Below are 227282 nucleotides of genomic sequence, written 5' to 3'. Positions count from 1 at the left end.
AGCCGTCATCTCTGGATCAAGACTAATGACCTCTTCATGGTCGCCAAAGCAACGGAAATTCTTGAGACGTAATTCTCTTATGTACATTGATTGAATCCAAGAAACGCAACTCAAACGGGAGTACACCAGCTGGCTTTTGTTTGGTAGACTAAACTGATATTTTGCACGTCTGCACTGATAGAAATCTCTGTTCCGCTGCAGCATTTTTAGTGGAGTGCAATATTCGCAACGGGCCGCCTTAGCTTTTTCTAAGATTGCGAGCCTAGCTGCGCCCGGCTGGTTCCGACACAAATCGGTTTAGTTGGCGGCAGTTTCCGGCGGGGCGGGGTGGCTTGTCAGGATGGGTCACATATCCCGCGCCGCGCGCCTGTTAGGGTAGGTAGCGAACTGGCGTAAGGTTTCCCGGCAGTAAACGATTTTTAGGTAACATATGATCCCTTACGAGACTGGCTGTATGACAGCGGTGAATTCACAAATGAAGTGCAATTTCTTTAACAAGGTATTGAATTGCATGGAGTTAATTTATGGGACGCTGCTACCCTCACCTGAACCTCGACGAACGGCGTAATCTGGCCAAATGGCTTGAAGCGAAGATATCAATCAAAGAGATCGCTGATCGGTTGTGCAGAGATGCATCGACAATCTACCGCGAGATCAAGCGCAACTCGTGCCGTTTCGACGATCAACCTGAGTTGAACGGCTATCATGCGTTGGCCGCGCAGGATCGGAGCGAAGATCGCCGTGCGGTGCATCGCAAGCTGATCTTATATCCCGAGATCATGGCTGCCGTGCGGTGTGGTTTTGACGCCGGATGGTCCCCTGAACAAATTGCAGGACGTATGCGCCTGGAACGCCATCCGATGCGTGTGAGCCACGAGACGATCTATCGATATGCCTATTCAAAAGCCGGCCGTGCTGAGAAGTTCTACCGCCACTTACCCATGCATCGCCATCGCCGCAGGCCACGTGGAACTCGGAGGCATCATGGGCGTCATATCCTTGATGAATTGGCCATCGCGCACCGCCCTGAAGCGATAGCCGAACGTGACCAGTTCGGTCACTGGGAGTGCGACCTGGTGATGTTCCGCAAGGAGTTTGGCAAAGCCAATGTGACGTCTCTGGTCGAGCGTGTCAGCCGGTTTGCTCTCGTTTTGAAGAACCCGGATCGCCAGTCAAAACCGGTGATGGAGAGCCTGATCGCCAACCTGTCTCCCCTGCCAGCTGAAGCGCGTCGCAGCATCACCTTTGATCGCGGCACTGAGTTCAGCGCATGGCAGCATCTAAAGGATGGTCTGGGCGTCGAACCATGGTTCTGCGATCCTCAGTCGCCGTGGCAAAAAGGAACGGTCGAGAACACCAACAATCGCCTGCGCCGCTACCTGTCCCGCAAGGCTGATCCCACGGCGTTCACAGATCGATATTTGAGGTCAATCTGTGACCGCCTCAACGCGACCCCACGCAAGTGTCTGGGGTATCAAACACCGGCTGAGGTATTCCGGGCAAAACTGATGGAAGGAGGGCCATGATCCAGATAAAATGACCCCACAGAAATTGCGCTTCAGCGTGAGTTCACAAGCCTGACAGCCTGACTGGCAGATCGGCGGATGTGCGGACGGAGCTGCCTTTGATACGTCTCAGAAAACTTCTACAGTGCGTGTACTAGGGGTCCAAAAGGGATGCTAAGAAAATGCCTCGTGAAGGTTGGATTTCAGAACTAGATGAGTACGGCTACAATTTCCTCATTGATGAGCTGGTCTTCCACCTTGAAGCCGGAAGGAAAGTAAAAGCGATAGAGAAGCTCGATAAATCGAATACTGACGTTGGCTTTGAATTCGTATTCTTGGACGACACCGACAGTTTCCTTAAGGTTCCGCCCGAACTTATCAGTGATCATTGGAATGAAGCGCAACAGATCGTACAAGCATTTCCAATGCTCCTACAGGTGCAATTCATAGAGACCTAACGACCGACAATTTGGGCTCGATCCGGTCATTCGAAGGCGGGTCGGACCCGCTTCGCACCGGCAGTTACGGCTGTCGCTCGATCTCAAAAAGGGTCCCACTTCTTTTTCTGACGCCTTTACGCCTGGAATCTCCAAGCCTTTGATTTCAAAAGTCGTAGCAGGGATCTGGGAGGGCAAAGTAGAACTGGGCGGTTTGGGTCCCGGTTCCGGATGCGGAAAAGGCCCTTCAATGGCGTGTTTAGCACCTATCCAATAGACGCTTAAACCCTGTTTTAATGGGGTTTGGTGCGGTTCGCCACTTCTGCGCTCATGCTCCGGTCAACGCTCTAGTTTTCGCCCTAATGGCGCTGTTTTGCCGATTTACTGTAAACTGTGCGCTCGCGCGTCCCGGGGGGCCTCTTGGCGCTCGAACCCCGTTATTTCATTGGGTGATCCGCCTTCTTCCGGCCTCGTCCTAAGTCGTCCGGCATCACTGTAAACTAAGGTGTAACCCTACAGCGTGTGTAGCGTGACAGCGAAGTTTGCAGTGAATTACAGTGAAGTTTACAGCAACGGGTTTTTTGGGAGCGCTGTCAGGCAGGAGTGACCCCCGCCGCATTTTGCAGAGAGGGTCACGTATTTCAAAGCGCTGGCTTACTTTGGAACCAAAACGGCGTTGACAACATGGATCACGCCATTCGACTGATTGACATCAGCGACGGTCACCCGTGAAGCGTTCCCGCTTTCGTCGTAGATGTAGACGTTGTCGCCGCGCACCTGTGCAGACAATGCGTCACCAGACACCGCGTTAAAGTGGTAAAAACCGTCAGCGCTTGACCGGGCGGCGGCGATAATTTCGGCAGCCGACCAATCACCTGCGACGACATGTGCGGTCAGGACTTTTTGTAGCATCGCCTTGTTCTCAGGCAACAGCAGCGTTTCGACAGTACCAGCGGGCAAGGCGGCGAACGCATCGTTGACAGGGGCGAACACAGTGAAAGGTCCTTCGCCTTGCAACGTGTCAACCAGATCTGCTGCCTGAACTGCCGCAACAAGTGTCGTGTGGATAGGAGAGTTCACCGCGTTTTCGATGATGTTGCGTTCAACAAGCATCTCCGCGCCACCAACCTTTGGATTTCCCGTATGATCATCTGCAAAGGCGGGGGTTGATACGATCGCAAAGGTGAGCGCGAAGAGTGTAGATTTAATGGGTGTCATAGCTGTTCTCCTTGTAAATGTGCCACGCTTTTGTGCGGCGATACAAAGAGCCACGAAACCAACCGCGAAACAGTTTCAATTACTCGCAAATACTGACGATTTTCCAATCGTTGAGCGCATCGTCACCGGCACAAGGTGTTCCTGTTTAGCTGTCGGCGAAGTTCAAGAGCAGATGCTCATATCAAACGCGGCAAACCTCGGCTCTCCGCCCTTCGTTACGCATGCTGCGCTCCTTGGCCTCGGCAAGGAGGAGGGCCGAGACCTGCGCCCAGAGGGGATCGCGGCGCAGGGCGGCGGTGAGGCCGGGGTGCGAGGTGTGACAGTGCATCGGCATTGGCTTGTCATAGAGGTTCACGCCGCGCCGCCAGAGGGCGCAGATCTCGTTGACGGCCCTCAACCGGAGGCTGGCGCGCCGCTCCATACGGGCAGGGGGAAGACCCTGTCGTAGGCCCAGTTAAACCCGAATGCGTAGATCATGTAGAACAGCGCAAAGGACAGATCCATCACGAAGGCCTGCCAGAGCGAGATACCAAGATACCATGCGAAGAACGGCATCAAGACGATCAAGAGGCCGGTTTCAAAGAGAACGGTGTGCAGAATGCGCAGCGAGGCCGATTTCTTGGTTGTGCCGGACAAGCGTTGCAGGGCCACATCGAACACATAGTTGTAGATCATGTTCCACAGCGTTGCGAGGGTGGCGCTCACAATGCCGACCACACCGATGTCGTGTATCGGGACATGAAACGCGACCGCGCCAAGTGGGACGACGAGAAGCAAAGCGATGATTTCAAAACTCAAGGCGTGGCGGAGACGATCAAGCGGGGAGCGCATGGCGACCTCAAACTAGGTGCCGGGTCGTCCCGGGCTGTTGTCCAGATGTGGAGGTCGTCCTCGCTGGATAATATCGCACCTCTGCAAGGGTGTTTCAAGGAGGCCAAAGTCCTTTTTGGCGATTGGGGACGAGAGCCCCCTGTGCATGACCTGAGCGTCCAATGGTCCAAGCCGGATACGGAACGGGCAATCACTGGCTCAGGAACGAGGCCATGTGTCCGGCCGCATCAAACCTCTGTCAACCATGCGCAGAACGAAAGTTCGAACCCATAAATCAAAGCGCCCCGCACCTCGGTTTCGGGGCGCTTTGATTTTCCCATCGAGACGGTTTCAGAGCAACAGCACCTGTGTGCCCACTGCCACCTTGGCGAACAGCTCTTCGATATGGGGGTTATAGAGACCGATACAGCCGGAAGACGATTGCCGACCGATCTTGCGGGTGTCGTGGGTGCCATGGACCAGATAGGCGGGCCAACTGAGATAGAGAGCATGGGTGCCAAGCGGATTACCCGGACCCGGGGGCATGTAGGCGGGCAGGGAGGGATCACGCTCGCGCATGGACTGGGTTGGGGTCCAGTCGGGGCCGACCCGTTTGCGCACCACCTCGGTATAGCCCCGCCGCGTGAGTTCTTCGGTCAGCGGAACCGACGACGGGTAGAGCGCATAGGTCTCGCCATCGGGGCCCCAGTAATGCAGCGCACGGCTGTCGATATCGGCCAGAATGGCGCCTTTACCCAGAGTATCGAAGTGATCGCGCCAATCTCGGGTGACAAAGGCGGACGCGTTGCGACGGTTCGTCACTTCGCTCAGGGGGTCAGCGCGCAGGATGCCGGGGGTTGCAAGTGCTGCAAGGCCAGCGGCAATCGCGTGGCGGCGGGTAAGTCGACTGGGGGTCACTGGGCTCGATCCTCTTTATTGTGACTATTGGCAGGAACATAGGGACAGCAGCGGGTAAAGCGAAGGGGTTGACGGGCAGAAACCCGCATCACCTCACGGAATTGTCATCAGGTGTTCTCAGGTGCTTGTGCTCTCACGTTATGCGGCACGTTTGCACCTCATGGTTGCGCGACTGGCACTGCCGTGCTTTTCTTTCACCCAAGAGCAAGTCATTTCAGCAGCCTATTTCAACGGAGGGCATAACTATGCCAGAAGAACACCGGGTCGCCGTGGCGGTCATTCACGGTATGGGCAGTCAGGGCGACAAACCACAAGCCGACAACGCGGTCAGCTTTTCCCGCGATCTTTATCAGGCGTTACGCCGCCGGATGGGGGAGGCACGATTTGACAGTCTTGTCGGGTGGCGCGAGATCTTCTGGTCGGACATCCTGCAAGAGAGACAGCAGGGTTACATGGACCGTGCGCTCAAGGGCGAGGCCAATTGGATGGGGTCGCGGGATTTCGTGATGCACAGGTTGGCCGATGCAGCCTCTTATCGTTGGGAAACTGGCGATCATGCCTATGTCTACCCAGAGGTGCATGCCCGCGTCACCCGTGCCATGGCCCATTTGGAGGGGGTGACTGGCGCGCGAACGCCGCTCATCGTGCTGGCGCATTCATTGGGCGGCCAGATCATTTCAAACCACATCTGGGATTTGCAAAAGGGCCATAGCGCCGCGCCAACCAAGTTTCAGCGCTTTGAGACGATGGCCGGATTTCTCACGTTTGGGTGCAATATTCCGGTCTTTACGTTCAGTTGTAGACCCGGAGAGGTCAAGGCCATCGACCGGCCCGGTACTGCCATTCCGGCGGGAAAGTGGTTCAAGCCGTGGTGGATCAACCTCAACAGCCGCAATGACATTCTGGGCATGCCTCTGGCTGGTTCGGGGGCAGGCTATGATGTTCTGGCGGCAGATGGTCAGTTGCGCGATCGTTGGATCAGCGCGGGCAATATTCTGACCGCGTGGAATCCGCTGTCGCATAATGCCTATTGGACGGATGGCGATGTACATGGATCTGCGGTGGCGATGATTGAACAGGCAATGCGGATTGGGCCTGTGGGGTGACGCAAAAGGCCCCGGCATCTCTGCCGGGGCCTTTGATCTTGGGCGATTGGACGCAGGATCAGTCCATTGCCTTGAAGTTGAATTCGCCACCTTCCTTGATGCCGGATGGCCAGCGGGACGTGACGGTTTTGGTTCTTGTGTAGAACTTGAACGAATCCGGGCCGTGCTGGTTGAGATCGCCAAACCCGGATTTTTTCCAACCACCGAAGGTGTGATAGGCGAGCGGCACCGGAATGGGGACGTTGATGCCGACCATGCCCACGTTCACACGCGCTGCGAAGTCGCGGGCGGCGTCACCGTCGCGGGTAAAGATCGCGGTGCCGTTGCCATATTCATGGTCCATCGCCAGTTTGAGGGCTTCTTCGTAAGAGCCCGCGCGGACAGTCGAGAGCACGGGACCAAAGATTTCCTGCGTGTAGATGTCCATATCCGGCGTCACATGGTCAAAGAGGTGGGGACCGACAAAGAAGCCATCCTCATAACCCTGCAGTTTGAAATCGCGGCCATCGACGACGAGTGTCGCCCCCTGCGCGATACCAGAGTCGATCAGTCCGAGAATGCGCTTCTTCGCCTCACCGGTGACAACGGGTCCGTAATCCACATCATTGCCAGCGGTGTACGGCCCGACCTTGAGCTTTTCGATGCGCGGCACGAGTTTCTCGATCAGGCGGTCTGCGGTTTCGTCGCCCACAGGTACGGCGACGGAGATTGCCATGCAGCGTTCGCCTGCCGCGCCGTAGCCCGCACCGATCAAGGCGTCTGCGGCTTGATCCATATCGGCATCGGGCATGATGATCATATGGTTCTTGGCACCGCCAAAGCACTGCACCCGCTTGCCGTTGGAGCAGCCACGGCCATAGATATACTGTGCAATCGGGGTCGAGCCGACAAAGCCGATGGATTGGATCACCTCATGGTCGAGGATCGCGTCCACGGCCACTTTGTCGCCGTTGACGACCTGCAAGATACCCTTGGGCAGCCCAGCCTCTTCCATCAGTTCGGCCAGCATGAGCGGCACCGAGGGGTCACGCTCGGATGGCTTGAGGATGAAGGCGTTGCCGCAGGCCAGAGCGGGCGCGAACATCCACATCGGGATCATCGCCGGAAAGTTGAACGGGGTGATCCCTGCGGTCACGCCGAGCGGTTGGCGCATGGAATAGATGTCGATGCCGGGACCGGCGCTGTCGGTGAATTCACCCTTGAGCAGTTGCGGCGCGCCGACGCAATATTCGACCACTTCCAGACCACGCTGGATATCGCCCTTGGCATCTGGAAAGGTCTTGCCATGCTCGCGGCTCAGCGCCTCGGCCAGCTTGTCCATGTCGCGGTTGAGCAGGCGGACAAACTCCATCATCACGCGTGCACGGCGTTGCGGGTTGGTGGCCGCCCAAGCAGGCTGTGCGGCCATCGCGGCGCGCACGGCTTGATCCATTTCTTCTACACTGGCGAGCGGGCATTTCGCCTGCACCTCGCCGGTGGCGGGGTTGAACACATCTGAAAAGCGCCCGGAGGTGCCTTTGACATGTTGACCGTTGATATAGTGGGTAAGCTCTTGCATTTGGAATCCTCCTATCCGTTGGCGGCAGGGTAGTCTTGCAAAACTCCTGCGAAAAGAGGCAATATTCCAAAAGTGATTTGCATTTCTGCAAAGGGGGCCGGTGATGCAGCCGCATTGGGACGACATCCGCATCTTTCTCGCTGTTGCACGCTCCGAGAGCCTGTCGGGGGCGGGTCGTATTCTGCGGATCGACCCGGCAACGGTGGGCCGCCGTATCGCGCGGTTGGAGGAAGAGGTGGGCGCGCCGCTCTTTGCCAAATCGCCCACGGGCTATGCGCTGAGCGAGGCAGGGCAGCGCCTCATGGGGCATGCGATGCGCGCCGAAACTGCGATGCAGGATGCCGCCGAGGAAATGGCCGGGCAGGCGGGGGGCATGAGCGGGCAAATCCGGATCGGCGCGCCGGATGGCTGTGCCAATTTCCTGTTGCCGCAGGTCTGCGCCGCAATTGGGGCGCAGAATCCCGATCTGGAGATCCAGATCGTGGCATTGCCGCGGGTTTTCAACCTGACCCGGCGCGAAGCGGATATGGTGATCGCGGTCAGCCCGCCCACGGCGGGGCGCCTGACCGTGCAGAAGGTCACCGACTACCAACTGCATCTCGCGGCATCGGTCCGCTATCTACGCAGGCATCCGCCGATCGCGCAGATCACCGACCTGGGGGCGCACAGGATGGTTGGCTATATCCCCGACATGATCTTTGACAAGGAACTCGATTACCTCAGCGAAGCGGGGGTGGAGCGTGTCAGCCTCGCGTCGAATTCCGTCTCGGTACAACTCAATTGGGTGCGGCAGGGGGGCGGAATAGGGGTGCTGCACGATTTTTCCCTGCCTTGGGCGCGGGGGCTGCAAAAGGTTTTGCCAGAGGTGTTTTCCCTCACCCGCAGTTTCTATCTGGTGCGGCATGCTGATGATCGGCGACTTGAGCGTCAGAACCGATTTGCCACGGCCCTGGTCGAGGGGTTGCGGCAGGAGGTGCAGAGCCTGGAGGCGCGCACTTGACAGAAATTTTATTATCAAGCACGCTGGTTTAGACAGCATTTTATTGCGGAGGGTCATGTCATGCTCGTGCAGCAAATCCTGAAATCCAAGGGCGACAGCGCGGTGATTACCATCACCCCCACCACCAAGGTATCCGAGGCGGCCCAGATCCTCGCCGAGCGTCGGATTGGCGGTCTGGTGGTATCGCGTGACGGTGAGACCGTTGATGGCATCATCTCGGAGCGTGATATCGTGCGCAGCCTTGCGGTGCGGGGCGTTGTCTGCATGACCGAAACGGTCTCGGAAATGATGACCCGCAACCCCGTTTGCTGCTCCCGTCAGGATACGTCGGATGCTGTCTTGGCGCGGATGACGGACGGCCGGTTTCGGCATATGCCGGTGGTCGAGGCGGGCAAGCTGGTGGGGATCGTAACGATCGGCGACGTGGTCAAGGCACGGCTCGAAGAACTGTCTATGGAGAAGACTGCCCTTGAAGGCATGATCATGGGCTACTAAGCGCTTGCATTCCCTTGCATATTATTGTTGCGTGAGCCGCGATTGCAGCAATGGAGGGCCGCATGCGCATAGGTCTCTATCCCGGCACGTTCGACCCTATTACCTTGGGCCATATCGACATCATTCGCCGGGCCGCCGTTCTGGTGGATCGGCTGGTTTTGGGCGTGGCGATCAATCGTGACAAAGGGCCGCTTTTCTCTTTGGAAGAGCGGGTTGAAATGATCGAGACCGAATGCGCCAAGCTGAGCGCGCAGACCGGCACCGAGATCGTGGCGCATCCCTTCGAGAACCTGTTGATCAATTGCGCGCATGACGTGGGCGCGCAGGTGATCGTGCGCGGCCTGCGGGCGGTCGCGGATTTCGAGTATGAATTCCAGATGGTCGGCATGAACCGGGCGCTGGATAATTCGGTCGAGACCGTGTTTCTCATGGCCGATGCCAATCATCAGGCGATTGCCAGCAAACTGGTCAAGGAAATCGCCCGGCTGGGCGGGGATGTGACCAAGTTCGTCACCCCCCCGGTGCGCGCGGCCCTGCTGGCCAAGTTTTCCTGACGCCAGATTTCGCCTGAGGTCTGTCAGGTATGTTCCATCACCCGCGTGTGGCGCGATGCAGGGCCGCGCCCTGTCTCCACGTGACGGCCCATTTCGGCGGCCACATCGAGCATGCGGTTGGAAAAGCCCCATTCGTTGTCATACCAGCTGAGCACGCGGCAGAGCCGCCCCTCCATGACCCGCGTCTGATCGGTGGCAAAGATCGAGCTGTGCGGATCGTGGTTGAAGTCTGAGGACACCAGCGGACGGGTGGTGACATCGAGCACGCCCGAGAGCGCCCCAGCGGCCGCTAGGGTCACGGCGGCGTTGATCTCGTCCACACTGGTGTCGCGCGCGGCCTCAAAGGTGAGGTCGACGACGCTGACATTGGGGGTAGGCACGCGGATGGCGGTGCCGTCGAGTCGCCCGGCCAGATCGGGCAGCACCAGACCCACGGCGCGGGCGGCGCCGGTGGTGGTGGGGATGATGTTGAGCCCCGCCGCGCGGGCGCGGTAGAGATCCTTGTGCATGGTGTCGAGCGTTGGCTGATCGCCGGTGTAGCTATGGATGGTCGTCATAAAGCCGCGCGTGATGCCGATGCTCTCATGCAGAACCTTGGCCAAGGGCGCGAGGCAATTGGTGGTGCAGGAGGCGTTCGAGACGATCACATCGGCGGCGGTCAGGTCCGTGTGATTGACGCCGTAGACCACCGTGCGGTCGGCACCCGTCGAGGGGGCAGAGACCAGCACGCGCCGCGCGCCGTTCCTGAGGTGGCGGGCAGCGGCGTCGCGGTCGGTGAAGATGCCGGTGCATTCGAGCACGATATCGACATCCGCCCACGGCAGCGCTTCGGGGTCGCGCAGGGCGGTCACGCGCATCGGCCCGCGACCGGCGTCGATGCTGTCGGCGGTTGTGGTGATCTGGCCCCGGAAGCGGCCATGCACGCTATCGAATTCCAGCAGGTGGGCGTTGGTCTCGACCGGGGCGAGGTCGTTGATCGCCACGATTTCGATGTCGTGACGGTCCGAGTCGAGCAAAGCGCGCAGCACGTTGCGACCGATCCGGCCAAATCCGTTGATGGCGAGTTTCAAGGGCATGGCATCCTCCGAGAGATATGTTAGCGCTAACAATTGAAAGCGAACATAAACGAATTTCGAAACGAGTCAATGCCGGGGGACTCACAGAGCGGTTATCGCCAGAAGGCGAGGTATTCGATCAGATCAATCAGCTTGCGCCCGAGAAACAGGGTGGATTGAGCGTCGTTCAGCATGACATCGGCCCCGAGCGCCACAAGGATGATGCCCCCAAGGCCAATCGCGAGTGTGTTGGTCATGCCGCGCGCTTTCGCTTAGTCCGTCCGCTCGGGTATGCCGCAGAGGCACCGGCCACGCAAGCCGGATCAGCCAAAGAAAAACCCCCTGCGCTCGGGGCATCAGGGGTTTTGCAGGGCGCGTGAGGGGTTATTGCAACCGTCCCATCGCAACCGCGACATCGGCCATGCGGCAGGAAAAGCCCCATTCATTGTCATACCACGCCAGCACACGCACCAGCCGGTTGCCGATCACCTTGGTCTGATCGGGGGCAAAGATCGAGCTTTCCTCGGTGTGATTGAAGTCGATGCTAACCTTGGGTTCGGGATCATAGGCCAGGATGCCCTTCATCGCACCAGCGGCGGCCTCGGCGACCACTGCGTTGACATCGGCCTTGGTCACGTCGCGTTTGGCCACAAAAGTCAGATCCACCGCCGAGACATTGGGCGTGGGCACGCGGATGGCAGAGCCATCGAGTTTGCCTGCGAGTTCCGGCAGCACCTCGCCAAGCGCCTTGGCCGCCCCGGTCGAGGTCGGGATCATCGACATGGCGGCGGCGCGGGCGCGGTAGAGGTCATTGTGGCGGCGGTCCAGCGTCGGCTGGTCGCCGGTATAGGCATGGATCGTGGTCATGATGCCGCTCTCGATGCCGATGGTGTCGTTCAGCACCTTGGCCAGCGGAGCCAGACAATTGGTGGTGCAGGACCCGTTCGAGATCATCCGCTCAGAGGCCAAGAGCGCCTCATGGTTCACGCCATAGACCACGGTGCGATCCACGTTCTTGGCCGGGGCCGAGATCAGCACCTTGCGCGCGCCGCGCTCTAGGTGGGTGCGCGATTTCGCGCCGTCGTTGAAATTGCCAGTGCATTCGAGCACCACATCGACCCCGTCCCAATCCAATTCGGTCATATCATAGGTCGAGAACATCTGGATCGGCCCGCGTCCCAGATCCATCGTGCGCCCCTCGACCGTGATCGGATGCGAAAAGCGGCCATGCACGCTGTCATAGCGCATGAGATGCGCTGCGGTCTCGATCGGGCCGGTGGCATTCACCTTAACCACCTGAATATCATTGCGCAGACTCTCGGAAATATGGGCGAGGGTGGCGCGACCGATACGGCCGAAACCGTTGATGCCTACGGTGATGGTCATGGGCGACTCCTGATAGCTGACTTGGCGTCCATATAGACGCGGCAGAGGATGCCGGAAAGCGGTAAAAGTCGTTTTCCAGTTGGAATACAGGATGTTAGCGTTAACCTAGGGAGATTGGGCGCGGGTTCGCCGGTGATTGCGCTAACGCAAAATGGCGGATTAGTGTGGGAGGATCGCGATTGTCTGCCCCATGACAAAAGGGCGCCCGGAGGCGCCCTTTTAGGTCTCTTGTGTCACATACGATTACAGGAACTGGAAATCATCCACTGTCAGTTGCGCCGCCGTGATCCCCTCAACGAGGATCGTGTTGCCGTTGACGGTCATTTGCGCGCCCGCTGCGGTGTCGATGATATTCATCGCCGCCACGAACCCAGCCAAACCATTGCCGCCGCTGTTGATATTGGCCGCGCCGGTATCGGGGTCGATGGTGCGGATCACGACGCGGTCGATGCTGTCCTCGAAATCGGTGATCACATCGGCTTCGCCGTCAAAGAAAGACGAGAACACGAATTGATCGGCATCCGCGCCGCCGGTGATCACATCATTGCCAGCCCCTGCGTTGATCGTGTCATTGCCCGCGCCGCCGTTGAGGGTGTCATCGCGCCCGCCCCCGGCGAGGAAGTCGTTGCCGTCGCCGCCAAGGATGCTGTCATTGCCTTCGCCACCGCCAACCCGGTCATCGCCAGCACCGGCGTCAATCGTATCGCGCCCAGTGCCGCCGCCGATGTCTTCAGCCCCATCGCCCGCGTCGATGCTGTCATTGCCAAAGCTGCCGGACATGTTGTCGTTGCCCTCGCCGCCTTCGAGCGTGTCGTCACCCGCACCGCCCGCAACCACGTCATTGCCCGCGCCGCCGGACACGGAGTCGGCACCAAATCCGCCGCCAATTGTGTCATCGCCCTCGTTGCCATCGAGCGTGTCATTCCCAACTCCGCCGCCGATATTGTCATTGCCGGTTCCGCCAAAGGCCAGATCATTCCCATCCGAGGCGGCGATTGAATCATTGCCGCCACCGCCCTCAAAACTGTCGTTGCCAAGCCCACCGCCCAGAAAATCATTCCCTTCGGAGCCGATCAATGTGTCGTTGTCAGCTGTTCCGGTGAACACCGCGTCAACCTCTTCGGCCACCAGAAACACGCCCGGACGCCCGACGATTTCCTCGATCAGATCGCTGACCAGAACGGTTTGATCCAGAAATTCGACCTGCTCGATGTTGACCAGATCATCCACGCCGTCATTGGGCGAGGCGATGCGCAAGCCGGTCTCGGTCAGAGTGAACTGAAACTCGTTCCGCGAGCCAACGTTATATGTGGCCGTATCGAAACCTTCGCCGCCGTCCAGCAGGTCATCGCCCTCGCCGCCGTTCAGCACGTCATTGCCGCCGCGGCCCTCGATGGTATCCTGCCCGTCGTCGCCGGTGAGAAAGTCGGGGCCATTCGTGCCGATGATCAATTCATCAGCAGAAAGCTCTGACACCGATGCATTCGCAAAGTCGTTGAGCGAGATGGGCTGATTTGGAGCAAAGGCTCCCTGGGTCACGGGGTTGCCTCCGACGATGGAGGACACAAATTGCCGGAAAGACGCAAGATCAGTGGGGTGCGGCACATTTGAGGTGCCAAGCTGGAAGAAGTAATTGTCATTCGTCGCAAAATTGAAGAACGACAACATCACGACCGGGCCAGATGTGGTCGTCGCCAAACCCAAGGTTGGGACATCGATCACAGTATTATTTGAGGTCAGGTCAAGGCCGTCAAGCCGCGCAATCTGAAAGCTCCCCAGATTGTTGATGAAGACATTTGGAACGTCTCCGGCTGTTGCGGGTTCCGCGAAGCTATACGAGAATTGATCGCCCGGCACGGATATTTCCAGCGACACTGTTCTGAAATTGCCAGCGATGACGGAGAGTGTGCCGTTCGGCAGCAAGAAAAAGTCATCAATACGCGCCGCAAAGCCGTTAATCGTAAAGAGATTCATCAACTCACCCACACGTTGCTACACCTGTCTTCGCTATCTCGAAGCGGTGCGATGATCAAGTCTGGAAATGATTATTCGCCTTTGGTTACAGGGTCTTGTGACATAAGGGCGCCCCATGGGGCGCCCTTATGCGTCTTGCCAATCGTTGAGTGCCGTTCAGAGGAACGTGAAATCATCCAGCGTGAGTTGCGCGGCCGTGATGCCCTCGACAAGGATCGTGTTGCCGTTCACGCTCATCTGTGCGCCGCCCTCTACATCGACGATATTCATCGCCGCGACGAAACCCGCCAGACCATTGCCACCGTTGGTGATATTGGTCTCGCCCGTGTCCGGGTCAACGCGACGGATCAGGAAGCTGTCGATCCCGTCCTCGAAATCGGTGATCACATCGGCCTCGCCGTCGAAGAAGGACGAGAACACGAATTGATCGGCCTCGGTGCCGCCGGTGATCACATCATTACCAGCGCCTGCGTTGATCGTGTCATTGTCCGCGCCGCCGTCGATCACGTCATCACGCCCGCCGCCCGCAAGGAAATCATTGCCGTCGCCGCCAAGGATGCTGTCATCGCCTTCGCCACCGCCAACGCTGTCATTGCCAGCGCCTGCGTCTATCGTGTCCTGTCCCGTGCCGCCGCCGATAGCATCGTCGCCATCACCACCCGAGATGAGGTCATTTCCGAAACTTCCGGACATCGAGTCGTTACCATCTCCGCCGTCCAGCGTGTCATTGTCCGCGCCGCCTGCAACCACGTCATTGCCAGCCCCGCCGCTGATGCTATCCGCGCCAAAGCCGCCCCCGATGATGTCATCGCCGTCACCGCCATCAATCGTGTCAGTGCCCAGACCGCCGCCGATATTGTCAGCGCCCAGACCGCCATTGATCACGTCATTGCCATCCGATCCAGAGATCGAGTCATTACCGTTGCCGCCTTCGATTGAATCATTGTCAATACCGCCTGCCAACACGTCATTTCCATCGATACCGAACAGGGTGTCGTCGCCTGCACCGCCGCTTAAGGTGTCGTCCAGCGGTGTGCCAAAGATAAGATCATTTCCGTCAGTGCCGGGTTCCAGAACCACTTGCGCTGCATTTGAAACGACGCTCTCGTCTGTTCCGAGAAGGTCGGTGTAGGACACGCGCGCAGTCAGTGACGTGCCGATATCCTCGGGCACCACAACATAGCTGACATCAACCGCTCCGACGATCGGTATCCCGTTGCGCAGCCATTGATAAGAGAATTCCCCGATCCCATCCGCGTCTGACAACCCCGAAGGGTCCACTGTCAGGGTATTCCCGGCGAAGGCCTCTCCTTCTATGGTAACCGTCCCCTGAGGTGGAACGTTCTCGGCTACATCCCGGATGAAAATCTCGAACGATTTTGACGTGGACGAATCCTCAAAGGCGATGCCATTGAACGATACGTTCAGAAAGAGGCTTTCTTGCCCCTCGTCGAGATCATCGAGAACAGCAGACATTGAAAATGACTCGATAGTCACGTCCTCTGGAGGATTGATGCTGAAGAATATTGCTTCGCTGTTGCCGGTCCCCACGAAATCGCTTGTATCAGCAGTGCCCCCGACTGTTGAAAACGAGTATGTATAACTCGCGGATACAAAAGTGGCATCATTGAAAACGATTTGAAAGTCCAGGGTCTGACCTTCAAAAACTGTAAATCCATCTGGAGATTCAAGCGAAGCAAATGCCATTTTTCTCACCCGCGTTAAGATTCGATTGTTCACACCACTCGTGTGGGTGGGCTCATCCGCCTACACTACCCTCGTTCCTGATGGTATTGAACCCTTGTGTTTGACAGCGCTGTTGCGATGGAAAAATATGCCTCCGGCTCTCTGACGCTCCCAGCCCTCTTGCCCCATCCGCGCCCCTGTCCTAGAACGCCTCTGATATATCAACCGGAGGCCGTGCCATGCTTGATCTCACCTATAAAGCCCCGAAACCACGCGTGATCGCGGGGGCCAAGCATGATTGGGAGTTGGTGATCGGGATGGAGGTGCATGCGCAGGTCGCGTCGCGCTCCAAGCTGTTTTCCGGCGCGTCCACGCAATTCGGGGCGGAACCCAATTCCAACGTCGCTTTTGTGGATGCGGCGATGCCGGGGATGTTGCCGGTGATTAACGAATTCTGCGTCGAGCAGGCGGTGCGGACGGGGCTGGGTCTCAAGGCCAAGATCAACCTCTGGTCGGCCTTTGACCGCAAGAACTATTTCTACCCCGACCTGCCGCAGGGCTATCAGATCAGCCAGCTCTATCATCCGCTGGTCGGCGAGGGCGAGATCCTTGTCGATATGGGCCCTGGCGTGGCGCGGCTGGTGCGGGTCGAGCGCATCCATATGGAACAGGACGCGGGCAAGTCGATCCATGACATGGACCCGGCGATGTCCTTTGTGGACCTGAACCGCACCGGTGTGTGCCTGATGGAAATCGTCAGCCGCCCCGATATTCGCGGGCCGGAAGAGGCCGCCGCCTATGTGACCAAGCTGCGCCAGATCCTGCGCTACCTTGGCACCTGCGACGGCAATATGCAGAACGGCAATCTGCGGGCCGATGTGAACGTGTCGATCTGCCGTCCGGGACAGTATGAGAAATACATGGAGACGCAGGATTTCAGCCACTTGGGCACGCGCTGCGAGATCAAGAACATGAACTCCATGCGCTTTATCCAGATGGCGATTGACTACGAGGCGCGCCGCCAGATCGCGATTGTCGAGGCGGGCGGCACGGTGGTGCAGGAAACCCGGCTCTATGATCCGGACAAGAACGAGACCCGCTCCATGCGTTCCAAGGAAGAGGCGCATGATTATCGCTATTTCCCCGATCCTGACCTTCTGCCACTGGAAATCGAGCAGGCTTGGGTCGATGAGATTGCCGCCAACCTGCCGGAACTGCCCGACGCGAAGAAGGCGCGGTTCGTGTTGGAATTTGGGCTATCGGAATATGACGCCTCTGTGCTGACGGCCGATCTCGCCAATGCCGCCTATTTCGAGGCGGTCGCGGCGGGCGCGGGCGATGGCAAGCTGGCGGCGAATTGGGTGATCAACGAGCTCTTTGGTCGGCTCAAGAAAGAGGATCATTCGATCGAGGATAGCCCGGTAAGCCCGGCGCAATTGGCCGGTATCGTCCGGCTGATCAAGTCTGACGCCATTTCCGGCAAGATCGCCAAGGACCTCTTCGAGATTGTCTATACCGAAGGCGGCGACCCTGAAGAGATCGTCGAGGCGCGCGGCATGAAGCAGGTGACGGATACCGGCGCGATTGAGCAGGCTGTGGCCGAGATCATTGCCGCCAACCCCGCACAGGTGGAAAAGGCGCAGGCCAACCCCAAACTCGCGGGCTGGTTCGTGGGGCAGGTGATGAAAGCCACCGGCGGCAAGGCGAATCCCAAGGCGGTCAATGACATCGTGATGGCGAAGCTGGGGCTGTAACGTGCCCGGCCCTGGATGATCCGGGGTGTCAAACGCAGTCTGGATTTGAAAACCCTACGGATTTCCTTAATCTCGCCCAACCGAGGGGCGAGAATCAGGGAGAGTGCGATGGGCTGGATGAAGGAGGAGACCGGGCTTGAGAAATGCGCCGCGAATTTCGTGGCGCTGACGCCTCTGTCGCATCTGAGGCGCGCGGCGCATCTCTTTCCCACCCGCGAGGCGCTGATTTATCGCGACACGCGGCGGACCTATGCAGAGTATCACGCGCGTGTGTCGCGGCTTGCCTCGGCGCTGGTCAAGCTGGGGATCGAGCCCGGCGATGTGGTGGCCACCCTTCTGCCTAATATCCCCGCCCATTGCGAGGCGCATTTCGGGGTGCCCGCCTGTGGCGCGGTGCTGAATGCGATCAACACCCGGCTCGAGGCCGATACCATCGCCTATATTCTTGATCATGGCGGCGCGCGCGTCGTGCTCTGCGATCCGCAATTTCTGCCCACGCTGGCGCAGGCCATCGACCTGATGGAGGGACCGCCTCCCGGCGTTGTCGAGGTGGCCGATGATGCGGCGGGGGTGCATGCCCACGGGCATTACATGGAATATGAGGAACTGCTGGCCTCTGGCGATCCCGATTTCCCCTGGATCATGCCCGAGGATGAATGGGAGAGCCTCGCGCTCAATTACACCTCGGGCACCACGGGGCGGCCCAAGGGCGTGGTCTATCACCATCGCGGCGCGTATCTGATGACCATGGGCACGGTGGTGAGTTGGGATTTGCCGCGCTATCCGACCTATCTGACGATCGTGCCACTCTTCCACTGCAACAACTGGAACCACGTCTGGCTGATGCCCATGCTGGGGGCGACCCTTGTCTGCTGCCGTGATATCACTGCCAAGGCGATTTACGATGCGATTGCAGACGAGGGGGTCACGCATTTCGGCGGTGCGCCCATCGTGCTCAACATGATCGTCAACGCCAAGGACAGCGAGCGGCGCAGGTTCGACCATATCGTCGACGTCTTCACCGCCGGTGCGCCGCCGCCTGCCGCGACCCTGGCCGCAATCGAGCCGTTGGGATTCAAGGTGACGCAGGTTTATGGTCTGACCGAGACCTATGGCCATGTTACCGAATGTCTCTGGCAAGAGGCTTGGGATGACCTGCCCGATGACGAGCGATATTCGATCAAGGCGCGCACAGGGGTTCTTATGCCGATGATGGAGGACATCACCGCGATGGACCCGGAAACGATGACTCAGATCCCAATGGATGGCGAGAGCCTCGGCGAAATCATGATCCGGGGCAATTCGGTGATGAAAGGCTATCTCAAGAACCCGGCCGCCACCGAAGAGGCGTTTCACGGCGGCTATTTCCATTCGGGGGATATCGCGTTCCAGCATCCTGACGGCTATCTCAAGATTGCGGACCGAGCCAAGGACATCATCATCTCGGGCGGCGAGAATATTTCTTCGGTCGAGGTCGAAGGTGTGTTGATGCGCCATCCCGCCGTCATGCTCTGTGCCGTGGTGGCCAAGCCGGATGAGAAATGGGGCGAGGTGCCGTGTGCCTTTGTCGAGTTGAAGGATGGGGTCACGGTCAGTGAGGCCGAATTGATTGCCTTTGCCCGCGAACGGTTGGCGAGTTTCAAGACGCCAAAAGCGGTTGTATTTCAAGAGCTTCCCAAGACAGCGACCGGAAAGATTCAGAAATTCGAACTGCGGCAGAGCGCCCGCGCGCTCTGATCCGCCGCGTCACTCGTCACGCGCGCGCCATTCCCTCACGCGCAGGACGGCATTGGCCCCGATCTCTCGCAGCGGTTGGGGGGGCAGGCGTTTGGGCTCTGCCTCTGCGGTGAAATGGCGGGTAATCTCGGTTGAGAGGCCTGCCGCGAGTTCTGCTGCGCCCATTCCTGTCAGGGTGCCGCGCGCGGTGCCGAGGCCGTTTTGCACGCAACCGGAGAAAAGCCCCGGTTCAATCTCGCGCATAACGGCAACTCCATTGAGGCTGAGGCAGAGATGTCCGGCCCATGCGTGCTCCATTCGCATGCCTGCAAGCTTCGGAAATCGTTGATCAAATTTACGCTGCATGGTGCAAGAAGCGCGGGCAAGATCGGCCTTGGTGGCGCGCATGTCGGGGCGCAGGGCGGCGCAGGTGCGGGTGACGATGCGGTTGCCGCCCTGGGCGGTGTCGATGCGGCGCAGGGTGGTGCCCATGGGGTCAGAGGGGGTGACGCCCCAACGGGTGTGGCCGCCCAGCCGTGCCAGCGTGTCGCGGTCCAGATCAGGGGTCATGGTGGCGAAGAGAAAGAGCTGCATCAACCGTCCGCGCGCGATGCCAAAGCTCTCTAGATGGCCATTGACGGTCAGGATCACCTTGCCTGTGGAGATCTGGCCATACGGTGTTTTGACCTGCCAAGCGTCGCCTTGGCGGGTGAATTCAGTCACCGGGCTTTGCTCAAAAACCGTTACACCTGAACGGCTTAGACCAGATGCGAGCCCTCGGATATAGCCTGCGGGCTGGAGCATCACCGTGCCGGGGGTATAGAGGCCCGAGCGGTAATGCGCGCTACCGGTCAGCTCTTGCATGGCTTTGGCGTCGAGCATTTCGGAGGTCTCGCCAAGACTGGCGAGATGGCGCGCGTAGCTCTGGTTATGCGCATGGGCGGTTTCGCTCGCGGCACCGTTCACCTTGCCCGCCGGATCAAAGAAGGCGGGGGCGATGTCATAGTCCTCGACGGCGGTTCTCGCAAAGGTGCACGCCGTACGATTGAGCGCGATGAGCGTACGGTCATCGCCCGTGCCTGCGTAGTCTTCCGAGGTCAACTCGTGCGGCAGGTCGATCATGAAGCCAGAGTTGCGCCCCGCCGCGCCTTCGGCAATGCGGCCTGCGTCCAGAATCACGACCCGCGCGCCGGGCATAATCTGTGTTAGCCGGCGTGCCGCCGACAACCCGGCAAAGCCCGCGCCGATGATGACGACATTGGCGGTCTTGTTTCCCTCCAGCCGGGGATACGCGTCCTGCGGCGGCAGGATCGCGTTCCAGGCGGCGGGGCCCAGATGGGCGGGCAGGGTGCGGGCGGTGTAGCGTGTCAATCCACCGCCTCATCCGCGTCATCGGCCAGATCAAGCCAGATGGTTTTCAACTGGGTGTATTGGTCGTGGGCGTGGATGCTGTTGTCGCGCCCGCCAAAACCCGACTGCTTGTAACCGCCAAAGGGTGTGGTGATATCGCCCTCGCCAAAGCTGTTGACGGTCACAGTGCCCGCGCGCAGCATCCGCGCGCCCCGGATTGCCCGTTTGGCATTGGCGGTAAAGAGCGCGGCGCAGAGACCGTAGTCGGTGTCATTGGCAACAGAGATCGCCTCGTCAAAGCTGCCGACCTCGATCACGGTCAGGACCGGGCCAAAGATCTCCTCGCGCGCGAGCGGGTGATCGTTCCCAGGCACGGAAACGATCGTCGGCTCGACAAACCCATTCTCGGCCTTGCCGCCCAAGAGGATCGTGTCTGCCTGATCGAGATAGCCGCAAACCTTGGCATAATGCCCTTTGCTGACCAGAGCGCCAATGCGCGTTTCAGGATCGAGCGGGTCGCCCACCACCCATGCGCGGGCATGGGCGGTGATGCGGGCCAAGAGATCGTCCTTGATGGCGCGGTGCACGATCAGCCGCGAGCTGGCCGAGCAGTTTTCGCCCATGTTCCAGAACGCGCCGTTGACGATATGTGCCGCGACCCGGTCGAGGTTCTCGGCATCGTCCATGACGATGGCCGGATTCTTGCCACCCATTTCCAGCACCACCTCTTTGGCGTTGCTGTCGGCGGAGTAGCGCAAGAAGCGTTTGCCGGTTTCGGTCGAGCCGGTAAAGCTGACCATGTCCACATCCATGTGACGGCCCAAGGGTTCGCCCACCTCTGGCCCAGTGCCGGGCAGGACATTGAGCACACCGCGCGGCACACCGGCCTCATGGGCCAGTTCGGCGATACGCAGCGCGGTGAGCGAGGTTTCCTCGGCGGGTTTGAGAACCACGGAACAGCCAGCGGCCAAGGCCGGGCCGATCTTCCATGCCAGCATCAGCAGGGGGAAATTCCACGGCAGCACGAGGCCCACGACGCCAATCGGCTCGCGCAGGACCATGGCGATGTGGTTGTCAGAGGCGGGCGAGACCTGATCATAAATCTTGTCGATCAACTCGGCGTGCCATTTGAGGCAGTTGACGGTTTCGGGCAGGTCCACGGTTTCGCAGTCATAGATGGTCTTGCCGGAATCGAGGCTCTCCATCACCGCCAATTCACGGGCGTTGCGGGTGATCAGCTTGGCCAGCCGGATCAGAACCGCCTTGCGCTCGGACGGGTGCAGGCGTGACCAGCGGCCGTCGTCAAAGGCGGCGCGCGCCTTGGTGACGGCAAGCTCTACGTCTTCGGCCCCGCAGGCGGCAATCTCTGCCAAGGTCGCGCCGGTGGCGGGATTTACACTGGCAAATGTCTTGCCCGAAATGGCCGGGCGAGACCTGCCGTCGATAAAGGCGCCGGTGGGAAAGTCGAGCGTGGCGGCGATGGCCGCATAGTCGTCGCGTGTCAGCAAAGCCATGATCAGCCCTCCGCCGTGATGGTTGCAATGGTGGTTTTGAGAACGCGCACGACCTGTTCCAAGGCGCGTTTGTCGTCCTTGTTCAGCCCTTTGAGCGGTGCGCGCATGATGCCTGCGTCGATGCCGGTCATGGTCACGCCATGCTTGATGGTCTGGATGAATTTACCGCCCTGTTCCAGCACATGCATCAGTGGCAGCATGGCCGACATGATGCGTCGTCCCTTGGCAAAATTCCCCTCGACCACGCAGGCGTTGTAGAGCGCGATATGCTCGTGTGGCAGAAAGTTGGAGCCACCGCAGACCCAGAAGGGCGCGCCCCATGCAAAGAATTCCAGCGCCTGATCGTCCATGCCGCAGCCAAGCTGGATGTGCGGATAGTCGCGCGCCAATAGGTGTACGCGGTTGATATCGCCCGAGCTTTCCTTGATGCCGCAGAAATTGCGGCTGCGCCCGACGCGGTCTAGAAATTCCTCGCCCATCATCGTGCCGGTGCGACCGGGATAATTATAGAGCATCACCGGCAGGTTCGCGGCGCGGTCGATAGCGAGCGCATTCAGCGCATTCTCGCGATCCGTGGGCACCGCATAGGGCGGGCTGGCCAAGAGGATCACATCGGCACCGATGTCGCGTGCGGCTTGCGCCAGAGCGATGGAATCATCGGTCAGCATCGCGCCGGTGCCTATGACAAGCGGCACGCGCCCCTTGATGCAGGCATGGGCGAAACGCGCGAGATCGACGCGTTCCTGAACGGTCTGGGCGTAATTCTCGCCGGTGGAGCCGCCCGAGATGATGCCATGCACCCCCGCCGCGATCAGATGTTCGATCACGTCTGAGAGGGCGTCATGGTTGACCGATCCATCGGCGTTATAGGGTGTGATGACGGGGGTATAGATCCCGTCGAACCTGAATATCGGGGTCATGGCGGTCCTCATGCGGGGGTGGAGCGGGCAAGATTGCCCATAGGCACATCGAGTGCCGCAGGCATCACGAAGCGTTCGATCTGGTTGCGCGACAGGTTCCAGTGATCTTCGGCCAATTGCGCGGCGGTGGCCTCGTCACGCGCTGCGATGGCGTCGATGATGGCATCATGCTGCGCGCTGGCCTCAGAAAGGTTTTCCACCATCTCGGAGGTCTGGGGCTGGTAGAAGGTCATGCCGATGCGGGCATGGTCGATCAGCAGGCGCTGGAACGAGGGCAGGAGAAAGACATTGCCCGCCATCTCGCCGGTGATCTCGTGAAAGCGGGTGTTGGCGAGGGTCCGCTCGGCGGGGGTGCCGCTGCGCAGGGCCGCGCGAAATGCGTCCTGTGCGGCGCGCAGGGCGGCGACCTGAAGCTCTGAGGCGTTGCGTGCGGCAAGCCGGAGGATGGCGCCATAGATCATCGGGGCCGCCAGAAAGAAATCGCGCAGGGTGGTGTGCGAGAGGTCCGAGACGCGCGGGCCGCGATTGTCACGCAGGTCGATATAGCCAAGCCCGGCCAATTCGCGAAACACCTCACGCACGGGCGTACGGGAGAGGCCAAAATTGGTGCAGAGCGCCACTTCATCAAGATCCTCGCCGGGGCGCAAGACGGTGGTGAGCACCGATTCCTTGAGATGCGCGGCGAGGGCGGATTTGCGATCCTTCGCGGCCATTGGGGGCTCCTTTTGGGGACTGTGGGTTGGATTTACTAAATACAAACTGTATACGCAAGAAATTTATATTGTGTAATTGAAAAATTCATCCCATAGAGAACCAGTCACAGCCGATGGGCCCGCCATGTCTGACACGCAGCATTTCGCCTTTGTTCTGGTCGAGGAATTCTCGCATCTGGCGTTTTCCTGCGCGGTCGAGCCGTTGCGCATCGCCAACCTGATCAGTGGCAAGGCGCTCTATCGCTGGTCCTTTCTGTCTGAGGGTGGTGCGCAGGCGACCTGTTCCAACGGGTCTGTGACGCTTGTGCATCAGGGATTCGAAAGCGTGCCGCCCTGCGACCTGCTGTTCGTGCTGTCGGGGATCAACATGCGGGCGCATGGCACGCGTCGGTTGCAGACCCTGCTGCGGCGCGCCCATCGGCATGGAACGCCGATTGGGGCGCTCTGTTCAGGGGCGTGGATTCTAGCGGAGGCAGGGTTTCTGAATGGCATGAAAACCGCGATCCACTGGGATTATCACGATGCCTTTATGGAGCGGTTTCCCGAGGTCAATCTGGTGCGCAACGTCTTTGTCGCGGATGAGCGGCACATGACCGCCTCGGGCGGGACGGCGACGGCGGATCTGATGCTGCACCTCATCGAGCGCGATCACGGCTATGATCTGTCCGTCGCGGTGGCCGATCAGATGGTCTATGCCTCGGTCCGCGAGGCAAGCGTGGCGCAGCGCATTTCATTGCAATCGCGCAATGGCATCCGCAATGCCCATCTGAGCAAGGCGATTGCCCGGATGCGTGAGACGGTCGAAGACCCGCTCAGCCCGGCGGAAATCGCGTCGGAGCTTTGCATTTCCACCCGGCAGTTGGAGCGACTGTTTGGTAAGTGTCTGAACACCTCCCCCAAGAAATTCTTTATGGATCTGCGTCTGGATCGGGCGCGTCATCTGTTGATTCAGTCTGAGGCCTCGGTGGTGGAAATCGCCATTGCCTGCGGATTCGAGAGCCCTGGCCATTTTTCGCGGGTTTACAAATCCGCCTATGGTGTCACTCCTATGCAGCAACGCGGGCGTTTGAGTTGACGGGATGTGCCCGGCCCGGGGAACAGGACGGCGCAGGCCATGAAGATCGAAAACCGCACCTTTGACGAGTTGCAGATCGGCGAGAGCCAGAGCCTTCGGCGGCTCTGCACGCAGGATGATCTGCTGGTGTTTGCCAATGTCTCGGGCAATCACAACCCGATGCATCTCTATGATCTCGACGGCGATGGCGATGGTCAGCCAGAGGCCTTCGTGCCGGGGATGTTTCTGGGATCGCTGGTGTCTGCTGTGCTGGGAAATCTCTTGCCGGGGGCGGGGACGCTCTACCGCGCGCAGAGTCTTGTGTTCCATAATCATGCCCATGCGGGGGATGAATTGGAGAGTCGGGTCACGGTGACGGACAAATCCGAGAAAGATTTTACCGTCACCCTGGCGACCGAGGTGCGCCGTCTGCGGGATGACGCGCTGATCGTGTCTGGCGTGGCGGTGGTCGAGGCACCGCGCCGCAAACTGAACTATTCGAGCCACGATTTGCCGGGATTGATTGTGCAGCGGCATCGGCATTTCGAGAAACTGCTCAAGCAAGCGGAGCCTTTGGCAGCGCTGGTCACAGCGGTCGTCAGTCCCGAAGAGCCGAATTCCCTAGGCGGCGCGCTCTTGGCGCGGGCGCATACATTGATCGAGCCGATCCTGATTGGTGATCCGGGACGAATTGCAACGGCGGCGGTGACACTGGGCGCTGATCTGACGGGACTCGAGATCATCGCGGAAGCCGACCCCGAAGCCGCCGCGCGGCGTGCCGTGGCGCTGGTGCATGCGGGGCGGGCCGGGGCGCTGATGAAGGGGCATCTGCACACCGATCAACTGTTGCGCGCCGTTCTGGACAAGGCGCTTGGCCTGCGCGCCGGGCGGCGGTTGACCCATATCTTTGTGATGGATGTGCCGGGGCTGGCGCATCTCTTGATGGTCACGGATGCGGCCATTAACATTGCCCCCGACCTCCGCACCAAGGTCGATATCGTGCAGAACGCGATTGATCTCGCCCTCAGCCTCGGGATCGAATTGCCCAAGGTCGGCGTGCTCTCGGCGGTCGAGACGGTCAATCCCGATATGCCGTCGTCGATGGATGCCGCGCTCTTGTCCAAGATGGCGGAGCGCGGGCAGATCACTGGCGGGTTGGTCGATGGTCCGCTGGCGATGGACAATGCGGTCGATATTGCGGCGGCGCGCATCAAGGGGATTTCCTCGGCTGTGGCGGGGCGCGCGGATATTCTGGTCGTGCCCAATCTCGATGCGGGCAATATGCTGGCCAAGCAATTGACCTATCTTGCCCATGCCGAGGCGGCGGGGCTGGTGCTGGGCGCGCGGGTGCCGATCATTCTCAATTCGCGGGCGGATGATGATATGGCGCGGCTGGCCTCCTGCGCCGTGGCGGCGCTTTATCAGGCGAGAGGCATGCGGCAGGGCTAAGGCCCTCAGCCCACCTGTGCAGGCAACCAGACGGTGAATTCCGCGCCGCCCTCGGGGCGGTTGCGGGCTGTGATGAGGCCGCCCGCCTGTCGGATCAGGGTCTGGCTGACCGAGAGGCCAAGCCCCGTGCCCTCGCCCTGTTTGGTGGTGAAAAACGGGTCGAACACCAGCGCCAGCTTGTCCTCGGGGATGCCGGGCCCGCTGTCGGCCACGATCAGCGCGGCGCCCGGATGCCCCTCGCGAGACTCGGCGTGTGTTGTCACGGCCAGCCGTCCCCCCGTCTTCATGGCTTGAGCCGCATTGGTCACGAGGTTGATGATCACCTGCTGCAATTCGCCCGGATTGATCCGCACCAGCGGCGTGTCGGGCTGCGCGTCGATCACCACCGTGACGCCCGCCTTGGCAACAACGTGATCGACCAGCACAAGGCAATCGCGCAGGACCGAGGCAATCTCGACATCTTCCTCGAAGGTGCCGAATTCGCCGGGGCGCGCGAATTGCAAGAGCTTGCCGACGATCGCGCTGATCCGCCCGACTTGCCGGTCGATGAGGTCAAGTTCGGTGATGACGGGCAAGGACCCGGCGCCAAGTGTCTGGCGGATCACATCGAGATTGCCCTGAATGACCGCTGCGGGGTTGTTGATTTCATGCGCGACGCCTGCCGTGATTTCGCCGATGGAGGCGAGCTTTTCGGACATCACCAATTGCTGATAGGTGATCTCGAGCTTGGCATTGGCCTCGCGCAACTCGGCTGTGCGCGCCTCGACGCGGGCATTGAGCGCGTCGTTCCATGCGCGCAGGGCGCGGTCGCGTTCCTGCACCTGATCGAGCAGGCTGTCGAGATGGGCGGCCACGGTGCCAATTTCATCACGCGCGGCGACGGGACCGATACGGGCGTCGAGATGCCCGGCCTCGACCCGTTCCATGGTCCGCGTCATCCGTTCGAGCGGGGCAAAGATGGTGCGCGCGAGACGCAGAAAGAGGGGGGCGCTGACGGCGAGAACGATCAGAAAGGCCGCGAGAACCAGCAGGTAGGCATTGCGCTTGGCCGCATCAAAGGGTGCCTGAAGAAAGCCGACGTAAAGCATGCCGACCCGGTCCCCAAAGCTGTCGATGAGGGGCTGGTAGGCCGAGATATACCAGTCATTGACCACAAAGGCGCTATCGAGCCAAGTCTGCCCTTCGTCCAGAACCGTGCCCCGGACCGCGGCTGACACCCGCGTTCCAAGCGCGCGCTCATCCGCAAAGAGCCGCACATTGGTTGAGATGCGCACATCCTCGAGAAAGAGTGTCGCGGTGCCCTGCCGGTCGCCTGTTCGTCCCGTGTCGCGGTAGACCAGAGCATTGATGGTGTCGATGAAATCAAGGTTACGATTCAGCAGAATCCCGCCCACCAGAATGCCCTCTCGCCCGCGCGTGCTGACCGGTGTGGCGGTGTGAACGACCATGCCACGATCCTCAACCCTGCGGTTGGTGGGGACGGCAGCGCGGGTCGAGACCAATGGCACCACGGCGCGGGTGGCGAGGCTTTGGCCGGTGTCGGGCAGGTTTTCCAGATCGCGGGATGAAAAAATGTCAATCTCTGTGGCCGGGCGACCCTTGGCGGCCGTGTCGATCACCGGCCAGTCGACCCCGCGTCGCCGCGCCTCGGGCAGGGGCAGGTAATAGAGGAAATCAAGCCCGAGACTGCGTCGGTTCGTGTCGAGAAACGCCGACATGTCTGCCGGATCACCTTGTGCCACCGCGTCAAAGTTGAGCGAGCGCGCGAGAGCGGTCACTTCGGTGCCCGTGGTGGTGAGGATGCGTTGCAGATACTGATTGGCGATGCGCAGATCGCTGGTGACATTGGTGATCAGCAGGCTGTCGTAATTGGCGGACCAGCGATTGATCGCCACCAGCAAGAGGAGCGGCATCAGAACCACCAGCGGCAGAAGTGCCAAGATCAGCAATCGCAGCCGGACGGATGTCATATGCAAATCGGGCCCCTGTTCAGGAGCCCGACTTTAGGTCAATCATGCAGGTCGCGCAATCGCGCTTGGCCGCTGACGGATCAGTTCCAGCCGACCTGATTGAAGATCGCCTGAGCCGCGGCCGCATTGGCGCCAAAGGAGGCGGTGGGCGTGGTGCTGTCCGGCTTGAATTCGCCCAGCTCTTTCACATGCTCACCGATATCGACACCGGCGAGGACCGGGAATTCGTTGTTGGCATTGGCGAATTGCGCCTGCGCGGTCTCGCTGGCGAGGAACTCAAGCAGAGCGATCGCCTCGTCCGGGTTCGGCGCATGGGCGGTGATGCCGGCCGCCACGAGGTTCATATGCGCGCCGCGGTCGTCCTGGTTCGGCCAGACCCAGCCAATGCCGTCGATGCCGCTGGTCAGCCCGTCCACATCACCGGCGAGGCCGCGGGCAAAGTAATAGGTGTTCGACACGGCGATGTCGCATTCCCCCGAGACGATGCCGCGCAGTTGGTCAGTGTCGCCCCCTTCGGGCGCGCGCGCCATGTTGGCGACGATGCCCTCGGCCCAATCCTTGGCCACTTCCTCGCCATGTACTTCGATGATCGAGGCCAGCAGCGACTGGTTGTAGACATTCGACGAGGAGCGGATGCAGATCTGACCCTTGTATTTCGGATCGGCCAGCTCTTCATAGGTCTGGGGCGGGGCGTCGACCCGGTCCTTGGCATAAAAAATGATGCGCGAGCGCTGCGAGAGGCCGGTCCAGAGATTGTCCGGGTGGCGCAGGTTGGCCGCGACATTGGTCTCGATCAGGTCGGAGTCGAAAGGCTGCAACAGACCCTCGTCCACAGCACGCGAGATATTGCCCACGTCCACGGTCATGAACACATCCGCCGGGCTATTCGCGCCCTCGGCTTTCATGCGCTCGATCAGTTCGGCTTCCTTGCCCTCGATCCGGTTGATCTTGATGCCGGTTTCTTCGGTGAAGGCGTCGTAGAGCGCATTGTCCGAATCGTAATGCCGGCTGGAATAGAGATTGACCTCTTGCGCCAGTGCGGGGGCGGTCAGGGCGAAGAGCGCAGTCACGCTCAGGGCGGCTTTGATCGGGTGCATCGAGAGTCCTTTCAAGGTATCCGAGTGATTTGATGGGGTATCTCTCGTATCTCTGACTAAAAGAGTCAATGGTAATTTCTGACAGTTTTAGTCGGATGCCGGTCCGCGCTGCCGCAAGCCGCTGCCGATCAGCGTGGTCGTGGCAAAGATCAGCGCCGCAACACAGACGATGGTCGGCCCGGTCGGCGTGTCGAAGTGAAAAGACAGCCGCAATCCGCCCAGTGCCGAGGTGCTCGCGATGAGCGTGGCGATGACCGCCATACGCTCGGGCGTGATGGCGAGGGGGCGGGCGGCAGCGGCGGGGACGATCAGCATTGCGGCGATGAGCAGCACGCCCACCACCTTGATCGCCACCGCCACCACCACTGCCAGCGCCAGGGTCAGCACAAGCTGTTCGCGGCGCGGGTCGATGCCTGCCGACCAGGCCAGATCAGGACTGAGCGTGGTGGTCAAAAGTGCTTGCCAGCGCCAGGCGAGGAGGCTGAGAACAAGCGCCGCACCGCCCCAGATCACCAGCAGATCCCCCCGGCTGACGGCCAGAATATCGCCAAAGAGATAGGCCATGAGATCAATTCGCACGCCTGAGAGGAACGACACCGCGACGAGGCCAAAGGCCAGTGCCGAATGCGCCAGAACGCCCAGCATCGTGTCCATGGCAAAGCCGCGGCCCGAGAGGGTTGAAACGGTGGTGGCCATGATCAGCGACATCGCCAGTGCGCCGACAAAGACCGACACGGAAAACGCCAGCGCCATCGCCACCCCGAGGATGGCCGCATGGGCCGTGGCATCGCCGAAATAGGCCATGCGCCGCCAGACGACAAAGCTGCCCAAGGGGGCGGCGGCCAGCGCCACGCCAAGACCTGCGAGGGCGGCGCGGACCATGAAATCATCAAGCATCATTCGGCGGCCTCGTGGCTATGAGGGTGATCGTGGGAGTGATCATGGTCATGATCATGGGCGTGGTTGTGTTCATGCCGGTAGAGCGCCAGTGCGCCTTGGGTTCCAGTGCCAAAAATCGCCCTATATTCATCAGCCTGCGCGACAACCTCGGGGTGGCCTTCGCAGCAGATGTGACCATTGAGACAGATCACCCGGTCAGACGCGCTCATCACCACATGGAGTTCGTGGCTGACCATCAGCACGCCGCACCCAAACTCGCGGCGCACCTCTTCGATGCGGCGGTAAAAGGCGGCGGAGCCGGGTTGATCGAGACCTTGTGTGGCCTCGTCGAGAATGAGCAGGTCGGGTTTTTCCAAGAGCGCGCGGGCGAGCAGAACGCGCTGGAATTGGCCCCCCGACAGGTCTGCCATCTGCCGATCCCGCAGGTCAGGCAGGCCCGCCTGATCCAATGCGGCGCGCGTTTGGTCTGCAGTATGCCGCCTTGGCAGGCCGAGAAAGCGCGTGACGGTCAGCGGCAGCGTCGGGTCGATATGCAGCTTTTGGGGCACATAGCCGATGCGCAGGCCGGGGCGGCGGATGATCTCGCCGCGTGCCGGTTTCTGTGCCCCGATGAGGGCGCGCAGGAGGGTGGATTTACCCGATCCGTTGGGGCCAACGATGGTCACGATCTCGCCCCGGTCGAGGACGAGATTGACGTCGGACAGCACGGTTGTGCGGTTGAAAGAGACGGTCAGCCCTCTGGTTTCGATCAGGCGCAATTCGCGGCCCCTTTGCAGCATTTCGGGCAGAGGCCCATCGCCTCGACCACGGCCTGTTCGATGACGAAACCCGTGTCGGCGGCGGCGCGTCCCAACATGCCCTTGGAGGGTTCGGCATGGGCCTCGGCCACCGCGTCGCATTGGCGGCAGATCAGGAAGGCCGGGGTGTGGTTCTGTCCGGGGTGGGTGCAGGCGATAAAGGCATTGAGCCGCTCGATCTTATGCGCAAAGCCATGTGTCACGAGAAAATCGAGGGCGCGGTAGACCACGGGAGGCTGAGAGCCCAACCCTTCGTCGCGCAGGATGTCGAGAATCTCATAGGCCCCCATCGCGCGGTGCTCGCTGAGCAGGATCTCCAGCACGCGGCGGCGGACGGGGGTGAATTGCAACTTGTGCTCTGCACAATGCGTCTCGACCGCCGCGATGGCGTCGCGCACGCAGCCCTTGTGGTCATGCGCTTCGAATCCGATCGTGTCCATCTGGTCCTCCAACGGGTTCACCTTGGGATCATTTTGGGGTTGATATGTTATAGGGTTACATTTATCAAGCGATGTTGAATGTTATGATATCACATATGAGGGCTAACATGCCGATGCGTTTTCTACTCTCCGTGAGTCTTGGGGTGTCACTGGCCGGGGTGTCACTGGCCGGGGTGGCCATGGCGGACGTACCAAAGGTGGCCACCGATATTACGCCTGTTCAGTCGCTGGTGGCGCGGGTGATGCAGGGGGTGGGTGCGCCGGAGGTGATCGTGCGCCCCGGTGCCTCGCCGCATGGCTATGCGATGCGCCCGTCAGAGGCGGCGGCGCTGGAGCAGGCTGATCTGGTGTTCTGGATGGGCGAGGGGCTGACGCCTTGGCTTGAGGGGGCCATCGAGTCGCTGGCCAGTGAGGCACATGTGGTGGAGTTACTGGGCGCAGCGGGCAGCCAGGTCTTGCCGTTCCGCGAGGGGGTAGAGTTTGCGGCGCATGAGCACGGCGAGGAACACGGCGAAGACCACGCAGAAGACCATGGCGAAGACCACGCAGAAGACCATGCAGAAGAAGAGGCGGGGCATGCGGACGCGCATGATCACGACCACGACCATGACCATGAGGGGGCAGACCCGCATGCCTGGCTTGCTCCGGAAAACGCGCGGGCCTGGATGCGGCTGATTGCCGAGGAACTGGCCGAGCATGACCCGGATAATGCCGCAGCCTATGCCGCGAATGCAGAGGCAGGGCAGGCTGAACTCGAGGCGTTGAGCCAAGAGATCGCGGCAGAGTTGGCCCCGGTCCAGGACAAGCCCTTTTTGGTGTTTCACGATGCCTATCAGTATTTCGAGAACGCGTTTGACGTGACCGCAGCAGGGGCGATTGCGTTGGGCGATGCGGCCGCACCGGGACCGGCACGGGTTGCGGCGCTGCGCGACATGGCCGAGGCGCGTGGCATTCAGTGTGTTTTCTCGGAGCCACAATTCGATCCCAAGCTGGTCGAGACCGTGTTTGGCGATGCCGCCACCCACGGCGTGCTTGACCCGATGGGAAGTCAGTTAGAGCCGGGTCCGGGCCTCTATCCGCAGATGCTTCGGGATATGGCCGGGGCGATGGCGACCTGCCTTGGCGGGGCAAGCTAGAGACGCCCTGCATCTGACGAATTCGTCAAAACGCAGCGTTAAACTTGCGCGCCTGTGAATTCCCGCACATTCTCTCCCGAAAGGAATAACCCTGCGCCGGGAACGCGGGGGCAATCAGGGAGGACGGACCGATGGCGTTCAAGACGCGGCAGGATGCGCTTGATATTCAGAATGAGATGCCTTGGGCGGCGCGCGAGCGCCCTCAGACCATCTATCAGATGTTGAACGAGGTTGCGGGCAAGTTTCCGAACCGGCCTGCGATCAGCTATCAGTTGTTTTCCGGGGCCACCGACAAGGCGCAGACCCTGACATGGCAGCAGTTTCACGATCAGTGCTGTCAGGCCGCCAATCTCTTTCGCAGCCTCAAGCTGGGCGAAGGCGATGTGGTGGCTCTGGTGCTGCCCAATTGTCTGGAAACGGCGGCGGCGACCATTGGCGGCATGATCGCGGGCATCGTCAACCCGATCAACCCGCTGTTGGAGCCAGAGCAGATCAGCGCCATTCTCCGCGAGACCGGTGCCAAAGTGGTGGTCACGCTCAAGGCATTCCCCAAGACCGATATCGCGCAAAAGACCGCTGAAGCGGTGCGCCATGCGCCGAATGTCCATACGGTGCTGGAGATTGATCTCAACCGCTATCTCAGCCCGCCCAAAAGCTGGATTGTGCCGCTCGTGCGGCCCAAGAACCCGGTGCAGCATCATGCCGATTGCATGGATTTCAACAAGGCCAGCGCACGGCAGCCCAAGACCCTGAGTTTTGCCGATAGCGCGGGCGACCGCGTGGCGGCCTATTTCCACACCGGCGGCACCACCGGCATGCCCAAGGTGGCGCAGCACAAGTATTCCGGCATGATCTACAATGGCTGGATCGGGCACACGCTGCTCTTTACCGAGCAGGACAATGTGATGTGCCCGCTGCCTTTGTTCCATGTGTTTGCCTGTCATGTGATCTTGATGGCGATGATCAAATCTGGGGCGCATGTGGTGTTTCCGACACCTGCGGGCTATCGCGGTGAGGGGGTGTTCAACAATTTCTGGAAGCTCTGCGAGCGCTGGAAGATCAGTTTCATCATAACGGTTCCGACCGCTGTTTCCGCGCTCATGCAGCGCAAGGTGGATGCGGATGTCTCAAGCGTCAGGAACGCCTTTTCCGGATCGGCACCGATGCCGATGGAATTGTTCAACCGGTTCGAGTCGGCCACGGGCATTGCGGTGATCGAGGGCTATGGTCTGACCGAGGCGACATGCCTTGTCTCCGCCAACCCGCCCGAGGGCGAAAAGAAGGTTGGATCGGTGGGCGTGCCCTTTCCCTATACCGATGTGCGGATCATCAAGGGCACGGCGGATGGGCCGATGGATTGCGCGGTGGATGAGGTGGGCGAGATTTGCATCTCGAACCCCGGTGTCGTTTCCGGTGGCACCTATACCGAGGCGGTCAAGAACAAGGATCTCTACTATCATGGTGATTATCTGCGCACCGGCGATCTGGGGCGGATTGATCCGGATGGCTATCTGTGGATCACGGGCCGCGCCAAGGATCTGATCATCCGCGGCGGTCATAACATCGACCCCGCCGAGATCGAAGAGGCGCTGATGGTGCATAAGGCGGTGGCGATGGCCGGGGCGATCGGGCAGCCGGATGCGCATGCAGGTGAAATCCCCTGCGCCTATGTGGAGCTGGTGGCCGGGGCCACGGTGACGGGCGAGGAGTTGCTCGAGCATTGCAAGCTGCATGTACACGAGCGCGCGGCGGTGCCGAAACATGTCGAGGTCTTGCCGGAATTGCCAAAGACGGCGGTGGGCAAGGTATTCAAGCCGGATCTGCGCAAACTGGCGATCACGCGGATTTATAACGCGGCATTGGCCGATGCCGGGATTGCCGCGCGGGTGACATCGGTGGTGGATGACAAGAAACGCGGGCTGGTGGCGAAGGTTTCTGGCTCCGCCAGTGCCGAGAGCGCGGCCGTGGGGCATGTGCTGGGACAGTTCGTGCGGCCTTGGGATTGGGCGGAGTAGGGGGGCGCTTGAGCCACCCGCGCGGAATCAAGCCCGAAGGGCGCCGCGCGATCGCTGGGCCGTCCGTCGCACCGAAGGTGCGCCGCTATATATCGGCACACCTTTGGCGTGACGGCCTAGCGATGCTGAGAGGAAGCGTTAGGCTGTCAGGTTAGACGGACTTGGCTGGCATAAAGTGGCAGCCAAGTCCGTTGCTTCGCTAGTCCCCGGCCCAGCGACCGCGCGGCTCGGTCAACGGAAGCCGCATACGACCACAGCAACGACAAAAAAAGCCCGGATGATCCTGTCATCCGGGCTTTGCAGTTCTGCGCTCAATGGGCTGTTATGACACGTCCTTGTAGCTGACCTCGCGGGCATCGCTGCCGGTTTTTTCGCGGCGCACGAGCAGGCGGTTGAGGGCGTGGACATAGGCCTTGGCCGAGGCCACGACCGTGTCAGTGTCCGCCGATTGGCCCATCACGATGCGCCCCGCCTCTTCCATCCGTACGGACACGGTGGCCTGCGCGTCTGTGCCTTCGGTCACGGCATGGACCTGATAAAGCTGCAACCGCGCCTCATGCGGAAAGAGCGCCTTGACCGCGTTGAACGTGGCATCCACGGGACCGTCACCAGTGGCCTCGGTCGAAACCTCGCGCCCGTCGATTTCCATCGTGAGGGTCGCCTGTTGCGGACCATCAGTGCCGCAGATCACGCGCAAATGCTTGATTTGCAAGCGATTGTTCTCGGAATCCACCCCTGCGTTGACCAAGGCCACAAGATCGTCGTCGTAGATTTCCTTTTTGCGATCGGCGAGTTCCTTGAAGCGGACGAAGACATCGTTGAGTTGATTGTCGGCCAATTCATAGCCCAAATCCTTGAGCTTGGAACGCAGGGCTGCACGCCCCGAATGCTTGCCCATGACGATATTGGTCTCTGTGAGACCGACATCTTCGGGGCGCATGATCTCGAATGTCTCGGCGTTTTTGAGCATGCCGTCCTGATGGATGCCGGATTCATGGGCAAAGGCGTTCTTGCCGACGATGGCCTTGTTGAACTGCACCGGAAAGCCCGACACGGCGGCAACCCGGCGCGAGATATTCATCAGCTTGCGGGTATCGACGCCGGTCTCATAAGGCATGATGTCGCCGCGCACCTTGAGGGCCATCACCACCTCTTCCAGCGCCGTGTTGCCAGCGCGCTCGCCAAGGCCATTGATGGTGCATTCGATCTGGCGCGCGCCGCCTGCGACGGCGGCAAGAGCGTTGGCCGTGGCCATGCCGAGGTCGTTGTGGCAATGGGTGGCAAAGACCACGTCATCCGCGCCCGGCACGGTTTCGATCAAGCGGCGGATGAGCGAGGCGGATTCCTCGGGCGCGGTATAGCCCACGGTGTCGGGGATATTGATCGTGGTGGCGCCCGCCTTGATCGCAATCTCGACCGTGCGGCAGAGATAATCCCATTCGGTGCGGGTGGCATCCATCGGCGACCATTGCACATTGTCGCAGAGATTGCGGGCATGTGTCACGGTCTCGTGGATACGCTCGGCCATCTGATCGCGGTCGAGATTGGGAATGGCGCGGTGCAGCGGCGAGGTGCCGATAAAGGTGTGGATGCGCGGTTTTGCGGCGTGTTTCACCGCCTCCCAGCAGCGGTCGATATCCTTGAAATTAGCGCGCGCGAGGCCGCAGATCACGGCGTTCCTCGAGTTCTTCGCAATCTCGCTGACGGCGTTGAAATCGCCCTCGGAGGCGATGGGAAACCCCGCCTCGATGATATCGACGCCCATATCATCGAGCAGCCCGGCAATTTCGAGCTTTTCGGCATGGGTCATGGTCGCGCCGGGGCTTTGCTCGCCGTCGCGCAAGGTGGTGTCAAAGATTACGACACGGTCTTTGGTCACCTGTGGTGAAACACGGTCTTTAGAAGTGTTGGTCATGTTGGTCTCTTTCAAAAAATCCTAAGCCTGCGGCGCGAAACGGCACATCCTCTGAGCGGTCGCGCCAAGACGGCACGCTCAGAGGCGGCTTAGGCCTAGCAGGACAGCACGAGCGGCACGCCGGAGGGCGTGGGGCAAGTGCGTGTTATGATCCTGCATCAACATGGGCGAAACTATAGGCATGCCGTGCGGCGATGAAAACCCCGAAATTGCACGGGTGATCGGGGTTGAAGCGGCGCGGGCTTCGGCTAGGTCTGGCGCATGGATAAGGCATTGATCATAGGGGCCTCTGGCGGGATCGGGCGCGCGGTGAGCGCCGCCTTGCAGGCGCGTGGTGTGATGGTCACGGGATTGTCGCGGAGCGGCGATGGGATTGATCTGACCGACGAGGGGTCGATTGCGGCGGCGCTTGGGCGGCTTGAGGGGCCGTATGAGTTGATACTGGTCGCAACGGGCGCGTTGGAAATTGCCGGGGCGGAGCCGGAAAAGGCGCTGCGGCAGGTGAGCGCGCAGGCGATGATGGATCAATTCGCGCTCAATTGCGTCGGGCCGTCCTTGGTGCTCAAGCACAGTGTCCGGCTCTTGCCGCGCGAGGGGCGGGCGGTCTTTGCCGCGCTTTCGGCGCGGGTGGGGTCGATTGGCGACAATAATTTTGGCGGCTGGTATAGTTACCGCAGCGCCAAGGCGGCGCTCAATCAGATGATTCACACTGGCGCGATTGAACTGGGGCGCAGTCACCGGGGGGCGATCTGCGTGGCGCTGCATCCGGGCACCGTCGAGACCGCGTTTACCCGCAAATATCTGGGGCGGCACCCGGCGGTGCCCGCGGCAGAGGCGGCGGAAAACCTGCTGCGCGTCATCGACGGGTTGCGGCCCGAGGCGAGCGGTGGGTTCTTTGATTGGCAGGGGAAACCCGTGCCATGGTAACACGGCTGATTTTGGTGCTGGGGGATCAACTGAGCCTTGATCTGTCGGCGCTGCGCGCGGCGGATAAGGTGCGCGACGTGGTGGTCATGGCCGAGGTGATGGACGAGGGCCGCTATGTGCCGCACCATCCCAAGAAAATCGCGCTGATCCTGTCGGCGATGCGGCATTTCGCCGATGAGTTACAGGCCGATGGCTGGCAGGTGGCCTATACGCGGCTGGATGATCCCGAGGCCATGCCGTCGATTGTCGGGGAGTTGATCCGGCGGGCAGAGGAGTACGGTGCAGGCGAGGTGATCGCCACACAGCCGGGGGAATGGCGGTTGATTGCGGCCCTATCGGATGCCCCTTTGACGCTGCGGCAACTGCCCGATGATCGGTTCATCTGTTCATTGGAGGAGTTCGACCGCTGGGCGGAGGGGCGCAAGGAATTGCGGATGGAGTATTTTTACCGCGAGATGCGGCGCAAGACCGGGCTGATGATGGAGGGCGACCAACCGGCGGGGGGCAAGTGGAATTTTGACCATGACAACCGTAAGCGGGCGCAGGCCGATTTGCTACGCGAGGGGCCGCTCCGGTTTGAGCCGGATAAGATCACGGCAGAGGTGCTAAATCTGGTCGAATCGCGCTTTGCCGGGAATTTTGGCGCGTTGCATCCGTTCTGGTTTGGAGTGACGCGGGCCGACGCGGCGCAGGCGTTTGACCATTTCGCGCTGCATCTGCTGCCGGGGTTTGGTGACACGCAGGATGCCATGCTGGAAGGGGATGCGTTTCTGCATCATTCGGTGATTTCGATCTACATGAACATCGGCCTGCTCAGCCCGACCGATATCTGCGCCCGTGTTGTAGAGGAATGGCAAGCAGGCCGGGTGCCGATCAATGCCGGCGAAGGCTATATCCGGCAAGTGATCGGCTGGCGCGAATATATGCGCGGCCTCTATTTCCGCGAGGGGCCGGACTATGTGACGCGCAATGCGCTCGGGCACAGGCGCGACTTGCCCGCGATGTTCTGGGGGGGCGAGACGCGCATGACCTGTGTTGCCCATGCGGTTGGGACGACGGCAAAAGAGGCCTATGCGCATCACATTCAACGGCTGATGGTGACGGGCAATTTCGCGCTTCTAGCCGGGATTGACCCCGCGCAGGTGCATGAGTGGTATCTGGCGGTCTATGCCGATGCCTTTGAATGGGTCGAGGCCCCGAATGTGATCGGCATGAGCCAGTTTGCCGATGCCGGCATCATTGCCAGCAAACCCTATGTGAGCTCTGGCAATTATATCGACAAGATGTCGGATTACTGCCGGTCCTGCGCCTATTCGGTCAAGGAGAAGACCGGCGAGAACGCCTGTCCCTTCAACCTGCTCTATTGGGATTTCCTGATCCGGCACAGGGGGCGATTCGGGCGTAATCCGCGCATGGGGCCGGTTTACCGCACATGGGACAAGATGGAGGAGACACGGCGCGCGGCCGTTCTGGACGAGGCCGCGCGGGTGCTGGGCGATCTGGACGCAGGCCGACCCGTCTGATCACTCGGTCTGGGTGGTGTTTTCGGACAGGGCCCCGTCGTCCCATGTGCCGCTGGCCTCTTGACCGCTGGCATAGCGCATGGTGCCTTCGCCCTGCCGTTTGCCGGCGCGGAACATGCCCTCGTAGACATCGCCATTGGTGTAGGTGGCCACGCCGCGCCCCGAAATTTCACCGGTCTGCCATTCGCCCTCGTAGACAAAGCCATCGGGCATGGTGATCTTGCCCTGCCCGTGGCGCTGACCGTCGACGAATTCTCCGACATAGATCGTGCCATCGGGATAGCTCGCGGTGCCGGTGCCGTGGCGTTGACCGTCCTGCCAGTCGCCCTCATAGCGATAGCCATCGGGGTAGGTCATGACCCCGGAGCCATGGTTGCGGGCATTCTCGAACTCGCCCTCATAGACGAGACCGTTGGGGTAGGTTGCACGCCCCGTGCCCTCGATCACGCCGCCGACCCATGATCCTTCATAGGTGGAGCCGTCAGGGTATGTGATGCGCCCTTCGCCATTGGCGAGATCGTCGCGGAACTGCCCCTCATAGACCGAGCCATCGGGATAGGTCACGCGCCCCTGACCCGAGATTTTGCCCGCGACCCATTCGCCCTCATAGAGATAGCCATCGGTGCCGGTAAACGTGCCCTGACCGTGGCGGCGGTCATCCTTGAAGGCACCCTCATAGAGATCGCCATTCTCATAGGTGACGCGGCCCATGCCTTCGCGCCGCCCCGCGACAAGATCGCCCTCATAGATATCGCCATTGGGCTGGGTGAGCTTGCCCTTGCCGTCAATCTCTCCGGCGCGCCATGTGCCCTCGTAGATCAGCCCGTCGGGCATGGTCAGCGTGCCAATCCCCTCGCGCGCGCCGCGCGCAACCGCGCCTTCGTAAACGGCGCCATCGGGATAGGTGATCTTGGCCATGCCTTCCTTGACGCCATTGACCCAATCGCCGTCATAGATATAGCCGCCCGGGCTCTGCATCCGGCCACGTCCGTGGTGCATCGCATTGAGAAAACCGCCCTCATAGCGCACGCCATTGGCGTAGATTGCCACGCCTTGGCCGGTGATCTTGCCATCCTCCCACGCGCCCTCATAGGTGCCGCCGTCGGTGAACACGATCTTGCCGATGCCATTGGGTTTGCCGCGTGCAAATTCGCCCTCATAGACCGAGCCATTGGGAAAGCGGGCGACACCCGTGCCGCGAATTTCACCCTCGGCCCAGTCGCCGGTATATTCATAGCCATTGGGCAGGGTGTAGGTGCCGGTGCCATGTTGCAGCCCGTCCTTGAACGTGCCCTCATAGATGCCACCATCGTCATATTGCTTGGTCTGGACCTCGGCGTCCTGAGCGGCGGCCATGCTGGCGGCGCTGAGGGCGATGCTCAGAAGGATGGCTCTTGTGCGCGAAAAGTTCATATCTGCCCCGATGCCCGATCCCGCCCGATGATACGGCGGCTGCGCCAAATCTAGAGGACGGGGCAGGGGCTGACAACGGGTTTTGGCCAAATCGTCTTTCCCTCCGGCGGCGATCTGCTACATCAGGCCCGAGGATAAGCAGAGGGCACGGACATGGGTGACAGGTTTCGCCTGACATTGGCGCAGTTGAACCCGACGGTGGGGGATCTGGCAGGCAATGCGCGCATGGCGCGTGCGGCATGGCAAGAGGGACGCGCGGCGGGGGCCGATCTGGTGGCGCTGCCGGAAATGTTCATCACCGGCTACAACACGCAGGATCTTGTGCGAAAGCCCGCACTTCATCAGGCTGCGATTGCAACGATCGAGGCGCTGGCGCGCGACTGCGCCGAGGGTCCGGCGCTGGCGATTGGCGGCCCGGCACTCGACGGTGTTGGGCTGTTTAACGCCTATTACGTCTTGCAGGGGGGGGCGGTGCGCGCCCGCGTGCTCAAGCATCACCTGCCCAATGAGACCGTGTTTGACGAGGTGCGGCTCTATGAGAGCGGGCCGGTGGCGGGGCCCTATACGGTGGCAGGTGTGCGGATCGGCAGCCCGATTTGTGAAGATGCCTGGCACGAGGATGTGGCCGAGACATTGGCCGAGACCGGGGCCGAAATCCTGCTCGTGCCCAATGGATCGCCGCATTACCGCAACAAGATGGACCTGCGCCAGAACATGATGGTGGCGCGGGTGATCGAGACCGGCTTGCCGCTCATCTACCTCAACATGGTGGGCGGGCAAGACGATCAGATGTTCGATGGCGGCTCTTTCGTGCTCAACCCCGGTGGGGCGCTGGCGGTGCAACTGCCGATGTTCCAAGAGGCGGTGGTGCATGTCGATCTGGAGCGGGGACCGGAGGGCTGGCGCGCGGCTCCGGGCGTTCTGGCGCATCTGCCGGATGATCTGGAGCAGGATTATACCGCGATGGTTCTCAGCTTGCGCGACTATCTGCGCAAATCCGGGCTTTCAAAGGTCTTGCTGGGCCTTTCGGGCGGGGTCGACAGCGCCATTGTGGCGACGATTGCCGTCGATGCGGTGGGGGCGAAGAACGTCCGCTGCGTGATGTTGCCGTCGGAATTTACCTCGCCCGAGTCGCTGGAGGATGCCAAGGCTGTCGCGGAAAATTTGGGCTGCCGCTATGATTTCGTGCCGATTGATGCCGGGCGTGCGGCGATCACGGCGACGCTGGCCCCCCTCTTTGACGGCATAGAACCGGATCTCACCGAGGAGAATATCCAGTCGCGCCTGCGCGGGCTCTTGCTGATGGCGCTCAGCAACAAGTTTGGCGAGATGCTGCTGACCACGGGCAACAAATCCGAGGTGGCGGTGGGCTATGCCACCATTTATGGCGATATGGCGGGGGGGTATAACCCGATCAAGGATCTCTACAAGACGCGGCTGTTCGAGATTTGCCGCTGGCGGAATGCCCAGCATCGCGACTGGATGATGGGCGGCGCGGGCGTGGTGATCCCCGCGCGGGTGATCGACAAACCGCCCAGTGCGGAATTGCGCGCCGATCAAAAGGACAGCGATTCGTTGCCCGACTATCCGGTGTTGGACGGCATTCTGGACATTCTGGTCGATCAGGACGGCTCGATTTCGGATTGTGTGGCGGCGGGCTACACGCTCGGCGATGCCAAGCGGGTCGAACACCTTCTCTACATCAGCGAGTACAAGCGGTTTCAGGCCGCCCCCGGCACGCGGCTGAGCCATCGGGCCTTTTGGCTCGATCGCCGCTATCCGATCGTCAATCGCTGGCGGGACGGATCGGGAGAGGGCTGAGCGCGACTCGGGTTATTCGGCGGCGGGGCGATGTGCGGCGGGGCGCGGCATGAGATCGCCGCTCTCACGCAGGCGGGCGATATAGGCGATAAGATCGGCCTTGCGCAGCGGTTTGCCAAGAAAGCCGTCCATGCCCGCCAGATGCGCCTCTTGCCGGTGTTGCTCGAGCACATTGGCGGTCACGGCCACCACATGCGCGGGCGGCAGATCCTGCGCCGCCTCTTGCGTGCGGATCAGGCCGGTAGCCTGATAGCCGTCCATACCGGGCATCGAGACATCCATCAGAACCAGATCGGCAGGGGCCGCGCCATAGAGCGCCACCGCTTCGGCACCGCTGGCGGCAAGGCGGAGCTGCGCGCCGGAGCGGGCAAAATAGCGCTCGAGCAAGAGGCGGTTGGTGGCATTGTCATTGACGCCAAGGATATGCAGCCCCTCGGCCCAGTCCTCGGCGCGGCGCGCGGGCGCAGGCTCGGACGGACGTGCTGTGAGATGGCCGTTGAGGGCGGCGCGCGCCGCCTCGATCAAAAGCGCGTGGCGCAGCGGTTTGCGCAGCACGGAGCGGATGGCATCCGAGGGGGCAACGGCGCGGTCGGACAGCAGGATCTGTGGCGTTGCCCCCTCGGTCAGATCACCGTCAGCCACCCGGTCATCGCGCAGGATGAGCGCCGGCTTGGCCGCAGCGGGCATATCGGCGACGCTCCCCCCTGCGATCACGCGGGCCCCGAGATGGGTGAGCGGGGCGGCGATCCCGGCACGGCGGTCGGCGCAGGGATCAAGCAGCCAGATCACCGGCGCATCCAGACCGGGCTGCGCCAGAGGCGTGGCGCGCAGGCCCCGCCCGCCGCTTTCTTGCGGGATCAGCGGCAGGGTGATGTCAAACCGCGTGCCCTCACCCTCGCGGGAATGGAGCGTCAGCGTGCCCCCCATCAGCGTCACCAACTGGCGGCTGACCGCAAGGCCAAGGCCGGTGCCACCAAAGCTGCGGGTGGCGGTGTTGTCCACCTGCTCAAAAGCGGTAAAGACCTTGTCCTGTTGATCCGATGGAATGCCCACGCCGCTGTCATGGACGCGGATCACGATCTGGCCGGGGCCGCCGGCGCTGGCGCGCAGGGCGACATGGCCCTCAAGCGTGAATTTCACCGCATTGCCCGCGATGTTCACAAGGATCTGGCGCAATCGCCCGGCATCGCCGAGCATGATTTCGGGCAGGTCGGGCGCGACATCGGAATAGAGCATCAGCCCCTTGCGCGCGGCCAGCGGGGCGAGAAGTTGCGTCACATCCTCGACAATCTCGCGCAGGCGGTAGGGCTCGGAGGCGAGCGTGAGCTTGCCCGCCTCGATCTTGGAGAAATCGAGAATGTCGTTGATGATGGTCAAAAGAGCATCGCCCGAGCGGACCATTGTGCTGACATAGCTGTCCTGTTCCGGGGTCAGATCGGTTTCCGAGAGCATGTCGGCCATGCCGATGATGCCGTTCATCGGCGTGCGGATCTCATGGCTCATCTTGGCGAGGAAATCGGATTTCGCGTCATTGGCGATCACCGCCACCTCGCGCGCCTCTTCCAACCGGGTGATGAGGCGGCGCAGCGGGCGGCCCACGATGACGCGAAACGAGAGCCAATTGGCAAGCGCGGCAATGAGGATGCCGCCCGCCAGCAGCAAGAGCAGGAAATCGCGCTGATAGCGTTTGACGGTCGCAATCTCGCGCTCGTCAAAGCGGGTGACAAGCTCGGTGATGGGCCAGGAAAACACCTCATAGGGCAGCGAGACCGCGGTATCGGCCCCCTGACAACCCAGCCCCTCGGGCACCACGGCCAGCACGGCGCGATTGGCCGGGTCGACCAATTCGACACAGCGGATTGCGGGATCGCCCAGCAGCGTCTGCATGAGGTCGGTGACATAGGGGCTTGCCCAATCCACCGCGCCATCGCCCTGATCGCTGAAGCGCTCCAGCGCGCCCCCCAGCCGTGATGTGGCATTGCCGATGCGCATGGCCATCGCCTCTTCGCTGCGCAAGAGGTTCTTTTCGCTGAGCCACAAGAGGCCAGAGGCGGCAAAGAGCAAGAAGGTCGGCACCATGACCGCCGTCAGCTTGAGATATAGTCCCAGCGTCGGCGTGCGCAGCGCCGCCCCATCCGTCATGGCCATCGGGGTCACTCCAGCCGGGTGGCGCGGCCCGCGTCCATCAGCGCCTTGAGCGGGGTGCGATTGTCGATCTCGGTCCGGATCACGCCATACCTTCCGCCGCTCTGCGTGATGTAGTAATCCACCGGCACCTCTTTGCCATCGGGGCCGAGGAGGGTGGCGCACATCACATAGACCGCCTCCATCTTGAGGATGATCTCGTGGTTCTCGGTCGGGTAGAATTTGGTCAATTGCCCGGTGGTCAGGTCGAGATGCGGCAGCGCGCCATCCATCATCGACCGGCTCAGGCTGCGTTGCAGCGCCGCCTGAAGCTGGGTGCGCACCTCTGTCAGCGATTGCGCCTGAGCGCCGGTCCCGGAAAACAGACTGAGCGCCAGCAAGGCGAAGAGGGCTAATCGTGTCATGCGGCATCTCCGTCATCGGGCAGCTTTGCGTCCATCCAAGCGCATTGACGTTACCAAAGGGTTGATCCGCGCCGGGCACTCCGATCACAACCGCGTGAGCAGGGGACACGCGCCACGCGCTTGTGACTTGTCTCTGTCAGGGTTAGGCACAGATTAGAGCCAGTCGGTTTCAGGAGGGCGCGATGCGGGTTATTGCAATTTTGCTGACGTTGGCGGCACTTACGGGGCCCGCGCTGGCCTGCGGGCCGGACACCGACTGCATGCTTGGCGACCGGCATTACCGCATTGCCATGCCCGAAGGGCAGACGGGTGGCCCGGTGGGGGCGGTGGTCTATGCCCATGGCTATCGCGGGTCGGCGGCGGCGGTGATGCAGAATCAGAACCTGCGCCGGATGGTGTCGGACATGGGGCTCGCGCTGATCGCGCTCAAATCCGCCGATGACGATTGGGTGATTCCCTATGCGCCACGCCATATGGACAGTGACGGATCGGTGGAATTCCGCTATGTCGAGGCGGTGATCGAGGATGCCGCGCGGCGGTTTCCGATTGATACCAAGCGGTTGATGGCAGCGGGATTTTCCGCAGGCGGCATGATGGTCTGGAACCTCGCCTGCACCATGCCAGAGCGGTTCGCGGGCTTTGCCGCGATTTCCGGCACCTTCTGGATGAAACCGCCCGAGACCTGCGCCACGCCTGCGGCGAGCCTGGTGCATATTCACGGCACGACTGATCCGACGGTGCCCTTGGCCGGGCGGCCCATTCTGGAGACGCGCCAGGGCGATGTGGCCGAATCGTTGGACATGTATCAGGCGCTGGGTGGATTCCGCCCGAATGGCGAAACGGAATTCGAGGATCTCGAGTGTCAGAACCGCCGCAATCCCACGGGCGACGTGCTCGATTTCTGCTTGCATCCGGGCGGGCATTCGTTTCGCAGCAGCTATCTGCGCTTTGCGTGGGATCGGTTGCAGGCGGCGGGGCAACTCTGAGGCGGGGCTTGTCTGAGGGGCTTATTCGCGGAATACTCGGCTGAATGGGTATTCAGTCGGGGGCGACGCATGTCAGAAGATATTCTCTATGATCAGAGCCATATCGGCTTTCTCGAGGAGCTCTGGGGCGAGGGATTTCTGTCCCCCGGTGGCCCGGAAGAAGTGGCGCGGGTGCTCGATGGTGTCGATCTGACAGGCGCCAAGGTGCTCGACATCGGCTGTGGCTCGGGGGCGATTGCGGTGCTCATGGTGCGCGACCACGGCGCGGTGCATGTCACGGGCATCGACGTCGAAGACCCGGTCTGTGCCGCCGCGCGTGCCCGGGCCGATGCCGCAGGGCTGAGCGAACGGATCACCATAGACAAGGTCACGCCGGGGCCGTTTCCCTATCCGGATCAGAGCTTTGACGTGGTGTTTTCCAAGGATTCGATCATCCATATCCCCGACAAAGAGGCGCTGGCGGCCGAGGTGTTTCGCGTGTTGAAGCCGGGTGGCATCTTTGCCGCCTCGGACTGGTTGCGCGCACATGACGACGCGCCGTCGCCCGAGATGGCGCATTACATCGCCCTTGAGGCGCTCGATTTCGCCATGGCGTCGCCAGCGCGCTACCGCGCGGCGCTGGCGGCGGCGGGGTTTGGCGATGTCACTCTGGTCGACCGCAGCCCGTGGTATGCCGAGGTGGCAGCGGCGGAATTGCAGGCGCTGTCCGGCCCGCGCCGCGCGACATGGGAGGCGCGGCATGGGCCGGACTTTATCGCGCATCAGATCGAGACATGGGCCGCGATGGTGCCGGTCATTCAATCAGGCGAGCATTGTCCCCATCACATCCGAGGCCGCAAGCCGGGATGATCGCGCCAATAGAGCCAGCGGCGCTGGTGCTCGACACGCCGCGCCTGTCCTTGCGGCCTTGGGCGGATGAGGACGAGGATCTATGCGTTGCGCTGCTGTGTGATCCGCAAGTGATGCGATTTGTCGGTGAGACGCTGACCGAGGCACAGGCGCGCGCCCACATGCCCAACGCGCGGCGGCGCGGCGCGGGGGGGAGGCTGGGAATATGGTGCGTGCAGGACCGTGCCACCGGCGAAAAAATCGGCGATGGCGTGCTGACGCCGATCCCCATCGAGACCGAGGAGCCGGACTGGGCGCAATTGGTGCCCGACACCTATCCCGAGGCGGCGATTGAGGTGGGATATCTGCTCAAGCCCGGCGCATGGGGACAGGGTTTTGCCACCGAAATCTGCGCCCGCCTGCTGCGTTTTGCGTTTGAGCAGACGGCATTGGCGCAGGTCGTGGCCTGCACCGATCCGGACAATTCCGCCTCGCAACATGTGCTGCGCAAATGCGGACTGCGCGATTGCGGTCCGGCGCGCGCCTATGCCAGTGACGTGGCGTGGTTCGAGATGACCCGCGCCGAATGGCAGGCTCAGGCGTCGAACCAATAGCCATCGGGATCGCCGGGATAGACGCCCAGATTGCGCCCGTGGCCCTGATAGCCCAACAGGCGGCGCACGGCGTCGGGATAGGCATCGGCCTTGGATTTGGGCACCGAGAGATACATGTTTTCCTCCTGCCGGAGCCAGCCCAGCGAATAGGTGGTGATCAACCCCTTGCGCGGCGCGTTCGAGCGGTTGGCCCCGCCCGCATGCACCGTGGCCCCAAGGTAAAACAGAACCGAGCCGCGCGGCATCACGGCCTGCGTGATCTGATCCTCGGTGATGCTCTTGATCGGGCGCAGATCCTGCGACCCCGGCACGACGCGTGTCGCGCCATTCTCAGCGGTGAAATCATCCAGCGCCCACATGGCCGAGAGCTGAAACTCCACGCCCGGAATGCGGATCGGATAGAAATCATCGTCGCGGTGCAGCACCTGCGGCTTTTCTCCCGGCAGGATCTCGATCGCGGTGGACGAGCCGATGCGGTAATTGACGCAGTGGCGTTTGAGCACGCGGTCGGCCACCTGCATGACCAGAGGATGTGCCAGAACATCCGCCGCCGCCTCGGAAATCTTGAGGATGCTGCCCAGACGTCGGGTCTTGTAACCGTTGAAATCATTGGCGAACTTATGCCCCTGCGCGTCGAACGGGCCGCGCAGATCGGCGGTGATGCGATCCAGCAGCGCGGACCCCGCCACCGCATTGACCACCACGCCGCCATCCCTGAGCAGGGTGTCGGCGACGAGGTCCGCGTCGGCATCTGCCGTCAGGCGCGCGACCTCAACCATTGTATTCGGCGCTGAGTTGGGTCAGCCCCGCCTCCATGATATCGAACATTTCATCTATCTCCTCTGGGGTGATGATCAAGGGCGGTGAAAACACCGCCATATTGCCGTAGGGGCGCAGCAAGAGGCCGCGCGCCTCGCAGGCGGCATCGAGCTTGGCGCCGAATTGCAGGTGTTTGGCATAGCTTTCGTCGCTGAGGTCGGGGCGACATTCGAGACAGCCCAAGAGACCCATGCCGCGCGCGTCGCCGACAATGTCGAACCTCTCGCCGATGCTGCGCAACCGCGCCTGAAACTGCGGTGTGATGCGGCGGACATGGGCCAGAATATCCTCGCGCTCGATGATCTCGATGTTCTTGAGCGCCGCGGCGCAGGCCACGGGATGTCCGCAATAGGTATAGCCGTTGTAGAACACATCATCGCCCTCGACCCCGGCCAAACGCTCCATCAGCGCATCGGACAGGATGCAGGCCCCCAGCGGCACATAGCCCGAGGTGAGACCCTTGGCGCAGGTGATGATATCGGGGGTGAACCCGAACACATCTTCAGAGGCGAACCAATGGCCAAGCCTGCCAAAGCCGGTCACAACCTCGTCCGAGATATAGAGGATGTCGTGCTGGCGACAGATCTCGTGGGTGCGTTGGTGATAGCCGGGGGGCGGCACGACAACGCCACCGGAACACAGGATCGGTTCGGCGATAAAGGCACCGATGCGGCCAGGGCCAACCTCTGCGATCATCTGCTCGAACTCGGCGATTTTGAGATCGCCCCAATCCGCCACGCTCATGCCCGCGGGGCGGCGGTAGGGGTTCACATCGGGCAGGAACCGCACCAGATCATCGGCCTTGTCGAACCTTGTCTTGAAGCGTTCCTTGCCCGTCATGGTTGCCGCCAGATAGGTCGAGCCGTGATAGGCCTTTTCCCGCGACAGCACGATTTTCTTGTCCGGGCGGCCAAGTCGATTGTTGAGGAACTGCATGACGCGGATGGCGGTATCGACGGCGGTCGAGCCGCCGGTGGTGAAATGCACCGTGTTGAGATCGCCGGGGGTCAGCTCCGCCAGTTTGCGCGCCAGGAGGGCGGCGGGTTCGGTGGTAAACGACCAGGGCGAGGCATAGGGCATCGCCATCGCCTGCGCTGCGATCGCCTCGGCCATCTCGGCCCGGCCATAGCCGATCTGCACGCACCACATGCCCCCCGGCCCGTCGATATGGCGCTTGCCCGTGCTGTCCCAGATATGGATGCCCTGCGCGGTGTTGACCCGCAAGAGATCAGACTTGCGCCAGTCGCGGATGCCGGTCCAGGGGTGCAGGTTGTGCCGGCGATCCCAGAGGGTCAGGTCATCGGGGGCGGGGGTGTTTGCGTGTGTGTTCATGGTCATCTCCGTCTGAAATCAGGTCCGGTCAGATCAGGTCTGGTCAGATCAGGTCTGGCGGGGTGGCGCGGGCGCGGGGCGGGCGGAAGAAGGCAGATTTGACCGGCGTCAGCCGCGCCATGCGCCGATCCCACCGGCCCTCTTCCAGCGTGTAAATCTCGGCCCAGAGGGTGCTCGGGTGCCGCGCCGCATAGGGAATCTGCACATGCGCGAGGGCGATGTTGCGCTTGGCGGTGGGCGACCACACGCCTGAGGTGACATGCCCCACCTCACGGCGCTTGGCCTGATAGACCAGCGCGCCTTGCGCCGGTTTGAACCCCTCGACATCGAGCCTCATCAAGAGGCTGCGGGGTTTGGTGGCCAAGAGCGCGCGGCGGCCGTTGAAATGCCCCTTGGTGAGATCGACCATGGGGCCAAGGCCCAATTCTAGCGGCGTGTGCCCCCGGTGCAGGCGTTCCGTGGCATGGGCGGGCTGAAAATCGACGCCCGCGACCATGTATCCCGCCTCGATCCGGGCGATATTCACCGCCTCATACCCGATGGCGCGCAGCCCGAGATTGTCGCCCGCCTGCCAGAGGCGGTCCCAGAGGGGCAGGGCATCGCCCCACGCGGTCCAAAGCTCGTATCCGAGATCGCCGGTGAACCCGGTGCGCGAGATCATCAGCCCCGGTTCCACCTCCTCCAGATCGAAGGGGCGCAGATGCGCCACATCGAGCCCCGCCGCGCACAGCACCGCATAGGCGGTCGGCCCTTGCAGGGCCAGCCCGGCAATCTCTCGGCTCTCGTCAAGAATATCCGCGTTAAAGCCCCATGCCGCCTCCAACAGCCATGTCAGCATCGGCTCCTGACAGCACAGCCGCCAATCCTCCGGCCCAAGGTGAAAGAGCGTGCCATCGTCGATCACCATACCCTCTTCGTCGCACCAGAGCGCATAGCCGACCCGGCCTGTCGCAATTTTGGCCACGTCGCGGGTGACGAGACGGTTGAGCACGCGCGCCGCGTCCGGCCCGGTGATGCGGTATTTGTGCATCGGCGAGATATCAAAGAGCGAGGCTTGATTGCGCAGGGCGAAATATTCGAACTCGACCGTGTCGAGCATGGACGGGGCCGCATATCCGGCCCAGCCATACCAGCCCTGCGCCCGGTTGAGCGCGGCAAGGCGCGGATGCACCGGCCCGTCGATCAGGCCCAGCTTGGGATCGGTGGCGATGCTCATGGCGTGCCTCTCAGGGCTGCGTGCGCCGCGTTGCGCCCCGCCAGCCCCATCAGATCGCCGCCGGGATGGGCGGAGGCGCCACAGAGGAAGAGCCCCGATGGACCCATCCCATAGCGCCCGATGCCGATGGCAGGGCGCAGGGTGAGAAGCTGATCAAGGCTCATTTCCGCATGGTGCCAATGTCCACCCGGCGCGCCGGTCTCGGCCTCAATCCGGTCGGGGGGGATGACTTCGGCCCCGGTCACAAGGTCGGGCAGGCCGGGGGCGTAGCGGCTGAGCGTGTTGAGCGTGGTCTGGAGCAGCGTATCACGCGCCGCCGCATGCCAGCCCCCCGCCAGATCGACCGGCGCATATTGCACGATGAGCGAGAGGGCGTGGCCCTGCGCACCCCGTTGTGCGGGGTCCGTTTGACCGGGCAAGAGCGCCTCGATCACCGGATGGGGCGATACTTCGCGGTATTTCGACGGGTTGAACGCCTCTTCGACATAGCTGGCGGAGGGCGCGATCACCATGCGGGCCGAGAGCAGATCATCGGGCAGGCCGGGGATCGCGGGCAGAGAGGAAAGCGTCAGGTTGATCTTGGCCACCGTGCCGCGCGCGCGGACATGGCGCAGGCGGCGGGATGCTTCGATGTCGAAATGCGCCAACCCGGCCATCTCTGCGGTGATCCGCGCCCCGCCGCTGCTCAGGACACGGGCAGCATTCAGTGTCTCGCCCTCGTCGGTGATCACGCCGGTCACGCGGTCCTGATCGGTCAGGATACGCGCCACTCCGCAGCCTGTCTCGATGACCGCCCCTGCCTGTCGTGCGGCCCCGGCGAAGGCGTCGATCACCGCTGCCATGCCGCCCATTGGCAGACTTGCCCCACCGCCATGCCCCATGCGGTAGAGCAGGCCAAAGACCGTGCCGGGCGCGCGCGGTCCCGCCGCCGCGCCGCGCACGGCATCAGCCGCCAAAAGGCCCGCAAGGGGGCTATCGGGGATGTCATCAAGAATGAGGTCATAGGCATTCGACAGCAGGATTTGCAGGAACCGCCGCATTTCGGGTTTGCCCATGCGCCGCAGGCCAAGACCGACCCGGCCCAGACGCAAGACCTCTTTCAGCCGTGCGGATGAGAGGAGCGGCGCATCGCCCCCCGGCGGAGCTGCCTCGGCCAACTGTCGCAACAGCGCGGCATAGGAGGTCAGGCGTTGGTGGAGCGCCGCAAAACCCGCCGCATCTGGATGGGTGCCGCCATCGGCAAAGCGGGCCTTTGCGCCTTGTGTGACCACATGACGCCCATCCTCGGAGAGCGCGACAGTGGGCAAGGCCACGGTTTTGAACGGCCAATCGCGTGCACCCAGCCCCAGATCGCGCCGCACCACAGGGCTGAGATTATAGAGCAGATGCGCCATGCGCGGCGCGCCGCTGGCATCGGGGGCGGCCAGACCGCCCAGATGCGGTGCGCGTTCCAGCAGGCAGACCGATTGCCCCGCCCGCGCCAGCACCCCCGCCGCCGCCAGACCATTCAGCCCACCACCGATCACGATGGCATCAAATGTGCGCGTGGCGCTCATGCCGCATAGCCCTTGCGCGGGGCGCGGGGCCATTCGCGGCGCAGGATCGTGCGGGCGGCATTGGCCCCCGGTGCCGCCATCACCCCGCCGCCCGGATGGGCGGATGAGCCGCAGAGATAGAGGCCCGCGATGGGCGAGCCATAGCCGGAATAGCCCGGCACGGGGCGGTTGAAGAAGAGCTGATCAAAGGTCAACTCGCCCTGAAAGATATTGCCCTCGGTCAACCCCACCTCCGTCTCCAACTCCAAGGGCGAGCGAACCTCCATATGCTGAATGCGGTCGCGGATATCCGGGCAGGCGATGGTGATCTGGTCCAAGACGGTCTCGGCCAGCGCGTGCCGCGCGGCGTCTGTCCAGTTCTGGCCGCTGCGCTGGCCCTCGGCCGCCAGGTCGTAGGGCGCATATTGCACAAAGACCGTCATCATATGGCTGCCGGGCGGGGCCATGGTCGGGTCGATCTGGCTGGGGATCAGCATGTCGATATAGGGGCGCGCCGACCAGCGTCCGGCCTTCCAGTCGTCATAGGCGCGCTCCAACTCCCAGAGGCTTTGGGACACATGCAGATCGCCGCGCAGAAAGCTGGCATGTTGGGGGGCAGCCGGAAAGGCGGGCAGGCGGTCGAGCGCGATGTTGAGCTTGGCCGAGGAGCCGCGGATCTTGAACCGCTCCACCGCGCGGGTGAAGTCCTCGGGCAGGGCGGCGCGCTCGACATGGGTCAGAAACGTGCGTTTCACATCCATGTTCGAGGCCACGACCGGCGCGTGAAACTCGCGCCCATCCTCCAGCGCCACGCCGGTCACGCGGCCCTCCTTGACGAGGATTTGCGCGACATCTGCGCCAACATGAATGGTGCCGCCCGCCGCCTCAAAGGCCGCGCCAAGTGCTGCGGAAATCGCCCCCATGCCGCCCCGGGCAAAGCCCCAGGCCCCGATGCCGCCGTCGATATCGCCCATGTAATGATGCAAGAGCACATAGGCGGTGCCCGGTGAATAGACACCCAAGCCCGTCCCGATGATACCCGACCCGGCCAGATGCGCCTTGATCAGATCGCTCTCGAAATGTTCGTTCAGAAGGTCGCCGATCGACATGGTCCAGAAACGCAGGGTTTCAGCCAGTTCGCGCCGCCCCAGCCCATGCGCCTGTTTCACCATATAGGCCATCTCGCCCAGATCGCGGGGGTGGAGCGAAGCGGGATCCGGTGCGTCGCGCAACAGAAACGGGCGGATGAACCGGCATTGCCGCAGGATCATCTGCGCATAGCGCGGATAGGCATCGGCATCGCGGGGCGAATGGCGCGCCATTTCCCGGTGCAGGGCGTGGTGATCCGAGTAATAGGCGAAATAATCGCCGTCCGGCGTGAAACTGGCCCCGCCCTCATAGGGGATCACCTGTAGGCCGTATTTCGGCAGGTCGAGATCGCGCACAATCTCGCGCCGCAAGAGCGAGCAGACATAAGAGCAGTTGGAATAGGTCCAGCCCTCGTGCAGCGAGCGGCTGACCGCCGCGCCGCCGATCCAGTCGTTCTTTTCCACCACCAGCACCTGACGGCCGGCGCGTGCCAGATACGCGGCGGCGGTCAGCCCGTTATGGCCCGCGCCGATGATGATGGCGTCAAATGAGGATTGGGGTCGCATGGCTTTGCTCCTGTCGTCATCCTAGCCAAACCCGAATTCGCCGTAAAGTTTTTTTGAGCGCTCAAATAAATTTTTTTGGGCTGACGTGCCGCACGGCCTGTGGCATGGATGGGGAAAGCATCGGACAAAGGGTCAGACGTGGGCGAGGTGACGACCAAAAAACCGCGAAAAGAGCGCAAGGAGAATGCCGAACGCCGCCGCAGGCAGCTCTTGGATGCGGCGCGACGGTCGATCCTGACGCATGGTCTGGCGCGCACCACACTCGCCACCGTCGCGGATGAGGCGGGGCTGTCACAGGGCGTGGCGGTTTTCTATTTCAAGTCCAAGGGCGGCTTGCTCACCGAAACGCTGCGCGATCTTTATGAAGGCTACGAGAGCCAGTGGATGCGGGCGTTGGAGGGCGCGGGCGATGCCCCGCTCGACCGCCTGATGGCCCTGCTCGCGGCGGATTTCAGTGCCGAGGCTTGCGGGGCCGATGTGTTGCCGGTCTGGTTCGCCTTTTGGGGCGAATTGCGCTTTACCGGCCACTATGCCGAGGTGGCGGCAGAGTTCGATGCCACGCGGCACGCGGTCCTGTCCGAAATCTGGGCGCAGCTTTTGCCCGAGGCTCGATCCACCGAGGCGGATCAACTGGCGGAATGGATGGAATCGCTGACCGATGGCTATTGGCAGCGCCTGCATCTGGCCCCAGACAGCTATGACCGGCAACGCGCCCTTGCCGCGAGCAAAGTGTGCCTGTCGCGGTTGGTGCCGGACCTGCTGCGCGAGCCGCCCGCGTGACGCCGCGTGATCACCCCTCGGGGCGGTTAGTGGGATCAAGCGCCGCGTAGAATTTGCGCAGGTATGTGGGCACATGCCAGATGCAGGGCGTGCCCGCCGGGATATAGAACACATCGCCAGCGGTGAAATGATGCCGCGTGCCATCCGCTTCGGTCAGAGAGACCTCGCCCTCCAGAATCTGCGCCATTTCGTGATAGGGAAAGGGCTCCAGCTCGGTGTTCAGCACCTGCGTATCCCAGAGACCGACTTCGAAATTGCCATGGGCATTGCTGAAGAGGTTGCGGTCACGTTGCGGCGTGCTGGTGTCCTCCATCAAGTCCGCATCGGTCAGGCTCATGTCGGGCGAGAGCACGATCACGCCCCCCTCCGCCGTCAGGCCCTGCGGGGATGTGGCGCGTGGGTCTTTGTAGGTCATGTAGAATTTCTTGAGATACCCGTCCTGTAGCCAACTGACCGGGATGCCGTTGCGGATTGCCACACACTGCCCCGCCTTGGCCGCCACACCCGCGCCTGTGTCATCCAGCAGGCGGAACGCGCCCTCGAGCACAACGATGAACTCATCGCCCGGATAGGGGCCGAACGCCTCTTGCATGCTTGTCGTATCCCAGACCCCCACGCTGAGGCCGAGCGTCTCATCGGCAAAGCAGACATGTAGGTTCTGCGCTTCAGGCGGGGTTTGAAAGTCAGCCGCGTCAACCGCTAGCGGCGTCAGGCCATGCGGCCCCGTCGGGCTTAGGCGGATGATCCCGGTCGTCTCGCTCATGGCGGTCTCCTTGAAAGTAATATGTCCGGCCTGCCGTGATCTGCTTAATCTTCGGTCATTCGGATCATCCGTCTCGCGTCGCAGGCGGGCCGCGCGCAAAACTCTTGACTCGATTCAGGAAACCCTGAAATGATTGAATAACCATTCAATGACATGCCCGAGCGACGGCAAATGTCAACTGCCCAAAGTGATCGCCGGACGCATGCAACACTAATGATTGCGTGACGGGACCCACCGCCAAGGTGGGCCCGCGCCAACAGGGGAGACTGGGACCACATGGACATTCTGGACCAATTGGGCGCTGTGCGCGAAGGCAAGCTCAGCCGTCGGAAATTCACCAAGGGCTTGCTTGCGGCGGGGGTGGCGATGACCACGGTGCCGCTACCGGCGCGTCGCGCCTTGGCCGCCGAGGGCGATCAGGCCACCTATTTCACCTGGGGTGGCTATGACATCCCCGAACTCTTTGGCCCCTATCAGGAAAAGAACGGCGCACTGCCCAATTTCGCCATTTTCGGCGGTTCGGAAGAGGCGCTGACCAAGATGCGCGGCGGCTTTGTCGTGGATGTGTCGCACCCCTGCAACCAGTCGATGCCACGCTGGGTGCAGACCGGGCTGTTCCAGCCGATTGACACCGCACGTGTCGCCAACTGGGGCGATGTGATCCCCGAACTGGTCGATTTGCCGGGCAATGACCCCGAGGCGGGCAAGGTCTGGATGGCGCCCTTTGATTGGGGGCAGACCTCTGTCACCTATCGCACCGATCTTGTGGAGATTGAGGGCGAGGAAAGCTGGGACATCCTGTGGGACGAGCGCTATTCCGGGCGGCTGGGGTCGCTGGCCTCGGGCGGCGACGCGTGGTGGTGCGGGGCGATCAAGGCGGGCGTTGATTTTGCCAGCATCGACACGCCCGAAGCGTTCGACAAGATCGCCGCCGTGATGCGCGAGCAGCGCCCGCTGATCCGGCTCTATACCGATGACACGACCACGCTGGAACAGGCGCTCTCGGCGGGGGAAATGGTGGCTTCTATGACTTGGAACAGCTCCGCCGTGCTGTTGCAGGCCGAGGGTATCCCGGTCAAATTTGCCAAGCCCAAGGAGGGCGCGCTGACATGGGTCTGCGGCGTGATGATCCACAAGGACGCGCCCAATCTCGACCGCGCCTATGACGTGATCGACTCGCTGCTCAGCGTTGAGACTGGCCATTTCATGATCAACGACTGGGGCTATGGCCATTCCAACAGCAAGGCGTTCGATCAGTTCGACGAAGAAACCCTGGCGGGGCTGGGCCTGAGCAAGAACCCGGTCGAGATCCTGAATGCGGGGCATTTCCAGCAGCCGCAGACGCAGGAATGGGAAACCCGGATGAACGAGCTCTTCGAGCAGATCAAGGCCGGGTTCTGATCCCGCCTGCACCGCCCGCCCGCCCCGGCGGGCGAGCCTCTTGATCCGCCCATCGAGGAGACCGCGCAGGAATGGCCGAAACCTCATTACCGAAACGCCGGTCAGCAGGCGCGCCGCCCCGCGCCCCTGCCTCGCCCCTCCTGCGCCTCTTGCGCCGCAGCGAGAGCGCGCGCGGGTATCTGATGATGTCGCCCACGCTCTTGATCATGACCTTTGGTATCGTGGTGCCGTTTTTCATCCTGCTGGTGATCAGCCTCTGGACCCGTCAGGGTTTTGGGTTTGACACGACCCTCACGCTCGCCAACTACGGCCGAAGCTGGACCGAGCCGATTTATGGCGCGCTGATGCTGCGGTCCTTCTGGATTTCCGGCGTGGCGACGGTGGCCACGGTGCTGCTGTGTTATCCGATGGCCTATTACGTCGCCTTTCACGTCCACAGAAACAAGATGATGTGGATCATCCTGATGACCCTGCCATTCTGGACCAGCTATCTCTTGCGGGTTTTCGCGTGGAAGGTGATCCTTGGGTATGAGGGCGTGATCAACTCCGGGCTGATGTCGGCGGGATTGATCGACGCGCCGCTCGGTTTCCTGCTTTATAGCCCCACGGCGGTGATCATCACGCTGGCGCATGCCTGGGCCGCCTTTGCCATCCTGCCTCTCTATGTGTCGCTGGAAAAGATCGACAAATCGCTGCTCGAGGCTGCGACGGATCTGGGTGACGGACCGATGGCGCGATTTTTCCGCGTCACGCTGCCGCTCTCGATGCCGGGGGTGATCGCGGCCTCGTTCCTGATCTTCATCCCCACCACCGGCGATTACATCACCCCCGCGCTCTTGGGCGGGCCGGATGGGGCGATGATCGGCAATCTCATCCAGCTGCAATTCGGCGCGGTCAACAATTGGCCGATGGGGGCCACGCTGTCGATTGTGCTGATGCTCTGGATTGCGGCACTGGCGCTGGTGTTTCTGCTCGTCACGCGCAAGGTGCAGGGGCGCATCACATGAGCAGCTATATCAAACGCCCCAACCGGGCGCTGCAACTCTACGCGGTGATCTTTTTGATCGTGCTCTATGTGCCGGTGCTCTTTATCCCGCTCTTCAGCTTCAACGATTCCATCTACGTCCGCTTTCCGCTGCAGGGCTTTACCGTAAAATGGTATGGCGAACTCTGGACGCGCGAGCCGGTGTGGAATGCGCTCTGGAACAGCGTCAAGGTGGGGCTGGTGGTCTCGGTCATCTCGACCGTTCTGGGGGTGATGGCGGCGCGCTCGATCACCCGCACCCGGATCAGGGGCAAGGGGGCGCTCGTCACCTTCATCATGATGCCGCTGGTCATTCCCGGCATCATCTTTGGCGTGGCGCTTCTGGTGCTGCTCAGCCGGATGGGCGTGCCGCTCTCGCTGTATACGGTGGGTCTGGGACATCTCATCATCTGCCTGCCCTTTGCCGTGGCCACGCTGTTGCCGCGCTTTGAAGGGTTCGATCCCTCGATCGAAGAGGCCTCGGCCGATCTGGGGGAAAACGGCTGGTGGACCTTCTGGCGGGTGACCTTTCCGATGGTCATGCCGGGGATCGTGGCCAGCCTCTTGTTGACCTTCACCATCTCGTTTGACGAATTCATCATGGCGTTCTTTCTGACCGGCACCGATCCGACCCTGCCGATGTATATCTGGGGGCAATTGCGCTTTCCCAAGGAATTCCCCTCGGTGCTGGCCATGGCCGCGCTGATCCTGTTCGTCTCGTTCGCACTGGTTTTTGTCGCGCAATGGGTCGGGCGCAAGGGGCTGGAGGATCAAGAATGAAGGGCACCTCAGAGATGGCATCCGCCGACCGGTTCATATCCATCCGCAAAGTCAGCAAATCCTTTGGTGCCTTTCAGGCCATCGACGATGTCTCCATGGATATCCGGCAGGGCGAGTTTTTTTCCCTCCTCGGGGCCTCGGGCTGTGGCAAGACCACGCTTTTGCGAATGCTGGCGGGGTTCGAATCCACCTCGAAGGGCGAGATTTTCATCGACGACCAACCGATGTCGGATGTGCCGCCGCATCACCGCCCGGTCAATATGGTGTTCCAGAGCTATGCGATCTTTCCGCATCTCAACGTGCGCGACAATATCGCCTATGGCCTGCGCAAACAGAAATTGTCCGCCGCCCGTCGTGCGGAAATGGTCGAGGACATGCTCGATCTGATCAAGCTGCCGGGCTATGGCAATCGCAAGGCCAACGAGCTCTCGGGCGGTCAACGCCAACGCATCGCCTTGGCGCGCGCGCTCATTCTGCGGCCCAAGGTGCTCTTGCTCGACGAACCCTTGGGCGCGCTCGACAAGCAGTTGCGCGAGCAGATGCAGCTTGAATTGCGCGCCTTGCAGCGGCAGGTCGGCATCACCTTTGTCTTTGTCACCCACGATCAGGAAGAGGCGTTGACCCTCTCGGACCGGATCGCGGTCATGGCGGGGGGCAAGGTGTTGCAGGTGGATACGCCCGCAGGCCTCTACGAGACGCCCAAGACGCGCGACGTCGCCAGCTTCATCGGCAATATGAACTTCTTTCGTGGCACGGTGCGGCGCAATGGCTCTGCCATGGCGGCCATAGAGGCCGAGGGGCTGGGCACCATCCCGATGTCGACGGCTGAGCTCACCAAGCCCGATGGCGCGCCGGTGCAGATTGGCCTCAGACCCGAGAAATTCAGCCTCTCACCGACCCGACCGGACACCGGCCTCGCAATTGAAGGAGCGTTGCGCACCGCGTCCTATATGGGCGAGCGCAGCCAGTATTACCTGAGCATCCCCGGCAAGGACGAGCCGGTCGCGGTGTCTTCGCCGAACACGCATCGCCTGATCGGTGCGCAGGACGCACCCGAGGGCCAAACGCTCTGGCTCTCGTGGTCGCCCGAGGCCATCGTCATTCTCGAGACCGATTGATCAAAGGAGAGGGGCAGGCCGCAGGACGGACGTGACCCCGACACGCTCATGCAAAGGACCGCCCCCCCGCTCTCGCCTGACACAGGCAAGCCCCGCCGCACCGAACCCAAACAGGTCCGGCGCAGACAATTGATCGAGGCGACCATCGATTCCATTGCGAAATACGGGATCGCGGGCACCACCATGTCGACTGTCACGGACATTGCCGGTCTCTCCATCGGGCTGGTCAATTTTCATTTCCAAAGCAAGCAGAACCTGCTCGAGGAAACCTTGAAATTTCTGGCGCGCGAACACCATGACCATTGGCGCCGCGCCTATGAGGATGCGGGGCTGAGCGCGCGCGACAAACTTCTGGCGATTGTCGACTCGCATTTCCATTCCAAGATCTGCACGCGTCGGAAACTGGCTGTCTGGTATGCGTTCTTTGGCGAGGCGGGGCGGCGCACGGTCTATCGCGCGTTGGTGGATGCCATCGACGACGAACGCTTTGCCCTGTCGCTAGGGCTATGCCAGCAGATCACAGACGAGGGCGGATATCCTGGCCATCCGGTCACGACCATCGCCCGCACCCTTGAAGGGCTCTATGACGGGCTCTGGCTCAATATCCTGATGTATCCCGAGACCTTTGACCGGGATGCGGCGCGGGCCAACGTGCATGCCTATCTGGCCCTCGCCTTTCCCCGCCATTTCGAGCTGCCGCAGCAAGAGACAGCGGGACGGCTGGTTCAAATGGAGCGCCGCAGATGAGCAGAAACCCAAGCCACGACATCCTGTTCGAGCCGGTCCGCATCGGTCCTGTGACCGCGCCCAACCGCTTCTATCAAGTGCCGCATTGCACCGGCATGGGCTGGATGCGCCCGCGCACTCTTGCGGCCATGCGCGGGGTCAAGGCCGAGGGCGGCTGGGGCGTGGTCTGCACCGAATACAATTCCATCCACCCGACGTCGGATGACATGCCTCACCCGTCCGCCTCGCTCTGGGACGACAGCGACGTGCGCGCCCACGCCCTGATGACCGAGGCGGTGCATGCACATGGCGCGCTGGCAGGGGCGGAGCTCTGGTATGGCGGGGCGCGCACGCCCAACATGATGACCCGCCTGCCGCCGATGGATCTGGCCTCCGTGCCCAATCTGGCCGGACACCCCTATCAGACCCGCGCCATGGACAAGGACGACATCCGGCAATTCCGCCATTGGCACAAACGCGCCGCGCTGCGCGCCCGCGACGCAGGCTTTGACATCGTTTATGTCTATGCCACCCATGGCTATCTGATCTCGAATTTCCTCAACCCGCGCATGAATACGCGGGGCGATGAATATGGCGGCAGCCTTGAAAACCGGGTGCGTCTGGTGCGCGAGTTGATCGCCGAGACCAAAGACGCGGTCGGCGACCGCTGCGCCGTGGCGGTGCGGTTTTCGGCGGATGAAGAGGTGGATCGCGACGGGCACCCGGTCTGGCGAGAGCGGCGCGACATGTTCGCGATGCTGGCCGAACTGCCGGACCTCTGGGATATCAACATCGCCGATTATTCGCTGGAAATGGGTGTCTCGCGCTTCGTCAAGGAGGGCGCGCTGGAGCCCTATATGACATGGGTGAAATCGGTCACGACCAAGCCGGTTGTCACCGTGGGCCGCTTTACCTCGCCCGATACGATGGCCAGTCAGATCAAGCGCGGCATCGTGGATTTCATCGGCGCGGCGCGACCTTCGATTGCCGATCCGTTCTTGCCGCGCAAGATTGCGGAGGGCCGGCTGTCAGCGATCCGCGAATGTATCGGCTGCAATATCTGCTATTCCGGCGACAGTCTTGGCGTGCCCATTCGCTGCACGCAAAACCCGACGATGGGCGAGGAATGGCGGCGCGGCTGGCATCCCGAACGCATCGCGCCAAGCGGAAGCGCCGCGCATGTGCTGATCGTCGGCGCTGGTCCGGCGGGGCTGGAGGCGGCGCGCGCCTTGGGCGCACGCGGCTACCGTGTGACGCTGGCCGAGGCCACGCGCGATCTGGGCGGGCGCGTTCTGCGCGAGGCCAGCTTGCCAAGTCTGCGCGAATATATTCGCGTGCGCGACTACCGCGAGCAAGCCTTGCGCGACATGCCCAATGTCGAGATTTTCCGCGAAAGCCGCCTGACCGCGCAGGACGTGCTCGACGTCGGCGCGGATCACGTCGCCATCGCCACCGGCGCGCATTGGCGCAAGGACGTGTTCGACGGCGAGGTGTTTCAGTCCGTGGCCGAGGGCGCGGCAGAGGCGCATATCCTCACGCCCGACGATATCATGGCCGGTCGCCTGCCGGATGGGCCGACCGTGGTCTATGATGGCGACGGCTATTACATGGGCGGCGTCGTGGCCGAGCGTCTGCGCGCGGCGGGGCTCGACGTGACCCTCGCCACGCCCGACGACAGCCTGTCGCGCTGGGCGGGCAATACCGCCGAACGCTGGCGAGTACGGAGCCATCTGCAAGGCCTTGGCGTCCGGTTTGAGCCTGCGCGCGAGATTGCGGGGTTTGACGGTCGCGCGATCGTCCTGCCCTGCGCCTATGGCGGGGCGGCGTTGACCTTGCCTGCCACCCATCTCGTGATGGTCAGCGCGCGGCGTCCCGAGGATGGGCTCTACCAAGATCTGCGCGCCTTGGCCGACCCGCTCCCCTTTACCCTCACACGGATCGGCGATTGCGAGGCCCCGGCGATCATCGCAGCGGCGGTCCATGCCGGGCACCGCTATGCGCAGGAGCTGGACGCCCCGGTTGATCCCGATCTGCCGATGAAACACGACCGGATCGACGTGGGCGCGCCCGGCGGTGCCGCCTGGACGACAGGAGAACAGCCGATATGACCCGACCGGACCAAACCTATCTTGCCAAGCTCTTGCTCTATTACGAGGAGGAAATCGAGGGCGAGGCCTATTTCGACGCACTCGCCCGCCGCTTTCCCGACCCCGCGCAGCACAAGCGCCTGATGCTCTTGGCCGAGGTCGAACGCCACGCGGCCCGAGGCGTCGCACCGCTCATCGCGCACTATGATCTTACCCCCCGGTCGGTCGAGAGCCTGACCATGAGCGGCCACGAACAGGCGCGCCGCGCGCCGGGCACATGGGCGGGGCTTCTGGACGAGATGAACCGCACATACCCCGCCTATCTCGCGGCGTTTGAGGCGCTTGAGGCGATGGGGCCAGAGGCGGATCAAACCCGCCTGCGGTTCTTGACCGAGCATGAGGTCGCCGCACTCGACTATCTCGCGCTGGAAAACGCAGGCGCGGCGCAGTCCTACGCGCCGCTCGTTCGCTATCTCGCCTCGGCCCCCGTGCCCGCATGAGGGTCGGCGTCCTGTTCGCAGTTTTGCTCTGCGGCGCCTCCGGTCTCAGTGCTCAGGAGGCCGCCGTCGCGCCGCTGACGGAGTGTGACACCTGTCAGGCCCGCCACCGGGGGCTTCAGTCGCTTCAGGCGGCGCGGGCTGGTGCGGCGCGGGCGGGTGCGGCGCGTCCATCGGCAGACCGGGCCATCACACCACCGGCCACGCGCCCGCCACTGACAGTGCCGCGCGTCGGCTCTGATTTGACCGCGCCCGACTCCGGCATGGGCCGCGCCTCAGGCCCGCGCCGATGATCGGCCACTCCGCAAGACAGGGCGCAGAGCGGGGCCATGATCGGTGGCTAGGGTCTCAACTGGCGAGCTTGAAATATTTCGCGCCCCGCGTCATCAACTCCGCATGTTGTCCTGCCTCGACCAGCCTGCCATCCTCGATCACCGCGATATGATCGGCATGTTCGATCGTGCTCAGCCGGTGGGCGATCACCAGCGTCGTGCGCCCCTCTGACAGACGCGCCAAGGCCGCCTGCACCTCGCGTTCCGTCCCCCGGTCAAGCGCCGATGTCGCCTCGTCCAAGAGCAGGATCGGCGGATTGCGCAGGAACACCCGTGCAATCGCCACCCGCTGCCGCTGCCCGCCCGAGAGCATGACACCCCGCTCACCGACCAGCGTCTCTAGGCCGTCGGGCAGGCTCTCGACCAGCGGCCCAAGCTGCGCCTCGGCCACAGCCGTGCGAATATCCGCTTCGGTCGCGTCCAGACGGCCATAGGCGATATTCTCGCGCAGCGTGCCACCGAACAGGAACACATCCTGCGACACCAGCCCGATCTGCGCCCGCAGCGACGCCAGCGTCATGTCGCGGAGCGGCACGCCGTCGATCCTGATCTCGCCGCCTGTCGGCTCGTAGAACCGTGGCACAAGAGCCATCAGCGTGGATTTACCCGCCCCTGAGGGACCGACCAAGGCCACGGTCTGACCGGGCAACACCCGCAACGACACGCCGCACAAGGCCGGGCGGTGGCCATCATAGCTGAATTCTACAGTGTCAAAAACGATCTCGCCCTTCAGCTTCGGCGCGGCGACGGCCCCCGGTGTATCGACGATATCCGGCGCGTCCCCGATCAGGTCCAGATAGCGCCGAAACCCGGCAATGCCGCGCGGATAGACCTCAAGCACCGCCGCGATCTTTTCCAGCGGGCGAAAAAACACCCCCACCAAGAGCAGGAAACCGACAAAGGCCCCGGTCGTCAGCGTGCCCTCGAACACATAGGCCGCACCAGCCACCATCACCACCACCTGCACCAGCCGCAGCCCCATATATTGCAGCGCGGTGAGGGCGGCCATGATCCGGTAGGCCTCGAGCTTGGTCTTGCGGTAGCGCCCGTTGTCCCCGGCAAAGAGCGTGGCCTCATGGGGCTCGTTGGTAAAGGCCTGCACCACCCGAATCCCGCCAATCGCCTCTTCCAGCCGGACGTTGAATGCTCCGACCCGGCCATAAATCTCTTGCCAGGCTCGCGTCATCCGCCCGCCATAGACCGCCACCAGCCAGACCATCGCCGGCACAATCGCTAGGGTGATGACCGCCAGCGGCGGATGCAGCCAGAGCATCAGGGCAAAGGCCCCGGCAAAGGTCATGATCGCGATAAAGAGATCCTCTGGACCGTGATGCGCGACTTCGCCGATTTCTTCGAGATCGCGGGTTACACGCGCCACCAGCTTGCCGGTTTCGGCGCGGTCGAACCATCCCCAACTCATCCGCGTGAGATGTGCAAAGGCGCGTGCGCGCAGTTCCGTCTCGATATTGATACCCAGCTTGTGCCCCCAATACATCACCACCGTCATGAGCCCGGTATTGACGACATAGACCGCAATGAGACCACAGGCGGCGAGGACCGTCAGCGTCCAGTCGCCCTGTGGCAACAAATGGTCGATGAACCCGGCAATCGCCAGAGGAAAGGCCAGCTCCAACAGTCCCGACAGCACGGCGCAGCCGAAGTCGAGCCAGAAAAGGGCCATGTGAGGGCGGTAGTATTCGGCGAATTGGCGTAGCATCCGGGCGGGTTCTCCGTATTGGTCGGGTTCAGTCGGGCAGCGCCACAGGCGTACCATCGGCGCGGGTCAGAACCTCCATCCCGGTGCCGTAAACGCGGTGCAGCATGCCGCGGGTCATCAGCGCGTCGGGCGGACCCTCATAGGCCAGACGCCCACCGCGCAGGGCAACGATATGGTCACAGAACCGCGCCGCCATGTTGAGATCATGCAGGACGAGGATCACCGTGCGATCCTGCCTGTGACTGAGGCGTTGCACAAGGCGCAGAACCTCGATCTGATGGGTGATGTCGAGCGCCGAAATCGGCTCGTCGAGCAGCAAGACGCCCGCCTCCTGTGCAATCAGCATCGCAAGCCATGCACGCTGCGCCTCGCCCCCCGATAGGGTCGCCACCCGCCGGTCGGCCAGTGACCCCAGCGCGCAGGCCACCAGAGCGGCCTCGATCGCGGCGTGATCGGCGGGTCCCGGTCGCCCGAGCGCCCCGTGCCAGGGATAGCGCCCAAGTGCCGCCAACTCACGCACCAGCAGTCCCTCGGCGGGCGGTAGATGCTGCGGCAGATAGGCCAGACGCCGCGCAAACGCGCGGTTCGGCCACGTGGTCAAGGGTTTGCCATCCAGCCGGATATGACCCGCCGTGGCCTTGATCTGCCGCGCCAAAAGTTTCAGGAGCGTCGACTTGCCCGATCCGTTATGGCCGATCAGCCCGATCACCCGACCCGCAGGCAGGCGCAGGGTGACATCCTCCAGCAACCGGCGGGCAGGGACCGCATAGGACAGGTGGTCAATCTCGAATGCGTCCGTCATGCGGGTCTCCTTACCATCAACCAGATCAGCCAGGGCGTGCCCAAGAGCGAGGCAAAGAGACCAAGCGGCAGATCATAGGGAAAGCTCGCCATGCGCGCCCCGAAATCGGCGGCCAGCATCAGAATCGCCCCGATCAACACGCTGCCCGCAACATGATCGACCGCCCGCGCCAATCCAATCCGCCGCGCCAGATGCGGCGCCATCAGCCCGACAAAGCTCAGCGGCCCGACCAGGACCGTCGCGGCCCCCGTTGCCAGTCCCGCGACCAGCACGATCAGCCCCGAGGTCCGGCGCACCGGCACGCCCAATCCCTGCGCCACAGCCCCGCCGAGCGGCAGGATCGAGAGCCAGCGCCCCATCGCCACCGCCACCGCAAAAAGCACCAGCAGGATAGTACACAAGAGCGCCGCGCCCAGCGGTCCAAGAGTGGCGGCCGAGCCACTCAGCCACGCCAGAATGGCAAAGGATTTCGCCGTTCCCGCCGCCATCAGCGTTGACAGCACGGCCGCCGCCAGCGCCGAAACCGCGATGCCTGCCAAGAGCACCCGTTCGGGCCGCATCTCGTGCCCCAGAGCGACGCCCGCCAGAACCACAAGGGCCAGCGACCCCCCCGCTGCCGCCCCGCCGGTGAGCCCAAGAGCCGAGGGTGCCGCCGTGGCAAAGAGCACCGCCGCATAGCCCATCGCTGCACCGCCAGAGACACCCAGCACTTCTGGCGAGGCCAGAGGATTGGCCGTCAGCCGTTGCAAGAGCGCACCGGCCAAGGCCAGCAACCCACCCGCCGCCGCTGCCCCCATAAGGCGCGGCAAACGGTTGGGCAGAAACATCGCCAGCGTTTCGGCGTCAAGCAGCGCCCAGCCCCCCGGCACACGCCCGACCAGCGCCAGCACCGTCAAGGCCCCGCAGCTCAGTCCCAGCAGCGCCCAGAGCAACAGGCTCGGCCGCCTCAGACGGCGCGGTATGTCTTCGCTTGCAGGTGGCGGTGTGCCGCGCAATCGCGGCAAAAGCCATAGCAGGAGCGGCCCACCGATCAGCCCGGTGATCGCCCCGGTCGGAAACATCTCGCCCCCGGCCTGCGCTGCCATCAGCACCAGCCCGTCACACAATGACAGCAGCAGCGCCCCGGCAAGGGGCGCATGGATCAGGATCTGCGCCGGGCTGCGCGCGCCCAGACCCCGCGCGAGTGCCGGAGCCGCAAGCCCGACAAAGGCGACAAGCCCCACCGTTGCCGACACGCTCGCCGCGAGCACGGTCGCCAGCAGCACGGCCAAGACGCGCAGCCGTCCGACATTGAGCCCCAGCGCCCGTGCGCCTGTCTCCTCGATCCGCATCACCTCCAGCGGGCGCAGGATCAACGCCGCCGCACCGCCAGCCGCTGTCAGAACTAGCGCCAGCGTGCCAACCGGGGTCCAGCCGGTCTGCACCAGCGATCCCCCCGTCCAGACCACCAGTGAAAACAGGTATTGCCCCTGTGCCAGTGTCATCGCCGCCGCAAGGCTCGAGGCAAAGAGCCCGACCAGCATGCCCGCGATCACCATGGTCACGGGATGAAAATTCCGCGCGGCACCAATCCCCATCACCAGCGCCGCCGCCACCGCCGCTCCGGCCAGAGCCACCGGCCACCGGCCAAATCCGAGCAGCTCCGGCATCAGGACCGTCGCAGCGATCAGCGCCAGTTGCGCTCCCGACGACAGGCCCAGCGTCGAGGGATCGGCAATGGGATTGCGAAGCACAAGTTGCAAGAGCGCCCCCGACAACCCGAGGGCCGCCCCGGCAACCAAGGCGATCAACCCGCGCGGCATATGCCCATAGGCCAGCAGAATTGCATCGAGCCCCAATACCTCGGCATCATAGGGTGGCAGAGGCCAGCCACCGGTCGGAAGCACGGGTGCGGCCAAGACCCAGAGCGTCAGGGACAGCGCCAAGGCCACCCCATAGCAGAGCGCCGCGCGCGCGGTCATCCGGCCTGCTCCGCCGTGGCAGCGGTGGTCATCAACCGCGCGAACCGCAGCCCGGCCGGGACGCCGCCAAAGGGGTTGATCTCGCCCAACATCGACACCCGACCATTGGCCACCGGCCCCAACCGGTTCCACAGAACCGAACGCGCCAGCGCCCGCCGTGCCACAATAGGGATATCTGACACCAGCACGATTCGCGCCTCGGGTCGCTCTGCCAACCGCTCGAGGGGCAAGGGTGCGGCAAAGGCAAAGCGCGTGCTGCGCGACCACGCGTTTTCCAGCCCCAGCCGTTCGAGGACCGCGCCAAACATGCTGTCTGCGCCAAAGGCCCGGACATGCCGCGCATCGCCGATCTCGATGATATAGACCGGTCGATCCCGCCACAGGGTCAGTCGACGCGCATGCGCGGCCAGTTCCGCCTCTGTCTCTGCGGCGACGCGTGCGGCCACATGCGGCAGGTCGAGCCGGTCCGCCAGCGCGTGCAACGCCGCCAGCGCCTTGGGCCAAGGCGACTCGCCGGGGATGTAAAAGGGCAGGCTCATCACCTCTGCAATCGACCCAAGACGCGGTGCGATTCCTGTGTAATAGGGCGACGACAGAATGAGTTCGGGTCGGGTGAGCTGCAACAGTTCGAAATTCGGCGATCCGCGCAGCCCCAGATCGACGGTTTGCGCCGGAATCTCGGGCCGGACCGCATCGGCGCGGTAGCGGATCAACTCGCAGGCCGCGACCGGGACCACGCCCAGCGCCATAGCGGTCTCGAGCATCGCCCAGTCGATGGCCGCGAGGCGGGGACCGCCCGCCTGTGCGGGCAGTCCCCAGAGCGCGATCATCCCTCCGAGAAAGGCGCGGCGTCCGATCCGTGCCGCGTCTACCACTTGTAGGTCAAACGCGCCTGCACCGTTCGACCATCCCCGTAGAAACACCCGAACCCGCCGCAATTCGCGACATAGACCTCGTCGGTCAGATTGGTGACATTGACCGAAAAATGCGTGTTCTCGGTGATTTCATACGCCGCGCGCAGATCGAGCAGTGTCACGTCCTCGGACTTGAAGAGATTGGCCGCGTCCCCGAACCGTTCGCCGATATAGCGCACGCCACCGCCCAGTTGCAGCCCGTCGAGCGCCGAGGTGTTGGCGAATTCATAGCTTACCCAAAGGCTTGCGTTATGCTGCGGCGCATTGGGTAGATCGTTGCCGGGATTGTCGCCACGGCGCTGCTCGGCCTCGTTATAGGTATAGGCGCCGCGCAGGCTCCAGCCATTCTCGAGATCGACCGTTCCTTCAATCTCCAACCCTTGCGAGCGGACGGTGCCGATCTGCCGGATGCCGGTGATGCCGCCTTCGGTGACGGTGGTGCTCAGATTGGTCTGTTCCAGATCGAAGAGGGCGATACTGAAGAACCCGTTGAACCCGAGCGGCTGATATTTCACCCCGACTTCCCATTGCTTGCCTTCGGTTGGATCAAGCGTGTTGCCGGCGATATCCACCCCGATTTCAGGATCGAACGAGGTGGCATAGCTCAGGTAGGGCGCAACACCCTGATCCGTGACATAGGACAGACCCAACCGATAGGTGGTGGCCTCGTCGCTCTGATCGACCGGAGATGCGCCAGCGAAATTGGTAAAGGTGGTGCCGCTCTGGTCTGCCCAGTCATGCCGCAGCGCCAGCGAGCCGCGCCAATTGCCAAGGCTCATCTCGTCCTGCGCATAGATACCCATCTGCTCCAGCTCCAGATCATTGCTCTGGATAAACCACGGCGCGGTCAGATTGGCCCCGTTGTAGACCGGGGTGTCAAAGCTGATCGGGTCGGCGAACATGAACTCCGTGCTGTCCTCGATATCGTAATGCCGCAGATCGACACCAACGAGCAGATCATGCGTCACCGCCCCGGTCTGCGCCGAACCGGTGATGCGGGTGTCGAGATTGAGCGTCGTGCTGTCCTCGACCTGATTGATGCCGCCGCGCGTGATCGTGTCACCGTCCGGCACCGCGTTATCGACATAGAACCCGCTGTAATCCCAATCGAACTTCTGGTAACGGAATCCTGCGTCGAGCGCCCAGTCATTGCTGAACTCATGGCGCAACTCAAACCCGAGGTTGAGTGTCTCGCGGTCGCTGCGGTCATCATTGGGATCACCGGCATAGAATTCGCGCAGATCCTTGCCCTGTTCGGTCAGGGTCAGATCAAACGGCACCCCGGCGGGCGTGATCGGATCGTCCTTTTGCCAAGAGCCCAGAAATTGCAGCACCGTCGCATCGGTGACATCCCAGCGTGTGGCCAGGCCAAGATATTTGCGCGTGGTCTCGAGCTCCGCGATATCTTCCTGACTGTCCCGAACCACCGTGGTCAACCGCGCCGAGAACTTGTCCGAAAAGACATGGTTGAAATCGACAAAGCCTTCCGTCGCCTTGGGGTCACCGACGCCGACACCCACTTCGCCAAAGCTGAGCCGTTGCGCGCGTTTTTGGACCTGATTGATGATCCCGCCCGGATTTCCCGACCCGTAGAGCACCGAGGACGGGCCGCGCAGCACTTCGATCCGCTCCAGCGAATAGATCTCAAAGGAGGGCGCGCCGAAATCGCGCAGGATCCGCAACCCGTTGAGATATTGCGCATTGTTGGCGCTGAACCCCCGGATCGACGGGCTGTCGAACCGCGGATCGGTGCCAAAGGGCTGCGCCAGAACGCCAGCGGTAAAGCCCAGCGTATCGCCCAGCGTCGTCGCCCCCTGATCCTCGATCTGCTCGCCGGTGATCACCGACACCGATTGCTGCGTCTCAAGAATCGGCGTGCCGGTTTTGGTGGCAGTTTGCGCCGTGGTGGCGACATAACCCGGCACCGGGGCCGACGGATCATAGCCGCTCTCCAGGTCAAGCTCGCCCAGATACATCAGGTCAGCGGTGGATTGGGCCGCAGCGGCAGAGGCCAGCACCAAGAGGCTCGCGCTGGCCAGCAAAGAAAGGCGGACGGTCTGTTTCATATCGGTTTCCATGTCATATATTTTCCGACTCTTTAACTCAGGATATGACTTGTCGCTTGAACCAGACCTCCGGGCTTTGAACGAGTCCCGCCCAATCTTGCCCGCCGCCACGCACCGGGCGTCTGCCCATGCACCGCCCCAAAGGCGCGCGTGAGATGCGCCTGATCGGCAAACCCGGTCGCGGCGGCGATCTCGGCCAGTCCCAGCGCGGGATCCGCCATCAACTCGGTCGCGCGGGCGATGCGGGTCTGCATCAGCCAGCGTTGCGGCGTTGTGTTGAGGCTCTGCTTGAAGGCCCGCGCGAACCAACTCTCCGAGAGACCCGCAACCTCTGCCAGATCCGGCACCGTCATCCGCCGATGCAGATTGTCCCGCGTGAACTGATCCAGTCGCCGGATCATATGGGGGGAGAGACCGCCGCGCCCCATGGGATCGGCAGGCACGGCCTCCAACCCCAGAACCTCGGCCAGAATGGCGGTCACCAACCCGTCCAGCATCAGATCAGAGCGCTGTGGGCTGTCGACCTCTTGCGCGATGATCTCGGCCATGGACCGCACGCGGCCATATCCCGCCCCCTCCGCAGGCAAGAGATGCAGCGCCTCGGTCCGCGCTTCCGAGGCCACGGGGCACAGCCGGTGCAACAGCGGCCCCGGTTCCAGATGCAGGTCGAGATGGGCAAAATCCTGTGTGTGCCGCAGGTCGCTCCAGAGCGGTTGCCCCCCCGGCACATAGAACGCTCCAACACCTGCGCACCATGCGGCATCCGCTTGCGCACGCAGACGCATTGCCGCGGCCCCCCCCTCAAGAAAGACCACCAGCCGGGGGTAGGGGGACAGGTAATAGCCACCGCCCCCCGCCGCACCGCGCACATGCCAGACATCGGCAATCACCCCCGGCCACCGCCGCCACGCCAAGGGGCGCAGCGTTTCGATGGCGCGTGTTTCGGCGGTGATGCGGGGCATAAAGCTCATGACGGGGCGATCCGGGGCTAGGGCGGTCCAAGGGAGGAACGAAAGGGGCCTGGCCCACCTGCCGTGAGGTGTCTCGCTGAGCATCTCTGGCTCTGTCGCATTCCACAGCCGGGGTCAAGGCGGTGCCGGGACGGAAAAGATAAAATGTTGACAAATTACATCAGGTATTGGATCACAAAGGCGAAAATGACCCCGGAGACACGATGACCCAAACCGCTCAGGCCCGTTTGCCTATGGCTGGCCCCCAAGCCACACGGCTCTTTGAAGACATGGCGCGGGCGGTCAATCTGCCAGCGATTCGCATCGGCGAGGGGCTGCGCCTGCCCTTCGGTGACTCCCTGATCACCGTGGTGCCGCAGCCGGATGAGACCCTCATAGACCTGCGCGCCGAGACCCCCGCCGCCTTGCAATCGCTCCGGGATTTTCTCGCGGAACAGGCTGCACAGGGCGCGTTCTCCCTTGCCTGGGACGCTGCCCCCTCCGGGGCGCATCCCGCCAATTTTGCCCTGGGTCGGGTCTGTGAGATGCGGCGTCTGTCGCCGTCCTATCGCCGTTTGATTGTCGAGGGGCCAGACCTTGGGCGCTTTGCCGGAGGTGGTCATCACCTGCGCCTTCTGTTCGGTCCCGAGGGCGCAGGGTGGCCCAGGCTTGACGTGCAGGGCGTCACGCAATGGCCCGGCGGTCTGACGGCGTGGCACCGCCCCGTCTACACGATCCGGCGCATCCTCCATGGCACCGGACAGGCGGCGCGGCTTGAGATCGACATCTTCCTGCACGCAGGCGGGCGCACCACCGGCTGGACCGAGCGCGTCACACCCGGCACCATCCTTGGTCTGACCGGTCCCGGCGGCGCCGGGGCCCCCAGCGCGGGATGGCGTGGCCTTGTCGGCGACGAAACCGCCCTGCCGGTGATCGCCCGGATACTGGCTGAGGCCCCGGACGACACTCGAGGGAGCGCCACACTCTTCGTGCCCGAGCGGGGGGATATCCGTCCGCTTGCCCATCCGGCAGGACTTGTCGTGACATGGGTGCTGCGCGGGGGTCAGACCGGCCCGCTTGACGCGCTGCGCGCGCTCGCGCCGCCGCCCGACGACGGCCATGTCTTTTTCGCCGCCGAACGCACCGAGGCGACAGAGGCGCGCCTTTGGTTGACGTCTCAAGGGTTTGACCGGTCCAGCTTCACAGCGGCCGGCTATTGGACGAAAGAGACGATCTGCTAAAGCGGTGACGTTTGGCTCTTTTGTTTGATACCAGTGGTTTAGAATCCGCAGCTTGAGACCTGTCACGCCATCGCAACGCACCGCACCCCGGCAGCGGGCAGATGTCCCAAAGCCCGGATGATAAACTTGACTCTTTTACTTATTCTGCCATAACACATGCCGACCATCGGACCGATCCGATCCGATCTTACTCGTCACACCGTGCCAGCCCAGCGCCAGCCATGCGGTTTACACGCCCTCCGAAACGGGGGCGAAAGGAGCCTGACATGACTGCGCCGCATCGCGCCATTCCCTGCCTCGCGGCTGTCCTCTGTGCCGCCAGCCTCACGCTAGCCACGCCCAGTGCGGCGCAAGACGCCAGCCCGTCCCCCCAGCTTGACCTCGCACTCAATGCCGTGACCCCGACCGAGGCGGGGGGCTGTCGGCTCAGCTTTGTCATTCGCAACGATCTGGGGGCGGCGATTGAGAAACTGGAGGCCGAAGCGGTGCTTTTTGATGCCGAGGGGCAGGTGGCCACGCTGACACTCTTTGACTTTGGCACCCTGCCTGCGGGGCGTCCCCGCGTGCGGCAATTCGATCTGGCGGGGCAAACTTGTGAGAACATCGGACAGGTGTTGATCAACGGGATCGGCACCTGTGAAGGGGCTGGGATTGCGCCCGGTGCCTGCCTCGACGCGCTGCGCCTCTCGACCCAGACCACGATCGAGGTGACAGGATGAACGGAACCGAGACAATGCTTGACCGCCTGCATGGGTTGATCGAGATGGGTGGGCCGGTGATTGCCATCATCGGTGTGATGTCCGTGGCGACACTGGCGGTTGTCCTCTACAAGATCTGGCAGTTCCGCGCCTCTGGCGTAGGGCGGCATCTGGCACTGCGCGCCGCTGTCGCCGAATGGGACCAAGGCCAAAGCACGGCTGCGCGCCGCACCTTGGAGGGGTCGCGCAGCTATCTGGCCCCGGTGATCGCGCGCGCCTTCGCGACCGACGGGGCCAGCGACAGCGCCGCCGTCCGGCGGCTGGAGGCCGAGGCCGACGCGCGGTTTTCCCGGCTCGAACGCGGGTTTCGCTTTCTCGACACGGTGGCGCAGGTGGCGCCGCTGCTTGGTCTCTTCGGCACAGTTCTGGGCATGATCGAGGCGTTTCAGGCGCTGCAATCGGCGGGCTCTCAAGTGGACCCGTCGCTGTTGGCTGGCGGCATCTGGGTGGCACTGCTGACTACCGCCGCAGGGCTTGCCGTAGCGATGCCCGCCTCTGTGGTGCTGTCGTGGTTCGAATCGCGCATGGCCGAAGAACGCGCGCTGGCCGATCACGCGCTCAGCGTCGTGCTTGGCCCTGACAACCGCGTGGTGCGCGGCTCGCCCCCGCTGGGTCAGGCGGTGCCCCAAGGTGCGTAGCCCCCCCTTTCACCGGCGCAAGCTGTCGCTCACCTCGCTGATTGACGTGATCTTTCTGCTTCTCTTGTTCTTCATGCTGTCCTCGACCTTCTCGCAATTTTCCGAAGTGGATTTGGCGACGGCTGGGGCAGGCCGCCCTGCGACATCCGAAACACCGCCGATCTTTGTGCAACTCAGCGCAGGCGGCCTGCGCGTCAATGCCAGAGAGGTGACGCTGGAGACCCTGCGCGACACTCTGACCCCGCTGATGCCAGAGGGCCGCGCCCGCGCGCTGATCAGCACCGGGGGGGATGTCACGGCGCAAAGGTTGACCGATCTTCTCTTGGCATTGCGGGGGGTCGCTGGCCTCTCGGCTCAGGTCTTGACCCCGTCATGACGCGCCCCATCCCCCGCTCTCGCCGCGAGCCGACGATTGCTCTGATCAACATCGTTTTCCTGATGCTGATCTTCTTCATGGCGGCCGCGACACTGGCACCGCCGCTCGACGGCGATCTGCGGTTGGTGCACACGGCGGACCTCGAGGGGCGTGCACCGCCTGATGCTTTGGTGATCCACGCCGATGGTCATCTCACCTATCGCGGGGCGACGCTGGCCGACGCCGCCGCCTATGTGCGGGCTGCGTACCCAACCGGGGGGGAAACTGTACAGGCTGTACGCATTGTCCCCGACGCGGAATTGCCAGCCCAAGATCTGATCCGGATTGGTGAGGCCCTGCGCAGGGCCGGGGCCACGCGGGTGGTGATGATCACGGAACGGGGGCTCGAATGATCCGCACGTCACGCAGCATTCTATTTCTGTCGATGGCCACAGCCGTTACACTGCACGGGCTGGGCGCATGGTATGTCGAGGCCAGTGCCGAGATCGAGACAGAGGGCGGCGCAGGCGCGTCCGAGGTGGTTTTGGGCAGCAGCTTTGCCGATATGGTGGCAGGCAGCGCCCAGCCTGCTACAGCCACCAAGGCCACGCCCATCCGGCAAACCGCACAGGCGGCAAAACCCGCAGAGCCAGACCAGGCTCAGGCCGTTCCGGCACCGGAACGCCCATCGTCATCTCCCGACGTTTCACAGGCGACCGAGGCCGCTTTGCCCGACCTTCGGGTCAAGCCCAGCGAGATCACAGAGCCGGCTCTGCCTGCAGATACGTCGCAAGCACTTGCTCAATCCGCGCCGCAAGAGGTTCTCAAGGCTGAACCTGAGCCTGAGACCGGCCTGCAGATCTCGCGTCGGCCAGAGGCGCGCCCGCGTGAGGTTGAAGAGGAGGCAGCAGAGATGGCTGCCCGCCAAGCCCCTGAACCTGAAAAGAAAAATGAGACACGCAAACGATCCGGGAATACGGCGACCCAAGATGCCAGCCGGGGCAGCATCACGGGGCGAGAGACCGCAACTGCCGCCCGCGCGGGGCGGGACACAACGTCTCAAAGCTCCGCGCAGGGCAACGCTGCCGCCAGCAACTATCCCGGACAGGTCATGCGGCACCTTGCGCGGGTGCCGCGCCCGCGCGCTGACACGCGCGGCCAGGCGCTCGTGCAATTCTCCATCGCCGAGGGTGGGCGGTTGGCCTCGGTGAGTCTCGCTCGCTCGTCAGGCTCTACCCGGCTGGATCGCGCCGCGCTTACGGTCGTGCAACGCGCTGCGCCATTTCCGGCACCGCCCCAAGGCGCGCAACGCAGCTTCTCCGTCCAGATCAAAGGTCACGGCGTCAATTAGAGACTGCGGCAGCTCTTGGAGTGTGCGGGGATATGCAGCAGCGCGTGGCGTTGTCCGCGCCGCATCTAGTCCCAGCAACTGACCAGCACGGTCATGTCGCCTGCACGGTCCGTCAGCGCCTCGGGCGATATCCGGTCCAGCGCTGAGGTGGTGCGTGGGGTGATGCCACCACGGGTCAGCACCTCTTGCAGCGCGCCATTGGTGGCCGAAAAGCTGACGTCATCCGGCAAAGACCGCCCATCCTGTGCGTGGGCCAGTAACATGCCCAACACCGCGCCGCCGACATCAAGCACGGGGCCACCAGCATCGCCGTCCAGCGCGGCGAGCGCGAGGCGTTTGAGGTGCGGTTCACCGTTCAGCCCCTGCAATTCCGAGAGTTGCCCAAAGGTAAGCGTCGGCGCCCCCAGAAGGCCACCATAGGAATACCCTGCAACCGCCACATCACTCAGCAAACGCGGTGTGGATTCCTGAAAGGTCGCAATACGCAGCGGGGCAAGGGCCATCCGCGGACGCAAGATGGCCACCCCAAGGGCTGCATCGGACAAGACAACATCGGCCTCGTAGCTCTCGTCGATTGTGATCCGTCCACAGCTCTCGACCGCCTCGGCGGTGGTCAATACGGCACCGCCCGCATCAACGTAAAAACCAGAACGCGACTGCTTCGGCTTGCGGATTTCCAACCCGGAGATCAGGTCGATGTCCTGCGCGCCAGCGCCCTCGGTGGGATCGAGTGTGCCGGGAAGCCAAGTAAAGCTGTCCTGCATTCGGCCCACAAGACGGGTGCGGCGGGCCTCGTCCCCGGCAGGCCAGATCAGGGTGAACCCTTTGATCTCTCCGTCCCGCAGCCAGACCCGCGTTTGCGAAATCTTCTGCGTCCCCTCGCCGATCAGCGTGAAGCTATCCCCCTCCAGGCTGCGCAGACCCGTTTCTGGCACAATTTCAAGGGTTTGCATGATGTCGTAGAGCCCCGCCAGGGTGCCGCGATCGCCCTCTTGGCTGATCAGCAGAACCCGGGCCTCGATCTCACCCACGGCGTTGAAATGCGCGAAGGGCGGCTCGTAACGCTCGAATGTAACGACCGTAGTGGGCAATTCCATGGCAATGCCGGTGGCATTGTCGCGCAGGATCTCAAGACCTAGCCCATCAAACACCGCATTGTATTGGCGCAGCAATTCGGCGCGCTGCCGGGTGGTGAGAATGCCTGTTGTGTCAAAGCCGTTCTGTGTCTGCCAGCGCGCCATCGCGGCGCGGGTGCCTTGTCCAAAGGCCGCATCAATCGCGCCGTCATAGACACCGGCCCACGCCATCGCCACTTGTACATCAGCACGCTCGTCACGGGTGAGACGGCTCTCGCTCGCGCGGGCCTCAGACGGGGTCTCATCCGCAGGCGCTGGTGTGGGGACAGGTTCCGGCGCAGAGTCCAGCGATACAACAGGCGGGCTATCGGGAATGGGGACTGCGGGCACGGTCGGTTGCGCGAGCAGGTTCGCGCCAATCGGCCAGAATTGTTGCTGATAATCGCGGCTCTCCGCGATGTAGCTGTCGCGCGCGATCACGCCCTCTGCCCGGTAGACCTGTAATACGCGCTCGGCCTCGTCGCGCCGGTAGGGGCCAAGTGCTATCGCATACCAGCCGCGACCGAGTGAAAACCCGTTCACATCGGCCAGTGTCGCTGCATAGCGGCGGGTTGCGATTTGTGCTTCGTTGAGGCTCGGCTGGGCCTCAATCTGGACCCAGACCACGTCCTCCTGTGCCTGTACTGCGGGAGCGGCCATGAATACCGCAAAGATGAACCCCAGAAAAAAACGCACCATCAGCTTCCCTAAATCGTGACATGTTGCGGTCATTAAGACCTTTTGGGCGTTTTAACAAAATTGCCGGGCGATGCACTCGAAATATTTGGACCGGGCCGAGGCGTGTTGCGCGTCAAACGTCCGATTGACCCCGCCCCGCACCCGGCCTAGGTAGGGGCGGCAAATCAGGGGCAGCATTGGGGTCAGGCATGAGCGACACCACCGAAAAACCGCGCAGCTTTCAGGAGATTATCCTGCGGCTTCAGGCCTATTGGGCCGCTCAGGGCTGTGCCATGATGCAGCCCTATGATATGGAAGTGGGGGCGGGCACCTTTCACCCTGCGACCACGCTGCGCTCCTTGGGGTCGAAACCTTGGACCGCGGCCTATGTGCAGCCCTCGCGCCGCCCCACCGATGGGCGCTATGGCGAGAACCCTAACCGCTTGCAGCATTATTATCAGTATCAGGTGCTGATCAAACCCAGCCCACCCAATTTGCAGGATCTTTATCTTGGCAGCCTGCGCGCCATCGGCATTGACATGGCGCTGCATGACATCCGCTTTGTCGAGGATGACTGGGAAAGCCCCACGCTGGGCGCTTGGGGGCTTGGCTGGGAGGTCTGGTGCGACGGCATGGAAGTGTCGCAGTTCACCTATTTTCAGCAGGTCGGCGGGCATGATTGCGCGCCGGTGTCGGGCGAATTGACCTATGGTCTCGAGCGTCTCGCGATGTATGTGCTGGGCATTGATCACGTGATGGACATGCCCTTCAACGATCCCGCCGCCCCCATTCCGCTGAAGTATGGCGATGTCTTTCGCCAGACCGAAGAAGAATACAGCCGCTGGAATTTCGACGTCGCCAACACCGACGTGCTCCTGCGCCACTTTGAAGAGGCGGAGGCCGAATGTCAGGCGATCCTCGCGCAAGAGGCCGTGGACCCCAAGACCGGCAAACGCATCATCATGGCGCATCCCGCCTATGACCAATGCATCAAGGCCAGCCATCTCTTCAACCTGCTTGACGCGCGCGGTGTCATCTCTGTGACCGAGAGGCAGGCCTATATCGGGCGGGTGCGCGCGCTGGCCAAGCAATGCGCCGATGCGTTCGTGCAGACAAACGCAGGGGGGCAGGCGGCATAATGGGCAAGATACTGGCGGGGGCGATCTTGATCACGGCATTGGTGGCCGGTGCGGCCATGTATTATCTCCAAGTCTATCACTTCTACGAAGAGGTCGCGGCGGATGGCACCAACGATGTGGTCCTGACCTCCTTGGTCACGGGCGCGCCCGAACCGGTGCTCTATGAGAATTTCACCGCCATCGACGCCAGCAGCAGCCCGATCCGCTACCGCGCCTGTTTCACCACCGCGATGAGCCATGCGATGCTGAGCGAGACCTATGAGATATACGAGCGGGCAGAGCCGCTGACTGCACCTTCATGGTTTGATTGCTACGACGCCCAAGCCATAGGCCAAGCGCTGGAAGAGGGTAGCGCGCTTGCCTTTCTTGGCCAGCGTGACGTGATTTACGGCGTGGACCGCGTGGTCGCTATCACAGAGGACGGGCGCGGCTATGTCTGGCACCAGATCAACCGCTGCGGCGAGGTGGTGTTTGATGGCCAGCCCGCACCCGCCGATTGTCCCGAACCGCCCCAAGGATACTGAACCATGCCTGACCTCTTGATCGAACTCTTCTCTGAGGAAATCCCGGCGCGGATGCAGACGAAGGCCGCAGAGGACTTGCGCGCGCGGCTGACCGAGGCGCTGGTCGAGGCCGGGTTGACCTATGCCGGTGCTGCGGCGTTTTCCACCCCCCGGCGGCTGGCGCTGACGGTGCAGGGGCTGACCGGCCAGAGCCCGACCACCCGAGAGGAGCGTAAAGGCCCGCGTGTCGACGCACCCGAAAAGGCAATCGAGGGGTTTCTGCGCGGTGCGGGGCTTACTCGTGAACAGCTCGAAATCCGCGACGAGAAAAAGGGTCAGGTCTATTTCGCCACGATCACCAAGCCCGGACGCCCGGCGGCCGAGATTGTGGCCGAGGAACTCGACCGGATCATCCGCAATTTCCCTTGGCCCAAGTCGATGCGTTGGGGTGCGGGCAGCTTGCGGTGGGTGCGCCCGCTCCATTCCATCCTCTGCATCCTGACCGATGAGGCGGGCGAGGTGAAGGTCGTTGATCTCGATGTGGACGGCATCCGCGCGGGTAATTCGACCGAGGGGCATCGCTTCATGGGGGCGGGGCGCTTTGCCGTGACCTCTTTTGATGATTACCGCACCAAGCTGCGCCGCGCGCATGTCATTCTGGAAGCCGAGGAACGCGCGCAACATATCTGGCAAGAGGCCAGCAATCAGGCTTTTGCCTCTGGTTTGGAACTGGTCGAGGATAGCGGGCTTCTGGCCGAGGTGGCGGGGCTGGTGGAATGGCCCGTGGTGCTGATGGGGCGGATTGATGAGGCGTTTTTGGGCCTGCCGCCCGAGGTGTTGCAAACCTCGATGAAAGAGCATCAGAAGTTCTTTTCCGTGAAGAATCCCAAGACAGGCCGGATCGAACGCTTTGTGACCGTCGCCAATGTCGAGACCGCCGATCAGGGCGCGACCATTCTGGCGGGCAATCAAAAGGTGCTGGCGGCGCGGCTGTCGGATGCGAAATTCTTTTGGGAAAATGACCTGCGCACCGTTCAGGCGCAGGGGTTGGAGGGGATGGGCGCAGGGCTGGCGCATGTCACCTTCCACAACAAGCTGGGATCACAGGCCGACCGCATCGCCCGTATCGCGGCACTGGCGCGCGAGATTGCGCCGCATGTGGGCGCCGATGCCGATTTGGCGGAACAGGCGGCAAAGGTGGCCAAGGCCGATTTGCAATCCGCAATGGTCGGCGAATTCCCCGAATTGCAGGGGTTGATGGGGCGGTATTATGCGGCGGCGGCAGGATTGCCCGCAGAGGTGGCGGCAGCCTGCCAAGAGCATTACTCGCCCCTCGGGCCCGGCGACGCCGTGCCAAGCGCGCCGGTGTCGGTGGCCGTGGCGCTCGCCGACAAGATCGACACGCTGACCGGCTTCTGGGCGATTGACGAGAAACCCACCGGATCGAAAGACCCCTACGCGCTGCGGCGGGCGGCGTTGGGGGTGGATCGATTAGTTGTCCATGGCCAGCTATCCGTGAAACTTCTGGATGTGCTTACCGGGTCATTCAATCGTGTCGGCATTGCAATTTCGGAGACCGCCTCGCAGAACAAACAGAAGCTTGGTGGTATTAATATTTCCGGTGGTGCGTTCCAAGTACTTCCAGAAGTCGATGGGCGTAGAGTAGACGCAAGAGCCGTTAACCTCCTGTCCTTCCTCCACGACCGCCTCAAGGTCCATCTCAAGGACGACGGCATCCGCCATGACGTGATCGACGCCTGCCTTGCGATGGAGGGCAACGACGATCTCACCCTTTTGGTTAAGCGCGCCACGGCGCTCGCTGATTTCCTCAAGACCGATGACGGTGAGAACCTGCTTCAGGGCTTCAAGCGGGCCAACAATATCCTCACCCAAGCCGAGGCCAAGGATGGCGTGGAATATTCCTATGGCGCGGATGTGAAATTCGCGGAAACGGATGAGGAAAAGGCGCTCTTTGCCGCCCTCGCCACTGCGGAACCCGCCATTGCCATCGCGCTCAAATCCGAGGATTTCGCCGGGGCGATGGGGGCCATCGCAGCCCTACGCGCCCCCATAGACGCTTTCTTTACTGCCGTGCAGGTCAATGCCGAAAGCCAAGTCATCCGCCGCAACCGCCTCAACCTGTTGAGCAGCATCCGGCACATCTGTCTGCAAGCGGCTGACCTCACACGGATTGAAGGGTAACCCAACCCGTCATCCTTTCCCTTGCCTTGCGCGTCAGCGGGCGTATGGTGCGGTCAAAGGAAAGGTGCCGCAGTGCAGCAAGACGACAGCCATATCACCCTCATCACCCCTTCGGCCCCGGTGCAGCCCCACACCCACGGGGGGCGGGCGAAATGCCTGCAACGCCTCGTGCGGCTCGATCTGCCGGTGCCGTGCACCGTCGCGCTGTCGTTCGAGGCGGTGCACCGGATCGCGGCCGGCGAAGTTCCCGATATGCTGCGGTTTCTGGCTCCGTTCGGCGATGCGCCGCTCCTCTGTGTGCGCCCCTCATCGGAAGACCCCGATTGGGGTGGACCGGGGGCCGTTCTGAATATTGGCATCAACGATGCGCGGTTTGTCGAACTGTCGGACCGGATCGGCAAGCAGGCGGCGTCGGACATCTATCTGCGCTTTGTGCAGGCCTATGCGATCCATGTGGCGCGGCTGGACCCAGATGTGTTCGAGGATGTGTCCGAAGACCCGGTTCTGGGCCTCAGTCAAGCGCTCAAGGCCTATGAGGTCGAGGCCGAAGAGGAATTCCCCCAAGATCCCGGCAAGCAATTGACCGAGGTGCTGCGCTCTATGGCGCGGGCCTGGGAGGGGACCACCGCGCGGCTCTTGCGGCAGGCCAAGGGCGCGCCTGCCGATGCGGGACTGGGCCTTGTGGTGCAGGAATTGGCGCTTGGGCTGGGGCAGGGGGAATGCGGCTCTGGCGTGATGCAACTGGTCAATGGCGTGACTGGCGCGCGCCAGATCATCGGACGCTACCTGAGTCAGAGCCAAGGGCGCGATGCGCTGAGCGGCGGGGTGGATGCGCTCTATCTGACGCGTGACCCGCGCGGTCCCTCGCTCGAGGAGCTGGCGCCAGACGCCTTTGCCGAGATCAGGACGCATACGGAATTGATGCGTACAAAGCTGCGCGAGGAAATGCAGGCTGAGTTCACCATCGAAAACGGCAAGGTCTGGATTCTCGACGGTCTACGGGTGCCACGCAACGGGCGCGCGGCGGTGGCCATTGCGGTGCGAATGGCCGAGGACGGGATCATTACCCGTGACGACGCGCTGATGCGGATCGAGCCGCGCTCGCTCAATGAATTGCTGCACCGTCAAGTGGACCCGAATGCGCCCCGTGATGTGCTGGCGCGCGGAATTGCCGCCAGTCCCGGCGCCGCCACGGGCCGGGTGGTGTTTTCCGCCGCCGAGGCGCAGGCGGGCCATTCGCGCGGCGAACCCTGCATCCTTGTGCGGCGTGAAACCAGCCCCGAGGATATTCGCGGCATGCATGCGGCGGTGGCCGTGCTGACCGAGCGCGGTGGCATGACCAGCCATGCAGCGGTGATCGGGCGCGGCATTGGCCTCCCCTGCGTTGTGGGGGCGTCAGAAATCCATTTCCAGACCCATCGCAAGCAATTGACCATGCCCGACCGTCGGGTGGTCAAGGCTGGGGATGTGATCACCATCGACGGCACCAACGGTTTGGTTCTGGCCGGAGAGACCCCGTTGCTCGAGGCCGCGCGGGATGAATCGTTTCAGACGCTGATGAGTTGGGCCGATGATGTGCGCGATATTGCGGTGCGGGCCAATGCCGACACTCCGGCCGATGCTGTGGTTGCGCGAAATTTTGATGCGCGTGGCATTGGGCTGTGCCGGACCGAGCACATGTTCTTTGACACCGAGCGGTTGACCGTGATGCGCGAGATGATCTTTGCCGATGGCAGCAAGGATCGCGCCGCCGTGCTCGAGCGGCTCTTGCCGATGCAGCGGGCCGATTTGGCGGATTTGTTCCGCATCATGCAAGGGCTGCCGGTCTGTATTCGCCTCTTTGATCCGCCGCTGCATGAATTTCTGCCGACCGACCGGGTGGGGCATTTGCAATTGGCCGAGGCGCTGGATCTGCCCTTGTCGGATGTGACACGGCGGGTTGAGGCGCTGAGCGAATATAATCCGATGCTGGGCATGCGGGGTGTGCGTCTGGGCATCACCGTGCCCGAGATCTACGACATGCAGGCACGGGCCATCTTTGAAGCAACGCTCGAGGCCAGCCGCGACGGTGCGCCGGTGGTGCCGGAGATCATGATTCCGCTGGTCAGTGCCAAGCGTGAGGTTGAACTGGTGAAAACCCGGGTCGATGCGGTGGCCGCGGCAGTGCGAAACGAGACTGGGCGCGATTTCACCTATCATCTGGGCGTAATGGTCGAGACGCCGCGCGCGGCGTTGCGCGCCGGTGAATTTGCGCCGTTGGTGTCTTTTCTCAGCTTCGGCACGAACGACCTGACGCAGATGACCTATGGGCTATCGCGCGACGACGCGGGGCGGTTCATGTCGGAGTATGTCAAGCAGGGCGTCTATCCCGAGGACCCGTTCCACATGCTTGATGTCGATGGCGTGGGCGAGTTGCTCAAGATCGGGGCAGAGCGTGGGCGCGCGGCCAATCCTGACATCAGCCTGTCGATCTGCGGTGAGCATGGTGGCAACCCCGAATCAATCGCTTTCTGCCGGGATGCCGGATTCAACTATGTTTCCTGCTCTCCCTTCCGTGTTCCGGTGGCGCGACTTGCTGCCGCACAGCTGACCGTCAAAGACAAGATGCGGTAGTCAGAACCGCTGTTTGCGCAACATCAGACAAAGTCGAGGCGCTTTTTGAGACAGGAAAAGCCATAGGCGGGAACTTGCCGGTGGCTCGGGTGGACGCAACGGGCCTTTTTGTCTAGAGGGCGCGGATGCAGTGGACCATACGTCCATCGGCTTGGAGAAGATGTATGAGACGGATTGCACTCGCTGCGGCACTCGCAGTGTTGGCAGGTCCGGTCGTCGCAGACGCGCCCGTGACCCGATTGATGGAACAGGAAATGCGCGCATTGCGCGCGATCTCAGGTGACAGAATGGCGAGCTATTTGAGCCGCCCCGAGACCGAGATCAGCTATTCGAGCACATGGCTTGATCAGCAAAGCCCAGCCGAAGGCGGAGCAGAGTGGCGCTGTCTGGCAGAGGCGCTTTACTTTGAAGCCCGAGGTGAAAGCATCAAGGGACAGTTCGCGGTGGCCGAAGTCATCCTGAACCGGGTTGATGATCCCTCTTATCCCAATACAGTTTGCGGCGTGATCCATCAGGGAACCGGCCGAAAATATGAATGCCAATTTACCTACACTTGCGACGGGCATTCCGACGTCATTGCAGAGCGCGCCGCCTATCAGACGGTGGGCAAAGTTGCCCGGTTGATGGTCGATGGTGCCCCTCGCAGCCTGACCAGCGGAGCAACGCATTACCATACCCGCGCCGTCGCCCCGCGTTGGGCCCGGCAGTTTCCACGCACGGCCTCTATTGGCGTGCATCATTTCTATCGGCAACCGACGCGTCTGTCCTCGAACTGAGTGGGTTGAACAAGGAAATAGCTGACTTTCACGACAATCGCGGTTGACTCGGGCGCGCGCGTCGGTAAAAGGCAGGCTTCATGAGATATTCACGGGTGATCCTATTGCCCGGCGCAGGAGATAACCAATGGCGAAGCCGACGACCATCAAGATCCGTCTGAACTCGACCGCGGGCACGGGCCATTTTTACGTGACCAAGAAGAACGCACGCACCATGACCGAAAAGATGACCGTACGAAAGTACGATCCCGTGGTGCGCAAGCATGTCGAGTACAAGGAAGGCAAGATCAAGTAAGATCCCCCTTTCAGACCAGACAGCCAAAGCCGCGCCAACCCGAGCGCGGCTTTTTCTTTTGGGGCGCTCCGGTGGCCGGTGATTTTACCGCAAGAGTGTCTCCCATGCCCCAGTTTCTGATCCGCCCAGTCTTTCCCGCCGATCATGCCGCGATCTCAGATTTGCTCCGTTCGGCCTACGGTCTGCAGATGCAACGCGTGTATCCCGAGGCATTGGTGCGCCAAGCCGTTCCCATTCTCACCCGCTCGGCACCGACGCTCCTGTTTGGCGGGCGGTACTATCTGGCTGAGGTGGGCGAGGATGTGCTGGGCATTGCGGGTTGGAGCGATATAAGCCCATTTGGTCGGACCTGCCCTCTGGGACATGCGCATCTGCGGCATCTGGCCGTTGCGCCGGATTGGCAGGGCCGGGGAATTGGCCGGGCTCTGCTGGAGCATCTCAAGGTGACGGCGGGCCGGGCAGGCGTGCATCGCCTGCATTGCCTCTGTCCTCTGAATGCCGTGCCATTCTGCACTGCAGGTGGGTTTCAGTCGATGGGTGAGGTGGTTCTGGGGCTCTCGCCGGAAGTGAGCCTGCCCGCTGCGCAGATGTGCCACGAGTTGGAGCAGGGAATTGCACCGCGACCGGAGGTAATTGAGGCTGGTGCGACTCTGTGACCTGTGTCAGGGTCTTGTCCGTGATGCGCGTTTCATTGAGCCCTTTTCCGCGATTGATTTTGGTCTTCGCCCTCAGTGTGGCGATGGCCGCTGTGGGCTTTGCGCACCGCGGCAATGACGAGCGGAGCATGGACCCGGACTACCTCGCCTTTGTGGCGGCGGGGGGCACGGCGCAGGATCTCTGTGAAGACCATGTGGCGCAAGACGGTCCGTCGGGGCATTCAAAGCATCAGGCGACAAACGGCTGCGAGGCCTGTCGTCTGGTCGATGGCGTGCTACTGCCGTCCGCAGAGATGCCCTGCACGGCCTGGCTCGCTCCGCGTATCGTGGATTTGCGGCCCGATGGCTCTCATGGTCTGCGACTGGCAAGGTCGAATGTCTTGCCACAAAGCCGCGCTCCGCCGCGCGTCTGATTATTCAAAACCCCAGCTCATTTCAAACTCTGCCCTCGCGTTAGAGGGCCATCTCTGATGGAGATATCCATGACGTCGATTGATCCGGCCTACACCCCTGCGCAGGCGCGCCCCGGGGTTAACAAGTTCTATTTTGCGGCGTGGCGCTGGCATTTCTATGCCGGTCTGTTCGTGATCCCGTTCTTCTGCATATTGGCCGTTACCGGCATGATGATGCTTTGGATTTCATGGGTGGACGGGCGTGATGGAGAACGCACGCCGGTGGTGCCGCAAGAGGTGGCGCTGTCCGTGTCGGTTCAGGCTGAGGGGGCGCTCAGCGCTATTCCCGGCGGCACGCTCAAACAATACGTGGCCCCGCGTCGCGATGATCTGGCCGCGATTTTCCGTGTCGATCTCGAGGGCGAGGCCAATATGGTCGTCGTCGATCCCTATACGGCGCAGGTGCTTGAGATTTTCCCGCGCCGCACTGGCTGGTATGACTTTGCGGATGGAATTCACAGCGAGTTGATGCTTGGCGTGACCGGTGATCGCATGCTGGAAATTACGGCCTCTCTCGGAATGGTTCTGATTGCCACGGGTCTGTATATGTGGTGGCCGCGAGACGCAGGCTGGCGTGCGGCACTGATCCCCACATTTGGGCGTGGGCGGGCGCTCTGGCGGTCTTTGCATGGCGTTCTGGGCTTCTGGATATCCATTGTTCTGGCCTTTTTTCTTGTCTCGGGCCTCGCTTGGGCGGGCATCTGGGGCGAGAAAATGGTTCAGGCATGGAGTCAGTTTCCCGCTGAGAAGTGGGACAACGTGCCGCTCTCGGACGATATTCATGCCAGCATGAACCATGATCGCAAAGAGGTGCCTTGGGCGTTGGAGCTGACACCAATGCCGGCCTCTGGCAGTCACGCGGGGCATGACGGGGTTGATGTCGACGCCGGAACGGCGGTCGATATCGACACGCTGGATACTTTGGCGCGCGAGATCGGCTTTGACGCGCGGTATCAGCTCAACCTCCCCAACGGCGAAACTGGCGTCTGGACGATCAACCGGGACTCGATGAATACCGACGATACCGATCCTACCAGCGACCGCACGGTGCATGTAGATCAATATACCGGCAATATCCTCGCCGATGTGCGCTATGCAGATTATTCGCTGGCGGGCAAGGCGATGGCGGTAGGAATCGCGCTTCATATGGGCACACTGGGGCTCTGGAGCGTGCTGGCCAATACCGTGTTCTGCCTCGCGGTGTTGTTTCTCTGCGTCAGCTCCGTGGTCATGTGGTGGAAACGCCGCCCCGCCGGGGCAGGTGGACGTCTCTCGGCACCGCCACTGCCCAAGGATATGCCGATGTGGCAGGGCGCTGTGCTGGTCGGTTTGGCGGTGTCGCTGGCCTTTCCGCTTGCGGGGGTGACGTTGATCACAGTGCTCGCACTCGACGCTCTGATCCTGTCTCGCCTGCCTGCCTTGCGGCGATTGGTGAGTTGAGCGAGGACGCGCACCCCTGATCGTTACGACTTGGCAACAGCCACCACTCCAAGAACCCCGCCCATCAGGCGGGGTTCTGTCGTTTTGCAGGCCAGGAAAGGCGTTGGCATGGGAATAGATGGGACGGAGAAGCTTCAATGCGAAAAGTAAGCAGATTTCCGCGAATCACTCAGGGATTTCGGGTGCCTTTGTTTGGGTTAATCAGGTTGCTAAGGGTGAAGTTGTGGGGCGAGATGGCTTTTCGGAGGGAATTTTCATATTATCATGGGAAATCACGGTACATTCTTTGATGTTGTCATTGGTGCATATATTGTTATTCATGAAGTATACTGCACCATATACGGTAATAAATTGTGATAACTTGCCACATGATGTTGTTTTCTGGGTATGTTAAGAACTAAATCCTGTACCGAGTATCGTAAAAAATCGTTGCTATGGGAGCATTTCCCATTGTATGAAGAATACACGATGAGGACGGGATCACAGAGGGGCGCAAAGACCCCGAAAACTCCCAAGTCAGGTTTCATACAGGCCCCCGCTTTCATCGAATAAAGAGATCCGGCGCGCGAGCGAGCAGACATCCCCCCAGGTGGCGCGCGCAGTCGGACACCCCCCGCTAGGCGGGACGAGGGCGGCGGGTTGATCAGTGGCAGCAGATCAACCCGCCGTTTCGTGTCTCAGGGGTTCGATTTCAAGCTGGGGCGAACAAGAGGACCAACGGGACAGTGGGCCGGATATTCAGAGGCGAGAGTCTCCACAAGGTGGATGGAAAGGGCAGGGTATCAATCCCGGCCCTGTTTCGCCGTGTGATCGAGGCCTCGGACCCGAACTGGACCGACGGCCTCAATCCCGAACTGATCATCGTTTATGGCGACCATCGGCGGCGCTACCTTGAGTGTTATACCATTGAGGCGATGCAGGAGGTCGATGACAAGATCAATGCCCTGCCGCGCGGGTCTATGGAACGCAAGATGCTGCAGCGGATGTTCCACGGACAGAGCTTTCCCACATCGGTGGATGAAACCGGGCGGCTGGTGCTGCCCGCCAAGCTGCGCAAGAAGATCGAGCTTGAGGATGAGGCGTTCTTTATCGCGGCGGGCGATACGTTTCAAATCTGGAAGCCTGAGACCTACGATGCCGATGAATTGTCGAAAACCGAGAATTGGCTGGAAGAATTCCCCGAAGATTTCGATCCGCTGATCCTCTTGGATCAACCGAAAGGGGCGTAAGCCATGGCTGCTGCCGCCGCCCCTAGAAACACCGCCCCACATATCCCCGTCCTGCTGCGCCCGTTGCTTGCGGCGGTGGCGCCGGTGCGCGGCGTCTGGCTGGATGGCACGCTGGGGGCCGGGGGCTATGCGCGCGGGTTGCTTGAGGCGGGGGCGGATCAGGTGGTCGGTGTGGACCGCGACCCGCTGGCGTTGGAGATGGCGCGGGAGTGGGGAGCGGAGTATGGCGACCGGCTGCGGTTGGTGCAGGGCAATTTCGCGCAGATGGATGACTATGCCGCGGACCTAGACGGTGTTGTGCTCGATCTGGGGGTGTCTTCGATGCAGTTGGATCGGGCGGAGCGGGGCTTTTCGTTTATGAGGGATGGTCCGCTTGACATGCGGATGAGTCAGGATGGGCCGACTGCGGCAGATTTGGTGAACACCACGGATGAGGCGGAACTCGCTGATATCCTTTATCTTTATGGCGAGGAACGGGCGAGCCGCCGTATCGCGCGGGCCATTGTCAAGGCGCGTGAAGTCACCCCGATCGAGTCGACGCTGCAACTGACGGGCATTGTCGAGCGCTGTTTGCCGCGTTCCAAGCCGGGGCAGGCGCATGTGGCTACTCGGAGTTTTCAGGCGATACGGATTGCTGTGAATGACGAATATGGATCTCTTATCGAGGGCTTAGAGGCGGCCGAGCGGGCGTTGAGGCCCGGGGGGCAGTTGGCGGTGGTGACGTTTCACTCCATCGAGGACAGAATGGTCAAGAGATTCATGCAGTTACGCTCTGGTGGCGGTGGCACCGGCAGCCGCCACGCGCCCGAAATAGAGCGTGAAGCGCCGCAATTTTCCCTCAAATCGCGCAAGGCGATCGGGCCGGATGACGACGAACTGGCCGTCAATCCGCGCGCCCGGTCGGCCCGACTGCGCGTGGCGGTCCGTACGGATGTGCGGGCTGGACGTACGGAACGGTCACAGCTTGGGATGCCCATGTTGAAAGGAGAGCGATGATGCGCAGTCTGATTTGTGTTTTGACCGCGCTCTCGGTCATCGGTTTGGCGTTTTGGGCGTATCGCGAGAATTACCGGACCCAAGAGGCGCAGGCGCAGGCGCAGGCGTTGCAGCGCGGCATTGGCGAGGCGCGCGCGCGGCTTCGGGTGCTCAATGCCGAATGGGCCTATCTCAACCGGCCAGACCGGCTGATGGATCTGGTGGAGTTGAACTACGACAAGCTGGGTCTTTTGCCCTTGCAACCCTATCAGTTCGGTCGGGTGGATCAGGTGGCCTTTCCCAAGCCGGTCGAAGTGCCGATCACCAATCCTGTTGATGTCTCGAACATGGAGCAGTTTCCATGATCCGCACCCCCCTGCGCCCGTTGGCGCGTATTCTGGAGGCCCGCAGTCGTGGCGAGAATCCCGACGCCATCGAGCGCGAGAATATCCGCCTGCGGCATGAGGAGATGCGCGATCGGGCGCGACGTCGTGCCGAGGGGCGGCTTTTGGTTCTGTCTGCCGTGTTCTTTGTGGCCTTTGCCGTTGTCGGCGGACGGATGGCGGTTCTGGCGGGAACCGAGCCGGCGGAACCGGCGACCAGCGTTGCCGGATCGCAGATCTTCGCACAGCGCGCGGATATAGTGGACCGCGAGGGGCGCATCCTTGCCACCAATTTCGACACGCATAGCCTCTATGCGCAGCCACAAATGATGGTTGATCCGGGCCATGCCGCTGACCGGCTGGTCGAGATTTTTCCCGATCTCAAGCGGGAAAGGCTCATCAAGGATTTCACGGGCCCGCGTAAATTCCTGTGGATCAAGAAGAAGCTGAGCCCCGAGCAAAAGCAGGCGGTGCATGATATCGGTGAGCCGGGTCTGTTGTTTGGCCCACGCGAAATGCGGCTCTATCCCAATGGGCGGCTGGCGGCACATGTGCTGGGCGGCACCAGTTTTGGCCGTGAGGGGGTGCATGCCGCCGAATTGGTTGGAGTCGCCGGTGTTGAGCGGCATCAGGACGCGCGGCTGCGCGATCCGGCGCAGGCGCATGAACCGCTTGTTCTGTCGCTCGATCTGAGTGTGCAGGCGGCGATGGAGCGGGTGCTCTATGGTGGCATGAAGATCATGAACGCCAAAGGCGCGGCGGGGATCCTGATGGATGCAAAGAGCGGCGAGGTGGTGGCGGTGGCCTCGCTTCCTGATTTTGATCCCAATGATCGTCCCGCGCTGCCGACATCCGGCAGTCCCAGTGACAGCCCGCTCTTCAATCGGGCGGTGCAGGGGGTTTATGAGCTGGGCAGCACGTTCAAGGTGTTTCCGATTGCGCAGGCGATGGAGCTGAAACTTGTCACGCCGGACTCGATCGTCAACACCAAGAGCCCGATGCAATGGGGCAAGTTCCGGATACGGGATTTCAAGAATTACGGACCGGAATTGAGCGTCACCAAGGTGATCGTCAAATCTTCGAACGTGGGCACCGCGCGCATCGCGATGGAAATCGGGGCCAAGCGGCAGCGCGAATTTCTCGATCAGCTTGGGTTCATCGACCCTGTGCAGTTGGAGATTGCCGAAGCCTCGGGGAGCACGCCGCTCTTGCCGAAGAACTGGTCAGAGTTGTCGACCATGACGATCTCTTACGGGCATGGTCTGTCGGTCAGTCCGATGCATCTGGCGGCCGGCTATGCAACGATTGCCAATGGCGGGCGTCGGGTGACGCCGACGCTTTTGCGCGATCCGACCCGCGCGCCGGGCGAGCGGGTGATGTCCGAAGCGACATCCGCCGCCATGCGCAAGATGCTGCGGCAGGTCGTGTCCGAGGGCACGGCAAGCCTTGGCGAGGTGCCCGGCTATGCGGTGGGGGGCAAGACCGGCACCGCCGACAAGCCCAAGGAACGCGGGGGCGGGTATTACAAGGACAAGGTCATCTCTACCTTTGCCAGCATGTTTCCGGCGCATGACCCGAAATATGTGCTGGTGGTCACGCTGGATGAGCCGGTCGAGACCTCTGGGGATGAGCCCCGCCGCACAGCGGGGTGGACCGCTGTGCCCGTGGCCGCAGAAATCATACGTCGCGTAGCGCCTTTGCTTGGGCTGCGACCCGAGATTGAACCCAGCCCGCTTGCTGCTATAAGCCTGACATCGAATTAAGCCGGAACGGGGCAGTGCGGTGGGGCAAATCAGAACATTGGCGGCGTTGGGATTAACAGCCCAAGCCGGACGGCAGGCTGACATCACAGGCTTGGCAGTGGACAGCCGCGAGGTAAAGCCCGGCTATCTCTTTGCCGCTTTGCCGGGGACCAAGGTGCATGGCGCCGAGTTCATTCAATATGCGTTGCGGCAAGGGGCGGGTGCGATTCTGACCGATGCCATCGGCGCGCGGTTGGCGCAGGCCTTTCTCAGCCTGAGCGATGCGGCGCTCGTGGTGGCCGAAGACCCGCGTCAAACGCTGGCCTATGCCGCTGCCCTTTGGTTCGGCGCTCAGCCTGAGACGATGATTGCCGTAACCGGCACCAATGGAAAGACATCCGTCGCCACCTTTACCCGGCAGATCTGGGAGCGGCTGGGTTTTGATGCCGTCAATCTGGGCACGACGGGGGTCGAGGGGGCCTATAGTGCGCCCCTTGGCCATACCACGCCCGAACCGATCACCCTGCACCGTATGCTGGCGAAATGCGAGTTGGCGGGTGTGACCCATGCCGCGATGGAGGCGTCGTCGCATGGATTGGCGCAGAGGCGTTTGGACGGTGTGCATCTGGTGGCGGCAGGATTCACCAATTTCACGCAGGATCACTTGGATTATCACGCCAGCTTTGACGAATATTTCGCAGCCAAGGCGGGATTGTTTTCCCGCGTTTTGCCCGAGGATGGGGTGGCGGTGATCAATATCGAAGATTCCCGAGGGGCCGAGATGGCGGCGATTGCCACCGAACGCGGGCAGGATCTCATCACGGTCGGGCGCGAGGTCGGGGCCGATCTGCGTCTGAAGGCGCAGCGGTTCGATGCCACGGGGCAGGTGTTGCGGTTTGAGTGGGAAGATGAGGTGCATCAGCTTCGCCTTGATCTGATTGGCGGGTTTCAGGCGGAGAATGTCCTCTTGGCCGCCGGGCTGGCGATCGGGGCCGGGGCCGATGCCGAGCGCGTGTTCGAAACTCTGCCGGGAATGAAGACGGTGCGCGGGCGCATGCAACTGGCTGCAACGCGGGACACTGGTGCTACGGTGTTCGTGGATTACGCGCATACGCCGGATGCCGTGGCCACCGCGATCAAGGCGCTGCGTCCGCATGTCATGGGGCGGCTGATTGCGATCGTGGGCGCGGGCGGCGACCGGGACCGCGCCAAGCGGCCCTTGATGGGGCAGGCGGCGGGCACCTATGCCGATCTGGTGATCGTGACCGATGACAACCCGCGCTCTGAGGACCCGGCGAGTATCCGGGCGGCGGTGATGCAGGGCTGTCCTGGGGCATCCGAAGTGGGCGACCGGGCCGAGGCGATTTTGCGCGGGGTGGATGCGCTGGGGCCGGGGGATGCGCTCTTGATCTGTGGCAAGGGGCATGAGACCGGGCAGGTCGTGGGCGAGGATGTATTGCCCTTTGACGATGCGGAGCAGGCGAGTTTGGCGGTGACGGTGCTGGACGGGGGGCGGATATGAGCCTCTGGTCGGCGCAGGAGGCCGCTGCGGCCACAGGGGGGCGGGTGACGGGCGACTGGCAGGTGTCGGGCGTGTCGATCGACACGCGCACGTTGCAACGCGGTGATCTCTTCGTGGCGCTGAGGGCGGCGCGCGACGGGCATGAGTTTGTCGCCCAAGCGCTGGCCAAGGGGGCGGCGGCGGCATTGGTGAGCCATGTGCCCGAAGGGGTTGGTGGTGATGCGCCGCTCCTGATCGTGGAGGATGTGCAGGCGGGGCTGGAGGCCTTGGGCCGCGCAGGCCGGGCGCGCAGCCGGGCGAAGGTGGTGGCTGTGACCGGATCGGTCGGCAAGACCTCGACCAAGGAGATGTTGCGCGACGTGCTGAGACATCAGGGCCGTACGCATGCGGCGGAGGCCAGTTACAACAATCATTGGGGGGTGCCGCTCACGCTGGCGCGGATGCCGGTCGATACGCAGTTTGCCGTGATCGAGATCGGCATGAACCATCCCGGCGAAATCGCGCCTCTGGCGCGGATGGCGCGGCCGCATGTGGCGGTCATCACCACGGTGGCGGCGGCGCATCTGGAGGCGTTCGAGGATATTGAAGGCATCGCCCGCGAGAAGGCCAGCATTTTTGAGGGGCTGGAGCCGGGCGGCGTGGCGGTGATCAATGCCGATATCGCAACGGCGCCGATCCTGCGGGCCGAGGCCGTGCGCCATGCTGCGCGGATCCTCAGCTTTGGCACCGCGCGGGGCGCGCATCATCGCCTGCTCAACGTCGAACTGCATGACCGTGTCACCGTGGGCCACGCCCGCGCCTGGCGCTCGCCGCTGGTCTACAAGGTCGGTGTGCCGGGCCGGCATTTCGCGATGAACGCGTTGGCTGTGCTGGCGGTGGTGCAGGTTCTGGGCTGTGACCGGGCCGTGGCGATGGCCGATCTGGCAGGCTGGGCCCCGCCTGCCGGGCGCGGCACCCGCGAGGAGCTTGTGCTTGATCTGGCCAGCGATGGGATGAGCATTGATCTGATCGACGACGCATTCAACGCCAATCCGACCTCGATGGCCGCAGCACTCGAGGTTCTGGCGGCGGCGCAGCCGCGCGATGGTGTCGGGCGCGTGGCCCGTGGGCGGCGTATTGCAATTCTGGGCGATATGTTGGAATTGGGCGCGGATGAAGTGGCGATGCACGCCGGATTGGCCGATTTGCCATATATGGCGCAGATCGACGAAATCCATTGCGTGGGGCCGCGCATGCGCGCGCTCTGGGAGGTGTTGTCCGAGGGCCGGCAGGGCCGCTGGGCCGCGACCGCCGAGGATCTCGCGGCGCAGGCGCACCGACTGATCGATGCGGGTGATGTTGTGTTGGTAAAGGGTTCCAAGGGGAGCCGGGTGAGCCTTGTGGTCGAGGCGCTGCGGCGCGCGGGCCGAGTGGCAGAGGAAGGATAGCGAAATGCTCTATTGGCTGACCATCTGGTCGGATGGCGGGGATTTCTTCAATCTCTTCCGCTACATCACGTTCCGTGCGGGCGGAGCCTTTATGACGGCGCTGATCTTTGGGTTCCTGTTCGGGCCACCCCTGATCCTTGTGCTGCGCAAGCGGCAGGGCAAAGGGCAACCCATTCGCAGCGACGGGCCGGAGGGGCATTTTTCCAAGGCGGGCACACCCACTATGGGAGGGCTCTTGATCGTGGGCGCACTCTTGACCTCGACCTTGCTCTGGGCGCGGTTGGACAATCCCTATGTCTGGCTGGTGCTGTTCGTCACGGTGGCCTTTGGCCTGATCGGATTTGCCGACGATTACGCCAAGGTGAGCAAGCAGAACGTCAAGGGCGTTTCGAGCAAGGCGCGGTTGGGGTTGGGCTTTGTGATCGCCTTTATCGCGGCCTACTGGGCCGGGCTGCATCATCCTACTGAATTGCAATATCAATTGGCGCTGCCGGTCTTCAAGGATGTGCTGGTCAACATGGGGTTCTTGTTCATCCCCTTTGCGATGTTCGTGATCGTGGGGGCGGCCAATGCGGTCAATCTCACCGATGGTCTGGACGGTCTGGCGATTATGCCGGTGATGATCGCCTCGGCCGCGCTGGGCGTGATTGCCTATACCGTGGGTCGGGTTGATTTCACCGATTATCTGGGGCTGCATTATGTGCCGGGCACAGGGGAGATCCTGATCTTTGTCGCCGGTCTGGTGGGCGGCGGTCTGGGGTTCCTATGGTATAATGCGCCGCCTGCGGCGGTCTTTATGGGCGATACCGGATCATTGGCGCTGGGCGGGGCATTGGGTGCGATTGCGGTGGCGACCAAGCATGAGCTGGTGCTGGGCATCGTGGGCGGGCTCTTTGTGGTCGAAGCGCTGTCGGTCATCATTCAGGTGCTCTATTTCAAACGCACCGGCAAGCGGGTGTTCCTGATGGCGCCGATCCATCACCATTACGAGAAAAAGGGCTGGGCGGAGCCGCAGATCGTGATCCGGTTCTGGATTATCGCCCTTATTCTGGCGATGGTCGGGTTGGCGACGCTGAAACTGCGGTGAGAAGAGAGCGGGGTGGGGTCTGAAGGGGCGTTGGCCCCGAGTGATGAGCCGCGCGGTCGCTGGGCCGGGGACTGGCGAAGCTACGGCGGCAACTGGCACTTTATCCCAGCAAAGCCCGCATAACCCCTAGATGTTGCGCGACTTCTCCAAATCGCTAGGCCGTCACGCCAAAGGCGTGTCGAGGTAAAGCGGCGCACCTTCGGTGCGACGGACGGCCCAGCGATCGCGCGGCGGGCTTCGCCCTTGATTCCGCGCGGGTGGCGTGCTGGACGGTAGCAACAGCCCCCTTCTCTCAAACCGGCCTCTGCCCGCCGATCTTGAGCGTCAGATCTGCTGCGGCTTCGGCCACTTGACGTCCGATCGCGCTGAGGCGGGCGTCCGGCAGGCGGGCGGCAAGGCCCGAGACCGAGATGGCACAGACCGCCTCGGCCTGAGGCGACCAGACCACGGCGGCAAGGCAGCGCAGGCCGGTCACATGTTCTTCGTCATCGAGCGCATAGCCTTGGGCGCGGATGCGTTTGATGTCGACCATGGCAGTGCTCAGGCTGCGGTGCGAACGCTTGGTCATCGGATGAAACCCGGTCCGCGCCACGAAATCCGCAATATCGGCGTTTGGCCAAGTCGCGAGAATCGCCTTGCCCATGCCGGAGCAAAAGGCAGGCACGCGCCCGCCCGGTGGCGAGATGGCGCGCATGATTTCACGGCTTTCGACCTGTGAGAGGGTGACAAGCTCATCCTGATCGAGAATCCCGAGATTGGCGGTCTCGCGCGTGGCATCGCGCAAGCGGCGCAGGAGCGGCAAGGCCGGGGCCACGAAATTATGCCGCCGGGAAAACGCCGCCCCCACCGAAAAGGCACCACGCCCCACATGCCAGAGCGCGCGGTCGGAATCGAACTGGGCGAAATGCTGTAACTCCAGGGTGGTCAACAACCGATGCGTGGTCGAGACCGCCAAGCCTGCCAGACGGGCGAGGTCCGACACCCGTGCGCCTTCGTCCTGCTGGCTGAGAAGTTGCAGCAGGCGCAGCGCGCGGGCGACGGATTGAACGCCTTGGGATTGAGGGTCTGACATGTTCGGTATACCTTTCCATACAATGGAAAACATTTTTCCCGTCCTTACAAGTACAGTGCCGCTGAAGTAGCTGCAAATCCAATGAATTTCCTGATTTTCGGAAGGGACGACCATGACCACATATGTTGAGCGTCACGGCCTGAGCGTGGCGGCACCGCTGGCCCGCCTGATCGAGGACGAGGTAGTGTTGGGGCTGAGTGCTGACGCATTCTGGTCGGGCTATGCCGCGCTCCTGCGGGATCTGGCCCCGAAGAACGCGGCGCTTTTGGCCAAGCGCCGCGAGTTGCAGGTGCAGATTGACGGCTGGCACCGGGCGCGGCGCGGGCAGCAGTTTGACGGTGCGGCGTACCGCGAATTCCTGACCGAGATCGGCTATCTGGTGCCGGAGCCCGAGACCTTCGAGCTGGGCACGCAGAACGTTGATGCAGAGATCGCGCAAGTGGCCGGGCCGCAACTGGTCGTGCCGGTGATGAATGCGCGCTTTGCGCTCAATGCCGCGAATGCGCGGTGGGGCAGTCTCTATGATGCGCTCTATGGCACCGATGCGATTTCCGGCACGGCGCAGGGGCCGGGCTATGACGCTGTGCGCGGCCGCCAGGTGATTGCATGGGCGCGGGCGCATCTCGACAAGGTTGTGCCACTGGCTGCCGGGTCCTGGGCGGATGTTGACGCCTTGGAGGTGGACGGCGGGTTGCGTGTCACGGTCGGAGGCCAAGTGACTGGGCTGGCCGATGCGGCGCAGTTTGCGGGCCATACCGAGGGCGGCAGTGTGATGCTGCGCGTCAACGGACTGATGATCGAGATCGTGATTGATCCTGCCTCGGCGATTGGTCGCGACGATGCAGCAGGCATTGCCGATGTGCGGATCGAGAGCGCGCTGACCGCTATACAGGATTGCGAGGATTCGGTGGCGGCGGTGGATGCCGACGACAAATGCGTGGTCTATGGCAATTGGCTGGGCCTGATGCGCGGCGATCTGGAAGAGCGGTTCGAGAAGGGTGGGCGTTTGTTGACCCGGCGGCTCAACCCGGATGTGAGGTATATTGATCCAGAGGGGCAAGAGGTGGTGCATCCCGGGCGTGCGCTGATGCTGGTGCGCAATGTGGGTCTCTTGATGACCACCGATGCGGTGCTGCTGGAGGGCAAGGAGACGCCCGAGGTGATGCTGGATGCAGCCGTCACGGTCGCGGCGGCGATGCATGATCTGGCGCGGGGCGCGGCGGGCAATTCGCGGGCGGGATCGGTTTATATCGTCATTCCCAAGCTGCATGGGCCGGAGGAATGCGCCTTTGTCGATACGCTCTATGGGCGGGTCGAGGAGATGCTGGGGCTGCCGCGAAATACGGTCAAGCTGGGCGTGATGGACGAGGAGCGGCGGACCTCGGCAAACCTCATGGCCTGTATCAAGGCGGTCAAGGATCGCTGCGTCTTCATCAACACGGGGTTTCTGGACCGCACCGGCGACGAGATCCACACCTCGATGCAGGCGGGGCCGGTCATTCCCAAGGGCGAGATGCAGAAGGCGATCTGGCTTGCGGCCTATGAGGCCGGGAATGTCGATGCGGGCCTTGCGGCGGGCATGACGGGGCGCGGTCAGATCGGCAAGGGCATGTGGGCCAGACCCGATGACATGGCCGATATGCTGGAGGTCAAGATCGCGCATCCCAAGGCCGGGGCCAATACCGCCTGGGTGCCGTCGCCCACGGCGGCGACGTTGCATGCCACGCATTATCACCAAGTTGATGTGGCGGGGCTGCAAGCGGCGTTGAAGGGCCGGGATTGTGCATCACGCGCTGAATTGCTGACGCCGCCGCTGATGGTGGGGCGGAACCTGTCGGGCGAGGAAGTGCGGCGCGAGTTGGACAATTCCTGTCAGTCGATCTTGGGCTATGTGGTGCGCTGGGTCGATCAGGGCATTGGCTGTTCCAAGGTGCCGGACATCAACGATGTGGCGCTGATGGAGGATCGGGCAACCTTGCGCATTTCGTCGCAATATCTGGCCAACTGGTTGATTCATGGCATATGCTCGGCCGAAGAGATCGACGCGTCACTGCGGCGGATGGCCCCCAAGGTGGATGCGCAGAACGCGCAGGATCCGGCCTACCGCCCGATGGCGCCCGATTTCGACGGGGCGGCGTTCAAGGCGGCGCGGGATCTGATCTTTGAGGGGGCAAAGCAGCCCTCGGGATATACCGAGCCGTTGCTGCATGCGGCGCGGCGTGGGGTCAAGGCGGCATAAGGGGCAAGGCCATGATGACAGTGAAACGGCTCGATCTGGCGGATGCCGGGGTGCTCTTGGCGGGCGCGCGCGCCAAGGCGGTGGAGGTGGGCGTGCCGATGTGCATCGCCATCACCGACGAGGGCGGCAATCTGGTGGCCTTCGAGCGGATGGATGGCGGCAAGGTCACGTCGATCACCATCGCCATCGACAAGGCCTTTACCGCCGCCGGGGCCAAGAAGGCGACGCATGAATATGGCGAGGTCAGCCAGCCGGGCAAGCCGGTCTACGGCATCGCCTCGGCTATTGGCGGGCGGCTGATGGTGGTGGGCGGTGGTCTGCCGGTGCTGGTGGACGGCGAGGTCGTGGGCGGAATCGGCGTGAGTTCAGGCACGCCGATGCAGGACCGCGAGGTCGCAGAGGCCGGGATCGCGACGTTTCTGGCGGAGCTCTAAACTTCGGCGGGGGCCACGGCCTGCTGAAAATTTGTAAAGAACTGCGCGGCGAGCTTTTTCGCCGTGCTTTGTATGAGGCGGCTGCCCAATTGCGCGAGCTTGCCGCCAATGTCCGCACGGGCGGTGTAGCGCAGGGTGGTGACGCCGTTTTCTTCGGTCAAGATCACATCCGCGCCGCCCTTGGCATGGCCTGCAGCCCCGCCATTGCCCTGACCCGTCAGCGAGAAGGCATCCGGCGCACCGGAGGTGTCGAGCGTGACGGTGCCGGTAAAGCGCGCCTTAACCGGGCCGATCTTGAGCACGACACGCGCCTCTAATTCCGTATTGGAATGTTTGATCAGTTCCTCACAGCCCGGAATGCTCTGGCGCAGGATCTCGGGATCGTTGAGCGCGGCATAGACGCGGGATTTGGGTGCGTTGATGATGATTTCATCGGCGAGGTCCATGGGGTCTCCTTGATATGTTCGGAAAATGTCAGGTCTGGCGCTGGCCTTGGCGGCGGTGCTGGACGATCTGCGCCAGAATTGAGAGCGCGATTTCCTCGGGCGTGACGGCGTTGATTGCGAGGCCCGCAGGGGACTGGATACGCGCGAGCGCCTCTGGGGTGGCGTCAAGCCGCGCCGCGAGGGTGGCGAATTTGCGGCGGCTGGCGACAAAGCCGATATAGTCGGCCTCAGAGGCCAGCGCCGTGCGCAGGGCGTCAAGATCGCCCGCCCCTTGGGTGGCGATGACCACCATCCGCGCATGGTTGGCTGTGGGCAGGGGGCCAGAATCCGGCGTGGTGATGTCAAAGCCGAAGGGCTGGGCGAGGGTGGCAAGGGCCAAGGCCACCGGCGACGCGCCAAGGATCACCAGTTCGGGGCGGGGCAGGACAGGTTCGACGAAAACCTCCATCGCGCCCTTGCTGGGGCAGCCGTTGCGGGCGATGTCGCGGCCCTGATGGGTCTGGCCGGGGGTGAGGCCCTGCGCGGTCAGATCCTCGTCGGGCTGAATGGAAATGAGGCGTGGCGTGCCTTCGGCGATGGCGCTCTGGGCGGCGCGAGCAACCGCCCCGTGCACGCAACCACCGCCGATCCAGCCCTCGGATATGGTGCCATCGGCGAGGATCAGCGCCCGCGCGCCGGGCTTGGCGGCAGTGGCACCCACGGTGCGGATCACCGTGGCGATGGCATAGGGGGTGCGGGCAGAGGCAAGGCGACGGGTGGCGGTGTTGAGCGTGTCGGGGATCATGTCAGGCGCTCCAGTTGCGGGCCAAGGGCGGCCAGATCGTTCAGCGTCGTGGCGGCTGCGAAAAAATCGAGATGTGGCAGGGCGGCGGCCATGGCGGCAGTCACGGGGGCGTAATCCTTCCAGCCTTTCAAGGGGTTGAGCCAGATGATGCGCCCGCCGCGTTTGCGCAGGTGGGTGAGTGCTTCGGTCAATTGCACGGGCCGGTCGGTGTCATAGCCATCCGAGAGGATCACCACGACTGTGCGGGAATTGACGCAATGGCGCGCCGGACCACGGGCGAATTGCGCGAGGGATGCGCCGATTTTCGAGCCGCCGCCAAAGCCATCGGCCAAGAGCGACAGGCGGTTGAGGGCGCGCAGCGGGTCAGGGTCACGCAGCGCGTCTGAAATGCGCACGAGGCGGGTGTGAAAGAGCCAGGCATCCGTCGCGTCATCGGCGCGAATGAGGCCGGTGAGAAAGGCGAGAAACACCCGCGCATAGATCGTCATCGAGCCCGAGACATCGCAGAGGGCGACGATTCGCATCTGTCTGTCGGGGCGTTTCTTGCGTGGGAGCGAGAGTGGCTCGCCCCCTGTTGAGAGGCTGGCGCGGATGAGGCGGCGAAAGTGGATTTGATCGCCGCGGTGGGCGGCGCGGCGGCGGCGGGACCGCCTGTAAGCGAGCGATTGCGCAAGGCGGCGGGCGATGGTTTCGGCCTCGGCAATGTCCTGCGAGCTGACCAGTTTGCGCATGTCGTGGTGCATCAGGCTGGCGGTGCGGCTGGCGATGAGGGTGCCGGTGCCGTCGCCATGGGCAGAGCCTGCGCCATCGTCGGCGGCGTGGATTTGGCCGCGTGCCGCGCTGTCCTCACCATCCGGATTGCGGGAGTCGCGGGTGTGCAGTGCACCCTTGCGGTCGCTTTGGCTGAATTTTTCGCGCACCCGGCCGGCGTTCAGCCAATAGCTGTCAAACAGCGCGTCGAACTGCGCCACCTCATCGGCGGTGCTGGCGCAGATGGATTTGAGGGCGCGGCGCGTCTCGTCGGGGTTGGTGGCGTTGATATGCGTCAGGGCGGTGAGGGCTGTTTGTGTCTCGCCCACGCCCAGGCGCAAGCCGTTGTCGCGCAGGTGGGATATGAAGCCCGCGATGCGTGCAGATGGTCCCGGATCGCGGGCGGCAAAGCGGGTGGCGCGGCTCATGCGGCCTGACCTGCGAGGCGCTGCGCCACTTCGGTGGTGATATTGGCGCGGTCGGTTTGGGTCTTGAGCAGCGTGGCAAGGGCGGCTTGCAAGATCACCGGATCATGGGTCAGATCGTTGATGCCGAGCCCGGCGAGGGCGGCGGCGAAATCGAGGGTCTCGGCAATGCCGGGGGTCTTTTCCAGGTCTTCGCGGCGGAGTGCCTGCACGAAGCTGATGATCTGGCGGGTGAGAGCCGCGTCGATTTCCGGGCGGCGGCTTTGCAGGATTGCAAGCTCTGCAGCGCGGTCCGGGTAGTCGACATGCGCGTAAATGCAGCGCCTGCGCAGCGCGTCCGAGAGGTCGCGGGTGCCATTAGCGGTGAGGATCACCATGGGCCGCGCCGTGGCGGTGATGGTGCCCATCTCGGGGATGGTGATCTGGAAATCGGACAGGATTTCAAGAAGATAGGCCTCGAATTCCTCATCGGCGCGGTCGATCTCGTCAATCAGCAGAACCGGCGGTTCTGCCTGTCTTATCGCCTGCAAAAGGGGTCGTTCCAGCAGATACTCATCCGAGAATATCCGCGCCTCGACGCCTGCGCCGGTCTCGCCCCCTTCGGCGGCGGCGCGGATGGCGAGGAGTTGGCGCGGGTAGTTCCATTCGTAGATCGCCTGTGCCGCGTCCAGCCCTTCGTAGCATTGCAGGCGGATCAGGCGCGCGGATTTGAGCGCCGCAAGCACGCGCGCCACTTCGGTCTTGCCCACGCCTGCCGCCCCTTCGAGCAGCAGGGGCCGCCCCAGCGAGAGCGCGATATGCAGCGCCATGGTCAGATCGTCACCGGCGATATAGCCGTGATCCGCCATGCCTGCCTGCAAATCGCGCCAGTCCGCCATGCTGTCCCGCTCTTTCATCTTGCTGAAAATACTCCTGGAGGTCCAGGGGGCAGCGCCCCCCGTCCGTCCTTAGCCATGCAGCCCAAGCTCATGGGCGGCGCGCCAGATGCGCCAATGGTCATGCGGCATCTGGGTGTGGCGCAGGCCAAAGGGGCGCAGGGCGTCGTGCACCGCGTTGGAAAAGGCCGGGACACCGCCGACATTCGGGCTTTCGCCCACGCCCTTGGCACCGATGGGGTGATGCGGCGAGGGGGTTTCGGTGTGATCGGTGGTGTAATGCGGCGTTTCCCACGCGGTGGGGATGAAGAAATCCATCAGCGTGCCGGTTTTGACATTACCCATCTCGTCATAGGCGATTTCCTGTCCCATCGCGATGGCGAGCGCCTCGGTGAGGCCGCCATGTACCTGCCCCTCGATCACCATCGGGTTGATCCGGGTGCCGCAATCGTCGAGCGCGTAGAACTGGCGGATTTGCGTTTCGCCGGTGTCGATGTCGATTTCCATCACGCAGATGTAGGCGCCGAACGGATAGGTCATGTTGGGCGGGTCATAGTAGCTGACCGCCTCCAACCCCGGCTCGACGCCGGGAATGGCCTGATGATAGGAGGCATAGGCAATTTCGGCCATGGTCTTGAACCGTTCCGGTGCGCCCTTGACCGCAAAGCGGTCGATGTCGAATTCGACGTCATTGTCGTGAACTTCCAGGAGATAGGCCGCGATCATCTGCGCCTTGGCGCGGATTTTGCGGCCCGCCATGGCCGTGGCGGCCCCGGCCACAGGCGTCGAGCGCGAGCCATAGGTGCCAAGGCCATAAGGCGCGGTATCGGTATCGCCCTCCTCGACGGTGATCTTGTCGGCCGGGATGCCGATTTCGGTCGCGAGAATCTGGGCAAAGGTGGTGGCGTGGCCCTGACCCTGAGAGATGGTGCCAAGGCGGGCGATGGCCGATCCGGTGGGGTGGATGCGAATCTCGCAACTGTCGAACATGCCCATGCCGAGGATGTCGCAATTCTTGACCGGGCCTGCGCCGACGATTTCGGTAAAATGCGTCAGGCCGATGCCGATCAGTTTGCGGGTTTCGCCGCGTTTGAAGGCCGCGACGCGGTCGGCCTGTTCAGCGCGCAGACCGGCGTAATCCACGGCCTTCAGCGCCTTGTCCCAAGCGGTGTGATAGTCGCCAGAATCGTATTCCCAGCCAAGCGCCGAGTGATAGGGGAACTGGTCGGCGCGGATGAAATTGATGCGGCGCAGCTCTGCGGCGTCCATGCCGAGTTCAATCGCCAATATCTCGATCATCCGCTCGATGAAATAGGCGGCCTCGGTCACGCGGAAGGAGCAGCGATAGGCGACGCCGCCGGGGGCCTTGTTGGTGTAGACGCCATCGACGCCGACATAGGCCACCGGGATGTCATAGCTGCCGGTGCAGATGTGAAAGAACCCAGCCGGGAATTTGGTGGGATCGGCACAGGCGTCGAACGCGCCGTGATCGGCGGTAACATGGCACCAGAGGCCGGTGATCTTGCCCTCTTTGGTGGCCGCGATCTTGCCCTGCATCCAGTAGTCGCGGGCGAATGCGGTGGCCATCAGGTTCTCCATCCGGTCCTCGACCCATTTCACCGGCACGCCGGTGACGATGCTGGCGACGATAGAGCAGACGTAACCGGGATAGACGCCCACCTTGTTGCCGAAACCGCCGCCGATATCAGGCGACGCGACGCGAATGTTGTGTTCGTCGATGCCAGAGAGCAGCGAGGCCACGGTGCGCACCACATGCGGGGCCTGAAAGGTGCCGTAGACGGTCAGCTTGCCATTGACCTTGTCCATGGAGGCGACGCAGCCGCAGGTTTCCAGCGGGCAGGGGTGGGTGCGGTGGTAATAGATCATTTCCTCGGCCACCACATCGGCGCTTGCGATCACCTCTTCGGTGGCGGCCTTGTCGCCCTCTTCCCAGAGGAAGATGTGGTTGGGATGGCGGCGGGGGCCGTGTGCGCCGTCCGCTCCGGGGGCGAGATCCTCGCGCAGCACGGTGTCGGAGTTGAGCGACACGAACGGGTCGGTGATGACGGGGAGTTCCTCATACTCTACCTCGACCAGTTCGACGGCATCGGCGGCCACATAACGGTCGCGGGCGACGACAAAGGCCACCTCTTGCCCCTGAAAGAGCACCTTGCCATCAGCCAGCACCATCTGTTTGTCGCCCGCGAGCGTGGGCATCCAGTGCAGACCGAGCGGTTCGAGATCCTTGGCGGTCAGCACCGCTATCACGCCGTCAAGCGCCATGGCGGCGGAGGTGTCAATGGAGGTGACGCGGGCATGGGCGTAGGGCGAGCGGACGAAATCGCCAAAGAGCATGCCGGGCAGTTTGATATCATCGACGTAATTGCCCTTGCCTTGGGTAAAGCGTGCATCCTCGACGCGCTTGCGGGCGCAGCCGATACCCTTGAGTTTCGCGGTGCGGTCGTCGCGGTCTGGCGTCAGGTCGTTCATTGCGCGGCCTCCTTGGCGGTGTTGATGTCGCTCGCGGCGGCGAGCACGGCCTTGACGATGTTCTGGTAGCCGGTGCAGCGGCAGAGATTGCCGGCCATGCCGAACCGCACCTCTTCTTCGGTCGGATCGGGGTTTTCCTTGAGCAGTTGTGCGGCGCGGGTGATCATGCCTGGGGTGCAAAAGCCGCATTGCAGCCCGTGATGTTCGCGGAACGCCTCTTGCAGCGGGTGCAGCGCGTCGGGGGTTCCCAGCCCCTCGATGGTGGTGATGGTCGCGCCATCGGCCTGAGCGGCAAAGACGGTGCAGGATTTGACCGAACGGTCGCCCATGATCACGGTGCAGGCCCCGCAATGCGAGGTTTCGCAGCCAATGTGGGGCCCGGTGATGTTGAGGCGTTCGCGCAGGACATGGATCAGGAGTTCGCGCGGTTCGGCGAGGATTTCGTGGCGGGTGCCGTTGACGGTGAGGGTGATCTGCATTTTCTTGGACATGGTTTTCTCTCCCTCAGGCGCGCGACCAAGCGCGGGCGATGGCGCGGGCAAGGACAATGCCCGCTGCGTGGCGTTTGAAGGCGATAGGGCCGCGATTATCCTCGGTGGGGTCGATGGCGTCCTGCATGGCGGTGATTGCGGCGATGACGGCATCCTCGTTGCAGTCGGTGCCGATGAGGGCGTCGCCTGCGGCCTCGGCCCAGATGGGCGTGTCGGAGAGGTTGGTCATGGCGATGGAGGCGGCGGTGCAGTGATCGCCGTCGCGGGTCAGGATCACGGCGGCGGCGGCGGTGGCGTAGTCGCCGATCTTGCGCTTTTGCTTTTCATAGGCTTGCCCGCCGTTCGGGGCGTCAAAGCTGACGGCTGTCAGGATCTCGTCATCTTCTCGGGCTGTGAGATAGGCGCTCTCATAGAAATCACGCGCGGCGATGGTGCGGCTGCCAGCCGGGCCGGTGACGTGGAAGGTGGCGTTCAGGCATTGCATGAGACCGGGCATGTCGTTGCCGGGATCGCCGTTGGCGACATTGCCGCCCACGGTGCCCATGGCGCGCACCTGCGGGTCGGCAATCTGAAGTGCTGCCTCGCGCAGGATGGGGGCGTAGGTGGTGAGACCGGCGTTGGCGATGAGGTCCGCCTGCGTGACCATCGCACCCAAGGTGATGCGGCTGCCATCTATGGTAATGCCGCGCAGTGCCTCGATGGCTTGCAGGTCGATGAGATGCGGCACCTCGGCCATGCGCAGCTTCATCATCGGAATGAGGCTATGACCGCCCGCAATCACACGGGCGTCGTCGCCATGTTCCTGCAAGAGGGCCAAGGCGGCGGGAAGATCACCGGGGCGGTGATACTCGAATGCGGCTGGAATCATGTGGTCTCCTCCCAAAGACGGGGCCGGATGGCCTTGGGCGGATTTGGCGAGGGCAGAGGCGATTTGTCGCCTCACATGTCCTGAAAATCGCGGTGCGCTGCACGAGATGCGAAATAGCTGCACGAAATGCGAATGCGTCAGGCGGTGAGTGTTTCCGCCGCGATGGGGTGCCAGGCGCGCATGCGGGCGCGGAACCAGGTGCGTTGGCGCTTGGCATATTGGCGCGTGGCGATGGTCGCGGCCTCGCGCGCCTGATCGAGGGTCATTTCGCCGCGCAGATGGGCGACGAGTTCGGGCGCACCGATGGCCTTCATCGAGGGCAGGGCGGGGTCCCAGAGGGGGAGGTTGGCGCGCGCCTCATCAAGCGCGCCAGCCGCCAGCATCATGTCAAAGCGGCGGGCGATGCGGGCGGTGAGCCACTCCTTGTCGGCGGTGATCAAGAGCGGCGTGCAGGCGTGGAGCGGCAGCAGCGGGGGCGGCGTGTCATCCTGCCACGCGGCCAATCCCCGGCCCGTGGCGCGCTGCACCTCCCAGGCGCGCTGCACGCGCATGGGGTTGCGGGTGTCGATCCGGGAACGGGTCAGGGGGTCGAGCGCGTCGAGAAGCGTGGATAGCCCTTGGGTGGCCAGCAGGTGATCCGCCTCGGCGCGGAGTGAGGCGGGGGGTGTGGGGACATCGGCCAAGCCTTCGGTCAGGGCCGTGAAATAGAGGCCGGTGCCGCCGATGATGATGGGGCGCGCGGGCGTCTGCAGAATGGCCGCCACGTCGCGCAGCCAGTGGCCGGTGGAATAGGGGGCGCGCGGCCCGACGTGGCCATAGAGGCAGTGGGGAACGGCCGCCTCATCCGCCACGCTGGGTCGGGCGCTGAGAATGCGCCAGTTTTCATAGACTTGCAGAGCATCGGCATTGACGATCACGCCGCCTTGGGTGCGGGCGATGCGCATCGCGAGCGCGGATTTGCCGCTGGCGGTGGGGCCGGCGATCAGAATGGGGCGGTCAGCGGGGATGTCAACGGGCAGGCTCATGCGACCGGGTTAGCGTCAATTGCTCGGTTTGGCGAGGCGGTTTGCCGCCTTTTCCCCGCGAAACGGGGTGATCAGCGATTGCACATGGGCGGCATTTGCGACATTTTGCGCGCGATTACCCTGACGCAGCGGAGAATGCCCATGACCAGCCCGGACCGAGCGAAATTCAGCCGCGTGATGCTCAAGATTTCCGGGGAGGCGCTGATGGGGGATCTGGGCTATGGGCTGCATCCGCCGACCGTCGAGCGGATCGCGCGCGAGGTCAAGATCGTGCATGATCTGGGAGTCGAGATCTGTATGGTGATCGGGGGCGGCAACATCTTTCGCGGGTTGCAAGGCAGCGCGCAGGGGATGGAGCGCACGACCGCCGATTACATGGGAATGCTGGCCACGGTGATGAACGCGCTGGCGATGCAATCGGCGCTGGAAAAAATCGGTGTGTTCTGCCGGGTGATTTCCGCCATTCGTATGGACGAGGTGGCGGAGCCCTATATTCGTCGCCGCGCGGTGCGGCATCTGGAGAAAAAGCGCGTCTGTATCTTTGCGGCGGGCACCGGAAACCCCTATTTCACCACCGATACGGCGGCGACGCTGCGCGCCAATGAAATGGCCTGTGAAGCGATCTTCAAGGGAACCAAGGTGGATGGTGTCTATGACAAAGACCCGATCAAGTATGCGGACGCCAAACGCTATAATCGCGTGACCTATGATGAGGTGCTGGCCCAGCATCTGGCCGTGATGGACGCCTCTGCGATTGCGCTGGCGCGGGATAATAACTTGCCTATTATCGTGTTCTCTCTTGACGAACCGGGCGGGTTCAAGGGCATTCTGGCCGGTGAGGGCACCTATACAACCGTCCACGGTTGAGGCAAAACAAGGCTGACAGGACAAGAGCCGGAAGAAGGACTAAGACGACATGGCGGAAGATATCGAAATCGACACGGGCGATCTGGAACGCCGGATGGAAGGCGCGATGAGCGCGCTCAAGACCGAATTTGCGTCCCTGCGGACAGGGCGCGCCTCGGCCTCGATGCTGGAGCCGATCATGGTCGATGCCTATGGCCAGAAGACCCCGATCAATCAGGTGGGCACGGTCAACGTGCCGGAGCCGCGTATGGTCACGATCAACGTCTGGGACAAGGGTCTGGTCGGCAAGGTCGAAAAGGCCATCCGCGAGAGTGGGCTGGGGATCAATCCGCAGCTCAACGGCACGATCATCATGCTGCCGATCCCGGAATTGAACGAGCAGCGCCGCAAAGAGCTGACCAAGGTTGCCGCGCAATATGCCGAACATGCCCGCGTCGCTGTGCGCAATGTGCGCCGCGACGGGATGGATCAAATCAAGAAGGCCAAGGCCGACGGCATGTCCGAGGACGATCAAAAATTCTGGGAAGGTGAAGTGCAGAGCCTGACCGACCGCTTTATCAAGCATGTGGACGAGGTTCTGGACGGCAAACAAGCGGAGATCATGCAGGTCTGATGCCGAAAGTCGCGCCCATGGCAGGAAAATCATCCCCGACCGAGGGGCCGCGCCATGTGGCGATCATCATGGACGGCAATGGCCGCTGGGCGCAAAAGCGCGGGCGACCGCGCCTGTTCGGTCATCACGCCGGCGCGCGGCGGGTGCGCGAGATCGTGCAGTCCTGCCCCGGGTTGGGCGTCAAGTACCTGACCATATTTGCTTTTTCCACGGAAAACTGGAAGCGGACACAGACCGAGGTGGCGGGGCTGATGAGTCTCTTTCGCCGCTATATCATGAAGGAAATGCAGGAGTTCGTGCGCGAGAATGTGCAGGTGCGGTTTATCGGTGATCGCCCCCGGCTGGATGCCAAGCTGCGCAATCTGATGGATGAGGCCGAGGCGATGACCGCGCATTGCACCGGCACCAATCTGACCATCGCGCTCAATTACGGGGGGCGGGACGAGGTGTCGCGCGCCACCAAGCGCCTGGCGATTGACGTGGCCGAGGGACGGCTGCGCCCGGAGGACGTCAATGAGGAAACGCTGCCGCGCTATCTGGATACTTACGTATTGCCCGATCCCGATCTGGTGATCCGCACCTCTGGCGAGGCGCGGATTTCCAATTTCCTGCTCTGGCAATCGGCCTATGCGGAATATGAGTTCATCGACACGCTCTGGCCGGATTTCACCCCGGATGTTTTTGCCCGCTTGCTGTCACAATACGGGTCGCGGGATCGTCGGTTCGGGGCCGCACCTGCATGAGCGGGGCGGCACGCTGGACCGATCTCTGGCCGCGTCTGATGTCGGGCATCGTGCTGATTGTTGTCGGTGCGGTTGAAATCTGGCTTGGCGGGGTTCCCTTTGCGGCACTGGTCTGTGTGCTCGCTGGGGCGATGATTTGGGAGGCGGCGCGGATGTTCGCGGCCCCAGATGCGTTGCGGTCTGGCGTTCTGGCGGCTGTGGCGGTGGCCTTGGCGCTGTGGTTGCCGGGGATCATGGTTTTGCCAATCCTCTTGGCGGCGGTCGTCGTCGCGTCGAGGTCGGTCGAGCGGGAACGCGGGCCGTTTTTCGCGCTGGCGATCTGGTCGCTCTTGGGCTGTTACGCCATGGGCACGCTGCGCGCCGAGGCTGGTTTGATTTGGGTGTTGTGGCTGGTGGCGGTGGTCGTGATCTCTGATGTTGCGGGCTATTTCGCGGGGCGCTCGTTGGGCGGGCCCAAGTTCTGGCCGCGCTACAGCCCCAAGAAGACATGGTCGGGCACGATTGCCGGTTGGATTGGTGCGGCGGGCGTTGGATTGATCTTTGCGGCACCGACCGGTGCGGGGCTGGCGCTGGTGCCGTTGTCGGTTCTGGTGAGCTTTGCCGGGCAGATGGGCGATATTGCCGAAAGTGCGGTCAAGCGGCTGCGCGGGGTCAAGGACAGCTCGAACCTCATTCCCGGTCATGGCGGCGTGTTGGACCGGTTTGACGCGATGCTGGGTGCCGCGCTGGTTGTTGTCATCTTGTGGGCCGTGGGCCTCTTGCCGGGGGTGGCATGAAACGCATTTCCATTTTGGGGGCAACCGGCTCTGTCGGGCAAAACACGATTGATCTGATCAAGCGGTCACCGGGAGCCTATGACGTCGTGGCGCTCACCGGAGGGCGCAAGATCGACAGGCTGGCCCGCGATGCCATCGCGCTTGGGGCGGATGTGGCGGTGACGGCGCATGACGATCTGCTGGTATCGCTGCGTGAGGCATTGAAGGGCAGCAAGGTTGAGGCGGCGGCGGGCAAGGCAGCCTTGATCGAGGCCGCTCGCCGACCGGCGCAATGGGTGATGTCGGCGATTGTCGGCGCGGCTGGGCTTGCCCCCGGTCTGGCGGCGTTGGAGCAGGGCGCGACGCTGGCCTTGGCCAACAAGGAATCGCTGGTCACGGCGGGGGCGTTGATGATGCGCACCGCGCGCGCCAACCGCGCCACCATCCTGCCGGTGGACAGCGAGCATTCGGCGATCTTTCAGGCGCTGGTGGGTGAGGATTCTGCCGCCGTGAGCCGGGTAATCATCACCGCCTCTGGGGGGGCATTCCGCGATTGGCCGCTGGAGCGACTGGCGAGTGCCACCGTGGCCGAGGCCTCATCGCATCCGAATTGGGCGATGGGGCAGCGGATCACCATTGATTCCGCCTCGATGTTCAACAAGGCGATGGAAATGATCGAGGCGCGGGAGTTCTTTGGCTTTACCCCCAAGCAGATCGAGGTGCTGATCCATCCGCAATCCTTGGTACATGCGCTGGTGGGGTTCTGCGATGGGGCGCTGATGGCTCATGTGGGGCCACCTGACATGCGCCATGCGATCGGCTATGCGCTGAACTGGCCGCAACGGCAGGCCTTGCCGGTCGAGGTGCTGGATCTGGCGGCCATCGGCACGCTGGAATTCCGGTCGCCCGATCCCGAGCGCTATCCCGCCCTGCGCCTCGCGCGCGAGGTGATGGAGGCGCGCGGTCTGTCGGGTGCGATTTTCAACGCGGCCAAGGAACGGGCGCTGGATCATTTCATCGCGGGGCGCATCCGGTTTACCGATATGAACATGGTGGTCGAAGAGGTGCTGAACGCACTCGGCCATGCGCCAGAGGCACGGAATTCCGAGATGACCCTTGATGTGGTGGCCCATATGGACCATCTGGCAAGGACGCAGGCCGATCAGGTCGTGTTGACGCGAACAACGCAAGGATAAAGCTTGGATATTCTGACCTTTCTGCCGCAATTCGGTAATGTTTTCCTGACGATACTGGCCTTTGTTGTCGCGCTCTCGGTGATTGTGGCGGTGCATGAATATGGTCATTACATCGTCGGCCGCTGGTCCGGGATCAAAGCCGAGGTGTTCTCGCTTGGGTTTGGCCCGGTGCTTTTCGCGCGCACCGACAAACATGGCACGCGCTGGCAACTGGCCGCGCTGCCGTTTGGCGGCTTTGTCAAGTTTTTGGGCGATGCCGATGCTGCGAGCGGCAAGGATGGCGCCGCAATGGCGGCGCTGCCGCCGGAGCGCCTGCGCCAGACCATGCACGGGGCGCCGCTCTGGGCGCGCACGGCCACGGTCGCGGCGGGGCCGGTGTTCAATTTCATCCTGTCGATCCTGATTTTCAGCGCCGTGATGATGAGCGGCGGCAAAACCGCTGATCCTTTGACAGTCGGTGCGCTGAAACCCTTGCCGGTGGAAGGCATCACGCTGGAGCCGGGTGACAGGGTGCTGAGCATTGAGGGGCAAAGCCTGCCTGATGTGGCGGTGGGCGAAGTCTATGACGATCTGATTGACGCGCTGCCGCGGCAAGCGCTCTTGCGCTATGAGGTCGAGCGCGCGGGGAGCCGGGTTACTGCGGCGGGGCCGCAGCTTATGCCGCCATTGATCAGCGGTCTCGCCCCGCAATCAGCGGCGTTCGATGCAGATTTGCAGCCGGGCGATGTGATCACGGCGATCAATGGCACACCGGTTATGGCCTTTGAAGAGCTCAAGGATGTGGTTGAGGGATCGAATGGCGCGCCTCTGGCGCTGACGCTGTGGCGCGCGGGGGGCGAGACCTATGAGGTCAACATCACACCGCGCCGGGTGGACGAGCCGCAGCCCGAGGGCGGGTTTCGCACCGAATGGCGCATTGGCATCGCGGGCGGCATGGCGTTCGAGCCGGCAACCGAACGGTTGGGTCCGGTCGAGGCCGTCGGCAATGCGGTGGGGCAGACCGGCGAGATCATCCAGAGCTCGCTTTCGGGTCTCTATCACATGATCACCGGGGCGATCAGCAGTTGCAACATGTCCGGGCCGATTGGCATAGCGCAGGTTTCGGGGGCGATGGCGAGCCAAGGGCCGGAGAGTTTCGTCTGGTTCATTGCGGTGCTGTCAACGGCTGTGGGTTTGCTCAATCTCTTTCCGGTGCCGGTGCTGGATGGGGGGCATCTGGTGTTTTATGCCTATGAGGCCGTGTCGGGCCGTCCACCGAGTGAGCGCGCGCTGCGGGTGCTGATGACCATGGGCTTGACGCTGGTTCTGTCGTTGATGCTGTTCGCCTTGTTCAACGATATCTTCTGCCCGTAAGGGACGGGCGCTGCGCTGTGGCGCATGCCGCGCCTTGAGGTCGCGCTTTGGAGATCGCGGCCAAATCCAATCTGTGAGCCTGCCTAGCCTAGAGCGGCAGATACGCGACCATGTCACCTGCGTTGCGAGCCGGGTCGCTGGCGGGACGGACCATGAGCGCCTCGGCGTTGGCGAGGATGCTGAGGAGCGAACTATCCTGCTTGTCCTCGGGGTGAATGCCCGCCGGTGTGAGGGCTGCGCGCATGTAATGCTCTCGCGGGCCGTTGGGTGGCAGGGGGATCGCCAGCGGGGCGCGCAGGCGGGGCGCGGCCTGCGCGCCCAGACCCAGCATGGCGTTTATCATCGGGGCGATGAACACATGGCCGCAGACCATGGCCGAGACCGGATTGCCCGGCAGGCCGACCATGGCCGCGCCGTTCATGCGACCGGCCATCAGCGGTTTACCGGGACGCATGGCGACCTTGTAAAAGGCCCGTTCCATGCCCAGATCGCCCGCCACCCGACCCACGAGATCATGATCGCCGACCGAGGCACCGCCGATGGTGATGATCAGATCGGCCCCTCGGGTGAGGGCAAAGCCTGCGGTGAGTGAGGCCACGGTATCGCGGGCGATGGGCAAGATGCGCGCCTCTGCCCCGAGCGCATCCAGCAGCGCCTTGAGGCCAAAGGTGTTGGAGGCGATGATCTGATCGGGGCCCGGGGTCTCTCCGGGCATGACCAATTCGTCGCCGGTGGACATCAGCGCCACCTGTGGTTTGCGGCGCACCGGCACGGCGGCGATGTTCATCGAGGCCAGAAGGGCGATATCGGTGGGGCGCAGGCGGCGGGGGGCTGTGATCGCCTGCCCATGGCGGAAATCGCAACCCAAGGGGCGAATGTGGTCCTTGGTATCCAGTTTATCCCTGAGGGTGATCTGATCGCCGTCGCGGGTCACGTCCTCTTGGATTATCACGCGGCTGGCACCTTTGGGCAGCGGCGCGCCCGTAAAGATGCGCACTGCCGCGCCTGCGTCGAGGGTGCCGGTATAGGCATGGCCCGCCGCTGCCTCGCCAATGACGGTAAATCGCGCGCCGGGTGCGGCTTCTTCTTCGCGGATTGCGTAGCCGTCCATCGCGGAGGCGGCAAAGGGCGGCTGGTCACGGGTCGCAGTCACATCGCGGGCGAGGATACGGCCCGCAGCCTGTGCGAGTGGCACCTCTTCGATGTCGAGCGGGTGCACGAGGCTGAAGAGATGCGCGAGAGCCGCGTCAACGGTGATCATGTCGCCTCATACCGTCCTGATTTTCCGCCATCTTTCAGGATGACGCGGATGCCGCCGATTTCCATCGCCTTGTCTACCGCCTTGGTCATGTCATAGACGGTGAGCGCGGCCACGGAGGCGGCGGTGAGAGCCTCCATCTCGACGCCAGTCTGGCCGGTGGTCTTGACCGTGGCGGCAATGCGCACGCCGGGTAGCTCGGGATCGAGTGTCAGATCCACCGTGACCTTGGTGATGGAGAGCGGGTGGCAGAGCGGGATGAGGTCTGGCGTCCGCTTGGCCGCCATGATCCCGGCGAGGCGGGCGACGGCGAGAACATCGCCCTTTTTGGCACGACCTTCGGTAATGATATCAAAGGTTTCACGGGCCATCTTGATGTGACCCTCGGCCACTGCAACACGCGCGGTGATGTCCTTGTCAGAGACATCGACCATATGGGCATGGCCCTGGCCGTCAAAATGGCTGAGCCCTGCCATCAAAAGCCCCCGGGCATGAGCGGATTGGCGAGTATGTCGCGGGTGGCCTGTGCCACATCGTCGGCGCGCATCAGGGTTTCGCCGATAAGAAAGCTGCGCGCGCCGTAGCGGGCCATGTCCGAGAGATCGGCAGGCGTTGCAAGGCCGCTCTCGCAGACGATCATCCGCTCGGGGGGGACGAATTTCGACAATTGCCGGGTGGTGTCGAGCGAGGTTTCAAAGCTGTTGAGATCACGATTGTTGATGCCGACCATCCGCGACGTGAGGTGGCCGACGCGGTCAAGCTCTTCGCGGTTGTGAACCTCGATCAGGGCATCCATGCCCCAGTGCGTCGCGGCCTCTTCCAACTCGAGGGCCTGCGCGTCGGATACGCTGGCCATGATGATCAGAATGCAGTCGGCCCCCCAAGCGCGCGCTTCGGCGACCTGATAGGGGTCATACATGAAATCCTTGCGCAGCACGGGCAGGTCGCAGGCGGCACGCGCCTCTTTGAGATAGTCTGGTGCACCCTGAAAGCTGGGCGTGTCGGTGAGCACCGAAAGACATGTGGCACCGCCCGTCGCATAGGCCTCTGCCAGAGCGGCCGGATCGAAATCGGCGCGGATCAACCCCTTGGACGGGCTGGCCTTTTTGATCTCGGTAATGAGACCGTAACCGGACTTGCTGGCTTTGTGCAGCGCCTCGGCGAAGGGGCGCACCGGGGGCGCTTCGTTGGCCAATGTTTCGATTTCAGAGGTGGGATGGTCGGCCTTGGCTGCCGCGATTTCCTCGAGTTTGTAGGCTTTGATCTTGTCCAGAATGGTCGGGCTGGTCATACGGTCTCCGATGTCAGTTTCGCCAGAGCGGTGAGTTTCGCGCGGGCCGCGCCGCTGTCGATGCTCTCGACAGCCTGGGCCACGCCATCACGCAGGTCGCTGGCATGTCCCGCCACGGTCAGGGCCGCAGCGGCGTTGAGCAGGACGGCATCGCGGTAAGCGCCGGGTGCCCCATCGAGCAGCGCGCGCAGCGCGGTGGCGTTTTCCGCCGGGGTGCCACCCAAGATGGCCTCAAAGGGATGCACGGGCAACCCGAAATCCTCGGGGTGCAATTCGGTCTCGCGGATGCTGCCGTCTTCTTCGAGGGCCGCGACCCAGGAGACGCCGGTGATCGTCATCTCATCTGTGCCGTCCGAGCCATGCACGAGCCAAGCGCGGGTTGACCCCAATTGGCCCAGCGTTTCGGCCATGGGACGGATGAGGTCGCGGGAAAAGGCACCGGTGAGTTGGCGTTTGACGCCTGCGGGGTTGGTGAGGGGGCCGAGGATGTTGAAAATGGTCCGGGTGCCCAACTCGGTGCGCACCGGGCCGACATGCGCCATGGCCGGGTGATGCATGGGCGCCATCATAAAGGCGATGCCCACCTCCCTGAGTGCGCGTTCGACCACGGGGACGCCGACCATGACCTTGATTCCCATCTCGGTCAGCGCATCCGCAGCACCAGATTTGGACGAGAGATTGCGATTGCCATGCTTGGCCACCGGCACGCCAGCACCCGCCACCACAAAGGCCGTCGCGGTCGAGATATTGAGCGTGCCCTTGCCATCGCCGCCGGTGCCGACAATGTCCATCGCGCCCTCTGGTGCGCGCACCGCGTTGCATTTGGCGCGCATCACGGCGGCGGCGGCGGCATATTCATCGACCGTCTCGCCACGGGTGCGCAAGGCCATGAGAAAGCCGCCGGTCTGGGCCGGTGTTGCCTCGCCTTCAAAGAGAATCTGAAAGGCGATTTCGGCCTCTTGTCGCGTGAGCGACCGGTCGGCGGCCGCGCCGATCAAGGGTTTGAGCCGGTCGCTCATGCCGGGACCTGCATCATGTCGATGAAGTTCTTGAGCAGGGCGTGACCGTGTTGCGAGGCGATGGATTCGGGGTGAAACTGCACGCCCTGGATTGGCAAATCGCGGTGTTGCAGCCCCATGATGGTGCCATCGGCCAGTTCTGCGGTAATCTCGAGGCAATCGGGCAGGCTGGAGCGTTCCACCACCAGCGAGTGATAGCGCGTGGCCTCGAAGGGTGAGGGCAGACCGGCAAAGACGCCTTTGCCCTGATGATGGATCTGGCCCATCTTGCCATGCACGATTTCGGAGTGGCGGATGACCTTGCCGCCAAAGGCCTGACCGATGGTCTGATGTCCAAGGCAGACGCCAAGCAGGGGAATCCCCGCCTCGGCGGCGGCCAGTGTCAGCGGCAGGCAGATGCCCGCCTGATCCGGGTCGCAGGGACCGGGCGACAGCAGGATCCCATCGGGGTGCATCGCCATCGCCTCTTGCACATTGAGCGCATCGTTGCGCAGAACGCGGGTTTCTGCACCCAATTCGCCGACGTAATGGACGAGATTATAGGTGAAACTGTCGTAGTTGTCGATCAAGAGCAGCATTCGCGCCTGTCCTCATGCAAAGGGGGCTGGAGGCCAAGGGCCCGGTCGCGGTATACTTGTTCAGTCTTGCGCGGTACCGTCAAGAGGCGCTAGGCCGGATAACAGGCAAAACAGGCAGATACGGGGGCAAAGGCAGTGGCACGCGGGGTATTGGCAGGCATGATGACGGGAACGCTGGTCTCGGGACTGGCCTTGGGCACGCTGTCGGTTCTGAGCGGGGGACCGGGCGTCACTCCGCCAGAGGCGGTGAGCCTAGAGGTGCCAGCCGGATCAGGGTTCGACCTTCGGCGAGAAGATGAGCAAGCGGCCTTGCCAGAGGCGCAGAGCGCGCCTGAAAGTGGGGTTGTGTCGCAAGTCGCACCGCCCACACCGGATGATCTGGCCTCTGTCGGCGCGGATACCACGCCGTCCCAGTCTCCTGAGACCGGCGAGGCGGCGGAGCTGGCTGCGGCCCCTTCGGTCGGGGGCGAGACTTCTGGCGTTGCGGTGCAGACGGATGATCCGGTGCTGCCCAGCCCGCTGCTGTCGCCGCCAGACGTGCCGTCCAGCGAGGAGTCCTTGGCGATCTCGACTGATCCGGCGCAGCCGCCCGCCCCGGAACCGGAGGAAGAGAGCGCCGGTGTGAGCGTGCCGCAAGAAGACGCGGCGGACGCTGCCGAGGCAGAGACTGACATGTCGATCTTTCCTGAAGAAGAACCAGCCCCAGTGCTCATTCCAGAGGCATCCGATGGGGACGACATGACGGATATGTCACCGGAGGCCGAAGCGCAGGCGGCGACGGCAACCGCGCCCGAAGACGAGACCGTCTCTAAGACGCTGCCCGCACTCGGGACCATTGGCAACCGCGCGGACGGGGTGACGACAAATCGCCTCCCCAGTCTGGCTGACCCGGCGCCAGAGGTCGAGGCGGCGGTGGAGCCCGTGACGCAGGAGGGGGCTCTGGCCCGCAATCGGGTGGCGTTCGACAATCCCGAGGGCAAGCCTCTGATGGCGATCATCCTCATGGATGACGGGAAGAGCCCGATTGGGCTCGAGGCGCTTCAGAGTTTTCCCTATCCGTTGAATTTCGCGGTCGATGTCGGATGGCCCGGGGCGGCCGCTGCGGCGGAACGGTACCGCGCTGCCGGATTCGAGGTCTTGGCGATGACCGATCTGCCAGAGGGTGCGCGCCCCGAGGATGCAGAGGTCGCGATGCAGGCATGGTTCGCTCAGGTGCCGCAGGCGGTGGCCGTGCTGGAGGGCACCGGCACCGGCTTGCAATCGAGCCGCGAGGCGAGTGCGCAACTGGCTCCGATTCTCAAGGAGAGCGGGCATGGGTTGGTGATGCATCCCAATGGGCTGAACACCGCGCAAAAACTGATTGCGCGGGAAGGCGTGCCTTCGGCCAGTCTGTTCCGGGATTTTGACGGGGAGGGGCAGAATGCCGCTGCGATTCGACGATTTCTGGATCAGGCCGCAATGAAGGCGGATCAGCAGGAGGAGGGCGTGATCATGTTGGGCCGGATGCGGGCGGACACGATCAGCGCGCTGCTCTTGTGGGGATTGCAGGACCGGGCCGCGAGCGTGGCGCTGGCACCCGTGTCGGCGGTGCTGCGGTCGGACTGATCCGGGGGAGGGATGCCAAGAGGGCCTGTGCCGCTCAGGCCGCTAAACGCGCGTATCATGCCGCACCGGAGACAGCCGGAGGGGTGGTTTGACCTCAGGATATGCTCACACCCATAGCGAAAGGGCATGGTGATGATCCTCTATCCCACCTTGGAAATTCTCGATGGCAAATGTGTCACCCTGACTCGGGGACGGCTGAATGAGCCGGTGCGATGGCATTTGGATCCGGTCGAGACCGCGCGCGGGTTCGTGGCGGCGGGCGCCGAATGGATGCATCTTACGGATATGAGCGGGCTGCGTGGCGCGGTGGACAATAATGATCTCATCGAGCAGATCATCCGTGCCGTGGGTATTCCGGTGCAATTGGGCGGCGGTTTTCGGTCGCGTGAGGCGGTGGAGCGCTGGATCGACAAAGGCGCGGGGCGGATTGTGCTGGGCACGATGGCGATACAGGATCCTGAGGCGGTCAAGGCCCTGGCCAAATATCACCCGGATCAGATCGTTGTGGCCGTGGATATCTATCAGGGTCAGTTGATGACGGATGGCTGGCGCACGGCCTCCGCCTTTGGTCCGGCCGAATTCATTGCGGCCTTTGACGGTGTGCCGCTGGCAGGTCTTTTGATTACCGATATTGATGCCGATATCGAGGATAGTGACGGCAGTCTCGGGGTGATTTCTGGGCTGGCAGCCAAGACGCGGCATGCGGTGATTGCGCGTGGCACGGTGCGCACGGTCGATGATGTGTCGCGGTTGCGCTATATTCCCAATATCGCTGGGGCACTCATCGGGCGCGCGCTATTGTCCAAGGATGTCGATCTGGCCGAGGCTCTGGAGGTCGCGCGGGCGGTGCCTGAAGCGAAGGCCGAGTTTATCTGACCCCGCGGTGTCAGCCCCGCCACTGGCCGGGGCCGATGCCATCCAGGGTCCAGTCGCCGATGCGCCAGCGGATGAGACGCAGGGTGGGGTGGCCGATATGGGCGGTCATGCGGCGCACCTGACGGTTGCGCCCCTCGGAGATCGTCAGTTTCAGCCAGCAGTCCGGCACGGATTTGCGGAAGCGGACAGGTGGCGTGCGCGGCCAGAGGGTTGGCGGCTCCATCCGGTCCACGCGCGCGGGGCGCGTTGGACCATCGTTAAGCGTCACGCCTTGGCGCAGCGCCGCAAGGGTCGCATCATCGGGCAGGCCTTCGACCTGGGCGAAATAGGTTTTTTCAGTTTTGAAACGGGGGTTTGCGATCCGCGCTTGAAGTTGGCCATCATCGGTCAGCACCAAGAGCCCCTCGCTGTCGCGGTCGAGGCGCCCGGCGGGATAGACGCGCGGCACGTCGATGAAATCCGAGAGCGTCGCGCGGGGGCTATCCGCAGAGCCGCGACCGGTGAATTGCGACAGCACGTCATAGGGTTTGTTGAAGAGGATGAGGCGGGCCATGTCCCTGTCTTGCCCGAGGGCAAGGCCCACCGCAAGTGTCAGTTATAGCCGGGGCGCAGGCCTTCGCGGATCTTGTAGGCCCACGGCAGGCCGGCGTTGCGCCAGCCATTGACCGCGCGCGCGCCTGCGTCGTTTGTGTCGCCCTCAAAGCCGTCGACGACGTTGTAGAGCGTCACATCGACACCGGCCTCGACCAGTTTGGCGATGGCCTCGGCGCTGCGCGACCCAGAGCGGCACATCACCAGCAGGGTATCCACGCCTGCGGCGGCGTCGCTGGCGAGCCACGCCGTCATTTCGTCCACGAAGGCGGGGTTGTCCACCATCTTGTATGCGCCCTTTTTGGCGTCGAAGGCGAGGGCGGGGTCCATCAGTTTCGAGGGGATATTGGCGGCGGCGGCGGTGGCATAGCCGATCAGGTTCACCTCGGACGGGGTGCGCACGTCGATAAGCGCCACGTTGGGGTGTTGGCCCAGCACGCGGCCTGCGTCGGCGGCGGTGATGTAGAGGCCGGGGGTGGTCTGTTTGCTCTTGCTCAGGGTCTCAGCGGCGATGGGGTCTTGCAGGTGTAGGGCACCCCCGGCGGCGCTGGAGAGCGGTGCAAGGGCCAGGGCGAGGGCCACAAGGGCCGGGGCGACGAATCGGGTCATGCGGATCATTGGCTTCCCTCCGTTATATTCCTCGATTGGAATGTGATATAACAGAGCTATGCTGGCAAAAGCGCGCACGCCTTGACCTGAGTCAAATGGGATCAGCCGTTGTTGTCGCCGCCAAAGCGTGCGGCATCGGCTGCGGCCCGCCGGATGGCGTTGGATTTATGGACGGTTTCCATATATTCCGCCTCGGGGTCGCTGTCATAGACCACGCCGCCGCCCGCCTGAATATAGAGCTTTTCATCCTTGACGACGGCGGTGCGCAGGGCGATGCAGACATCCATATCGCCGCCTGAGCTGAAATACCCAACGCCGCCGCCGTAGACGCCGCGTTTCTCGGGTTCCAATTCGTCGATGATCTCCATCGCGCGGACCTTGGGCGCGCCGGAGACCGTGCCCGCTGGCAGACCGGCAAGGAGGGCGCTCAGCGCGTCCTGATCCTCGGCCAACACACCCACGACGTTCGAGACGATATGCATGACGTGGCTGTAGCGCTCGATGATGAACTTCTCGGTCGGATGCACGGTGCCGACCTTGCAGACGCGGCCCGCGTCATTGCGCCCCAGATCAAGCAGCATGAGATGCTCGGCCAGTTCCTTTTGATCCGCCAGAAGATCAGCCTCAAGTGCGCGGTCTTCTTCGGGTGTCGCGCCGCGAGGACGGGTGCCTGCGATGGGGCGGATCGTTACCTCTTGGCCGAAGACGCGGACGAGGATTTCGGGGCTGGCCCCAATCACCTGAAAGTCGCCAAAGTGAAAGAAAAACATGAATGGTGACGGGTTTGTCCGCCGTAAAGATCGGTAAAGTGAAAATGGAGGTTGGCGAAAAGGCTGAGTCCAGCGCTGTGAGGGGACCACTTGAAAGATGTCGCCCGCGCGAATGTAATCCTTGGCCTTGTCCACGGCGGCCTTGTAGGCCTCTCGGGTGAAATTCGACACGGGCGCTGCGTCTTCATGCGCCTCGCCCAAGCTGCGGCTGGATTGCGGCAAGGCGCGTTCCAGATCACGCACCGCGTCCATCACCCGCTCGGCGGCTTGCGCATAGGCCGCGCGTGCCGATTGCCCGGTGCCGACCCAAGCGGGGGCCACAACCATCACCTCGCCCTTGACGCCGTCGAGCACGGCAATCACGGATGGGCGCAGCATCACGGCATCGGGCAGGCCAAGCGGGTCCGGGTTCACATTCGGTAGGTGTTCGACCAGCCGGATCATGTCATAGCCAAGATAGCCAAAGAGCCCGGCGCTGGCGGCGGGCATGCCCTCGGGCAAAGCGATGCGGCTCTCGGCAATCAAGGCGCGCAGGTTGTCGAGCGGGTCGCCAGACTGATCCTCGAAGTCGTCGTGATCGAACCGCGCCTGACGATTGATGCGGCTGGCGGTGCCGTGGCATTGCCAGATCACATCGGGTTTCAGGCCGATGATGGAATAGCGCCCGCGCAATTCGCCGCCGGTCACGGATTCGAGCAGGAAGGCGTCGCGCGCGGCGCCTGTCAGCTTGAGCATGAGCGACACGGGCGTGTCGAGATCGGCCGCAAGCCGCGCATGCACCACCTGATTTTCGCCAGCCTCATAGGCGCGGGCGAATGCCTCGAAGGACGGGGTCAGTTCCAATTGGGCGGTCCTCAGTTGAAATTGGCATGCACGGCGTTGAGGGCCGCCTGATTGAGTTCGACACCCGCGCGGGCTCGGATATCGTTAGCCAGCACCTGAAAGAGATCCTGACCAAGATCGCCGGCCACCTGATCCTGAAGCGCTGAGCGCAGGCGGGTGAGATCCTCGTCTTCGGCATCCTCAGCGGGCGGCGCGATGCTGTCGAGTCGCAGGACGAAAAGACGGCCTTCGCCCTCGATCACGCGAACCTCTCCCTCTTCCATGTCAAACACGGTGTCGATGAATTCGGCCGGAGCCTCGGGGCGGTAATCGCGGCGGGTCATGTTGCTGATGTCGGTCGCGGTCAGGCCGAGATCGGCAAAGCTCGCCCCGGCGCGCAACTCTGCGAGTTGCGGCTCCACTTGGGTCTTGAGCGCCTCTACTGTCGCTTTGGTACGCCAGCCGTTCAGAACCGCGTCACGGACATCCTCAAGCGGCTGAACGCGTGGTTCGTCGATGCCGTCGAGACGCAGGGCAAAGATGCCGCCATCGGCGAGCTGCACGACCTCCGGGTAATCGCCCGTTGCTACGGCATCGGCGGCCTCGCGGAAGCTGTCATAGGCCGCCATGCCTTCGGTCAGGCCGGGGTGCCAGTCGATGCTGCCAAGTTCCATGTTGGTTTCCTTGGCCACATCTTCGAGCGTCGCCCCCCCGGCGAGAAGATCGTCTACGGTGTCGATCTGCGCTTCGATCACGCGGCGGGCGCGGTCACCGGCAAGTTGATCGCGCAGCTGCGGCTCTGCCTCTTCAAACGGGGTGACTTGAGCCGCTAGAATGGCGTTGACGCGAAAGAGAGCTGGGCCAAGACTGGTGTCAATCGGGCCAACCACCTCTCCGGCCTCGGCCGAAAAGACTGGCTCCGCAGCGCTGCCGAGATCCTCGCGTGCGACATCGCCCAGATCGACATCGGACATCTCTAATCCGCGCTCGGAGACGAGCATTTCGAGGGCTATCCCCTCGTCAATGCGGGCTCGGGCGCGGGTAGCGGCCTCGGTATCGGCAAAGATCAGACGTTCCACCAGCCGCCGCTCCGGCAGGTTGAACTCTGCCTCACGTTCGGCATAGGCGTCGCGCAAGGCGGCCTCTTCGACCTCAACACTGTCGATGATCATGGCGGGCGTGATCCACGCAAAGGCGATTTTCTTGGTTTCAGGTGTGGTGAAGCTCGGGAGATTGGCCTGATGATAGGCTTGCAAATCCTCTTCCGAGGGGACGGGCAGGCCGGATTGCAACGCGCTGCGATCCAGAACGGCAAAGGCCAGACTGCGACGCTCTGCCAGATAGGTCATCATCGTGTCCAGGTAGGTCGCAGGGGTTTGTAACCCGGCAAGGGCCGCGGCCTGCACCAATGTGCTCGCCGTTTCGGCGCGGATGTTTTCCTCGAACTGGGTCTCGTTCAGCCCGGCTTGGTCGAGGGCAAAGCGATAGGCCTCGCGGTCAAAGCTGCCGTCCAGTCCCTGAAAGGCCGGAATCTCGACAATCTGCTCGCGCAGGTTCGCGTCGCCGATAGACAGCCCCAGACGATCGGCCTCGTGTTCCAATGCGGCGCGGGCGATGAGGCGCGACAGCACATCGGTATCGACGCCGGCCGCGCGGGCCTCGGCAAGGCTGATGGCGGAGCCGCGCTCTGCCTCGAGCGCGCGGATTTCGTTCTGCAATGCGCGGGCATAGGTGGTCAGGTCAATCTCGGCCGTGCCGACATGACCGACGCTGCGTACGGTGCCAGAGAGGTTGGTCGCGCCAAACCCGGCGAGGCCCGCGATCAAGAGCCCCATCAGAACCCACATTGCGCCTTTGGAAATACCTTTGACCGCCATGATGGCCCCCTGTCCGTTTGTGGCTTCTGCCTGCTTGGGCGACTGTCTACGCGGTGTCGCCGCTCGGGACAAGAGGCCAGCGGAGCGCGCTCAGCCGGTCAAAGAGCGTGTCGATGCCGGCACGGTCTAGATTGGCGAAGGCCACGCGCGATTCGCGTGCGCCCTGTGGGTCGTCGGAGGGCCGGAACATGGTGCCGGGAAGAAGCAGGATACCCGCCTCGGGCACCAGCGCCTGTGCCAGTTGGTTGGAGGCCATGGCGAAGGGATGTGCCATATAGGCGAAATAGGCACCACACCCCAAGAGTCGCCAGCCCTGCCCGGCGAGTTTGGGCATGTTGTCATGGATGGCCGCGCGCCGGTCGAGGATTTCGGCGCGCTCGCCTGCCAGCCATTGGCCAAGGTTGCGCATGCCCCAGAGGGCCGCGATCTGGCCCAGTTGGTTCGGGCAGATCGTGACCGTGTCGAGGAATTTCTCGACCTCGGCCAGACGGGTCGGGGACGCCACCATTGCGCCGACGCGGTGCCCGGTCAGGCGGTAGGCCTTGGAAAAGGAATAGAGCTGAATGAGGGTATCGGCCCAGTCGGGATCGTGAAAGAGATCATGGCCCGCCCCGGGCCGGGCATCGAAATCGCGATAGGTTTCATCGACGATAAGGGCAAGACCGCGCTCTTTGGCCAACGTGTAGAACGCGTGCGTGAGGTCGGCGGGATATTCCACGCCGCCCGGATTGTTGGGGGTCACGAGCACGATGGCACGGGTGCGCGGCGTGATGAGCGCCGCCGCATGATCCGGATCGGGCAATAGTTCCGCTCCCGCAGGCAGCGCGACAGCGCGCACACCTGCCATGTCGAGCCACATTTTATGGTTGAAATACCAAGGGGTTGGTAGAATAACCTCATCCCCTTCGGCACAGAGCGTGGTGATGGCCGCGCAAAAGGCCTGATTGCAGCCAGAGGTGATGGCGACCTGAGGGGGGACGACGATGCCGCCATAGGTGGCGGACCATTGCGCCGCCACCTCGGCGCGCAGATCGGGCAGGCCGAGGACGGGGCCGTAAAGATGCGCTTGCGGATCGTTCAGCGCCGCCTCGGCCACCGCGCGGCGCAGCGCCTCGGGGGGCGGGGCCACGGGGGCGGCTTGGCTTACGTTGATGAGCGGACGCTCGGGCGGGAAAGTCACCCCGTCGAGCCAGCGCCGCGCCTCCATCACAGGCGGCGAAAAGGTGCAGGCGGTGCGGGGCGGGTTGGTCATGTCAGGTGCCCCGGTAGGGTTCGACATATTGCAGCGCCATATCCCAAGGGAAGAAGATCCAGGTGTCCTGACTGACTTCGGTCACAAAGGTGTCGACCTGTGCGCGGCCCATCGGCTTGGCGTAGACCGTCGCGACATGCGCCAGTGGCAGATGCTGGCGCACCACCTCGAGCGTGCGGCCAGTGTCCACCAGATCATCGACGATCAGGACGCCCGCACCATCGCCCATGATCGCCATATCCGGGGATTTGATCACCACGGGTGCGGTCTGGGTCTGGTGGTTGTAGGATTTGACGCTGATCGTGTCGACGGTGCGAATGTCCAGTTCACGCGCGACGATCATCGCCGGGGCCATGCCGCCGCGTGTGATCGCCACCACGGCGCGCCAGCCGTCTTCGGGCGTCTTGTCCTGCAATCGCCATGCAAGGGCGCGGGCGTCGCGGTGCAACTGATCCCAGCTTACGTGAAAGCCCTTTTCATGGGGGAGGCGGTCCATCATGTCGTTACCTGCTCAGCAAGAGTTTCAGCCCGAGCGCGCCCATCAGCAGGGCTGCCGCGCGGTCGATCAAGGGTTTCGCGCCGAGATAGGCGCGGCGGGCCTGTGCCCCGCTCAGAAGCGTGGCGAAGCCCGCGTAAAAGAGCCACTCAACGATCATGTGATTGGCGGTGATGAGCGCAATTTCCAGCGCCGATAGTCCCTTGGGAAAGATCACAACCAGAACCGAGGCGGCGAAGAGCGCGGATTTCGGATTGCCGAGGTTGATCAGGACGCCATCCAGAAATGCGCGCCCGCGTGGTTTGCGCGGACCCTCGGTCACGGGCTGACGGGCGGCGCGCCATGTGCTCCAGGCGATATAGAGCAGATAGGCGGCCCCGGCGAGTTTCAGCGCCATATAGGCCCAGGGAAAAAGGCTGAAGAGCGCCTCTAGTCCCAAGAGAGCCGCCAGTGTCCAGAGTGCAGCGACGAGGCCAAGGCCCAAACCGGCCGCAATACCTGCGCCGCGCCCATCGGCCAGCGCGGTCCGCAGGGCAAAGAGCAGAGCCGGACCGGGGCTGAGGATGGCGGCGGCGAGAACCGCGTTAAAGGCCAGGAGATCGAACGCGGTCATGGGGGCGCCTCTCAGGTTGCGTCGATGTCGGGGGCGTCCACGGCCTTCATCCCGACGATATGGTAGCCTGCGTCGACATGCAGCGTCTCGCCGGTGACGCCCGAGCCCAAGTCGCTGAGCATGTAGAGTGCGGAGCGGCCGACGTCGTCGATGGTCACGTTGCGGCGCAGGGGGGAATTCAATTCGTTCCACTTGAGGATATAGCGGAAATCGCCGATGCCGGAGGCGGCCAGCGTCTTAATCGGTCCCGCGCTGATGGCGTTGACGCGGATGCCGTCCTTACCCAGATCCTCGGCCATGTATTTGACCGATGCCTCAAGAGCGGCCTTGGCCACCCCCATCACGTTGTAATGCGGCATGACCTGTTCGGCGCCGTAATAGGTGAGGGTGAGGGCCGACCCACCCTCGCCCATCATCTTTTCCGCGCGCTGCATCACGGCGGTGAAGGAATAGACCGAGATGTCCATGGTCATCAGGAAATTGTCGCGGCTGGTGTCGACATAGCGCCCGCGCAATTCGTTCTTGTCGGAAAAGCCGATGGCATGGACCACGAAATCGAGGCTGTCCCAGTGGCTGTGCAGGTCGGTAAAGAGCTGATCGACCGAGGCCATGTTGCCCACATCGCAGGGCAGGACGATGGTTGACCCCAGTTCCGCTGCCAGAGGATCGACCCGCTTTTTGAGCGCATCCCCCTGATAGCTGAAGGCAAGCTCTGCGCCTGCATCGGCACAGGCGCGGGCAATGCCCCAGGCGATTGATTTGTCATTGGCGAGCCCCATGATCAGCCCGCGTTTTCCCGCCATCAGATTATTCGACATTCCCAGCCCCCGGCCATCACGATTTTTCTGACCTTTAGGCGATTGGGGGGATTGCATCAAGGGCTGGTCATTCAGGCGCACAACCTGTCAAATGCCGCTATGTGCGTTAGATAGATCCGCAGCGTTCAGTTTTTGAGAGATGGCATCGGGACAGTTTGATGGAACGAGATGGAAAGTTTGCGGGTGATGACCCGTTTGAGATTGCACGCAACTGGCTTGCTGAGGCGGAACAGTCAGAGCCGAATGACCCCAATGCGGTGGCTCTTTCGACGGTGGATGCCGAGGGACTGCCGAATGTGAGGATGGTCTTGCTCAAGGAAATCTCCTCTGACGGGTTCATCTTTTATACCAATTACAACAGCGCCAAGGGGCAGGAATTGGCGGCGACCCCAAAGGCGGCGATGGTGTTGCACTGGAAATCCTTGCGTCGACAGATTCGCGTCCGTGGCACCGTGAGCCGCGAAGAGGGCGAGCGCGCGGATGCCTATTACGCCTCGCGCTCGCTCAAGAGTAGGCTCGGGGCTTGGGCGTCGGAGCAATCGCAGCCGCTTGATAGCCGTGCGACATTGATGGCGAAAGTGGCCAAGATCACCGCACTCAAGGGGCCGAATCCTGCGAGACCCGCCTTTTGGGGCGGCTTTAGAATCGCCCCGGTTGAAATCGAGTTTTGGGCAGATGGAGCCTTTCGCCTGCATGATCGGTTCGTCTGGCGCCGGGCTTCCGCGACGGAAACCTGGAAAATTCAACGCCTCAACCCATGAATTTCACGTTGCGTGAAATGCAAGGGCTTGAAAGTAGGTATTATTAACCGCTTGCAAGCAGGTGTGAATATGAAGCAAGTGTTAACGCAGTCTTGGGGATGAAGGCTGTAAGGTAGGACAAAGTGACGATAAACGATGATGAAATTCGCAGAGTAAAGGGGCGCGTTAAGTGGTTTGACCCTGTTAAGGGGTTCGGGTTTGTGATTGCCGATGAAGGTGGCCCTGATATTTTGCTCCATGCCAATGTTCTGCGGAACTTTGGTCAAAGTTCCGTGGCCGATCGCGCCGGGGTTGAGTTGGACGTGCAGCAGACCGAACGCGGTCGGCAGGCCGTCGCCGTGCATGCGATAAATCCGCCGGACGATCTCGAGCATACGGGACTGGCCGATCTCGATGAGATTGATCCCGAGATCATTCGCAATGCGCCACTACAGCCCGCCCGTGTCAAATGGTTCGACAAGGGCAAGGGATTCGGTTTTGCCAATACCTTTGGGCGGGAAGAGGACGTGTTTGTTCACGTCGAGGTTCTGCGCCGCTCCGGTCTTGCGGATGTTCAGCCCGGTGAGGCGCTGGCTATTCGCGTGATTGATGGTAAAAGGGGGCGTATGGCAACCGAGGTGTGTGGATGGGAAACGGCGGTAAAATCGTCAGAGTGACAGTGGCGGCCTTGCTGGCCTGTCTGGCAAGTGTTGCGGCAGCGGAATCATGCCGCGAGGATGTGGCGATGCTGCGCAGCGATGCGGGCACGGCACGATTCCGGATCGAGGTTGCCGATGACAAAGAGGAACGCGCGCAGGGTCTCATGAATCGTGAAACCATGTCGATGAGCGCGGGCATGCTCTTTATCTATCCAGAACCACAGCCAGTCGGGTTCTGGATGAAGAACACGTTGATCCCGCTCGACATGATTTTCATGGACGAGACCGGGACCGTCAAGAATGTGCATCACGAGGCACAGCCCTTGGACGAGTCCCCCATCTTTGGTGGTCAGGAGATTCTGGCGGTGCTTGAAATCAACGGTGGTCTGGCGCGCAAGATCGGTATTTCCGAAGGTTGGACCATGCGCCATACCGCCATAGATCAGACCAAGGCCGCTTGGCCCTGTTCAGAAAGCCAATAAAGCGGCGTGATGCCGGTTTTTGGCTTTTCAAGCGCTGCAATCGTCAGTATGCAGGCGCACGGTCCGGGGCGTAGCGCAGTCTGGTAGCGCACCTGTTTTGGGAACAGGGGGTCGTAGGTTCGAATCCTATCGCCCCGACCAATGCTTCTCGTCACAAGATGACAAACGCTCAGCGTGCCACTCTGGCGCGCTGTTTGCGTTTGTGCCCGGTGCAGGGCGCAGTTCAAGCAATCTGACAACTGTGGCGTCCAACTGTGCCGGAAATAACGGCTTATTGCCTGTGTGTTTTGGGCGCTGCGGCTGCGCATCCTGCGTCTCAGCCTGTGGATGAATCATTGGGATGTAGGTGGCTGGGTTGGCCGGAAACCTGTCAAACATTTTTTCTGCATTAATCAGAAAAGTTTTCGTTGACCGCATATGGCAATATACGTCAGTTTGTGTGGGCGGGCATCAAGGCCACAACATATAGTGGTTAGCCCGGGCAGGGACATGACATCAGAATTCGCTATGACCGACCAACTATCGATCCGGATCGTTTGCGCGCAGAGCGTGTGTGACGCCGAGGTGACGCCGTTTTGGATCGGATTGAACAACTCACACCGGGCCAAAGGTCCAAGAACTATTGCGATGGGGCAGCACAGATGAAAATCGAGAGAAAATTCACCACCGCCGGACAAGACGCCTATGCCGCGCTTGAATTTGTGACCACCAGTTCCGAGATCCGCAATCCGGATGGAACGACGGTGTTCCGGCTGGACGAAATCGAGGTGCCCCGTGGCTGGAGTCAGGTCGCGAGCGATGTGATTGCGCAAAAATATTTCCGCAAGGCAGGCATCCCCAACCGGATCGAAAAGGTCAAGGAAGAGGGCATTCCCGAGTTTCTCTGGCGGTCAGTGCCCGCGGCGGACAATGACGGATTCGGTGGCGAGACATCGGCCAAGCAGGTGTTTGACCGCTTGGCGGGGGCGTGGTGCTATTGGGGCTGGAAGGGTGGCTATTTCACCAAAGAGGCCGATGCCCGCGCCTATTTCGACGAGATGCGCTATATGCTGGCCCGCCAGATGGCCGCGCCCAACAGCCCGCAATGGTTCAACACCGGCCTGCATTGGGCCTATGGCATCGACGGTCCGAGCCAGGGGCATTACTACGTCGATTTCCAGAGTGGCGAACTGACAAAATCCGCCTCTGCCTATGAGCATCCGCAGCCGCACGCCTGCTTTATCCAGTCGGTCAAGGATGATCTGGTCGGCGATGGCGGCATTATGGACCTCTGGGTGCGTGAGGCGCGTCTGTTCAAATACGGCTCCGGCACCGGCACGAATTTCAGCAGCCTGCGCGGTGAGGGCGAGCGGTTGTCGGGGGGTGGAAAATCCTCTGGCCTCATGGGCTTTTTAAAGATCGGCGACCGGGCGGCGGGGGCCATCAAATCGGGCGGCACCACACGGCGTGCGGCCAAGATGGTGATCTGTGACGCCGACCACCCTGACATTCAGGAATTCATCAACTGGAAGGTCAAGGAAGAGCAAAAGGTTGCCAGCATCGTCGCGGGCTCCAAGATGCACGAGCAGAAGCTCAACGAGATCTTTGCCGCGATCCGCGCCTGGGATGGCAGTTCTGAGGATTCGGTTGATCCCAAGAAGAACGATCAGTTGAAATCCGCCATTCGCAGCGCCAAGCAGGTGCAGATCCCCGAGACCTACGTCAAGCGCGTGCTGGACTATGCCAAGCAGGGCTATGAGAGCATCGAATTCCCGACCTATGACACCGATTGGGATAGCGAGGCCTATGCCAGCGTTTCGGGCCAGAATTCCAATAATTCGATCCGCGTCACCGATGCCTTTCTCAAGGCGGTCAAGGACGATGCCGATTGGGCGCTGATCAACCGGGTGGACGGGTCGGTCGCCAAGACGATCAAGGCGCGTGATCTGTGGGAAGATGTGGGGCACGCGGCCTGGGCCTGTGCCGATCCGGGTATTCAGTATCACGACACGGTCAACGCCTGGCACACCTGCCCGGAAGACGGCGAGATTCGCGGCTCGAATCCCTGCTCGGAATATATGTTCCTGGACGATACGGCCTGCAATCTGGCCTCGATGAACCTCTTGAAGTTCTACGTGGACGGCAAGTTTGACGCCGACGCCTATATGCACGCCACGCGGCTCTGGACTGTGACGCTGGAAATCTCGGTGACGATGGCGCAGTTTCCGTCCAAGGAAATCGCGCAACTCAGCTATGAGTTCCGCACGCTGGGTCTGGGCTATGCCAATATCGGCGGCCTGTTGATGAACATGGGCTTTGGCTATGACAGCGACGAGGGCCGTGCGCTCTGTGGGGCGCTGACGGCGATCATGACCGGCGTGGCCTATGCCACAAGCGCAGAAATGGCTGCGGAGCTGGGGGCCTTTGCCGGCTACAAGCGCAACAGCAAGCACATGCTGCGCGTCATCCGCAACCACCGCAACGCCGCCTATGGCGCGACCGAGGGCTATGAGGCGCTGGCGGTGAAACCCGTGCCGCTCGACCACAAGAATTGCCCGGATGCGCGGCTGGTTGATCTGGCGATGGCGTCTTGGGACGAGGCGCTGAAGCTGGGTGAAAAGCACGGCTATCGCAACGCGCAATCGACTGTGATCGCCCCCACCGGGACCATCGGTCTGGTGATGGATTGCGACACGACCGGCATCGAGCCCGATTTCGCGCTGGTGAAGTTCAAGAAGCTGGCGGGGGGTGGCTATTTCAAGATCATCAACCAGTCGGTGCCAGCAGCGCTGGAAAAGCTCGGCTATGGTCCGGCGCAGATCGAGGAAATCGTCAGCTATGCCGTGGGTCATGGCACCATCGGCAATGCGCCGGGGATCAACCACACCTCGCTGATCGGTCATGGGTTTGGCGAGGCGGAGCTGGCCAAGGTGGATGCCGCGCTCGGCTCGGCCTTTGATATCCGGTTCGTGTTCAATCAGTGGACCCTGGGGGCGGAGTTCTGCACCAAGGTATTGGGCATCCCCAATGAAAAGCTGAACGATCCGACCTTCGACCTTCTGGCGCATCTGGGCTATTCCAAGCGGGATATCGAGCTGGCCAATGACCATGTTTGCGGCACCATGACGCTTGAGGGCGCGCCCTATCTCAAGACGGATCACTACCACGTCTTTGATTGCGCCAATCCCTGCGGCAAGAAGGGCAAGCGCTATCTCGGGGTCGAGAGCCACATCACCATGATGGCGGCGGCGCAGTCCTTTATCTCGGGGGCGATTTCCAAGACCATCAACATGGCCAATGACGCCAGCATCGTGGACTGCCAAAAGGCCTATGAGTTGTCGTGGTCCTTGGGCGTCAAGGCCAATGCGCTCTACCGCGATGGATCGAAGCTGAGCCAGCCACTTGCGGCGAGCCTCGTCGAGGATGATGACGAGGCCGCTGAGATCCTTGAATCCGGCACGCCGCAGCAAAAGGCGCAGGTGCTGGCCGAGAAGATTGTCGAAAAGGTGATCGTCAAGGAAATCCAGAAGTCGCACCGCGAAAAGCTGCCCGAACGGCGCAAGGGGTATACCCAAAAGGCGATTGTCGGCGGTCACAAGGTCTATTTGCGCACGGGCGAGTATGAAGATGGCCAGTTGGGCGAAATCTTTATCGACATGCACAAGGAAGGTGCCGGGTTCCGCGCGATGATGAACAACTTTGCCATCGCGGTGTCGGTCGGTCTGCAATATGGCGTGCCGCTGGAGGAATTCGTCGATGCCTTCACCTTTACCAAGTTCGAACCGGCGGGCATGGTGCAGGGCAATGACAGCATCAAGAATGCCACCTCGATCCTCGATTACATCTTCCGCGAACTGGCGGTGAGCTATCTCGACCGGACCGATCTGGCGCATGTCAAACCCTTGGGGGCCAGCTTTGACGATCTCGGTCGGGGCGAGGAAGAGGGCGTGCGCAATGTCTCGGAGATGAGCGAGGCCGCCGCCAGCCGGTCCTTGGAAGTGCTGCGTCAGATCAGCTCGACAGGCTATCTGCGCAAGCGTCTGCCGCAGGAATTGACCGTGTTCCAAGGCGGCCAAAACATGGCGCGCGCCGCTGGCGACGGCATGGATGCGATGAGCATGTTGGCGCGGTTGGTGCCCGAGACGTCAAGCGCCTCGATGGCGGCGACGATGACCACGACCACGGCAGTTGCCTCGGGGTCGGTGAGCATGGACGCCCGCACCAAGGCGCGGCTTCAGGGCTACGAGGGCGAGGCCTGCGGCGATTGCGGCAACTACACGCTGGTGCGCAACGGCACCTGCATGAAGTGCAACACCTGTGGGGCAACGAGCGGGTGTAGCTGAGGAATTGAGACACGGGGCGGGTGCGCTCGCCCCGGGCGGATCAGGCCGCAGGCAGAAACCGAGCGGTCAAATGATGAGCCTGATCAGCAAAACTTGGGGCGCCCTCGGGCGCCCCTTTTTCTGTGCTGCACCGTGGTCGGTCGCGCCCCGGCTCAGTTCGTCCCGGTGCCGTGGTCCATCTTGGAATGGTCCACCCCATCGGTCGGATCGACCATGAATTCGACCTCGATCCGGCCAGCCTGCTCGAACACGAAGGTTGAGGGCACCATGTCCCCGTCCTTGAGCGGGGCGGTGAGGCCCATCAGCATCACATGCAGGCCACCCGGTTCCAGAACCACGGTCTCGCCTGCCGGGATCTCGATCCCGGCAACGGGTTGCATCCGCGCCACCCCGTCGCTGGCATGGTCGGTGGTGTGCAGGCTCGTCTTCTTGGCCGCAGGCGTTTCGATGCCGATCAGGCGCTCGGTTGCTGCGCCCTCATTGCTGATCGCCATATAGGCAGCAGCCGATTTGGCACCGGCGAAGGGTTCGTTGATATGCGGATGGATGATCTCGATCTTGTCTTTCTTCACGCTATGCGCATCGGCCGTTCCGCTCAGCGTCAGCGCGCCGAGCAGGGCAAGGGCAAACAGTTTCATGAACTCTCCTCTTGTGAACACCGCGCAGGCGTCGATGGATTTCAGGTGCTGTGTAATGCGGATAGGTCTCTGCGTCCATGTCCTCGGTGACATGGCAAGATGGAGAGGCGTCCACGGGTGCCCCTTGTCCTGTCTCTGTATGGGCCGGATATGAGGTCGGCCCTCAGCCGCGCGCGTCTTCGAGAATGAGGCGCGCTGCCTTTTCGGCGATCATCACCGTGGGGGAATTGGTGTTGCCCGATGTGATCGTGGGCATGATCGAGGCATCGGCGATGCGCAGCCGCCCCAAGCCTTTCAACCGGAGGCGCGGATCAACCACCGCAGCCTCATCCGCACCCATCCGGCAGGTGCCGACCGGGTGAAAGATCGTGGTGCCGATATCGCCTGCGGCGCGGATCAGGTCTTCGCGGGTCTGATAGTCGGGTCCGGGTCGGTATTCCTCGGGGTGGAATTTGGCAAAGGCGGGTTGCGCCACGATCCGGCGGGTCAGTTGGATGGCGCGGGCCGCCACATCGCGATCCGCCTCTGCGGAGAGATAGTTGGGGCGAATCGCCGGGCTCGCGCGAAAATCGGGCGAGGTCACATGCACGCTGCCCCGGCTCTCGGGGCGCAGGTTGCACACGCTGGCGGTCATGGCAGGAAAGGGGTGGACCGGATCGCCGAACTTGTCGAGGCTGACGGGCTGGACGTGGTATTGCAGGTCCGGCGTTTCCTTTTCCGGGCCTGAGCGGGTGAAGATGCCCAATTGGCTGGGGGCCATCGACATTGGGCCCGAGCGGGTCAGGAGATATTCCAGCCCGATCCCCAGCTTGCCGCGCAGGCTGCTCGCCTGTTCATTGAGGGTCGGCACGCCGTGAACCTTGTAGACGAGGCGCAATTGCAGATGGTCCTGAAGATTGCCCCCGACCTGCGGCACTTCGACCACGGGGGCGATGCCTGCGCTCTGAAGGGTCGCGCCATTGCCGATGCCCGAGAGTTCCAGCAGCGCCGGAGAACCGATTGCGCCCGCGCATAACACGGTCTCACAGGCGGCATGGGCGGTAAGGCTGCGGCCTTGGTGATGGTAGACCACGCCCTTGACCTCGCCCTCCTGAATGATCAACCGTTCGGCCTGAGCCCCGGTCAGGATATGCAGGTTCTTGCGGTTTTTGGCCGGACGCAGAAAGGCCTTGGACGTGTTCCAGCGGATGCCTGCGCGTTGGTTGACCTCGAAATAGCCACCGCCCTCGTTGTCGCCGGAATTGAAATCGTCGGTGCGCGGGATGCCTGCCTGTTCGGCAGCCTCAAGAAAGCTGTCCAGCACTTGCCAGCGGACGCGGGTCTTTTCCACACGCCATTCGCCGCCCGCACCGTGCAGGTCGCTCTCGCCCGCGTGATGATCCTCGGCGCGGCGAAAGAGCGGCAGCACATCATCCCAGCCCCAGCCGGTGCAGCCCAGTTGCGCCCATTGGTCATAATCGCGGCTTTGTCCGCGCATGTAGATCATGCCATTGATCGACGAGCAGCCGCCCAGCACCTTGCCGCGTGGATAGAGCAGGGTGCGACCGTTCAGCCCCGGTTCGGCCTGGGTGCGAAACCGCCAGTCGGTGCGGGGATTGTCGATGCAATAGAGGTATCCGACCGGAATGTGAATCCAGTGGTAATTGTCGCGCCCCCCCGCCTCGAGCAGAAGGACGCGGGTTGCGGGATCAGCCGACAGTCGGTTGGCGAGCACGCAACCCGCGCTGCCTGCGCCAATGACGATGTAATCATAGTGATCCATGCACCCTCTCTCGTTCCTGCCGCTTGGCCACAGGAGTCACCTGACCGGGCCGCACCCGGTCGCTTTTTGATCAGAAAACGACCGGGCCAGCGATTTGCGGCCCGGCCAGAGCGTCAATTGTCCGGGTTGAACCCAAGGCGGCGGCCCAGTCGGGAGGCGTAGAATTCGCCCACGAGGCCCCGGCGGAAGAGCAGCACACAGACCATGAAGACCACGCCGGTGATGATCGTCACCGGAAAGTCGGACGTGGCCAGATAGTTCTGCAAGGTCACGACAATGCCCGCGCCAAAGATCGGACCGATCAGCGTGCCGATGCCGCCGAGCAGGGTCATCAGGATGACTTCGCCCGACATTTGCCATGTGACATCGGTCAACGTGGCAAACTGGAAAACAAGCGATTTGATCCCACCCGCAAGGCCGGTGAGGGCCGCCGACATCACGAAGGCCGTCAGCTTGTAGCGTGTCACGGAATAGCCAAGAGAGGTGGCGCGGCTCTCATTCTCGCGGATTGACTTGAGGATCATGCCGAAGGGCGAATTCACAATGCGCCAGATGATCACCATGCCCAAGAGGAACACGCCCAGCACGAAATAATACATGTTGGTTGCATCCGAGAGGTCGATAAAGCCGAACAGCTCGCCGCGCGGCACCGACTGGATGCCGTCCTCTCCCTTGGTGAATCCTGCCTGCAAGCAGAAGAAAAAGAACATCTGGCTGAGCGCGAGTGTGATCATCGCGAAATAGATGCCCTGACGGCGAATGGCGATCGCCCCCATGATCAGCCCGAGCCCCGCAGCCCCCGCAACCCCCAGCAGGATGCCAAATTCCGGCGACCAGCCCCATTCCTTGACCGCATGGGCGGTGAAATAGGCTGCACCACCGAAAAAGGCGGAATGTCCGAAGCTGAGCAATCCGGTGTAGCCCAGCAGCAGGTTGAAGGCCGCTGCGAAGAGAGCAAAACACAGGAGTTTCATAACGAAGATCGGATAGAGGTAGAACGGCGCCACCAGAAGGAGGGCCAGAGCGATGAGCAACAGCACGATCCGCACAGGCCCGGCATTCGGCAGAATGGTGGTGGTTTGGTTTGTGATGGGTTCAGATTTGCCTGCCATGTCACACATCCTTTCCGAACAGCCCTGCGGGACGCAGGATGAGGACAATCGCCATGATGACGAAAACCACGATGTTTGACGCCTCGGGGTAGAAGACCTTGGTGAGACCTTCGGCAATTCCCAAAAGATAGCCTGTCACGATCGCGCCCAGGATCGACCCCATGCCACCGATGACGACGACCGCAAAAACGATGATGATGATGTTGGACCCCATGAGCGGACTGACCTGATAAATCGGGGCCGCCAGAACCCCGGCAAAGGCAGCAAGGGCCGCCCCCAAGCCATAGGTGAAGGTCAGCAAAAGCGGCACGTTGACCCCAAAGCTTTGGACGAGAATCGGGTTTTCCGTTGCCGCCCGGAGATAGGAGCCGAGTTTCGTCTTTTCAATCAGGAGCCAGACGGCGAGGCAGACGATCATAGAGGCGACCACCACCCAGCCACGGTAGATCGGCAGGAACATGAACCCCAGGTTTACGCCCCCTGCCAGGGCCTCGGGGGTTGGATACGGCTGGCCCGCCGCCCCATAGATGTACCGGAAGGTGCCTTCGATGGTCAGCGCGAGGCCGAAGGTAAAAAGCAGGCCGTAGAGATGATCCAGCTTGTAGAGGCGCGAGAGCATCGTCCGCTCGACGACCGCGCCGGCAAGCCCGACGAGAACCGGCGCAAGGATCAGCGCTGACCAATACCCCAGACCGAGCCAGAGCGACAGAAGGTAGGCCGCGAAGGCGCCGAGCATATATTGCGCCCCATGCGCAAAGTTGATCACGCGCAACAGGCCAAAGATCACCGCAAGCCCAAGGCTGAGCAGGGCGTAGAACGAGCCATTGATCAGGCCGACCAGAAGCTGTCCAAAGAGGGCGGCTGTGGGCACTCCGAATATCGTTATCATGTCACACTCCCAGCGCTTGGTTCAGGTCTTCACGGCGCGCCTCTAGGTCGCCCACGGGGAATTCCATCGCCATCTGTCCGTGATCCATCAGGTAAAAGCGGTCTGCGACCCGGCTGGCAAAGCGGAAATTCTGCTCGACCAGAACAACCGTCATGCCCCGGCTCTTGAGTTCCGTCAGCACCTCGCCAATGGCGTCGATGATGACCGGGGCCAGACCCTCGGTCGGTTCATCAAGAAGAAGACAGCGCGCGCCGGTACGCAGGATGCGCGCCATCGCCAACATCTGCTGTTCGCCACCCGAGAGTTTGGTTCCGGGGCTATTGCGCCGTTCCTTGAGGTTCGGAAAGAGGCGAAAGATTTCCTCGACCGTCATGCCGCCCTCGGCCACCTTGGGCGGAAGCATCAGATTTTCCTCGACGTTGAGCGTCGCAAAAATCCCGCGTTCCTCGGGGACGAATCCCAGTCCGGTATGGGCGGTGCGGTGCAGGGGCATGGTCATCAGATCCTGCCCGGCAAAGGCCATTTGGCCGGTCCGCTTGCGCAGGATGCCCATGACGGTGCGCAATGTGGTGGTTTTGCCCATGCCGTTGCGACCGAGAATACAGATTGTCTCGCCTTCGTTCACATGCAGGTTCACACCGTGCAGAACATGGCTTTCGCCATACCAGGCATGCAGGTCCGTGACCTTCAACAGTGGTTCGCTCATGCCTCGCTCCCCATATAGGCGCTGCGCACGACCGGGTCTTGCGAGACGCTGTCGTAATCGCCTTCGGCGATGATTTCGCCCCGTTGCAACACGGTGACATGGTGGCAGATGTCGGCCACGACCGAGAGGTTATGTTCGACCATCAGCACCGCGCGGTGCCGGGCCACGTCGCGGATGATATCTGCCACAAGCGTGACGTCCTCGCGCCCCATGCCCGCCATCGGCTCGTCCAGAAGCAGGACTTCGGGGTCGAGGGCCAGCGTGGTTGCGATTTCCAGCACGCGTTTGCGGCCATAGGACAGGTCCGACGCGCGGGTGTCGCGGTATTCACTCAGTCCCAGATCGTCAATCAGCACCTCTGCCCGACCGTTCAGGCGGTCCAGAGCCGACATGGGCAACCAGAATTGCGTCGCCAGATTGTTGGGTCGCTGGAGCGCCACGCGCACGTTTTCCAGCACCGTCAGATGCGGAAAGACAGCGGAAATCTGGAAAGACCGGACAAGACCCATCCGGGCCACGCGGTCAGGTTTCATGTTGGTTATATCCGCCCCGAGCAGGGTGATCTTGCCCCGGGTGGGTTGCAGGAACTTGGTCAGCAGGTTGAATACCGTCGTCTTGCCCGCGCCATTCGGGCCGATCAGGGCATGAATGCGCGCGTGCTGCACGTCGAGATCGACGTTGTTGACGGCGGTGAAACCCGAGAAGTCCTTACCAAGGCCGCGGGCGGAAAGTACCACCCGCGGCTGGTCCTGCTTGCTCACAGGATGTGCGTTCATCGACCTGAGATGCCTTACTGCGTCACGAGCGGGCAGCCGCTCTCGGCAGGTTTGATATAGGCCACATCGCCGGGGATCGTCGACAGGACGTTGTAATAGTCCCATGGCTCGGTGATCTGGTCGGGCGCTTTGACTTCCATCAGGTAGACGTCCTTGATCATGCGACCGTTCGGAGCGACGACGCCGTTCTCAGCGAAAAGATCCTGCACGGGCAGTTCTTTCAGCTTGGCAGCGACTGCTTCGGTCTCATCCGTGCCTGCGGCTTCGATGGCCTTGAGATACGATGTCACGGCCGAATAGGTCGCGGCATGGATCATGTTGGGCATCGCCTGCGTGCGCTCAAAGAAACGCTTGCCGAATTCGCGCGAGGCGTCGGTGCGGTTCCAGTAGAAGCTCTCGGTGAGGGTCAGACCCTGTGCAGCCTCTGCGCCGAGGCCATTGACCTCCGACAGGGTGAACAGGAGCGCCGCAAGACGCTGACCACCTTGCACGATCCCGAATTCGGCAGCCTGCTTGATGGCGTTCTGCGTATCGGCCCCTGCGTTCGCAAGACCGATCACCTTGGCGCCAGAGGCCTGCGCCTGAAGCAGGAAGGACGAGAAATCGGTGGAGGCCAGCGGGTGACGGACGGCACCGACCACTTCGCCGCCATTCGCCTTGACGAAATTGCCGGTGTTCTCTTCCAGCGAATAGCCAAAGGCATAGTCGGCGGTCAGGAAATACCAGCTGTCGCCGCCCTGCTCGACGAGCGCGCCGCCGGTGCCCACGGCTAGAGCGTGGGTGTCATAGGCCCAATGGAAGCCATAGGGCGAGCACTGTGCGCCGGTCAGTTCGGTGGTGGCGGCGCCGGTTGTGATCGTGATCTTGTTGGCCTCTTTCGACAGCGCCTGCACAGCAAGGGCAACCGATGAGGTGGTCAGTTCCATGATGCTGTCGACTTGCTCGGTGTCATACCACTGACGCGCGATATTCGAGGCAATGTCGGCCTTGTTCTGGTGGTCGGCGGTGGTCACTTCGACCGGCGCGCCCAATACAGTGCCGCCGAAATCCTCGACGGCCATCAGGGCCGCTTCATAGGAATAGCGACCGCCAAAGTTGGCATAGACGCCGGACTGATCGTTCAGAATGCCGATCTTGACCTTGTCGTCGCTGACTTGCGCCAGAGCGGGCGCGGCCAGCAAGCCGATCGCCGCAGCGGATGTAAGCAGTTTACGCATGAGTATCCTCCCAAGCCAACCTACGATTGTGGGGTCCGGTTGCGGAACTCCCATCAGGTTGAGCTATGATTTCGATTCAGTTCCATCGGTCGCCTCCCCAGACGTCCCGACGCCCCAGTGATACAACTTTTAGACTTTGACACAACAGTTCACTTTTGGCTAATTTCATACATTGTCTGTACGAAAATGAACAGAAGTGGTCATATGGCACATCTCACTTGGGACGATTTGCAGTTTTTTCTGGCGGTGGCGCGTGAGGGGCAGTTGTCGCGGGCCGCTCGTCAATTGCAAACCAGCCACGTCACGGTCTCGCGCAGAATCGATCGGCTTGAGGCCGGTCTTGAACTGCGCCTGTTCGAGCGCAATCCACGTGGCTATGAACTCACGAGTAACGGGCGACGGTTGGTTGAAACCGCCGAGCGGATGGAGCAGGAGGCAGATCGGCTGTTGCTGGATTTGACCGGAGACATCCGGGCGCAGCGCGGGTTGTTGCGCGTCGCCATGCCAGAAGGATTCGCCAGTTTTTTCAGCGAGAGCCTGCTGCCGCAGTTCATGGACAAATTCCCAAACATCGCGCTGGAGTTGATCACGCTGCCACAAGTCATGTCCCTGTCGCGCCGCGAGGCTGATCTTTCCGTGACACTCGATCCGACCAAAGCCTCGCCTTATCATTCTGAAAAGATTGTCGATTATGCGCTCCGGGTATACGGAACACGGCAATATTTGCAGGCCCGGACCGCGATCACGCGGCGCGAGCAGCTGCTTGACCATCCCTTTGCCGGATACATCGAAGACATGATCTTTGCGCGCGGTCTTGATTATTTGGGGGACGTGCACCCCAAGGTTCGCCCCGTGTTCAAGAGCTCGTCGATCTTTAATCAACTGGCCGCCGTGCGCGCTGGTCTCTGTCTCTGCGTGCTGCCCTGCTATATCGCGCGGCATTACGACGATTTGGTGCCGGTTCTGCCGGACGAGATCACGATCCTGCGCAGCTATTGGCTGACCTGTCACCGCGATGTGCGCGCCATGCTGCGCGAACGCGCCGTGATGGAATTCATCAAGACCTCCATGCACAGCCGTCGAAAGGATCTGATCCCGACCACCGGCTGATTTGGTCCTGTTGACCACAAGACGCTGTATAGGCTTGAAAAAACCAAAAGGGACGCCCAAGAGCGCCCCTTATAAGTCGGTGAAGATGGTGGATCGTGAGACCCAGAGCAGAGGCTCAGAGGATCTTCTGACCCGTCTTTTCCCAATCGGCCATAAAGGTCTTGAGCCCCTGATCGGTCAACGGATGCTCTGCCATTTTCTTGATCACGGACGGTGGGGCTGTCATCACGTCAGCGCCGATATAGGCGGCCTGAAAGGCGTGGTTGACGGTGCGGATTGAGGCCGCGAGGATCTGGGTCTCGAACCCGTAATTGTCATAGATCGTGCGGATATCGGCGATCAGTTCCATCCCATCGAGGTTGATGTCATCGAGCCGCCCGATAAAGGGGGAGATGAAGGTGGCCCCCGCCTTGGCCGCCAAGAGCGCCTGATTGGCCGAAAAGCAAAGCGTCACATTGACCATGTGCCCCTCGCCCGAGAGCACTTTGCACGCCTTGAGACCATCCCAGGTGAGCGGCACCTTGACGGCGATATTGCCCGCGATGGCGGCGAGTTTGCGTCCCTCGGCGATCATCTCGTCCGCGGTGAGGGCCACAACTTCGGCGCTGACCGGGCCATCGACCATTTCGGCGATCTCTTTGGTCACTTCGAGAATGTCGCGGCCTGACTTCAGGATGAGCGACGGGTTGGTGGTGACGCCGTCCACCATGCCAAGGTCATTGAGTTCGGCAATCTGATCGGTTTCGGCGGTATCGACAAAGAATTTCATGGGGTGGCCCTCTGTGGCGGGTTGGGTTTGCTTGCCGAAGCGTTTACCTCATAGGCACGCCCGCCGAAACCCCTCACGCGACAGGAGCCGCCCGTTGACCCAAGCCTTGCCCGACTTCTATCACGAGGGCGAGTTGGTGGCGGTGCTGACGGCGCAGCCATTGGACGGCCCGCTGGATTATCTGGCCCCTGAGGGTGGGGTCATGGCCGGGGCCTTTGTCGAGGTGCCGCTGGGGCCGCGCCGGGTGTTGGGTGTTGTCTGGGGGCCGGGGCGGGGTGGATTCGACCTCAAGAAGGCGCGCAGCATCGGCCGCGTTCTGGATGTTGCGCCGATGCGGGGCGAGATGCAGGAGTTTTTGCGCCGGGCGGGGGAATATACGCTGACACCGCTGCCTGCGATGCTGCGGCTGGCGACGCGCGCGCCGGGGCTGAGCGAGCCGCCCTCGATGCAAAAGATTTACCGGCTGGGGGATATGGAGCCTGCGCGCCTGACCGATGCCCGCGCGCGGGTGCTGGAGGTGCTGCGCGATCATGGCGGGCTTGGGTTCACGCTCAAGGAGGTGAGCGATCTGGCGGGGGTGACATCCTCGGTGGTCAAAGGGTTGGTGGCGCAAGGGGCCGTGCTTGAGGAGGACACGCCGCGCGATACGCCCTTTGCCCGACTTGATCCCGACCTGCCCGCCAAGGCGCTGACCGAGGATCAGGCGACGGCGGCGCGGTCGCTCTGCGCGGGGCTGCGCGGGCAGGGCTATGGGACAACCCTGCTGCGCGGTGTGACCGGATCGGGTAAGACCGAAGTGTATCTGGAGGCTGTGGCCGAGGCATTGCGTCAAGGGGGGCAAGCGCTGGTGCTCTTGCCCGAGATTGCGTTGACGGCAGAGTTTCTGACGCGGGTCGAGGCGCGGTTTGGCGCGCGCCCGGCGGAATGGCATTCCGGCGTCACCATGACCGAGCGGCGGCGGGTTTGGAAAATGGTCGGGCAGGGGGGCGCACAGATGGTGGTGGGGGCGCGCTCTGCGCTGTTCCTGCCGTTTCAGAATCTGCGGTTGATCGTGGTCGATGAGGAACACGACAGCTCTTACAAACAAGAGGATGGCGCGCTCTATCATGCGCGCGATATGGCGGTTTTGCGTGCGAGCCTGTGTAGCGCGCGGGTGGTGCTGGCCTCGGCCACGCCAAGCCTTGAGAGTTGGGCCAATGCCGAAGCCGGGAAATACGAGCGGCTGGATCTGGATTCGCGATTTGGCGTGGCGGTGATGCCGGAACTGGCGGCCATCGATATGCGGGCAGAAACATTGCCGTCGAACCGCTGGATTTCGCCCACATTGCAGGCGGCGGTCAATGCGCGGGTGGCGGCGGGGGAACAGGCGCTCTTGTTTCTCAACCGGCGCGGCTATGCGCCGACCACCATTTGCCGCGCCTGTGGGCATCAAATCGGATGCCTGCACTGCGACGCGCGCATGGTCGAGCATCGTTTTCAAAAGCGGTTGATGTGCCATCAATGCGGCGAGAGTGCTGCCATGCCCGAGGCCTGCCCGGCCTGTGGTGTCGCGGGCAAGCTGGCGGCGGTCGGGCCGGGGGTGGAGCGGCTGGCGGAAGAGGCCGCCGCGCTTTTCCCACAGGCGCGGATTGCGGTGCTGTCGTCGGATCTGTTTGGCTCTGCGCGCGCGCTGAAAGAGCAGATTGTCGAGATTGCCCAAGGGGCGGCTGACATCATCATCGGCACGCAACTTGTTGCAAAAGGTCATAATTTCCCGTTGCTGACCTTGGTGGGGGTGATTGATGCCGATCTGGGCTTGCAGGGCTTGGACCTGCGCGCCGCCGAGCGGACATTTCAATTGATGCGGCAGGTGGCGGGGCGTGCGGGCCGGGCAGAGCGGGCCGGGCGCGCGCTCTTGCAGACGTTTCAGCCGGAGCATCCGGTCATTCGCGCCATTCTGGCCGGGGACGAAGAGGGATTCTGGCGCGCCGAGGCCGAGGGGCGCAGGCAGGCGGGTGTGCCGCCCTATGGTCGGATGGCGGGGATCATCCTGTCGTCACCCGATATGCAGGCGGTGTTCGATCTGGGCGAGGCGCTGGCGCGGCGCGACGGACCCATTCGGGCGGTGGGGGCGCAGGTCTTTGGCCCGGCACCGGCACCGATTGCCCGTATCCGGGGGCGACACCGGGTGCGGCTGCTGGTCAAGGCGTCGAAAGGGGCGGCGTTGCAGGCGGCGGTATCTGAGTGGGTTGGACAGGTGCGGTTGCCTGCACAGATGCGGTTGACGGTTGATATTGATCCGCAGAGTTTTTACTGAGGCTTTCTTGAAAAGAAAGTACGTCGAAATCTTTGCAAGATTTCGATTGGGCCAAGGGCGCAGCCCCTCGCCAAGGCGGCATCTTGGGCGTAAAGGGAAAACATGAGACCACAGTTTCCCTTGGGCAGAGCGCAAGAGCTGCCATTCTGGCGCAGGCCTGTCACGCTGCTCTTTCTGATGGCTGCCGCGATGCCGGTGGCCTTTGCCACGTGGTCGGCGCTTCTCAATAATTTTGTGATCGAAGTGGCGGGGTTCAACGGCTCTGACATCGGCTGGCTGCACACGGTGCGGGAAATCCCCGGATTTCTGGCGATTGGTGTCATTGCGCTGATCCTCTTCATGCATGAGCAGGTGCTGGCGCTGGTGTCTTTGCTGCTCTTGGGGGTGGCGACCGCGATTACCGCGCATTTCCCGAGTTTGGGCGGGATTCTCACGATCACCATGCTCAGTTCCATCGGGTTTCACTATTTCGAGACGGTCAACCAATCGCTGCAATTGCAATGGTTGGATAAATTGCGCGCGCCGCAGATGCTGGGCTGGCTGATGGCGGGGGGATCGGCGGCGACGCTGGTGGCTTATGTGCTCATTGTGCTGACATGGCAGGCCTTTGATCTGAGTTACAATTTTGTCTATCTCGTCTCGGGCGGGTTCACGGCTGTGGTGGCGGTGTTCTGCCTGATTGCCTATCCCCGGTTCGAGGCCCCCAATCCACAACTCAAGAAGATGGTGCTGCGGCGGCGCTATTGGCTCTATTATGCGCTGCAATTCATGGCGGGCGCGCGGCGGCAGATTTTCATCGTCTTTGCAGGCTTTATGATGGTCGAGAAATTCGGCTTTGACGTGCATGAGGTGACGGCGCTCTTTCTCATCAACCTCGTGGTGAACATGATTTTCGCACCCCTGATGGGCAAGGCCGTGTTTCATTTCGGCGAGCGGCGCACGTTGCTGTTTGAATATGCTGGGCTGGCGATCGTGTTTCTGGCCTATGGCGGCATCTATTTCTTTGGTTGGGGCGTGGTGCTGGCGGCGACGCTCTATGTGATCGACCATATCCTGTTTTCGCTGGCTCTGGCGCTCAAGACCTACTTCCAGAAGATTGCCGATCCCGGCGATATTGCCCCGACCGCGGCCGTGGCCTTTACCATCAACCATATCGCGGCGGTGTTTCTGCCTGCGGCGCTGGGCTATTTGTGGCTGGTGTCGCCTGCGGCGGTGTTTTTCGGGGCGGCGGGCATGGCGGGGGTGTCATTCGGCCTTGCGCTGTTGATCCCGCGCCATCCGGAGCCGGGCAATGAGACGATCTTTGCGCAGTTTATGCCCGCCCCCGCCGAGTGATCCCGTTCTCCCGAAAAGGAAACTGCATGCCGACCTTTACCGCCCTCACGACCCTGCCCGGACGCGCCAATGCCGAGGCGCTGGCCGAAGCCTTGGAGCATCTGGAGCCGGAACCGACCGGCATCGGATCATTCGAGATGGAGGACGGATCGGGCCTGTGGGAGATTGGCGCCTATTTCGAGGCCGCCCCCGATGAGGTGGCGCTGGCGCTTTTGGCCAAGGTGCATGGGGCCAAGCCCTTTGTCATCTCGGAGTTGCCAGAGGTGGATTGGGTGGCCAAGGTACGCCGCGATTTGACTCCGGTCGTTGCGGGGCGGTTTTTTGTCTATGGCAGCCATGATGCCGACAAGGTGCCCGAGGATTGCGAGCCGCTTCTCATCGAGGCGGCGATGGCCTTTGGCACTGGGCACCACGGCACGACGCAGGGCTGTCTCAAGGCGCTGGACCGGCTGGCGGGCCAAGGCTTTGTCGGGCGCTCTGTGCTGGATCTGGGATGCGGCACGGCGGTTCTGGCGATGGCGGCGGCGCGGATCTGGCCCGGTGTCATGCTGGCCAGCGACATCGACGCGGTGGCGGTTGATGTGGCAAACGCCAATGTCACGGCAAATGCCCTTGAAGGCCGGGTCGAGTGTATCGAGGCCGAGGGGCTGGAGCATCCGCGCCTGAGCGCGGCAGCCCCCTATGATTTGGTGTTTGCCAATATCCTAAAGGGGCCGCTGATCCAGCTGGCACCGGGCATCACGGCGGCGCTGACGCCCGGGGGCAAGGTGATTCTCTCGGGTATTTTGAACGAGCAAGCGGATGAGGTTCGCGACGTTTACTGCGCGATTGGAAACAGTCTCGAGCATCGCGAAGAGATTGGTGACTGGACCACGCTGACCCTATCTAAAAGTCAATGAAAATGCGTCAGAATTAGGGCTAGCCAGAGGGTCTGCCTTGCTTTCGCCACATTTCGGGCATACCTTTTTCCTTATCGCGGTGGGGGTCGTGATAACGGGATGTCTCGATATGAGTGACGCATTTCAAGAGTTCGACGCGCGCCTCAAGACGATTGGCCGCAAACGGACAAAATTAGCGCGGGGCTATGTCAGCAAGGTCGACAAGGATGGGCTGATTATTTTTCGCCCAAAGCGTCGCAGATCCGGCATTCCGTTGCGCGGTCTGCTCTATATGTTTCTCGGGTTCATGTTCTTTAAGGCCGTGATCATCGCGCATCTCGGGCTGCCTCTCTACGGAGACCGCCTGTCACAACTTTCCCAAGGCAGCGTTGTCGAGCAGGCCGGGTCCGTTGTGATGCGGGCCGATCCGCTGAGCCTGACACTCGCGTCCTATCTGCGTCCGATCCTGCACTGAGGTTGCTCTGAGCGGTCTACAGTCGGCTCCGAAATGTAAAAAGCCCGCGCGGGTAATACCGGCGCGGGCTTTTTCATGGGAGCGAGGGAGGGTCAAACCTGACGCGCAACCAGGTCAATGTCGCCACGGCTCAGACCGATATCATCAAGCTCGCGGTCCGACAGGCGAGACAGTGCAGCGCGGGTGGCGCGACGCTCGTTCCATGCGGCAAGAACCGAAAATACGCGGGAAAAGACTGCGCCGAAGCCGGCGTTCGTGGTGTGGGAGCGGGTGCTATCAAGAGCGGCCATGATTTTATTCCTGTGAATTGAGGGGACAGAGCATGTCTGTTTCTGAGTGGCAGGTAGTCCGGCAATTCCGTTCTCACAAGGCGAGTTTATTGCATAGTTCTTATGCGTTTTATGCATGGGTATAACTACGGGTAAGCTACTTGTTTTTAAACGATTTAATATTCTCCCTGGATGACGCTACGTCCCAAGTAGCGACAATTCTGCAACGCAATGATGCCAAATCGGGCAGTTTGTGAACACGCATTCCGCTTGGTGCCTGTTCCCGTTTCGTGCTAATGCTGAAAAAAAGCGAAAAGGCAGGGCAGAGACATGCGGGTATTGGGCATTGATCCCGGGTTGCGAAACCTTGGCTGGGGCGTGATTGAGGTCGAGGGCAGCAGGCTCAGCCATGTGGCCAATGGGATCTGCCATTCCACCGGTCCGGATCTTGCGGCGCGGCTCTTGTCGCTCTATGAGCAACTCACCGATATTCTGCACCGCTTTGACCCGCAGGCGGCGGCCGTCGAGCAGACCTTTGTCAACAAGGACGGGGCGGGGACGCTGAAACTGGGTCAGGCGCGGGGCATTGCCCTGTTGGTGCCCGCGCAATACGGGCTGACGGTCGGGGAATACTCGCCCAATACGGTCAAGAAAACAGTGGTGGGCGTGGGCCATGCCGCCAAGGAACAGGTGGCGCATATGGTCAAGGTGCAACTGCCCGGTGTCCTGCTGGCCGGGCCGGATGCGGCGGATGCGCTGGCGATTGCGATCTGTCACGCGCATCATTCCCGGTCGAGCGACATGCTGGCGCGGGCTGTGCAGAGGGCCAGCGCATGATCGGGCGGATCGCTGGGCGGATTGATTATCGCGGCACCGATCACGTGTTGATCGACGTGCGCGGCGTGGGCTATCTGGTCTATTGCTCTGAGCGGACGCTCTCGGCCCTGCCGGGTGTGGGGGGGATGGCGGCGCTCTATACAGATTTGCTGGTGCGCGAGGATCTCTTGCAGCTTTTCGGCTTTCCAACCTTGGTGGAAAAGGAATGGCACCGCTTGTTGATGAGCGTTCAGGGGGTAGGGGCCAAGGCCTCGCTCGCCATTCTGGGCGCATTGGGGCCCGAGGGTGTGGGCCGGGCGATTGCGATTGGGGATTGGCATTCGGTGACCGCGGCCAAAGGCATCGGGGCCAAGACCGCACAACGCGTGGTCAATGAGTTGAAGGACAAGGCGCCCTTGATTATGGCGATGGGGGCCGCCCCGCCCCCCGCGCAGGACGCGGGCGAAGTGATCGAAACAGGGCCGATACAGATTGCCCCCGTACACGCCCCGACCGATCCCGGCGCGCAGGCCGAGGCGCTGTCGGCGCTGACCAATCTGGGCTATTCCCCCGGCGAGGCGGCGGGCGCTGTGGCGCAGGTCGCGGGTGAGATGCCAGAGGCCGCCACTGCCGATCTGATCCGCGCCGCCCTGCGGCGGCTGGCACCGAAGGGGTAAGTTATGGCCGAACCAGACCCGACATTGCGCGGCGCGGCCTTGCCCGAGGATCAGGACCGGAGCCTGCGGCCACAGGCGCTGTCAGAGTTCATCGGCCAAAAGGAAGCGCGGGCCAATCTGGCAGTTTTTATCCAATCCGCCCGGCAGCGCGGCGATGCGATGGATCACACGCTGTTTCATGGCCCCCCCGGTCTGGGCAAGACGACGCTGGCACAGATCATGGCGCGCGAATTGGGGGTGGGATTTCGCATGACCTCTGGCCCGGTGCTGGCCAAGGCCGGGGATCTGGCGGCGATCCTGACCAATCTGGAGCGCAACGATGTGCTCTTTATCGACGAAATTCACCGACTCAACCCGGCGGTGGAAGAGGTGCTCTATCCGGCGATGGAGGATTTCGAGCTGGATCTGGTGATCGGCGAGGGGCCAGCGGCGCGCACCGTGCGGATCGAATTGCAGCCCTTCACACTGGTCGGGGCGACGACGCGGCTGGGTCTTTTGACCACGCCCCTGCGCGACCGCTTTGGCATTCCCACGCGGCTGCAATTCTACGAAATTGACGAGTTGCACGAAATCGTGACGCGCAACGCAAAGCTCTTGAACATCCCCACCGACACCGAGGGCGCGCGCGAGATTGCCCGCCGTGCGCGCGGCACGCCGCGCATTGCCGGGCGTTTGCTGCGCCGCGTGGTTGATTTCGCCGTGGTCGAGGGCGGCGGCAAGATCAGCCGCGCGCTGGCAGACAGTTCGCTGACGCGGCTTGGTGTGGATCATCTGGGGCTTGACGGCGCCGACCGGCGCTATCTGCGCCTGATTGCCGAGGCCTATCAGGGCGGGCCGGTGGGGATCGAGACCTTATCAGCCGCATTGTCCGAGAGCCGCGATGCGCTGGAAGAGGTGATCGAGCCGTTTCTCCTGCAACAAGGCCTGATCCAACGCACGCCGCGTGGACGGATGCTAGCGCAGGGCGGCTGGGCGCATCTGGGGCTGGCTGCACCGGGGCCAAAGGGGCAGAGTGATCTGTTTGAGAGTGGCAAATGATGTCCGGGGAGGGTGGAGGCATGGGGCCGGAGCATAGAGGCGCGACAGGATTGGCGGTCTGGGGAAGTTTTTTGGTAGTGAAAGTGGTGCCGTTTTTTCGTGAGAGCGAGGTTTTCGTGGAGAGACTTACGACGTTCGAGCAGTCAATTGAGGCGCATCAAAATGGCTAAGCGGGCCTTTGCGCGTTTTTTGAGTGTAACGGTTTTCATGATTGTCTCGTACACCCACGTGGGGCTTGCCCAAGGCTTAGATGTATCGGAAAGGGAATCAGATTTTCAGTATCGGATACAGCGTCCTGCAGGGGTACTGTTGAAAAATTGTATGCAAAACTATGAAGACCTTCCCTGTAAATATTACGCCTATGCATACGTTCTTCGCGCTGGTGGCCAACCGATTTCAGATCTGGAAATGCTCCAGAATATACTCCCTCCTATAGGAGATTTTCCTATTCCTTTAAGGAATAGAATTCTGCCGCAATATGAACTGGCGACATCGTACTGCACGCAACTGGATCAAGCTGTGTTGCTGCGAAGCCTTACCTTTTCCAAGGACCGAAAGTACGTATCCGCCAGTATTGTGCCCGAAGAAATTGAACATTGCTTTTCCGGTTATGATCGAGGCTCTGCAAAATTGCCAAGAAACTACCTTCTGATGGATGATGAAAAGATTTTTGCCCGTGTGGAGTGTTCTACCCTTGAGGCCGTTCCCAATCCGACATGTCAGCTTACGGCGTATCCAAGCTCAGGAAATTTTCGCATCGAGATTGGCCCATTCCCCAAGAGGAACCTGCGTATTCTCATCTTGAACGCACAGTTGATCATTCAGGAGTTCATCGACGAGGTGCCGATTGAATTCCCAGATGATTTTGTCTGGACGCAACCACCTAGGTTAGTTCGTATTTCAGAAACTTCAGAAATTGCAATTTCCCTCTCGGAGGAGAAATTGAAATGATAGGGCTGTCCGGCTGGTGGCCATTGACTACACGGGAGACGAGGTGATTGTACCGTAGGTCTTGCAACAGGGCCAAAGAGGCAGAGTGATCCATCCGAAGGTTGAAGCGCTGGGGGCGGGTGTTTGATCTGAGTATTTTTTGGCAAGAAAAGCCGGGTTTGCGAGAAATGGCGCGGGTTGATAGATGGGCGCAAAATTCGGAGACCTGCCCATGAGCGACACCCTGACCCCCGACGAGATTGCAGCGCTGTTTACCCGCGCGGATGGCGAATTTTTCTTTGCCCGTTGGGGGCGGCCCATTGTGCCGGTGGTGTTTGGCACGGATGATGCGACGCTGAGCGTGGTCAAGGGCGCGGTCGAGGCGGTGGTGGCGCTGGCCGGGCATCAGATGGCCGAAACCGACCCGGAACTGGGCGCGAATCTCATGCTGTTTTTCTTTCGCGAGTGGCAGGAATTGCCCGAGGTGCCGGGGCTGGATCGGCTGATCCCCGATCTTGGCCCGCTGGTGGCCAAGCTGGAGGCGGCGGAGGCCAATCAATACCGTATTTTCCGCTTTGATCCGGCGGGGGCCATTCGGGCGTGCTTTGTGTTCTTGCGGATGGACGCGCATCTGAGTGCTGTGCCCGCCGAGACATTGGCGTTGAGCCAGATCGTGCAGAGCGTGCTGGTGTGGTCGGACTGGGCGTTTCAGGACCGTTCGGCGCTGGCCGCGCTGCCGGGGGGTGCTGTGGTGCTGCGCCCCGAGATCGGGGCGCTGATCCGGGCGGCTTATGATCCGGTTTTGCCGCCTGTCAGTCAGGACGCAAGCCATGCGCTGCGGTTGGCGGCGCGGATTGGTCACGCGGGGGCGCACTGAGCCTGCAAAGGCGGCAACCGGGTGGAAACGTCTTGACCGAATCTGCCAGAATAGCCTTAGTACCCCCATTATCTGGGGAAGTTTGTATGAGAAGCGCTATTTGTGGGGGTGTGTTGCTGGTCGCCGCTGCGTTGGGTGGGCAGGCCGAGGCGCAGGGCTGCGGGGGCAGCTATGTGGTCCAGACCGGCGAAACCCTGTCGATGATCGCCGAGCGCTACTATCAGGATGCGGGCAAGTGGACGGTGATCCAATCGTCCAATCTGGATCAGATCGGCAGTGACCCCAACACGGTCCGGGCCGGGATGCGATTGCACCTGCGTTGTATCAATGGTCTGCCCGTCGGATTGGACGCAGCGACCTCCGTGACGGTAAAGCCCGAAAAAGCAACCTCCGCGGCTCGGGCGGTCGCCGGCGACATGGCGCCCGGGCAGGACAGGATCACTATTCTCACTGGCAGCGATCTGTGGCCCTTTGCCGACAAGTCCCTGCCCGAAGGCGGTATGCTGACAGAGGTCGTGCGTGCGGCGATGGGGGCGGCAAACCCCGCGCAGGGCTTTGCCATCCACTGGATAGATGACTGGTCCGCGCATCAGGATCCGCTCCTGTCCAATCGGCTCCTTGATATTGGTTTTCCCTGGCCCAAGCCGGATTGTACCACGGCTCCCGAGGTCTACGGCTGTGTTAACCTGCTGTTCTCTGCCCCGATGTTCGAGATGCTGATCCTGCTCTTTGTGGACAGAACGCGCCCCATCTCCTTTCACTCAGCGGCGGATTTTCAGGGCAAGACGCTCTGTCAGCCTGCGGGCCTTGATACTGCCCTCTTCGAACAGCAGGGCCGCAACTGGTTAGAGGCGGGAGTGATCACGCTCGAGACGCCGGCAACGGCGGAGGCCTGCCTGAGCATGCTGGTGGAGGGCACGGTTGACGGTGTGGTCCTCAACGAGTTTCAGGGTCGGCGCAAGGTCAAGGACTTGGGGCTGGAGGATCGCGTCATGGTGGCCGATGGTCAGCCGATCTCGGTTGATGGTGCCCATATGGTCGTGCATAAATCGCACCCGGATGGCCAAGCGCTGCTTGCCATGTTCAACAGAGGTCTGGAAGAAATCCGGGCCAACGGCACCTATCAACAGATCATTGATGCCCATATGACCCGCGTCTGGGCGGGGCTCTGAGGGATGCGGGGCTGGTTCGCAGGCTGGGCTCTGGCGTTTGGCCTGATACTGCCGGGTGGCGCGCAGGCGCTCTGTGACGTGACATATCGCGTGCAACCCGGCGATACGCTAACCTCGATTGCCACCGTGCATTACGAGGATGCCGATCAGTGGACGCTGATCTATTACGCCAATGGCGCCGCTGTCGCGGGTCAGGCGCAGATCCTCGTGGCGGGGAGCGAGGTCTATATTCCCTGTCCGGCGCAGAGTCCTGATCCCGGTGCCACGCCGCTCTTGCAGCGCGGCGCGGAATTGACCTTGCTCACCGCCGGAGGGGATGCGCCCTTTGTTGATCAGGACTGGCCCGGTGGGGGTATGGTCACGGAATTGGTCAATGCCGCGCTGGAGCTGAGCCCCTCGCCCGTACCCTTTGAAATCGTGTGGGAGGCAGAGCGCAGCCAGACTCTGGAGCCGCTTTTGGGGCAGACGCGCTATGATATGGGCTTTCCCTGGATCAAGCCCGATTGCGCCATGACACCAGAGGTGACGCTCTGCACAGAGTTTCATTTTTCTGACCCCGTGATGGATCTGCCGGTGATGCTGTTCCGGCGGGCCGACCGTGAATTTGCCTATTCACAGGATGCGGATATTCTGGGCAAGCGGCTCTGCCGCCCGGCGGGGCGCTTTACCCATGATCTCGACCGCGCCGACCGGCGCTGGTTGGCGGAGGGCAAGATCAGCCTGACCCCGCCCGGCAGCCCCGAGGAATGCTTTGCCCTCTTGATGGCGGGGGCGGTCGATGCGGTGAGCCTTGATGTCTTTGAGGGCGCGGCCAAGATCGTGGCCATGGGCCTGCGCGGGCAGGTGGTGCCGGTCGATCAGCCGCTCTCGCGTGAGGCGCTCTATGCGGTGATTTCCAAGACCCATTGGCGCGGCACCACGCATCTCTATCGGCTCAATGCGGGGCTCGCTAAGCTGCGCGAGAGCGGGCGCTATGGCGAGATTGTCCAACGGCATCTGGCGCTCTTTTGGGACGCGTTGAAATAGGCCGATGCGGTTTGTCCCGTGGCTGGCGGGGCATTGTGAGTATTTGAAGAACGATGAAAGCTGCTCTCAGAGCCCCTCGAAGGCGCAGAGCGTATGGACCTCCATGCCCATGTCGGTCAGCCGCTTGTGGCCGCCCAGGTCAGGCAGATCGACCACGAAGGCGCAGCCGGTGATGATCCCGCCCAGGCGCTCAATCAGGCGAATACCGGCCGCCGCCGTGCCGCCGGTGGCCAAGAGGTCATCGACCAGTAGCACCCGCTCGCCGGGTTGGATGGCGTCATCGTGGATTTCGACAACGGCCTCGCCATACTCGAGCTGATAGTCTTCCGAGATCACCGCGCCGGGCAGCTTGCCCTTTTTGCGGATCGGCACAAAGCCCACCGAGAGCTGATGCGCGATGGCACCGCCAAGGATGAAGCCGCGCGCCTCGAGCCCTGCCACCTTGTCGATGGGCTGGCCTGCGTAGGGGTGCAGCATCTGGTCGATGGCCATGCGAAACCCGCGCGGATCGGCAAAGAGCGTGGTCACATCGCGAAAGAGAATACCCTCATGCGGGAAATCGACGATGGTGCGGATATAGTCGCGGACGGCTTTGATGGGCGGCATGGCGTGGCTCCGGCTGGCTGCGGCAGGGTTGTGGCTCAGGGCGCGCGTGGGCGCAAGCGCTCAGTGCGTGGTGCGATAGAGGGCGATGACCTCGGTCAGGGTGCTGATGGCCCAGAGGGTAAGGCCAAAGACCACGATGCAAAGGAGGAAATTGAGGGCCGATTGGGCCAGCTGAGCAAGCCGCCCCTCCGGATTGCCGAGAAAGGCGATTTCAGGCCGCAAAAGAAATCGCGAGGCGATATAGCCAAAGAGCAGCGCCGAGAGACACCAATAGGTGACGGTGAGGATGGGCTGATCATTGGTGCGCGCCAGATAGCTGGCAAAGCCCACCACCAGAACCCAGCGGATGACCTGAAATATCTCATCGGTGAGCGCCTCAAACCGGCGGCCCATGGCATAGCGCCAGTTTTGATCGGTGAGTTTGTCGATGAGATGTGCCATGCCCCTGTTGTGGGCATGGCGCGCGCGGGCGTCCAGTGGTGTGACAGCCCACGCGCGAAGAGTTGAGCAGGTGCGATCAGCCCAGCACCCGCCCCGCCACCGCATCGAGCCGCGCCATAAGCGTTGGGTCGCGTTTCTCGGGGGCGGTGATCAGGGCAAAATCGAGTGCCCGGTCACAGCCATGCGGGCAAGGTGCGCGGTCGGGGCCTAAAAGGGCGGGCAGGCGGCGCACCATGTTGCGGCCCTTGTCGGCATTGCCGGTGAGGGTGGCAATGATGGCGGTGATATCGACCGCGCCGTGATCCGGATGCCAGCTGTCATAGTCGGTGATCATGGCGACGGAGGCGTAGCAGAGTTCCGCCTCGCGGGCGAGCTTGGCCTCGGGCATGCCGGTCATGCCGATGACGTCGCAGCCCCAGACCGTGCGGTAGAGTTTCGATTCGGCAAGCGTCGAGAATTGCGGGCCTTCCATGGCAAGATAGGTGCCGCCGCGATGCACGGTGATGCCTGCATCCTCTGCTGCCGCCTCACAGGCGTCCGACAGGCGCGGACATGTGGGATGCGCCACGCTGACATGGCCCACGCAGCCGGGGCCGAAGAAGGATTTCTCGCGCGCAAAGGTGCGGTCGATATATTGATCGACAAGGACGAAATCGCCCGGTGCCAGATCCTCGCGGAAGGAACCGCAGGCCGAGACGCTGATGACATCCGTGACGCCCAGACGCTTGAGCGCGTCGATATTGGCGCGGTAGGGGACGGAAGAGGGGCTATGCACATGGCCGCGCCCGTGGCGGGGGAGAAAGGCCATCGGCACCCCGTCGAGCGTGCCAGTCAGGATTGCATCCGAGGGCGCGCCCCATGGAGTCTCAACCGAGCGCCATTCGGCCTCTTGCAGCCCGTCAATCTCATAAAGCCCGGAACCGCCGATCACCCCGATCATGGTCTGCGTCATATGCTGCTGTCCTGTCTGATGCCCCTTGCGCTCATGGTTACGACGGTTCGCGGCAAATGAAAATGCCCGCGCGGTCCGTGATCCACGCGGGCGGCTTGCCTGTCATCCCCGGCAGGCAGGCAAAGTGGCGACGGGTGTCAGCCCAGCATCGCCACGACCTCTTCAGTGCTCCAGACGGCGTTGGCCATGTAGCGGAAGTTGATCAGCGCCGCGAGATAGCCATCGCCTTCGGGCAGCATGGCGGCGGCGGTAGCGTCCTTGATCACAGCCACCTCAAAGCCCTGCTCCAGCAATTCACGCATATGGCTCTCGGTGCAGAGATTGGCGGACATGCCCGCAAGGATCACCTGATCAATGCCCCGCTTGCGCAGTTGCAGGGCTAGGTCATTATGCTCGGGCCCGTAGAGTTTATGCGGCGACGAGACAATGGTCTTGCCATCATGGATATAGGGTTTGTAAAGATCGAGGAAATCGGCGCCGGAGCCTTCGAAGCCGTCCAGCGACAGTGGGTCCTTGCGGTCGAACATGCCGATCTTGTGCATCAGTTTTTCGAGCGCGCCTTCGAATTTCCAGCCATGATCGGTGGGGTAGTAGTAATGCGGCGACACGGCGACCGTGATGCCCGCAGCCTTGGCCGCTTTGAACAGGCTCTCGATATTGGCGACGGTGTTGTGACGCTCGACGCTGGCGCCGACCACGCCCCAAGTGACGCCATTGGGGCTGAGAAAATCGTTTTGCGGGTCGGTAACCACTAGGGCGACACGGGCGAGGTCGATTTTCATGTCGCTGGGCGGAAGGGCTGGCTCTGCCGGCTCCGCGTAGGGATTGTCCTGCGCCTGTGCGCCGGTGGCGGCAAGGCCGGTCGCGGCGGCGGCAAGGGCCACAGTGCCGGTCAGCGCCTGACGGCGGGTGAGGGTCTTATCGTGGTTGTGATCGGGGCAATTGCACATGGTCTCTCTCCTGAGTGATGTGTGAGTGCCTTGACTGTGACAGGGCTAATGTGCCTTTGCGTCCCGAATGCGGGGCGTCACATCTTATTTTCGTGCCAATGCCGCCGAGGCGTGGCACTGTTTGTCTATGCCTGTCCCTGAGCACATCACAGCGGCCCATGACCGCATCCTGAGCGAGCTGGATATTCAGCCCGAACCTTTCGCGCTCTGTGCGTTGGAGGGGATGTGCAGCCTTGGGTTGGGGCGGGTTCCGGGGGCGACACTGCATTATGTCCTGAGCGGCGAGGGGCATCTGAGCCTGCAAGATCACGCCGCCATTCTCCTGGCCCCGGGCCGGATGGTACTGGTGCCATCCTGCGCGCGCCATTCGCTCAGTCATAATGGCACGGGGGCGACAGGCCTGCCCGAGTGTCGACCTGCGGGGCTTGATCTCGAAGAACATGTCGCACGAGGCGAGGGCGAGGGCACGATGGTCGTGCTTTGCGCCCGCCTGAATCTGGGCTTGCGCGGCACACATGGTCTGATTGATCTGATGCGCGCGCCATTGACCCTTGATCTGACGACGACGCCGGGCGCGGCCCGCGCGATGGAGACGCTGATGAGCGAGGTCACACAAGAGCGCCCCGGTGGTCGGGCCATGGTGCGGGTGCTGCTCTTGCAATGCGTGATCGAGATGCTGCGCGGACGGCTCGAGGCAGGCGATCCGGCGGTGCTCTGGCTGGGCGCGCTGGCCGATCCGGGGCTGTGGCGGGCGCTCTGTGCGATGCTGGAAGATCCCGGCGCGCCCCATGCACTCGAGAGCCTCGCCGAAGCGGCGGGCATGAGCCGGTCGCGCTTTGCCGAGCGGTTTCAGGCGACTTATGGACAGGGTCCGATGGGGTTTCTCCGGGCGCTGCGTCTGGCGCGGGCCGCACAGCTCTTGGTCGATCAGCGTGTGCCGGTCAAGCGGGTGGCGCAGATGGTGGGATTCGCCAGCCGGAGCGCCTTTACCCGTGCCTTTGTCGAGGCATGGGGGCAGTCGCCGCGCGCCTTCCGGCTGGGACAGGACAGGTGATCAGGCGGCGGACCGGGCGCAGAAGGTGACAGTGTTGCGGCCCTGTGCCTTGGCCGCATAGAGCGCGCGATCCGCCTCTTCCAGCAATTGACCGACAGGCGGAGCGGCCCGGCTAGGGGAGGGATTGGCCATTGTGACACCAATCGACACGGTCACATGCAGCGTGGCTTTGTGCCCCGAGAGGGTGATCGGGGTCTGAGCGATCATGGCGCAAAGCCGGTCGGCGGTGCGTTGGGCGCGCAGGCGGGTGGTCGCAGGCGTCACGATCAGAAACTCCTCGCCGCCAATACGGGCGAGCATGTCGCCCTCGCGCAGATGCGCCCGAAGATGGCGCGTCACTTCGCAGAGCACCCGGTCGCCTGCCGCATGACCGTATCGGTCATTGACCTGTTTGAAAAAGTCGAGATCGGCGACCATCACGGCAAAGCTCTTGCCGGTGCTCCGGCTCGTTTCTATCACCCGTTGCAGGAAGGGTAGGGCGAACCGGCGGTTATGCGCGCCCGTAAGCGGGTCAATCATCGCCGCCTTCAGCCCATCGCGCAACGCCGCCCGAAGCCGTTCTGCACGCCGCTTGCGCCGCAGTTGCGTGGCGATGCGCAGGATCAGTTCTTCGTGATCCGACTGGCCATTGATGACGTCATCCGCCCCCATATCCAACAGCGTCACCGCAAGGGAGTCTGCCTCGGCATCCAAGAGCACGATAACCGGGCTGCACCGGGTGCGTTGCGCCGTCTTCAATTCCGCCAACAGGCGTAACCCTTCTTCTGAGTCGACAGCGGCGATGCGCAGCAAGTAGATATCGGCAGACGGCTGCATCCCCGAAAGGGGCGGCGCGTGATCCATGTCGATTATGCTGGTGCCGTGGATCGAGCCCCCGGCGAGACAGCTTTGCAGGGCATGTGCCTCGGTGCGTGATCTTGCGATGATGCCGATGCGTCCCGGCAGATCGAAACCGGCATGCGCCTCGGCAAATCCCAAGGCCTGTGCGGTGCCAATCTGGCCACTGAGTTCCAATTCGCTGTGATATTGCCGCAAGAGGTTGCGCAATCGTGCCAAAAGCAACGCCTCGGACACCGGTTTGATCAGAATGTCATCCGCCCCGGCACAGAGTGCGGCACGGCGTTCCGTCTGACAGGTGCCGGGCTGCAAGAGCATGACCGGAATGCCCCGCACCGCGTCGGAGCGGCGCAGTGCGGTCACGAACTCTGTCGCCGTGACATCGGCAAGACGGGCATTGGCGAGGATGAGATCAGGACGGTCCCGCACCGCGAGCGTCATGGCCTCTTTGGCCGAATACGCCTGTAAAACCTCGTAATGCGCAGCGCAAAGTTTGACCTTCAACTCGATCCGATTGGTCGCAAGATCGTCGACGATCAGAATTCTACCTGACATGGACGTAGCGCCTTTGCTCTTGCCCTTTACGATTGGTTCACTATCCATTGCAGAGGTTAAGAAAACCTTTCCAGAAATTAACCGGGATGACGATGCAGCAGGAAACCGCCGAAACAATCGCGTTGCAGGCTCTCAGTTGGCTGGCCGGTCAGGACGATCTCTTGCCTGTGTTTCTGGGGGCGACGGGGGCCTCGCAGGACGATGTGCGGGCACGCGCGACAGAGCCGGAGTTTTTGGGCGCAGTGCTGGATTTCCTGATGATGGATGATGCCTGGGTTGTTGGCTTCTGCGATGCGCAGGGATTGAAATACGAGACGCCGATGATGGCGCGCGCGGCGCTGCCGGGCGGCGCACAGATGAGCTGGACATGAGCCGCGCCGACGGCGTCCTCTTTGACAAGGACGGCACGCTCTTTGATTTCCACGCCACCTGGAGCGTTTGGGCGCATGGCGTCATTCACGATCTGGCAACGGGCGATCCCGCCATCATGGACCGCTTGGCGCAGGAAATACATTACGATTTGGACGCGCGCCTGTTTCGGCCCACAAGCCCGATCATCGCGGGCACCAACCGTGCGGCTGCCGAATGTTTGGGGCGCGCCCTGCCGGGGCGCGCGATTGAAGAGATCGAGGAACATCTGCTGCTGACCTCGGGCACCGCGCCCTTAGCCCCTGCCGTGCCGCTGGCCCCCTATCTTGAAGGGCTTGCAGCGCGGGGGCTGCGGCTGGGTGTGATGACCAATGACAGCGAATACGGGGCGCGCGCGCATCTGACTGCGGCAGGTGTGCTGGCGCATTTCGATTTCATCGCCGGGTTTGATTCCGGCTATGGGGCCAAGCCGGCGCCGGGGCCGCTTCTGGCCTTTGCCCGCGCTATGGGCATGGAGCCTGCCCGCGTGGTCATGGTGGGTGACAGCACCCATGACCTGATGGCGGGGCGCGCAGCGGGGATGCAATGCGTGGGTGTGCTGACCGGCACTGCCACGCGCGGCGATCTGGAAACGCTCGCCGATATCGTGCTGCCCGACATCGGCCATATCCCGGCTTGGTTGACTGCATGAGGCAACATCCCCTGTTCGGGCTGGCGCTGGCGACCTTCGGTGCGCTGATGCTCACGCCGGATGCGCTTTTCATGCGGTGGTCGGGTATGGGCGGCTATCAGATGGTCGGTTGGCGCGGGTTGCTGATGGGGCTGGTGTTCCTGATCCTCTGGGGTCTGACCTCCAAGCATCGGTTGCGTGATCTGGGCCTTCTGGTGAGCGGTTACGGGATTGGCGTCGTGGTCTGCCAATATGCCAATGCCACGCTCTTCAGCCTTGGCATCGCCAATGCGCCGGTCGCTGTCGTGCTCTGTGCCGTGGCGACCGTACCGGTGTTCGCGGCCCTCTTTGCCCGGCTCATCATCGGAGAGCCGACGCGCATCGCCACATGGATCACCATTGCCGTCGTCCTGGCGGGCATCGCGCTGGCGGTCTTTGGCGGCGGGCACGGTGAGGTGACACTGGATCGCGCCGCCCTCTGGGGGGCATTGGCGGGACTGGGCGTGGCGATGGTGCTGGCGCTCAATTTCGTGATCCTGCGGGCGCAGCCACAAATCCCGATCCTCTTGGTGATCGGGTTGGGCGCGGTGCTGGCCGGGGCCTCTGGCGTGATCGTCACCGGGCCTGCATTGATGCTGCAGGGCGAGGTCTGGGCGATTGCGATCTGTGGCCTCGTGATCCTGCCGGTGTCGTTCTTTTCGCTGTCGCTTGCCTCACGCTACACCCATGCCTCGAATGTGAGCCTGTTGCTCCTTCTTGAAACGGTGTTGGGGCCGCTCTGGGTCTGGCTGGGCACGGGCGAGGGGCCGACGCCCATGATGCTGGCGGGGGGTGTGATCGTGGTGATCAGTCTGGCGCTCTACCTCTGGCAGACCGGGCGGCGGCGCATGGCGCGGCAAACGTGATGCGCAAAAAACAAAAACGACAGCATAAGTCGCAAAGCGGCATGTGACGCTGCCTTGCGCGGTGTTTCGTGAGGTCAAACGAGCACCGGAGGGCGTCACATGGTCGAAGATCTCAAACGTAGAACACGTAGTGGCGGACGCGCAGGCGGGGCCGCCCGCCGGGGCAGCGCTGTCATCGAACAGATGCCATGGAACCCGCCCATCAACCGCGACCGACCGACCGAGCCGTTGTCCGATGTGGGCGTGCTGGCGATTCACGATGGGGCGATGCGCATTCTCGAAGAGATCGGGATCGAGTTCCTCAACCCCGAAGCGGTCGAAATCCTGCGCGCCTCGGGTGGCTGCGAGATCAATGGCGAGAATGTCCGCATGGGCCGCGATTTCGTCATGGAGATGATCGGAAAGGCACCGGAAAGCTGGACCATCACGCCGCGCAATCCCGAGCGGCAGATCACTATCGGAGGCAATCATCTCAATTTCGGCAATGTCTCCTCGCCGCCGAGTTACTGGGATATGAAGATCGGGCGCAAGGTCTCGGGCACCCGCGAGATGTGCCAGAACCTGTTGAAACTGACGCAGTATTTCAACTGCATCCATTTCGCGGGCGGCTACCCGGTGGAACCGCAGGACATTCACGCCAGCGTCCGGCATCTCGACGTGCTCTACGACAAGCTGACGCTGACCGACAAGGCGATGCATGCCTATAGCCTGGGCGCAGAGCGGGTCGAGGACGTGATGGAGATGGTGCGGATTGCGGGCGGCCTCAGCCACGAGGAATTCGAGGCGACGCCACGGATGTATACCAACATCAACTCGACCTCGCCGTTGAAACACGACTATCCGATGCTGGATGGTTGGATGCGGCTGGCGCGGCGGGGGCAGGGGCTTGTGGTCACACCCTTCACGCTGGCGGGCGCAATGGCGCCGGTGACGATGGCGGGGGCGGTGGCGCAATCCATTGCCGAGGCGCTCTGTGCTGTGGTTCTGGCGCAACTCATCCGCCCCGGCGCGCCCTGTGCCATTGGCACCTTTACCAGCAATGTCGACATGAAATCCGGCGCACCCGCCTTTGGCACGCCCGAATATATGCGCGCCACCCAGATGACCGGGCAATTGGCGCGGTTCTACAAGCTGCCGATGCGCGCCTCGGGCGTCTGTGCGGCCAACGTGCCCGACGGTCAGTCCATGTGGGAAACCTCCAACAGCCTCTGGTCCGCAGTGCAGGCAGGGGCGCATATGGTCTATCACGCCGCCGGATGGCTCGAGGGCGGGTTGATTGCATCCCCGGAGAAGTTCATCATGGATTGCGAAATCTTGCAGCAAATCCAACGCTATATGGACCCGATGCTGACGGCCACCGAACCCGATGACATCGCCATAGAGGCCATCCGCGAGGTCGGTGACAAGGGGCATTTCTTCGGCATCCAGCACACGCAGGACCGCTATACCACCGCCTTCTATCAGCCCTTCCTCAGCGATTGGCGCAATTACGAGGCCTGGGAGGCGGCCGGCGCGGTCTGGACCCCCGCGCGCGCCCATCAGGTGTTTCAGGACATCATCGCCGGGTTCGAGCCGCCGCCGATGGAAGACGCCGTGCGCGAGGAACTGGCGGATTTCGTGGCACGCCGCAAGGCAGAGGGCGGGGCACCGACGGATTTCTGAGGGGGGAAGGTCCATTTTTGGCGATGCGCGCGGCGGCGCGTACCGCGCCTTGTTCCGCGCGGGGGCGCTTATGACCAAGGTCAGATCAGACCCAGAAGTGGTGATAAGTCTTGACGACAAACGGAGTGTTTCAGGCGGGCGCGTTGCGGAAGGCTTCGGGCCTGTAGCGCACCTTGGCGTTTGGCCCCTTGGAGTCAAGCGTGTAGAGGTCAGGGTATTTTGAAAGGTAGGCGCGCCAGTTTTTTACGTGTATGTCGCTAAGCTTCACGCCCTGATCCCTGAACATGCGCGTCGATAGTATTCTGACTTCCAACCCGCTTGGATCCTTGCAGTCTCGTATCACGTTGCGGATTTTCTGATCCAAGTCTGTGACGTAGACTGGCGGCGCGGCTTCTGACTTTGCTTGCGATACCGGCGTGGAAATTGGTGGGTTGAACGAAAGCACTTGAAACTCCGAACACGCCGCGCGAAATCTCTCGAGCGTCTTGGCCTCTCCCGCTCCGATCACGGTCAGCCCATAGCCCCGCAAACGGGTGGCAAGATGGGTGAAATCCTGATCCGAACTGACCAAAAGCACCGCCGCGCATTGATCTGAGAGCGCGCGTTCCATCGCGTCGATGCACATCAGCATGTCGGTGGCATTCTTGCCGCTGCCGGAATGGATGAACTGAAAGCCGGGAACCTTGTCCCAATCAGGCAGAAGACCGACATTGCCATAGGCGCGCAGCTGGTCCGGCGCGCCGTGACGGCGGGCCAGATCAAGGATGGTCTGGGCGTGCGTCACTGAGATATTGTCGGCATCAACAAAGACCGAGAGGCGCAACGGCACAGTAAGGCGGGTCGGGGGCAATGTGCTCATGCCCGCAGCCTAGGAGGTGAATATGGATGGAATTGGGACGGCGGGAGATCTTTTTTATGGCGCGCACGTCAGGTGCGTGACTGCGGGGCTAGGGGACATGAGTATTTGGTGCAAGAAAAAGTCACCCCACCACCTTGCCATCCAGCCAGCGACGACAGGCCCGGTCCACCCCAGCATGAAGGCAAAGCGTCAGGATCGCCAGCACGATCAGGGCGGCGAACATCAGATCAATCTTGGCGCGGCCATTGGCCAGAAGCATGAGGTAGCCCAAGCCTTTGGACGCCCCCACCCATTCGCCAATAATGGCCCCGATGGGGGCATAGACCGCTGCCAGACGCAGGCCGGAGGCGAAACCGGGCAGGGCCGCAGGCACGCGTATGTACCACATGAGGCGGCGGCGGTTTGCCCCCATGACGCGCGCAAGGTCGAGCCAATGTGGCGGCGTGCGCATCAGCGCGTCGAAGAACGCAGATGTCACCGGGAAATAGATGATCAAGAGCGCCATGGCGACCTTGGACCAGAGCCCATAGCCCAGCCAGAGCGTCAGGATGGGGGCGAGGGCAAAGACCGGGATCGCTTGGGAGAATACCATCATCGGCCGAATAAGGCGCCGCGCCATGTGCGAGGAGGCAAGGCCTATGGCCGAAAGCCCGCCAAGAATCGCGCCCAAGGCCAGACCGATCAGCACCTCTGCCGCCGTGATGGTCGCATGATGAGAAATCAGCGCCCGGCTGGCCCAGAGGGTTTCGGCCACGCGCAGCGGCCCCGGCAGAATGAAGGGCGGCAGGCTTGCCAGCGTCACCAGCGCCTGCCAGAGCACCAGCGCAAGCGCCGTCGAGGTGGCGATGGTGACAAGGCGGCTCATGCGCTCGGGTATCCGGCAAGGGCCGCGTCAAAGAAAGCGCGTTCCAGCCTTGTGGCGGTGACAAAGGCGGATTGCGCGGCGGCTTGATCCTCGGGCGAGAGGCCGGGCCAGACCTGATCAAGCTGGCCGCGCAGATAGGCCACGACGCCCTCGAACCCCGGCCCGCTGTGCAGGGTGATCCATTCCCCGAACCAAAAGTGGAGGTCTGTGGCGCGGTCCGCATGTGGGCTGGCCCAGTCGAGATAGGTCCATTCGGCGACGCTCAGCACCGCGATCATTTGCGCATAGCGCCCTGATCTTGCCGCCGCGCGCATCAGCGCCTGAAACTCGGCTGTCACCGGATGGGCGGCGGCTGGCGGCTCTGTTGTGCCGCCCAAAGCGTCAATCGCACGCAGGAAATAGGTATTCTCCGGTCCTGAAATCAGCCCCAGAAACTGTGCCGCCGGTATGGCATCCGGCAGGCTGGGCGCATGGGCGATGGCAGAGGCCAAGAGCCGCACGAAATCCTCGATAAAGAGGTAATCCTGTTGCAGATAGGCGAGCATCAGTGCCTCGGGCAGCGTGCCCGCCGCAAGCTGGTCGGTAAATGCGTGCCGGGTGGCAGCCTGCCAGTCCTCGGCCACAAGGGATTTGAGATGGTCGGTGGGGCGCATGGCTGTTTCCTTTCAGGCGGGCGCGCGCAGGCGGGCAAAGAGCCGGCCCTGCGCGGCCAAAGTCTCGGGGTCATCCACCGCGCGTGGCACCGGGGCAGAGGGCGGCGTCACATCCTCCAGCCCGGTCTCGGTCAGGATATGGATGGCGTGTCCCATGCGCGCGGCCTCGGCCGGGTCATGCGTGACCATCAGCACGGTGCGCTCCGTCAGATGCGTGGCCGTGAGATCCTGCATTTGCGCGCGGGTGCGGGCATCCAGCGCCGAAAACGGCTCGTCCAGCAGCACGATGGGGCGATCCTCCATCAGCGTGCGGGCCAGCGCCACGCGCTGTTTCTGCCCGCCCGAAAGCGCATGGGGCCGCTTGTCGGCATGATCCGCCAGCCCCACCCGCGCCAGCATCTCGCGCGCCCGCAGAATGTCGCGCGGACTGCCGCGCAGCCGCGCCCCAAGCGTCACATTGCCCAGCACATCAAGCCAGGGCATCAGCATTTCACCCTGCGCCATCAGCGCCATGCGCCCCGGAAGCGGCAGGCCGTCCGAGGCCGCGATTGTCCCGGCAAACTCCGTCACCTCGTCCAGCCCGGCAATCAGGCGCAAGAGCGTCGTCTTGCCCACGCCGGACGGTCCGAGCAGACAGGTGATGCGCCCGGCCTTCAGGGTTAGCCGCAGCGGTCCAAAGACCGGCAACGCCCCAATCCGGGCGCTGCCATCGAGGGTCAGACTGGGCGGTGCGGTCATGCGCGGCCTCTTCAAACTTGGGCCGCAGGCTAAGGGGAAGAAGGGCGCAAGGCTGCGCGGTCTCCGTTCCCTCCGCCGGTGCAAGCCGGATCAGGTTCGATGGGTTGGCTCTTCACCTCTCAGCCCCAAGCGGGCACCCCAACGGATATCTCAGGTGTAGCAATGCGTCTTGCAGTTGGCAAGGCTGCGGTGTCGCATGGAATATACCCTGCATTTTAGATGTTCAGCGCTTGTTAGGACTTGGCTGTCAGGCTGGCGCCATCTGAGGGGAGAGTGTCATGCACGGGCTGGTCAACCGCGCCATCGAGAGATTTGTCAGGGATACCTATGGGCGCGATGTATGGATTGACACGATCCGGCGATTGGATCTGGGTCTGACCGAATTTGAATCGATGATGATCTATGAGCCGCAGGTGACCGCACAGGTACTTGCGGCGGTCGGCACGCGGCTTGCGCGCGGGCGCGACGACGTGCTTGAGGATATCGGCACCTATCTGGTCTCCAATCCGGCGACCGAGGCGTTGCGCCGCCTGCTGCGGTTCAGCGGTGTGGATTTTGTCGATTTCCTGCATTCGCTTGATGATTTGCCTGAGCGCGCGCGCCTTGCGGTTTCTGACCTCGACTTGCCTGCCTTGGAACTGCTCGATCAGGGCGGCGGGCTCTACCGCCTGCATGTTGGCTGTCCCAAAGCGGATGGTGTGCGGTTCGGGCCAGTGGTGGTCGGGCTTTTGCGGGCGATGGCGGATGATTACGGTGCGCTCGCGGTGGTCGAGCATCAGGGCGAGAGCGGGACCTGTGAGATCCTCGAAATTCGGATTCTGGACGAGGGGTTTGCCCATGGGCGCGCCTTTGTTCTGGGGGCCGGAGGGGGGGCGCCATGACGGATCCCGATCAGGTGCTGTGCCAGATTCTGACGGGCTTTTGCCCGATGCATGCCGTGCTGGACGAAACCGGGCATGTGGTGGGGGCGGGGCCAACCCTTGCCAAGCTCTTTGGCGATAGGCCGATGCACGGCGCTCGGTTTCTGGACCTGATCGACCTCTGCCGCCCGCAGACAGCGCGCGATATGGCGGAACTGCGCGCCTGTCACGGCGTGCGTCTGCGGCTTCGTCTGCGGGCCGCGCCACGGACCACGCTCAAGGGTTTGCTGCTGGCCCTGCCCGACGGCGGCGCGGTGGTAAACCTCTCGTTCGGGATTTCGGTCGGGGAGGCGGTGCGCGATTTTGGCCTCACCGGCGCGGATTTCGCCGCGACCGATCTCACGACCGAGATGCTCTATCTGATCGAGGCAAAATCCGCCGCGATGGAGGCCTCGCGCAAGCTGAATCTGCGGCTGCAGGGCGCGCGCATCGCTGCCGAAGAACAGGCCTTCACCGACACGTTGACCGGTCTCAGAAACCGGCGCGCGCTCGATCATGTGCTCGATCGGCTGATGCAGAGCGAGCAGGATTTCGCCCTGCTGCATCTGGATCTCGATTTCTTCAAGCAGGTCAATGACACACTGGGCCATGCCGCGGGCGATCACGTGTTGCAAGTGGTCGCCGAGCGGCTCTTGACCGAAGTGCGCGCCGACGACCTGATTGCGCGGGTGGGCGGGGATGAATTCGTCATTCTCCTCTTGGGTATGACAGATCACGCACCGACCAAAGACCTTGCCACGCGCATGATTGCCCGGTTGCAAGAGCCCGTGGTCTTTCACGCGCAGGAGTGCCGGATTTCAGCCAGTATCGGCGTCACGTTGAGCTGTGATTATGATATACCAGAGCCGGTACGGATGATGGCCGATGCCGATCTGGCGCTCTATGCCGTCAAGGCGTCCGGCCGCGGACGCGCGATCGTCCACGCCGCGCACCTGTGCCGCACACCCCCTCTGCCGGGCCTCGCCTGAGCCGGATCAGCCGGGCCAGTTTGCGCTGTCGGTCAACATTGCCAGAATACGGGCAGGGTCCTCTTCATGGGCCAGATGCCCCAACCCGTCCAACGCAACCACCTGCGCGCAGGACAGGCGTGCCGCCGCGCGCGTCGAGGTATCGGGCGGCACCGCCAGATCCCGCGCACCGGTGATCAAGAGGCACCGGTTGGGAATCGTGCTCAGCCGGTCCAGCAAAGGGGCCACATCCCATTGCGCCATCATTTGCAGCGTGCCATCGACATGCGCCCGGTCCGCGATCAGACGCCCATAGAGCGTCAGACCCTCGGGCGGGATGCGCGATCCGGTGCTCTCGATCAGACGACGTGCGCGTGTCACCTTGTCCGCACCCAGCGTAAAGAGCGCCGCTGTCAAAGGGTTGAGCGCCAGCAGCTTGGCCAACACTGGAAACAGCCAGCCCGCGACGCCCTCGAAGGGTCCAAGGGCAGCATTGAGACAGGCAATGTCCGGCGGCCTGCCCTCGGGGGTCATCAGACGCGTGGCCAGCTCGAGCGCAATCGCGCCCCCAGCCGAATGCCCCACAATCAGATCGGGCTGCCACCCCTGCGCCTCGCAAAGTGCTGCGATATCCTCGGCCATACCGGTCAGGCCCAGACGGCGCTTGGCACCGGCACGGCTGAATCCCTGACCCGGCAGATCAATCGCAATCACCCGGTGGCTCTGCGCCAAAAGCGGCATCAGATCCCGCCAGCTATGGGTCGAGGCCCCGGCCCCATGCAGCAAGAGCGCCAGCGGACCGCTGCCCATTTCCTGCACATGCCAGTGATGTGGCGCATGGTATAGCCGCCGGGAGTGCGCGCTATGGGGCCATGTCGCCAGATCGCGCTGCCAGTCCATGGCTCAATCTCCCAAGGCCAAGGTCACAGCCGCAGAGATCGCGCGCGCATCGGCGCGGGGCAGAGGCAGGTGCCGCGCGCCCATCTCGGCCGCAAGATGTGCCGGTTCCGGGCCGGGACGGGCTGAGATGTCGATGACGATGGCGGGCAGGCTCCGGTCGCGCCAGAGGCGGGCCATGCGCGTGGCATCCAACCCGGCCTGCACCCGGTCGCCGTGGCCATCTAGCGTGATATTGGCCCGCGCATCGGTCAGCAGCGCCAGCGCCGGGCTCAGCCCGTGGGTCTCGGCCTGACGGGCCAGGATCAGCGCCGCTTCAATCGCCGCAGCAAGCGGCGTGCCGCCGCCACCGGGCAGACCTGCAAGCCGCCGCTTGGCCTGCACCAACGCGCGCGTCGGCGGCAGGATCAGCTCTGCGCCCTGACCCCGAAACGCGATCAACGCCACACGGTCGCGCCGCGCATAGGCCTGCGCGAGCAGCAGTTCAACTGCGCCCTTGGCCTCGGCCAGACGGGCCAGGGCTGACGAACCAGAGGCATCCACGGCAAAGATCACCAGCCGGTCGGCGCGATCCTCGAACCGTTTTATATGGATGTCCGAGGCGTGAATGATGAGACCCGGCGCATCGAGTCGGGTGCGCCGCCGCAGGGCTTGCCAGGGGGCTGCGCTGCGCAGCGTGGCAATCAGATCAATCCGCCCGCGCCCATCCGGCGCACCGGCGCGGGCCGGAAGCGGGCGACCGCGCTGATGCGCCTTGCGCCGCGCCCCCGCACCCGAGCCAGCCCCGCGGCGTTGACCCGAGCGGCTGGCCAGACTGTCCAGCAGCGCGGGGGGCAACAGGGCCGCCACCGCCTCGAGCAGCACCTCATCGGGAATGTCGGGCGTGTCCGCGCTGGATTGGTCCTCGGGGTCGGGTGTCTCGTCGGGCCTCTCGTCTTCGGGCTCTTGTGGCAGCTGCGTGGCCCGCGACGGATACACCAGCTCTGCGGCTTCGCGCAGATCGTCCTGCGTGACCGTGCCGCGATCCGCCAAGGCCGCCAGAGCGCGGGCGGCCCACAGCGCGAGGAGCGGCGCGCGCAGGCTGTCAATGCCGAAACTGGCAGCCAGCGCCGTGAGCGTGGCAATATCTTCGGGGCTGTGCGTCACGCCAGCAAGCCTGTCGCGCGCCTCCCTCAGATCGGCGGGGGCCGGCATCAGGGCGGGGGCCGCATCGTGGCGAATATCGTCCAGTGTGACATGCAGCCCTAGCCGCTCTGTCAGGGTTGCCGGTGCCGCCTCCTCGCCGTCGATCCCCTCGTCCAACAGCACCAGCGCATGCGCGCCGCTCTGATCCAGCAGTTGCGCCAGCCGTGCGGCAAGCGACGGCGGTGTGCGCTCGGCCATGGTCAGGATCAGCCGGGACGGGCTCTGCGCCAGTCCCGCGCTCTGAATGAGACGTCCGGCGGCCAGTGTCGCGGCAATATCAGCCCCGCCAAACAGCTGTGTATCCGTCAGGTCGGGATGGATGCGGCGGGCGGGGCCGGGCAGGCGGGCGAGGGCCATTTCAAACGCCTGTCGCACCGGCCCGGCGCGGGCCCGCAGCGTCAGACCACGCAGCCCTTCGGGATCAATCGCCAGCAAGCTGAGCGCCCGCAGCGCGCGCCCCCATGCCGGGCTGGGCGTCATCCCCAGACCTCGGACATGGCGCGCGCGATGCGCGTGGCGCTGCCCGCCTCGTCCAAGGGATCGCGGCGCAGCCTGTGGCTGAGCGCCAGAGGCGCCACTTGGGCAAGATGATCGCGGGTCACGGCGGCATCCCCCGCATAGGCCGCCAAGGCGCGGGCGGCACGCAGCAAGGTCAACTCGCCGCGCAGCCCGTCTGCGCCGATGGCGATGCAGAGCGTCGCGCAATCGCGCAAGGCCTCCTCGGGCGTGCCCACGCGGCGCAGGGTGTCGCGCGCGGCGAGGATGGCGGCGCGAATGTGACCATCTTCGGCCTGCCATTTCTCCATGAACGCGGCCGTGTCCCGCTCATAAGCGTCGCGGCGGCGGATCACTTCGATGCGCTCTTCGATGTCCTTGGGCGAGCGCACCTCGACCGAGAGACCGAAGCGGTCCAAGAGTTGCGGGCGCAATTCGCCCTCTTCGGGGTTGCCAGAGCCCACCAGCACAAAGCGCGCCGCATGGCGGATCGAGAGACCCTCGCGCTCGACCACGTTCTCGCCGGATTGGGCCACATCGAGCAAAAGATCGACGATGTGATCCTCCAGAAGATTGACCTCGTCGATATAGAGATAGCCGCGGTTGGCCCGTGCCAAGAGTCCCGGTTGAAACGCCTTTTCGCCCAAGGTCAGCGCCCGTTCGATATCAAGCGCGCCGGTCACGCGGTCCTCGGTCACACCCAAGGGCAGATCAACCACCGGGGTTGGCCGCTCGACCATGTCGCCCAGAGGCGCGGTGGACCAGTCGGGCGTGTCTTCGGGACGCTCTGCATTGATCGGACTGCCGTCGATCATGCGAATGGGCGGCAACAGAGCGGCCAGCGCCCGGACGGCTGTGGATTTGCCAGTGCCCCGGTCGCCAAACACCAACACGCCACCAAGCCCCGGCTCGATCGCCGTGAGGATCATGGCACGTTTCATGTCGTCCTGACCGACAATGGCGGAAAACGGAAAAGCTGCGGTCATATCTGTCCTTTGATGTGAGTGAGCGGGCTCGTGCCCCCCCATGTGCCATGATCGCCGATGACACGAAAGCGGGCGTAGAGTTCTTCGCGAAACCAATCGCCATCGCGCACGGCGGCGATGGCGCGGGCATGCGGGCCGTCATGGCGGGCAAACGCTGTCATGCTCTGTGCATCGGGCCAGATCGAGAATGTGACCTGATGCAAGAACGGCACCTCGCCCACCCCGATCTTGAACGCAACGTTGGGGTCCGCTCCGATCACCGCGCTGATATCCGGCACGCGACGCCAGAATTGCAGCGCCTTGCGTGGGTGCACGGTGGCACGCGTGAGCGCCGCAAGCGGGCCGGTGCTCGCGGGGCTGGTGATCTGGAACGGGGCTTCGCCCGACCAATGCCCCCGCGCCGAGGTGGGCGATAGGAATAGCGTCCAACTTTCGGTGGCGCGCGTCCGGTAGCGGCCAAAAATCGGCGCGGTCTCTGTCTGTTTGCGGGCCGTGGCCGCGTCCGGCCAGACGGCAAGAATGGCATAGACGCCAGTGTTCGGAATGGGGGTAAAGCCTTCACCTGTTCCGGACCCCAACAGCTTCCAGAACCCGATGTCCGGCACCTTTGGCAGGGCCAGACGCGCCGCGCCCATCATGGTCAGCGCCCAGAGCCGGTCGATACCGCGCGAGAAGCGGAAAAAACTGAGGCTGACGGTTTGAATGGCACCGCTCCTTTCCGGGCTGTCAGATAAGTCTGACACGGTTTGACGCACAAGAAAAGAGGCGCGAGAAATGATTGTCAATTAAACTAGACACATGTAGGGTCATCTTATGTTGACAAGAGTCGATCCGCGCCTGATGGAACAGGCCACACGCGCCGATGCCCCGCATGCAGTGGTCATTGGGGCCGGGCTCGGGGGGTTGGCCTCTGCGATGCGACTGGGGGCCAAAGGATACCGCGTGACAGTTCTGGACCGCCTTGACAGCCCCGGCGGTCGCGGCTCCAGCATCACCAAGGACGGTCACCGCTTTGATCTGGGGCCGACAATTGTCACTGTACCGCAGCTCTTTCGCGAGTTGTGGGCGGCCTGCGGGCGCGATTTCGATACCGATGTCGATCTGCGCGCGCTCGATCCTTTCTACGAAATCCGCTGGCCGGATGGCAGCACCTTTACGGCGCGTCAGGACCGGGAGGCGATGCGCGCTGAGGTCTCGCGCCTGTCGCCCGGCGACTTGGCGGGCTATGATCGCTTCGTCAAGGACAGCGAGACGCGCTATTGGTTCGGCTTCGAGGATCTGGGGCGCAGGTCCATGCACCGTCTGGTAGACCTGATCAAGGTCTTGCCGAAATTCGCGTGGCTGCGGGCCGACCGCTCGGTCTATGCCCATGCGGCGGGGCGGATGAAGGATGAACGCCTGCGCATGGCGCTGTCGTTCCATCCGCTCTTTATCGGCGGTGATCCCTTCAACGTGACGTCCATGTATGCGCTCGTCAGCCATCTGGAGGCGGCCTTTGGCGTGCATTACGCCATCGGCGGTGTCGATGCCATCGCCCGCGCCATGGTCCGGGTGATCGAGGGGCAGGGCGGTCTGATCCGGCAGGGGGCCGAGGTCGATGAGATCGTCATCACCAAGAGCCATGCAACGGGCGTCAAGCTGTTGGGTGGTGAGGCGATCAACGCCGATATCGTCGTCTCCAATGCCGATGCCGGGCACACCTATGACCACCTGTTGCGCAATCACACGAAACGGCGCTGGACACCGGCACGGCTCAAACGCTCGCGCTGGTCGATGAGCCTCTTTGTTTGGTATTTCGGCACCCAAGGCACGCGCGAGATGTGGCCGGATGCGGGCCATCACACCATTCTCAACGGCCCCCGTTACAAAGGGCTGGTTCGCGACATCTTCCGGCGTGGCATTCTGTCCGAGGACATGAGCCTCTATGTGCATCGCCCCTCGGTCACCGATCCGGGTGTTGCCCCTGCGGGGGGGGACACGTTTTACGCGCTCAGCCCGGTGCCTCATCTGGGCCATGCCGATCCGGTAGATTGGGCCGCCGAGGCCGAACCCTATCGCCAAAAGGTGCAAAAGGTGCTCGAAGATCAATTGCTTCCGGGGTTGGGCGCGTATCTGACCGCGTCCGAGGTCTTCACCCCCGAAACCTTTCGCGACCGCTATCTCAGCCCCTATGGCACCGGATTTTCCATCGAGCCGCGCATCCTGCAAAGCGCGTGGTTCCGCCCCCATAACGTCAGCGAAGAGGCGCGCGGCCTCTACCTTGTCGGGGCAGGCACCCATCCGGGCGCGGGCTTGCCGGGGGTGATTTCCAGCGCCGAAGTGCTGGCGCAATTGGTGCCCGATGCGGTGCCCGTGGGGGTAGAGCGATGATTGACCCGCATGATCTGGCGCATTGCACCGAGGCGATCCGCCACGGGTCACGTTCTTTTCACGCCGCCTCCAAACTCTTGCCGCGCCGGGTCCGCGATCCGGCCTTGGCGCTCTATGCCTTTTGCCGTCTGGCCGATGACGCCGTGGACGAAAACCGCGAAAAGGCGGCGGCGGTCCTGTCGCTGCACGAACGGCTGGATCTCGCCTATGCGGGGCGGCCCCGCAATGCCCCCGCCGACCGCGCCTTTGCCGCCATCATCGAGGGGTTCGACATGCCGCGCGCCCTGCCGGATGCGCTGCTCGAGGGCTTGGCTTGGGATGCCGAAGGGCGGCGCTATGCAACCCTGTCCGAGCTGCGGGCCTATGCGGCGCGCGTGGCCTCTGCCGTGGGCGCAATGATGTGCGTGCTGATGCGGGTGCGCGACCGTGATGCGCTGGCACGGGCCTGCGATCTGGGCGTTGCCATGCAACTCACCAATATTGCCCGCGATGTCGGCGAAGACGCGCGCGAGGGGCGGCTTTATCTGCCGCTCGACTGGCTCTCCGAGGCAGGCATGACGCCCGACGACTTCCTGCACAGCACAACGGCAACCCCCGAGAACCGTCGCATGGTGCGCAAACTCCTGCACGAGGCCGACGCGCTCTATAACCGCTCTGAATCCGGGATTGCTGCGCTTCCGCTCGCGGCACGGCCGGGCATCTTTGCCGCCCGCTTCATCTACGCCGGAATTGGCGGGCGGGTGCGGGCCGGTGGCTATGACAGCATCACCCGGCGCGCCCGCACCAATGGTCGGCAGAAACTGGGCTGGCTCATGCTGGCCATGCTGCGGGCGGGCGGCACGGTGATCCTGCCCCACTCCCCCATGATCTACGCCAAATCCCTGCCTGAAACCGAGTTTCTGGTGCGCGCCGCCGCTCAGGACGCCCCCCGTGCCGCCGACTGGAGCGATACGCTTTACGAGGCGCTGGCCCGCCTCAAGGCGCAGGATATCGAGCGCGAGACAGGGTTGAGCCGCGATGTCGGGCAGGTTAGAGAGACTGCATGATATGGATCACCTTCGGAATTTTTCTGGCAGCCTGCTTTGCGGCAGGGTCGACCGGCGGGTTGTTTCCGCCGGGTGACTGGTATGCGCGCCTGAAAAAGCCGTGGTGGACGCCGCCCAACTGGCTCTTTCCCGTGGCATGGACCACCCTCTATATCTGCATGGCGGCGGCGGGCGCACGCGTGGCGGTCAGCCCCGGCAACGGGATTGCGATGGCGCTCTGGTCCTTGCAAATCGCACTCAACGGGCTGTGGACGCCGGTCTTCTTTGGCCTGCGGCGGATGCGGTTGGGGCTGATCGTGCTCTGCGCCCTTTGGGTCTCGGTGGCGACAACGTTGGTGGCGCTCTGGTCCGTGGATTGGATCGCCGGGCTGCTCTTTGTGCCCTATCTCACATGGGTCAGCGTGGCGGGGCTGCTCAACCTCTCGGTGCTGCGGCTCAACCCGGATGCGGTGCGCTAGGCGGCGGCGATTGGTCTTGAGCGGACCTTGATTGCGGTTTAACCACGCGGTCCCTCTGACCTCGAGCACTGTCATCTTGGCTCAGTTTCCCGTCTCTATTCAAACCGCCACCGTGATCGGCGCGGCACGCGCACGGCGAGCATCGGCTTGAGCACACCGGCACGAAACCGCGTCAGGTCCAAGGCTTCATGCACCCCCACGGTTTCCTCACCGTCCAACCGCGTGCGCACCGCCGAACGGCTGTAGAACGGCGCATCGAGCATCGGCTTGACCTGCTTGGGCTGATAGCCAGCGTCGGCACGGGTGTCGCGCGCCACCATCCAGAGACTCCGGCGCATCGCCACCTTGGGTGGCAGAGGAATGGTTTCCGCGTTGCCTGCTGCATCAAAATGCACGGCCATCGCCAGTTCTGATCCATCCATCCGAACCGCATCGTAGAAACAGGTCGATCCACCCCGCGCCGGATACCGCCCCCAGGTCCAATAGCGAAAATCCTGTTCCAGCGCGCGCGTGCCAAAGTTGGCGTCGAAATAGCCGTGCCCCTGCCACTGCCATCCGGGCGCGTCGAGATCGACCTCGATGGTCGAGGTGGGGCCAAAGGGCCGCCAGATATGTGTACCTTCGGGGGTCAGCGGTAACTCTACCCCCGTCAACGCCGTCGGCGTCACGGTAATACGTCCGCGCACGCGGCTGATGACGGGCGGCGATGAAATCTCGTTGATCTCAATGATCAACTGCCCGTCCTGCCAACGCATCGAGGATGGCCCCACCGTCAGGCAATCCTCTGTCTGGCGCAAAGCAGACGTGCCTCGGTCGGTCATCGTGAACCGCCCCCCTTGCCCATAGGTGGCCACGTTGATGCAGACATGGTTGGCCGGGTTCTTGCGGCCTGACCAGGCATACCATGGCGAGAATACCGATCCGATGAAGGCAATGACGCTGACCGCACGGCGGCCATCGTCGCTCAGGCCGTCGATATACCACCAGGCGTAGCCAATGCTGGGGATGTCGAGATTGAAATTCGGTCGCTCAATATCGCCTCGGCCGCGTGCCGGGCGGAGAGCGTGGCCATGGGCACGCCCGCCCCCGGATGCGCCCCACCCCCCACCAGATAGAGGCCCGTCACCCGCGTCCGCGCCACCGGGCGCTGAAAGGCCGCCATCATCCCCTGCGGGCTCTGCCCGTAGAGCGATCCGAGCGAGGCTGGGAACATCCGGTCGAACCGCGCCGGCGTCGTCAGCGCCCCCTCGCCCGGCAAGGGATTGAAGCGCAGACCAAAACCCGCGAGGGTCTGAAAGGTTCGGGTGTAACATGAGGCAAAATCCTCGGCTGCTTGGGTGAGGCCGTCGAGCGGCGGAGCATTCAGAATGATCTCGAACCGCTCCCGCGTTGGGGGCGGCTCGAGCAGTCCACGATCCTGCGCACAGATATAGACCGTGGGATCACGCGGGCAGCGCCCGGTGCGCAGGTCGTCAAATTCGGACCTAGGATCGGCGGCAAAGAACACATTGTGATGCGCCAGATCAACGCCCGAGGGCGTGGCGGCAAAGGCCCAGACCTGAGCCGAGAGGCTGCGCGCGCTCCTGAGTGTTTGCGGGGCAATATGAGACAGGTCGGGCCCAAGCGCCCCCGAGGCCAAAGCGCGCGGATCGCCGTTGAACACCACATGCGCCGCAGGAATATGCGTGCCATCGGCAAGGGTGACGCCGGTCGCGCCCCCCGCGTGCGTATCAATCCGCGCGACATGCGCCTGAAAGCGGAACTCGGCCCCGCGCGCGCGCGCCAAATCCATCAGACTTTGCGCCAGCCGGTGCATGCCGCCCCGCACCACCCAGACCCCCGCCGCCTCGGCTTGCCAGATCAATGACAGAAGGGCTGGGGAGTGATAGGGCGACCCGCCGACATAGGTCGCATAGCGCCCAAAGAGCTGTGCCAGACGTGGGTCGTCAAAGTGCCGCGCAAGGCTCTGCGCCAGTGTGGACAGCGGCGCCATGGCGCGGATCAGCGTCGGTTGTCGCGCAACAACGGCGCTCAGGGCAAGCGGAGAGGGCGCGGCCGCCTGCATCATCGGCCCGTCAAAGGCCGTGAAGAGGCGGCGGGCGCGCTTGGAGAATTCGGTAAACTGCCGCGCGGCCCGCGCTCCCGCAAAGGCATGGATTGCTGCGCAACTTCGCGTCTCATCGGCAAAGAGGTCGAGCATGCTGCCATCCGGCCAGAAATGCCGCGCAAGAATCTCTTGCGGAACAAGGTCAATGTGATCCTCAAGGCGCTCGCCGATACTGGCAAAGAGCGCGTCAAAGACGCCGCGCAGGGTCAAAACAGTTGGCCCCGCATCGACCGGCCCGGCCGCCGAGGGCAGGGCGCGCATCTTGCCGCCCGGACCGGCGTGGCGTTCCAGCACCATAGCCGGCAGGCCGGCATGCGCCAGCCGCACAGCAGCAGCCAGCCCCGCGATCCCGGCACCGACGACTACGACTCGGGTGCGCGCGTCTGAAAGAGGGGTGTCTGACTTCATAATGCGATTGTTGACTCATGCGCGCAATGTGTCCAGTATGATTTACACATGATGTGTCAGATTTGTGATACAATCGGCAAAAAGGAGTGGCCATGCCCATCGAGACCCGCATTGAGGCGGCCATTGCGCAGGCGATTGCGCGGGGGCAGGCGGGGCAGACCCCGGCACGGCTGGCCGACGCCCTTGATTACGCGACAAGCCCCGGGGGCGCGCGCATCCGCCCGACGATTCTCATGTCTGTGGCAATGGCCTGTGGCGATGACCGGCCCGACCTCAGCGATGCCGCCGCCGCAGCACTGGAGATCATGCATTGCGCAAGCCTTGTGCATGATGATCTGCCCTGTTTCGACGATGCCGATCTGCGACGCGGCAAGGCTTCGGTGCATCGCGCCTATTCCGAACCGCTGGCCGTGCTGACCGGCGATGCGCTGATCATCATGTCCTTTGAAATTCTCGCCCGCGTGGCCCATCACGATGCCGGCCGCGCCACGGCGTTGATCCTTGCCCTTGCCCGACGCAGCGGCATGCCCAATGGCATCTGTGCTGGTCAGGGCTGGGAGAGCGAACCAAAGGTCGATCTCGAGGCCTATCACCGCTCCAAAACCGGCGCGCTCTTTATCGCCGCAACCCAGATGGGGGCCATCGCGGCGGGGCATGAGCCCGAACCGTGGTATGAGCTTGGCGCGCGCATCGGTGCCGCGTTTCAGGTGGCCGACGACTTGCGCGATGCACTCTTGGATGCCGAGACCCTGGGCAAGCCGGTGGGGCAGGACGATCTGCACGGGCGTCCCAATGCGGTGGCCGAACTCGGCGTGCCCGGGGCCGTAACGCGGCTCAAGGATATTCTGGCGGGGGCGATTTCCTCGATCCCGTCCTGCCCCGGCGAGGCGCGTCTGGCCAAGATGGTACAGATGCAGGCCGAGCGGATCATTTCTGTTCTGCCCGCGCGCATGCGGGCCTGACCGCATGACTGTGGCAGGCGACCTGACAGAGCGTCGCCCGCAGAGGCGTGGCGGCTGGCTCACGCGCCTGATCTCAAATCCACGCTTTCAGCATTGGGCCAGCGGCTTCCCCTTGACACGTGGCATTGCGCGGCGCGACGGGGCCGAGATTTTCGATATCGTCCAAGGGTTTGTGCAGTCGCAGGTGCTATCGGCGCTGGTCGAGCTGGAGCTTTTGCATCGTCTCGCCGATGGACCGCAGGACCCCGCCGGTCTGGCGCGACGCACGGGTGTGCCCGAAGATCGCATGACGATTCTGCTTCAGGCGGGCGCGGCTCTTCATCTCCTCAAACGTCGCCGTGACGGGCGCTATGCTCTGGCCCGCAAAGGTGCGGCCATTCTCGGGGTGCCGGGGCTTGAAGCGATGATTCGCCATCATCACGCCTTCTACGCTGACATGGCAGATCCCGTCGCCCTCTTGCGCGGGCAGGGCGAGACGGAATTGGCCCGTTTCTGGCCCTATGTCTTTGGCGCGGCCGCAGAAATGGAGCCGGAGGTCGCCCATCGCTATTCGGACCTCATGGCGCAATCTCAGGGACTTGTGGCGCAGGATGTGCTGCGGATGATCCCGTTCAAGGACACGCGTCACCTGCTGGATATCGGCGGCGGCAGCGGCGCGTTTCTGGGCGCGGTCGCCGCGCGTTACCCCAGGCTGAGCCTCACGCTCTTCGATCTCCCCGAGGTGATCCCCTCCGCGCGCGCCCGTTTGGCACAGGCTGGGTTGAGCGCGCGGTTGACACTCGTTCCCGGCTCGTTTCGCACAGAGTCCCTGCCCATGGGCGCGGATACAATCTCACTCATTCGGGTGCTTTACGATCACGACGACGCCACCGTGACGGCGCTCTTGGCCAAGATCCATGCCGCCTTGCCCCCCGGCGGACGGCTGATTGTGGCTGAACCAATGGCCGGTGGCGCACGGCCAGAGCGTGCGGGTGACGTGTATTTTGCCTTTTATACCATGGCGATGGGCACCGGACGCGCACGCTCGGCCGCGCGCATCGCCGCGCTTTGCCGGGCCGCTGGATTTGACCAGATCCACACACCGCGCAGCCTGCGCCCTTTCGTTGCCAGCGCGCTGTCGTGTGTCAAGTCAGCCTGACGGAAATGTGAATATACATGTAAAGAAAGATTGACACATTGACCTGTCCGGTTACACTTACAAGGAAGAGGAATCCAAAATCTGACAGTGTCAGGCAACGGATAGGAGGCTACCATCGAAACCCGCGCCGTCCATCTCAGAGGTCCCGAAGACCTCTCGGTTGACACCCTGATGCTCAAGGCGCCGGGTGCGGGCGATCTGGTGGTCGATGTCACCCATTCAGGCATTTCCACCGGCACCGAAAAACTCTTTTGGTCCGGCCAGATGCCGCCGTTTCCCGGCATGGGCTATCCGCTGGTGCCCGGCTACGAAGCCGCAGGCGAAGTGGTCGAGGCGGCCCCCGGCACAGGCTACAAACCCGGCGATCATGTGTTCGTGCCCGGTGCCGATTGTTTTGAAGGGGCGTTTGGTCTCTTTGGTGGGGCCTCAGCGCGCCTCGTGACCAAGGCCTCGCGGGTTTGTCGAATCGATGCGGGTTTCGGGGCCGAGGGCGCGCTATTGGCGCTCGCAGCAACAGCGCGCCATGCGATGGCGGGGCTGGACAAGGCGGTGCCGGATCTCATCGTCGGTCACGGCGTTCTGGGCCGTTTGCTCGCACGGTTGACGATTGCCGCCGGTGCGCCTGCGCCCACCGTCTGGGAAACCCAAGCGGATCGTTGCAAGGGCGCACAGGGCTATCCGGTGATCCATCCCGATACGGACACGCGCCGCGATTACCGCGCCATTTACGACGCCTCTGGCGATCCCACGATCCTCAATACCCTGATTGGCCGGCTGGCCAAGGGGGGCGAGGTGGTGCTTGCGGGATTTTATCCGCAGGCGCTCAGCTTTGCCTTTCCGATGGCCTTCATGAAAGAGGCGCGCCTGCGCGTTGCCGCCGAATGGGCGCATGACGACCTGACCGCCACCCGCGCTTTGGTTGAATCGGGTGTGCTTAGCCTTGCTGGGCTGATCACGCATCAGGCCACATCTCGCGACGCAACGCAGGCTTATCGGACCGCCTTCAGCGATCCAGATTGCCTCAAAATGATACTCAACTGGAAGGACGCAGCATGAAAGACGACGTGCCGAACCTAAAAGAGTTCGACCAACGGCTGCGTGATGAAGCGCATGAAGACCTGGCGGACATCATCACAGCCGAGCCGAAGTCCAAGACGCAGATCATTGCGATCTACGGCAAGGGTGGCATCGGCAAGAGTTTCACGCTCGCCAACCTCAGCCATATGATGGCCGAAATGGGCAAGCGCGTGCTGCTGATCGGCTGCGATCCAAAATCCGACACCACCAGCCTGCTGTTCGGCGGCAAGGCCTGCCCCACAATCATCGAAACCTCAGCCAAGAAGAACCTGGCTGGTGAGCCGGTCAAGATCGGCGATGTCTGTTTCAAACGCGGCGGCGTCTTTGCGATGGAGCTGGGCGGGCCAGAAGTGGGCCGGGGCTGTGGCGGGCGCGGGATCATCCACGGCTTTGAGCTGCTGGAGAAACTCGGCTTTCACGATTGGGATTTCGATTACGTCCTTCTGGACTTTCTGGGCGATGTGGTCTGCGGCGGCTTTGGCCTGCCCATCGCGCGGGACATGGCGCAAAAGGTCATTCTTGTCGCCTCGAACGACTTGCAATCGCTCTATGTCGCCAACAACGTCTGCTCCGCGGTTGAGTATTTCCGCAAGCTGGGCGGCAATGTCGGTGTCGCGGGTCTGGTGATCAACAAGGATGACCATTCCGGCGAGGCGCAGGCCTTTGCCAAATCCGTCAATATCCCCGTGCTGGCCGCGATCCCGCAGGATGACGACCTGCGCAAGAAATCCGCCAATTATCAGATCGTTGGCACAGCAGAGAGCCAATGGGGCAGTCTCTTTGCCGAACTGGCCGAGGCGGTCTCGGTCGCCCCGCCGGTGCGCCCCAATCCGCTCGATCAGGATGGGCTTCTGGCGCTCTTCGACAGCAAGGACACAGGCGGAGATTACGTTCTGGTGCCTGCAACAGACGAGGATATGCGCGGCAAATACGCAGCGCCCAAAGCATCGCTGGAGGTGGTCTATGACGACGCCTGATCACCCCCGCCGCGAGACATTGGCCGAGGTGCAGCGCCTGTTGGCGCACGCCCGCCCCGAGCAACTGCGCCGCCTTTTGGCCGATATTGCCGCGTCCTCTACGACCGCAGACCGGGATGAGCAAGCATCCCCCCAAAGGCGGGCGTCATGAGCGATGAAGTCACATATGACGGGGCTGCCGAGGCCCATGTGATCTCCGGCACCGCCGTAGAGCCATCGCCCGAGGTGTCGGACGGGGCAGGGGGCTGCCATTCCGGTGCCGAGATGGACAAGGCCGCGCGCATGGCGGGGCAATCCGAATTGCTCGACCGATACGCCCGCGATTATCCCAAGGGACCGCATGACCAACCCCAGAGCATGTGCCCGGCCTTTGGCTCGCTCCGCGTCGGCCTGCGCATGAAGCGCGTGGCGACCGTGCTGAGCGGGTCCGCCTGCTGCGTCTATGGCCTGACCTTCGTGTCGCATTTCTACGGGGCGCGCCGCTCGGTGGGTTACGTCCCCTTCAATTCCGAAACGCTCGTCACCGGCAAGCTCTTCGAGGATATCCGCGAGAGCGTGCATGAGATGGCCGACCCGGATCGGTTCGACGCCATTGTCGTGACCAACCTCTGCGTGCCGACTGCGAGCGGCGTGCCGCTGCGTCTGCTCCCCAGCGAAATCAACGGCGTGCGAATCGTCGGCATCGACGTGCCGGGCTTTGGTATCCCCACCCATGCCGAGGCCAAGGATGTGTTGGCCGGTGCGATGCTGAATTACGCCCGCAAAGAAGTGATGGCAGGCCCGGTTGCGGCCCCTCAGGGCGGCAAATCCGACCGCCCGACTGTGACCCTGCTGGGCGAGATGTTCCCGGCGGACCCGATGATGATCGGCGCGATGTTGGCCCCCTTGGGGCTGGCTGCCGGGCCGGTGGTGCCGGCCCGTGAGTGGCGCGAGCTATATGCTGCGCTCGATTGCGGCGCGGTGGCGGCGATCCATCCGTTCTACACCGCCGCGATCCGCGAATTCGAGGCCGCAGGCCGCCCCATCGTGGGCTCTGCGCCCGTGGGCCATGACGGCACCGCCGCATGGCTGGCGGGTATCGGCGACGCCTTTGGCCTCGCGCCGGATAAGGTTGCAGCGGCGCAAAACGCCTTCCTGCCCGCCATCAAAGGCGCGCTCGCCAATGCGCCCATCACCGGCACGATCACGCTCTCGGGCTATGAGGGCAGCGAATTGCTGGTGGCGCGTCTCTTGATCGAAAGCGGGGCCAATGTGCCCTATGTCGGCACCGCCTGCCCGAAAACCCCGTGGTCGGCGGCGGATGCAGACTGGCTGGCGGCCAACGGCGTCAAGGTCAAGTTCCGCGCCTCGCTCGAGGATGATTGCGCCGCGATGGAGGCGGTCAAACCTGATCTCGCCATCGGCACGACCCCCGTCGTGCAAAAGGCCAAGGAAAAGGGCATCCCGGCGCTCTATTTCACCAATCTCATCTCCGCTCGTCCCCTCATGGGGCCGGCCGGTGCGGGCAGCTTGGCCGAGGTGGTCAATGCCGCCATGGGCAACAAGGCCCGGATGGATCACATGCGCGCCTTCTTTGCCGGTGTGGGCGACGGCGATACCGCCGGTATCTGGGAGGGCGCTCCGAACCTGCGCCCCGATTTCCGCGCGCAGCATCAGAAGAAACTCGACAAGCAGGCCCGCGCGGCGGCCGCGCAGGAGATGATCTGATGCTCATTCAGGATCATGATCGCGCAGGCGGATATTGGGGGGCGGTCTATGCCTTCTGCGCCGTCAAGGGCTTGCAGGTGGTGATCGACGGCCCCGTGGGCTGTGAAAACCTCCCCGTCACATCGGTCCTGCATTACACCGACGCGCTCCCCCCCCATGAATTGCCCATCGTGGTCACCGGTCTGGGCGAGAGCGAAATGGGATCAGGGACGGAAGAGGCGATGAAACGCGCCTGGGGCACGCTTGATCCCGCCCTGCCAGCCGTCGTTGTCACCGGCTCCATTGCCGAGATGATCGGCGGCGGTGTGACGCCGCAAGGCACCAATATTCAACGCTTCCTGCCGCGCACTATTGATGAGGATCAATGGCAGTCGGCGGATCGCGCAATGACCTGGATCTTCAGCGAATTCGGCATGACCAAGGGGCGCATGCCCCCCGAGAAAAAGCGCGAAGAGGGCAGCGCCCCGCGCGTCAATATCCTTGGGCCAATGTATGGCACCTTCAACATGCCCTCGGACCTGCACGAAATCCGTCGTCTCGTCGAAGGGATCGGGGCAGAGGTCAACATGGTGATGCCTCTGGGCGCGCATCTGGCCGAGATGCGCAATCTGGTCAACGCCGATGTCAATATCGTCATGTACCGAGAGTTTGGCCGCGGTTTGGCCGAGGTTCTGGGCAAGCCCTATCTTCAGGCCCCCATCGGGGTCGAATCGACCACGCTGTTCCTGCGGACACTGGGCGAGATGCTCGGGCTTGACCCAGAACCCTTCATCGCCCGCGAAAAGCACTCGACGCTGAAACCCGTCTGGGATCTCTGGCGCTCGGTGACGCAGGATTTCTTTGCCACGGCGAACTTTGGCATCGTGGCCAATGAAACCTACGCGCGCGGCGTGCGCAATTTCCTCGAAACTGACATGGGCCTGCCCTGCGCCTTTGCGGTGGCCCGGACAGCCGGGAAAAAGACCAACAACGAGGAGGTGCGCAGCCTTGTGCACACCAAACGACCCCTTATCCTGATGGGGTCGATCAACGAGAAGATGTATCTGGCTGAGATGAAGGCCGGGTTTGGCCCGCAGCCGTCTTTCATCCCAATGAGCTTTCCGGGCGCTGCCATCCGGCGCGCGACCGGCACGCCGGTGATGGGCTATGCGGGGGCCACATGGCTGGTTCAGGAAGTGTGCAACAGCCTCTTTGATGCGCTTTTTCACATCCTGCCCTTGGGCACGGAAATGGACGCGGTCCAGGCGACGCCCACGCCCCTGCGCCGGGATTTCCCATGGGATTCGGACGCCGCCCGCGAATTGGAGCGGATCGTCGCCTCCCATCCGGTGCTCACCCGTATTTCCGCAGCCAAGACATTGCGCGACGCCGCCGAAGAGGCCGCGCTGCGGCAGGGCGACGAACGTGTCGTGCTGCAAACCGTTCAAGCGATTTCACCCCGTATGGCCGGGGCCCCAGTTCGAGAGGAGGACTGAGACGATGACTGACATGACATCAAACCCGCCCCGTGTGCGCAGCCGGCAGGCACGCCGCAGGGGTCTGGAATTTCAGCTCTATTTCGCAATGATCTTTGCGTTGGCTCTGCCCTTCGCAACGGTTCTTTGGATGCGCGAGGCGGTTCAGTACCGCACCCTCGACCTGCGCGGCCCCTTGGCCCGCGCTTGGGCCGAGGCGGACCGCACAACGCCATTGATATTCTCGGCCTGACAAGGACCGGGATCAAGGACTGCCTGTCCCATGATGGGGCGGACAGAAACCGGCGGGGCCATGCAGGCCTCGAAGGACCCGGTCGCGGGGCACGCGACGTCAGCATAACGTTCCGGAGGAAAGTTCATGGCTGATAAATCTGACCTGTCGTTCACAGGTCTCACAGACGAGCAGGCCCAAGAGCTGCATTCCGTCTACATGAGCGGCCTATGGCTGTTCACGGCGATTGCAGTGGTTGCACATATTGCAACCTTCATTTGGTTCCCGTGGTTCTAGGAAAGGGGTTAAGACATGGCAAAGTTCTACAAGATCTGGCTCATCTTCGACCCCCGCCGCGTATTCGTGGCGCAGGGCGCGTTCCTGTTTCTTTTGGCAGCGATGATCCATCTCGTGCTTCTGAGCACCGACGGTTTCAACTGGTTTGAAATCGCCGCAGCAAAGTACGGGCAGTGACGTCACTCTCAAAATGATCGCTGCGGGCGGGGCAGGCCTTCGCCCGCGGCTACCTAACGTAACGAAACGGCTGGTCGGGTCATCCGCACAGCCGCACAACGCGGGGACCACGAGATGGCTTTGCTCAGTTTTGAAAGAAAGTACCGTGTCCGCGGAGGAACGCTGGTAGGCGGCGATCTGTTCGATTTTTGGGTCGGGCCCTTCTATGTCGGTTTCTTCGGGGTCACGACAGCATTTTTCGCCGCTTTGGGCACGATCCTGATTTTCTGGGGGGCGTCGCAACAAGGGACGTTCAACCCATGGCTCATCAATATCGCGCCGCCTGACCTCAGCTACGGTCTGGGTCTGGCACCGCTGATGGAGGGGGGATTGTGGCAAATCATCACCTTCTGCGCCACCGGTGCCTTTATCAGCTGGGCGCTGCGCGAAGTGGAAATCTGTCGCAAGCTGGGGATGGGCTATCATGTGCCCTTCGCCTTCAGCTTCGCGATCCTGGCCTATATGACGCTGGTGATCTTTCGCCCGCTTCTGATGGGGGCCTGGGGGCACGGGTTTCCCTACGGGATCTTCAGTCACCTCGATTGGGTCTCGAACACCGGATATGCCTATCTGCACTTCCACTACAACCCGGCGCATATGCTGGCGGTGACGCTGTTCTTCACCACCACCTTTGCACTGGCGCTGCATGGCGGGTTGATCCTGTCGGCGGCCAATCCCGAGAAGGGCGAAGAGATGAAAACGCCCGATCACGAGGATACCTTCTTTCGCGACTTCATTGGCTACTCTGTCGGCACATTGGGCATTCACCGTGTCGGCTTTCTTCTGGCGATCAATGCGGTCTTTTTCTCGGCTGTCTGTATCATCATCTCCGGCCCGGTCTGGACCAAGGGTTGGCCCGAATGGTGGAATTGGTGGCTCGACCTGCCGATCTGGCCTAGCCAAGTGGGGATGTGACCATGATTGAGTATCAGAATATATTCACCCAAGTGCAGGTTCAGGGCCAACCTGAATGGGGCATGGACGACACTGGCCGGATGATGGAAGAGCGCGCGGGCAAGCCGTTTTTCTCGACCCTCATCGGCTGGCTGGGCAACGCGCAGATCGGTCCGATCAACCTCGGCATGCTCGGTGTGATCAGCCTCATCAGCGGCTTCATGTGGTTCTTTATCGTGGGCCTCAACATGCTGGCGCAGGTCGGCTGGTCGCTGCCGGAATTCCTGCGGCAACTCTTCTGGCTGGCACTCGAGCCGCCGGGGCCCGAACACGGCCTCTCGATGCCCCCGCTCAATGATGGCGGCTGGTATATCATCAGCTCGTTCTTTCTGCTGGTGGCTGTCTGCGCCTGGTGGCTGCGCACCTATCAACTGGCCGCAAGCCACAAGATGGGCAAGCATGTCGCCTGGGCCTTCGCCTCTGCCATCTGGCTCTTTCTGGTGTTGGGCCTCTTCCGGCCGATCCTGATGGGATCGTGGTCCGAGGCGGTGCCCTACGGCATCTTCCCGCACCTTGACTGGACCACCGCGTTCTCGATCCGCTACGGCAACCTCTACTACAACCCGTTCCACTGCCTCTCGATCGTCTTCCTCTATGGCTCGGTCCTGCTCTTTGCGATGCACGGCGCCACCATTCTCGCGGTCAGCCGTTTCGGCGGAGACCGGGAGTTGGAGCAGATCGTCGACCGTGGCACGGCATCAGAGCGCGCCGCCCTCTTCTGGCGCTGGACCATGGGGTTCAACGCGACAATGGAGGGGATTCACCGCTGGGCCTGGTGGTTTGCGGTTCTCACCCCGATCACGGGTGGTATCGGCATCCTTCTGACCGGCACGGTCGTGGACAACTGGTTCATCTGGGCACAGGAACACAACTTTGCGCCCCTCTATGACGGATCTTACGGCTACGACGCTTACGGCTCTTACGAAGCCTTCATCGGACAAGGAGAGTAAGCCATGTTTCCCAAATGGTTTGACAAATGGAACCGTGACAATCCGACCAATATCTTTGGTCCGGCGGTGGCCATCGGAACAGTGGGCGGCGCGGTGTTTGTGGCAGCCCTCTTGGTGACATGGGGCCAGCCCTATGCCACCGAGAGCCTGCAGACCGGCCCGCGCGGCACCGGCATGTCGGTGCCCGAGTTCAAGCTGGATCTGGCCAAGCCCGATCCCTCGATCGAGAGTTTCCTTGCCTCGACGTCGGCCCCGGTGGTGCCGCAGGGCGGTGAGCAGACAGCGGGCGAGGCGCGTGAAAACGTACCGCCGGGACTCGAAGATTTGACGGTCGAGAACTATGACCGCCTGCTTGCGGCGATGCGCGTCTGGACCGGGATTCCCGATCTCTTCGAGGATCCGGCCAATTACCAGACGGCTGTTGGCCATGTGATGATCGGCATGACCCAAAACCTCAACGAGGAATGGTCAGGCCACGTCAATGCCAACAAACAGGTGGGTGTGACCTGTTACACCTGTCACCGTGGTCAGCCGGTGCCGTCCGATGTCTGGTTCAAGATCAACCCGGTGAACGAGAGCACCGAAGGCTGGTCCGCCAATCAGAACCGGGTGACGGTGCAGTCGCAATATACCTCGCTGCCCTCGGATGCGCTCGAGAAATACCTGCTCGATGGCGAGAGCATCAAGGTGCATGACTTGGAATCGCGCGTGGCCGGTGTTCCGGGCACCGATGACTATCCCGGCATCCAACAGGCAGAGCGGACCTTTGCGCTGATGAACTATGTCAGCAACTCGCTCGGGGTGAACTGTGTCTTTTGCCACAACAGCCGCGCCTTTTACGACGGGTCTCAGGTGACGCCGCAATGGGGCACAGAGATTTTGGGCATCGAGATGGTGTTGGAGTTGAACAATACCTATCTCGTGCCGCTCGAAGGTCTCTTGCCCGAAGAGCGCCTGGGCCCGATCTATGCAGACGCGCCCAAGGCCGCCTGCAAGACCTGCCACAAGGGCTATCAGCAGCCCCTGCAGGGCACCAATGTGATCGGCAACTGGCCGGAACTCGCCACCACCAGCGGCGCGCCGGATTACAGCAACTGATGCTGCACGGGGGCGCTTGATGCGCCCCCGTTGCCCCTTGCCGCCCCTCGCGCGGGTGGCATCAGCGCCACCGGGGAGGAGGCCGCCATGACCCAAGACAGACCCAACACACCGCTTCTGGACCGCGTTGCCGGACCATCGGATCTGCGACAGATGCCCGATGAGAAACTGGCCCTGCTTGCGGATGAACTGCGCGCCGAGGTGATTTCCGCTGTCTCGGAAACCGGCGGGCATCTCGGGTCATCGCTTGGCGTGGTCGAATTGGCGGTGGCCATTCATGCGGTCTTCAACACACCGATCGACAAACTCGTCTGGGACGTGGGCCATCAATGCTACCCGCACAAGATCCTGACCGGGCGGCGTGACCGCATCCGCACCCTGCGGCAAAAGGATGGGCTCTCGGGATTCACCAAACGCTCGGAATCCATCTACGATCCCTTTGGGGCGGCCCATTCCTCGACCTCGATCAGTGCCGCATTGGGATTTGCCGTGGCCCGCGACATGGGACAGGCCACAGGCGACGCCATCGCGGTGATCGGTGACGGCTCGATCAGCGCGGGCATGGCCTATGAGGCGCTGAACAATGCGGGGGCCGAGGGCCGCCGCCTCTTCGTCATTCTCAACGACAATGAAATGAGCATCGCGCCGCCGGTGGGAGCCATGTCGTCCTATCTCAGCCGCATGTATGCCAGCGAGCCTTTGGCGCGCATGGCCTCGCTCGCCGAAGGGTTCGAGGCCGCCTTGCCCGCGCCCCTGCGCGAGAGCGCCAAGCGCGCGCGCCAATTGGTGACGGGGCTGACCGGCTCCGGCACGCTGTTCGAGGAACTAGGCTTTCAATATGTCGGCCCCATCGATGGGCATGACATGGGGCAGCTTCTCTCGGTCCTGCGCGCCGCGCGCACGCGGGCGACCGGGCCGGTCCTTATTCACTGCTGCACCGTTAAGGGCAAGGGCTATGCCCCGGCCGAAGGGGCCGCCGACCGCGGGCATGGCGTGTCAAAATTCGACCCCGCCACCGGCGCACAGGCCAAATCAAAACCCGGCGCTCCCTCTTATACGGGCGTCTTCGGGCAGGCTCTGACGGATGAGGCGGCGCGCGATGATCGCATCGTGGCCGTGACCGCCGCGATGCCCGATGGCACGGGCCTCACCAAGATGGCCGAGCGGTTTCCGGCGCGGGTGTTCGACGTGGGCATTGCCGAACAGCATGCCGTGACCTTTGCCGCCGGCATGGCGGCCTCGGGGCTCAAACCCTTCTGCGCGATTTACTCGACCTTCCTGCAACGCGCCTATGATCAGGTGGTGCATGACGTGGCCCTTCAGGGGCTCCCCGTCCGCTTTGCCATCGACCGCGCCGGGTTGGTCGGGGCCGATGGCGCGACCCACGCGGGGGCGTTCGATATCGGCTACCTCGGAAATCTGCCCGGCATGACCCTGATGGCCGCCGCAGACGAGGCCGAGCTTGTGCATATGGTCGCCACGGCGGCCGCCCATGATGCCGGCCCCATCGCATTCCGCTACCCGCGCGGCTCCGGCACCGGCGTGGCCCTGCCGGAACGCGGCAAACCCCTTGCCATCGGCAAGGGTCGCATCATCGAGGAGGGCACAGATGTGGCGATCCTCAGCTTTGGCGCGCATCTCTTTGAATGTCAGGTCGCGGCCGACATGGTCGCCGATGACGGGATCTCCGTGACCGTGGCCGATGCCCGCTTTGCCAAGCCGCTCGACACGGATCTCTTGATGCAACTCGTCAGCCACCACCGCGCGCTCATCACCGTCGAGCAGGGGGCGATGGGCGGCTTTGGCAGCATGGTGATGCACGAATTGGCCCGGCGCGGCGCCTTTGACAAGGGTCTCATCCTGCGCACCCTCTGCCTGCCCGACCGGTTCATTGATCAGGCCAACCCCGAGGATATGTATGTCGATGCCGGTCTCTCGGCCCCGCAGATCGCTGACATGATCCGTGCATCCCTCGCGGGTCGCGCAGAGGTGGTGCCGCTGCGTCAGGTGCGCTGATTTCAGAACCCGCCGGGCCGCGTCACGGTCTGGAGATAGGCCCAGACATCGCGCGCCTTTTGCACGTCGCGCAATTGATAGGCCATCTTGCCGCGCGCATTGGCATCATCAAGGTAATTGCGCAGATAGGCCGTGGCGTCGCGCACATAGACCACGAAATCTTCCTCGTTCCAGCGCAGGCCGGATTTGCCCGCTGCGATCATCGAGGTCGAATAGTGGAATCCCGGCACGCTGCCCGCATGCCGCCCGATCACACCATAGAGATTGGGACCGGTTCGCCCGCCCCGCACCACCGGCGTTTCGGTCTCGTCGATGATCGAATGACAGGCACGGCAGTCCTTGAACAGCGCCTTGCCGCGCGCCACATCCCCGGCGAAGGCCGGTCCGGCGAGACCGACAAAACCGAGTACAAAAATCGCGTACAGATTGTACACTGTGTATCCCTCTCGCCTCTGCGCGCCCCCTCAATAGGTGGGCGGCAGACCGGCTGAGTCAATCAGTGTAGGGCTCGGATCACGCGCTTGTCAGCCCGCGTGCGCAGCCTGTGTGAGGTGGCGGTGTCAGGCCACCGCATGCGCCAGGGCGCATTGCTTCCACAGCACGGTCAGCGCCCGGACCAGATGATCTATATCGGCATCCGAATGCAGCGGTCCGGGGGTAAAACGTAACCTTTCCGTGCCTTTAGGCACAGTGGGATAGTTGATGGGCTGTACATAGATCCCGTAGTCGCGCATCAGGATATCGGCCAGCATCCGGCATTTGACCGGGTCCTTGATCATCACCGGGATGATATGGCTCGCGTTGTCCAGATGCGGAATCCCCACCCGGTCCAGCAAGGACCGCAGCCGCGCCACCTGCGCCCGCTGCGCCTGCCGTTCGTCCTGCGACACCTTGAGATGCCGAATACTCGCCGTCGCCGCCGCCGCCACAGCAGGGGGCAGGGCCGTGGTAAAGATAAATCCACTCGCAAAGGACCGAATGAAATCGCACATCGCCGCCGAGCCGGTGACATAGCCGCCCATGCAGCCATAGGCCTTGCCCAGCGTTCCCTCGATCAGCGTGATCCGATGCGCAAGACCTCGTTCCTCTGACACACCGCCGCCGCGCGGGCCGTAGAGACCCACGGCATGCACCTCGTCGAGATAGGTCATCGCGCCATGTTTCTCTGCAACTTCAACGATTTCCGCCATCGGGCTGATGTCGCCATCCATCGAATAGACGCTCTCGAATGCCACGATCTTGGGCGCATTGGCGGGCAGGGCGGCCAGCTTGCGGTCCAGATCCTCGGGGTCGTTATGCCGCCAGATCACCTTTTTGGCGCGGCTGTGACGGATGCCTTCGATCATGCTGGCATGGTTCAACTCATCCGAGAGGATCACGGCATCCGGCAGCCGCGCGCCCAAGGTCGAGAGCGCGGCCCAGTTCGACACATAGCCCGAGGTGAACAGAAGCGCCGCGTCCTTGCCATGAAGATCGGCCAGCTCGCGCTCCAGCACCAGATGATGATGCGCCGTGCCGGAAATATTGCGCGTGCCGCCAGCACCGGTGCCGCAGGCGTCGATCGCGTCCTTCATCGCCTGTCGCACAATGGGATGCTGTCCCATGCCGAGATAGTCATTGGAACACCAGACCGTGACCTCTCCAGGCGCATCCGCGTCATGGCTCTTGGCCTTGGGAAAAGCACCGCATTGCCGCTCCAGTTCCGCGAAAATGCGATAGTTGCCTTCCTTTTTCAGCGCGTCCAACTGCGCCGTGAACATGGCATCAAAATCCATGATGTCCCTCCGGTCTTGATTTTTCAGATGTTGGTTTGGGCGCGGGCAGCATCCAGCGCCAGAGTTTCGCATCCGGCAATGGCAGCACCATCAACCAGTGTTCGAGCAGAGCCAGCGCGGTAATTGCCGCCAAAAGCGCAAATCCCACAGCCGCTTCGGGTGTCGACGCGGACCAAAGCCGCTCCAGCCAGCAAGCCACGGCAAAGCTGAGCGCCGAGATCGTGAGCGGAAAGAACCAGCCCACCGGGGCCACGCGGAAATGGCTGGCCAGATGTGCCAGCTGCGCGGGGAGGAATTCGGTATTGATCTTGGGCACGCCGAAATAGAGGTTCAGCTTGGCGCTGATGCGGGCGAAATAGAGGATCGTAAACGTCCACAAACCGACGGTATTGACCGCACCGGCGGCATAGAACCAGAGCAGGATCAGAACGCCGGTGAGCAGCATCTCGTGATAGGCGACTGTGCCCCAGGCGCGGATGAAGCGTTCCCACCCGACCACATGCGGCGGGCAGGGGCGTGTGTTGGGTCCGGTAATCGCGCCGGTGAGAAAGCTCATCTCGATCCAGCCCCAGATCGCCAGTGCAGCAAGGAATGCGCCGCAGGCCGCCCCGGTGCCGGTCAAGCCTAAACTGGCCTCATAGCCCCAGATGCCAAGACCCAGCACAGGAAGGGCCAGAACCACCGCGCGGCGGCCTGCCCTGTCCCCTTTGCGCTCGCACAGGCGCACCACCAAGAGGATCGCCCCGGTGGCGAACCACCAGACAAAAAGCGCCAAGAGGGCTGCGATCCAGGGGCTTTGCACGGCTTAGTCCTTCATCTTGCCAAATCTATCCAAATACATTGCTTCAGTAGGCCGGAACCATCCGGGGCGACGCAGGCAGCGCGTGTTTCTTGGCCGGGATCGTGTAGAGCCCGACAAAGGCCGCCGCCGCCCGCATCTGCGCGCCGAATGACCGCAAGCGTCCGCCAAACCCGCCTTGTGCCCGCGCGTCCGCGAGGTCGGCATTGGCCTTTTGCAGCCGCACCAGCCCCGCTTGCCAGCGTGGATTTTCGATATCAAGGGTGATCGGAAAAATCTGCTTGCTGATGTCCGATGTCTTGGTGAACACCTCATGCGCGTACCAATCGGGATCAACCCCGAGCGCGTTGTGAAAGGCAGGCCGCTGATGGTCGCGCACATACATGGTGGCGTAGACCGCCGTCAGGAAAAACTTGATCCACAGCACGTTCTTGCCGCTGGTCAGCTTGGGGTCGGTCTTCATCAACAGGGCAAAGGCCTCACCATGGCTGAACTCGTCGTTGCACCATTCCTGAAACCATTTGAAGATCGGGTGAAACCGATGCTCGGGATGCGCCTCGAGATGCCGAAAGATCGTGATATAGCGGGCATAGCCGATCTTTTCGCTGAGATAGGTGGCGTAATAGATGAACTTGGGCCGGAAATAGGTGTATTTCTTTTGCTGCGTCAGGAACCCGAGGTTCACCGCAACGCCCGCTTCGCGCAGCGCGTCATTGATAAAGCCCGCATGCCGCGCCTCGTCGCGCGCCATGAGTTGAAAGAGCTGGGTGATGTCCTTGTTATTGCCGCGCCGCTTCATTTCCTTGTAGAGCACGCAGCCAGAGAATTCGGCGGTGCAGCTTGAGACCAGAAAATCAATGAACTCTTTCTTCAGCTTCGGCTCCATCCCCTCCCAATCGACATGGTCCCAGTCTTCGTTCTTCTTGAAATGGCCCCTGTTGGGATCCGCCTCCATCTGGTCGATGAGCTTGTCCCAGTCCTCGCGCACCGAGGACACGTCGACCGCGTCAAGCTCGTCGAAGTCGGTGGTGTAAAAGCGCGGCGTGAGCAGGGTGTTCTGCATCGCGAGGTCCGTGGCGGCCTTGCTGTCGAATTTCGCATTCGCCTCTTGGATGGCGAGACCCTCTTCGACGGTGGTGGCGTCGGCGGAATGTTTGACGGCGATATTCATAGCGTCACCTCGTCGGAGAATGAGAATTCACAAAGTTCCATCACCTCGAAATCCCCCGTCCACCGTGTCCAGAGGCGCTCGAGCGCGCTGGCGCGGATGATGGTGGCCTCGCGGTCCTCGCTCACGACCATGCCGTAGGGGGCCATGATCTCGGGGCCATGAACCTTGACGCTGTCGCCGGGATAGACGGTGGTGCCGTTGTTAAAGCGCACATGCGCGTGCAGGCTGTCGAAACAGTGGCTGATCTCGACCGTGCAGGGCGCGCGTTCAAACTCGCGTGTCAGAAGTCCCATCGTGGTGTTCCTTTCCTAGCGGGTCAAAAGTTTGGTGAAAGCCATCGAATTGGTTTGGCCAAACCCCATCAGATCCGCACCCCATCCGGTCGAGGGGTCATGGATCGAGAGGCGGCCATCCTTGCGGGCGATGATTGTGACGGGGCCGGTGAGGTCCACGCCATGCTTGGCGCGCTCGCGGTCAAGAACGCGGGCGACACCGGCGATAAATCCACCCTCTTCGGGCGAGAGATTGGCAATCAGGGTGCCATTGGCATCCAGAACCGTCGCCGCCCCGCTCATGTCGCCGCTCAGAAAGACATGGCGTTCCAGCACGATTTCACTGTCGGGCGGGGTCGCCACCAGCGGCGCATCGGTGAGGCGCGCGTAGGTGACCAGCGCCAGCACCGCCAGCACCAGCCCCAGCATCGCGCGGATCATCATGCGCGGCACGAGGTCGCGATCTGGCGGAGCTTTATACCGTGGGGCGCTTGTATCGGTCATGTCATCGGCTCCTGTCTATTCCGCCGCCATGGCAGACGCGGGCGCGCTGCGCATGATCTTGGGCGTGGCAATGCGGGTCTCTGCCGCTTCGGCCAGCATCTGTGCAACTTTGGCGGCCTCGGGAATACAGCGCAGCGCAGGCTGGGTGCGGCGCATCACCCAAGGGCGCACATGCGGCCAGCAGACCAGATAGCTCAGCTGGGTTTCACCCATCAGATCCAGCGCGATAGTGCCGGTGCCGCCACGCCCGAGCTTCAAATCTGCGCGCCCGACCTGCGTATAGGGCAGGTTGAGCGTGACCGTCAGCGCCGCCCCGATCCGCATCGCAACGCGGCGGTTGGTGATCGTATAAACCGTGGCGCGCGCTTGAATGTAGCCGACCAACATCAGCATCAGGCACACCACCACGCCCATAATCAAGAGCGGCGAGGCGGCGGCAAAGGCCCCGATGAGCGGCATCTGATCCATCAGGGTCACGAACCGCCAAACCGCGAGCACGACGAAATAGCCCGCAACCCACGGCAGGCTGAGCGACTCAACGCTCAGGTGCCACCAGTCGGGTCGACCTTGCCAGAGAATACGCTCGCCTTCAGGCGGTGTCTCTGGCAGGCCCTTTACGGGTTCAAAGGCGAAATCGTCGTGGCTCATGGCTTCGGTCCTTATCCCAGCAGCGGCTCTTGCCGCGCTTCACTGGCGTAGAGTGTCCCACCGCCGTAATAGGCGCTGATCTTGTCTTCTTCGAGCAAGGTCACCTGACGCGGCGATGCGTGGTGCGGCACGCCCGCGAAATGCTTGCCAAAAATCGAGCGAATATTGACGCGGTCGGATTTGATCCGGGCAAAGGTCATCGGCACCAGTCGCTTGCCGTCACCAAACGGGCCCGCCAGATCAATCTCGAGATAGCGCACCAGTTGCTCGGGCTCGTCGATCCACATGTCGCTGATCTTGCCCACGATCTCTCCATCCCCTGCGACCACGGGAAATCCGCGCGGATCACGACCGGCGGCGACGACGAAATGCTCGGTCGCAGCCATTGGCACGATCTTGGGGTGGCCGTGGCCATCCAGTTCCGGCACATCGCGGCGCGGTGCCCAAGAGGCGGGACCAACACCGTCAACCATCGGATCGCCGGTGGGCGCAAACGGAAACCCGTTGCCCGCCGCGGTCTTTTCCAGCGCCAGATCGGTGCGCTCGGGGTTCTGCCCCGACGGCACCGTCAATTCGCCCCGGCCATGCGGCAGTTTAAACGTCTTGTCGCCGGGCAACGGGAACAGCCCTTGATTGGCCGACGGCCTGCCATCGTCATCCTCCAGCGGATAGCCTTCCCGCATGTTCTCGCGCTGAATGTAAAAGATCAGCAGTGCGAAAAACCCATAGAAAAGCCAAAGTGAGAGGCTCGCGAGATCGAAATTTCCAAAGAACGGCTCGGTCATGTCAGACTCCTTTCGAGCGAACGCAGGTCATGTGGGGAAATCGGCCAGCCCGATGCGGCCGCCCCAGGATTGTGTTGTGCTGCCGGATTGCTTGAACCGCACCAGCGGTCCCAAAACGGCCAAGGTAATGAAAAGCAGGGCAATTTCCCCGTGATAGACCACCGAATAGCCGGTGGCTGCTGTGCTCAGCGCCTCGCCCATCTGCCCGGATAGGGCCAGATGATTGACCGCGTCGCGCACGCCGCCGCCAATGGCAATCGAGAGCCCCGCCGCCGTGGCCTGCGCTGCCCCCCAAGCACCAAGTGCGAGACCGTGCCCGGCCATGCCGCCCGCAGCCAGCGCCATGGCGGCGGTCAGCGTGGATACCGCAAAGAGCCCGCCGCCCAGACCAATGAGACCAGCCCCGGCAAAAAACAGCGCAGGCGCCTGCATCGGCGCGGCAAAGATCACGGTGGAAAAGGCGACAATCCCGATCAAGAGGCCGGTGCCTGCCATCCGATAGGTATTGGCCCCCCGCAAGAGCGCGCGCCCCGCAAGCGCAAATCCCAGGAGCGCGCCGATCGCCCAAACGGCGGTCAGCATCGTCGTGGATGACACCGAAAGCCCCAGGACTTCACCGCCATAGGGCTCCAGCAGCACATCCTGCATATTGAAGGCCATCGTTCCGAGGAACACCACCGCCAGCAAACGCCCCGCCGTGCCCCCGGCCATCAGGTCGGCCCAGGCGGCACGGAATTCGGGGCGTGGGGCCTCGCGTTCGGCGCGGCTCATCGGGTTCAACTTTTCCTGTTTCCAGAGCGCCACGAGGTTGAGCAGGATACCTGCCAATGCCGCCCCCTGCACCACGCGGATCAGCGTGAAAGGCGCAAAATCCCGAAGCAGCCAGCCGATCACGATGGCCGAAATCGCCATCCCCAAAAGGAACATGACGTAGAGCAGCGCGACGACGCGCGGCCGCGTCTCATCGGTGGCACGGTCACTGGCCAGCGCCAGACCGGCGGTCTGTGTCATATGAAGGCCAAGGCCGGTCATCAGAAAGGCCAGCGCCGCCAACACTTCGCCCGCCCATGTCGGGCCGACAACCTGTTGGCCCGACAGGACCAACAACGAAAAGGGCATGACGGCCAGTCCACCCATCTGCCAGAGCGACCCAAACCAGAGATATGGAATACGCTTCCACCCCAGCGCCGAGCGGTGTGTGTCGGACCGAAACCCCATCAGCGCCCGGAACGGTGCGATCAGCACCGGCAGCGCGATCATCGTCGCAACCACGAGGGCCGGCACCGAAAGCTCCACGATCATCACCCGGTTGAGCGTTCCCAAAAGCAGCACCGTCGCCATCCCCACCGACACCTGAAAGAGCGACAGGCGCAGAAGTTGCCCAAGCGGCAGACCCTCGCTTGCCGCATCGGCAAACGGCAGCCAGCGTGTGGTCAGCGCCATAAGGGGGGAGGGGCGGCGCGTGCTCATCCCAGCACCTCCATGCCCTGAGAGATATAAAAGCCCGATGTCACCCGCTCCAGCGGTTTCAAACTGCATGTGCTGCCCGCATAACGCAGAGCCCGCAGCAGCCGCGCCGACGACTGCGGCACCATGCTGGGCGAGCGGTCGGCGCGGGGAAAGAGCTTGCCCATGCGCCACATCGTCATCAAGAGCGGCGTGCGCGGCGCCACGGTAAAGATCACCGTGCTTTCGGTCCGCGCCGCCAAGGCATCAAGCGCGCGCGCCAGATCGGCCTCGGTGTAATAGATCAGGCTGTCCATCGCCATGACATGATCGAACATGCCAAGCGCCGGATCGAGCATGTCGCCCGCGTGAAAGCTGACATGCGGGACCAGACTCTCCGGCAACCGCCGCCGCGCGAGGTCGATGATGGCGGGCGAGATATCGACCGCCATCACCTCGGCGCCGCGCGCCGCCAGTTCCGCCGTCATCTGCCCCGCCCCACACCCCGCATCGAGCACCCGCAGACCACGCATGTCCTGCGGCAGGCGCGCCAGCATCTGCGCGCGCATCGCGTCGCGACCGATCCGCACCGTCTGGCGGATTTTTGACACCGGCGCATCCGACGTCAGTCGCTCCCAGACCTGGGTCGCGGTGCGGTCGAAATAGGTCTCGACCCGGTCACGCGTCTGCGCCCAACCGTCCTGAGGGGCACCAAGGGCCGGAGGCGAGCTAAAGTCACGCATCAATCGAACCCCAGCAATTCAAAGATGTCCCGGTCTTCCATCGGCGCGGGGGCCAACGGATCGGTGCCATTCCACAGATGCTGCGCAAGGCCGGTGTAGATGTCGCGCACCATCTGCACCTCGTCATCCAGCTCCATCTCGAACAGCGTCTTTTTCTTGAGGCGCGAGCGGCGGATGGCGTCGATGTCGGGCATATGCGCAATGCGGTTGAACCCCACCACGTCGCAATAGCGGTCCACCTCGTCCGTATCCTTGGACCGATTTGCAACACAGCCCGCCAGCCGCACCTTGTAGTTGGCGGATTTGGCCTGCACGGCGGCAATGATCCGGTTCATCGCATAGATGCTGTCGAAATCATTGGCGGTGACGATCAGCGCCCGGTCGGCGTGCTGCAACGGTGCCGCAAAGCCACCGCAGACCACATCGCCCAGCACGTCAAAGATCACCACATCGGCATCATCGAGCATGTGATGCTGCTTGAGTAGCTTGACCGTCTGTCCGACCACATAGCCGCCACAGCCGGTGCCCGCAGGGGGGCCGCCCGCCTCGACACATTTCACGCCGCCCCAGCCGATCGTCACAAAATCCTCGGGCCGCAATTCCTCGGCATGGAAATCGACGCTCTTGAGGATATCAATCACCGTGGGTTGCAACTGACCCGTCAGGGTAAAGGTGCTGTCATGCTTGGGGTCGCACCCGATCTGCAACACCCGTTTGCCCATGGCGGCAAAGGCCGCCGAGAGATTGGACGAGGTGGTCGATTTGCCGATCCCGCCCTTGCCATAGACCGAGAACACCTTGGCGCCTTCGATTTTCATATCGGCGTCCTGATGCACCTGCACCGATCCCTCGCCGTCCTGTCCCCTCAAGCTGGGAATGTCGTCGCGCGGGCTCATGTTGTCCTCCAATCGGCTTGCGCCGTGATGTTGTGTTTCATCGTTCCCGAAATACTCCGGGGGTGTGGGGGCTGGCCCCCACGCCGGCACTCGTCACATGTGCAAACAGTCGTCATTCTGCGGCCACCCCTTCCATCCGATCTTCCATCGCCGCCGCCGCCGATTGCAGGGCGGCGAGGGTGGCGGCATCGGTCTGCCAATAGGCGCGGTCATGCGCTTCGAGCAGGCGGTTCGCCATGCGCGACGAGGCCACCGGGTTGAGATCGCTCAACCGCTTGCGCATCACCTCATCCAGAACGAAGGTTTCGGAAATGCGCTGATAGATCCACGGCTCCACCTGTCCGGTGGTGGCCGACCAGCCCATCGTATTGGTCACATGCGCCTCGATCTGGCGCACGCCTTCGGCCCCGTGGCGCAACAAACCCTCGTGAAATTTCGGGTTAAGCGAGCGCGAGCGCGTCTCCAACGCCACCTGATCGGCCAGCGTGCGCACGGTCCCGGTGCCGCGCGTGGTGTCCGAGATATAGATCGCCGCCTCCGTGCCGCCGCGCGCCCGGCGCACGGCGCGAGAGATCCCACCCAGCGTGTCGAAATAATGGTCCACCGTGGTGACACCCAACTCGACCGACTCGAGGTTCTGATAGGCCACCTCGACCCGTTCCAGCGCCGCTTGCAACAGCGCGCCTTGGGCCGTTGCTTTGCCATTGACGCCGTAGGCAAAGCCCTTGCGCGCCTGATAGGCATCGGCCAGCTCGTCCTCGTCGTCAAAGGCGGAACTGTCCACCATCTGATTGACATTCGAGCCATAGGCGCCCTCGGCATTCGAGAAGACCCGCAGCGCTGCCGCCTCGAGATCACACCCGGTCTTGGCCATGTGAGCGCGCACATGGGCGCGGATGAAATTCATCTCGTCGGGCTCATCGGCCTGTGCGGCCACCAAGGCCGCTTCGGCCAGCATCCGCGTCTGCAAGGGCAAAAGATCACGGAAGATCCCCGAAAGCGTCATCATCACATCAATGCGTGGGCGGCCCAGCACCTCGAGCGGGATAAGGTCCGCACCGGAGAGGCGGCCGAAGGAGTCAAACCGTGGCTTTGCCCCCATCAGCGCCAGCGCCTGTGCCATCGGCGCACCGTCGGATTTGATATTGTCCGATCCCCAGAGCACCAAGGCCACCGAGCGTGGCAGGCTCTTGTGCGTCTCGAGCAGGCGGGCGGCCTGCCGCGCGCCATCCCGACAGGCGAATTCAGTGGGCATGCGGAAGGGATCAAAGGCATGGATATTGCGGCCCGTGGGCAGAATATCCGCCGAGCGGATCAGATCGCCCCCCGGCACCGGCGCGGTGAACCGTCCGCCCAGCGCATGCAGCAGGGCGGGGATCTCGGTTTCCTGTTGCAGCATCAGATCAACCCGAGCGTGCGTTTCGGCATCGGTGCTGTCCATGATCGCAAGATAGCCCGCCCGCGCTTCGGCACTCATGGGCCGCCCCAGCACATGCATGCCCTCGGGGATCAACGCCTCTTCGGTCTCCAGCAGTTTCAGCCAGAGCGTATCCGGCTCGCGTCCGCCCATATCGACCACGGTCGCTTGTTCCGCAATCAAGGCGCGGAGTTCCGCACGCTCGGGGGCGTCCCCGGCCATCTCGCGCCAGCGCTTGAGACTGTCCTTGAGCTCCGTCAGACCCTTGTAGAGACCAGAGCTTGCCAGCGGCGGCGTCAGATGCGTGACCGTGACCGCACCGCTGCGCCGCTTGGCAAGGCTCGCTTCCGAGGGGTTGTTGGACGGGTAGAGGTAGACATTGGGCAAATCGCCGATCAGGCGGTCGGGCCAGCAGCCTGCGCCCGGCCCGGCCTGCTTGCCCGGCATGAACTCCAGCGCGCCATGCATCCCGAAATGCAAGAGCACATCGGCGTTAAAGCTGTTCCTGAGCCAGAGATAGAACTGCGCAAAGGCATGGGTCGGGGCAAATCCGCGCTCAAAGAGCAACCGCATCGGATCGCCCTCATAGCCAAAGACCGGCTGCAATCCGACGAACACCTTGCCGAATTGCGCGCCAAGGATAAAGACACCGCGCCCGTCCGATTGCACCTTGCCGGGGGCCGCCCCCCATTGTGCCTCGATCTCGCGCAGCCAAGGCGTATGGCGCACCATATCATCCGCGCCGACATGCGCGGCGATATTGGCCTCCTGGCCATATTGGCGCGCACTGCCTTCCAGCACGGCGCGGCGCAGATCCTCGACCGTTTCGGGCGGAGTCACATCATAGCCCTCTGCGGCCATGGCATGCAGCATGTTATGCAGCGATTGGAACACATCGAGATAGGCCGCCGTGCCCGCAGCCCCCGCATTGGGTGGAAAGCCGAAGAGCACGATGCCAACCCGGCGTGCCGCCACCTTTTGCCGCCGCAGATGCGCGAGCCGTGCCACCCGCCGCGCCAGCACGTCAATCCGCTCATGGCAGGGGGCCATCGCCTTGGCTCCATCCCCTCCGCCGGTGCAGCGATGCGCGCAGCCTTCACAGGCGACATCGCCGTGCCGTCCGGCAAAAACGGTCGGATTGGTCGCCCCGTCAATCTCGGGCAGGGCGACCAGCATCGTGGTCTCGATCGGCCCCAGACCGCCCGCAGACCCGGCCCATTGCGCCAAGGTCTGAAACTCCAGCGGATGGGCGGCCACATAGGGCACGTCAAGGCGGCTCAGCAGATCGACCGCCGCCGCGCTGTCATTATAGGCCGGTCCCCCCACAAGGCTGAACCCGGTCAGCGACAAGAGCGCATCGACGCGTCCCTCAAAATACCGCTCGATCGCCGGGCGTCCATCCAGACCAGAGGCAAAGGCCGGGATCACCCGCAGGCCGCGCGCCTCAAGCGCCCGGATCACCGCGTCATAATGCGCATGATCGCCCGACAACACATAGCTGCGCATCACCAGCAGGCCGACCGTTCCGGTGGCCCCTGCGGGCACCGGAATGCGCGCGGCATCAATCGTTATCCGCTCCGGCAAATCGGGGTGATACACCCCCACTTCGGGATAATCCTGCGGTGCCGCAACGCGCAATCCGCGCCAGCGGGCCTCATGGCCATAGCGCGACATGAGGAACCGCAACATCGCCTCGATATTGTCATCCGACGTGCCCAGCCAATATTGCATGACCAGAAACCACGCGCGCAGATCCTGCGCCTTGCCGGGAATGAATTTCAGAATCCGCGGTAGCCGCCGCAGCATCTTCATCTTCTTTTCGCCGGACTCGACCGAAGGCTTGTCCGACCCGCGCAACCGCTTGATCAGTTTGCGCGCCCCGGTTTCGGGGGCGGCCATATCGAGCGTGCCCATGCGTGTCAGCTTGACGATCTGCGCATCGGCGATGATACCGATCATCGCGTCGCAGTGATCCCGCCGCGCTTGCAGGTCGGGCAGGATCGCCTTGAGATGCTCTTCGAGAAAGAGCAGGCTCACAAGGATCAGATCACCACGCGCCACATCGGCGCGCGCAGTCTGCAACGCTTCGGGGTTTTCGCCCCATTCGGCGGCGGCATGCACGCTCAAGGTGAGACCCGGAAATTCCGCCGCCATCCGTTCTGCCACCCGCGCACAGGCCCCGGCGGCATGGGCATCCAGCGTCACGATCACGACGCGGTAGGGGGCCGCCGGGGCCATCGGGGTCAGGTCATCGCGCATAATGTGCCTTTGCCTCATAGAGCGTCTCGATACCGATCTCGCTCAGTCCCTTTTCCGTCGCGAAAATCTCGGTGTTGCGCCGGGCCTTGCCGCGCACGAAGAACGGGATTTTCTTGAGCTCGCGCTCGGCATCCGCAAGCCAGATCACCAAACCGGACGCTGTCTCTTTGGGCACACTGGCCGCAGGGTGAGAGGGGGCTGACCCTGCGTCATTGGCCACATGCTGCCCGCCATGGTGGCTGGCCCCGGCGGCATCGTGGAATTCGAAATCGTCGCGGAACATATGCAAGAGATGCTCTTCCAGACCCATGACCAAGGGATGCACCCAGGTGTCGAACATCACATTGGCCCCCTCGATCCCCATCTGCGGGGAATAGCGAGCCGGGAAATCCTGCACATGCACCGGGGCAGAGATCACGGCGCAGGGGATGCCCAGCCGTTTGCCGATCATCCGCTCCATCTGGGTGCCAAGGATCATCTCGGGGGCGGCGGCCTCGATCGCGGCCTCGACCTCGAGATAGTCGTCCGTGATCAGCGCGGTGAGCCCATAGTCCTTGGCCAGTGCCCGAATGGGCCGCGCCATTTCGCGGTTGTAACAACCAAGGCCGACCACCTCGAACCCCATCTCGTCACGGGCAATGCGGGCGGCGGCGGCGGCATGGGTGCCATCGCCAAAGATGAACACGCGCTTGCCTGTCAGATAGGTGCTGTCGACGCTGGCCGAATACCAAGGCAGACGCAAACGATCTTCATCTATCGCTTGAGGAACACCCGCCAGAAGACTGACTTCACGAATAAAATCACGCGTAGCGCCAACACCGATAGGAACGGTTTTGGTAAAGGGCAGACCCAGGTCACGCTCCATCCAGCGACAGGCGCTCTCGCCAGTCTCAGGATACATCAGCACGTTGAAATGCGCCGCCCCAAGCCGTGCGATATCCGAAGGGGACGCGCCATAGGGAGCCACCACATTCACCGCGATGCCCATATCGGCCAGCATGCCGGTCAGTTCGGTGATGTCGTCCCGGTGGCGGAACCCGAGGGCGGTCGGGCCGATCAGGTTGCAGCTTATCTGCGTGGTTTTCTCGACCGGCTTGGCCAGCGTGCGGGTGATCTGGAAAAAGGTTTCATCCGCGCCGAAATTTTCCTTGCGCTGATAGCTGGGCAGATCGAGCGCTATGACCGGCACCGGCAGGCCCATCATCTCGGCCATGCCGCCGGGGTCGTCCTGGATCAGTTCAGCAGTGCAGGAGGCACCGACAATCATCGCCTCGGGCTTGAACCGGTCATAGGCGGCCTGACAGGCGGTCTTGAAGAGATTGGCGGTGTCCGCCCCAAGGTCGCGCGCCTGAAAGGTGGTGTAGGTCACCGGCGGGCGGTGGTTGCGCCGCTCGATCATGGTGAACAGCAGATCGGCATAGGTATCGCCCTGCGGCGCATGCAGCACGTAATGCAGACCCTTCATGCAGGTGGCGACGCGCATGGCACCGACATGCGGCGGGCCTTCATAGGTCCAGAGCGTCAGCTTCATGATGCCGCCCCCAGCTTGAGGGCCGCGCGGCGGCGCATCGGGCGCGAGAACAGCCCCGCCAGATCGCCCGCCTGCTCATAGAAATGCACCGGGGTGAACACCAGCTCAATGGCCCATTTTGTCGTCAGACCCTCAGCCTCCAGCGGATTGGCAAGGCCCAGACCGCAGACGGTCAGATCGGGGTGTGCGGCGCGGCAACGGTCCAGTTGCCGCTCGACATCCTGCCCTTCGGTCAATTGCGGACCTGCCTCGAGCAGGTCGAGATCGGGGCCAAGGATCGTCTTGTGCAGGAATGGCGTGCCCACCTCGATGGCGCGCATACCGCATTCGCGGGTCAGGAACCGGGCCAGCGGGATCTCCAACTGGCTGTCGGGGAAGAAAAAGATCGACTTGCCGCTCAGGCTCTCGGCGGCTTGGGCGACGGCTCGGGTGGCGCGGGCGCGCGGGGCGGCGGTGACACGCTCGAACGTGGCGTCGTCAACGCCAAACTCATCGGCCACGGCGCGCAACCAGCCGGTCGTGCCTTGCGCGCCAAAGGGGAAGGGGGCTGGGATATGCCGTGCGCCGCGCCGCTCCAGCGCGGCCAGCGTATCGCCAAGGAAGGGCTGCAAGAGCGCAAAGACGGTATTCGCTCCAACGGCCACCGGATCATCGGCACGGCGCGCGGGCAGAATGGTCACATCCGTGATCCCCATCTGCGCCAACAGATCGCGCGCCTGATCCTCGACCACATCGGGCAGCGCGCCGACCAGCATCAACTGGCGGGCGTCGGTCTCGGGCAGGCCCGGAACCATTGAGGCCAGACAGGCATCCTCGCCTTGGGTAAAGGTTGTCTCGATGCCCGACCCGGAATAATTCAGCACCCGCACATGGGGGGCGTGCTGTACGCTCAGCTTCTCGGCGGCGCGCGCGAGATCAAGCTTGATGACCTCCGACGGGCAAGACCCCACAAGGAAGAGCTGCCGGATATCGGGGCGACGCGCGATCAGGCGGCCAACTTCGCGCTCCAACTCGGCCTGAGCATCCGCCAGCCCCGCCAGATCGGTCTCTTCCAGAATGGCGGTGCCGAAGCGTGGCTCTGCAAAGATCATCACGCCAGCGGCGGATTGCAGCAGATGCGCGCAGGTCCGCGAGCCGACCACAAGAAAGAAGGCATCCTGCATCTTGCGATGCAACCAGATGATGCCGGTCAGTCCGCAAAATACCTCATGCTGACCGCGCTCGCGCAGGACCGGGGCATCGCGGCATCCCGTGCTGGGGGGCGTGTCGAAACTCATGCCGCTTCCCCCGCCTGAAGGCGCGCCATGCGCAGCTTCCACAGGAATTGTCCGGCGTTGATGACATAGGCCGCATAGGCCGCCAGTGCGAGGCCCATCAGGCCCTGCGGTGACAGGGCGTGGGTCCATAGCGCCCAGAGATAGGCGGTGTGCAGGGCGATGACGCCAAAGCTGAACACATCTTCCCAAAAGAACGCAGGTGCAAAGAGGTATTGACCGAACACGACCTTTTCCCAGATCGCCCCGGTCACCATGATGAGATAGAGCACGCCGGTTTTGACAACGATCGACCAGGTGGCGGCCGCAAATCCGTCGCCGGTGGCAAGATAGCGCAGCACCAGACCCAGCGAGACCAGAAAGACCAGAAACTGCACCGGTGCCAGAATGCCCTGCACAAGCGTCCAGACCGTAGCATCGCGGCGCATCCGCTCTGCGGCGGTGTACAGCGTCCCGGTCGCTTGTTGATGATGCGCCTGTCGCGCCATATCCCCTCCGGTCCTGTCTGGTCACTTCTCCTTGATGCTACGATTTGAAGTCCAAATGTGTCAATTATAATTTACACTTTAATCGGCCGCGCATCTGTCATTCTCGCTGGACGCGTCTGATCCCGATGGGCCATTCAGGGCAAAATTTAAGCAATAAAGTACGCCTTACGCCTTGTTCACAAGGAATATGAGGAGATAACAGGTAGATGTACGATTTCTAAGAGCGATCTGTCAGGATAATTTGACATTTGACCTTTGCAGACGCACACTAAATCAGACGGAGCAGAAAACGCGCCGCCCTTTTGTCCCATGTGCGATTCGCAATATAGCGGCACGCAGAGGATCGTGGGACAGCAGGGTCGCCTGGGAGGGCAACGCATGAGAGAACCCGACGATAGTGGGTCTGGTCCGCAAGCATCTGGAATTAGGTTTCTCGTCGAATCCGCGTTGCGCAAGGTGGCGCTCGACAAACAGGGCGGGGAAATTCCCAAGAGCCGGAGCGAGTGGATTGCCAGACTCTGTGCCGCGCTGACAGATGAATCCGAGGCCGCACATCAGCGCGTAGTCGCGTCGATGGTGGCCAATGGCATCCCGTCGAATGAGATATATCACAGTTACGTGCCGGACGCGGCGCGCTTTCTCGGCGAAATGTGGGTGCAGGACAAGGCCAGCTTTGTCGATGTCACCGTGGGGGCGGCGCGCCTTCAGGCGCTGTTTCGGTCGCGCGACGCGGCGGATCTCGGTGGCTGGATGGATCGCAGCATTCCCTTGGGCCAATCGGTCCTGATGATCGTGCCGACGTTCGAGGACCACTCCATCGGCGCATTTGTCGCAGCGGATCAATTCCGGCGGCATGGCATCTGGGTTCACATGGCCATCGGGCTTGAGGATCAAGAGTTGCAGCACCTTCTCGGTTCGGGCCGATTTGCAATGGCGGGCATTACCGCAGGAAGCGCGAAAACGCTTGAACGATTGACAGAACTAATAGATTACCTACGTTCTAATCTGGAATATTGTCCGCCAATCGTCATTGGGGGGCGTCTTGTAGATAAGCCGAGAGAAGTGGAAAAGAGGACCGGCGCGGATTTTGCAGTACGGACAGCACGGGAAGCGATTGAGCTGTGCGGTCTTGCATCCGTTGTTGATCCGTTATCAATCGACGCCAATGCGTAATCCGCGCGCCTCGCGCGCGAGAGTTGGGATGACAGCGTGACGAAGCAGAACAGGACGACTGAGCGGCCTCACACGGGTGGATTGCCCGGGTCGTCAAGCGTCGATCGCCTGATCGAACAAGCCTCTGACATCGCCGTCATGGTCGATGACAGGACGGTTGTCACTGCCATATCTGTCAGCCCTGATTTGCCCGAACTGGGCAGCCTTGAACATTGGATCGGGCGCGACTTTCGCAATTTCCTGACCTCGGAGAGCCGGATCAAATTCGACGCCCGCATCGCTGACATGCGCGGTGACCCCGACAGCTTGCCTCGCCCCATCGAACTCAATCACCGCGACAATGCCAATTGGGAATTTCCGGTGCGCTACACACTCCACCGCGAACCCGAGAGCGGTGGCGTTCTGCTGTTGGGCCGGGATATGCAGCCCTTGGCCGAAATCCAGCAGCGGCTTGTGCGCGAACAGATGGCTCGCGAACGCGAGCTTGAGAAATTCCGCGGCATAGAGACCTGTTACCGTGTCGTGCTCGAAGCGTCCGAGACTCCGCTTGTGCTGATCGACCCCGATCAGGGTCGCATCCGCGATATCAATTCCGCCGCGGCGCTTCTGCTGGGCTCCAAGCGCGACGTGCTGAACGGCAATGCCTTTGCGCAGGCCTTTGAAGGGCAGCGACGTGGCTCGTTCATGGACCAGCTGCGTGCCGCCGCCGCCTCGGATGAAATCACCGGGATCGAGGCCGTGGCCCGACGCAATGGTCGCCTGCTCCAGCTGACCCCTGATCTCTTTCGCGCCTCGGGCGAAGTTCTCATGCTCTGCCGCATGGCCCCGATCGAGGATGAAGAGGCGGCGCGCCCCGAATCCACGCAATCGCTGACGGCGCTCTTCGAGGCGGCCAGCGATGCCATCGTGCTGCTCGATTCCAACGGTCTCATTCGTGATGCCAACGAAGGATTTCTGGTGCTGTCCGATGCGGCTCAATTGCGCGACGTGCAGGGCCGGTCCATGGCGGATTTCCTGTCGCGCGGCAGCGTCGATCTCAAACTCATTCTCGACAATACCCGCAAGACGGGGCGCATGCGCAACTATGGCGCGCATATCCAGAGCATCGTCGGCAGCCGCGCCTCGGTTGACATCTCGGCGGCACGTCTGCGCGGGCGCAATGTCGATCTGGGAGTCGGGCTGATCATCCGCGATACGACGCCGCGCGACATGCCAACTGTCGAAGAGGCCTCTGCTGTGGTCAGCGAAGAGGCGATGCGCAATGTCATGGACCTTGTAGGCACCGCCTCGCTCAAGGAATTGGTTTCGGCCACCTCGGATGTGGTCGAGAAGATGTGCATTGAAACCGCCGTGCGTCTGACCAACAACAACCGCGTGGCCGCTGCGGAAATGCTGGGGCTCTCCCGTCAGAGCCTTTATGTAAAGCTCCGCAAATTCGGTCTGATCAACACGCAGGACGAAGAATAAGCCGCGTTGTGTTCGCTTGGCCCGAGAAACTGCTTCCCTCACAGGTGAATGTATAGTTTAATTGACAATATGAGTGTCACAGAGTCCTTACACATTGCGCGCCGCCTGCCAGAGCCTCGGGCTCTGCTCACCCTGATCAAGCCGATCACATGGTTTCCGCCGATCTGGGCCTACCTCTGCGGGGTGATATCCTCAGGCGTATCCCCCCTGAGCAATTGGGGGCTGGTGGTGCTTGGCATGGTGCTGGCGGGGCCAGTGGTCTGCGGCATGAGTCAGGCCGCGAATGACTGGTGTGACCGCCATGTCGACGCGATCAACGAACCACATCGCCCGATTCCCTCAGGTCGCGTGCCGGGTCGCTGGGGTCTCTGGGTGGCGCTCGCCATGTCGGTCTTGGCGCTGATCATGGGGGCATTTCTTGGCCCTTGGGGCTTTGGTGCAACCGTGTTCGGAGTGCTCGCCGCCTGGGCCTATTCGGCAGAGCCGGTGCGCCTCAAGCGATCGGGTCTCTGGGGGCCGGGCCTTGTCGGGCTGTGCTATGAGGGCCTGCCATGGTTCACGGGCGCGGCTGTTCTGGCCGCTGGCGCTCCGAGCGCACCGGTCATCCTGATCGCCGCTCTCTATGCCATCGGCGCGCATGGCATCATGACCCTCAATGATTTCAAGGCATTGGAGGGCGACCGCCAGACCGGCGTCAATTCCTTGCCGGTCACGCTCGGACCAGAGCGCGCGGCGCGCGTCGCCTGCATCGTCATGGCCCTGCCACAACTGGCCGTGATCGGCCTGCTGCTCGCATGGGACCGCCCGTGGCATGCCGCCGCAATCGGCATACTTGTCCTTGGTCAGTTCTGGGCGATGCGTATTCTGCTCTCTGATCCCAAGGGCCGCGCCCCTTGGTATAACGGCACGGGCGTGACCGCATATGTCACGGGCATGATGATCGCCGCCTTTGCCGTCCGCATCGTCGGAGGGGCAGGATGACACTGAACTGGCTGCAAATCTTTCGCATGGGTCTGGTGCAGATGTGCCTTGGCGCGGTCGTGGTGCTGACCACCTCGACGCTCAACCGCCTGATGGTGGTGGAATTGGCGCTGCCCGCCGTTCTGCCCGGCCTCTTGGTGGCGCTGCATTACGGGATTCAGATCACACGGCCCAATTGGGGCTATCTCTCCGACACCAGCGGTCATCGCACCCGCTGGATCATTGGCGGCATGGCGGTGCTGGCCTCGGGCGGCTATCTTGCGGCCTTTGGCGTCGTGGTGATGGAGTCGCATTTCGCGCTTGGCCTCGCCCTCTCAATCCTTGCCTATGCGCTGATCGGGGTGGGGGTCGGGGCCTCTGGCACCTCGCTTCTGGCGCTCTTGGCCACGGCCACGGCCCCACGTCGCCGGGCGGCAGCGGCCACGATCACCTGGCTCATGATGATCGGCGGCATCGCGGTGACCGCGACCGTTGTTGGCGGGTTTCTGGACCCTTACAGCCCTGCGTTGCTGCTCGAAATCGTCGGCGTCGTCGCGGTCGGCGCGGTCGTGCTGACAGCACTGGCCATCCACGGCATTGAGGCGCGTGTCGGCGTTCAGCCCGCCCGCGCCGATGCCCCCCTGCGCTTTCGCGAGGGGCTGGCCGAGATCTGGGGTGAGCGCGAGGCGCGGCATTTCACGATCTTTGTTTTTCTGTCGATGACTGCCTATTTCATGCAGGAACTTATCCTTGAACCCTATGCCGGTCTCGTCTTCAGCTTCACGCCCGGCCAATCCACCCAACTCTCTGGCGCGCAGAATGGCGGGGTCTTTCTCGGCATGCTGACGGTGGGCATCGCGGCCACCGGCCTGCGCCTCGGGTCTATCCGGCATTGGGTTGTTGCGGGCTGTCTGGGATCGGCATCGGCGCTTGCAGCCATTGCGCTGCTCGGGGCCTCGGGCGCGGCGGCGGCACTCGTCCCGATCGTCGTCGTGCTCGGGTTCTTCAACGGAATGTTCGCGGTGGGCGCCATCGGCGCGATGATGGCGCTGGCCGGGCAGGGGCGCGAGGCCCGCGAAGGCACGCGCATGGGCCTCTGGGGCGCGGCACAGGCGATGGCCGCAGGCTTTGGCGGCCTCTCTGGCGCCGCTCTCGTCGATATCATGCGGGCGCTCTCGAATACGGATGCAACAGCCTTTGGCTCGGTCTTTCTCTTTGAAGCCGGCCTTTTCGTGCTCTCGGCGCTGCTCGCGCTCAGGGTGATTGATCACGGTCGCGACCGGGGCGCGACACTTGTTCCGGGGGAATGACCATGTTTGATGTCGTCGTAATCGGGGGCGGGCCATCAGGGGCAACAGCGGCCGAGGATCTGGCCCGCTCGGGGCATAAGGTGGCGCTCTTGGATCGCGCCGGACGGATCAAGCCCTGCGGCGGCGCAATTCCCCCGCGCCTCATTGCCGATTTCCACCTGCCCGACGATCAGATCGTCGCCAAGATCACCACCGCTCGCATGATCTCACCCACCGGGCGGCATGTCGATATTCCCATCGAGAACGGCTTTGTCGGCATGGTGGATCGCGAAGAGTTCGACGAATTTCTGCGCGTCCGCGCCGCACAGGCCGGGGCAATCCGCGCCACTGGCACCTATCTGCGCATTGACCGCACAGGCACCACCCCTGCCGTGATTTACCGTGACAAGGCCACAGGCGAAGAGCGCTCATTGCCCACCCGCCTGATCATAGGCGCGGATGGTGCGCGCTCCAACGTGGCCCGTGCCGAGGTGCCGGGCGGCGACAAGATCCCCTATGTGATCGCCTATCACGAGATCATCGAGGCCCCGGCCGCGACAGCGACCTATGACCCAAAACGCTGTGATGTGATCTATGACGGGGCGATTTCGCCGGATTTCTACGGCTGGGTCTTTCCGCATGGCAAATCCGCCAGCGTCGGCATGGGCTCAATGGTCAAGGGCGTGGATCTCAAACAGGCCACCGCCGATCTGCGTGCGGCCTCCGGCCTGACCGATTGCCCGACCCTCCGACGCGAGGGTGCACCGATTCCCCTCAAACCGATGGACTGCTGGGACAATGGCCGTGACGTCGTGTTGGCAGGCGACGCCGCGGGTGTCGTCGCTCCGTCCTCGGGCGAGGGCATCTACTACGCCATGGTGGGAGGCCGGGTTGCCGCGACAGCCGCCAGCGCCTGCCTCGCCTCCGGTCGCACACGCGATCTAAAACTTGCCCGTCAACTCTTCATGCGCGACCATAAAACCGTGTTCCGGGTTCTGGCCTCGATGCAGAATGCCTATTATAAGTCCGACGAGCGACGCGAGCGGTTTGTCTCGCTCTGCCATGACGTCGATGTGCAGCGGCTGACATTCGAGGCCTATATGAACAAGAAACTGGTGCGGGCGCGACCGATGGCGCATCTCAAGATCGGGTTGAAGAACCTCGCCCATCTGACGCGGCTGGTCTCCGCCACCCGCGTATGACCGCGCTCATCCCCACATGGATCGGCGGCGATCTTGTTGCTGTCGATAAGCTCGAGGCGCATCAACGCGGCTTGCGGCACAAGGCGGTGTCGGTCTTTGTCATGGCGGGCGAGGATCTCTTGATCCAGCGTCGCGCCTTGGAAAAATATCATACCCCCGGCCTCTGGGCCAACACCTGTTGCACGCATCCGCATTGGGGCGAAGACCCGCTCGCCTGCGCGCATCGCAGGCTGTCCGAGGAATTGGGCATCACCGGCCTCACCCTAACCCACCGTGATCAGGTCGAGTACCGCGCCGATGTCGGCGGCGGGCTGACCGAGCATGAGGTCGTGGATATGTTCATGTGTCGCCTGCCTGCGCGCTGCGCCCTGTCGCCGAATCCCGAAGAGGTGATGGACACCCGCTGGATTTCGCTCAACGCGCTCTATGCCGCGATCCGCATGCATCCCACCCGCTATACGCCGTGGTTGCGCATTTACATGGCCGAGCATGCAGCGCAAATCTTCGCCTGACGTCGCCGCTTCAGATCTGCCCCATCAGCGCCAGCCCGCCATAGAGCGTCACGGCACCCAGAAGAATCGCCACGATCACATTGCGCAGCACATAGCCCGCAATCAACGTCACCGCCGCCGCCGCCATGCGCGGCGCATCCAGCGTGCCGCCCGTGGCTGCTGGCCAGACCACCAAAGGTGCCACCAATCCGGGCAGGACCGCGACCGCCGTATAGCGCAGATGCCTCAACAGCCACGCGGGCAGGGGCCGGTCGCCGATCAGCCCGGTAAACACAAACCGCAGCCCAAAACTACCGAGTCCGAGCAACACAATCACGATCCAGAGGCTTGTCTTGTCGATCATGGCAAACGCGCCTCCTTGCGCCGCTCAAGCATCAGCTCGACCTGCGCGCCAGTCATCATGCCCGCAAGGCCCGCGACCAGCAGCCCGAGGTTATAGGGCAGGAAGGCAAAGATTAGCGCCAAGGTCACAGACACAAACGCCGCCGCCAGATGCGCCTGCGTGCGCAGCATCGGCGCAATCATCGCAAGAAACGTGATCGGCAGCGCAAAATCGAGCGCCAACCCCTCGGGAATCGAGGTGCCCACCAGCGCCCCCACCAGCGTAAAGATATACCAGAGCGGACAGATCGGCGTGACCACCCCAAAGAAATACCCCAACCGCTGCGGCACTGTCCAATCGGGGTTCTGCTCGAATTTGACAATCGCACAGGCATAGCTCTGATCTACCGTGAAATAGGCGGCCAGCGCCCGCTGTCCCAAACTCGCCCCGCCGATATAGGGCGTGAGCGAGGCCGAATACATCGCCATCCGCAGATTGACCGCCAAGGCTGAAATAAGCGCAATCGCCGTGGGCGCGCCATCGCTGAGCAGTTGCAGCGCCGTGAATTGCGCCGCCCCGGCGATCACCAGAACCGAAAAGCTGAGCGTTTCAAACACGTTCAGCCCGGCTTCTGTCGCCACCACGCCAAAGAGCAGCGAAAACGGGACAATCACCAGAATGAAGGGCGCGCCGTCGCGCACGCCTTGCCAATAGGTCGAATTGGTGGTTTGCCTATGCACCGCTTGCCCCTAAGTTGCCCCCGTGCTCTGACACCGCCTACCCAATGCCAGAAGGAGATGCAATTGGCCACCACCGACGACCTCCTGTCTTATCTCATCGCGCCCGATCCCGCAGCCCCCCGTCTGACCCGTTCGGTCGAGGGCATGGATCATGACGGCAACCGCACGCAAATCTCGGTGGTCGAGGAACGCCCGCTCACGATTTTCCTCAACGCGCAGGAAATCGTGACCGCCATGACGATTGGCGATTATCCCGAATATCTGGCGCTTGGCTTCCTGCGCAATCAGGGCATGCTCGGACCGCAAGAAACGGTCTTGGGCGTGGACTATGATGAAGAGTTGGAAACTGTGGTCGTGCGCACCGATGGCCAGACCAACTATGAGGAAAAGCTCAAGAAGAAGACCCGCACCAGCGGCTGCGCCGTAGGCACGGTCTTTGGCGATATGATGGAGGGGCTCGAGGGCGTGACCCTGCCTGCCGTGACAGTCAAGACCTCCGATCTCTATGCCTTAGCCAGCGTGATCAACCGCACCCCCTCGCTTTACCTGGAGGCGGGGGCGATTCACGGCACCGTGCTCTGTCAGGGCAACCGCCCGCTGGTCTATATGGAGGATGTCGGCCGCCACAACGCTGTGGACAAGATCGCGGGCTGGATGCTGAGCGAGGGTGTCGAGGCGGGCGATAAACTCCTCTACACCACCGGGCGTCTGACCTCGGAAATGGTAATCAAGACCGCGATGATGGGGATTCCGGTGCTCGCCTCGCGCTCTGGTTTTACCGCTTGGGGGGTCGAGATTGCACGCCAAGTGGGATTGACGCTGATAGGCCGGATGCGCGGCAAGCGGTTTGTCTGTCTTGCGGGGGATGACCGCCTCTTGCGCGATGCAGACCCCGACAGCGTAGGGGATGAGGACAAGAAACACCGCCGCAAAGGGGCAGACGTATGAACCGTCCCCTCGGGGTGATTCTGGCAGGCGGGCAGGCCACGCGCATGGGGGGCGGCGACAAGGGGCTTTTGCCGCTTGATGAGCGCCCGATCCTTGCGCATGTGATCGACCGTCTCACCCCACAGGTGGGGGCGATGGCGCTCAATGCCAATGGCGAGCCCGCCCGCTTTGAGGCCTTCGGTCTGCCGGTGCTGCCCGATCCCATCCCCGGTTTCGCCGGACCTCTGGTGGGCGTTCTGGCCGGTCTCGATTGGGCAGCGGGGCAGGGGGCCGACACAATCGTCACCGTCGCCGCCGATACGCCGTTTTTCCCGACCGATCTGGTCGTGCATCTGACACAGACGGCAGAGGGCATGGAGCATCCCCTCGTCCTTGCCGCCACGCCGCGCGGCGATACGGACACCAAATCCATGAGCGGCAGCGGCCTCATCCGACATCCCACCTTCGGCCTCTGGCCCACGGCGCTACGCCACGACCTGCGCGCGGCGCTCTTGGACGGGTTGCGCAAGGTCGTGATCTGGACCGACAAACACCACGGGCGCGAGGCGGTGTTCGACGACGCCCTTGATCCCTTTTTCAACGTCAACACGCCCGAGGATCTCGACGTGGCACGCAGGAGAGCAGCAGCATGAGGATATACGGCGTCACCGGCTGGAAGAACGCTGGCAAAACCGGGCTGATGGAGCGGCTTGTGGCCGAAATCACCGGGCGCGGCTATACTGTCTCGACCGTGAAACACGCGCATCACAGCTTTGACGTGGACCAACCCGGCAAAGACAGCCATCGCCACCGCGTCGCAGGCGCAACCGAGGTCCTCTTGGCCTCGCGCAACCGCTTTGCCCTGATGCATGAACTGCGCGAGGCTGAGGAACCCAGCCTCGAAACCCTGCTGCAAAAACTTGCCCCGGTCGATCTGGTTCTGGTCGAGGGCTACAAGCGTGACCGCCACCCCAAGGTCGAGGCGTTTCGGGCCGAGACCGGCAATCCGTTGATTGCCACCGATGATCCCACCATCGGCGCGGTGGCCAGCGATACAGCACTTGAAATCGACCGTCCGCTCTTTGACCTCAACGACACCAAGGCGATTGCCGATTTCATTCTGGCCGAGGTGGGATTGTGACCCCGTTCGACACCTTTGCGATGCTAGATTGGTCGGGGGCCAAGGATACCGGCCCGCGCCCGTGTCGGGATGCGATCTGGCTCGGGGTCACGCGCCACGGGACGGAGGAGCCCTCCCTCTATCTGCGCAACCGGGCAGAGGCCGAAGCGGCGCTTGTGGCCCTGATCAAGGCAGAGCTTGCAGCGGGGCGCAGACTGCTCATCGGGGTGGATTTTCCGTTTGGCTTTCCGGCGAGATTTGCACAGGGTCTGACCGGGTGCGACAATCCCTTTGCGGTCTGGGATTGGCTGGAAACGGTGATCGAGGACGCGCCGGACGGCAATAACCGCTTTGACGTGGCGGCCGAGATCAACGGCCGCTTTCCCGGCGTGGGACCGTTCTGGTTCAACGGACTGAAGCGCGAGATTGAGGGCTTGCCGCGCAAGGATACGCGCGCGGGTCATGGCATGGACGAGCGGCGCGCCGCAGAGGCGCGGGCGCCGGGGGCCTTCACCTGCTGGCAGATGGGCGGTGCCGGGGCCGTGGGCGGGCAGATGCTGACCGGGCTGCCGGTGCTCAATCGGTTGCGGCGCAGGTTCTACGGGCAGGTGTCCGTCTGGCCGTTCGAGGTGTTGGACAAGCCCGTGGCGCTGGTCGAAATCTGGCCGGGGCTGATCAATGCCGCCGTCAAACGCGCCGAGGCGCAGGGAGGCATCCGCGACGCGCATCAGGTGCGGCTCTTGGCGCGCGCGCTGGCCCGCGTGCCGCAGGACCGGCTGTCCGAGATGCTGGCGGTGGATGCCCCCGAGGAAGGCTGGATTCTGGGGTTGGGATATGAGGCGGAGTTGATCGCCGCCTGCGATGACCCGCTCAAACCGCCGCCCCTGCGCAACGATTGCTTTGCGCTGCCCGCTGGCGTGGACTGGACGCCTGTGGACGATGCACTCGCCCTCTTGCGCGACCGGCTGCGCCCCGTGGTGGGCCAGACCCGCGCGCCGTTGGCGCAGGCGCTTGGCCGCGTTCTGGCAGCACCCATCACCGCCCCTCGCGCCAATCCGCCCGAGGCGAACACCGCCGTGGACGGCTACGGCTTTGCCCACGCCAGCCTGACCACCGGCGATCAGATCCTCTCGCTGGTCGAGGGCCGCGCCGCCGCCGGTGTGCCCTATCCGGGCACAGTGCCCTCCGGTCACGCGGTCCGCGTGCTGACGGGTGCTGCCCTGCCTGCGGGCGTCGATACCGTGATCCTGCAAGAGGATGTGACCTTGGGCGAGGGCCGCATCGCCTTTCGCGCCGGCCTCAAACCCGGCGCAAACACCCGCCGCGCGGGCGAGGATGTGGCGGCAGGTGCGCCGGTGCTCACGCCGGGCCGTGTCATCACTTCTGCCGATCTGGCGCTCTGCGCCGCCGTCGGGCTCTCTGACCTGCCCATCCACGATCAGTTGCGCGTCGCGGTCATCTCGACCGGCGATGAGTTGGTCGAGCCGGGCAGCCCCGCCCGCGAGGGGCAGATCTATGACGCCAACCGGCCCATGCTCTTGGGTCTCATGCAGCAGATGGGCTATGCACCGCTTGATCTCGGGCGTATTGCCGATGACCGCGCCGCACTCCGCGCGGTGCTTGATCGTGCTGCCCAGAATGCCGATGCGATCCTCACCTCCGGCGGGGCCTCGGCGGGGGATGAAGATCACGTCTCGGCCTTGCTGAATGAGGCGGGCGCGATGGCTCAGTGGCGTATCGCGCTCAAACCGGGCCGCCCGCTGGCGCTGGGTCTCTGGCGCGGCGTGCCGGTCTTTGGCCTGCCGGGAAATCCGGTCGCGGCCCTCGTCTGCGCGCTCATCTTCGCGCGCCCCGCATTACGGCTTCTGTCTGGCGCAGGGTGGTCCGTGCCCCAAGGCTTTGATGTGCCCGCAGCCTTTGCCAAATCCAAGAAACCCGGCCGCCGCGAATATCTACGCGCCCGCATCCGTGATGGGCGCGCCGAGGTCTTTGCCTCCGAGGGCTCTGGCCGCATCAGTGGCCTGAGCTGGGCCGAAGGATTGGTGGAACTGCCCGACGGCGCGGCCACTCTTCAGCCCGGCGACCCGGTCCGCTACATCCCCTATGCGAGCTTTCTCAGCGCCTGACCGACGTCACGCCACCCCGGCGCGGAGCGCATCATGGATATGCACAAGCCCGCAAAGCTGCCCGGACTCGTCCACGGCAAACAATGCGCTGATCTTGTTGGTGTTCATCACCCCCAAAGCCTCTGACAAGAGAGCATCCGGCAAAATGCTGCGGGGATTGCGGGTTGCCACCTCTCCGGCGGTGCGCGCCATCAGGTCCGACAGGTTCCGGCGCAAGTCACCATCGGTGATCACCGCCAAGAGCCGACCATCCTCGACCACCGCCGCCACACCAAAGCCCTTGGCGGTCATTTCCAGCAATGTCTCCCCCATCGGTGTGCTCTCGCGCACGACCGGCAAGGCATCGCCGCGATGCATCACCGACGACACCCGCAACAGCTGCGCGCCCAAGGTGCCACCGGGATGAAACGCCAGAAAATTCTCGCGCTCGAACCCGCGCAACCGCATCATCGCCACGGCCAGCGCATCGCCCAGTGCCAGCGTGCAGGTCGTGCTCGTGGTGGGGGCCATGCCGATGGCACAGGCTTCGGGCGCGTTCGGCAGGGTGAGCAGGAAATCCGCCTGCTGCCCCAGGGTGCTCTCGGCCTTCTTGGTAATGGCAATCAAGGGAATCGCGAACCGGCGGCAATGCGCGATGATATCGGCCAACTCGCGGGTCTCGCCGGAATTGGACATGAGGATCACCGCATCCTCGCGGGTGATCATCCCCAGATCGCCGTGGCTGGCCTCGCCGGGATGGACATATTGCGCCGGAGTTCCGGTGCTGGCCATGGTGGCGGCGATCTTGGCGGCGATATGACCGGACTTTCCCATGCCCGAGACGATCACCCGCCCCCGCACCTCCAACAGCCGCGCCACAACCGCGTCAAAGTCACTGGGCAGGGCTGCCCCCATCGCGGTCAGGGCCTCGGCCTCGATTCGGATGACGTCGCGGGCAATCTCACTCGGGGTCTCGCTGTGAGCCTCGGTATGGGTCTTGGCGGTAGACATGGGCGCAGCCCTCCTTTTGCGCCAACTGTTAGCGTGTCATGCGCCCGGGGCCAAGCGGAGGATGCTGATTTGCGGCAAAATGAACCCTGCGAAACTGTGGCATTCACCCTGCTGAAAATACTCCGGGGGGTCCGGGGGACAGCGTCCCCCGGCGCGTGCGATTTTGTGGCTGGTAAGCGTCTGCGCGCCGCCCTATCGTCGCGCCATGAACGCCGACGCCGCCCTTCTCGACAGCCGCTATGCTTGGACACGCCTTGCCGTGTCGCTGGCCATTGCCACGATCGGCAATGTCGGCATGTGGTCGATCATCGTCGTGATGCCCGCCATGCAGGCCGAGTTTGGCGTCGACCGCGCGGCGGCCTCGATGCCCTATACTTTGACCATGATCGGCTTTGCGCTGGGCAATCTCGGGATTGGCCGGGTGGTGGACCGCTACGGCGTAACAACAGCCCTGATCGGCGCGGCGATCCTGATTTCCTGCGCCACGGCGCTAGCCGCGATCAGCCCCACGGTGCTGATCCTGTCGGCGCTGCAATTTCTCATCGGATTCGGCACCGCCGCGAGCTTTGGCCCGCTCATCGCCGACATCTCGCTCTGGTTTCTCAAACGACGCGGCATCGCGGTGGCGATCACCGCCAGCGGCAACTATCTCTCGGGCGCAATCTGGCCGGTGATCCTTGCGGGGATCTTGTCAGAGCAGGGGTGGCGGGCGGTCTATATGGTGCTGGCCGTGGTGACCGTGGCGGGGGTGATCCCCTTGGCCCTGCTCCTGCGCCGCCGGGTGCCGCTTGCGGCGCGCGCCCATGCCGATAGCCTCTCTTCGGCCCGCGCCGGGGCCACAGGCCTCTCGCCGCGCACTCTGGCCCTGCTCTTGGGCCTCGCCGGGGTTGGTTGCTGCGTGGCCATGTCGATGCCGCAGGTCCATATCGTCAGCTATTGCGTCGATCTGGGCTACGGCCCCGCTGTGGGCTCGCAGATGCTGTCGCTCATGCTCTTGGGGGGCGTCGCCTCGCGCATTGTCTCAGGCCTGCTCGCCGACCGTTTGGGCGGCGTGCGCACGCTCTTGATCGGCTCGGCGCTGCAGTGTCTGGCGCTGTTCCTTTATCTGCCCTCGGGTGGTCTGACCTCGCTCTATATTGTGAGCCTCGTCTTCGGACTGGCGCAGGGCGGCATCGTGCCCAGCTATGCCGTCATCGTGCGGGAATACATGCCCAGTGCCGAGGCGGGACGCCGCGTGGGCTTTGTGATGATGGCAACCATCGCCGGTATGGCGTTAGGGGGCTGGATGACGGGCTGGATCTATGATCTGACCGGCAGCTATCACATGGCGTTTCTCAACGGCATCGCGTGGAACTTCCTCAACATCGGGATCATCGTGTTGATCCTGCTGCGCACCCGGACGCGGACCGGCAGCGCCCTGCCGGCGTGATCCACCTGTCAGTAGCTGTAGTCGGCGTAAATCCGGCTCAGATCGCCCTTCCAATCGCCGTTGTAGCGGTCGAGCAATTCATCGGCCGGGGTCTTGCCGGTCTCGACGCTCTCGCGCAGCGCATTGAGGAAATGCGTCTCGTCCGGGATCATGCCGCCACCGCCCGACCGCGCGCGCGCCTTCAGACCGGCCTCAGAGATATTGAGCACCGCGCGGGCCAGTTCATGCATATGGATGTCGCCCACCCGCGCCTGCAACCCGTCCACACTGGCCGCCACCCGCAGCGCATCGCGCGTCTCGGCATCCCAGCCCTTGCAGATGTCCCAAGCGGCATCGAGCGCGGCTTGGTCATACATGAGGCCGACCCAAAAGGCGGGCAGTGCGCAGAGCCTGCGCCACGGGCCGCCATCGGCCCCCCGCATCTCCATGAATTTCTTGATCCGCGCCTCGGGAAAGGTGGTGGTCAGATGATCGGCCCAATCGCTGAGCGTCGGTTTTTCACCGGGCAGGGCCGGCAATTCGCCCCGCAGGAAATCGCGGAACGACTGCCCCAGAGCATCAATATACTTGCCATCGCGATAGACAAAGTACATCGGCACATCGAGCGCATAATCGGCATAGGCCTCAAAGCCAAAGCCCTCTTCGAACACAAACGGCAACATGCCGGTGCGCGCCGGGTCCAGATCGCGCCAGACCCGCGCGCGCCAGCTCTTGTGCCCATTGGGCTTGCCCTCGAAGAACGGCGAATTGGCGAAAAGCGCGGTCGCCACCGGCTGCAACGCCAGCGCCACGCGCAGTTTCTGCACCATATCCGCCTCAGAGGCAAAATCGAGATTGACCTGCACGGTGCAGGTCCGGCGCATCATGGTGCGGCCCATGGTGCCGACTTTCTGCATATAGCTGTCCATCAGCTTGTACCGGCCCTTGGGCATCAGCGGCATGTCGTCATGCATCCAGACCGGGGCAGCCCCGAGCCCGATAAAGCCCACGCCCACCTTGTCGGCGATGTCCTTGACCTCGCGCAGGTGGTCGTTCACCTCGTCGCAGGTCTGATGAATTGTCTCCAGCGGCGCGCCGGACAACTCCAGTTGCCCGCCCGGCTCGAGGCTGACATTGGCCCCGTCCTTTTCCAAGCCGATGAGCTTGCCACCCTCTTCCACAGGGGCCCAGCCGTGCCCATCGCGCAGCCCTTCGAGGACCGCCAGAATACTGCGCGGTCCCTCATAGGGGATAGGGCGCTGCGTGTCCTTGCAATAGCCGAACTTCTCGTGCTCGGTGCCAATGCGCCAATCTTCCTTGGGTTTGCAACCACTTGCCAGATATTCGGCCAGTTGCTCATGGCGTTCGATCGGCCCGCCGCCGGATTGTGGGATGGACATGTTCGGGCCTCCTGATCAGGGCATTGTCTCGGGCGACACAGTTGGCGTCAAACGCTCGGACTGTCAATGCAGCCTAAGGTGCGAGGCCGCGGTTTGCGTTTTCTGCCAGATCACAGTCGGGTGATCGGGCAGGCGGCGCATCTGTGCCAGCATATGCTCGGTGCGCAGGCCGGGCAGGGCGGCAAAGGCGTCAAAGAGCGCCTCCGCCCCTTCGGCGGTCAGCGGGATATGCAGCGCGGGCGCGCCCTGCGTGCTCAGCACCCAATGCGCGGGCTGCCCCGTCGGATCGAGCGTCAGCGCCTCAAGATCGCGGATCGCCACCACGCCCCCCGTCAGCGGCCCGAAATAGGCGACCTGTCCCTCATCCACCTGCACCACGCCGGGACCGCCCGCGCCCGCCCGAAACCGCGCCCGTTGCAGACCCATCAGCAGAACCGCCCCGGCAAGGATCAAGAGCGCATAGCCCAGCCATTGCAGGAGGCCGTAGCTGCCAATCCCCCACCAGAGCCCAAGCGCGGTGAGCCCGAGCCCGCTCACCACCTCGCGCCAGCGCCAGAGGGCGGCGCGTGCCTCGGCGCGCATAAAGCTCATGTCCAGTCCCCCAAGCTATTTTGCCAGAGCGTCATCGCCGCCACCGCCGCCGTATCGGCGCGCAGGATACGCGGCCCGAGGCTGACGGCATGCGCCTGCGGCAGCGCGGCCAGACGCGCGCGCTCGGCCTCCGAAAACCCACCCTCGGGGCCGATCAGAATGGCCCAAGGCGCGCCGCGGGGCAGATCGCGGCCCAGCCCCTCCGCGCACCCCGCCAGCGCCTCATCGCAGAACATCACCTGCCGCGCCTCCGGCCAATCCGCCAGCATCCGGTCCAGCCGGTGCAAATCGCTGACCTCGGGCACATAGGTGCCGCCGCATTGCTCTGCGGCCTCGACGGCATGCGCTTGCAAGCGATCCTGTCTGATCCGCTCGGAATTTGTAAACTCGGTTTGCACCGGGATGATACGGGCGGCCCCCATTTCAGCGGCTTTCTCGACGATAAAATCGGTGCGCGCCTTCTTGATCGGCGCGAACATCAGCCACAGGTCGGGCGGATCACGCTGCGGTGCTGTCTGTTCCGCGATCTGCAAAATGCCCCCGCGCTTGCCCGCCTCGATCACCTCGGCGCGCCATTCCCCGGCCTCACCATTGAACACCAGAACCGCATCGCCTACGCCCTGCCGCATCACCCCAAAGAGGTAATGCGCCTGAGGCTGGCTCAGAGGAATGGTTTGCCCTTCCCCCAACGGGTGCTCTAGATAAAGCCTGATCTTCGCTGCTTTCATGGGGCCAACATATGACCGCAAAGAACCAGACGCCAGAGGCCACGGGGCAGGTGGCCGATGCCTATGCTGGCAATTGGGTGGACCGTCTCGCCCCTGCCGCCACACGCCCCTATCTGCGGCTGGCGCGCGCGGACCGGCCCATCGGCACATGGCTCCTGCTCTTGCCCTGCTGGTGGGGGCTGACACTGGCCATGCTCTCGGACGGGCAGGCGGGCTGGCATGATCTCTGGATCTTCACAGGCTGTGCGCTTGGGGCCTTTCTCATGCGCGGCGCGGGCTGCACCTGGAATGACATCACCGACCGGCATATCGACGGGTCCGTGGCGCGCACCGCCTCGCGCCCGATTCCCTCGGGTCAGGTCACGGTGCGTGGCGCGCTGATCTGGATGGCGACTCAGGCGCTGATCGCCTTTGCCATCCTCCTGACCTTCAACACCGCCGCGGTTGCCCTGGGCGTGCTGTCGCTCCTGCCGGTGGCGGTCTATCCCTTTGCCAAACGCTTTACATGGTGGCCGCAGGTCTTTCTCGGCCTTGCCTTCAACTGGGGCGCGCTCCTCGCCTGGACCGCCCACACCGGGCAGCTGGAGGCCCCGGCGGTGATCCTCTATTTCGCGGGCATCGCCTGGACGCTCTTTTATGACACGATCTATGCCCACCAAGACGCCGAGGACGATGCGCTGATCGGCGTGAAATCCACCGCGCGGCTCTTTGGTGACAACTCGCCCCGCTGGCTGCGCTGGTTTCTGGTGGCGACAGTGTCGTTGATGGCCGTGGCGGTCATTCTTGCGGTGCCTGACGCGCGGCTGACCGCACTCCTTCTGGCGCTCTGCGGCCCTTGGGCGATGGGTTGGCATATGCAGCGCCAGATGCGCCACTTGCGTCTTGACGATACCGCGCGGTTGCTTCAACTCTTTCGCTCGAACCGTGACGCAGGCCTCTTGCCTGTGCCGTTTTTTGCCGTTGCCTGTTTGCTGTGATTGAACTCACCCCGCCGCACGCCTAAAGACGTGGGCAGCACTCATAAATTGGCCATTGCCCGATGCGTTTATCATCCGCCTTCACGATCGCAGGAACTTTTGCCGGCGCAGCGGTGCTTGCGGTCGTCGCCGCTGGCTTTGCCGTCAGCGCCATCGAGGATAGCTCGCGCCGTGCCGTGCGTGACACGCTCGACCGCGCGGGTCTTGTCTGGGCCGATGTCGACAGCGACGGACTCCAGCTTTTCCTCGCGGGCACCGCCCCCTCCGAGGCGACCCGCTTCAAGGCGCTTTCGCTCGCGGGCACCGTGGTCGATGCCGCGCGGGTGATCGACCAGATGCTGGTGCAGGATGCGGCCGATATCGCGCCGCCGCGCTTTGCCATCGAAATCCTGCGGAATGACAGCGGCATCTCTCTGATTGGCCTCGTCCCCGCCGCCACGGACCGCGACAAACTTCTGGCGGATATCGCCTCTGCGACCAATGACGTGCCTGTGGCCGACCTGCTGGACGCCGCCGATTATCCCTATCCCGAAACCTGGCCCGATGCGCTGCGCTTTGCCGTGCGCTCGCTGGGCAAACTGCCCCGGACCAAAATCTCGGTGAGCGCTGAGCGCGTTGAGATCACGGCCATGGTCGACAGCCCCGAGGCGCAGCGCCAGATCGAGACAGAGCTGGCCCGCAGCGCCCCGGACGATGTGCGCCTTGCGCTCGCCATCTCGGCGCCCCGACCGGTGATCACGCCCTTTACCCTGCGCTTCGTGATCGACGGGACAGGCGCGCGGTTCGATGCCTGCTCCGCCGATACCGACGAGGCGCGCGACCGTATCCTGCGCGCGGCCGGCAAGGCGGGCATGCAAAAGCGGACCGATTGTGTGGTTGGCATGGGCGTGCCCTCGCCACAATGGGCACGTGCCGCCGAACTGGCGATTGCGGCCCTCGCCGACCTCGGCGGTGGCTCGATCACCTTCTCGGATGCCGATGTCGCCCTTCTCGCCCCCGAAGGCACCCCGCAAAGCGACTTTGACGATGTCGCAGGCAAGCTCGAGGCCGATCTGCCCGATGTCTTCGCCCTGACCGCGACCCTGCCGCCGCCCCCCGATACCGCAGAACCCGTCGCGCCTGAATTTGTGGCCACGCTCTCGCCCGAAGGCCAAGTGCTGATTCGTGGCCGCGTCGGCAGCGAAACCAGCCGCGAAACCGTGCGCAGCTTTGCCAAGGCGCGGTTTTCGTCCAATGCGGTGCATCTGACCGCCCGCGTCGCCGAGGGCCTGCCGCGCGACTGGTCCATCCGCGTTTTGACCG

General features: G+C 62.8%; 215 protein-coding genes, 1 tRNA gene, 1 pseudogene and 1 riboswitch (2 of these 218 only partly in view). Of the genes and pseudogenes, 112 read left to right on the top strand and 105 right to left on the bottom strand.

Going from position 1 to position 227282, the window contains the following annotated elements:
- A protein-coding gene (locus tag ROS217_RS19085; protein WP_009819441.1) for an ATP-dependent nuclease crosses the window boundary here: on the bottom strand, positions 1 to 87 show its 5' end (the start). It extends 1938 nt beyond the left edge of the window; the window shows 87 of its 2025 coding nt (coding positions 1–87); its start codon is at positions 85 to 87; its stop codon lies off the left edge, out of view.
- Positions 88 to 524: 437 nt separating this feature from the next.
- Here ROS217_RS19085 and ROS217_RS19080 point away from each other — a divergent pair, with 437 nt between their 5' ends.
- Both ROS217_RS19080 and ROS217_RS24155 read left to right on the top strand, forming a co-directional pair.
- Positions 525 to 1526: an IS30-like element ISRssp4 family transposase gene (locus tag ROS217_RS19080; protein ID WP_009817807.1), complete on the top strand. Its 1002-nt coding sequence runs from the start codon at positions 525 to 527 to the stop codon at positions 1524 to 1526.
- 161 nt (positions 1527 to 1687) lie between these two features.
- Complete coding sequence (locus ROS217_RS24155) at positions 1688 to 1963, top strand: hypothetical protein (protein ID WP_009819440.1); 276 nt, start codon at positions 1688 to 1690, stop codon at positions 1961 to 1963.
- Between the two features lie 633 nt (positions 1964 to 2596).
- Here the strand turns inward: ROS217_RS24155 and ROS217_RS19070 are convergent.
- From ROS217_RS19070 to ROS217_RS19055, 4 genes are all read right to left on the bottom strand, one after another.
- The gene (locus ROS217_RS19070; RefSeq protein WP_009819439.1) at positions 2597 to 3160 is read right to left on the bottom strand and encodes a fasciclin domain-containing protein; all 564 of its coding nucleotides are present in this window, start codon (positions 3158 to 3160) and stop codon (positions 2597 to 2599) included.
- Positions 3161 to 3341: 181 nt separating this feature from the next.
- Positions 3342 to 3515, bottom strand: a complete 174-nt coding sequence (locus ROS217_RS19065) for a hypothetical protein (RefSeq protein ID WP_254656458.1) — start codon at positions 3513 to 3515, stop codon at positions 3342 to 3344.
- A gap of 38 nt (positions 3516 to 3553) precedes the next feature.
- Entirely contained in the window at positions 3554 to 3991 is a 438-nt protein-coding gene (locus ROS217_RS19060; RefSeq protein WP_009819437.1) for a PACE efflux transporter, read from the bottom strand.
- A gap of 330 nt (positions 3992 to 4321) precedes the next feature.
- The gene (locus tag ROS217_RS19055) at positions 4322 to 4888 is read right to left on the bottom strand and encodes a L,D-transpeptidase (protein WP_040650762.1); all 567 of its coding nucleotides are present in this window, start codon (positions 4886 to 4888) and stop codon (positions 4322 to 4324) included.
- Positions 4889 to 5133: 245 nt separating this feature from the next.
- Here ROS217_RS19055 and ROS217_RS19050 point away from each other — a divergent pair, with 245 nt between their 5' ends.
- Positions 5134 to 5994: a hypothetical protein gene (locus tag ROS217_RS19050; protein ID WP_009819435.1), complete on the top strand. Its 861-nt coding sequence runs from the start codon at positions 5134 to 5136 to the stop codon at positions 5992 to 5994.
- Positions 5995 to 6052: 58 nt separating this feature from the next.
- Here the strand turns inward: ROS217_RS19050 and ROS217_RS19045 are convergent, their stop codons facing one another.
- Entirely contained in the window at positions 6053 to 7552 is a 1500-nt protein-coding gene (locus tag ROS217_RS19045; RefSeq protein WP_009819434.1) for a CoA-acylating methylmalonate-semialdehyde dehydrogenase, read from the bottom strand.
- Positions 7553 to 7655: 103 nt separating this feature from the next.
- Between ROS217_RS19045 and ROS217_RS19040 the strand changes: the two genes are divergently transcribed.
- The 3 genes from ROS217_RS19040 (at position 7656) to coaD (ending at position 9601) form a co-directional block, all read left to right on the top strand.
- The gene (locus ROS217_RS19040; RefSeq protein ID WP_009819433.1) at positions 7656 to 8552 is read left to right on the top strand and encodes a LysR family transcriptional regulator; all 897 of its coding nucleotides are present in this window, start codon (positions 7656 to 7658) and stop codon (positions 8550 to 8552) included.
- A 60-nt stretch (positions 8553 to 8612) separates the two neighbouring features.
- Positions 8613 to 9047: a CBS domain-containing protein gene (locus ROS217_RS19035; protein WP_009819432.1), complete on the top strand. Its 435-nt coding sequence runs from the start codon at positions 8613 to 8615 to the stop codon at positions 9045 to 9047.
- 62 nt (positions 9048 to 9109) lie between these two features.
- Positions 9110 to 9601 (top strand): pantetheine-phosphate adenylyltransferase, encoded by a 492-nt coding sequence (gene coaD, locus ROS217_RS19030; protein WP_040651749.1) that lies wholly within the window; start codon positions 9110 to 9112, stop codon positions 9599 to 9601.
- A gap of 23 nt (positions 9602 to 9624) precedes the next feature.
- Here the strand turns inward: coaD and gap (ROS217_RS19025) are convergent, their stop codons facing one another.
- The 5 genes and pseudogenes from gap (ROS217_RS19025) to ROS217_RS24755 form a co-directional block, all read right to left on the bottom strand.
- Complete coding sequence (gap, locus tag ROS217_RS19025; protein ID WP_009819430.1) at positions 9625 to 10677, bottom strand: type I glyceraldehyde-3-phosphate dehydrogenase; 1053 nt, start codon at positions 10675 to 10677, stop codon at positions 9625 to 9627.
- A 92-nt stretch (positions 10678 to 10769) separates the two neighbouring features.
- Positions 10770 to 10913 (bottom strand): hypothetical protein, encoded by a 144-nt coding sequence (locus ROS217_RS24450; protein ID WP_009819429.1) that lies wholly within the window; start codon positions 10911 to 10913, stop codon positions 10770 to 10772.
- A 127-nt stretch (positions 10914 to 11040) separates the two neighbouring features.
- A complete protein-coding gene (gene gap, locus ROS217_RS19015; RefSeq protein WP_009819428.1) occupies positions 11041 to 12042 on the bottom strand; it encodes a type I glyceraldehyde-3-phosphate dehydrogenase in 1002 nt (333 codons plus the stop codon).
- 243 nt (positions 12043 to 12285) lie between these two features.
- Positions 12286 to 14016 (bottom strand): calcium-binding protein, encoded by a 1731-nt coding sequence (locus tag ROS217_RS19010; protein ID WP_009819427.1) that lies wholly within the window; start codon positions 14014 to 14016, stop codon positions 12286 to 12288.
- A gap of 156 nt (positions 14017 to 14172) precedes the next feature.
- Positions 14173 to 15072: pseudogene (locus tag ROS217_RS24755) on the bottom strand (calcium-binding protein); the annotation flags it as partial.
- A gap of 869 nt (positions 15073 to 15941) precedes the next feature.
- Between ROS217_RS24755 and gatB the strand changes: the two are divergent.
- Positions 15942 to 17456, top strand: coding sequence for an Asp-tRNA(Asn)/Glu-tRNA(Gln) amidotransferase subunit GatB (gene gatB, locus ROS217_RS19000; RefSeq protein WP_009819425.1), 1515 nt, complete (start codon positions 15942 to 15944; stop codon positions 17454 to 17456).
- A 108-nt stretch (positions 17457 to 17564) separates the two neighbouring features.
- Entirely contained in the window at positions 17565 to 19193 is a 1629-nt protein-coding gene (locus tag ROS217_RS18995; RefSeq protein WP_009819424.1) for an AMP-binding protein, read from the top strand.
- A gap of 9 nt (positions 19194 to 19202) precedes the next feature.
- Here ROS217_RS18995 and ROS217_RS18990 read toward each other — a convergent pair whose 3' ends face one another.
- The 4 genes from ROS217_RS18990 to ROS217_RS18975 are packed head-to-tail and all read right to left on the bottom strand — an operon-like array spanning position 19203 to position 23669.
- Positions 19203 to 20543 (bottom strand): NAD(P)/FAD-dependent oxidoreductase, encoded by a 1341-nt coding sequence (locus ROS217_RS18990; protein ID WP_009819423.1) that lies wholly within the window; start codon positions 20541 to 20543, stop codon positions 19203 to 19205.
- The gene (locus ROS217_RS18985) at positions 20540 to 22036 is read right to left on the bottom strand and encodes an aldehyde dehydrogenase (protein ID WP_009819422.1); all 1497 of its coding nucleotides are present in this window, start codon (positions 22034 to 22036) and stop codon (positions 20540 to 20542) included. The genes ROS217_RS18990 and ROS217_RS18985 overlap by 4 nt, the downstream gene beginning before the upstream one ends.
- A gap of 2 nt (positions 22037 to 22038) precedes the next feature.
- A complete protein-coding gene (locus tag ROS217_RS18980; RefSeq protein WP_040651743.1) occupies positions 22039 to 22956 on the bottom strand; it encodes a dihydrodipicolinate synthase family protein in 918 nt (305 codons plus the stop codon).
- An 8-nt stretch (positions 22957 to 22964) separates the two neighbouring features.
- Positions 22965 to 23669, bottom strand: a complete 705-nt coding sequence (locus tag ROS217_RS18975; RefSeq protein ID WP_009819420.1) for a GntR family transcriptional regulator — start codon at positions 23667 to 23669, stop codon at positions 22965 to 22967.
- Between the two features lie 124 nt (positions 23670 to 23793).
- Here ROS217_RS18975 and ROS217_RS18970 point away from each other — a divergent pair, with 124 nt between their 5' ends.
- Positions 23794 to 24744: a GlxA family transcriptional regulator gene (locus tag ROS217_RS18970; RefSeq protein ID WP_009819419.1), complete on the top strand. Its 951-nt coding sequence runs from the start codon at positions 23794 to 23796 to the stop codon at positions 24742 to 24744.
- Between the two features lie 39 nt (positions 24745 to 24783).
- The gene (locus ROS217_RS18965) at positions 24784 to 26172 is read left to right on the top strand and encodes a bifunctional enoyl-CoA hydratase/phosphate acetyltransferase (RefSeq protein ID WP_009819418.1); all 1389 of its coding nucleotides are present in this window, start codon (positions 24784 to 24786) and stop codon (positions 26170 to 26172) included.
- A gap of 5 nt (positions 26173 to 26177) precedes the next feature.
- On the opposite strand, the gene ROS217_RS18960 is transcribed toward ROS217_RS18965, so the two are convergent.
- From ROS217_RS18960 to ROS217_RS18940, 5 genes are all read right to left on the bottom strand, one after another.
- Complete coding sequence (locus ROS217_RS18960) at positions 26178 to 28142, bottom strand: sensor histidine kinase (protein ID WP_009819417.1); 1965 nt, start codon at positions 28140 to 28142, stop codon at positions 26178 to 26180.
- Between the two features lie 80 nt (positions 28143 to 28222).
- On the bottom strand, positions 28223 to 29239 hold the full coding sequence (locus ROS217_RS18955) for a Fe(3+) ABC transporter substrate-binding protein (RefSeq protein WP_009819416.1): 1017 nt from the start codon (positions 29237 to 29239) through the stop codon (positions 28223 to 28225).
- 87 nt (positions 29240 to 29326) lie between these two features.
- Positions 29327 to 30136, bottom strand: a complete 810-nt coding sequence (locus ROS217_RS18950; RefSeq protein ID WP_040651740.1) for a metal ABC transporter permease — start codon at positions 30134 to 30136, stop codon at positions 29327 to 29329.
- Positions 30136 to 30897, bottom strand: a complete 762-nt coding sequence (locus ROS217_RS18945; RefSeq protein ID WP_040651738.1) for a metal ABC transporter ATP-binding protein — start codon at positions 30895 to 30897, stop codon at positions 30136 to 30138. The genes ROS217_RS18950 and ROS217_RS18945 overlap by 1 nt, the downstream gene beginning before the upstream one ends.
- Positions 30888 to 31376, bottom strand: a complete 489-nt coding sequence (locus tag ROS217_RS18940) for a Fur family transcriptional regulator (RefSeq protein ID WP_009819413.1) — start codon at positions 31374 to 31376, stop codon at positions 30888 to 30890. The genes ROS217_RS18945 and ROS217_RS18940 overlap by 10 nt, the downstream gene beginning before the upstream one ends.
- A 107-nt stretch (positions 31377 to 31483) precedes the next feature.
- Here ROS217_RS18940 and ROS217_RS18935 point away from each other — a divergent pair, with 107 nt between their 5' ends.
- The gene (locus ROS217_RS18935; RefSeq protein WP_009819412.1) at positions 31484 to 32512 is read left to right on the top strand and encodes a zinc ABC transporter substrate-binding protein; all 1029 of its coding nucleotides are present in this window, start codon (positions 31484 to 31486) and stop codon (positions 32510 to 32512) included.
- 131 nt (positions 32513 to 32643) lie between these two features.
- Positions 32644 to 34527 (top strand): acyl-CoA synthetase, encoded by a 1884-nt coding sequence (locus ROS217_RS18930; protein WP_009819411.1) that lies wholly within the window; start codon positions 32644 to 32646, stop codon positions 34525 to 34527.
- A gap of 322 nt (positions 34528 to 34849) precedes the next feature.
- Here ROS217_RS18930 and ROS217_RS18925 read toward each other — a convergent pair whose 3' ends face one another.
- A complete protein-coding gene (locus tag ROS217_RS18925) occupies positions 34850 to 36442 on the bottom strand; it encodes a 2-isopropylmalate synthase (protein WP_009819410.1) in 1593 nt (530 codons plus the stop codon).
- 261 nt (positions 36443 to 36703) lie between these two features.
- Here ROS217_RS18925 and ROS217_RS18920 point away from each other — a divergent pair, with 261 nt between their 5' ends.
- Complete coding sequence (locus ROS217_RS18920; RefSeq protein ID WP_009819409.1) at positions 36704 to 37369, top strand: SDR family NAD(P)-dependent oxidoreductase; 666 nt, start codon at positions 36704 to 36706, stop codon at positions 37367 to 37369.
- Positions 37363 to 38892, top strand: a complete 1530-nt coding sequence (locus tag ROS217_RS18915; RefSeq protein WP_009819408.1) for a cryptochrome/photolyase family protein — start codon at positions 37363 to 37365, stop codon at positions 38890 to 38892. The genes ROS217_RS18920 and ROS217_RS18915 overlap by 7 nt, the downstream gene beginning before the upstream one ends.
- Here the strand turns inward: ROS217_RS18915 and ROS217_RS18910 are convergent, their stop codons facing one another.
- The gene (locus ROS217_RS18910; protein ID WP_009819407.1) at positions 38893 to 40305 is read right to left on the bottom strand and encodes an MORN repeat-containing protein; all 1413 of its coding nucleotides are present in this window, start codon (positions 40303 to 40305) and stop codon (positions 38893 to 38895) included.
- A 153-nt stretch (positions 40306 to 40458) separates the two neighbouring features.
- On the opposite strand from ROS217_RS18910, the gene ROS217_RS18905 reads away from it, so the two are divergent.
- A complete protein-coding gene (locus ROS217_RS18905; RefSeq protein ID WP_009819406.1) occupies positions 40459 to 42126 on the top strand; it encodes an NAD+ synthase in 1668 nt (555 codons plus the stop codon).
- 12 nt (positions 42127 to 42138) lie between these two features.
- Here the strand turns inward: ROS217_RS18905 and ROS217_RS18900 are convergent, their stop codons facing one another.
- Both ROS217_RS18900 and ROS217_RS24445 read right to left on the bottom strand, forming a co-directional pair.
- Positions 42139 to 44274, bottom strand: coding sequence for an ATP-binding protein (locus tag ROS217_RS18900; protein ID WP_009819405.1), 2136 nt, complete (start codon positions 44272 to 44274; stop codon positions 42139 to 42141).
- A gap of 5 nt (positions 44275 to 44279) precedes the next feature.
- Positions 44280 to 44675 (bottom strand): hypothetical protein, encoded by a 396-nt coding sequence (locus ROS217_RS24445; RefSeq protein ID WP_009819404.1) that lies wholly within the window; start codon positions 44673 to 44675, stop codon positions 44280 to 44282.
- Between the two features lie 182 nt (positions 44676 to 44857).
- Between ROS217_RS24445 and ROS217_RS18890 the strand changes: the two genes are divergently transcribed.
- The 3 genes from ROS217_RS18890 to ROS217_RS18880 all read left to right on the top strand — a co-directional run bounded on the left by ROS217_RS18890 (position 44858) and on the right by ROS217_RS18880 (position 47103).
- Positions 44858 to 45661 carry an alpha/beta hydrolase family esterase gene (locus tag ROS217_RS18890; protein WP_009819403.1) on the top strand — a complete coding sequence of 268 codons (804 nt, stop codon included), beginning with the start codon at positions 44858 to 44860 and terminating at the stop codon, positions 45659 to 45661.
- Between the two features lie 69 nt (positions 45662 to 45730).
- Positions 45731 to 46510, top strand: coding sequence for a methyltransferase domain-containing protein (locus tag ROS217_RS18885; protein WP_009819402.1), 780 nt, complete (start codon positions 45731 to 45733; stop codon positions 46508 to 46510).
- Positions 46507 to 47103, top strand: a complete 597-nt coding sequence (locus ROS217_RS18880; RefSeq protein ID WP_009819401.1) for a GNAT family N-acetyltransferase — start codon at positions 46507 to 46509, stop codon at positions 47101 to 47103. Before ROS217_RS18885 ends, ROS217_RS18880 begins: the two co-directional genes overlap by 4 nt.
- Here the strand turns inward: ROS217_RS18880 and ROS217_RS18875 are convergent.
- Genes ROS217_RS18875 through ROS217_RS18855 form a run of 5 tightly spaced genes read right to left on the bottom strand, consistent with a single transcriptional unit; the run spans position 47085 to position 53660 of the window.
- A complete protein-coding gene (locus ROS217_RS18875) occupies positions 47085 to 47882 on the bottom strand; it encodes a phytanoyl-CoA dioxygenase family protein (RefSeq protein ID WP_009819400.1) in 798 nt (265 codons plus the stop codon). The genes ROS217_RS18880 and ROS217_RS18875 overlap by 19 nt on opposite strands.
- Positions 47875 to 49260: an aminotransferase gene (locus ROS217_RS18870; protein WP_009819399.1), complete on the bottom strand. Its 1386-nt coding sequence runs from the start codon at positions 49258 to 49260 to the stop codon at positions 47875 to 47877. The genes ROS217_RS18875 and ROS217_RS18870 overlap by 8 nt, the downstream gene beginning before the upstream one ends.
- A gap of 37 nt (positions 49261 to 49297) precedes the next feature.
- Positions 49298 to 50470, bottom strand: coding sequence for an aminomethyltransferase family protein (locus tag ROS217_RS18865; RefSeq protein WP_009819398.1), 1173 nt, complete (start codon positions 50468 to 50470; stop codon positions 49298 to 49300).
- Positions 50467 to 52026, bottom strand: coding sequence for a phytoene desaturase family protein (locus ROS217_RS18860; RefSeq protein ID WP_254656457.1), 1560 nt, complete (start codon positions 52024 to 52026; stop codon positions 50467 to 50469). The genes ROS217_RS18865 and ROS217_RS18860 overlap by 4 nt, the downstream gene beginning before the upstream one ends.
- Positions 52023 to 53660 (bottom strand): phytoene desaturase family protein, encoded by a 1638-nt coding sequence (locus ROS217_RS18855; RefSeq protein WP_009819396.1) that lies wholly within the window; start codon positions 53658 to 53660, stop codon positions 52023 to 52025. The genes ROS217_RS18860 and ROS217_RS18855 overlap by 4 nt, the downstream gene beginning before the upstream one ends.
- Before the next feature lie 138 nt (positions 53661 to 53798).
- On the opposite strand from ROS217_RS18855, the gene ROS217_RS18850 reads away from it, so the two are divergent.
- Entirely contained in the window at positions 53799 to 54440 is a 642-nt protein-coding gene (locus ROS217_RS18850; RefSeq protein ID WP_157046633.1) for a TetR family transcriptional regulator C-terminal domain-containing protein, read from the top strand.
- A gap of 10 nt (positions 54441 to 54450) precedes the next feature.
- On the opposite strand, the gene ROS217_RS18845 is transcribed toward ROS217_RS18850, so the two are convergent.
- Positions 54451 to 55203 (bottom strand): cupin domain-containing protein, encoded by a 753-nt coding sequence (locus ROS217_RS18845; RefSeq protein ID WP_009819394.1) that lies wholly within the window; start codon positions 55201 to 55203, stop codon positions 54451 to 54453.
- Between the two features lie 276 nt (positions 55204 to 55479).
- Here ROS217_RS18845 and ROS217_RS18840 point away from each other — a divergent pair, with 276 nt between their 5' ends.
- The 7 genes from ROS217_RS18840 (at position 55480) to ROS217_RS18810 (ending at position 62839) form a co-directional block, all read left to right on the top strand.
- Entirely contained in the window at positions 55480 to 56604 is a 1125-nt protein-coding gene (locus tag ROS217_RS18840; protein WP_009819393.1) for an ABC transporter substrate-binding protein, read from the top strand.
- Between the two features lie 71 nt (positions 56605 to 56675).
- On the top strand, positions 56676 to 57611 hold the full coding sequence (locus tag ROS217_RS18835) for an ABC transporter permease (protein WP_009819392.1): 936 nt from the start codon (positions 56676 to 56678) through the stop codon (positions 57609 to 57611).
- Positions 57608 to 58408, top strand: a complete 801-nt coding sequence (locus tag ROS217_RS18830; protein WP_009819391.1) for an ABC transporter permease — start codon at positions 57608 to 57610, stop codon at positions 58406 to 58408. The genes ROS217_RS18835 and ROS217_RS18830 overlap by 4 nt, the downstream gene beginning before the upstream one ends.
- A complete protein-coding gene (locus ROS217_RS18825; RefSeq protein ID WP_009819390.1) occupies positions 58405 to 59526 on the top strand; it encodes an ABC transporter ATP-binding protein in 1122 nt (373 codons plus the stop codon). The genes ROS217_RS18830 and ROS217_RS18825 overlap by 4 nt, the downstream gene beginning before the upstream one ends.
- Positions 59527 to 59574: 48 nt before the next feature.
- Entirely contained in the window at positions 59575 to 60273 is a 699-nt protein-coding gene (locus ROS217_RS18820) for a TetR family transcriptional regulator C-terminal domain-containing protein (protein WP_009819389.1), read from the top strand.
- Positions 60270 to 62360 carry an oxidoreductase gene (locus ROS217_RS18815; protein WP_009819388.1) on the top strand — a complete coding sequence of 697 codons (2091 nt, stop codon included), beginning with the start codon at positions 60270 to 60272 and terminating at the stop codon, positions 62358 to 62360. The genes ROS217_RS18820 and ROS217_RS18815 overlap by 4 nt, the downstream gene beginning before the upstream one ends.
- Positions 62357 to 62839 (top strand): hypothetical protein, encoded by a 483-nt coding sequence (locus ROS217_RS18810; RefSeq protein WP_009819387.1) that lies wholly within the window; start codon positions 62357 to 62359, stop codon positions 62837 to 62839. Before ROS217_RS18815 ends, ROS217_RS18810 begins: the two co-directional genes overlap by 4 nt.
- Positions 62840 to 62963: 124 nt before the next feature.
- Here ROS217_RS18810 and ROS217_RS18805 read toward each other — a convergent pair whose 3' ends face one another.
- From ROS217_RS18805 to ROS217_RS18775, 7 genes are read right to left on the bottom strand one after another with little or no spacing between them, the layout of a single operon-like run.
- A complete protein-coding gene (locus ROS217_RS18805) occupies positions 62964 to 63167 on the bottom strand; it encodes a hypothetical protein (protein WP_009819386.1) in 204 nt (67 codons plus the stop codon).
- Between the two features lie 17 nt (positions 63168 to 63184).
- Entirely contained in the window at positions 63185 to 64885 is a 1701-nt protein-coding gene (locus ROS217_RS18800) for an ABC transporter ATP-binding protein (protein WP_040650759.1), read from the bottom strand.
- A 28-nt stretch (positions 64886 to 64913) separates the two neighbouring features.
- Entirely contained in the window at positions 64914 to 65687 is a 774-nt protein-coding gene (locus tag ROS217_RS18795) for an ABC transporter ATP-binding protein (protein WP_009819384.1), read from the bottom strand.
- A complete protein-coding gene (fhuB, locus tag ROS217_RS18790; protein ID WP_009819383.1) occupies positions 65684 to 67648 on the bottom strand; it encodes a Fe(3+)-hydroxamate ABC transporter permease FhuB in 1965 nt (654 codons plus the stop codon). The genes ROS217_RS18795 and fhuB overlap by 4 nt, the downstream gene beginning before the upstream one ends.
- Entirely contained in the window at positions 67645 to 68523 is an 879-nt protein-coding gene (locus tag ROS217_RS18785) for an ABC transporter substrate-binding protein (RefSeq protein WP_009819382.1), read from the bottom strand. The genes fhuB and ROS217_RS18785 overlap by 4 nt, the downstream gene beginning before the upstream one ends.
- Complete coding sequence (locus ROS217_RS18780) at positions 68517 to 70628, bottom strand: TonB-dependent receptor (protein WP_040651729.1); 2112 nt, start codon at positions 70626 to 70628, stop codon at positions 68517 to 68519. Before ROS217_RS18780 ends, ROS217_RS18785 begins: the two co-directional genes overlap by 7 nt.
- Positions 70629 to 70660: 32 nt before the next feature.
- Positions 70661 to 71599 (bottom strand): AraC family transcriptional regulator, encoded by a 939-nt coding sequence (locus tag ROS217_RS18775; protein WP_009819380.1) that lies wholly within the window; start codon positions 71597 to 71599, stop codon positions 70661 to 70663.
- Between the two features lie 203 nt (positions 71600 to 71802).
- Here ROS217_RS18775 and ROS217_RS18770 point away from each other — a divergent pair, with 203 nt between their 5' ends.
- The 6 genes from ROS217_RS18770 to ROS217_RS18745 all read left to right on the top strand — a co-directional run bounded on the left by ROS217_RS18770 (position 71803) and on the right by ROS217_RS18745 (position 75921).
- Complete coding sequence (locus ROS217_RS18770) at positions 71803 to 72819, top strand: siderophore-interacting protein (RefSeq protein ID WP_009819379.1); 1017 nt, start codon at positions 71803 to 71805, stop codon at positions 72817 to 72819.
- 266 nt (positions 72820 to 73085) lie between these two features.
- Entirely contained in the window at positions 73086 to 73538 is a 453-nt protein-coding gene (locus ROS217_RS18765; RefSeq protein ID WP_009819378.1) for a hypothetical protein, read from the top strand.
- Positions 73535 to 74215, top strand: coding sequence for a MotA/TolQ/ExbB proton channel family protein (locus ROS217_RS18760; protein WP_009819377.1), 681 nt, complete (start codon positions 73535 to 73537; stop codon positions 74213 to 74215). Before ROS217_RS18765 ends, ROS217_RS18760 begins: the two co-directional genes overlap by 4 nt.
- Positions 74208 to 74591 carry an ExbD/TolR family protein gene (locus tag ROS217_RS18755; RefSeq protein ID WP_009819376.1) on the top strand — a complete coding sequence of 128 codons (384 nt, stop codon included), beginning with the start codon at positions 74208 to 74210 and terminating at the stop codon, positions 74589 to 74591. The genes ROS217_RS18760 and ROS217_RS18755 overlap by 8 nt, the downstream gene beginning before the upstream one ends.
- Positions 74588 to 74983 carry an ExbD/TolR family protein gene (locus ROS217_RS18750; RefSeq protein WP_009819375.1) on the top strand — a complete coding sequence of 132 codons (396 nt, stop codon included), beginning with the start codon at positions 74588 to 74590 and terminating at the stop codon, positions 74981 to 74983. Before ROS217_RS18755 ends, ROS217_RS18750 begins: the two co-directional genes overlap by 4 nt.
- Positions 74980 to 75921 carry an energy transducer TonB family protein gene (locus tag ROS217_RS18745; protein ID WP_009819374.1) on the top strand — a complete coding sequence of 314 codons (942 nt, stop codon included), beginning with the start codon at positions 74980 to 74982 and terminating at the stop codon, positions 75919 to 75921. The genes ROS217_RS18750 and ROS217_RS18745 overlap by 4 nt, the downstream gene beginning before the upstream one ends.
- A gap of 65 nt (positions 75922 to 75986) precedes the next feature.
- On the opposite strand, the gene ROS217_RS18740 is transcribed toward ROS217_RS18745, so the two are convergent.
- Positions 75987 to 77735 (bottom strand): serine protease, encoded by a 1749-nt coding sequence (locus ROS217_RS18740; RefSeq protein ID WP_009819373.1) that lies wholly within the window; start codon positions 77733 to 77735, stop codon positions 75987 to 75989.
- A gap of 188 nt (positions 77736 to 77923) precedes the next feature.
- Here ROS217_RS18740 and ROS217_RS18735 point away from each other — a divergent pair, with 188 nt between their 5' ends.
- From ROS217_RS18735 to mraY, 16 genes are all read left to right on the top strand, one after another.
- Positions 77924 to 78853: a glycine--tRNA ligase subunit alpha gene (locus tag ROS217_RS18735; protein WP_009819372.1), complete on the top strand. Its 930-nt coding sequence runs from the start codon at positions 77924 to 77926 to the stop codon at positions 78851 to 78853.
- On the top strand, positions 78853 to 79377 hold the full coding sequence (locus ROS217_RS18730) for a DUF6446 family protein (RefSeq protein ID WP_009819371.1): 525 nt from the start codon (positions 78853 to 78855) through the stop codon (positions 79375 to 79377). Before ROS217_RS18735 ends, ROS217_RS18730 begins: the two co-directional genes overlap by 1 nt.
- Before the next feature lie 3 nt (positions 79378 to 79380).
- On the top strand, positions 79381 to 81558 hold the full coding sequence (glyS, locus tag ROS217_RS18725) for a glycine--tRNA ligase subunit beta (protein ID WP_009819370.1): 2178 nt from the start codon (positions 79381 to 79383) through the stop codon (positions 81556 to 81558).
- A 72-nt stretch (positions 81559 to 81630) separates the two neighbouring features.
- Positions 81631 to 84171: a putative PEP-binding protein gene (locus ROS217_RS18720; protein ID WP_009819369.1), complete on the top strand. Its 2541-nt coding sequence runs from the start codon at positions 81631 to 81633 to the stop codon at positions 84169 to 84171.
- A gap of 164 nt (positions 84172 to 84335) precedes the next feature.
- Positions 84336 to 84947 (top strand): cell wall hydrolase, encoded by a 612-nt coding sequence (locus tag ROS217_RS18715; protein WP_040650757.1) that lies wholly within the window; start codon positions 84336 to 84338, stop codon positions 84945 to 84947.
- A gap of 127 nt (positions 84948 to 85074) precedes the next feature.
- Positions 85075 to 85242, top strand: a complete 168-nt coding sequence (gene rpmG / locus ROS217_RS18710; protein WP_007799108.1) for a 50S ribosomal protein L33 — start codon at positions 85075 to 85077, stop codon at positions 85240 to 85242.
- Positions 85243 to 85346: 104 nt separating this feature from the next.
- Positions 85347 to 85898, top strand: a complete 552-nt coding sequence (locus ROS217_RS18705) for a GNAT family N-acetyltransferase (protein WP_009819367.1) — start codon at positions 85347 to 85349, stop codon at positions 85896 to 85898.
- A 23-nt stretch (positions 85899 to 85921) separates the two neighbouring features.
- On the top strand, positions 85922 to 86311 hold the full coding sequence (locus ROS217_RS18700; protein ID WP_009819366.1) for a DUF2946 family protein: 390 nt from the start codon (positions 85922 to 85924) through the stop codon (positions 86309 to 86311).
- A gap of 69 nt (positions 86312 to 86380) precedes the next feature.
- Complete coding sequence (locus ROS217_RS18695; RefSeq protein WP_040651724.1) at positions 86381 to 87790, top strand: PepSY-associated TM helix domain-containing protein; 1410 nt, start codon at positions 86381 to 86383, stop codon at positions 87788 to 87790.
- Between the two features lie 725 nt (positions 87791 to 88515).
- Positions 88516 to 89019 carry a division/cell wall cluster transcriptional repressor MraZ gene (gene mraZ / locus ROS217_RS18690; protein WP_009819364.1) on the top strand — a complete coding sequence of 168 codons (504 nt, stop codon included), beginning with the start codon at positions 88516 to 88518 and terminating at the stop codon, positions 89017 to 89019.
- Positions 89020 to 89022: 3 nt separating this feature from the next.
- Positions 89023 to 90015, top strand: coding sequence for a 16S rRNA (cytosine(1402)-N(4))-methyltransferase RsmH (gene rsmH / locus ROS217_RS18685; protein ID WP_009819363.1), 993 nt, complete (start codon positions 89023 to 89025; stop codon positions 90013 to 90015).
- On the top strand, positions 90012 to 90359 hold the full coding sequence (gene ftsL / locus ROS217_RS18680) for a cell division protein FtsL (RefSeq protein WP_009819362.1): 348 nt from the start codon (positions 90012 to 90014) through the stop codon (positions 90357 to 90359). The genes rsmH and ftsL overlap by 4 nt, the downstream gene beginning before the upstream one ends.
- A complete protein-coding gene (locus ROS217_RS18675) occupies positions 90356 to 92140 on the top strand; it encodes a peptidoglycan D,D-transpeptidase FtsI family protein (RefSeq protein ID WP_009819361.1) in 1785 nt (594 codons plus the stop codon). Before ftsL ends, ROS217_RS18675 begins: the two co-directional genes overlap by 4 nt.
- A 19-nt stretch (positions 92141 to 92159) precedes the next feature.
- The gene (locus ROS217_RS18670; protein WP_040650753.1) at positions 92160 to 93641 is read left to right on the top strand and encodes a UDP-N-acetylmuramoyl-L-alanyl-D-glutamate--2,6-diaminopimelate ligase; all 1482 of its coding nucleotides are present in this window, start codon (positions 92160 to 92162) and stop codon (positions 93639 to 93641) included.
- Entirely contained in the window at positions 93638 to 95068 is a 1431-nt protein-coding gene (locus ROS217_RS18665; RefSeq protein ID WP_009819359.1) for a UDP-N-acetylmuramoyl-tripeptide--D-alanyl-D-alanine ligase, read from the top strand. The genes ROS217_RS18670 and ROS217_RS18665 overlap by 4 nt, the downstream gene beginning before the upstream one ends.
- Positions 95069 to 95072: 4 nt before the next feature.
- Entirely contained in the window at positions 95073 to 96155 is a 1083-nt protein-coding gene (gene mraY / locus ROS217_RS18660) for a phospho-N-acetylmuramoyl-pentapeptide-transferase (protein WP_009819358.1), read from the top strand.
- Between the two features lie 292 nt (positions 96156 to 96447).
- Here mraY and ROS217_RS18655 read toward each other — a convergent pair whose 3' ends face one another.
- Positions 96448 to 97227: an IclR family transcriptional regulator gene (locus tag ROS217_RS18655; protein WP_009819357.1), complete on the bottom strand. Its 780-nt coding sequence runs from the start codon at positions 97225 to 97227 to the stop codon at positions 96448 to 96450.
- 112 nt (positions 97228 to 97339) lie between these two features.
- On the opposite strand from ROS217_RS18655, the gene ROS217_RS18650 reads away from it, so the two are divergent.
- Entirely contained in the window at positions 97340 to 99466 is a 2127-nt protein-coding gene (locus ROS217_RS18650) for a malate synthase G (RefSeq protein WP_009819356.1), read from the top strand.
- A gap of 11 nt (positions 99467 to 99477) precedes the next feature.
- The gene (locus ROS217_RS18645) at positions 99478 to 99900 is read left to right on the top strand and encodes a GlcG/HbpS family heme-binding protein (RefSeq protein WP_009819355.1); all 423 of its coding nucleotides are present in this window, start codon (positions 99478 to 99480) and stop codon (positions 99898 to 99900) included.
- Here the strand turns inward: ROS217_RS18645 and ROS217_RS18640 are convergent.
- The 8 genes from ROS217_RS18640 to miaA all read right to left on the bottom strand — a co-directional run bounded on the left by ROS217_RS18640 (position 99897) and on the right by miaA (position 108054).
- Positions 99897 to 100346: a CoxG family protein gene (locus ROS217_RS18640; protein ID WP_009819354.1), complete on the bottom strand. Its 450-nt coding sequence runs from the start codon at positions 100344 to 100346 to the stop codon at positions 99897 to 99899. The genes ROS217_RS18645 and ROS217_RS18640 overlap by 4 nt on opposite strands.
- A 28-nt stretch (positions 100347 to 100374) precedes the next feature.
- The gene (locus tag ROS217_RS18635; RefSeq protein ID WP_009819353.1) at positions 100375 to 101130 is read right to left on the bottom strand and encodes an XdhC family protein; all 756 of its coding nucleotides are present in this window, start codon (positions 101128 to 101130) and stop codon (positions 100375 to 100377) included.
- On the bottom strand, positions 101127 to 102308 hold the full coding sequence (locus ROS217_RS18630; protein WP_009819352.1) for a vWA domain-containing protein: 1182 nt from the start codon (positions 102306 to 102308) through the stop codon (positions 101127 to 101129). Before ROS217_RS18630 ends, ROS217_RS18635 begins: the two co-directional genes overlap by 4 nt.
- Positions 102305 to 103183: an AAA family ATPase gene (locus ROS217_RS18625; protein ID WP_040651717.1), complete on the bottom strand. Its 879-nt coding sequence runs from the start codon at positions 103181 to 103183 to the stop codon at positions 102305 to 102307. Before ROS217_RS18625 ends, ROS217_RS18630 begins: the two co-directional genes overlap by 4 nt.
- Positions 103184 to 103252: 69 nt before the next feature.
- Positions 103253 to 105670: an aerobic carbon-monoxide dehydrogenase large subunit gene (locus tag ROS217_RS18620; RefSeq protein ID WP_009819350.1), complete on the bottom strand. Its 2418-nt coding sequence runs from the start codon at positions 105668 to 105670 to the stop codon at positions 103253 to 103255.
- Positions 105667 to 106161, bottom strand: a complete 495-nt coding sequence (locus tag ROS217_RS18615) for a (2Fe-2S)-binding protein (protein WP_009819349.1) — start codon at positions 106159 to 106161, stop codon at positions 105667 to 105669. Before ROS217_RS18615 ends, ROS217_RS18620 begins: the two co-directional genes overlap by 4 nt.
- Positions 106162 to 106174: 13 nt before the next feature.
- A complete protein-coding gene (locus tag ROS217_RS18610; protein WP_009819348.1) occupies positions 106175 to 107029 on the bottom strand; it encodes an FAD binding domain-containing protein in 855 nt (284 codons plus the stop codon).
- 137 nt (positions 107030 to 107166) lie between these two features.
- Entirely contained in the window at positions 107167 to 108054 is an 888-nt protein-coding gene (miaA, locus tag ROS217_RS18605) for a tRNA (adenosine(37)-N6)-dimethylallyltransferase MiaA (protein WP_009819347.1), read from the bottom strand.
- A 135-nt stretch (positions 108055 to 108189) separates the two neighbouring features.
- Between miaA and pyrH the strand changes: the two genes are divergently transcribed.
- From pyrH to rseP, 6 genes are read left to right on the top strand one after another with little or no spacing between them, the layout of a single operon-like run.
- A complete protein-coding gene (gene pyrH / locus ROS217_RS18600) occupies positions 108190 to 108921 on the top strand; it encodes a UMP kinase (RefSeq protein ID WP_217623018.1) in 732 nt (243 codons plus the stop codon).
- A gap of 49 nt (positions 108922 to 108970) precedes the next feature.
- Positions 108971 to 109534 carry a ribosome recycling factor gene (frr, locus tag ROS217_RS18595; RefSeq protein WP_009819345.1) on the top strand — a complete coding sequence of 188 codons (564 nt, stop codon included), beginning with the start codon at positions 108971 to 108973 and terminating at the stop codon, positions 109532 to 109534.
- Between the two features lie 17 nt (positions 109535 to 109551).
- Complete coding sequence (locus ROS217_RS18590) at positions 109552 to 110277, top strand: isoprenyl transferase (protein ID WP_040651715.1); 726 nt, start codon at positions 109552 to 109554, stop codon at positions 110275 to 110277.
- A complete protein-coding gene (locus tag ROS217_RS18585) occupies positions 110274 to 111053 on the top strand; it encodes a phosphatidate cytidylyltransferase (RefSeq protein ID WP_009819343.1) in 780 nt (259 codons plus the stop codon). Before ROS217_RS18590 ends, ROS217_RS18585 begins: the two co-directional genes overlap by 4 nt.
- Positions 111050 to 112228 carry a 1-deoxy-D-xylulose-5-phosphate reductoisomerase gene (dxr, locus tag ROS217_RS18580; RefSeq protein ID WP_009819342.1) on the top strand — a complete coding sequence of 393 codons (1179 nt, stop codon included), beginning with the start codon at positions 111050 to 111052 and terminating at the stop codon, positions 112226 to 112228. The genes ROS217_RS18585 and dxr overlap by 4 nt, the downstream gene beginning before the upstream one ends.
- Before the next feature lie 3 nt (positions 112229 to 112231).
- Positions 112232 to 113581: an RIP metalloprotease RseP gene (gene rseP / locus ROS217_RS18575; RefSeq protein ID WP_009819341.1), complete on the top strand. Its 1350-nt coding sequence runs from the start codon at positions 112232 to 112234 to the stop codon at positions 113579 to 113581.
- A gap of 88 nt (positions 113582 to 113669) precedes the next feature.
- Here rseP and ROS217_RS18570 read toward each other — a convergent pair whose 3' ends face one another.
- The 5 genes from ROS217_RS18570 to ROS217_RS18550 are packed head-to-tail and all read right to left on the bottom strand — an operon-like array spanning position 113670 to position 117727.
- A complete protein-coding gene (locus tag ROS217_RS18570) occupies positions 113670 to 114842 on the bottom strand; it encodes a molybdopterin molybdotransferase MoeA (protein ID WP_009819340.1) in 1173 nt (390 codons plus the stop codon).
- Positions 114839 to 115315, bottom strand: coding sequence for a cyclic pyranopterin monophosphate synthase MoaC (gene moaC / locus ROS217_RS18565; RefSeq protein ID WP_009819339.1), 477 nt, complete (start codon positions 115313 to 115315; stop codon positions 114839 to 114841). The genes ROS217_RS18570 and moaC overlap by 4 nt, the downstream gene beginning before the upstream one ends.
- Positions 115315 to 116130: an indole-3-glycerol phosphate synthase TrpC gene (gene trpC, locus ROS217_RS18560; protein ID WP_009819338.1), complete on the bottom strand. Its 816-nt coding sequence runs from the start codon at positions 116128 to 116130 to the stop codon at positions 115315 to 115317. The genes moaC and trpC overlap by 1 nt, the downstream gene beginning before the upstream one ends.
- On the bottom strand, positions 116127 to 117149 hold the full coding sequence (gene trpD, locus ROS217_RS18555) for an anthranilate phosphoribosyltransferase (RefSeq protein ID WP_009819337.1): 1023 nt from the start codon (positions 117147 to 117149) through the stop codon (positions 116127 to 116129). Before trpD ends, trpC begins: the two co-directional genes overlap by 4 nt.
- Positions 117146 to 117727: an anthranilate synthase component II gene (locus ROS217_RS18550; protein ID WP_009819336.1), complete on the bottom strand. Its 582-nt coding sequence runs from the start codon at positions 117725 to 117727 to the stop codon at positions 117146 to 117148. Before ROS217_RS18550 ends, trpD begins: the two co-directional genes overlap by 4 nt.
- A 135-nt stretch (positions 117728 to 117862) precedes the next feature.
- On the opposite strand from ROS217_RS18550, the gene ROS217_RS18545 reads away from it, so the two are divergent.
- Both ROS217_RS18545 and ROS217_RS18540 read left to right on the top strand, forming a co-directional pair.
- Positions 117863 to 119332, top strand: a complete 1470-nt coding sequence (locus tag ROS217_RS18545; RefSeq protein WP_254656456.1) for a divergent polysaccharide deacetylase family protein — start codon at positions 117863 to 117865, stop codon at positions 119330 to 119332.
- Between the two features lie 132 nt (positions 119333 to 119464).
- Positions 119465 to 120208, top strand: coding sequence for a HisA/HisF-related TIM barrel protein (locus tag ROS217_RS18540; RefSeq protein WP_040651713.1), 744 nt, complete (start codon positions 119465 to 119467; stop codon positions 120206 to 120208).
- Between the two features lie 10 nt (positions 120209 to 120218).
- Here ROS217_RS18540 and ROS217_RS18535 read toward each other — a convergent pair whose 3' ends face one another.
- The 8 genes from ROS217_RS18535 to fabI form a co-directional block, all read right to left on the bottom strand.
- A complete protein-coding gene (locus ROS217_RS18535; RefSeq protein WP_009819333.1) occupies positions 120219 to 120761 on the bottom strand; it encodes a pseudouridine synthase in 543 nt (180 codons plus the stop codon).
- 38 nt (positions 120762 to 120799) lie between these two features.
- A complete protein-coding gene (locus ROS217_RS18530; RefSeq protein ID WP_009819332.1) occupies positions 120800 to 121417 on the bottom strand; it encodes a sulfurtransferase in 618 nt (205 codons plus the stop codon).
- Positions 121418 to 121509: 92 nt separating this feature from the next.
- Complete coding sequence (trpE, locus tag ROS217_RS18525) at positions 121510 to 123021, bottom strand: anthranilate synthase component I (protein ID WP_009819331.1); 1512 nt, start codon at positions 123019 to 123021, stop codon at positions 121510 to 121512.
- A gap of 11 nt (positions 123022 to 123032) precedes the next feature.
- Positions 123033 to 124877: a peptidyl-prolyl cis-trans isomerase gene (locus ROS217_RS18520; RefSeq protein ID WP_040650750.1), complete on the bottom strand. Its 1845-nt coding sequence runs from the start codon at positions 124875 to 124877 to the stop codon at positions 123033 to 123035.
- Between the two features lie 46 nt (positions 124878 to 124923).
- Positions 124924 to 126129 carry an aminotransferase gene (locus tag ROS217_RS18515; protein ID WP_009819329.1) on the bottom strand — a complete coding sequence of 402 codons (1206 nt, stop codon included), beginning with the start codon at positions 126127 to 126129 and terminating at the stop codon, positions 124924 to 124926.
- A 1-nt stretch (position 126130) separates the two neighbouring features.
- Positions 126131 to 126628: a xanthine phosphoribosyltransferase gene (gene gpt, locus ROS217_RS18510; protein WP_009819328.1), complete on the bottom strand. Its 498-nt coding sequence runs from the start codon at positions 126626 to 126628 to the stop codon at positions 126131 to 126133.
- A gap of 4 nt (positions 126629 to 126632) precedes the next feature.
- Entirely contained in the window at positions 126633 to 127238 is a 606-nt protein-coding gene (locus ROS217_RS18505) for a LysE family translocator (RefSeq protein WP_009819327.1), read from the bottom strand.
- Between the two features lie 11 nt (positions 127239 to 127249).
- Positions 127250 to 128056 carry an enoyl-ACP reductase FabI gene (gene fabI / locus ROS217_RS18500; RefSeq protein ID WP_009819326.1) on the bottom strand — a complete coding sequence of 269 codons (807 nt, stop codon included), beginning with the start codon at positions 128054 to 128056 and terminating at the stop codon, positions 127250 to 127252.
- 158 nt (positions 128057 to 128214) lie between these two features.
- Between fabI and pdxH the strand changes: the two genes are divergently transcribed.
- From pdxH to ROS217_RS18475, 5 genes are all read left to right on the top strand, one after another.
- Positions 128215 to 128817 (top strand): pyridoxamine 5'-phosphate oxidase, encoded by a 603-nt coding sequence (gene pdxH, locus ROS217_RS18495; RefSeq protein ID WP_009819325.1) that lies wholly within the window; start codon positions 128215 to 128217, stop codon positions 128815 to 128817.
- Between the two features lie 143 nt (positions 128818 to 128960).
- On the top strand, positions 128961 to 129473 hold the full coding sequence (locus ROS217_RS18490; protein WP_050766462.1) for a cold shock domain-containing protein: 513 nt from the start codon (positions 128961 to 128963) through the stop codon (positions 129471 to 129473).
- A complete protein-coding gene (locus ROS217_RS18485; RefSeq protein ID WP_040650747.1) occupies positions 129443 to 129937 on the top strand; it encodes a DUF192 domain-containing protein in 495 nt (164 codons plus the stop codon). Before ROS217_RS18490 ends, ROS217_RS18485 begins: the two co-directional genes overlap by 31 nt.
- A gap of 64 nt (positions 129938 to 130001) precedes the next feature.
- A tRNA-Pro gene (locus ROS217_RS18480) sits at positions 130002 to 130078 on the top strand.
- Positions 130079 to 130578: 500 nt separating this feature from the next.
- Positions 130579 to 134259: a vitamin B12-dependent ribonucleotide reductase gene (locus tag ROS217_RS18475; protein ID WP_009819322.1), complete on the top strand. Its 3681-nt coding sequence runs from the start codon at positions 130579 to 130581 to the stop codon at positions 134257 to 134259.
- A 152-nt stretch (positions 134260 to 134411) separates the two neighbouring features.
- Here the strand turns inward: ROS217_RS18475 and ROS217_RS18470 are convergent, their stop codons facing one another.
- The 7 genes from ROS217_RS18470 to ROS217_RS18440 all read right to left on the bottom strand — a co-directional run bounded on the left by ROS217_RS18470 (position 134412) and on the right by ROS217_RS18440 (position 141359).
- The gene (locus ROS217_RS18470) at positions 134412 to 134897 is read right to left on the bottom strand and encodes a copper chaperone PCu(A)C (protein ID WP_009819321.1); all 486 of its coding nucleotides are present in this window, start codon (positions 134895 to 134897) and stop codon (positions 134412 to 134414) included.
- 163 nt (positions 134898 to 135060) lie between these two features.
- A complete protein-coding gene (locus tag ROS217_RS18465) occupies positions 135061 to 136659 on the bottom strand; it encodes a GMC family oxidoreductase (protein WP_009819320.1) in 1599 nt (532 codons plus the stop codon).
- A gap of 113 nt (positions 136660 to 136772) precedes the next feature.
- A complete protein-coding gene (locus ROS217_RS18460) occupies positions 136773 to 137771 on the bottom strand; it encodes a branched-chain amino acid ABC transporter permease (RefSeq protein WP_085978782.1) in 999 nt (332 codons plus the stop codon).
- A 1-nt stretch (position 137772) separates the two neighbouring features.
- Positions 137773 to 138660: a branched-chain amino acid ABC transporter permease gene (locus tag ROS217_RS18455; RefSeq protein ID WP_040650746.1), complete on the bottom strand. Its 888-nt coding sequence runs from the start codon at positions 138658 to 138660 to the stop codon at positions 137773 to 137775.
- A gap of 1 nt (position 138661) precedes the next feature.
- The gene (locus tag ROS217_RS18450) at positions 138662 to 139366 is read right to left on the bottom strand and encodes an ABC transporter ATP-binding protein (RefSeq protein ID WP_009819317.1); all 705 of its coding nucleotides are present in this window, start codon (positions 139364 to 139366) and stop codon (positions 138662 to 138664) included.
- Positions 139363 to 140142, bottom strand: a complete 780-nt coding sequence (locus ROS217_RS18445) for an ABC transporter ATP-binding protein (RefSeq protein ID WP_009819316.1) — start codon at positions 140140 to 140142, stop codon at positions 139363 to 139365. Before ROS217_RS18445 ends, ROS217_RS18450 begins: the two co-directional genes overlap by 4 nt.
- 14 nt (positions 140143 to 140156) lie before the next feature.
- Positions 140157 to 141359, bottom strand: coding sequence for an ABC transporter substrate-binding protein (locus ROS217_RS18440; protein ID WP_009819315.1), 1203 nt, complete (start codon positions 141357 to 141359; stop codon positions 140157 to 140159).
- A gap of 204 nt (positions 141360 to 141563) precedes the next feature.
- Here ROS217_RS18440 and ROS217_RS18435 point away from each other — a divergent pair, with 204 nt between their 5' ends.
- Positions 141564 to 142469: a LysR family transcriptional regulator gene (locus tag ROS217_RS18435; RefSeq protein ID WP_009819314.1), complete on the top strand. Its 906-nt coding sequence runs from the start codon at positions 141564 to 141566 to the stop codon at positions 142467 to 142469.
- 115 nt (positions 142470 to 142584) lie between these two features.
- Here the strand turns inward: ROS217_RS18435 and fsa are convergent, their stop codons facing one another.
- Positions 142585 to 143238: a fructose-6-phosphate aldolase gene (fsa, locus tag ROS217_RS18430; protein WP_009819313.1), complete on the bottom strand. Its 654-nt coding sequence runs from the start codon at positions 143236 to 143238 to the stop codon at positions 142585 to 142587.
- Between the two features lie 94 nt (positions 143239 to 143332).
- On the opposite strand from fsa, the gene ROS217_RS18425 reads away from it, so the two are divergent.
- The 4 genes from ROS217_RS18425 to ROS217_RS18410 all read left to right on the top strand — a co-directional run bounded on the left by ROS217_RS18425 (position 143333) and on the right by ROS217_RS18410 (position 148222).
- Positions 143333 to 145534, top strand: a complete 2202-nt coding sequence (locus tag ROS217_RS18425) for a primosomal protein N' (RefSeq protein WP_009819312.1) — start codon at positions 143333 to 143335, stop codon at positions 145532 to 145534.
- Between the two features lie 102 nt (positions 145535 to 145636).
- Positions 145637 to 146869 carry an MFS transporter gene (locus ROS217_RS18420; RefSeq protein WP_040650744.1) on the top strand — a complete coding sequence of 411 codons (1233 nt, stop codon included), beginning with the start codon at positions 145637 to 145639 and terminating at the stop codon, positions 146867 to 146869.
- Between the two features lie 26 nt (positions 146870 to 146895).
- Complete coding sequence (locus ROS217_RS18415; RefSeq protein WP_009819310.1) at positions 146896 to 147768, top strand: 50S ribosomal protein L11 methyltransferase; 873 nt, start codon at positions 146896 to 146898, stop codon at positions 147766 to 147768.
- Between the two features lie 109 nt (positions 147769 to 147877).
- Entirely contained in the window at positions 147878 to 148222 is a 345-nt protein-coding gene (locus tag ROS217_RS18410) for a hypothetical protein (protein ID WP_009819309.1), read from the top strand.
- A gap of 92 nt (positions 148223 to 148314) precedes the next feature.
- On the opposite strand, the gene ROS217_RS18405 is transcribed toward ROS217_RS18410, so the two are convergent.
- Positions 148315 to 148512, bottom strand: a complete 198-nt coding sequence (locus tag ROS217_RS18405; protein WP_009819308.1) for a DUF1127 domain-containing protein — start codon at positions 148510 to 148512, stop codon at positions 148315 to 148317.
- 309 nt (positions 148513 to 148821) lie between these two features.
- Here ROS217_RS18405 and ruvC point away from each other — a divergent pair, with 309 nt between their 5' ends.
- From ruvC to ROS217_RS18370, 7 genes are all read left to right on the top strand, one after another.
- On the top strand, positions 148822 to 149328 hold the full coding sequence (ruvC, locus tag ROS217_RS18400; protein ID WP_009819307.1) for a crossover junction endodeoxyribonuclease RuvC: 507 nt from the start codon (positions 148822 to 148824) through the stop codon (positions 149326 to 149328).
- Positions 149325 to 149984, top strand: coding sequence for a Holliday junction branch migration protein RuvA (gene ruvA, locus ROS217_RS18395; protein WP_009819306.1), 660 nt, complete (start codon positions 149325 to 149327; stop codon positions 149982 to 149984). Before ruvC ends, ruvA begins: the two co-directional genes overlap by 4 nt.
- A 3-nt stretch (positions 149985 to 149987) precedes the next feature.
- Positions 149988 to 151022 carry a Holliday junction branch migration DNA helicase RuvB gene (gene ruvB, locus ROS217_RS18390; RefSeq protein WP_009819305.1) on the top strand — a complete coding sequence of 345 codons (1035 nt, stop codon included), beginning with the start codon at positions 149988 to 149990 and terminating at the stop codon, positions 151020 to 151022.
- A 162-nt stretch (positions 151023 to 151184) separates the two neighbouring features.
- Positions 151185 to 151973 (top strand): hypothetical protein, encoded by a 789-nt coding sequence (locus ROS217_RS18385; RefSeq protein WP_009819303.1) that lies wholly within the window; start codon positions 151185 to 151187, stop codon positions 151971 to 151973.
- Between the two features lie 184 nt (positions 151974 to 152157).
- Positions 152158 to 152829, top strand: coding sequence for a hypothetical protein (locus tag ROS217_RS18380; protein ID WP_009819302.1), 672 nt, complete (start codon positions 152158 to 152160; stop codon positions 152827 to 152829).
- An 86-nt stretch (positions 152830 to 152915) separates the two neighbouring features.
- Positions 152916 to 154001, top strand: a complete 1086-nt coding sequence (locus tag ROS217_RS18375; RefSeq protein WP_040650743.1) for a transporter substrate-binding domain-containing protein — start codon at positions 152916 to 152918, stop codon at positions 153999 to 154001.
- 3 nt (positions 154002 to 154004) lie between these two features.
- On the top strand, positions 154005 to 155027 hold the full coding sequence (locus tag ROS217_RS18370) for a transporter substrate-binding domain-containing protein (RefSeq protein WP_009819300.1): 1023 nt from the start codon (positions 154005 to 154007) through the stop codon (positions 155025 to 155027).
- A 66-nt stretch (positions 155028 to 155093) separates the two neighbouring features.
- Here ROS217_RS18370 and ROS217_RS18365 read toward each other — a convergent pair whose 3' ends face one another.
- The 4 genes from ROS217_RS18365 to ROS217_RS18350 form a co-directional block, all read right to left on the bottom strand.
- A complete protein-coding gene (locus ROS217_RS18365) occupies positions 155094 to 155633 on the bottom strand; it encodes an adenine phosphoribosyltransferase (protein WP_009819299.1) in 540 nt (179 codons plus the stop codon).
- A 60-nt stretch (positions 155634 to 155693) separates the two neighbouring features.
- A complete protein-coding gene (locus ROS217_RS18360) occupies positions 155694 to 156074 on the bottom strand; it encodes a hypothetical protein (protein ID WP_009819298.1) in 381 nt (126 codons plus the stop codon).
- 76 nt (positions 156075 to 156150) lie between these two features.
- Positions 156151 to 157026, bottom strand: a complete 876-nt coding sequence (locus ROS217_RS18355; RefSeq protein ID WP_009819297.1) for an S-methyl-5'-thioadenosine phosphorylase — start codon at positions 157024 to 157026, stop codon at positions 156151 to 156153.
- A 137-nt stretch (positions 157027 to 157163) separates the two neighbouring features.
- On the bottom strand, positions 157164 to 157976 hold the full coding sequence (locus ROS217_RS18350) for a cysteine hydrolase (protein WP_009819296.1): 813 nt from the start codon (positions 157974 to 157976) through the stop codon (positions 157164 to 157166).
- A 127-nt stretch (positions 157977 to 158103) separates the two neighbouring features.
- Here ROS217_RS18350 and ROS217_RS18345 point away from each other — a divergent pair, with 127 nt between their 5' ends.
- Positions 158104 to 159030 (top strand): helix-turn-helix transcriptional regulator, encoded by a 927-nt coding sequence (locus ROS217_RS18345; protein WP_009819295.1) that lies wholly within the window; start codon positions 158104 to 158106, stop codon positions 159028 to 159030.
- Here ROS217_RS18345 and ROS217_RS18340 read toward each other — a convergent pair whose 3' ends face one another.
- Positions 159031 to 160422, bottom strand: coding sequence for a diguanylate cyclase (locus ROS217_RS18340; protein ID WP_040651707.1), 1392 nt, complete (start codon positions 160420 to 160422; stop codon positions 159031 to 159033).
- Positions 160423 to 160508: 86 nt separating this feature from the next.
- On the opposite strand from ROS217_RS18340, the gene ROS217_RS18335 reads away from it, so the two are divergent.
- The 4 genes from ROS217_RS18335 to ROS217_RS18320 all read left to right on the top strand — a co-directional run bounded on the left by ROS217_RS18335 (position 160509) and on the right by ROS217_RS18320 (position 164028).
- A complete protein-coding gene (locus tag ROS217_RS18335) occupies positions 160509 to 160793 on the top strand; it encodes a DUF3572 domain-containing protein (protein ID WP_009819293.1) in 285 nt (94 codons plus the stop codon).
- A complete protein-coding gene (locus ROS217_RS18330) occupies positions 160790 to 161482 on the top strand; it encodes an HAD family hydrolase (RefSeq protein ID WP_009819292.1) in 693 nt (230 codons plus the stop codon). The genes ROS217_RS18335 and ROS217_RS18330 overlap by 4 nt, the downstream gene beginning before the upstream one ends.
- Positions 161479 to 162366 carry a DMT family transporter gene (locus tag ROS217_RS18325; protein ID WP_009819291.1) on the top strand — a complete coding sequence of 296 codons (888 nt, stop codon included), beginning with the start codon at positions 161479 to 161481 and terminating at the stop codon, positions 162364 to 162366. The genes ROS217_RS18330 and ROS217_RS18325 overlap by 4 nt, the downstream gene beginning before the upstream one ends.
- 99 nt (positions 162367 to 162465) lie before the next feature.
- Positions 162466 to 164028: a trimethylamine methyltransferase family protein gene (locus ROS217_RS18320; protein WP_009819290.1), complete on the top strand. Its 1563-nt coding sequence runs from the start codon at positions 162466 to 162468 to the stop codon at positions 164026 to 164028.
- Between the two features lie 130 nt (positions 164029 to 164158).
- On the opposite strand, the gene ROS217_RS18315 is transcribed toward ROS217_RS18320, so the two are convergent.
- The 4 genes from ROS217_RS18315 to ROS217_RS18300 all read right to left on the bottom strand — a co-directional run bounded on the left by ROS217_RS18315 (position 164159) and on the right by ROS217_RS18300 (position 167143).
- Positions 164159 to 164887, bottom strand: a complete 729-nt coding sequence (locus ROS217_RS18315) for an NYN domain-containing protein (RefSeq protein WP_009819289.1) — start codon at positions 164885 to 164887, stop codon at positions 164159 to 164161.
- 121 nt (positions 164888 to 165008) lie between these two features.
- Positions 165009 to 165752 (bottom strand): ABC transporter permease, encoded by a 744-nt coding sequence (locus ROS217_RS18310; RefSeq protein WP_009819288.1) that lies wholly within the window; start codon positions 165750 to 165752, stop codon positions 165009 to 165011.
- Positions 165749 to 166405, bottom strand: coding sequence for a TenA family protein (locus ROS217_RS18305; protein WP_009819287.1), 657 nt, complete (start codon positions 166403 to 166405; stop codon positions 165749 to 165751). Before ROS217_RS18305 ends, ROS217_RS18310 begins: the two co-directional genes overlap by 4 nt.
- A gap of 12 nt (positions 166406 to 166417) precedes the next feature.
- Positions 166418 to 167143 carry an ABC transporter ATP-binding protein gene (locus tag ROS217_RS18300; RefSeq protein ID WP_009819286.1) on the bottom strand — a complete coding sequence of 242 codons (726 nt, stop codon included), beginning with the start codon at positions 167141 to 167143 and terminating at the stop codon, positions 166418 to 166420.
- Positions 167144 to 167193: 50 nt separating this feature from the next.
- Positions 167194 to 167294, bottom strand: a riboswitch (TPP riboswitch).
- A gap of 127 nt (positions 167295 to 167421) precedes the next feature.
- On the opposite strand from ROS217_RS18300, the gene ROS217_RS18295 reads away from it, so the two are divergent.
- Positions 167422 to 168024, top strand: coding sequence for a heme NO-binding domain-containing protein (locus ROS217_RS18295; protein WP_009819285.1), 603 nt, complete (start codon positions 167422 to 167424; stop codon positions 168022 to 168024).
- Positions 168021 to 169031, top strand: a complete 1011-nt coding sequence (locus ROS217_RS18290) for a GGDEF domain-containing protein (RefSeq protein WP_009819284.1) — start codon at positions 168021 to 168023, stop codon at positions 169029 to 169031. The genes ROS217_RS18295 and ROS217_RS18290 overlap by 4 nt, the downstream gene beginning before the upstream one ends.
- A gap of 6 nt (positions 169032 to 169037) precedes the next feature.
- On the opposite strand, the gene bchO is transcribed toward ROS217_RS18290, so the two are convergent.
- The 4 genes from bchO to crtA are packed head-to-tail and all read right to left on the bottom strand — an operon-like array spanning position 169038 to position 173316.
- Complete coding sequence (gene bchO / locus ROS217_RS18285; RefSeq protein WP_009819283.1) at positions 169038 to 169910, bottom strand: alpha/beta fold hydrolase BchO; 873 nt, start codon at positions 169908 to 169910, stop codon at positions 169038 to 169040.
- A 3-nt stretch (positions 169911 to 169913) separates the two neighbouring features.
- Complete coding sequence (locus tag ROS217_RS18280; protein WP_009819282.1) at positions 169914 to 171572, bottom strand: magnesium chelatase subunit D; 1659 nt, start codon at positions 171570 to 171572, stop codon at positions 169914 to 169916.
- Entirely contained in the window at positions 171569 to 172573 is a 1005-nt protein-coding gene (bchI, locus tag ROS217_RS18275; protein WP_009819281.1) for a magnesium chelatase ATPase subunit I, read from the bottom strand. The genes ROS217_RS18280 and bchI overlap by 4 nt, the downstream gene beginning before the upstream one ends.
- Positions 172570 to 173316, bottom strand: coding sequence for a spheroidene monooxygenase (gene crtA, locus ROS217_RS18270; protein ID WP_050766458.1), 747 nt, complete (start codon positions 173314 to 173316; stop codon positions 172570 to 172572). The genes bchI and crtA overlap by 4 nt, the downstream gene beginning before the upstream one ends.
- A gap of 70 nt (positions 173317 to 173386) precedes the next feature.
- Between crtA and ROS217_RS18265 the strand changes: the two genes are divergently transcribed.
- The 3 genes from ROS217_RS18265 to tspO are packed head-to-tail and all read left to right on the top strand — an operon-like array spanning position 173387 to position 176447.
- Positions 173387 to 174943 carry a phytoene desaturase gene (locus tag ROS217_RS18265; RefSeq protein ID WP_009819279.1) on the top strand — a complete coding sequence of 519 codons (1557 nt, stop codon included), beginning with the start codon at positions 173387 to 173389 and terminating at the stop codon, positions 174941 to 174943.
- Positions 174940 to 175989 carry a 15-cis-phytoene synthase gene (gene crtB, locus ROS217_RS18260; RefSeq protein ID WP_009819278.1) on the top strand — a complete coding sequence of 350 codons (1050 nt, stop codon included), beginning with the start codon at positions 174940 to 174942 and terminating at the stop codon, positions 175987 to 175989. Before ROS217_RS18265 ends, crtB begins: the two co-directional genes overlap by 4 nt.
- Entirely contained in the window at positions 175986 to 176447 is a 462-nt protein-coding gene (gene tspO, locus ROS217_RS18255; protein WP_009819277.1) for a tryptophan-rich sensory protein TspO, read from the top strand. The genes crtB and tspO overlap by 4 nt, the downstream gene beginning before the upstream one ends.
- A gap of 95 nt (positions 176448 to 176542) precedes the next feature.
- On the opposite strand, the gene crtC is transcribed toward tspO, so the two are convergent.
- Positions 176543 to 177415: a carotenoid 1,2-hydratase gene (gene crtC / locus ROS217_RS18250; protein ID WP_083781595.1), complete on the bottom strand. Its 873-nt coding sequence runs from the start codon at positions 177413 to 177415 to the stop codon at positions 176543 to 176545.
- A complete protein-coding gene (crtD, locus tag ROS217_RS18245; RefSeq protein WP_009819275.1) occupies positions 177412 to 178962 on the bottom strand; it encodes a 1-hydroxycarotenoid 3,4-desaturase CrtD in 1551 nt (516 codons plus the stop codon). The genes crtC and crtD overlap by 4 nt, the downstream gene beginning before the upstream one ends.
- A 92-nt stretch (positions 178963 to 179054) precedes the next feature.
- Between crtD and ROS217_RS18240 the strand changes: the two genes are divergently transcribed.
- The 14 genes from ROS217_RS18240 to dxs all read left to right on the top strand — a co-directional run bounded on the left by ROS217_RS18240 (position 179055) and on the right by dxs (position 192040).
- Positions 179055 to 179924 carry a polyprenyl synthetase family protein gene (locus tag ROS217_RS18240; protein ID WP_009819274.1) on the top strand — a complete coding sequence of 290 codons (870 nt, stop codon included), beginning with the start codon at positions 179055 to 179057 and terminating at the stop codon, positions 179922 to 179924.
- Between the two features lie 4 nt (positions 179925 to 179928).
- Positions 179929 to 181062, top strand: a complete 1134-nt coding sequence (locus ROS217_RS18235) for a methyltransferase (protein WP_009819273.1) — start codon at positions 179929 to 179931, stop codon at positions 181060 to 181062.
- Positions 181063 to 181176: 114 nt separating this feature from the next.
- Entirely contained in the window at positions 181177 to 182118 is a 942-nt protein-coding gene (gene bchC, locus ROS217_RS18230) for a chlorophyll synthesis pathway protein BchC (RefSeq protein ID WP_040650741.1), read from the top strand.
- Positions 182115 to 183116 carry a chlorophyllide a reductase iron protein subunit X gene (locus ROS217_RS18225; RefSeq protein ID WP_009819271.1) on the top strand — a complete coding sequence of 334 codons (1002 nt, stop codon included), beginning with the start codon at positions 182115 to 182117 and terminating at the stop codon, positions 183114 to 183116. Before bchC ends, ROS217_RS18225 begins: the two co-directional genes overlap by 4 nt.
- Positions 183103 to 183267, top strand: coding sequence for a hypothetical protein (locus ROS217_RS24440; RefSeq protein WP_198134901.1), 165 nt, complete (start codon positions 183103 to 183105; stop codon positions 183265 to 183267). Before ROS217_RS18225 ends, ROS217_RS24440 begins: the two co-directional genes overlap by 14 nt.
- Entirely contained in the window at positions 183264 to 184823 is a 1560-nt protein-coding gene (gene bchY / locus ROS217_RS18220) for a chlorophyllide a reductase subunit Y (protein WP_009819270.1), read from the top strand. Before ROS217_RS24440 ends, bchY begins: the two co-directional genes overlap by 4 nt.
- The gene (gene bchZ / locus ROS217_RS18215; RefSeq protein ID WP_009819269.1) at positions 184823 to 186298 is read left to right on the top strand and encodes a chlorophyllide a reductase subunit Z; all 1476 of its coding nucleotides are present in this window, start codon (positions 184823 to 184825) and stop codon (positions 186296 to 186298) included. The genes bchY and bchZ overlap by 1 nt, the downstream gene beginning before the upstream one ends.
- A gap of 4 nt (positions 186299 to 186302) precedes the next feature.
- The gene (gene pufQ / locus ROS217_RS18210) at positions 186303 to 186530 is read left to right on the top strand and encodes a cytochrome PufQ (protein ID WP_009819268.1); all 228 of its coding nucleotides are present in this window, start codon (positions 186303 to 186305) and stop codon (positions 186528 to 186530) included.
- A gap of 126 nt (positions 186531 to 186656) precedes the next feature.
- A complete protein-coding gene (gene pufB, locus ROS217_RS18205) occupies positions 186657 to 186806 on the top strand; it encodes a light-harvesting antenna LH1, beta subunit (protein WP_009819267.1) in 150 nt (49 codons plus the stop codon).
- A 15-nt stretch (positions 186807 to 186821) separates the two neighbouring features.
- Complete coding sequence (pufA, locus tag ROS217_RS18200) at positions 186822 to 186983, top strand: light-harvesting antenna LH1, alpha subunit (protein ID WP_008280385.1); 162 nt, start codon at positions 186822 to 186824, stop codon at positions 186981 to 186983.
- Between the two features lie 114 nt (positions 186984 to 187097).
- Positions 187098 to 187937, top strand: coding sequence for a photosynthetic reaction center subunit L (gene pufL / locus ROS217_RS18195; RefSeq protein ID WP_009819266.1), 840 nt, complete (start codon positions 187098 to 187100; stop codon positions 187935 to 187937).
- Between the two features lie 2 nt (positions 187938 to 187939).
- Complete coding sequence (gene pufM, locus ROS217_RS18190; RefSeq protein WP_009819265.1) at positions 187940 to 188926, top strand: photosynthetic reaction center subunit M; 987 nt, start codon at positions 187940 to 187942, stop codon at positions 188924 to 188926.
- A gap of 3 nt (positions 188927 to 188929) precedes the next feature.
- The gene (pufC, locus tag ROS217_RS18185; RefSeq protein ID WP_009819264.1) at positions 188930 to 190024 is read left to right on the top strand and encodes a photosynthetic reaction center cytochrome PufC; all 1095 of its coding nucleotides are present in this window, start codon (positions 188930 to 188932) and stop codon (positions 190022 to 190024) included.
- Between the two features lie 87 nt (positions 190025 to 190111).
- Complete coding sequence (gene dxs / locus ROS217_RS18180; RefSeq protein WP_040651692.1) at positions 190112 to 192040, top strand: 1-deoxy-D-xylulose-5-phosphate synthase; 1929 nt, start codon at positions 190112 to 190114, stop codon at positions 192038 to 192040.
- Positions 192041 to 192042: 2 nt separating this feature from the next.
- Here dxs and ROS217_RS18175 read toward each other — a convergent pair whose 3' ends face one another.
- The 15 genes from ROS217_RS18175 to bchF all read right to left on the bottom strand — a co-directional run bounded on the left by ROS217_RS18175 (position 192043) and on the right by bchF (position 208048).
- Positions 192043 to 192474 carry a c-type cytochrome gene (locus tag ROS217_RS18175; RefSeq protein WP_009819262.1) on the bottom strand — a complete coding sequence of 144 codons (432 nt, stop codon included), beginning with the start codon at positions 192472 to 192474 and terminating at the stop codon, positions 192043 to 192045.
- 126 nt (positions 192475 to 192600) lie between these two features.
- Positions 192601 to 193815, bottom strand: a complete 1215-nt coding sequence (gene hemA, locus ROS217_RS18170; RefSeq protein WP_009819261.1) for a 5-aminolevulinate synthase — start codon at positions 193813 to 193815, stop codon at positions 192601 to 192603.
- Positions 193805 to 194617 (bottom strand): putative photosynthetic complex assembly protein PuhE, encoded by an 813-nt coding sequence (gene puhE, locus ROS217_RS18165; protein WP_009819260.1) that lies wholly within the window; start codon positions 194615 to 194617, stop codon positions 193805 to 193807. Before puhE ends, hemA begins: the two co-directional genes overlap by 11 nt.
- Before the next feature lie 43 nt (positions 194618 to 194660).
- Positions 194661 to 195785 (bottom strand): magnesium-protoporphyrin IX monomethyl ester (oxidative) cyclase, encoded by a 1125-nt coding sequence (acsF, locus tag ROS217_RS18160; protein ID WP_009819259.1) that lies wholly within the window; start codon positions 195783 to 195785, stop codon positions 194661 to 194663.
- Complete coding sequence (locus tag ROS217_RS18155) at positions 195782 to 196078, bottom strand: hypothetical protein (RefSeq protein WP_009819258.1); 297 nt, start codon at positions 196076 to 196078, stop codon at positions 195782 to 195784. Before ROS217_RS18155 ends, acsF begins: the two co-directional genes overlap by 4 nt.
- A 15-nt stretch (positions 196079 to 196093) precedes the next feature.
- Positions 196094 to 196561 carry a photosynthetic complex assembly protein PuhC gene (puhC, locus tag ROS217_RS18150; protein WP_009819257.1) on the bottom strand — a complete coding sequence of 156 codons (468 nt, stop codon included), beginning with the start codon at positions 196559 to 196561 and terminating at the stop codon, positions 196094 to 196096.
- A gap of 15 nt (positions 196562 to 196576) precedes the next feature.
- Complete coding sequence (puhB, locus tag ROS217_RS18145; RefSeq protein WP_009819256.1) at positions 196577 to 197209, bottom strand: photosynthetic complex putative assembly protein PuhB; 633 nt, start codon at positions 197207 to 197209, stop codon at positions 196577 to 196579.
- 11 nt (positions 197210 to 197220) lie between these two features.
- Positions 197221 to 197994 (bottom strand): photosynthetic reaction center subunit H, encoded by a 774-nt coding sequence (puhA, locus tag ROS217_RS18140; RefSeq protein WP_009819255.1) that lies wholly within the window; start codon positions 197992 to 197994, stop codon positions 197221 to 197223.
- A gap of 27 nt (positions 197995 to 198021) precedes the next feature.
- Positions 198022 to 199464: a PucC family protein gene (locus tag ROS217_RS18135; protein WP_040650737.1), complete on the bottom strand. Its 1443-nt coding sequence runs from the start codon at positions 199462 to 199464 to the stop codon at positions 198022 to 198024.
- On the bottom strand, positions 199461 to 200183 hold the full coding sequence (gene bchM / locus ROS217_RS18130) for a magnesium protoporphyrin IX methyltransferase (RefSeq protein WP_009819253.1): 723 nt from the start codon (positions 200181 to 200183) through the stop codon (positions 199461 to 199463). The genes ROS217_RS18135 and bchM overlap by 4 nt, the downstream gene beginning before the upstream one ends.
- On the bottom strand, positions 200183 to 201079 hold the full coding sequence (gene bchL, locus ROS217_RS18125) for a ferredoxin:protochlorophyllide reductase (ATP-dependent) iron-sulfur ATP-binding protein (RefSeq protein ID WP_040650735.1): 897 nt from the start codon (positions 201077 to 201079) through the stop codon (positions 200183 to 200185). Before bchL ends, bchM begins: the two co-directional genes overlap by 1 nt.
- A gap of 112 nt (positions 201080 to 201191) precedes the next feature.
- Positions 201192 to 204755 carry a magnesium chelatase subunit H gene (locus tag ROS217_RS18120; RefSeq protein ID WP_009819251.1) on the bottom strand — a complete coding sequence of 1188 codons (3564 nt, stop codon included), beginning with the start codon at positions 204753 to 204755 and terminating at the stop codon, positions 201192 to 201194.
- The gene (bchB, locus tag ROS217_RS18115) at positions 204745 to 206286 is read right to left on the bottom strand and encodes a ferredoxin:protochlorophyllide reductase (ATP-dependent) subunit B (RefSeq protein ID WP_009819250.1); all 1542 of its coding nucleotides are present in this window, start codon (positions 206284 to 206286) and stop codon (positions 204745 to 204747) included. The genes ROS217_RS18120 and bchB overlap by 11 nt, the downstream gene beginning before the upstream one ends.
- Entirely contained in the window at positions 206283 to 207563 is a 1281-nt protein-coding gene (locus tag ROS217_RS18110) for a ferredoxin:protochlorophyllide reductase (ATP-dependent) subunit N (RefSeq protein WP_009819249.1), read from the bottom strand. Before ROS217_RS18110 ends, bchB begins: the two co-directional genes overlap by 4 nt.
- Positions 207560 to 208048 (bottom strand): 2-vinyl bacteriochlorophyllide hydratase, encoded by a 489-nt coding sequence (gene bchF / locus ROS217_RS18105; RefSeq protein ID WP_009819248.1) that lies wholly within the window; start codon positions 208046 to 208048, stop codon positions 207560 to 207562. The genes ROS217_RS18110 and bchF overlap by 4 nt, the downstream gene beginning before the upstream one ends.
- A gap of 378 nt (positions 208049 to 208426) precedes the next feature.
- Between bchF and ROS217_RS18100 the strand changes: the two genes are divergently transcribed.
- The 6 genes from ROS217_RS18100 (at position 208427) to idi (ending at position 214651) form a co-directional block, all read left to right on the top strand.
- Positions 208427 to 209221 (top strand): cobalamin B12-binding domain-containing protein, encoded by a 795-nt coding sequence (locus ROS217_RS18100; RefSeq protein ID WP_254656455.1) that lies wholly within the window; start codon positions 208427 to 208429, stop codon positions 209219 to 209221.
- Between the two features lie 36 nt (positions 209222 to 209257).
- Positions 209258 to 210688 carry a transcriptional regulator PpsR gene (ppsR, locus tag ROS217_RS18095; RefSeq protein ID WP_254656454.1) on the top strand — a complete coding sequence of 477 codons (1431 nt, stop codon included), beginning with the start codon at positions 209258 to 209260 and terminating at the stop codon, positions 210686 to 210688.
- A gap of 69 nt (positions 210689 to 210757) precedes the next feature.
- A complete protein-coding gene (chlG, locus tag ROS217_RS18090; protein WP_009819245.1) occupies positions 210758 to 211669 on the top strand; it encodes a chlorophyll synthase ChlG in 912 nt (303 codons plus the stop codon).
- Entirely contained in the window at positions 211666 to 212958 is a 1293-nt protein-coding gene (locus ROS217_RS18085; protein ID WP_009819244.1) for a BCD family MFS transporter, read from the top strand. The genes chlG and ROS217_RS18085 overlap by 4 nt, the downstream gene beginning before the upstream one ends.
- Positions 212959 to 212960: 2 nt before the next feature.
- Positions 212961 to 214139, top strand: coding sequence for a geranylgeranyl diphosphate reductase (locus tag ROS217_RS18080; protein WP_040650730.1), 1179 nt, complete (start codon positions 212961 to 212963; stop codon positions 214137 to 214139).
- Entirely contained in the window at positions 214136 to 214651 is a 516-nt protein-coding gene (gene idi, locus ROS217_RS18075; protein ID WP_009819242.1) for an isopentenyl-diphosphate Delta-isomerase, read from the top strand. The genes ROS217_RS18080 and idi overlap by 4 nt, the downstream gene beginning before the upstream one ends.
- 10 nt (positions 214652 to 214661) lie before the next feature.
- On the opposite strand, the gene ROS217_RS18070 is transcribed toward idi, so the two are convergent.
- Together ROS217_RS18070 and ROS217_RS18065 are read right to left on the bottom strand one after the other, a co-directional pair.
- Positions 214662 to 214994 carry an AzlD domain-containing protein gene (locus ROS217_RS18070; RefSeq protein ID WP_009819241.1) on the bottom strand — a complete coding sequence of 111 codons (333 nt, stop codon included), beginning with the start codon at positions 214992 to 214994 and terminating at the stop codon, positions 214662 to 214664.
- Positions 214991 to 215713: an AzlC family ABC transporter permease gene (locus ROS217_RS18065; protein WP_009819240.1), complete on the bottom strand. Its 723-nt coding sequence runs from the start codon at positions 215711 to 215713 to the stop codon at positions 214991 to 214993. Before ROS217_RS18065 ends, ROS217_RS18070 begins: the two co-directional genes overlap by 4 nt.
- A gap of 57 nt (positions 215714 to 215770) precedes the next feature.
- Between ROS217_RS18065 and ROS217_RS18060 the strand changes: the two genes are divergently transcribed.
- Genes ROS217_RS18060 through ROS217_RS18045 form a run of 4 tightly spaced genes read left to right on the top strand, consistent with a single transcriptional unit; the run spans position 215771 to position 219886 of the window.
- Entirely contained in the window at positions 215771 to 216661 is an 891-nt protein-coding gene (locus tag ROS217_RS18060) for a formate dehydrogenase accessory sulfurtransferase FdhD (protein ID WP_009819239.1), read from the top strand.
- Entirely contained in the window at positions 216658 to 217293 is a 636-nt protein-coding gene (gene mobA, locus ROS217_RS18055) for a molybdenum cofactor guanylyltransferase MobA (RefSeq protein WP_009819238.1), read from the top strand. Before ROS217_RS18060 ends, mobA begins: the two co-directional genes overlap by 4 nt.
- Positions 217290 to 217781 (top strand): molybdopterin-guanine dinucleotide biosynthesis protein B, encoded by a 492-nt coding sequence (mobB, locus tag ROS217_RS18050; protein ID WP_009819237.1) that lies wholly within the window; start codon positions 217290 to 217292, stop codon positions 217779 to 217781. Before mobA ends, mobB begins: the two co-directional genes overlap by 4 nt.
- Positions 217778 to 219886, top strand: coding sequence for a molybdopterin-binding protein (locus ROS217_RS18045; RefSeq protein ID WP_009819236.1), 2109 nt, complete (start codon positions 217778 to 217780; stop codon positions 219884 to 219886). Before mobB ends, ROS217_RS18045 begins: the two co-directional genes overlap by 4 nt.
- 6 nt (positions 219887 to 219892) lie before the next feature.
- Here the strand turns inward: ROS217_RS18045 and ROS217_RS18040 are convergent, their stop codons facing one another.
- A complete protein-coding gene (locus ROS217_RS18040; protein WP_009819235.1) occupies positions 219893 to 220876 on the bottom strand; it encodes a KpsF/GutQ family sugar-phosphate isomerase in 984 nt (327 codons plus the stop codon).
- A 205-nt stretch (positions 220877 to 221081) separates the two neighbouring features.
- On the opposite strand from ROS217_RS18040, the gene ROS217_RS18035 reads away from it, so the two are divergent.
- Positions 221082 to 222305 (top strand): MFS transporter, encoded by a 1224-nt coding sequence (locus tag ROS217_RS18035; RefSeq protein ID WP_009819234.1) that lies wholly within the window; start codon positions 221082 to 221084, stop codon positions 222303 to 222305.
- Positions 222306 to 222313: 8 nt separating this feature from the next.
- On the opposite strand, the gene ROS217_RS18030 is transcribed toward ROS217_RS18035, so the two are convergent.
- The 3 genes from ROS217_RS18030 to ROS217_RS18020 all read right to left on the bottom strand — a co-directional run bounded on the left by ROS217_RS18030 (position 222314) and on the right by ROS217_RS18020 (position 225003).
- Positions 222314 to 223684 carry a glutamate--cysteine ligase gene (locus tag ROS217_RS18030; RefSeq protein ID WP_009819233.1) on the bottom strand — a complete coding sequence of 457 codons (1371 nt, stop codon included), beginning with the start codon at positions 223682 to 223684 and terminating at the stop codon, positions 222314 to 222316.
- Between the two features lie 63 nt (positions 223685 to 223747).
- Positions 223748 to 224275 carry a hypothetical protein gene (locus ROS217_RS18025; protein WP_009819232.1) on the bottom strand — a complete coding sequence of 176 codons (528 nt, stop codon included), beginning with the start codon at positions 224273 to 224275 and terminating at the stop codon, positions 223748 to 223750.
- On the bottom strand, positions 224272 to 225003 hold the full coding sequence (locus ROS217_RS18020) for a 16S rRNA (uracil(1498)-N(3))-methyltransferase (protein WP_009819231.1): 732 nt from the start codon (positions 225001 to 225003) through the stop codon (positions 224272 to 224274). Before ROS217_RS18020 ends, ROS217_RS18025 begins: the two co-directional genes overlap by 4 nt.
- An 11-nt stretch (positions 225004 to 225014) precedes the next feature.
- Here ROS217_RS18020 and ubiA point away from each other — a divergent pair, with 11 nt between their 5' ends.
- Together ubiA and ROS217_RS18010 are read left to right on the top strand one after the other, a co-directional pair.
- Positions 225015 to 225980: a 4-hydroxybenzoate octaprenyltransferase gene (gene ubiA, locus ROS217_RS18015; RefSeq protein ID WP_009819230.1), complete on the top strand. Its 966-nt coding sequence runs from the start codon at positions 225015 to 225017 to the stop codon at positions 225978 to 225980.
- A gap of 62 nt (positions 225981 to 226042) precedes the next feature.
- Positions 226043 to 227282, top strand: the 5' portion of a protein-coding gene (locus tag ROS217_RS18010) for an OmpA family protein (protein WP_009819229.1). It continues 668 nt past the right edge of the window; only the first 1240 of its 1908 coding nucleotides appear in the window; it begins with the start codon at positions 226043 to 226045; the stop codon falls past the right edge of the window.

The organism is Roseovarius sp. 217 (assembly GCF_000152845.1).
In the GTDB taxonomy this organism is placed as follows: domain Bacteria; phylum Pseudomonadota; class Alphaproteobacteria; order Rhodobacterales; family Rhodobacteraceae; genus Roseovarius.
Note: the sequence above shows the minus strand (reverse complement) of the source record. Positions and strands in the feature narration are given on the sequence as shown.

Bases quoted from the DNA above. Each gene is read 5' to 3' on its own strand.
- ROS217_RS18870 (WP_009819399.1), bottom strand. From the start codon at position 49,260: ATGACCATGAACACACACGCAAACACCCCCGCCCCCGATGACCTGACC.
- ROS217_RS19050 (WP_009819435.1), top strand. From the start codon at position 5,134: ATGCCAGAAGAACACCGGGTCGCCGTGGCGGTCATTCACGGTATGGGC.
- ROS217_RS18030 (WP_009819233.1), bottom strand. From the start codon at position 223,684: ATGTCCATCCCACAATCCGGCGGCGGGCCGATCGAACGCCATGAGCAA.
- fsa (WP_009819313.1), bottom strand. From the start codon at position 143,238: ATGAAATTCTTTGTCGATACCGCCGAAACCGATCAGATTGCCGAACTC.
- ROS217_RS18980 (WP_040651743.1), bottom strand. From the start codon at position 22,956: ATGACCCCGATATTCAGGTTCGACGGGATCTATACCCCCGTCATCACA.
- bchF (WP_009819248.1), bottom strand. From the start codon at position 208,048: ATGGCGCGACAGGCGCATCATCAACAAGCGACCGGGACGCTGTACACC.
- ROS217_RS18970 (WP_009819419.1), top strand. From the start codon at position 23,794: ATGTCTGACACGCAGCATTTCGCCTTTGTTCTGGTCGAGGAATTCTCG.
- ROS217_RS18365 (WP_009819299.1), bottom strand. From the start codon at position 155,633: ATGCCGCCCATCAAAGCCGTCCGCGACTATATCCGCACCATCGTCGAT.
- bchY (WP_009819270.1), top strand. From the start codon at position 183,264: ATGAGCGATGAAGTCACATATGACGGGGCTGCCGAGGCCCATGTGATC.
- ROS217_RS18695 (WP_040651724.1), top strand. From the start codon at position 86,381: ATGACGTCGATTGATCCGGCCTACACCCCTGCGCAGGCGCGCCCCGGG.
- pufC (WP_009819264.1), top strand. From the start codon at position 188,930: ATGTTTCCCAAATGGTTTGACAAATGGAACCGTGACAATCCGACCAAT.
- ROS217_RS18915 (WP_009819408.1), top strand. From the start codon at position 37,363: ATGGTAACACGGCTGATTTTGGTGCTGGGGGATCAACTGAGCCTTGAT.
- ROS217_RS18330 (WP_009819292.1), top strand. From the start codon at position 160,790: ATGAGCCGCGCCGACGGCGTCCTCTTTGACAAGGACGGCACGCTCTTT.
- puhC (WP_009819257.1), bottom strand. From the start codon at position 196,561: ATGACCGATACAAGCGCCCCACGGTATAAAGCTCCGCCAGATCGCGAC.
- ROS217_RS18410 (WP_009819309.1), top strand. From the start codon at position 147,878: ATGAGTGACGCATTTCAAGAGTTCGACGCGCGCCTCAAGACGATTGGC.
- ROS217_RS18905 (WP_009819406.1), top strand. From the start codon at position 40,459: ATGGGTGACAGGTTTCGCCTGACATTGGCGCAGTTGAACCCGACGGTG.
- ROS217_RS18530 (WP_009819332.1), bottom strand. From the start codon at position 121,417: ATGATCCGCATGACCCGATTCGTCGCCCCGGCCCTTGTGGCCCTCGCC.
- ROS217_RS18640 (WP_009819354.1), bottom strand. From the start codon at position 100,346: ATGGACCTCGCCGATGAAATCATCATCAACGCACCCAAATCCCGCGTC.
- ROS217_RS18705 (WP_009819367.1), top strand. From the start codon at position 85,347: ATGCCCCAGTTTCTGATCCGCCCAGTCTTTCCCGCCGATCATGCCGCG.
- ROS217_RS18620 (WP_009819350.1), bottom strand. From the start codon at position 105,670: ATGAACGACCTGACGCCAGACCGCGACGACCGCACCGCGAAACTCAAG.
- tspO (WP_009819277.1), top strand. From the start codon at position 175,986: ATGATATGGATCACCTTCGGAATTTTTCTGGCAGCCTGCTTTGCGGCA.
- ROS217_RS18060 (WP_009819239.1), top strand. From the start codon at position 215,771: ATGCAATTGGCCACCACCGACGACCTCCTGTCTTATCTCATCGCGCCC.
- bchL (WP_040650735.1), bottom strand. From the start codon at position 201,079: ATGAGCCCGCGCGACGACATTCCCAGCTTGAGGGGACAGGACGGCGAG.
- ROS217_RS18805 (WP_009819386.1), bottom strand. From the start codon at position 63,167: ATGGCCCCGCTCTGCGCCCTGTCTTGCGGAGTGGCCGATCATCGGCGC.
- ROS217_RS18700 (WP_009819366.1), top strand. From the start codon at position 85,922: ATGCGCGTTTCATTGAGCCCTTTTCCGCGATTGATTTTGGTCTTCGCC.
- ROS217_RS18635 (WP_009819353.1), bottom strand. From the start codon at position 101,130: ATGATCCCCGACACGCTCAACACCGCCACCCGTCGCCTTGCCTCTGCC.
- ROS217_RS18315 (WP_009819289.1), bottom strand. From the start codon at position 164,887: ATGAGCACATTGCCCCCGACCCGCCTTACTGTGCCGTTGCGCCTCTCG.
- ROS217_RS18305 (WP_009819287.1), bottom strand. From the start codon at position 166,405: ATGCGCCCCACCGACCATCTCAAATCCCTTGTGGCCGAGGACTGGCAG.
- ROS217_RS18750 (WP_009819375.1), top strand. From the start codon at position 74,588: ATGACGCGCCCCATCCCCCGCTCTCGCCGCGAGCCGACGATTGCTCTG.
- ROS217_RS18265 (WP_009819279.1), top strand. From the start codon at position 173,387: ATGTTGACAAGAGTCGATCCGCGCCTGATGGAACAGGCCACACGCGCC.
- rpmG (WP_007799108.1), top strand. From the start codon at position 85,075: ATGGCGAAGCCGACGACCATCAAGATCCGTCTGAACTCGACCGCGGGC.
- ROS217_RS18835 (WP_009819392.1), top strand. From the start codon at position 56,676: ATGGCCGAAACCTCATTACCGAAACGCCGGTCAGCAGGCGCGCCGCCC.
- gatB (WP_009819425.1), top strand. From the start codon at position 15,942: ATGCTTGATCTCACCTATAAAGCCCCGAAACCACGCGTGATCGCGGGG.
- ROS217_RS18920 (WP_009819409.1), top strand. From the start codon at position 36,704: ATGGATAAGGCATTGATCATAGGGGCCTCTGGCGGGATCGGGCGCGCG.
- ROS217_RS18235 (WP_009819273.1), top strand. From the start codon at position 179,929: ATGACTGTGGCAGGCGACCTGACAGAGCGTCGCCCGCAGAGGCGTGGC.
- ROS217_RS18825 (WP_009819390.1), top strand. From the start codon at position 58,405: ATGAAGGGCACCTCAGAGATGGCATCCGCCGACCGGTTCATATCCATC.
- pufB (WP_009819267.1), top strand. From the start codon at position 186,657: ATGGCTGATAAATCTGACCTGTCGTTCACAGGTCTCACAGACGAGCAG.
- ROS217_RS19035 (WP_009819432.1), top strand. From the start codon at position 8,613: ATGCTCGTGCAGCAAATCCTGAAATCCAAGGGCGACAGCGCGGTGATT.
- ROS217_RS18450 (WP_009819317.1), bottom strand. From the start codon at position 139,366: ATGAGCGAACCACTGTTGAAGGTCACGGACCTGCATGCCTGGTATGGC.
- ROS217_RS18735 (WP_009819372.1), top strand. From the start codon at position 77,924: ATGAGCGACACCACCGAAAAACCGCGCAGCTTTCAGGAGATTATCCTG.
- ROS217_RS18435 (WP_009819314.1), top strand. From the start codon at position 141,564: ATGGCACATCTCACTTGGGACGATTTGCAGTTTTTTCTGGCGGTGGCG.
- ROS217_RS18775 (WP_009819380.1), bottom strand. From the start codon at position 71,599: ATGAGCTTTATGCCCCGCATCACCGCCGAAACACGCGCCATCGAAACG.
- ROS217_RS18465 (WP_009819320.1), bottom strand. From the start codon at position 136,659: ATGGATCACTATGATTACATCGTCATTGGCGCAGGCAGCGCGGGTTGC.
- ROS217_RS18940 (WP_009819413.1), bottom strand. From the start codon at position 31,376: ATGGACACGATCGGATTCGAAGCGCATGACCACAAGGGCTGCGTGCGC.
- ROS217_RS18310 (WP_009819288.1), bottom strand. From the start codon at position 165,752: ATGAGCCGCCTTGTCACCATCGCCACCTCGACGGCGCTTGCGCTGGTG.
- ROS217_RS18665 (WP_009819359.1), top strand. From the start codon at position 93,638: ATGAGCCTCTGGTCGGCGCAGGAGGCCGCTGCGGCCACAGGGGGGCGG.
- ROS217_RS18875 (WP_009819400.1), bottom strand. From the start codon at position 47,882: ATGGTTGAGGTCGCGCGCCTGACGGCAGATGCCGACGCGGACCTCGTC.
- ROS217_RS18885 (WP_009819402.1), top strand. From the start codon at position 45,731: ATGTCAGAAGATATTCTCTATGATCAGAGCCATATCGGCTTTCTCGAG.
- ROS217_RS18345 (WP_009819295.1), top strand. From the start codon at position 158,104: ATGCCTGTCCCTGAGCACATCACAGCGGCCCATGACCGCATCCTGAGC.
- pufQ (WP_009819268.1), top strand. From the start codon at position 186,303: ATGACTGACATGACATCAAACCCGCCCCGTGTGCGCAGCCGGCAGGCA.
- ROS217_RS18820 (WP_009819389.1), top strand. From the start codon at position 59,575: ATGCAAAGGACCGCCCCCCCGCTCTCGCCTGACACAGGCAAGCCCCGC.
- ROS217_RS18460 (WP_085978782.1), bottom strand. From the start codon at position 137,771: ATGGCAGGCAAATCTGAACCCATCACAAACCAAACCACCACCATTCTG.
- ROS217_RS18335 (WP_009819293.1), top strand. From the start codon at position 160,509: ATGACGATGCAGCAGGAAACCGCCGAAACAATCGCGTTGCAGGCTCTC.
- ROS217_RS18770 (WP_009819379.1), top strand. From the start codon at position 71,803: ATGACCCAAACCGCTCAGGCCCGTTTGCCTATGGCTGGCCCCCAAGCC.
- ROS217_RS18320 (WP_009819290.1), top strand. From the start codon at position 162,466: ATGGTCGAAGATCTCAAACGTAGAACACGTAGTGGCGGACGCGCAGGC.
- mraY (WP_009819358.1), top strand. From the start codon at position 95,073: ATGCTCTATTGGCTGACCATCTGGTCGGATGGCGGGGATTTCTTCAAT.
- ROS217_RS18295 (WP_009819285.1), top strand. From the start codon at position 167,422: ATGCACGGGCTGGTCAACCGCGCCATCGAGAGATTTGTCAGGGATACC.
- gpt (WP_009819328.1), bottom strand. From the start codon at position 126,628: ATGATGGACCGCCTCCCCCATGAAAAGGGCTTTCACGTAAGCTGGGAT.
- ROS217_RS18325 (WP_009819291.1), top strand. From the start codon at position 161,479: ATGAGGCAACATCCCCTGTTCGGGCTGGCGCTGGCGACCTTCGGTGCG.
- ROS217_RS19070 (WP_009819439.1), bottom strand. From the start codon at position 3,160: ATGACACCCATTAAATCTACACTCTTCGCGCTCACCTTTGCGATCGTA.
- ROS217_RS24155 (WP_009819440.1), top strand. From the start codon at position 1,688: ATGCCTCGTGAAGGTTGGATTTCAGAACTAGATGAGTACGGCTACAAT.
- crtB (WP_009819278.1), top strand. From the start codon at position 174,940: ATGATTGACCCGCATGATCTGGCGCATTGCACCGAGGCGATCCGCCAC.
- ROS217_RS18445 (WP_009819316.1), bottom strand. From the start codon at position 140,142: ATGAACGCACATCCTGTGAGCAAGCAGGACCAGCCGCGGGTGGTACTT.
- pufL (WP_009819266.1), top strand. From the start codon at position 187,098: ATGGCTTTGCTCAGTTTTGAAAGAAAGTACCGTGTCCGCGGAGGAACG.
- fhuB (WP_009819383.1), bottom strand. From the start codon at position 67,648: ATGACCGCGCGCGCGGCGCTCTGCTATGGGGTGGCCTTGGCGCTGTCC.
- bchZ (WP_009819269.1), top strand. From the start codon at position 184,823: ATGCTCATTCAGGATCATGATCGCGCAGGCGGATATTGGGGGGCGGTC.
- ROS217_RS18100 (WP_254656455.1), top strand. From the start codon at position 208,427: ATGAGAGAACCCGACGATAGTGGGTCTGGTCCGCAAGCATCTGGAATT.
- puhA (WP_009819255.1), bottom strand. From the start codon at position 197,994: ATGACCGAGCCGTTCTTTGGAAATTTCGATCTCGCGAGCCTCTCACTT.
- ROS217_RS18570 (WP_009819340.1), bottom strand. From the start codon at position 114,842: ATGATCACCGTTGACGCGGCTCTCGCGCATCTCTTCAGCCTCGTGCAC.
- ROS217_RS18550 (WP_009819336.1), bottom strand. From the start codon at position 117,727: ATGCTGCTCTTGATCGACAACTACGACAGTTTCACCTATAATCTCGTC.
- ROS217_RS18515 (WP_009819329.1), bottom strand. From the start codon at position 126,129: ATGACCAACCCGCCCCGCACCGCCTGCACCTTTTCGCCGCCTGTGATG.
- ROS217_RS18070 (WP_009819241.1), bottom strand. From the start codon at position 214,994: ATGATCGACAAGACAAGCCTCTGGATCGTGATTGTGTTGCTCGGACTC.
- ROS217_RS18610 (WP_009819348.1), bottom strand. From the start codon at position 107,029: ATGATTCCAGCCGCATTCGAGTATCACCGCCCCGGTGATCTTCCCGCC.
- ROS217_RS18760 (WP_009819377.1), top strand. From the start codon at position 73,535: ATGAACGGAACCGAGACAATGCTTGACCGCCTGCATGGGTTGATCGAG.
- ROS217_RS18810 (WP_009819387.1), top strand. From the start codon at position 62,357: ATGACCCGACCGGACCAAACCTATCTTGCCAAGCTCTTGCTCTATTAC.
- ROS217_RS18830 (WP_009819391.1), top strand. From the start codon at position 57,608: ATGAGCAGCTATATCAAACGCCCCAACCGGGCGCTGCAACTCTACGCG.
- ROS217_RS18415 (WP_009819310.1), top strand. From the start codon at position 146,896: ATGCCGACCTTTACCGCCCTCACGACCCTGCCCGGACGCGCCAATGCC.
- dxs (WP_040651692.1), top strand. From the start codon at position 190,112: ATGACCCAAGACAGACCCAACACACCGCTTCTGGACCGCGTTGCCGGA.
- ROS217_RS18815 (WP_009819388.1), top strand. From the start codon at position 60,270: ATGAGCAGAAACCCAAGCCACGACATCCTGTTCGAGCCGGTCCGCATC.
- miaA (WP_009819347.1), bottom strand. From the start codon at position 108,054: ATGAGCCTGCCCGTTGACATCCCCGCTGACCGCCCCATTCTGATCGCC.
- chlG (WP_009819245.1), top strand. From the start codon at position 210,758: ATGAGTGTCACAGAGTCCTTACACATTGCGCGCCGCCTGCCAGAGCCT.
- ROS217_RS18085 (WP_009819244.1), top strand. From the start codon at position 211,666: ATGACACTGAACTGGCTGCAAATCTTTCGCATGGGTCTGGTGCAGATG.
- pdxH (WP_009819325.1), top strand. From the start codon at position 128,215: ATGGAACGAGATGGAAAGTTTGCGGGTGATGACCCGTTTGAGATTGCA.
- ROS217_RS18615 (WP_009819349.1), bottom strand. From the start codon at position 106,161: ATGTCCAAGAAAATGCAGATCACCCTCACCGTCAACGGCACCCGCCAC.
- ROS217_RS18025 (WP_009819232.1), bottom strand. From the start codon at position 224,275: ATGAGCTTTATGCGCGCCGAGGCACGCGCCGCCCTCTGGCGCTGGCGC.
- ROS217_RS18715 (WP_040650757.1), top strand. From the start codon at position 84,336: ATGAGACGGATTGCACTCGCTGCGGCACTCGCAGTGTTGGCAGGTCCG.
- pufA (WP_008280385.1), top strand. From the start codon at position 186,822: ATGGCAAAGTTCTACAAGATCTGGCTCATCTTCGACCCCCGCCGCGTA.
- ROS217_RS18950 (WP_040651740.1), bottom strand. From the start codon at position 30,136: ATGCTTGATGATTTCATGGTCCGCGCCGCCCTCGCAGGTCTTGGCGTG.
- rsmH (WP_009819363.1), top strand. From the start codon at position 89,023: ATGGCTGCTGCCGCCGCCCCTAGAAACACCGCCCCACATATCCCCGTC.
- ROS217_RS18865 (WP_009819398.1), bottom strand. From the start codon at position 50,470: ATGAGCATCGCCACCGATCCCAAGCTGGGCCTGATCGACGGGCCGGTG.
- ROS217_RS18625 (WP_040651717.1), bottom strand. From the start codon at position 103,183: ATGGCGGACTGGCGCGATTTGCAGGCAGGCATGGCGGATCACGGCTAT.
- dxr (WP_009819342.1), top strand. From the start codon at position 111,050: ATGAAACGCATTTCCATTTTGGGGGCAACCGGCTCTGTCGGGCAAAAC.
- trpC (WP_009819338.1), bottom strand. From the start codon at position 116,130: ATGACCAGCCCGACCATTCTGGACAAGATCAAAGCCTACAAACTCGAG.
- ROS217_RS18780 (WP_040651729.1), bottom strand. From the start codon at position 70,628: ATGAAACAGACCGTCCGCCTTTCTTTGCTGGCCAGCGCGAGCCTCTTG.
- ROS217_RS18655 (WP_009819357.1), bottom strand. From the start codon at position 97,227: ATGTCAGACCCTCAATCCCAAGGCGTTCAATCCGTCGCCCGCGCGCTG.
- ROS217_RS18840 (WP_009819393.1), top strand. From the start codon at position 55,480: ATGGACATTCTGGACCAATTGGGCGCTGTGCGCGAAGGCAAGCTCAGC.
- coaD (WP_040651749.1), top strand. From the start codon at position 9,110: ATGCGCATAGGTCTCTATCCCGGCACGTTCGACCCTATTACCTTGGGC.
- ROS217_RS18540 (WP_040651713.1), top strand. From the start codon at position 119,465: ATGATCCTCTATCCCACCTTGGAAATTCTCGATGGCAAATGTGTCACC.
- ROS217_RS19060 (WP_009819437.1), bottom strand. From the start codon at position 3,991: ATGCGCTCCCCGCTTGATCGTCTCCGCCACGCCTTGAGTTTTGAAATC.
- ROS217_RS18360 (WP_009819298.1), bottom strand. From the start codon at position 156,074: ATGGCACATCTCATCGACAAACTCACCGATCAAAACTGGCGCTATGCC.
- hemA (WP_009819261.1), bottom strand. From the start codon at position 193,815: ATGGATTTTGATGCCATGTTCACGGCGCAGTTGGACGCGCTGAAAAAG.
- ROS217_RS19040 (WP_009819433.1), top strand. From the start codon at position 7,656: ATGCAGCCGCATTGGGACGACATCCGCATCTTTCTCGCTGTTGCACGC.
- ROS217_RS18910 (WP_009819407.1), bottom strand. From the start codon at position 40,305: ATGAACTTTTCGCGCACAAGAGCCATCCTTCTGAGCATCGCCCTCAGC.
- ROS217_RS18290 (WP_009819284.1), top strand. From the start codon at position 168,021: ATGACGGATCCCGATCAGGTGCTGTGCCAGATTCTGACGGGCTTTTGC.
- ROS217_RS18965 (WP_009819418.1), top strand. From the start codon at position 24,784: ATGAAGATCGAAAACCGCACCTTTGACGAGTTGCAGATCGGCGAGAGC.
- pyrH (WP_217623018.1), top strand. From the start codon at position 108,190: ATGCCCATGACCAGCCCGGACCGAGCGAAATTCAGCCGCGTGATGCTC.
- ROS217_RS18080 (WP_040650730.1), top strand. From the start codon at position 212,961: ATGTTTGATGTCGTCGTAATCGGGGGCGGGCCATCAGGGGCAACAGCG.
- ruvB (WP_009819305.1), top strand. From the start codon at position 149,988: ATGGCCGAACCAGACCCGACATTGCGCGGCGCGGCCTTGCCCGAGGAT.
- ROS217_RS18935 (WP_009819412.1), top strand. From the start codon at position 31,484: ATGCCGATGCGTTTTCTACTCTCCGTGAGTCTTGGGGTGTCACTGGCC.
- ROS217_RS18340 (WP_040651707.1), bottom strand. From the start codon at position 160,422: ATGTCAGGTAGAATTCTGATCGTCGACGATCTTGCGACCAATCGGATC.
- ROS217_RS18860 (WP_254656457.1), bottom strand. From the start codon at position 52,026: ATGAGCGCCACGCGCACATTTGATGCCATCGTGATCGGTGGTGGGCTG.
- ROS217_RS18900 (WP_009819405.1), bottom strand. From the start codon at position 44,274: ATGGCCATGACGGATGGGGCGGCGCTGCGCACGCCGACGCTGGGACTA.
- ROS217_RS18890 (WP_009819403.1), top strand. From the start codon at position 44,858: ATGCGGGTTATTGCAATTTTGCTGACGTTGGCGGCACTTACGGGGCCC.
- ROS217_RS18880 (WP_009819401.1), top strand. From the start codon at position 46,507: ATGATCGCGCCAATAGAGCCAGCGGCGCTGGTGCTCGACACGCCGCGC.
- ROS217_RS18975 (WP_009819420.1), bottom strand. From the start codon at position 23,669: ATGGCCGCGAAGGATCGCAAATCCGCCCTCGCCGCGCATCTCAAGGAA.
- ROS217_RS18135 (WP_040650737.1), bottom strand. From the start codon at position 199,464: ATGAGCACGCGCCGCCCCTCCCCCCTTATGGCGCTGACCACACGCTGG.
- ROS217_RS18740 (WP_009819373.1), bottom strand. From the start codon at position 77,735: ATGGTGCGTTTTTTTCTGGGGTTCATCTTTGCGGTATTCATGGCCGCT.
- ftsL (WP_009819362.1), top strand. From the start codon at position 90,012: ATGATGCGCAGTCTGATTTGTGTTTTGACCGCGCTCTCGGTCATCGGT.
- ROS217_RS18280 (WP_009819282.1), bottom strand. From the start codon at position 171,572: ATGACGCCCAGCCCGGCATGGGGGCGCGCGCTGCGGGCGCTCAGCTTG.
- ROS217_RS18930 (WP_009819411.1), top strand. From the start codon at position 32,644: ATGGCGTTCAAGACGCGGCAGGATGCGCTTGATATTCAGAATGAGATG.
- ROS217_RS18035 (WP_009819234.1), top strand. From the start codon at position 221,082: ATGAACGCCGACGCCGCCCTTCTCGACAGCCGCTATGCTTGGACACGC.
- ROS217_RS18745 (WP_009819374.1), top strand. From the start codon at position 74,980: ATGATCCGCACGTCACGCAGCATTCTATTTCTGTCGATGGCCACAGCC.
- idi (WP_009819242.1), top strand. From the start codon at position 214,136: ATGACCGCGCTCATCCCCACATGGATCGGCGGCGATCTTGTTGCTGTC.
- glyS (WP_009819370.1), top strand. From the start codon at position 79,381: ATGCCTGACCTCTTGATCGAACTCTTCTCTGAGGAAATCCCGGCGCGG.
- gap (WP_009819428.1), bottom strand. From the start codon at position 12,042: ATGACCATCACCGTAGGCATCAACGGTTTCGGCCGTATCGGTCGCGCC.
- fabI (WP_009819326.1), bottom strand. From the start codon at position 128,056: ATGTCGAATAATCTGATGGCGGGAAAACGCGGGCTGATCATGGGGCTC.
- ROS217_RS18350 (WP_009819296.1), bottom strand. From the start codon at position 157,976: ATGTGCAATTGCCCCGATCACAACCACGATAAGACCCTCACCCGCCGT.
- bchI (WP_009819281.1), bottom strand. From the start codon at position 172,573: ATGACCGCAGCTTTTCCGTTTTCCGCCATTGTCGGTCAGGACGACATG.
- ROS217_RS18485 (WP_040650747.1), top strand. From the start codon at position 129,443: ATGGGAAACGGCGGTAAAATCGTCAGAGTGACAGTGGCGGCCTTGCTG.
- ROS217_RS18455 (WP_040650746.1), bottom strand. From the start codon at position 138,660: ATGATAACGATATTCGGAGTGCCCACAGCCGCCCTCTTTGGACAGCTT.
- ROS217_RS18995 (WP_009819424.1), top strand. From the start codon at position 17,565: ATGGGCTGGATGAAGGAGGAGACCGGGCTTGAGAAATGCGCCGCGAAT.
- ROS217_RS18650 (WP_009819356.1), top strand. From the start codon at position 97,340: ATGACCACATATGTTGAGCGTCACGGCCTGAGCGTGGCGGCACCGCTG.
- ROS217_RS18155 (WP_009819258.1), bottom strand. From the start codon at position 196,078: ATGGGACTTCTGACACGCGAGTTTGAACGCGCGCCCTGCACGGTCGAG.
- ROS217_RS24445 (WP_009819404.1), bottom strand. From the start codon at position 44,675: ATGACACGATTAGCCCTCTTCGCCTTGCTGGCGCTCAGTCTGTTTTCC.
- ROS217_RS18630 (WP_009819352.1), bottom strand. From the start codon at position 102,308: ATGAGCCGCGCCACCCGCTTTGCCGCCCGCGATCCGGGACCATCTGCA.
- ROS217_RS18120 (WP_009819251.1), bottom strand. From the start codon at position 204,755: ATGCGCGATGACCTGACCCCGATGGCCCCGGCGGCCCCCTACCGCGTC.
- bchO (WP_009819283.1), bottom strand. From the start codon at position 169,910: ATGGACTGGCAGCGCGATCTGGCGACATGGCCCCATAGCGCGCACTCC.
- ROS217_RS18405 (WP_009819308.1), bottom strand. From the start codon at position 148,512: ATGGCCGCTCTTGATAGCACCCGCTCCCACACCACGAACGCCGGCTTC.
- ROS217_RS18955 (WP_009819416.1), bottom strand. From the start codon at position 29,239: ATGCACCCGATCAAAGCCGCCCTGAGCGTGACTGCGCTCTTCGCCCTG.
- ROS217_RS18765 (WP_009819378.1), top strand. From the start codon at position 73,086: ATGACTGCGCCGCATCGCGCCATTCCCTGCCTCGCGGCTGTCCTCTGT.
- ROS217_RS24440 (WP_198134901.1), top strand. From the start codon at position 183,103: ATGACGACGCCTGATCACCCCCGCCGCGAGACATTGGCCGAGGTGCAG.
- ROS217_RS18960 (WP_009819417.1), bottom strand. From the start codon at position 28,142: ATGACATCCGTCCGGCTGCGATTGCTGATCTTGGCACTTCTGCCGCTG.
- ubiA (WP_009819230.1), top strand. From the start codon at position 225,015: ATGACCGCAAAGAACCAGACGCCAGAGGCCACGGGGCAGGTGGCCGAT.
- puhB (WP_009819256.1), bottom strand. From the start codon at position 197,209: ATGAGCCACGACGATTTCGCCTTTGAACCCGTAAAGGGCCTGCCAGAG.
- ROS217_RS18385 (WP_009819303.1), top strand. From the start codon at position 151,185: ATGGCTAAGCGGGCCTTTGCGCGTTTTTTGAGTGTAACGGTTTTCATG.
- ROS217_RS18110 (WP_009819249.1), bottom strand. From the start codon at position 207,563: ATGAGTTTCGACACGCCCCCCAGCACGGGATGCCGCGATGCCCCGGTC.
- ROS217_RS18040 (WP_009819235.1), bottom strand. From the start codon at position 220,876: ATGTCTACCGCCAAGACCCATACCGAGGCTCACAGCGAGACCCCGAGT.
- ROS217_RS19080 (WP_009817807.1), top strand. From the start codon at position 525: ATGGGACGCTGCTACCCTCACCTGAACCTCGACGAACGGCGTAATCTG.
- ROS217_RS18470 (WP_009819321.1), bottom strand. From the start codon at position 134,897: ATGAAACTGTTTGCCCTTGCCCTGCTCGGCGCGCTGACGCTGAGCGGA.
- gap (WP_009819430.1), bottom strand. From the start codon at position 10,677: ATGCCCTTGAAACTCGCCATCAACGGATTTGGCCGGATCGGTCGCAAC.
- ROS217_RS18440 (WP_009819315.1), bottom strand. From the start codon at position 141,359: ATGCGTAAACTGCTTACATCCGCTGCGGCGATCGGCTTGCTGGCCGCG.
- ROS217_RS18520 (WP_040650750.1), bottom strand. From the start codon at position 124,877: ATGGCGGTCAAAGGTATTTCCAAAGGCGCAATGTGGGTTCTGATGGGG.
- mobB (WP_009819237.1), top strand. From the start codon at position 217,290: ATGAGGATATACGGCGTCACCGGCTGGAAGAACGCTGGCAAAACCGGG.
- ROS217_RS18380 (WP_009819302.1), top strand. From the start codon at position 152,158: ATGGGCGCAAAATTCGGAGACCTGCCCATGAGCGACACCCTGACCCCC.
- ROS217_RS18370 (WP_009819300.1), top strand. From the start codon at position 154,005: ATGCGGGGCTGGTTCGCAGGCTGGGCTCTGGCGTTTGGCCTGATACTG.
- ROS217_RS18645 (WP_009819355.1), top strand. From the start codon at position 99,478: ATGATGACAGTGAAACGGCTCGATCTGGCGGATGCCGGGGTGCTCTTG.
- bchM (WP_009819253.1), bottom strand. From the start codon at position 200,183: ATGCGTGACTTTAGCTCGCCTCCGGCCCTTGGTGCCCCTCAGGACGGT.
- ROS217_RS18225 (WP_009819271.1), top strand. From the start codon at position 182,115: ATGAAAGACGACGTGCCGAACCTAAAAGAGTTCGACCAACGGCTGCGT.
- ROS217_RS18800 (WP_040650759.1), bottom strand. From the start codon at position 64,885: ATGCTACGCCAATTCGCCGAATACTACCGCCCTCACATGGCCCTTTTC.
- bchB (WP_009819250.1), bottom strand. From the start codon at position 206,286: ATGAAGCTGACGCTCTGGACCTATGAAGGCCCGCCGCATGTCGGTGCC.
- ROS217_RS19045 (WP_009819434.1), bottom strand. From the start codon at position 7,552: ATGCAAGAGCTTACCCACTATATCAACGGTCAACATGTCAAAGGCACC.
- ROS217_RS18505 (WP_009819327.1), bottom strand. From the start codon at position 127,238: ATGACCGCGTTCGATCTCCTGGCCTTTAACGCGGTTCTCGCCGCCGCC.
- ROS217_RS18355 (WP_009819297.1), bottom strand. From the start codon at position 157,026: ATGACGCAGACCATGATCGGGGTGATCGGCGGTTCCGGGCTTTATGAG.
- ROS217_RS18535 (WP_009819333.1), bottom strand. From the start codon at position 120,761: ATGGCCCGCCTCATCCTCTTCAACAAACCCTATGACGTGCTGTCGCAA.
- ROS217_RS24450 (WP_009819429.1), bottom strand. From the start codon at position 10,913: ATGACCAACACACTCGCGATTGGCCTTGGGGGCATCATCCTTGTGGCG.
- ROS217_RS18300 (WP_009819286.1), bottom strand. From the start codon at position 167,143: ATGACCGCACCGCCCAGTCTGACCCTCGATGGCAGCGCCCGGATTGGG.
- ROS217_RS18730 (WP_009819371.1), top strand. From the start codon at position 78,853: ATGGGCAAGATACTGGCGGGGGCGATCTTGATCACGGCATTGGTGGCC.
- ROS217_RS18675 (WP_009819361.1), top strand. From the start codon at position 90,356: ATGATCCGCACCCCCCTGCGCCCGTTGGCGCGTATTCTGGAGGCCCGC.
- moaC (WP_009819339.1), bottom strand. From the start codon at position 115,315: ATGGCAGGGCTCAGCCATTTTGACGGCCAGGGCCATGCCCATATGGTC.
- ROS217_RS18240 (WP_009819274.1), top strand. From the start codon at position 179,055: ATGCCCATCGAGACCCGCATTGAGGCGGCCATTGCGCAGGCGATTGCG.
- ROS217_RS18845 (WP_009819394.1), bottom strand. From the start codon at position 55,203: ATGAGCGAGACGACCGGGATCATCCGCCTAAGCCCGACGGGGCCGCAT.
- ROS217_RS18585 (WP_009819343.1), top strand. From the start codon at position 110,274: ATGAGCGGGGCGGCACGCTGGACCGATCTCTGGCCGCGTCTGATGTCG.
- ruvA (WP_009819306.1), top strand. From the start codon at position 149,325: ATGATCGGGCGGATCGCTGGGCGGATTGATTATCGCGGCACCGATCAC.
- ROS217_RS19010 (WP_009819427.1), bottom strand. From the start codon at position 14,016: ATGAATCTCTTTACGATTAACGGCTTTGCGGCGCGTATTGATGACTTT.
- trpD (WP_009819337.1), bottom strand. From the start codon at position 117,149: ATGAGCGACCGGCTCAAACCCTTGATCGGCGCGGCCGCCGACCGGTCG.
- ROS217_RS18795 (WP_009819384.1), bottom strand. From the start codon at position 65,687: ATGACGGACGCATTCGAGATTGACCACCTGTCCTATGCGGTCCCTGCC.
- ROS217_RS18020 (WP_009819231.1), bottom strand. From the start codon at position 225,003: ATGAAAGCAGCGAAGATCAGGCTTTATCTAGAGCACCCGTTGGGGGAA.
- ROS217_RS18475 (WP_009819322.1), top strand. From the start codon at position 130,579: ATGAAAATCGAGAGAAAATTCACCACCGCCGGACAAGACGCCTATGCC.
- crtD (WP_009819275.1), bottom strand. From the start codon at position 178,962: ATGAAGTCAGACACCCCTCTTTCAGACGCGCGCACCCGAGTCGTAGTC.
- mobA (WP_009819238.1), top strand. From the start codon at position 216,658: ATGAACCGTCCCCTCGGGGTGATTCTGGCAGGCGGGCAGGCCACGCGC.
- ROS217_RS18420 (WP_040650744.1), top strand. From the start codon at position 145,637: ATGAGACCACAGTTTCCCTTGGGCAGAGCGCAAGAGCTGCCATTCTGG.
- ROS217_RS18375 (WP_040650743.1), top strand. From the start codon at position 152,916: ATGAGAAGCGCTATTTGTGGGGGTGTGTTGCTGGTCGCCGCTGCGTTG.
- ruvC (WP_009819307.1), top strand. From the start codon at position 148,822: ATGCGGGTATTGGGCATTGATCCCGGGTTGCGAAACCTTGGCTGGGGC.
- ROS217_RS18925 (WP_009819410.1), bottom strand. From the start codon at position 36,442: ATGACCAACACTTCTAAAGACCGTGTTTCACCACAGGTGACCAAAGAC.
- ROS217_RS18590 (WP_040651715.1), top strand. From the start codon at position 109,552: ATGGCAGGAAAATCATCCCCGACCGAGGGGCCGCGCCATGTGGCGATC.
- pufM (WP_009819265.1), top strand. From the start codon at position 187,940: ATGATTGAGTATCAGAATATATTCACCCAAGTGCAGGTTCAGGGCCAA.
- ROS217_RS18855 (WP_009819396.1), bottom strand. From the start codon at position 53,660: ATGCGACCCCAATCCTCATTTGACGCCATCATCATCGGCGCGGGCCAT.
- frr (WP_009819345.1), top strand. From the start codon at position 108,971: ATGGCGGAAGATATCGAAATCGACACGGGCGATCTGGAACGCCGGATG.
- ROS217_RS18985 (WP_009819422.1), bottom strand. From the start codon at position 22,036: ATGGCTTTGCTGACACGCGACGACTATGCGGCCATCGCCGCCACGCTC.
- acsF (WP_009819259.1), bottom strand. From the start codon at position 195,785: ATGAATATCGCCGTCAAACATTCCGCCGACGCCACCACCGTCGAAGAG.